The following is a 225,913-nucleotide window of genomic DNA, read 5'->3' as shown; positions in this document are numbered from 1 at the left end:
GTCGCGATGATGGCTGATTCGGCCGAGAGCGCGGTCGGCGCCCTCAACGCGATGCTGCTGTTGATGACCTTCTTCTCCACCGGCCTGGTCAAGCTCGGCGACTTCCCCGGATGGGCCCAGCCGATCGCCACGGCCAACCCGGTGTCCCGCATCGCCGCGGCCATGCGGAATGCGACCACCGCGGGTGAATCGGTCTTCGGTTCGGATGCGGTGATCAGCCTGGCTTGGGCCGTGGGCCTTACGCTGGTCTTCGGCGTAGTCGCGACACGCGCCTACAGCCGAGCTCGCTGACCCGGTCGCGGGGGAAGACAGGAAGCCACATGACCGGATCGCTCCCGCCCCAGCAACCGCCGGCGGGGCCCGGCCCCGCATACCCGCCCGGCCCCGCATACCCGCCCGGCACCGCATACCCACCCGGTCCCGCCGCATACCCACCACCCGGTGGGCACCTCCCACCGACGAAGCAACCGCGCCGCGTCGGGATCATCATCGCGGTTGCCGCCGTGGCCGCGGTCCTCGCCGCCGCCGTCGGGATCGGAGCGTTCGTCGGCTACCGGGCGCTGACCGACGACCATTGCGACACGGTCGCCGACGCCGCGTCGGACGCCGTCACCACCGCCCTGACCATGGAGGCCGGGGTCACCAAGGATGTCTTCCTCGGTCGCGTGCGCGAAAAGTGGACTCCGCACGGGTACGACACCGTGGCAGAGCAAGCCGGACCGCTATTCGCGATGCGCGCCAGTCCAGACCTGGCCAAGACGTCGACCGCGTTCCGAACCGTCAACCGCACGGTAGCCGCCTGCGACAAGGCGCAGGCCACCGTTGCGCTCACCGGACGCATTGAATCGAGCGGCCCCCTAGCCGTCGACCACCAAGCCGACGCGCACATGAAGGTGACGATGAAGCGGGTCGACGGCCAGTGGCGCGCCGACAAGCTGACTCTCCAATAGCCGTCAGTCGCGCAGCACCAGATCCAGCGGCGACGCTGCCCCGGTGGACAGCAGCGCCAACACCTGCGGGGAGATCCCCGGCCGGAAGGTGACCCGGGCACCGCGCTTGCCGTCGGCACTCGCACCACTCAGGTCGACGTCGGCAATATCGATTCGCCGCGTCGCGTCCGTACCGTTCATGTTCGTCGTCGACGTACGCATGCTGAGGACGCCGTGGCCGTTGCGGACCCGCAGGATGGGGTCGACCAGGGCCACCTCGTAGAGGTGGAACCGGGTCGACGCGACGACGGTGCCGCGGAACCGGAGGACTCCGTTACCGCCGGCCAGCGAACCGCTGACGCGCTCGAAGGACATGCGCCCCGCCTTGTCGACGGTCGCCCCCTCGCTACCGGTCACGCTGCCCTGCGTCGTGCCCGACACGGTTTTGTAGAACGACGGCGAGTAAGCCCAGACCAGGTTTCGCTTCGGCGGGACCGGCGTGTTGGGCCCGGCCGCGGTGGAGTACCGCACCGGCACCTTCAGTTCTTGGGCGGCGTTGTCGGCGCCGGCGCCGCCGTAGGTGTAGATGCCCCAGCGCGCGTTGGCCGGAATCGACTTGGGCGTCGCCAGTGTCACCGTCGCGGTGAAGGTCCCGTTGGGATGCAGCGGCACCCACTGCTGGCGGATCGTGCGGCGCATGTCGAAGGGCGCGCTGGGCACTCGGTAAAGGGCGTCGCGGGACAGGGCCCACTTCGTGTTGCCGCGGACCTGGGCGCGCGAGGACTCCGGCGCACCGGCCGACGGGCGCCAGTGCGGGGCGAAGGCCCCGAAGACGATGAACGTGCCGTGCGGGACACCGGGCGGCACCGGGAGCGGGAAGCCCGAGGTGTTCGCATTCGGATCGAAGCCGCGGCCCTTGACGACCAGCTTGTCGCCGGGGTGCAGTTGCGCGGCACCGACCGGGGTCGTGCCGTCGGCGAGGTACACCGAGATCGCCGGGCGCGCGGGGGCAGCGGTCGCCGACGGAGTGGTCGCGGGGGCGATCACCGCTGCTGCGGTGGCACCGGCGACGAGGATTCCAGCCACACGGATCATGTAGGGAACCCTAACCGAACCCGTGTGGGCGTTCCTAGGGCCGGAGGCGAGGATTGCCCCATTGGTCCCAGTGCTCGGCGACCTTGCGGCTTGGCTGGACGCGCGGCGGTTCCCCCGGCATTTTCGGGAAACTGGGCGGATAAGGCAGGTCGCCGAGGCCGTCCTCGGCATCGCGGGCCACCATCTCGAGCAGCGGCTCGATCCCCACCGCGGACTCGGCCATCCCCGCCCACGGATCGCCGCGCTGCTCGACCAGCCCCGGGACGGTCGCGAGCGTCAGGCCGCGCGGATCGACGTCGACGAGTTCGTCCCAGGTCACCGGCGCCGACACCTGGGCGATGGGGCTGCGGCGCACCGAGTAGGCCGACGCCATCGAGCGGTCACGGGCGTTCTGGTTGTAGTCGATGAACACGCGCCCACCGCGTTCCTCCTTCCACCACGAGGTGGTGATGCGATCGGGGGCGCGGCGCGCCATCTCCCGGCCCAGTGCGATCACCGCGCGGCGGGTGGCGATGAAATCCCAGAGCGGGCGGACCGGGATGAAGACGTGGATGCCGCGGCTGCCGGAGGTCTTCACGAAGCCGGGTAGGGCCAAGTCGTCGAGGACGGGTTTGACGACGTCGAGCGCCACCGCCCGCACCTCGTCGAAATCTGCCCCGTCGGGCGGGTCGAGGTCGATACGCAGCTGGTCGGGGTGGTTGTTGGGATCGGGCTCCCCCGCATCGACGGTGGGCCAGCAGTGGAAGGTCACGGTCCCCATCTGGGCCGCCCAGGCGAGGTCGGCGGGGATGGTCGGGCACAGGGCGTGCCCGGTGCGTTTCGACGGGAACTCGACCACCGTGGCGTGCAGGTAGTCGGGGCGTTTGTGCGGCAGGTGTTTCTGGTAGACCTCGTCGCCTGCCAGGCCGTCGGGGAAGCGTTGCAGGTAGGTCGGGCGCCGGTACACCGCGCTCAACACCGGCCCGGGTGCGGCAGCGGTCCCGGCCATCCGCACGTAGTAGTCGAACAGGTCTCGCTTGCGGTTGCCGTTCTCGAGGTCGGGGAAGACCACCTTGTCTGGGCTGGTGAGCCGCACCGCCACCCCGTCGACGTCGACTTCGGCCGCCGCTCCGTTGCCGGACATCACGCGTCCTCCAACACGGCGTAGAGGTCGTAGGACAGCGGGACCTCGAGCTGGTCGTAGCGACAGCTGTCGGGCTCCCGGTCGGGCCGCCAGCGCAGGAATTTCACCGTGTGGCGAAAGCGCCCGTTCTCCATCTGGTCATAGGCGAACTCGGCGACAAGCTCCTGGTTCACCGGGAAGAACTCGCCGCTGCCGGCGTGGCGCCACCGGGTCAGTTCACCCGGGTGCGGGGTGTCCGCATCGGGGCGCATCGGCTCGAGGAGCGTCTGCAGCTCCACGCGCTTGGCGTCGCTGAAGGCGCTCGATCCGCCGACCATCCGGAGCTCCCCGTCGTCGCCGTACAGGCCGAGGAGCAACGAACCCACGCCGGTGCCGCTCCTGTGGACGCGATAGCCGGTGATCACGCAGTCCGCGGTGCGCTTGTGCTTGACCTTGAGCATCTCCCGCTTGCCCGGGACGTACACGCCGGCACGGTCCTTGGCCACGATCCCGTCGAGCCCGGCGCCCTCAAAGGCAGAGAACCAGCGCTGCGCCACCCCGGTATCGGCGGTGACGCGACTGGCCCGGATGCTCGACGCGGTGCCGTTCGACCCGACGGCCGCCACGAGCGCGGCCCGGCGCACCTCAAACGGCTCGCTCATCAGGTCCGCGGGTCCCAGTGCCAGCGCGTCGAACCCGATGACGATGGCCGGGGTCTGCTCGGCCAGCATGTCGATGCGCGACTTGGCCGGGTGAATGCGCTGGCTCAGCGCATCCCAGTCGAGCCGGTGGACGTCGCCGAAGGCGCGCGGAACGCCGATCTCCCCGTCGAGGACGACCTTGTCGGGCAATTCCCGCCGCACCGCCTCGACGACTTCGGGGAAATAGCGGGCCAGGTCTTTGCCGCCCCGCGAGACCATCTCGACCTCGTCGCCGTCGCGGAAGACCAGCACCCGGAACCCGTCCCATTTCGGCTCGTACAGCCAGACGGATTCACCGTCCGGCTGCGGCGGGACGGCCGCCACCGCCTTGGCCAGCATCGGCGCGACGGGCGGGTTCACCGGAAGGTCCACCGGTTCATCGTCGCATCTGTCACCGGGGCGGCACTAGGGTTACCGATGTGTCGGCCGGCCGCTATGCCCCCTCCCCGTCGGGAGACCTGCATGTCGGGAACCTGCGGACCGCGCTGGTCGCGTGGCTGTTCGCACGCAGCACCGGTCGACGATTCCTGATGCGGATGGAAGACCTCGACGAGCGCACCGTCCCCGGCGCCGCCGAGGCCCAACTCGCCGACCTCGCCGCGCTGGGCATCGACTGGGATCTCCCGGTGCTGTTCCAATCGTCGCGGCGGGACCGGTACGACGAGGTGGTCGCCGCCCTCACCACGGCGGGGCGGACCTTCGAATGCTTCTGCACGCGCCGCGAGATCCTCGAGGCCCCGCGGGCGCCGCACGCTCCGGAAGGCGCCTACCCGGGGACCTGCCTGCGGTTGAGCGCGGTGGAACTCGAGGCGAAACGGGCCGCGGGCCGGCCGCCGGCGATCCGGCTGCGGACCGACGTCGGCGAGTTCACCGTCCACGACGAGCTGCACGGCGACTACACCGGCGCGGTCGACGACTTCGTGCTGCGCCGCGGCGACGGCACCCCGGCATACAACCTCGCCGTGGTGGTCGACGATGCCGAAACCGGCGTCGACCAGGTCGTGCGCGGCGATGACCTGCTGGCCTCCGCGCCGCGGCAGGCCTATCTCGCGACCTTGCTCGGCTGGGTAGCGCCGACCTATGCCCACGTCCCATTGGTGGTCAACGCCGACGACGTCCGACTGTCCAAGCGCGACGGCGCGGTGACACTGAAGGACCTTGCCGCCCAGGGTGTTTCGACGCAGACGGTGCTCGACCTGATGGCACGTTCGGTGAACCTGGCCGATGCCGACGAGTCGGTCACCAGCGGCGAACTCCTGGCACGCTTCGACCCCGCGGTCCTCCCCCGTCGGGCCTGGATCTTCGAGGTCTAACGCTTGGCGTAGTACCGGCCCAAGAAGTCGTCGCGGTACTCGGGGTAGGTGCCGTCATCGATCGCGCGGCGGGCGCCGTCGACCATCTCGACGACGAAGGACAGGTTGTGCAGTGTCGCCAGAGTCGCGCCCAGCCCCTCCTTCGCCTTGAACAGGTGGTGCAGATAGGCGCGGGTGTACTGCGTCGTGTAGTTGCTCAACTCCGCGTCGAGCGGCGAGAAGTCGTCGCGGAAGCGGGCGTTGGTGATGTTCACCCGGCCGTCTCGGGTGTAAATCGCGCCGTTGCGCGCCACCCGGGTCGGGGACACGCAGTCAAAGGTGTCAATGCCGTTCTCGATGGCGACGAAGATGTCGTCGGGCTCGCTGATGCCCAACAGGTGTTTCGGCTTGTCCTCCGGCAGTTTGGCGTTGACCCAGCCGACGATGGTGCCGAGGTTGTCCTTCTCCAGGGCCCCGCCGATCCCGAACCCGCCGAAGCCCTTGCCGCCGTCGGCCTCGTCGCGGGCCCCCAACTCGGCGAGGTCGCGCGCCGCCTTGCGCCGCAGGTCCTCGTACTGGGCGCCCTGGACCACACCCCACAGCGACTGTTGCGGTCGGTGGGACCGCTCGACGCTGAGCCGGTTGTGCTCGGCGAGGCAGCGGATCGCCCACAACCGGGTCCGCTCCAACGAATTCTCTTGGTAGCCACGGGTGTTCATCAGGGTGGTCAGCTCGTCAAAGGCGAAGATGATGTCGGCCCCGAGCTGGTGCTGGATCTGCATCGACAGCTCCGGGGTGAACCGGTGGGTCGTCCCGTCGATGTGGGACTTGAAGGTCACCCCGTCGTCGTCGACGGCGGCCAGCCGCTCCTTGCCCTCGGCGATCTTCTCATCGTCGGGACGGTGGCCCGCCGTCATCTCGATGACCTTTTTGAAGCCGACGCCCAGCGACATCACCTGGAACCCGCCGCTGTCGGTGTAGGTGGGGCCCGGCCAGTTCATGAAGGCCCCGAGCCCACCGGCCGCGTCGACGATCGCCGGACCCGGCTGCAGGTAGAGGTGGTAGGCGTTGGCCAACACCGCCTGGGCGCCGAGCTGCGCCACCGCCTCGGGCACCACCGTCTTGACGGTGGCCTTCGTCCCGACCGGGATGAAGGCCGGGGTGGCGATGTCGCCATGCGGGGTGGAGATCACCCCGGTGCGCCCCAGACCCAAGTCCATGCGGGTGCCGACGGTGAACCGGGTTTGCGAAGCAGTCACGTCGGGCATTCTCGCAGGCTGCCGCAAGATTCATCAAAAGTTAAGGGGTGCTTCGCTACCCTGGATCCCATGTTGGCAAGTACCAAGACCCTGATCACGCGCGCGACCGGCACCGCCGTCGTCCTCGGCGCCGCAGGCCTGGTCCTGTTCGGCTGCGGCACCGACGACACGACCGCCCCGAGTGACACGTCCGGCTCGCCGGCGGCCACCAGTGCTCCGGCGTCGAGCACCGACAAGTCCGGGGTGGCCGTCGTTCCCGGGCCCAACCCGTCGAAGGTGGGCTCGCCCACCTCGATTCCGGCCGACCGCCAGGTGCCCGACGTCCCCGGTACCAAGTGCGGGGCGACCCGCGGTCCCGACGGCGCGCTCGAACTGGTCATCCTCAAGGGCAAGATCCGGTGCGACACCGCCAAGAAGGTGGCCGACGAATACGGCCCGATGATCGCCAGCGGCCGCAAGCAGACCGTGCAGGGCTGGACGTGCGGGCCGTCGGCCTCGGAAAACATCCTCGCCGCCTGCGCCAAGGGTGAGGACACCTTCGTCTTCCAACTCCCCAACTGAGAGCCCGCTGCGGAAAATGTTCCCCGGGTGATCCGCCGGGGGCAGACTTCCCCCGAGCGCTCGCCTGGGGAGGTTTCTCAGCAGCCTGACGCCCGACGCTCGGCGCTTGGTAGGTTGTCCGAATCACCCGCTCCCACGGGCTCGACAACCGAAGGAACGCCATGACCAGCACCGCGCCGCACCGGCCGAGAAGAACGTTGCGCCAACGGCTCACGTACTTGTCCTACGGCGGACTCGTCGGGGCGCTGGTCCTGCTGCTGGCGTCGGCGACCCCGTCGCTCCTACCGCGCGGCTGGTTCTTCCAGGGCGTGATCTCCGGCGGTGCGGCAGCCGTGGGCTATGCGCTCGGCGTGCTGATCACCTGGCTGGCCCGGTTCATGGTCTCGCGCAGTGAACCGTGGCCGAAACCGCAGCGGTTCTGGTGGTGGGCGCTGGCCTTCGTCGCCGTGTTCGACGCGGCGGTGATGTTCTACTGGTACGTCCGGTGGCAGAACGACCTGCGCGACCTGATGGGGGTCGACCGCATCGGGTACTCCGCCATCCCCAAGGTCCTCGCCGTCGCCTTCGTCGCCTTCCCGGTGCTGATGGCCATCGGCAAGTTCTGGGGCATCGGACTGCGCTGGGTCATCGCACTGCTGCGCGACCTGGTCCCGCCGCGGCTGGCGACGGTCGTGGGCGGCGCGCTCGTCGTCGCACTGACCGTCGCACTGGTCAACGGCGTGCTCGTCGAGAACGTCATGAAGGTGCTCAACAACTCCTTCGCGGCGGCCAACAACGAGACCAAGGCCGATACCTCGGCGCCCACCTCGACGTTGCGCTCCGGCGGACCCGGGTCGACGGTCAGTTGGGACTCGCTGGGCCGGGAGGGCCGCTCCAACGTCGCCGACGGTCCGACCGTCGCCCAGCTCACCGCGTTCAACGGCACCCCGGCCATGGAACCCATCCGGGTTTACGCCGGCCTCGACTCGGCCCCCGACCTCGGTGCCATCGCCGACGCCGCGGTCGCCGAACTCGAACGCACCGGCGGGCTCAAGCGCAAGGTCATCGCCGTCGGGTCGTCGACGGGAAGCGGCTGGCTGAACAAGGCCTACATCGACTCGCTCGAGTACATGTACAACGGCGACACCGCGCTCGTCTCGATGCAGTACTCGTACCTGCCCAGCTGGATTTCTTTCTTGGTCGACAAGGAACGCGCCCGCCAGGCCGGCATCCAGTTGTTCGAGGCGGTCAGCGAGAAGGTCCGCGAGATCCCCGAGGCGCAGCGCCCCAAGCTCGTCGTGTTCGGCGAATCGTTGGGCAGCTTCGCCGGGGAGTCCCCCTTCGGGTCGATCCCGACGATCGCCGCCCGCACCGACGGCGCCCTGTTCACCGGCCCGACGTTCAACAACCAGCTGTGGCTCGACACCACCCTCGACCGCGATGACGGTTCGCCCGAGGTGATGCCGGTGTGGGGCAAGGGCAAGCAGGTCCGGTTCATCGCCGACGAGACCGATCTCGGGCGCCCCGACGCACCGTGGCCGGGTAACCGCATCGTGTACATCCAGCACGCCTCGGACCCGATCACCTGGTGGAATCCCGGCCTGCTGTTCCGCGAGCCGGATTGGCTCAAAGAGCCCCGCGGGCGCGACGTGCTGCCCGCGATGCACTGGATCCCGGTGGTGAGCTTCCTGCAGGTGTCGGCCGACATGGCGGTGGCGGTCAACGTGCCCGACACGCACGGTCACCACTACCTGCGGGCGATCCCGTTCTCCTGGGCCAAGATCCTCGAGCCGGAGGGTTGGACGCCGGAGAAGACCCAGCGCCTGGTTCCGCTGCTCAAGCGCGACGGCTAATCGCCGACTGGGCCCTCATCCCCGCCGACTGGGCCCTGTTTTCCGCCGACTGGGCCCAGAATTTCACCGACTGGGCCCAGCGGCTCAGCCGAGCAGCTCGACGACCCGCTCCAACGCCGCGACCCGGCTGCCCTTGACCAGCACTGCCAACGGCGCGTCGAGCGAAGCGAGATAGTCCGCGGCGGCCGCCGCATCCCCGACGTGGACGACGCCGTCGCCGTAGCGCGGCTCATCGACCGCGACGACGTCGACGCCGAGCGACGACGCCAGCTCGGCGATCTCGCGATGGGCGAGGGCCGCATCCTCGCCGAGCTCGGCCATCGTGCCCAACACCGCCACCCGGCGCGGGACGTCGACGCGGACCAATGCCTGCAACGCCGCCGTCATCGACGTCGGGTTCGCGTTGTAGGCGTCGTTGATGATCGTCAGCCCGGAATCGGTCTGCGAGAACTCCATCCGCAGCCCCGACAGGGCGGCACTGCGCAGCCCCGAAACAATGCCGTCGAGTCCGACGCCGAGCGACCCGCCCGCAGCAGCGGCGGCCAGCGCGTTACCGACCTGGTGCTCGCCGCGCGCACCGAGGTGGACCGGCACGCTCCCCCACGGCGAATGCAGAGTGAAGGATGCGCGCAGCTCATCGTCGAGCACGACGTCGGCCGCGGTGAGATCGGCCGACGCGCCGGCTGCGCTATAGGTCAACACCCGCGCGGCGGTGCGCGTGGCCATCGCGGCGACGTTCTCGTCGTCGGCGTTGAGCACGGCGACACCGGAGGCCGGAAGCGACTCGACCAACTCCCCCTTGGTCTGTGCCACCGCCTCGAGGGAACCGAAGTTTTCCAGGTGCACCGCCTCGACGCGGGTCAGCACGCCCACCGTCGGCGACGCGATCTCGCACAGCGTGGCGATGTGCCCGACCCCGCGGGCCCCCATCTCCAACACCGCAGCCTCGGTACCGTCCTCGGCCCCGACGAGGGTGAGCGGCAAGCCGAGCTCGTTGTTGAACGACTTGGCGCTCGCCGTCGTCCGATAGGTGGAGGCGAGGACGCCGGCCAGCAGGTCCTTGGTCGAGGTCTTGCCCACCGAACCCGTCACCCCGACGACGCGTTCGCCGATCCGGGCCCGGGCTGCCCGGCCAAGCGCTCGCAGGGCCAGCGCCGTGTCGTCGACGCGGATCGCGGCCGCCCCGTCCGGCGGGGGCGTGTCGTCGCGGCTGGTCAGGTATGCCGAAGCGCCGGCGGCCAAGGCCGCGGGGAGGAATTCGTGACCGTCGCGCTCGGCGACGATCGGCACGAAAAGCTGCCCCCGGTCCAGGGTGCGCGAATCGATGCTCGCACCGTTGACGGTGACGTCGGCGCCGGTCGCGGTGCCGCCGGTGGCGGCGGCGAGGTCTGCGGTGGTGAATTGCACGCGTCCACGCTACGGCACCGGTCGGCCGACCTCGCATCGCTGTGGGCGCCCCCGTAATGTTGCGGCCATGCCCGACGCCGCACAGACCCCGCTGCGCCTCGTCGTCCTGTTCGGCGGCGCCTCCGCCGAGCACGACATCTCCTGCATCAGCGCCGCCCACGTTCTCGCCGCCGCAGACCGCTCGCGCTACGAGCTGGTCCCGGTCGGGATCACCCGCGACGGCACATGGGTGGCACCGTCGGAAGCGATTGCCGCGTTGGCCGACGACCGCCCACTCGGCAACTCGTTGGACCCGGTTGGGCCGGCGGTCGAACCCGTCGCCACCTTGCTCGGCGACGGCACCGCGACCACCGTCGTCCTCCCCCTGCTGCACGGTCCACACGGCGAGGACGGCACCATCCAGGGGCTACTCGAACTGCTCGGCATCGCCTACGTCGGATCGGGTGTCCTCGGCTCGGCGGTCTGCATGGACAAGGCCATGGCCAAGGACGTGGCCGCCTACCGCGACATCCCCCAATGCCGGTGGATCGAGCACCGCGACGGCATCGACGACGAGCAACAGACCATTACCGCCGCGGTCGACGACCTGGGACTGCCGGTATTCGTCAAGCCCGCCAACATGGGGTCGTCGGTCGGGATCACCAAGGCCCACGACGAGGCCGAGCTGGCCGTCGCACTGAAAACCGCCCTCGCCTACGACGATGTGCTGGTCATCGAGGAGGGCATCACCGCCCGCGAAATCGAGGTCGCGGTACTCGGCAATGCCGACCCGAAGGCGTCGCTGCCCGGCGAGATCCTGCCGGGGTCGGAGTTCTACGACTACGAGGACAAGTACGTCACCGGCAACGCCGCGCTGCAGATCCCGGCCCATCTGCCGTCGTCGGCGATCGACGAGGTCCGCGAGTTGGCCGTCCGCTGCTACCGCGCGCTGCGGTGCCGGGGCTTGGCGCGGGTGGACTTCTTCTACGAGGAGTCCTACCGCGACGGCCCCGGGCGCGGCTGGCTGCTCAACGAGATCAACACCATCCCCGGCTTCACCCCGGCTTCGATGTACCCGAAGATGTGGGAGGCCACCGGCCTGTCGTACTCGGGCCTCATCGACCGGCTCGTCGAGCTGGCGATCGAAGCGCACGCCCGCCGATCCGGCTTCTCGACCAGTCGCTGATCCCGGCCCGGCCGCGACCGCGTCTCATGACGACGGGGGTCGCCATCGGGCCAACCGGTCGACGACGCCGCGCATCGCGCGATCCGGCACGGTCGACACCACCCGCTGGGCGGTTGCGACGACCCGGTTCGGCGGCATCATCAGCGTCGTCGCGCGGCGGGCCAACCACGCCGTCGTCGCCCATCGTCGACGACGGGCACGCACGAATCCATCCCCGTCGAACCCGCTGGGCGAGCAGTGGGCGGCCAGCACGACGGCGTCTTCCAGCGAGAGCCCCGCACCCTGTCCGAGGTGCGGCCGCATCGCATGCGCGGCGTCGCCGAGCAGCACCGTCCGCCCGCGCACCGGGTGGCGCACCGGGTCGACGTCGGTGAGGTCGTGCACGGCCGGGGACGCCATCGCGCGCAACAGCGACGGCACCGGTTCCACCCACTCGTAGAAGTAGGCCACCCCCGCCTCCCGGGCCCGTCCTCGCGACGCCCCGAACACGTAGGTCGTGTCGTCGGGGAGCGGAAGGATCCCGCACTCGCCGGACGGCCCCCACACGGTCACCGCCTCCTCGGCGGCTCCGGGGACGACGGCCCGCCAGGCGCGGATACCGCAGTCGCGTTCCCCGGCCGACGGCCACCACCGCAGCCTCGTTCGGCTGTGGACGCCGTCGGCCGCGACGACCAGGTCGTACCGAGCCGTCGTTTCCGCCGCCTCGACGATCCCTCTCTCTGGGTCGACGATGCTCGCCGGTGTTCGGGTGGTCACGACCCCGGACGGCAACGCCGCCAGCAAAGCGGCTGTCAGATCCCGACGGTGCAGCGCGACGATGGATCCCGGTTCGCTCGTCTGGCGGAGGAGTTCGCGCCCGGTGTGGTCGAGGATGCGCACCTGGGTCAGATCGTTGCCCGCGGCCCGCACGGCGTCGCCGACCCCGATCGCGTCCAATGCCGCGAGCCCGTTGGCCCACAGGGTGATACCCGCCCCGACGACGACACTGGCCGTCTCTTCGAAAACGATGACATCCCAACCGCGCCCCCGCAGCGCGATTGCACTGGCCAGCCCACAGATCCCGCCGCCGATAACAGCGGCACGCGGGCGCGGGGAAGGCGGCATGGTCCCCGATTGTGTCATCACCGCCGCGCGGCCGCGGCTAGCATCGGCCTCGTGAGTGCCCCATCCGACACGCCCCGGATCGCGCTGCGCGTCGGCGTCTATTCGCCGAACGCCCGGACGCGTGAACACGTCATCACCGCGATCGGCACCACCCTGCGCCCCGACCTGCCCGAACTCGTCTTCACCGAGTTGGCGACGGGACCGGCCGTCCTGGGCCGGTTGGACCAGAACCAGCTCGACGTCGTGATCCTCGACGGCGAGGCCACGCCGGTCGGGGGGATGGGCTTGGCCAAGCAGATCCGCGATGAGTACGACCCCTGTCCCCTGCTGCTCGTCCTCATCGCACGGCAGGCCGACCGGTGGCTCGCCGATTGGTCGCGCGCCGACGCGACGGCCAGCCTTCCCGTCGACCCGGTGGAGCTCGCGTCGACGATGGTGGAGCTGCTCGGCGCCAAGGCCTGAGGGCCCAGTCGGCGGGAATGAGGGCCCAGTCGGCAGGAATGAGGGCCCACTCGGCAGGAATGAGGGCCCAGTCGACGGGACTCGACGCGCGGCAATCGCCAATCGGCGCACGATCCGCGCCCCGTGGGTAGTGTGAGATACAAGTCACACAGCCACTCCCACGCGGAGGTGAGTCACACAATGAACGCCTATCTACCGATCCTCGTGCTCGGGATAATCGCGACCGCATTCGCCGTTGTCTCGGTCGGCATCGCGTCCTTTGTCGGGCCCCGCCGGGCCAACCGCGCCAAGCTCGACGCCTACGAATGCGGCATCGAACCGCTCCCGCAAGACCGTGCGGTGCAACGGATTCCGGTGAAGTATTACCTCACGGCGATGCTGTTCATCATCTTCGACATCGAGATCGTCTTCCTCTACCCGTGGGCCGTCGCCTTCGACTCGCTCGGCTGGTTCGGGCTGGCGGCCATGGCCCTGTTCGTCTTCAACGTCTCCGTCGCCTACGCCTACGAATGGCGCCGCGGCGGACTGAGTTGGGACTGAGCCGATGGGTATCGAGGAACAGGTCCCCAGCGGCTTCCTGCTCAGCACCGTCGAAGGACTCGCCGGCTACATGCGCAAGGGCTCCCTCTGGCCGGCCACCTTCGGTCTGGCCTGCTGCGCGATCGAGATGATGGCGACGACATCGGGCCGCTACGACCTCGCCCGATTCGGCATGGAGGCCTTCCGCGCCTCCCCGCGGCAGGCCGACCTGATGATCGTCGCGGGCCGGGTGAGCCAGAAGATGGCACCGGTCCTGCGCCAGATCTATGACCAGATGGCCGAGCCGAAGTGGGTCCTCGCCATGGGGGTCTGCGCCTCTTCGGGCGGCATGTTCAACAACTACGCGATCGTGCAGGGCGTCGACCACATCGTCCCCGTCGACATCTACCTGCCCGGCTGCCCGCCCCGGCCCGAGATGCTCCTCAACGCGATCCTCAAACTGCACGAGAAGATCCAGGAGATGCCGCTGGGCGCCAACCGCGCCGAGGCGATCGCCGCCGCCGAGCAGGCCGCCTTGGACTCGCGCCCCACCATCGAGCTCAAGGGCCTGCTCCGATGAGCGGGATCCGACACCGGCCGGATTCCGAGCCGGAGACCATCACCACCCGGGCCGGACTGTTCGGCGCCGACGGCTCGGGCGACACCTCCGGCTATGGGCGACTGGTCCGCGAGGTCGAACTGGGCGGGACCACCCAACCGCCGTTCGGCGGATACTTCGACGACCTGCTCGACGCGCTGCGCACCGGCCTGGCCCGCCGCGAGGTCAACCCCGACGCCGCGATCGAGAAGGCCCAGGTCCACGTCGGGGAACTGACCGTCTTCATCACGCGCGAGTACCTGCCGATCGTCGCCGGGGTGCTGCGCGACGACCCCGACCTGCGCTTCGAGCTGTGCCGCGGCGTCTCCGGCGTCCACTACCCCGACGACACCGGGCGCGAACTCCACGCCGTCTACCCGCTGCAGTCGATCACCCACAACCGGGTGGTGCGCCTGGAGGTCTGCGCCCCCGACGCCGACCCCCACATCCCCAGCCTCTGCCGCGTCTACCCGACCAACGACTGGCACGAACGGGAGACCTACGACTTCTTCGGCATCGTCTTCGACGGCCACCACAGCCTGACCCGCATCGAGATGCCCGACGACTGGGAGGGCCATCCGCAGCGCAAGGACTACCCGCTGGGCGGCGTCCCCGTCGAATACAAGGGCGCGACCGTGGCGCCGCCGGATCGCCGGAGGTCCTACCACTGATGAGCAGCACCATCGGAGTCACCGGGCGCGACTGGGACGAGGTCGTCGCCGCCGTCCGCGAGCGTGCCGCCGCCGAACCGGGCGAGGAGCGCATCGTCGTCAACATGGGTCCGCAGCACCCGTCGACGCACGGCGTGCTGCGCCTGATCCTGGAGATCGACGGCGAGACGGTCACCGAGGCGCGCTGCGGCATCGGCTATCTGCACACCGGGATCGAGAAGAACCTCGAATACCGGACCTGGACGCAGGGCGTCACCTTCGTGACCCGGATGGACTACCTCGCACCGTTCCACAACGAGGTCGCCTACTGCCTGGGCGTGGAGCGCCTGCTCGGCATCACCGACGACATCCCCCAGCGCGCGACCACCATCCGCGTGCTGTTGATGGAACTCAACCGCATCTCCTCGCACCTGGTGGCGCTGGCGACCGGCGGCCTCGAACTGGGCGCGATGTCGCCGATGTTCCTCGGTTTCGCCGCGCGCGAGACCATCCTCGACGTCTTCGAGGAGATTTCCGGCGTGCGGATGAACCACGCCTACATCCGCCCGGGCGGGGTCGCACAAGACCTGCCCGACGGGGCGCTGGCCATGGTCACCGCCGCCCTCGACGCCCTGCCGGACCAGATCGGCGAGGTCGAGGCACTGCTGACCGAGAACTACATCTGGAAGGCGCGGACCCAGGGCGTCGGCTACCTCGACCTGACCGGCTGCATGGCCCTGGGGATCACCGGGCCGTGCCTCCGCTCCACCGGGCTCCCGCACGACCTGCGCCGCGCCGCGCCCTACTGCGGCTACGAGACCTACGACTTCGAAATCCCCGTCGTCGACACCTGCGACTCCTACGGGCGCTACCTCGTGCGCGTCGCGGAGATGCACGAGTCGCTGCGGATCGCCCGGCAGTGCGTCGAGCGCCTGGCCGAGCCCGGCCCGGTGATGGTCGACGACGGGAAGCTGGGTTGGCCGGCCGAGTTGGAGCTGGGGCCCGACGGCCTGGGCAACTCCCCCGAGCACATCGCCAAGATCATGGGGCAGTCGATGGAGTCGCTGATCCACCACTTCAAGCTCGTCACCGAGGGCTTTCGCGTGCCCGCCGGCCAGTGCTACACCGCGATCGAGTCGCCGCGCGGCGAACTCGGCGTGCACATGGTCTCCGACGGCGGGACCCGCCCGTACCGGGTTCATTTCCGCGACCCGTCGTTCACGAATCTGCAGGCGGTGGCCGCGATGTGCGAGGGCGGCATGGTCGCCGACGTGATCACCGCGGTCGCGAGCATCGACCCGGTCATGGGAGGGGTGGACCGATGACCACCGAACTGAACCCCGACGCCGTGCGCACCGCACCGGTGCCCGTCGAGCTGGGGCTGCCCCGCCAGGGCGAGCCGCATCCGGTGATCACCTTCGACGGCCCCGACGAGTACCCCGCCGAGGTCACCGCGGCACTGGCCGCCGACGCCGCGCCGATCATCGCGCGCTACCCGCAATCGCGTTCGGCGCTGCTGCCGCTGCTGCACCTGGTCCAGGCACAGGACAGCTGCCTCACCAAGGCCGGGATCGGTTTCTGCGCAACGCAACTGGGCCTGACGCGGGCCCAGGTCGCATCGGTGGCCACCTTCTACTCGATGTACCGCAAGCAACCGACCGGCGAGTACCTCGTCGGCGTCTGCACCAACACCACCTGCGCGGTGATGGGCGGCGACGAGATCCTTGCCACGCTGCGCGAACACCTGGGGATCGACCCCGGCGAAACCACCGCCGACGGGCGGATCACCCTCGAACACGTCGAGTGCAACGCGGCCTGCGACCACGCACCGGTCGTCATGGTCAACTGGGAGTTCTTCGACGACCAGTCGCCGACGAGCAGCGTCGAACTCGTCGACGACCTGCGGGCCGGGGTCGCAGTGCCGCCGAGCCGCGGGGTTCCGACCCTGTGCTCCTTCCGGCAGGTCTCCCGACTGCTGGCCGGGGCGCAAACACCCGACGACGACAACGACAGCAACAAGGACGCCGACGCCGGGACCCCCGCCGGCTTCACCCCCGCGCCGCGCAAGCCGGAGCCGGCGACCGTGCCGGTGCTGAGCCGCACGTGGGGGCAGCCGGAGTCGTGGACGCTGGCCGCCTACCGCGAGGACAACGGCTACCACGGGCTGCGTGAGGCGCTGAACCTCTCCCCCGACGAGGTCATCGAAATCGTGAAGGCCTCCGGTCTGCGCGGCCGCGGCGGGGCCGGCTTCCCCGTCGGGACGAAGTGGTCGTTCATCCCGCAAGCCCCCAAGGAGGGCGGCAAGGCGCACTACCTCGTGGTCAACGCCGACGAGTCCGAGCCGGGCACCTGCAAGGACATGCCCCTCATGCTCGGGTCGCCGCACGCCTTGGTCGAGGGCATGATCATCGCGAGCTACGCGATCCGCGCCAACCAGGCGTTCATCTACGTCCGCGGCGAGGTCGCCTCGGTGATCGCCCGGCTGCGCCGCGCCGTCGACGAGGCGTATGCCGCGGGCCTGCTCGGCACCGACATCCTGGGTTCGGGTTTCGATCTCGACCTCGTCGTGCACGCCGGGGCCGGGGCGTACATCTGCGGCGAGGAGACCGCACTCCTCGACTCGCTGGAGGGCCGCCGCGGCCAGCCGCGCCTACGTCCGCCCTTCCCCGCCGTCGCCGGGCTGTATGCCAGCCCCACCGTCGTCAACAACGTGGAGTCCATCGCCAGCGTCCCGGCGATTCTGCGCAACAGCCCGGACTGGTTCCGCGAGTTCGGCACCGAGAAGTCGCCCGGCTTCACCCTGTACTCGCTGTCCGGGCACGTCACCCGCCCCGGCCAGTACGAGGCCCCGTTGGGCGTCACCCTGCGCGAGCTGTTGGAGTTGGCCGGCGGGATCCGCGCCGGGCACCACCTGAAGTTCTGGACCCCCGGCGGATCGTCGACGCCCCTGCTGACCGCCGACCACCTGGACATGCCGCTGGACTACGAGGGCGTCGCCGGCGCCGGATCGATGTTGGGCACCAAGGCCATCCAGCTCTTCGACGAGACGACCTGCGTCGTGCGCGCGGTGCTGCGGTGGAGCGAGTTCTACCAACACGAGTCCTGCGGCAAATGCACCCCCTGCCGCGAGGGCACCTACTGGCTCGTCCAGCTCATGGAGCGCCTGGAGGCCGGGGAGGGCCGGCCCGGCGATCTGGAGAAGCTCCTCGACGTCACCGACAGCATTGTCGGGAAGGCCTTCTGCGCACTCGGCGACGCGGCCGGCGCACCCATCACGTCGTCGCTCGCGCTCTTCCGCGACGAGTACATCGAGCATGCGCGCCTGGGGCACTGCCCCTTCGACCCGGCCGCGTCGACCACGTACGGGGGAGGTGCCCGATGACGACGGTGGAGACCGACCTGGTCACCCTCACGATCGACGGCCAGTCGATCACCGTGCCGGCCGGCACCCTGGTGATCCGGGCCGCCGAAATGTTGGGCATCGAGATCCCCCGCTTCTGCGACCACCCGCTGCTGGACCCGGTCGGCGCCTGCCGCCAATGCCTCGTCGAGGTGGAGGGGCAGCGCAGGCCGATGGCCTCGTGCACCACCGTCGTCTCCGCCGACATGGTGGTGCGCACCCAGGCCACCTCTCCCGATGCCGCCCGCGCCCAGCACGGGGTGATGGAACTGCTGCTCATCAACCACCCGTTGGACTGCCCCACCTGCGACAAGGGCGGCGAGTGCCCGCTGCAGAACCAGGCGATGACGGCGGCCAGCCCGGACACGCGCTTCGACGGGGTCAAGCGGCGCTACACCAAACCGGTGCCGCTGTCGGCGGAGGTGCTGCTCGACCGTGAGCGCTGCGTCCTGTGCGCCCGGTGCACCCGCTTCTCCGACGAGATCGCCGGCGACCCGTTGATCGACCTCGCCGACCGCGGCGCGCTGCAACAGGTCAGCATCTACGAAGACGACCCGTTCGATTCGTACTTCTCCGGCAACACCGTGCAGATCTGCCCGGTGGGCGCCCTGACCAACACCGCCTACCGGTTCCGCGCCCGCCCGTTCGACCTGCGCTCGACGCCCAGCGTCTGCGAACACTGCGCCGGCGGTTGCGCCCAGCGGACCGACGAGCGCCGCGGGAAGGTGTTGCGCCGTCTCGCCGGCGACGATCCCCAGGTCAACGACGAGTGGAACTGCGACAAGGGCCGATGGGCGTTCCCGTACGCAACCCAGCCCGACCGGCTCGCCAACCCGCTGGTCCGCGGACCCGACGGTCACCTACACCCGGCGTCCTGGCCGCACGCGCTGGCGGTCGCGGCGCAGGGGCTGTCCGACGCGCGCACCGGCGTGTTGGTCGGCGGCCGGGCCACCGTCGAGGACGCCTACGCGTATGCGAAGTTCGCCCGAACGGTGTTGGACACCAATGACATCGACTTCCGCGCGCGCGCAAGCAGCGACGAGGAGGCCGACTTCCTCGCCCACCAGATCGCCGGCTCCCCGATGACGGTGACCTACACCGACCTCACCGAGGCCCCCGTCGTCGTCCTCGCCGGGCTGGAGCCCGAAGAAGAATCGCCGATGATCTTCCTGCGGCTGCGCAAAGCGGTCCGCGCGGGGACCACCGCCGTGCACTCGATCGCCCCGTGGAGTTCACGCGGCCTGGTCAAGATCGGCGGGAGCCGGATCCCCTGCCTGCCCGGCAGCGAGGCGGCAGCCCTGGCCGACCCCGCCACCCGCGACCTGCTCGCCACCCCCGGCGCGATCCTGCTGCTCGGCGAGCGCCTGGCCCTGAGTCCCGGCGCCCTGACGGTGGCCGCCACCGTCGCCGACCACACCGGCGCCCGGGTGGGCTGGGTACCGCGGCGGGCCGGTGAACGCGGCGCGGCCGACGTGGGCGCCCTGCCCAACCTGTTGCCGGGTGGGCGCCCGGTCGCCGACGCCGACGCCCGCGCCGAACTCGAAGCCGTGTGGGGCACGGAGCTGCCCGCCGAGCCGGGCCGCGGCACTCCCGCCCTCCTCGACGCCCTCGTCGGGCGCCGGCTCACCGCCGTCGTCGTCGGCGGGGTGGAGGTCGAGGACCTGCCCGACGTCGACGCCGCCCGCGCGGCCCTGTCGACGGCAGGATTCGTGGTCAGCCTCGAACAGCGGCCGAGCACGGTCACCGAGTACGCCGACGTCGTCTTCCCCGTCGCCGCGGTCGCCGAGAAGGCCGGCACCTTCGTCGACTGGGAGGGGCGACCCCGGGCCTTCGGGCCGGCCATCGACGGCGGTGGGCAGATGTCGGACCACCGCGTGCTGACCGCCCTCGCCCAGGCCGCCGGCATCGACCTCGGCTGCGACTCGGCGACCCAGATCCACGCCGAGCTGCAGCGGATGGGCGCGTGGACCGGCAAGCGCGCCGACCTGCCGCCGGCGCCGAGCCCGGCCCCGGTGGTCCCCACCGCCGGTCACGCCCTGTTGGCGAGCTGGCGGCAGTTGCTGGACCGCGGGCGCCTGCAGGACGGCGAGCCCAACCTGGCGGCCACCGCCCATGCGCCCGTGGCCCGGTTGTCCGCGGCCACCGCGGCCGGTGTGGGCGCGGCCGACGGGCAGCGGCTCACGGTGACCGGGCGGGCCGGATCGGTGACCCTGCCACTGGTCGTCACCGATATGCCCGACGGGGTGGTGTGGGTCCCGATGAACTCTCCCGGGTCGCAGATCTACCCGCAGTTGGGCGCGCGCCCCGGCGACGTCGTCGCCCTCGCCCCCGGCGGCCCCGACGAGACGGAGGCGGACCGGTGATCGACTTCCCGACGCTGGAGTCCTTCGGCCACGACACGTGGTGGCTGGTCGTCGCCAAGGCGGTTGCCATCTTCGGTTTCCTGGTGCTGACCGTGCTCGTGGCGATCCTCGCCGAACGCAAGATCATGGCCCGGATGCAGCGGCGCTACGGCCCCAACCGGGTCGGCTGGCACGGCGCGCTGCAAAGCCTCGCCGACGGGGTGAAACTCGCCCTCAAGGAGGGGCTGACCCCGGCCGGGGTGGACCGCCCGATCTACCTGCTCGCCCCGATCATCGCGACCATCCCCGCCTTCACCGCGTTCGCCGTCATCCCGTTCGGCCCGTCGGTGTCGGTGTTCGGCCACCACACCCCGCTGCAACTGACCGACCTGCCCGTCGCGGTGTTGTACATCCTCGCCATCACCTCGATCGGCGTGTACGGAATCGTCTTGGCGGGCTGGTCGTCGGGCAGCACCTATCCGCTGCTGGGCGGCCTGCGCTCCACCGCACAGGTCATCTCCTACGAGATCGCCATGGGGTTGTGCTTCGCCGCGGTGTTCCTGCTGTCATCGACGATGTCGACGTCGGAGATCATCGGCAGCCAGCACCGCCACTGGTTCATCCTGCTGCTGCTTCCGTCGTTCATCATCTACGCCATCTCCATGGTCGGCGAGACCAACCGCGCACCCTTCGACCTGCCCGAGGCCGAGGGCGAGCTCGTCGGCGGCTTCCACACCGAGTACTCCTCGCTGAAGTTCGCGATGTTCATGCTCGCCGAATACGTGAACATGACGACGGTCGCGGCACTGGCGACGATCCTGTTCCTCGGCGGCTGGATGGCCCCGTGGCCGCTGAGCCTGATCCCCGGCGCGAACTCCGGTTGGCTCCCGGTGCTCTGGTTCGTCGCCAAGGTGTGGGTCTTCCTCTTCGTCTTCATCTGGCTGCGCACCACGCTGCCCCGGCTGCGCTACGACCAATTCATGGGGCTGGGGTGGCGGGTCCTCATCCCGGCGTCGCTGACCTGGGTCATGGTGGTGGCCCTCATCCGCGCCGCCACCCTCAACTCGTCGGACACCACCCGCGCGGTGGTCTTGGCCGTCGGCGGGGTGCTCGCCGCCGCCCTCCTGCTCGGCGGGATCGTGCGCGCAATGCGGGCACCGCGCGAACGCGCCGCCCCCTCGTCGGGCGCCGCCGCGTCGCTGTCACCGGCCTTCCCCGTCCCCCCGTTGCCCGGCGCCACCGCCGGCGCGACCCGCCCCGTCCCGGAGGTGACCAATGCCTGACTTCGGTAAACCCATCGCCGGTTTCGGCGTCATGTTCGGCGGCATGTTCCGCGAACCCATCACCGAGCAGTACCCGGAGGAACCGGCACCGGTCGCCGCGCGCTACCACGGCCGCCACCAGCTCAACCGCTACGACGACGGGCTGGAGAAGTGCATCGGCTGCGAGCTGTGCGCCTGGGCCTGCCCGGCCGACGCGATCTTCGTCGAAGGCGCGCCCAACACCGACGAGGAGCGCTACTCACCCGGCGAGCGATACGGCCGCGTCTACCAGATCAACTACCTGCGCTGTATCGGCTGCGCGCTGTGCATCGAGGCCTGCCCGACCCGGGCGCTGACCATGACCCACGAGTTCGAACTCGCCGACGACAACCGCGGCGACCTGATCTACGAGAAGGACCGTTTGCTGGCCCCGCCGCCGCCCGGCGCCGAACCGACCCCGCAGCACAAACCCGCCCGCGCCGTCGACTACTACCTCGGGCAGGCCGGGCAGGCCCAAGACCCGGACCCGACTTCCCCAGAGGGCGCGGCGGAGACGACCCGATGACGGGCGCGGTCACGGCGACGGGCATCAGCCTCGCCGCGGAGTTGACGCGCACCTCCACCGGCGAAGCCGTGCAGTTCTGGGTCCTCGGCGTCATCGTCGTCCTCGGCGCACTGGGCGTGGTGTGCTCGCCCAAGGCCGTCTACTCGGCGATGTTCCTGGCCATGACAATGCTGATCCTCGCGGTGTTCTACATCGCGCAGGGGGCGCTGTTCCTGGGCATCGTGCAGATCGTCGTGTACACCGGCGCGGTGATGATGTTGTTCCTGTTCGTCATCATGCTGATCGGCGTTGACTCCGCCGACTCCCTGGTCGAGACGATCCGCGGCCAGCGCTTCGTCGCCATCGGACTGGGCCTCGGGTTCGGGGTGCTGCTGATCGCGGCCATCGCCAACGCCACCCTCGCGACCTTCGTCGGCTTCAGCTCGGCGACCGGCGGCAACGAGGCCATCGCCGATCTCGGCCGACTCATCTTCGGGAAATACCTGTGGGCGTTCGAGTTGACCGGGGCCCTGCTGATCACCGCCACCCTCGGCGCCATGGTCCTGGCCCACCGGCCGCGCACCACCGCCCGACCCACCCAGCGCGAGCTGTCCATGGCCCGGTTCCGCGCCGACTCCCCGGTCCCGCCGACGCCCCTGCCGGCCTCCGGGGTCTTCGCCCGGCACAACGCCGTCGACGTCCCGGCCCGGCTGCCTGACGGCTCGCCGTCGCCCCTGTCGGTGAACAAGACCCTCGGCGGCGGCCCGGTGCGCGGCGAACCCGGTACCGACGATCCCGCGATCGGGGGCGACGACTGATGAACCCCGCCAACTACCTCTACATCGCCGCGCTACTCTTCACCATCGGTGCGGCAGGAGTCCTGTTGCGGCGCAACGCGATCGTGGTCTTCATGTGCGTCGAGCTCATGCTCAACGCGGCGAACCTGTCCTTCGTCACCTTCGCCCGCATGCACGGCACCTTCGACGGCCAGACCATCGCCTTCTTCACGATGGTCGTCGCCGCGGCCGAGGTCGTCGTCGGCCTCGCGATCATCATGACCATCTACCGGACCAGGCGCTCGGCCTCGGTCGACGACGCGAATCTGCTGGCCCGGTGAGCCGCCGATGACCGCCACGTCGATCGAACTGCTGGGCCTGGTGCCCGGGCTGCCCGCTCTGGGGGCCGCCTTGACCCTGATCCTGGGCCGACGCGCCGACCGGTGGGGCCACCTGCTGTCGACCGCCCTCGTCGGGGCATCCTTTCTGATCACCGCCTGCCTGTGGTCGCGGATGCTCATGCGCGACCAGTTGGACCGGCCGGTCACCGTGCGGTTCTACTCGTGGATCCCGGTGGACCGGCTGCAGGTGGACATCGCACTGCGGCTCGATCAGTTGTCGATCTGCTTCGCCCTGCTCATCACCGGCGTCGGCTTCCTCATCCACGTCTACTCGATCGGGTACATGTCGCACGATCCCGACCGCCGGCGCTTCTTCGCCTACCTCAACCTGTTCGTCGCGGCGATGCTGCTGCTCGTCCTGGCCGACAACTACGTGCTGATGTACGCCGGCTGGGAGGGCGTGGGCCTGGCGTCGTACCTGCTCATCGGGTTCTGGCAGTACAAGAAGTCCGCCGCGACCGCCGCGAAGAAGGCCTTCGTCGTCAACCGCGTCGGCGACATGGGCTTCGTCATCGCCCTGATGATCATCTTCACCCACTTCGGCTCCTTCCGAGTCTCCGACGTCCTGGCCGCCACCGCGACCGCGCCGGAGTCGACGCTGACCGCCGTCGGGCTGATGCTTCTGCTGGCCGCCTGCGCCAAATCCGCCCAGGTGCCGCTGCAGTCCTGGCTCGGCGACGCGATGGAGGGCCCGACCCCGGTCTCGGCCCTGATCCACGCCGCCACCATGGTCACCGCCGGCGTCTACCTGATCGTGCGGTCCGGGCCGGTCTTCGACCACGCGCCCTCCGCGCAGACCGCCGTCGTCGTGGTCGGCGCGGTGACGTTGGTGTTCGGCGCGATCATCGGTTGCGCGAAGGACGACATCAAGAAGGCGCTCGCCGCGTCGACGATGAGCCAGATCGGCTACATGGTGCTGGCCGCCGGGTTGGGGCCGGCGGGCTACGTGTTCGCCATCGCGCACCTGCTGGCGCACGGATTCTTCAAGGCCGGGCTGTTCCTCGGCTCCGGCGCGGTCATGCACGCGATGAACGACGAGACCGACATGCGCCGCTACGGCGGCCTGCGCAAGGCCATGCCGATCACCTTCGCCACCTTCGGCCTGGCGTACCTGGCCATCATCGGCATCCCACCGCTGGCCGGGTTCTTCACCAAGGACCACATCATCGAGGCCGCGTTCGGCGCCGGCGGCATCCGCGGGCCGGTCCTCGGCGCGGCCACCGTGATCGGCGCCGGGCTGACCGCGTTCTACATGACGCGGGTGATGATCCTGACCTTCTTCGGCACGCCGCGCTGGCAGCCGACCGACGGGGCGCACCCACACCCGCACGAGGCCCCGGCGTCGATGACCGGGCCGATGATCGTGCTGGCCTTCGGCTCGGTCGGGGCCGGTGCGCTGTTCGTCGTCGGCGGCCGCCTCGCGGACTGGCTGGCCCCCATCACCGGCGAGGCCCACCACGAGCTGCCCGTCCCGGCCTGGCTGATCAGCCTCGGCGTGCTCGCCGTCGTCGCCGTCGGGGTCGGGATCGCCTGGCGGATGTACCGCGACGAGGTGCCCGCCACCGCGCCCGCCGGGTCGCCGCTGACCCGGGCGGCGCGCGCCGACCTCTACGGCGACCGATTCAACGAAGCAGCCTTGATGGTTCCCGGACAGCAGCTCACCGCGGCGCTGCGGGTCGTCGAGGACCGCGGGTTTGCCGGTGCCGAAACCGGACTCGCGCTCGGCGTCGACGGCGGGTCGCGGCTGCTGCGCGAGACCCAGAACGGATATGTGCGCTCCTATGCGCTCGCCATCCTCTCGGGCGCGGTCATCGTCGCCGCGGTGGTCCTGGCGGTGGCACTATGACCTCGACACCGTGGCTGACCGTCCTGTGGTTGCTGCCCGCACTCGGCGCGATCGCCATCGCCGCGCTGCCCGCGACCGTCGACGACCGCCGTCGGCGCTGGGCCCGAGGAGCCGGACTGGCCGTCGCGGTGGCGACACTCGGCTGGTCGATCGCGATGACCGTCGCGTTCCGCGCCGACTCCGGCGCGCGCTTCGACCTCACCGAGTCGCACCGGTGGATCCCGGCGATCGGCGCCCGCTACGAGCTCGGGCTCGACGGGATCGGCCTCGTCCTGGTCCTGCTCACCACCGCGCTGATCCCGCTGCTGCTGCTGGCCTGGCGTTCCGATGACGACGACTCGTCGGTCCACCGCTACATCGCGCTGACACTCGCGGTCGAGGCGATGGTGCTGCTGAGTTTCGTCGCCACCGACCTGCTGCTGTTCTACCTCGTCTTCGAGGCCATGCTCATCCCGATGTACTTCCTCATCGGCGGTTGGGGCGAGCTGGACCGTGCTGTCCGCGCCCGGGCGGCCATGAAGTTCTTGCTGTACAACCTCTTTGGCGGGCTGATCATGCTCGCCGGGGTGATCGGGTTGTACGTGTTGACCGTGCGCGCCTCACTCGGCGAAGACGGCCGCGGCACCTTCGGGCTCACCGATCTCACCGCCGCCATCGCCGACGGGAAGATCGACGTCGGGGGTCCGGCGGGGATCGCCATCTGCGGCGCCCTGCTGTTCGCCTTCGCGGTCAAGGCGCCGGTGTGGCCGGTGCACGCCTGGCTGCCCGACGCGGCCGTCGCCGGCACCCCGTCCACCGGCGTCCTGATGATGGCCGTGATGGACAAGGTCGGCACGTTCGCGATGCTGCGCTTCGTCGTCGAACTCTTCGGCGACACCGCCACGAAGTTCGCACCGTGGATGAGCGCCCTGGCCGTCGTCAGCATCGTCTACGGGCTGATCCTGGCAATCGCCCAAACCGATCTGATGCGGCTGATCACCTACACGTCGATCTCGCATTTCGGCTTCATCGTGCTCGGCGTCTTCGCCCTGACACCGCAGTCGCAGGCCGGCGCGACCCTCTACATGGTCAACCACGGCATCTCGACCGCCGCCCTGTTCCTCGTGGCCGGGTTCCTGGTGGGACGGCGGGGTGCCGCCGACGCCCCCGGCGGCAACCGGGCGATCGACGGCTTCGGCGGGGTGCAGCGCGCCGCCCCGGTGCTCTCGGCGGTCTTCCTCGTGGCCGGCCTCGCCACCCTGTCGTTGCCCGGACTGGCGCCGTTCGTCTCCGAGTTCCTGGTGATGATCGGCAGCTTCGGGCGCTACCCGGTGGCCGCCGTCCTGGCGACCGTCGCCCTGGTTGGTTCGGCCGTGTACATCCTGTGGACCTACCAGCGGATGATGGGCGGCCCGGTCACCCCGCGCGCCGAGGGTATCGGCGACCTCCGTGCCCGCGAGCGCCTCGTGCTCTTCCCGCTGATCGCCGCACTCTTGATCCTCGGGTTCTGGCCCCGACCCGCCTTGGACGCCATCACCCCGGCGGTGGACCACACCCTGCAGTCGGTTTCGGTCGCACCGCCGCCACCGACCCCCGGCACCACAAGCACCGTCGTACCGCGGCAGGGAGGCCACCGGTGAACACTGTCTTCCTCGGCGCGACCGTGGTCGCACCCAGCATCGACTACCGGGCCCTCTCCCCGATGCTCGTCGTCTTCGGTGCCGCCGTGCTCGCCGTCCTCGTCGACGCCTTCCTGCCGGTGCGGTGGCGCTCCCGCACGCAGCTGGTGCTGGCGCTGGCGGGTCTGGTGGGCGCCTTGGCGGCCGTGATCGCCCTGGCCGTCGGCGGATCGCATCGCACCGCCATGAGCGGCGCCGTCGTCCTCGACGGCCCGGCGCTGTTCGCCCAGGGCCTGATCGTCTCGGTCGCCATCCTCACCGTCCTCGTGTGCAGCGAGCGGCGGCTGGACAACGTGTGGGCGCCGGTGGCGGTGGCCTCGGCGGTCCCCTCCGCCAGCGCCGGCTCCGACTCCGATCTGGTCGCCGACCCGTTCACGCCGGCCGCGTCGACGGTGCCCGGGTCCGAGGCGGAACTCGCCGCCGGCCGCACCGGGTCGCTCACCACCGAGGTGTTTCCGCTGACGCTGTTCGCGACCGGCGGCATGATGCTGTTCGGGTCGGCCGGCGATCTGCTGACGATGTTCATCGCGCTCGAGGTCTTCTCCCTGCCGCTCTACATCCTGTGCGGTCTGGCCCGTCGTCGTCGTCTGCTGTCGCAGGAGGCGGCGCTGAAGTACTTCCTGCTCGGCGCCTTCGCATCGGCGTTCTTTCTCTTCGGCGCCTCCTTCGTCTACGGCGCGACTGGAACCCTCTCGCTCGCCGACGCCGCGACGGTGATCAGCGGCTCGGCGGATGCGACCCTCGCCCTGATCGGCCTGTCGCTGTTGGCCGTCGGCCTGCTGTTCAAGGTGGGCGCGGTGCCCTTCGGCTCGTGGGTCCCCGACGTGTACCAGGGTGCGCCGACGCCGATCACCGCGTTCATGGCGTCGGCGACCAAGGTGGCGGCCTTCGTCGCCCTGGCACGCGTCTTCTACGTGACCTTCCCGTCGTTGGCCGACCAGTGGCGGCCGGCGTTGTGGGTGGTGGCGATCGCGACGATGGTGATCGCGACGATCATGGCGGTGACCCAGGGCGACATCAAGCGGATGTTCGCGTATTCGTCGATGGTGCACGCAGGGTTCATCCTCGTCGGGGTGATCGCGCTGAACGACGCCGGACTCTCGGCGATCCTGTTCTATCTGGCGGCTTATGCCTTCTCCGCCTTCGGCGGTTTCGCGTTGCTGTCGGTCGTGCGCGACGGGGCCGGCCGCGAGGCCACCCGCCTGGAGTCGTGGGCCGGGATCGGGCGTAGCCGCCCCCTCGTCGGCGCCCTGCTGGCGCTGTTCCTGCTGGCGTTCGCTGGTATCCCGCTGACGACCGGGTTCATCGCCAAGTTCGTGGTGTTCGCCGCGGCGGGGTCGTCGGGGGCGTGGGCGTTGGTCATCGTCGGCGTGGTGGCGAGCGCGGTGGCCGCCTACTTCTACCTGCGGGTCATCGTCGCGATGTTCTTCACCGATCCCGACGAGGAGGCGGCCGACGAGTCGGCCGTCGAAGTCCGGCAGCCGAGCCTGGTGACGACGCTTTCGATCGCCGTGTGCGCCGTGGTCACGCTCGGCTTCGGTATCGCTCCGCAGTGGCTGCTCTCGCTCGCCGACTCGGCTGTCCCCTTCCTCCACTAACCCCCGAGAGGGGAGGCATAGGGTGGGAAGCATGCGCGGAACGATTCTTCATGCCCCCGGTGACGTCCGATCCGAAACCCTTCCCGACCCGACCATCGTCGAACCCACCGATGCGATCATCGAGACCTCGGCGACCTGCGTCTGCGGTTCCGACCTGTGGCCGTACCGCGGCATCAACAAGTTCGACAAGCCGTGGGCCATCGGGCATGAATACGTCGGCGTCGTGCGCGAGGTCGGCTCCGACGTGACGACGGTCAAGCCCGGCCAGTTCGTCATCGGCTCCTTCTTCGCGTCGGACAACACCTGCCCGCACTGCCGGGCCGGGTACCAATCGGGTTGCGAACAACTCGTCTCGATGACGGGCTGCCAGGCCGAGGCGATCCGGATCCCGCTCGCCGACGGGACGCTCGTCGCCACCCCCGAGGCCCCGTCGGACGACATGCTCCCGGATCTGCTGACGCTGTCCGACGTGATGGGCACCGGTTGGTACGCGGCCAAAGCCGCCGGCGTCGCACCCGGCCACACGACCGTGGTCGTCGGCGACGGGGCGGTCGGACTGTCCGCGGTCCTCGCCGCGAAGCAACTCGGCGCCGAGCGCATCATCATCATGTCCCGCCACGCAGACCGTCAGGCCGTCGCCCGCGAGTTCGGCGCGACCGACATCGTCGAGGAGCGCGGCAAGGAGGCCGTCGCCCAGATCAAGGAGCTGACGAACGGGGTCGGCGCGGACAGCGTCGCCGAATGCGTCGGTACCCAGGAATCGATGACCACCGCCCTCGACAGTGCACGGCAAGGCGCGGGGGTCGGCTTTGTCGGCGTGCCCCACGATGTCAAGATCCCGATGGGACGGCTGTTCCGCAACCACGTGCGCCTGCAGGGCGGCGGCGCGCCGGTGCGCGGCTACCTACCGGACCTGATCGACCGCGTCTACGCCGGCGACTTCCACCCCGGCCTGGTCTTCGACCTCAAGCTCCCGCTGGCCGAGGTCGCCGAGGGCTATCGCGCCATGGATGAGCGACGCGCGATCAAGACCTTCCTCATCCCGTGACACCCGACCAGCCCCGTCTCCTGGAATGAGAAAACTCCCCCGCCATCAGGCGGGGGAGTTCGGCGGTGGCGGGGGGATTTGAACCCCCGGTACGGGGTTACCGCACACAGCATTTCGAGTGCTGCACCTTCGGCCGCTCGGACACGCCACCGCGAAAAACTGTACCGCAGGCGCCCGCCGACGTTAAATCAGCAGGTCACCTGCGGTACGAAGTCGCGACATCGCCGCAAACGCGCGGCGAAATCGGGGTCTTACTTGTCGCCGCCGAGGAACTTGTCCTTCAGCTCGCCCAGCTTCTCCTTGGCGCCTTCGACGACTTCGTTGACCTTCTCGTTGTTTGCCAGCTCGCCCAGCTTCTCCTTGGCGCCCTCGACGACCTCGTTGACCTTTTCGTTGCCGGCCAGCTCGCTGACCTTCTCCTTGGCCGCGTTGACGGCCTCGTTCACCTTGTCGCTCGCATCAGACATTGGGCACTCCTTCGATCTTGGACGGATCTGACCCGCTTAATGTGCCACGTGGCCGGAGTCCCGTCCACATTTCCGCCGGATGGGGCTCAACTGTCGCGGTGACCGGCGAAGAACCGCGTGAGCAGTTCGGCGCACTCGTCGGCGAGCACTCCCCCGCGCACCTGCGGGCGGTGGGTCAGCCGCTGGTCGCGCAGCACATCCCACAGCGATCCGACGGCTCCTGTCTTCGGCTCCCACGCCCCGAACACGACCTTGTCGATCCGGGCCAACCCGATCGCCCCGGCACACATCGTGCACGGCTCGACGGTCACCGCCAGGGTGCACCCACCGAGCCGCCACCCATCGCCGAACTCGTGCGCGGCGGCGCGCAGCGCCAGGATCTCGGCATGCCCGCACGGGTCGGCGTCGGCCTCCCGACGATTGCCGGCGCGCGCGATCTCAAAACCCTCCGGGTCGACGACGACGGCGCCGATCGGCACATCGTCGGGCCCGGATTGCGCGGCCGCCTCGATCGCCAGCCGGATGAGCCGCTCGTCGTCGTGGCGCGTCATCGGCCTAGTGGCCCAGCGTGTCGAGGACCTTGCTGAGCTCGTCGGCGAAGCCGAGCCGGGCCGCGATCATGCCGACCTGCTCGTCGGCGTACAGATCGGTGTCGGAGACGATCACCGACATCACCGCGTCGGGCAGACCGAGATCCGACAGGACCGCCAGGTCGCCTTCCTCCCACGGCTCGACGTCGTCGAGTTCATCGGAGTCGAAGTCGGGGATGTCGACGTTGAGCGCGTCGAGGGTGTCGGCGGCGACGTCGTAGTCGATAGCGGCGGTCGCATCGGAGACCAGCAGCCGCGCACCCCCGGGAGCGGGTCGCACGACGATGAAGAACTCGTCGTCGACGTCGAGCAACCCGAACACGGCTCCGGCGGCGCGCAGGTCGCGCAGCTGGCGTTCGGCGTCCTCGAGGTTGGTCAGCGCCGAGGAATCCAGGGCGGTCACCTTCCAGGAGCTCTCCTCCCGCACGACGGCCACCGCGAAACCGTCCAGGTCACCATCGGAGTCACTCGCTGCCATGCTGGTCACCGTAGTCGCACCGAGCACACTTGCCCAAGTCCTCGGCACAATGTGACACGCTGGAATGGTGACTGCTTCGACGCACCCCCCGGTTTGCGTACTCGGCCTCGGACTCATCGGGGGCTCGCTGCTGCGGGCGGTGGTGCGCCAGGGACGTCGGGCCTTCGGCTACAACCGCTCGGAAGCCGGGGTGGCGGCAGCCCGCGACGACGGGTTCGACGCCGACACCGACCTCGCCGCCGTCCTGGCTCGCGCCGCAGATTCCGACGCGCTGATCGTCATCGCCGTCCCGGTCACGACGCTCGACGACCTGCTGCCCGTGATCGCCGCGACAGCCCCCGACTGCCTGCTCACCGACGTCGTCAGCGTCAAGGGCCCGGTGGCCGACGCGGTGGCGCGCCTGCATCCGACGGCACGCTACATCGGCGGTCATCCGATGGCCGGTACCAGTCAATCCGGTTGGGCGGCAACCGATCCGGATCTGTTCAACGACGCGATGTGGATGGTCACCACCGAGGATGACACCGATCCCGACGATTGGCGCGCCGTGGCCGAGTTGGCCCTCGACTGCGGCGCCCAGGTCGTACCCGCCGCCAACGACGCCCACGACCGGGCGGTGGCCGCGATCTCACACCTGCCGCACCTGACCGCCAATGCCACGGCCGCGGTCGGCGCCGGCGAGAGCGCGCTGGCGCTGCGCCTGGCGGCGGGCAGCTTCCGCGACGGGACTCGCGTCGCCGGCACCGCCCCGGCGCTGCAGCAGGCCATGTTGGAGGCGAACCAGATCGCGCTCCTGAACACGTTGAGTGAGACGATCGACCGTCTCGTCGCCGCGCGAGACGCGTTGCGCGACACCGGTTCGGTCGCCGTCATCGTCGACGACGGCCACCGGGCTCGTCTCGCCTACGAGCAGGTGGCCTCGGCTCCCGCACCGGCCATCGCCGACGTCGATCCCGGCGCACCGGGGTGGGCTCAAGAGTTGCGCCGCCAGGCCCACCTCGGGCACACCTGGCAGCGCTGACGGGACTGACAGAACTGGCAACGACAGGGGCCCGACACCGTGACGGTGCCGGACCCCTGTGCTGCCGACGTCAGTCGGTCTTGATCTTGAGCTTGCCGTTCTCGAACAGCAGCGGGTAGATCACGCCGCCGATCGCCGCGCCGATGAGCGGCGCGAGCCAGAACAACCACAGTTGCCCGGGGGCACCGTCACCGTTGAAGAAGGCGACACCGGTGGAGCGGGCCGGGTTGACCGAGGTGTTGCTGATCGGGATCGAGATGAGGTGGATCAGTGTGAGCGACAAGCCGATTGCCAGCGGACCGAAGCCCTTCGGCGCACGCGTGTCAGTCGAGCCGAGGATCACGATGATGAAGAAACCGGTCAGAATGATCTCGGCGAGCAGCACCGCCCCGACGCCGTACTTGCCCGGCGAGTGATCCCCGAATCCGTTGGCGGCCATGTTGCCCTCGGCGGTGAATCCGGGCTGCCCCTTCGCGATGACCCAGAGTGCCGTACCGGCGATCAGGCCGCCGACCACCTGGGAGACCCAGTAGACCGGCAGGTCGCGCGCCGACAACCGGCCGCCGATCACCGCACCCAGCGTGACCGCCGGGTTGAAGTGCCCGCCGGAGATGTGCCCGACCGCGTAGGCCATGGTGACGACGGTGAGACCGAAGGCCAGGGCGACGCCGAGGTAGCCGATGCCGACTTCGAAGGTCAAGCCATGATCGGTGTCGCGGGCGATCTGCTTGGCCGCGAAAATCGCGGAGCCACAACCGCCGAAGACGAGCCAGAAGGTGCCGAACACTTCGGCAAGCCCTCGGCGGGTGAGTGATTCGGACACAGGGTCATCCTTTCTCCAAGGAACTGCGGACGACGACAACATATCGCCGACGCGCGACGGTCGCCGGGTTTACGGGCAATCCGCGCGCAACGCCCTAGAGCAAGGTGGTCTGTTCCGGCTGGCCCAACGCGCGTTCGACCTCGGTGCGCAACTCGGCCGCGGAGGCGACGGCCACTCCGCCGTCCTCGATCAGCATCGCGTTGCCCGCCGGCATCTCGTCGGGGTAGGTCATGACCACCAGCGGGCGGCCAAGGCTCAACGCGGTTCGTCCCGCGTCGAGCGACCCGCCCTTCTCGCCTGCCGCGACGACGACGGTGACGGCCCCGAGCGCGCAAATGGTGCGGTTGCGACCCATTGCGTTGTACGCACTCCACCGAGTATCGGGCTCGAACTGCGACAGCAGTGTCACCGAGGGGCCCCCGTCTGTCTGCTCCGCGCGGTCGCCGTCCACCCGGAGGATCCCCTCCGGCGCCACGAGGATCACCGTGCCGCCGGCGCCCGCGGCCGCCTCGGCCGCGGCCGTGTCGACCCCGCGGGCGTTGCCTGCCACCAAGGGCATCCGCAGCGTGGCGGCCAGCGCCCCCACAGCCGCCGCGGCCTTGCGCGCCGCCGCCGACGCATCCCGTGAGCCGCTGACCGCCAGGGACGGCCGGTGCAGCACCTGCGGGTCGCCACGGTAGTAGAGGTAGGGGACGACGGGACGACCGCGAACCGTCAGGCCGGCCGGAAAGTCCCCCGGTTGGGAACACCGCAGGACGCCGACGCCCCGCGCCACGAGCGCCTCCGCACGGCGGGAGATCTCCTCGGCCGCCGACGCGGACAACTCGGCGCGGGCCCGATCCAGGGCGACCGGGTCGGACAGGCCATCCCGGATCTTCGCCGGCGTGCGGAAAGCCGCCGTCGCAATCAGGACGTCTGTCACCGCCTCCACCGACACCGTCAACTCCTCAACGTCTTGGCCCCGGCTATCGCGTACACCTCCGACGCACCGGCCGCACGGGCTGCGCGGGCGACCTCGGTGAAGGTCTGCCCACTCCGGACGACATCATCCACGATGACGCACGGACCGTCGATCCGGCCGGGGATCGACATCGTGTCCGCGAGGTCGACAGTCGTGTCGGCCTTGCGCTCCGGCCGCGGGCTCGACGTCACCGTCACCAACCCGACCCCGGTGAGCATCGCGGCGACCTCCCGCGCCACCATCTCCCCTTGGCTCGACCCGTCGGCCCGATGCCCGGGCACCGCGATGACGGACTTCGCTTGCGCGAGCAGCGGGTTGGCCGTGATCGCGGCGGCCAGCCGACGGGCGAGCTCGGTGCGGGCTTCGGCTCGCTCGCCCGGGCCGTGGTCGCCGTACTTCAGCCGGTAGACCAACCCACCGGTCTCCGTCCGCTCCCACTCCTCGCTCGGCCGGTCGTCGTCGGGAGCGGTGTACCAGTCCAGCGCGAAGCGGCAGACGAGGTTCGGATCATCCCGCCCGCCCGGCCCGACGGTCACCAGGTCACACAGGGAGGCGGCCAGCGCCTCGGCCTCTCGCGGCACCCGGCCCGACCACGTGATGGTCGACGTCCCGTTCTGGTCGCTGTACGTACGGCGCTGGTCGGGGTAGCGGTCCCAGACCAGCTTGCGGGCGGCGAAGTCGCCGGCGATCTCGAGCCGGGCCGTACCGGCCTCCTGCGTGGTCTCAGCCCTGCTCAGCCGCCCCCGCACTTGGCGCCCCGCGGTCGGTGTGCAGGACCACACGACGCCGGTTTTGGGGACGGCGTCGGCAACGACCGCCCGCTTCGGCGCCGGCGCGGGCGCGAACGACGCCCGCAACCGCCGGGCCACCGCGGCCTCGACGGTCGACTCCTTCGACTTCACGTACTCGCCCTGTTCTCGGAGTCGCTCGAGAACCGTCTCGGCACTGACCCCGATCTCGACGGCCAGTTCGTACACGCGTGCTTTTCCTGCCATTGTTCGTTCCTCCTTCGGGTGGTCTCCGTCGTCGGGCCGGTCAGGCCGCGCACTCCAGCGACAGGCCGTCGACGCCGGCGACGACCCGCACGTCGCGCGTGGACGCGTCGGCGAGCAGCGGTAGCAGCTCGCCCCGGATGTTGCGCTTGATGTGGCGCGCACCGAGCGCCGGGTCGAAGCCCGCCTCGGCCAGGCGCCGCACCACATCGTCGTCGTAGTCGATCCGCCAGCCGGCCGACCCGAACCGCTCTGCGGCGCGGGCGAGTTCGGCTTCGCAGATCTCGACGATGGCATCGAGATCCAGCGGTACGAACGGGACGATCGCCGTGATCCGGTTGCGCAGTTCGGGCGGGAACCGCTCGGCGATCGCGGCGAGCTGTTTGTCGGCGCGAAAGCCCCCGGTGGCACCGAATCCGGCGCCTCGGCTCGCGCCGTCGCGAGCGCCGAGATTGGAGGTGAGGATGATGATCGCCTCGCTGAACGACGCGGTTTGTCCCCACCCGTCGGTCAGACGACCCTCGTCGAAGACCTGGAGGAAGGTCTGCCACACCATCGGATGTGACTTCTCGAACTCGTCGAGCAACACGACGCTGCGCGGCCGTTCGATGACCCTGGTGGTGAGCAACCCTTCGGTGCTGCTGTTCTTCCAGGATCGATGATGGCCGATGAGCTTGGCCAATCCGTCTTGCGCGTCGGCGTACTCCGACATGTCCAGCGCGATGAGGGCGTCCGACGACCCGTAGGCCGCCGCGGCGAGCTCCTTGGCCAGCTCGGTCTTCCCGACCCCAGTGGGGCCGGCAAACATCAGCGTCGCGTGTGGGGCGCCGGGTTGGTCCTTCAGGCCGGCCAGCGCCGGGCCGACGAACCTCGCAACGGTGGCGATCGCCTCATCCTGGCCCCGGACCCGCCGCGCCAACCGCCGGGCCAACGCGTTGGCGCCCTGGGGGCGCTCGACTTTCGGCAGGGCGAGGTGGTCGGCCCGGAGCGTGCGGGTCCCTTCGAGCCGGGCTCGGCCGATCGCCTCGTCGATCCGGCGGATCGCCAGGCCCGGGTGCCGTCGAGGCTCAGACGCGTCGGCCGGCGCCAACGCCGCGGTGATCACCTCGCGGTCGATGTCGACGCGGGTCGCTCGGGCGAGGGGCGCGACGGCGTGGGCGACGATGTCCGGGAGCTCGTCGGCGGGAAGCTGGTCGACGGTGACGATGTGAGCGGCGTCGGCCAGCTCGGCGCTGACCTCGTTGAACCGGAAGGTGTGGCGTTCGTCGACGACGAGCAGGAAACGCGCCCCGAATTCCCCGCTCGCCAGCGCCACCTTCCTGGCAAACACTCCGATGTCGAGGTATCGCTCGAAGTCGTCGATCACGATGACCTCGTCGTCCATCTCACCCCGATGGTCGAGGTAGTCGAGCGCCTGGCCCATCTCCTCCTCCAGGTCGCCGGGATCTGGCGCAGCCGCCGCGTCCGGTCGGCGTCGCGGATCGCCGCCGCCACCCCGGCGACCATCGCGCTGCGCCCCGAACCCGGTTTGCCGGCGATAACGACGATGCCGGGCGACGGCCGCAACAGCTGGGCGCCGACTTCTTCGCATTCCCGCCGGCGCAGTGGCTGCGGCTGGGGGCGGACGAGCCGCCCGGGGATGACGGGCTTCGACTCCCACTCTCCCCCGTACCCGTAGCGGGGCCGTCGTGGCCGTCCTGGCCGGCCCAAGATCGCGTCGACACGGTCCCTGCCCGGACTCCATTCCCCGCTCAGGAATCCGTGGTTGAAGATGTAGTCGTCGAAGTGGTGTGGGATGAGGATGTCGGCTTCGAGAAAGTCGGTTCCGAGACTGTCTGACGTGGGCATGGCTGCCACGCTAGGCAGCTCAACCCGGACGGCGCAACCACTATTTGCGCAGGTCAGAGGAGGATTTCCGGGTCTAAACTCATCCCGGCAAATCGAAGATTAGAGGCTGCTCGCCGGACTGGTTTAAAGGGAGTTGAGTTTAGCACACCTTGTCAACCCCCTCGGCGTTATTCAATCGTTACGACATGTTCGAGAGTGGTCCCGCCGCGCGCCCTCCTCCCGTCCCGCGCGAACCCGCCACCAACCATGTCGGCCCGGGGTACGTTGCCCCGCAAGGAGGTCTGATGACGAACAAGGTTTATGTGATCGGCGTCGGGATGACGAAGTTCGAGAAGCCCGGTCGGCGCAAGAACGACGACGGGTCGGACTGGGACTACCCCGACATGGCCCGCGAATCGGGTACCAAGGCATTGGCCGACGCCGGCATCGATTACCGGCGGGTCGAGCAGGGTTACGTCGGCTACGTGTACGGCGAGTCGACGTCGGGGCAGCGCGCCCTGTACGGGCTCGGCATGACCGGCATCCCCGTCGTCAACGTCAACAACAACTGTTCGACGGGGTCGACGGCGTTGTTCCTGGCCGCCCAGGCGATTCGCGGCGGACTGGCCGACTGCACCATCGCGTTGGGCTTCGAGAAGATGAAGCCGGGCTCGCTGGCCTCGACCTACGACGACCGGGCCCAGCCGATGGACAAGCACATCATGGCCATGGCCGCCCTGCGCGACTTCGCGATGCCCGCGGCGCCGTGGATGTTTGCCACCGCCGGCCTCGAGCACATGCGCGAATACGGTTCGACGCCCGAGCATTTCGCCAAGATCGGGTACAAGAACCACCAGCATTCGGTGAACAATCCGTACGCCCAGTTCCAGGACGCGTACACCCTGGCGGAGATCCTCGAGGCCAAGACGATCAGCGAGCCGCTGACCAAGCTGCAGTGCTCGCCGACCTCGGACGGTTCGGGAGCGGCGATCCTCGCCTCGGAACGTTTCGTCGACGAGAACGACCTGGCGGCGCGCGCGGTGGAGATCGTCGGGCAGTCGATGGTCACTGACTTCGAGAGCACCTTCGACGGGTCGGCCAAGGCGCTCATCGGCCACCACATGAATGTGGCTGCCGCCCAACAGGTTTACGACCAGTCCGGCCTGGGCCCACAGGACTTCGGGGTCATCGAGTTGCACGACTGTTTCTCGGCTAACGAGTTGCTGCTGTACGAGGCCCTCGGCCTGTGCGGCGACGGCGAGGCGGCCAAGCTCATCGACAACGACGACACCACCTATGGCGGTCGATGGGTGGTCAACCCGTCGGGCGGGCTGATCTCCAAGGGGCATCCACTGGGCGCGACCGGGCTGGCCCAATGCAGCGAGATCACCTGGCAGCTCCGCGGCGACGCCGACAAGCGCCAGGTACCCGGACTCTCCGCGGCTCTGCAGCACAACATCGGGCTGGGAGGTGCCGCGGTGGTCACCGCCTACCAGCGCGCCGATCGGTGAACACGGTCGACCTGCGTGCGGCGACGGTCGCCGACGTGCCGCTCATCCTCGAGTTGATCCGGGGACTGGCCGAGTACGAGAACGAGCCCGACGCGGTGCACGCGACCGAGGCGCTGTTGGCCCACCAGTTGTTCGGTGATGACCCCGGCGCCGAGGTGGTCATCGCCGAGGTCGGCGGGACCGGCGCCGGCTTCGCCCTCTACTTCCACACCTTCTCGACGTGGGAGGGCCGTCGCAGCCTCTACCTGGAGGACCTGTTCGTCAAGCCGGAGTTCCGCGGCCGCGGCGTGGGCCGCGCGCTGATGGCACACCTGGCCGCGACCGCCGTGCGCCGCGGCTGCGCCCGCTTCGAGTGGTCGGTCCTCGACTGGAACGCCCCGGCGATCGGTTTCTACCGGGCGTTGGGCGCCGTCGGGATGGACGGCTGGACCGTCCAGCGCCTCGACGGCGCAGCCTTGGCCACCCTGGCCGCGTCCGCGCCGGCGAGCACCGGATAAGGAAACCTAGAAGGCGTTCGGCCCGAAGCGCATGACCGCGACGAAGGCGGCCAGCGCGAACAGCCCGATGTTCGCCGGCACCTTCGACGCTTCGCCGCGGCGCAGGTGGACGATCGCCGCGAGCACCATCGTGACCGCCAGACAGGTGGCGGCGATCGGCACGAGGATCGGGGCGATGTTCACCGCCGCGGGCAGGACCAGGCCGATGCCGCCGAGCACCTCGGCCCACCCGATGAACTTGACGGTGCCATCGGAGAAGTCCTCGACCCACGCCATGTTCTCGGCGAGCTTGGCCTTGGGCTGGGTCGCCTTCAGCAGCCCGGCCGCCAGAAACGCGACGCCGAGGACGATGGCGACGATCCACAGTGCGATGTTCATGAGGTTCCTTTCAACCCGCGAACTTGATGGTTCAATAACCATGCCACAAGTGGATTTGAAGCTTCAAGTTCAAGTCTCTACGCTCATGTCATGACAGCCGCCCCCGACGACACACCCTGGCTCACCGAAGGAGAACGAGCCGCCTGGCTGGCCGTCGCCGCGCTGATCATCAAGCTCCCCAATGCCCTCGACGGGCAGCTCCAAGCCGACCACGGGTTGAGCTTTTTCGAGTACATGGTCCTGGCCGTGCTCTCCGAGCAGCCCGACCGCACCCTGCAGATGAGCGACATCGCGTCGGCCACGTCGTCGTCGCTGTCACGGCTGTCGCATACCGCGAAGCGCCTCGAGAAGCAGGGTTTGCTGCGCCGCGAACGGGTTCCCGGACCGGGCCGGCGCACCGCGGCGATCCTGACCGACGCCGGCCACACCAAAGTCGCCGAGGCCGCCCCCAGCCACGTCCGCCGGGTGCGCGAGCTCCTCGTCGACGCGGTCACGCCAGACCAGCTGCGCACGCTGAACGACGTCGGCCGCACCGTGATCGAACGGATCGACCCGCCGGGGTCGGCCTGCCCAGCCAACGACGACACGTGCCGGACTCGAGTGCAACAATAGTTGCGTTACTCTAACTTTAGTTGGAGGTCTGTCTGGTGCAGTTGAACAAGCCATTCGCCACGGTGACGCCGACGTTAGACGGCGACGTCCTCGCCATTCTCGCGCGTGCCGATGCCGCCTTCACCGTCAGTCAGATCCAGCGCGTCCTCGAATCGGCATCGGGCGAAGGCATCCGCAAGGTCGTGAATCGCCTCACCGCCCAGGGAGTGGTCCTGCGCGATCGCGCGGGAAGGACGAACACCTATCGGTTCAACACCGAGCATCTCGCCGCAGAACCAATCAAAGCACTGGCACGCCTGCACGCTGCGTTTCTGGATCGACTCGAGCAGACACTGGACGAATGGAGTTCAACACTGCGCTATGCCGCCGTATTCGGATCAGCAGCAACCGGCCGAATGACCGTCGACAGCGATATCGACCTGCTGCTGGTCCGTGCCACCGTCAGCGATGACAACGCCGACGACGAGTGGGATCGACGGGTAACCGAACTCGCCCGACTGGTCACGCTGTGGACCGGCAACGATGCCCGCTTGGTCGAGCTCACCGAGGATGAAATCCACGCGGCGGCCGCTGCCGATGAACCGCTGCTTCGGGACGTGGCACAACAAGGTTTGACAGTCGCCGGGACCCGAACCTGGCTGAGCACCCAACTGCGTCCGGCGGCTCGGCGACCCTGATGGCTGGGCAACGAAGCTGCGACGCCACCGTCATCGCGGGGCGCATGTCCAAGGCGAATGAGTTCTTCGACGCCGCCGACCACCTCGGCGAGGAGATGCCGAACGCTGCCGGCGACTTGTATGTCGATGCGGGTATTGCAGCCGCAGATGTGCTCTGCTGTGTGCGCCTCGGCGTGCATTCCAACTGGAACAAGAAAAGTCCCGCATCGTCGATGCGGGACTTTTCTGAGTGCGCCCGTAGGGATTCGAACCCCAAACCTTCTGATCACGAACGCGTGTTCTAGTGGGTGTGGCTGGCGGTGTGTGGTGTCGTTCAGTGCAGTTCAGGGGGGTTACGGATTTCGGGTGGTTCGGTTGGGTGCGGCTATTCCCGCCCGTTTTAGGTGGGTAAAAGGTGGGTGATCGGCCCCTGGAACGACGAAGAGCGCCCCGCTTCCTCAGTCGAGGTTGCGGGGCGTGTCGTCGATGATCTGTTTGGCGGCCAGCACGACGAGGATGTCTTCGACGGTGGGCGCATCAGCGGGGACCACGATGTTGTCGTAGGTGGGGTCGTACAGGTCGTCGGGCATGCGGGCGAGGGTACGCCCGATCTGGTCCAGGGAAGCGTGAAATCGGCCCGACCCTCGATGTGAGGGTCGGGCCGGATCGTGCTGGTGGAAGCGTCGCTCCAACACTTGACGTTGCCTACTTAATGAGGTAATGTGAGGGTTGTTGAGGGACAGTCCCTCAACAGGAAGGGGAAGATGGAATGGATGGATAGAACGCTAACGGTGGCAGCACTGATAGTTGGCCTCTACGGCATCTACCAGAACCGCAAACCTCGATACCGAGGCAAGCACCGCCGCTAGCAGGAGAAGGGGAGACCGGCCCGTAGCTGCCGGGTCGGTCTCCCCCTCCATCCACCATCTTCCCTCACCAACCAAGGAGGACGCAATGCCGAAAGGATCCGCCGCAATCAGCATCAGCTTCGCGCTGGCCGTCATCGCCGTAAGCCTGGCCATCGCGGACGGCCGGCACATCGAAGCCGTCATCGCCGCAATCGCATGGATCGGGCTGTTCGCGGCATGGCTGGTCGTTGCACGAAGGTCGTCGGATGATTCGCTACCTGACGCGTAACGAGGTTGCCGATCGGGTGGGGCTCGCCCCCGGCACGATCAACGCCTACGATCGGCGCGGCTACCTACCTGAGCCGGACGCGAAGATTGGCCGGGTCAATGGCTGGCTGCCGGAGACGATTGACGAGTGGAACCGTAACCGGCCGGGCCGGGGCGCGAGGACTGACCTTTACCCCAAGAAGGCGACGTGCCCACAGGAGACGTAATACAGTCGTTACCCTGCTCTCAGGAACCGGAGATAGGCTTTGAACCATGACGACACCACCCACGAACCCCAAGAATCGCCGCCGCGCGTTCCTCGTGGGCGTGGGCTCCCTGATCGATCTTCGGGGTCTCGCAACGTACGAGGCGATGCAGGATCTTCAGCCCCTGCCACGTCGGAGGACGATCACGGAAGCGTCCTCGGAAGTGGCCTCGACGATGTCGGCGACCCTGAAGTCGTTGACCGCATCGCGAGCATCGTATTAGCCCGGGTCGAACAGAATCTCCATGTCCACCTCAATGAGTTAGACCAGCTCGCCCCGGAAACCGTTGAGCAACTGCGCATACTGCGTGAGTCTGCACCTGAGGTGTATCAGATGTGGGTGCGCACCACGGAGCAGAAGCTCAATGACGACAGCATCAATGGCCGGAGGCTGGTCCGGCAGCCATACCGGCTCGCTTCACTGGGCCAGATCCTCGGGTTGGTCGCTGTGCTTGGTGTGCTCGTGCTGGCTGGCTACGCGGTGCACGCAGGGAGTCCGATCTTGGCCGGGGTTCTTGGTGTCGTCGACATCATCGGCTTAGCCGCTGTCTTCAATGGGAACAACAATTCCCGAGAGCGCCGAGAGCGGGCGCGCTAGCGGTGTCTGGCGAGGTCGTCGCGTAGTCGGGTCAGATACGTTCCGCCGCCGACCCGGGCCGTGCCGTAGCGGGCGCGGCGCGCGCACCGACCTGCAGAGTGAATGGTCGGTGGTGGATCCGCTGGTGCCGACCATGATCTTGGCGACCGGCTTCGTAACCGAGCCGCTGGTGGCGACCTCGATCCCGGTGACGGCTTTCGAGACGGAGCTGCAGAGGACAAGACGCCGGACGGGTCTCATGCGACAGTCCGGCCTGCGTTTACGCCTGGCCGGACTGATGTCGTTCGGGTGTCTCGGTAAACGACTGGCTTGCGGACGGCCGATTTCTCGGAAGTGGTGGCCTAGTCCTCGGCGTCGTCGTAGTCTGGATCGTCGGCAACGGCCTGTCCCGACTCCTGGAGCGCGATTGCGAGTTGGAGCACTTCCTCAGCGACAGTTCGTGACGGCGGGACGTAGCACCGCTCAGTGATGGCGACAGCGAGGATCGGGCAGCCCCGACCGTCACCGCGTTCGAGCCGTGGTACGAGCTTGCCGAAGTTCGACGTCGTGGACGTGCCGAGCGGATCGTTGGCCATCTTGCCCATGCGGGTATGCCAGAGCGTGTATTCCGCGGGCACGTCGACGGCCTTGACCTCGGCGATGAGATCGCGTACGAAGTGGCGGAAGTCGCCGCCGACGCGGGTGAGGATCACGCCCATGTCGATCACTCCGCCCTCATGCAGCGAGACGTAGTTGCCGAAGTCGCGGTCGAGATTGCCGTCCTTAGGGTTCCACTCAACGTCGAGAACCGCGCGGTCGAGGACGTTGTCGATTTTGTGTCCGCCGTATTCGTTGCGGGTCTCGATGACGTACTGCTTCTCCGGGGTGTCGGCAGAGGTCCACGGGAACACTGTCAGCTTGGTGATGAGATCCTGGTCGAACCGAGCCTCGCGCCAGCCGCGGACTCGAAAGGCCTCGTCGAGTTCACGGGCCACGACGGTCTTGCTGCCGCCGGGAGTGGTCAGCTTGTCGAGGGTCAGTTCGAAGCCGTCCAGGACGTCAATCATGTCCTGGAAGGCCTGCGGAGTGGTGGTGCGCATGACCGCCGCGGCGTTGCGAGTCTCGCGGACGTCGTAGCGGTCGAGCACGCTGGCCGGGAACGTCTCGGCCCAGGATTCGGTGAGCTGCATGCCTCCAATACTGCCGCACCTTCGCTCGGAAATGCGGCAACGTCGTACTCAAACGTGAGCAGCGACTTTCTTCGCCGGAGGTTTCTTCGCAGTCGGCGCTTTCGCGGTGGTCTTGGGTCGGCCCCTGCCTCGCAACTCCACGCCGCCCTTATCGAGCAGTCCGCGCACGCGCTGGATCGAGTATCCGGATTTGTCGACAAGCTCGTTGATGGACGATCCGGCGGCGTATTCCTCGGCGAGGATCTGTGCCATCCGATCGGCCAACCACGGGCTCATCCGCTCGTGCGGCTCAAGCGATGGGAAGTTCTCGATCGCACCTCCGGAGTAACCCTTATGCGCTTGCCCTTTGGGCTCGACCTCGGCGTCGGACTCGTTGCCCCAGGCCGACCAGCCCGGCCGAGCGTAGCGGGCGAACATCTCCAGGTACGGGCCGGGAGAGCAGCTCTCGATGAGGTCGTACTGCTCATCGGGTTTGCGGGAGTGCTCGCGCTTGCGGGTCTCGATCATGTTCACCGTCGATCGAGCAGGCGGCAGCGTCCGCATCGAGCCTTTGACGCCGAACAGGATCGGCTCGGTGACGTTGCGGAAGTAGAACCCGACGCCGCGACCGTCGGGGCCGCCGTCCTTGCGCCGCTTGGCCCAGATGACGTTGGAGACGTAGCGGAATCCCCACGACTGCAACACGTCTATGCCTTCGAGTAGCAGCGCGTTGGGGACCCAGAGGTACAGGTGGGCGTTCTTCGCGGTGACGTCGCCGACGGGCAGGGCCTTGATGGATTCAAGGTCCATCGTGCCGTAGCGGTCCAGGCGGCGGTGTTCAGGAGCAACCTTGCCGGTACGGTTGGCGAACCGCCACGGGGGGTCGGCCAACACGGTCTGGAAGCCGCCGTCGATGGTCGGCAGGGGCGTTATGTCAGGGGTCTGCGGCAGAGTGTCGATCGTCGGGGTCATAGAAAAGATCCTATCAGCAAAAGATCTAATCCTTGGCATTAGATCTTAGGGCGCGTCTCTACACGTGGGCGCTCCGCCTGGCCCGTCTCGACCCGATCGAAACCGCCGAGCTCGAGCACCGACTCGGGGATGAATGGAGGGTGGCATGACCGACGAGGACCGTGCACTGCTGGATTTCGCTGACAGGTGGTGGCGGACCGCTGGCGCCCAACACGACGCCATCACCCGCGAACTCGGCATGACGCCGACCCGCTACTTCCAGCGGTTGAACGCCCTGCTGGACGATCCGGCAGCGTTGGCGCACAACCCAGCATTGGTGCGGCGGCTGCAACGTGTCCGTGCTCAACGCGACACCGGCCGCACGGCGCGTCGTACACTCGGCTGATGGGCAGGCCGACACTCCCTTTGGGCACGTGGGGCAAGATCACCCGCACCCAAGTCTCCGACGGCCGCTGGCGCGCCAGGGCACGCTACCGCGACTACGACGGCCACACCCGGGTTGTCGAACGCTACGGGGCATCGGGAGCCAAAGCCGAACGCACCCTCATCGAAGCCTTGAAAACCCGGTCCAAGGTTCGTGCCGCCGATGCTGACATCACCCGCGACACCCGGCTCGCCGACCTCGCACAAGCATGGCTCCAAGTACGGGAGAAAGACGGACTCGCCCAAGCAACACTCGACCTATACGCCCAAACCGTGAACGTGCACATCACCCCCGGTATCGGGCAAGTCATGGTCGGTGAAGCCACCGTCGGAGTGTGCGAACGGTTCGTGAGCACCAAGACCGGCACCGTCGCGAAACGATGCCGCATGGTCCTGACCGGCATGATGCAGCTCGCCGCCCAACACGATGCGGTCGACCGCAACCCCGTGCGGGAAACAACCGCGGTCAACCTCGGCAAGAAGACCCCGAAGGCTCTCGACACCGCCACCCTCGCCGTCTACCGGCACCGTGTCGCGGCGTGGTGCGCAGCCGGCTCCGGGGGCCGACCCCGCGACACCGACCTACCGGATTTGGTGGAGGTGCTGATCGGCACCGGTGCCCGCATCAACGAGGTGCTGCCGATCGAGTGGGCTGACCTGCATTGGGGTGGGGACGGGGATGATCCGGCGACCCTGGTCTTGCACCGCTCCAAGTCCCCGGAGGACGAGTTCGTGGTGGTGCTACCGGACTTCGCTGTGAAGGCTCTGCGGAGGCAGCGCAAGCGTAAGCATCCGGGGGCGCTGGTGTTTCCGTCGCACAGTCTGACGGTGAGGGCGTCGCGGAACGTGAATCGGCAGTTGCGGGAGGCCCGTAACTTCACCGGTGACGGGACGAAGGCGAACCCGGATTTGTCGTGGGTGACGCCGCACACGCTGCGGCGGACGGTGGCGACGGTGGTTGCCGAAGCGTTGGGGGATGAGGCTGCGGCCGGCCAGTTGGGGCATTCGTCGCCGACGGTGACGCGCAAGCATTACATCGATCGCCGGTGGGCGTCGGATGTGACGGGGGTGCTTGATGGGTTGGCGCCGGTCCGTGGAGTTTCCGGTGGGTTTTCGGTGGGTGAGCTGTCCTAGCACCCCCCAAATAGAAGAACCGGCCCCCACCTTGTGCAGGTGGGGGCCGGTTTCTTGTGTGCGCCCGTAGGGATTCGAACCCCAAACCTTCTGATCCGTAGTCAGATGCTCTATCCGTTGAGCTACGGGCGCGAGCCTTGTTCAATTGTGCCGCACACGAAGTGCAGTGGCGGAGGCGAGAGGATTTGAACCTCCGGTCCGGTGTTGGCCGGACAACTCATTAGCAGTGAGTCCCATTCGGCCGCTCTGGCACGCCTCCTGGTGCGGAGTCCTTTCGAACTGCCGAACACGTAGGTTACACACCTGATGCGACGGGGTGCAAACCACCTGCTCGTTGGCGCGACCGATACGCTGGTGGGGTGACCCCGCGACTGCGCCCCGACCTGGACGACCTGCCCGTCTACGTACCGGGAAAGACCTATCCCGGCGCGATCAAGCTGGCCAGCAACGAGGTCACCTTCGGCCCGCTGCCCAGCGTCGCATCCGCGATCGCCGATGCGGTGTCGAGCATCAACCGCTACCCCGACAACGCGATGGTCGAGCTGACCGAGGCCCTGGCCAAGAAGCTCGGCGTGACCTCGACGGAGGTCCAGGTCGGCTGTGGGTCGGTGACGCTGTGCCAGAACCTGATCACCGTCACCTGCCGCCCCGGCGACGAAGTCCTGTTCGGTTGGCGCTCCTTCGAGACCTATCCGATCGCGACGCGGATCGCCGGCGCGACGCCCGTCCAGATCCCCCTCGACGACGGGCTCGGCTACGATCTCCCGGCGATGGCGAAGGCCGTCACCGACAAGACCCGCCTGGTCTTCATCTGCAACCCGAACAACCCCACCGGCACGGTGGTCAGCCGCGACGATCTCGTCGCCTTCCTGCGCGCGGTACCCGACGACCTCGTCGTCGCTCTCGACGAGGCCTACATCGAGTACACGAGGCTCGGCGCCGCCCAGGACTACGACGCCCTCGAATTGCGCCGAGAGTTCCCCAACCTCGTGGTGCTGCGGACCTTTTCGAAGGCCTACGGGCTGGCCGGGTTGCGCGTCGGCTACGCCGTGGCCGACCCCGCGGTGATCACCGCACTCGGCAAGGCGCACATCCCCTTCTCGATCAACACCCTGGCCCAACGCGCCGCGGTCGCCTGTCTGGCCGCCGACGACGAGCTCCTGGCCCGCACCGACGCCGTCGTCACCGAGCGCGTGCGCGTCACCGCCCAGTTGCGCACCCTGGGCTACCGGGTGCCCGAGTCTCAGGCCAACTTCGTCTGGCTCGACCTGGGCAGCGAGGCATTGCCGTTCGCGCAGGCGAGTACCGAGGCGGGGGTGATCGTCCGCCCGTTCGACGGCGACGGTGTCCGCGTCACGGTGACCGAGGTCGATGAGAACGACGCGTTCCTCGCGTTTGCCGCCGACTGGGCCCGCCGCCGAGGCTGAGACCGATCCGCGTCGAGCGAGCTCAGAGACCGCGGGAGACGGTGGCCCAGGCGAGCGGGAGGTCCTGGCGCCAATACGGCCAGCTGTGCGTGCCGATGAGCCGGAAGCCGTCGGTGTAGGCGATGCCGGCCTGGCGCAGCTGAACCGCGAACTCCAGCGAGCATCGGTAGGCACCCAGTTCCAGCGCCGACCCCGAGGCGTTGACCGCCTCCTGCGGCATGTCGTCGCCCGTGCGCGGCGCCAGGTCGAGCGGGCCGATCGCCCCGGAGCCCGCAGACAGGAACAGGTGCTTGCCCCGCAACGCGTCGAGGTGCATCACCGGGTCGTGGGCCCGCCACGACCGCGACCCGGGCGGACCCCACATGTTGTTGGCGTCGCCGCCCGTCTTGGCGACGGTGGTGCGGACGTAACCCTGGTTCAACGGCCCCGAGACCGGCGGGCAACCCGAGAGGGAGGCGGCACCGGTGTAGAGCTGCGGGTGCCGGGCGATGAGGGTGTAGGCCGCCTGCCCGCCCATCGACAGCCCGATCAGCGCGTTGCGACCGGTGCCGTTGAACTGCTTGTCCACCAGGGGCGGCAGTTCGCGGGTCAAGAAGGTCTCCCACTGCGGCTTGCCGAGCTTCGGGTCGCGCTTGCGCCAGTTGGTGTAGAACGTGCCGGCTCCACCCATCGGCAAGACGACGTTCACGTTCTTGTCGGCGAAGAACTGCCCGGCCCGGCCCTTGGTGATCCAGTCGCTGACGCCCTTGGTCGCGCCGGCACCGTCGAGCAGGTACACCGTCGAGCGCGGACCACGGTCGGCACGAGGGGTCAGCACCGAGACCCGGATGTTCTTTCCCATCGACGGCGAGGCGACGACGATGTCGGTCCGCAGCGCGCTCAGCTTGTACGACTTGGAGATCCTGGCCTTCGGGGACGCCGAGGCGACTGCGGGCAGCACGACGCACGCCGCCGCGGCAAGCGCCGCGGCAAGCAGTGAACTGGCCACTCGTCGCACGGGAGGATTCCTCCAAAAGGGGGATGGATTTGCTGAGGTCAAGGGTACCGGCGAGTCACCGTCGACTGAAGTCCACAACGCAAATTCTCAGTCAATGTGTGGATACGGTTGTGTTACGTTCCGGTGGCACCATGGCCGGGGTGGGCGACTACTGGAATCACAACACCGCTTACCACCGATGGATCGTGTCCGTCGCGAACCGCACGAACGCGACAGCCGTCTTGGACGTCGGATGCGGCGACGGCCTGCTCATGCAACGGCTGGCGCGGGCGGGAACCAGCGTCTGGGGCATCGAGCCCGATGCCCGCACTGCGCAGCGCGCACGAGCACGCCTGCAGGACGTTCCGCACACCCACGTGGCCGAGTCCGACTTCGCCTCTTACGATCCGGGCGACCAGCTCTTCGACCTGATCACCGTCGTCGCGACCCTCCACCACATGGACCTGCAGTCTTCGCTGGCGAAGGCCAAGTCATTGCTTCGCCCCGGCGGGACGCTCATGATTGTCGGTCTTGCCCGCAACGGGTCGGCTGTCGACTGGTTGCTGGCAGGGCTTTCGCTGCCGTTGGTCTGCCTCGGATCGTCCCTCCACGGGGAGATCCGCGACATCGGTGTGCCCGTCGCCGAGCCGGTCGAGACGATGGACGAGATCCGGGCGCTCGCCGGCAAGCTGCTTCCCGGTGTCCGGATCAGGCGAGGGCTCTACTACCGCTACCTGCTGTCCTGGACGCGACCGGCACCGAGGGCGGAGCGCTCATGGTCGATACGATGACCCGGTGAGCACAGACCACCTCGGCAAGCACGAATTCGCCTTCGTCGCGCAGGTGCCGGTCCGCTGGTCGGACATGGACGCCTTCGGGCACATCAACCATGCGCGCATGGTCACCCTGATGGAGGAGGCGCGGGTCGAGTGGTTGTTGTCGGCCGGACCGGAGTACCAACCGCTGATCAAGAGCGCGATGATCGTCCACGTCGACATCCGCTACCAAAGCCAGCTCCGCCACGGCGACACCCCGCTGCAGATCGGGATGTGGATCAAGAAGTTCCGCTCCGTCGACTTCACCATCGGCTACGAGATCCGGGCGAAGGATGCCGACGTCGAGAGCAAGCCGGCCTGTGTGGCCGCCACCCAGATGGCCGTCGTCGATATCGAGGCGCACACCCTGCGACGCCTCACCGACGAGGAGAAGCGCTACCTGGGCCTCTGGTCCAGGGGCTGATCGGGTTCGTAGCGCTCGGGTAGCTGCGGCGGCGGCGCCATCCCCAGCGCGGTGGCCGGCGAAATGCGGGCGATGTTGCCGGCCAGCACGTCGCGGTAGATGCGCAACTGCTCTTCCCCGGCCCGCACCTGCTGGGTGAGGCGCTGGGAGTTGTCGGCCGACAGCTCCCGGCTGCCCGACCGGGAGACCAGATCGAAAATGCGGTCGTCGATCGACGTCGCACGGTCGTATTCGTTGAGCAGACGCAGCTCGACGGCCGCCGAATCCATCACGTGCGCGACCTCGGCCAGCGCCTGGACCCGCCCGATGAGCTGGCTCCACACCGGCCGCAGCTCGTGTTCCTTCGCCGCGATGTGGTCGACGAAGGCCTGGTCGAAGGCACCGTTGCGCATCGCCCGGTCGAGATCGACGCGCACGGAGCGGAGCGCGACGATATCGGCCGCGATCTCGGCGACCTCGGCGTGGAGGTTGACCTGGCTGCGCTGGACCTCGAAGTGCTCCGAGCGCCACGCCGGGCTCGCCTGGATCTTGTCGTAGTACTGGCCGGCGACGTAGAGCAGCGTCTCGTAACCGTCGATGAACGCCATATGTTGCGGGGCCGGCTGCTGCGCGGGGGCGGGTCGGTCGGCGAGGGTGTCGCGCGCCCACTGCTCGACCTGCGGACCCATGGCGCGCATAGCCAGGCCGCCGACCGCCCCGGCGATCCGGCTGAACGCGGCTCCCCCGGCGCGCCGCACGTACCCGCCGGCGTTCACGTCCGGGGTCGGCGTGTGCAGCAACCCGTCGAACAGCTGTTCGCGCGCCTCGATCTCCAGGTAGACGCCCTCCCGGCGCTCGCGGCGGATGGCGCGGGTGCCCCCGGCGTACACGCCCTTACCGATGACGAGCTGCTTGCGGGCGTCGTCGCGGCGGCGGACCAGGCCGTTGAGCCGGTTCTGCAAGCCCGTCCGCACCATCGCCGGCAGTACCGGGTTCGCGAGCTGCGCCTCGATCTGACCGGTGCTGCGCTGAAGCCGTCGCAGATTCTCGAATCCGTCGGTCAGGGTGGGCATCGGCAGCCCGAAGGTCAGCCGACGGACGATGATGTCGCGGGGCTCCGCCGAGACGAATCCCGCGGCGATCAGAATCGCCGCGTGCTCCGAGAGTTCCCGTCGGGGTCCGGGCACCTGCGCAGTCTCGGTCCATCGCCGGATGTCGGCGGCAGACGCGGCGGGCGGGACTCGGTGGCTCATGCTGCCAATACTACCGAGTCGCGACGGTGCTGTTCCGGCGCCAAATCGGCCGGGTCACCCGGTGCAACGCCCAGGCCAGGGGGATCGAGAAGGCCGTCGTGACCGCGAAGGCGACCACCGTGGACCCGGTGGCCAGCACCCGGTACCCGAGCAGGTCCATCACGAACTCCAGCACGATCACGTGGACACAGAAGAACTCGTAGGAGATCTCGCCGAACCACACAGTCGGCCGACTCGCCCACAGCCGCGACCACCAGTCCATCCCGCCGTTCGCACCGACGACGGCGAGGGGCGCGATAAACCCAAGGGAGACAACGAGATACAGGATGTGCTTGACGATCGTCTGCCCCGCCGTATCGGGGGCCATCGTCGCCCCGCCGGCCGCCCCGATCCCGGAGACCAGGAAGGCCGCGGCGCCGATCACGACCCACCACCCGGTCCGGATCCGCGACATCAGCGGCACGCACACCGCCAGCACCATGCCCGCGACGAACCACCAGAAGAAGGTCGGCGGCCAGATCCGCGCGGACAGGTCGACGTCGGATCCGACGACGGCGAAGATCCACAGCGGTGAGACCAACGCCACCCCGACCAACAGGCATAACAGCAGGTCCGGGCGCCACCGGCCGCGACAGACCGCGACGCCGAGCAGCGCGATCGGCGGCAACACGAGGTAGAAGGACACCTCGGCGACCATGCTCCACATCTGGGTCAGCCCGGTGTGCTGGTGGCCCAGCCCGAACACCTGGGTAAAGGTCATGTGCCGGACGAACCCGTCCCACCCCGACCCGTAGTCGGTGGGGTTCTCACGTACCAGGAACACCAGGTAGACCCCGACGACGGTCAGCCAGTAGGCCGGCAGGACCCGGCGCGCGCGGTGGGCGAAGTAGGTCCGCACCGACACCGGGGTCGCCTCGGGTCCGCGGCGCAGCCGACCCACCCAGGTCGAATAGAGGAGGTACCCCGACAGGACGAAGAAGATCGTCACGCCGATCTCGAATCGGGCGCTGAGCCGCCCCTCGTAAGTGTCGCGGTAGTGCCCGGTCCAATACGCCGCATGGGTCAGGCACACCGACAGCGCGGCGAGCGTGCGGATACCCGTGAGCGCGGGGACGCGTGCGGCCATGCGCCGATCCTGCCACGTCGGCCAAGCCTCGGTGCCGATCACGGCCACGTCTCGGTTTGGTGTCCGCACTGGCGGTCACCGACGCGCACCCCCATACTTCTCGTGTTACTGAAGTGACGCGTGTGACTGGGGATGCGACGCGTCGAGGAGAGGCCGGACCAAGTGCTCAACCCCTTCATGCGGATCGGCGTCGCGGTGGCGACGACGCTGACCGCCGGCCTGACCATCGGTATCGCCGTCGCCGACGGAGCTCCGCCACCCCCGCGACCACACGGCCCGAAGGCCGGGCCACCGCCTGCGATCTCCCGGATCGTGTCGGTGACCCCGTTCAAGGGACGTGAACGGTTGCGGGTGTTCTCCGCGGCGATGGAACGCGAGGTCGTCGTCGACCTGCAGCGGCCGACGGAAGCGCCCCGCGACGGCAAGCCCGCCCGGCCGCGGCCCGGTAAGCGCCCGACGATCTACCTGCTCGACGGCGCCGAGGCCCACGACACCGAGTCCGGCTGGTACTCCGAGACCCAACTCGGCGAGATCGCATCGAAGACCGACGTCAACGTCGTGACCCCCGTCGGCGATCCGCACAGCTACTATACCGACTGGAAGTCCGTCGATCCCGGCATGGGCAACAAGAAGTTCATGTGGGAGACCTTCCTGACCCGCGAGCTCCCGCCGTTGCTGGCCAAGCAGTTCGGCTCCACCGGCCCCGCGGCGATCGCCGGCGCCTCGATGGGCGGACTGGCCGCGCTGACGCTCGCGACCCGCTTCCCCCGCCAATACCGGGCGGTCGGCGGATTCAGCGACTGCGCGAACGTGTCCAGCCCGGAGAACCAGTTCCTCACCCAGTGGGACATCAGCCGCGGCGGCGGCAACTCGATGAACATGTGGGGCAAGTTCGACGACCCGCAGTGGCGGGCCCATGACCCGTTCGTCAACGCCGCGCGGTTGCGCGGCACCACGGTCTACCTCTCGGCGGGCAGCGGCATGCCGGGCCGCTACAACAAGGTGGCCGCCGACCCGCTGGACACCTCCATCAAGGGGGCCTTCCTCGAGTTCGGCAGTGCGGTGTGCACCGGGCGGATGACCGCCGCGCTCAAGAAGCTCGGCATTCCGTTTCACGGCAGCGTGAAGGCCTCGGGCACGCACCGCTGGGAGTACTGGCGCGACGAGTTGATCATCGCCTGGCCGATCCTGATGAAGGCGATCGGCGCCCGCATCACCGGCCCGTTGCCACCCGCGCCGGAATCACGGCTCGCCGACGCGTTCGGCTCGGCGGGCAGCTGACGGCGCGAACCCGCGGCTCCACACCTCCCGGATCGCGACACCGAGCAGCGCCAGCCCGAACAGGATCCACCACGAAAAGCGGTGGCCGCCGACACCGCCGTGCCCGGCGACGAGGACCGCGTAGCCGCCGAGCAACGGTGTCACGACGGTGATCGCACCGGTCGGCCAATCGCGCCCCAACCAGGCCTGCGCCAGCGCGGCCAGCACGGTGACCGCAAGCGCGACGACGGTGATCGTGGCCAGCGTGTTGAGCGCGGCGAACCCGTCGTCGGGAATCCCCGTTGCCGAATCGGTCAGCGGGACGTACGCGGTCCAGCCGAAATCCTCGGCGGGCAGGTAGTCGGCGTAGCGCCGCGGTATGCCGCCGCCGTCGACACTGCGCCGGAATAGGCAGGCCACCACGAACACCCACCAACCGACGTGCCCGACGATCCGGATCCGCGCCATGGCCGCGCTAGCTGTTCTAGGCGTACTCGATTCCCCCGCACTCATTCCCCCGGCAGTCATTCTCCCAGCGTAGCCGGGTCAGCGCCCCGAAGCGTAAGGCAGCAAAGCCATCTCGCGCGCGTTGCGGATCGCGGTCGCCACCTGCCGCTGTTGCTGCGGGGTGAGGCCGGTGACGCGGCGGCTGCGGATTTTGCCCCGGTCGGTGAGGAACTGACGCAGCAGCGCGGTGTCCTTGTAGTCGATCACCGGTGCGACCCCGGTTTTCTCGCGCAGCGCGTCGAGTTTGTTTGGGACTTTCTTGGCGGGCGCCGACGACCGCCGCTGGATGGATTTGCCCATCGGAGAACCTCTTTCGATTACCAGCTGGACTTGTGGATGCCGGGCAGCTCGCCGCGGTGGGCGAGTTCGCGGAACCGGACGCGGGACACCCCCGCCTTTCCGATGAAGCCGCGGGGACGTCCGTCGATGGCGTCGCGGTTGCGGACCCGCGTCGGGCTCGCGTCGCGCGGCAGGGCCTGCAGCTTGCGCCGCGCCTGTGCGCGCTCCGCGTCGGAGGCACCGGCGTCGGCGATGATCGCCTTGTACTCCGCCCGGACCGGGGCATACCGCGCGACGGTCTGCTTGCGCCGCTCGTTGGCGATGACCTTCGATTGCTTCGCCATCAGCGCTCCTCCCGGAAATCGACGTGGCGTTTGACGATCGGGTCGTACTTGCGCAGCACCAGCCGATCGGGGTCGTTGCGCCGGTTCTTGCGGGTCACGTAGGTGTAGCCGGTGCCGGCCGTCGACTTGAGCTTGACGACGGGGCGCAGGTCGGTGCTCGCCATCAGACCTTCTCCCCCCGGCCGCGGATCTCGGCGACGACGGCCTCGATGCCGCGGCGGTCGATCGTCTTGATCCCCTTGGCCGAGACCCGCAGCGTCACGTAGCGGTCCTCGCTGGGCAGGTAGAAGCGACGGCGCTGGATGTTCGGGTTCCATCGCCGCGACGTCCGCTTGTGCGAGTGCGACACCTGCTTCCCGAATCCCGGCTCGCGGCCGGTGACCTGACAACGTGCTGACATATGCAGCTCCTCTTATTGATAACGATTCGCATTAACGATGCGGTCACGCTACCGTGTGAACCGTGCAAATGAAAATCGTTCCCAACAATGGCGATGGCCGCACGCCGCTCGTCCTCGTCGCCGGGCTCGACTCCGATGCGGTCGAGCGCACCGCCGCGGCCCTGCTGATCGGCGGCACCACCCTGGTGCACCACGACCTGAGCGAGCTGGATGCCGGCCGCGTGCGCCGCACCCTGCGCGCGGTCGACCTCGACGGCGAGGAGCGCGTCCACCAGTCGGTGCTCGAACTCGAGCACGGCTGTGTCTCCTGCACGCTACGCAACGACCTGCTGCCGTTGCTGCGCCAACTGCACCGGCGCGACAGCGTCGAGCGCATCGTCCTACAACTGGATTCGGCCCTCGAACCCGAGGCGCTGACCTGGGCCATCGAGCACGCCGTCGTCTCGGACATGCCCGGATACACCGACGCCCCGGCCGCCGAGGACGTCCGCATCGAGGCGACCGTCGCCTGCATCCACGAGGGCGAGTGGCTCGACGCCGCCACCGGGGACGCCACCATGGCCGAGCTCGGCAGGTCGGCGACCACCGACGAGTCGATCGACGAGCGCACCCTCGCCCAGGTCGCGGTGGGCCACGTCGCCTTCGCCGATGCGTTGGTGATCGCCGGGAGCGACCCGGCGATGCGCGACGCCTGGGAGTCCGCGCGGCTGGCCGCGGTGCTCAAACGCCTCGCCCCGTCGGCGCCGATGATCATGGAGATCCCCCAGCGCCGACTGACCACCCTGCTTATGACCCAGCTGTTGGCCGCGGTGCCCGCCGGATCCCGACGCGGCCGCCTCGACGCGCCCCACGATCCGCTGCTGCGCGACCAGCCGCCGCTGGACGCCGACTGCGGCGTAGAACTGTTCACCTTCGAGGCCGAGCGCCCCTTCCACCCGGCCCGGCTGCACACCGCGATCGACCACCTCCTCGAGGGCGTGGTCTGTACGCGCGGCCGGGTGTGGCTGGCGACCCAGCCGGACTCGGCACTGTGGGTCGAGTCCGCCGGCGGCGGGCTGCGCGTCGGCGAGGGGTCGCGCTGGTTGGCGTCACTGGACGAGACCACGCTCGACGGCGTCGACCCGGAGCGTCGGGCCATGGCCGCACTGCGCTGGACGACCGACCACGGCGACCGACACTCGTCGCTGGTCGTCCTGACCCACCGACCCGAGCGCCCCGAAGAAATCTGTCGGGCCCTGCACGAGGCGTGCCTCACCGACGAGGAGATGGCGTTGGGCCAGGCGGGCTGGATGGGGTTCGACGACCCGTTCGGCCTCGCCCACAACGACCCCTGCGACGACCTGCCGCGCACCGCGGAGGTCGAATTGACCCACCGAGAGGACAACCAATGAAGCCCGGAATCCACCCCGATTACCATCCCGTCGTCTTCCGCGACGCCAGCACCGGTGACGAGTTCCTGACCCGCTCGACGATCACCTCGGAGCAAACGGTCGACTGGTCCGACGGCCACACCTACCCACTCGTCGTCGTCGAGGTGACCTCCGCGTCGCATCCGTTCTGGACCGGTGAGCAGCGACTCCTCGACACCGCCGGGCGGGTGGAGCGGTTCAAACGGCGCTACACCCAGGGTTACCGCTGAGGCGCACCCCACCGGTCGCGGATAGGCTGGATCCACATCGACTTGGGGGACGACATGCACACGCCTGCGACACGACCTTGGGCGGCGGCCGCGCTCGCGGCCATCACCATCACCGGAGGCGCGACGCTGCTCGGTGCCGGGACCGCATCGGCCGGCCCGAGTTCCGGGTTCTGTTCGACCTCGGGCAAGGGACCGCGGATGGACTGCTCGTGGCGGGCCCAGGGCGACCAGGTCCGCGTGTCCATCGGCAACCGCTCGCGCAGCCGGGTCGAGTGCACGGTCGGCGCTCTGGGGGCCCTGTCCCGGTCGACCACCCTGCGGGCCGGCGGCAGCGACACTCTGACCGTCCAACGCGACCCGGAGAGCACCCGCTGGTACCGGGTCAACTGCACCAGCCGGACCGGCGAGCCCGAGGCCGTCGACCAGCGAGACAGCTTCGTCGTCTGGCGCGACTGACCGCGGCTACGCCGGTTCGGCGCTGAACTCGGCGGCGCGCACCGCCAGGAACTGCGCCGGCGGGTGACCGGTGATGGCCGCGAACTCACGCGTGAGGTGTGCTTGATCGGCGTAGCCGCACACGGCGGACACCGTCGCGATCGGGTCGCCGGATTCCAGCCGTTCCCGCGCGTGGTCGAAGCGGGCGAGCCGTGCGGCCTGTTTGAGGCCGATGCCGTACTCGGCGGTGAAGACCTTGGTCAGATAGCGCGCCGACCAGCAGGACCACGCCACCAGGTTCGAGACGGTGACCCGTCCGCGCTCATGCTGGATGACCCGCCACGCCTGTTCCGCATCGGGGTCGGCGCGGACGGGCGGGCGCGAGGCCACCGCGTCGGCCAGAACGTGCCGCGCCACCGCGGCCCGCGCATCGTGTGGCACCTCGACGGTCGACTCGTAGAGCCGGTCGGCCAGGCCGGGCGCCGCGTCGGACAGTTCGATGTTGGTGGTCCAGAACTCGCCGGCCGGCATGCCGAACAGCGCACGCACCGCCGCCGGGCCGAGGTGCGCGGCGACGCCGATCTGGGTGCCGCCGTGGTGAATCGTGACCGGATCCAGATGCATGCCGCCCAGGCAGGTGCGGAAGGTCCGCGGCTCCGGGCTGCCCGGTTCCGACAAGCGCAGCCCGTCGTCGAGGTCGACGATCAGGGTGACCGTCGACGACGGGAGACCGATGTGTTCGCCGGGCGCCGCACCGACGATCCGGTAGGCGTTGACGTCGATCCCCGGCGTCAGCCGGCGTACGTCCCGAAGCTCCATATGTTCCCCTCCGCGTCGGAGATGGAGAACCCACGGGATCCATAGTCCTCCTCGGCCATGTCGCGCACCATCGTCGCACCGAGCTCGCGCGCTTTCGCGAAGACCGCGTCGGGGTCGGCGACGACAACGTAGAGGTTGCCCACCCCGGTCGCCGGCGGACCGAAGTGGCCGGGGGAATGAATCATCACCCGACCGCCGTCGGGCCACAGCATCTCCGAGTGCCGCACCTCCCCCTCGCCGTCGCCCTCCACGAGGATTCCCTCCTCGAATCCGAGGGCGGCGAGCCACGCCCGCGCCGCAATCGGATCCCGATAGTTGATTCCCGGCCAGACGCTGCTGTCTCTTCTCTCGTTCATGTGCCCAGTCTGCGCCCGGGTCAGCACGCCCGTCTTGAAGAAATCGGCATGGACACGGTCGCGATTGCCTAACCCCCCAGGGGGATGTTACCGTCGAGACCGATAACCCCCCAGTGGGATACGCGAGAGGATGAGATGACAGCCACCGAACTGGAGCGGACACCCGACACCACGCCCGCCGGGGAGTACCCCCACCCCGGCCCACTCGGACGCCTGGGCATCTGGGTCATCTCGCACGGCCGGATCGTTGCGGTTGCCTGGGTCCTGCTCGTCGTCGGCCTCGGCGTCTTCGCACCGTCGGTCGAGAAGAACCTGTCCGGGGCGGGCTGGCAGGCCAACGGCTCCCAGTCGGTTCAGGTTCGCCAACTGGCACAGGAACACTTCGGCGGCAACGCCTCGTCGGCCATCCAGGTCGTCGTGCACGCCGATGGTGGCGTGACCACCGGCGACGCGCCCGCAGTCCTGGCCAAGGCGACGGCCCTGCTGCGCGGCGACGACCGCATCGGCGAGGTCGTGGCACCGACGCCGGGAGCCACCGTCTCGCCGGATGGGAAGACCGCGATCATCCTCGCCGGCGCCGGGTCGGACACCAATGAGATGGTCCGCGCGGCCACCGACTTGACGCCGCAGCTGCAGGCGTTGTCGACCGACACCGTCACGGTCTCGCCCACCGGGTCGTCGGTGCTGTGGTCAGACTTCAACCACGCCAACCTCTCGGCGATGATGAAGTCGGAGATGGTCTCCTGGCCGATCACCCTGGTCATCTTGGTTATCGCCTTCGGCGCCCTCGTCGCCGCCGGGCTGCCGTTGTTGCTGACGATGGCGGGGCTCATCGCGTCGGCCGGCGTGCTCGTCTTGGTGAACACCGTCGTCCCGGTCTCGATCTGGGCGATGAACTTCGCGATGATGTTCTCGCTGGCACTGGGCATCGACTACGCGCTGTTCCTCGTCGTCCGCTTCCGCGCGGCGCGGATGGGCCACAAGCTGCCGATGCCACAGGCCATCGCCCAGACCATGGACACCGCCGGCAAGGCCGTGTTGCTGTCCGGCGTCACCGTCTTGGTGTCACTGTCGGCGGTGATGATCGTCCCGTCGCCTTCGTTCCGCTCCATGGCCGGGGGCATCATGATCTCGGTCGTCTTCATCCTGGCGGCCACCCTGACCCTGTTGCCGCTGGTCCTCGCCAAGCTCGACGGTCGCCTCAACAGGTTCGCGCTGCCGTGGGTGAAGGTTTCCGAGCACCGGTCCCCCGCCTTCGAACGCTGGGGCGAGCGGTTGTGGCGGCAGCCGGCACGATGGGGCCTCGCCGCCCTCGCCATCCTGATCGCACTGGCCATCCCGGTCTTCGGTCTGACCACCGCGATGCCGTCGATCAAGGTGCTGCCCGAGGACGCCAGCGCCCGCGTGGGCTACGACACCGTCCAGCAGGCCTTCGGCGACGGCGCTCCCGGCACGCTTCAGATCATCGCCCCGAACGACGCGGCGACCGCGACGGTGGAGAAGCTGCGCGCCGACGAGGGGATCGCCGGCGTCATGCCCGCACTGCGGGCCGCCGACGGCAGCGGGATCTCCCTCATCCAGGCCGTGCCCCGCGTCGACCCCTCTGATCCCTCGCTGGCCGCCACCGTCGAGCGTCTCCGCACCACGCTGCCCGCCGGCGCCATGGTCGGGGGTGCGGCGGTGGAGAACATCGATCTCAAGTCCGAGATCGACCGGACCACGCCATGGGTGATCATCACCGTGTTGGTGCTCGGCTTTGCCCTGCTGCTCTTCGCGCTGCAGGCACCGCTGATCGCCCTGCTCGGCACCCTGGCCAGCCTGTTGTCCACGCTCGCCGCGTTCGGCGTCGCGCGGCTGATCTTCCAGGAGGGGATCGGAGCCTCCTTCTTCGGTTTCGAGTCGCAGGGATTCCTGAACGCGTGGGCACCGGTGTTCTTCTTCGCGATGATCTTTGCCATCGCCATGGACTACACCGTGTTCCTCCTCGCCTCGGCCAAAGAGCACTGGGAGACCGACGGCACCGCACGCGCGGCGATGGTCGGCGCCGTCGCCCACTCGGGCCGCGTGATCTTCGCTGCCGGCGGGGTGATGGTGGCGGTCTTCTTCACCTTCGCGTTGTCCGGCCCGCTGCCGCCGAAGGAGATGGGCATCATCCTGGGTGTCGCCGTGCTGCTCGACGCCTTCCTCGTGCGCCTGGTGTTGCTGCCCGTCCTGCTCCGGGTCACCGGCCGCGCCGCGTGGGCTTGTCCCGCCTGGCTCCGACGAGTCCTCCCGACCATCACCTTCGCCCACGACTGAACCCGGGGCCACCCGAAACCACCCGATTGATGAAAGGCACCACCATGACCGAGAACCACACCACCACCGGAGCCGCCACGCTGCGTGCACTCACCCCGCAGCACCGCGAGCTGCGCCAGGCGATCCCGGAGGTCTACCAGGGATTTGCCGCCCTCTCCAGCGCGGCCTTCGCCGACGGGGCGATCAGCCGCAAGACCAAGGAGCTGATCGCCCTGGCCATCGGGGTCGTCGAGGGCTGCGACGGATGTATCGCCTCGCACGCCCAAGCCGCCGCCCGCGCCGGCGCCACCAACCAGGAGGCGGCCGAGGCCATCGGCGTCACCTTCCTCATGCACGGCGGCCCCGCGACGATCCACGCCGCCCGCGCCTACGAGGTGTTCCGTGAGTTCAGTGCGGCTGCCGCTGCGGGAACGCCGGCGAACTAGGAGAATAGAAGCCATGTGTCACGCTGTCCGCTGCCGAACGTGCGGCAAGACGACCTGGTCCGGGTGTGGTAGCCACGTCGACGAAGTCAAGGCCTCGGTACCGGCCGACCAATGGTGTCCGGGTCATGAACCGAGCGGAGAGACCAAGACCGGTTTGTTCGGCCGCCGTCGCGGATAGCGCAGCGCGCCTACCCTGGAGGTGACGGGGTGGCCTGGGCAATGTTGCCCAGGTCACAAATGCCATGCACAATCGCAGTTGATCCCCCGCACGAAGGAATCCCCATGGGCAACGGCGCCGCGTCACCACTGCGGGTGACTCGTGCCTATGAGGCCTTCCTCTCCGGAATCGTCCCGGCCGAGGGATCGGTCCGCGCCTTGGTGCGCGACTCGTGGTTGCGCTCGCGCGACCGCGGGGTCGATCCGCAGAAGCTGCGCCCCCAGGGCGAGGATGTCGGCGAACAGGACTTCCGCGCCTATCGCGATGCCCATCCGCTCTCCTCGGTGCGCGCCCTGATCCAGTCCCTCCTCATCGACGACCTGGACGATTCGGGCGCCGTCGTCGCCGTGGGTGATGAGCGTGGCCGCTTGCTGTGGGTCGACGGCGATCGGTCCGCGCGCAGCAAGGTCACCGGCATCAACTTCGTCGAGGGGTCGGTGTGGAGCGAGACCGCCGTTGGGACGAATGCGCCCGGACTCGCCCTGGCCCTCGACCAGGGCGTGCAGGTGGTGGGCCCGGAGCACTTCGCCGGGCCGGTCCAGCGGTGGAACTGTTCGGCGGCCCCGATCCACGACCCCCTGACCGGCGGACTCCTCGGCGTCCTCGACATCACCGGCGGCGAGGTGGCGTCGACCCCCTTCGCCCTCACGACGGTGCGGTCGGTGGTCGCCGCAATCGAGCGCGAGTTGGCGGCAAAGTCCATCGACCTGTCCACCCCGACGCGCAGCGCCGTCCCGCGACTGGAGATGCTCGACGACGGGCCGCGGTGGATCACCGCGGACGGCCTCTCCCGCCCGTTGTCCCCGCGGCACGCGGAAATCCTCCTGCTGTTGGCCGCCTACCCGCAGGGCCTGTCCACCGAGCAGCTCGCCACCAAACTCGCCGACGACGGGTTGGGCGCGGTGACCGTGCGTGCTGAGATCTCCCGGCTGCGCCGCGCCCTCGGCGATGTGGTCGAGTCGCGGCCGTATCGGCTGACCGTCGCCATCGAGTCCGACGTCGGCGACACCCGAAGCCATATTGAGAAGGGCGAGATCATCGCCGCGATCCGCACCCTCGGCCGGGGCGGACTGCTGGCCGAATCGTTCGCCCCCGGCGTCGTCGAGTTGTTCGACGAACTGCTCGTCGATCTCCGGTCGCGGATGGTCGCCGCCGGCGATGTCCCGGCCCTCGAAGAGTGGGTGGCCTCCCCCCTTGGCCGTGACGATCCGACCGCGTGGGCGCAGCTGGCGCGCACGTTGCCGTCGTCGCACCCCGGCCGCGCACGGGCCGTCGGCCGGGCCCGTCTCCTGGATCGCCGCTTCAGCCGCTGACCCCGGCTACGTCGTTGCAACGTGATTGCAACCACTGTGGGCCTAGCGTGTGATTCACCTCACTGGGAATCGCAAAAGGAGCGACCAACATGACTGTTTACGCCAAGCCTGGAACCGAAGGCTCGGTTATGAGCTTCCAGTCCCGCTACGAGAACTGGATCGGCGGCAAGTGGGTCCCGCCGGTAAAGGGCCAGTACTTCGAGAATCCGTCGCCCGTCGACGGCAAGACCTTCTGCGAGGTCGCCCGCTCGACCGCCGAAGACATCGACCTCGCCCTCGACGCCGCCCATGCCGCGGCACCGGCGTGGGGCAAAACCTCGGTCGCCGAGCGCGCCGTGATCCTCAACAAGATCGCCGATCGCATCGAGCAGAACCTCGAGAGCATCGCCGTCGCCGAGACCTGGGACAACGGCAAGGCGGTCCGCGAGACCCTCGCCGCCGACATCCCGCTGGCCGTCGACCACTTCCGCTACTTCGCCGGCGCGATCCGCGCCCAGGAGGGCGGGATCTCCGAGATTGACCAGGACACCGTCGGCTACCACTTCCACGAGCCGCTGGGCGTCGTCGGCCAGATCATCCCGTGGAACTTCCCCATCCTGATGGCCGTGTGGAAGCTGGCGCCGGCACTCGCCGCGGGCAACTGCGTCGTCCTCAAGCCGGCCGAGCAGACGCCGGCATCGATCCTGTACCTGTTCAGCATCATCGGCGACCTGCTCCCCGAGGGCGTGGTCAACATCGTCAACGGCTTCGGCGTCGAGGCGGGCAAGCCGCTCGCGTCGAGCAACCGGATCAAGAAGATCGCCTTCACCGGTGAGACGACGACCGGCCGCCTGATCATGCAGTACGCGTCGGAGAACCTGATCCCGGTCACCCTGGAACTCGGCGGCAAGAGCCCCAACATCTTCTTCGACGATGTGATGAGCTCCGACGACGGTTTCCTCGACCGCGCACTGGAGGGCTTCGCCATGTTCGCCCTCAACCAGGGCGAGGTGTGCACCTGCCCGAGCCGCGCGCTGGTCCAGAAGGGCATGTACGACGGCTTCGTCGAGAAGGCCATCGCCCGCGTCGGCGCGGTCAAGCAGGGCAACCCGCTCGACACCACGACGATGATGGGTGCCCAGGCCTCCAGCGACCAGTTCGAGAAGATCAAGTCCTACCTGTCCATCGGCAAGGAAGAGGGCGCCAAGGTGCTCGTCGGCGGCGAGCCGGCCGATCTGGGCGGCGACCTGGCCGGCGGCTTCTACATCCAGCCGACGGTCTTCGAGGGCAACAACAGCATGCGGATCTTCCAGGAGGAGATCTTCGGTCCGGTCCTCGCCCTGACCTCGTTCAACGACTACGACGAGGCCATCGAGATCGCCAACAACACGCTGTACGGCCTCGGGGCCGGCGTGTGGAGCCGCAACGGCGCAGTCGCCTACCGGGCGGGGCGCGACATCCAGGCCGGGCGCGTGTGGACCAACACGTACCACGACTACCCGGCACACGCGGCATTCGGTGGTTACAAGCAGTCCGGCATCGGGCGCGAGAACCACCTGATGATGCTCGAGCACTACCAGCAGACCAAGAACCTGCTGGTCGGCTACGCGCAGTCCGCCAAGGGCTTCTTCTAAGCCGATGTCTACCTCAACCACCCCGGAGCGCGTGGTTGCCACGGATTCCGCCGTGGAGCTCCTGACTAAGTTGTCGGAGCTCCACGGCGGCCTCATGATCCATCAGTCCGGTGGCTGCTGCGACGGGTCGGCGCCGATGTGCTATCCCGTCGGGGAGTACCGGATTGGGCAACGCGACGTCATGATCGGCGAGATCGGATTGCCCGACCCCCTGCCGGTTGTACGGATCTGGATCGGCGGCGACCAGTACGAACTCTGGAAGCACACACAGTTGATCCTCGACGTGGTCCCCGGACGTGGTGCCGGCTTCTCACTCGAGGCTCCCGAAGGAGTGCGGTTCCTCTCCCGGTCCCGGGTTTTCAGCGACGAGGAGAATGCCGTGCTCGACGCGAACCCGCCACAGACCGGCGGTGACCTGGTCTAGGCCGATCTCGCGGAACCCACCGAGCGGGCTGCCCCCCTCCCGTCTCGGTTCGGCGGTTCGGTCGGGGCCGTTCATACGCCCAGCATTGCGCTGGCGCAGTGGACGGGCCCCGACCGGGCCGTTTTTCGCTATGAAGTTCTCAAGGTACGTGTGTGGCCCGAGGGCCGAATGTGCTGCGCTGGTTGAAACCGCTGGGTCGAGATGTCAGGCCGCGGCCGGGGTTAGGCGGCGGCGTGGTTGACGAGGGTGAGGGTGCGTCGGTTGTGGCAGCGGATCGGTTCACCTCCTTCGGGCGGCTGGAACCAGGGATGGCCGTCGAAGCCGATCTGGATGTTCCAGCCTTTACCGTGGACATACGTGTGGTGATGCAACGAACAGAGCAGAACCGTGTTCTTGAGGTTCGTCTCGCCGCCATCCGCCCAGTGCTGAATATGGTGACCTTCACACCAGGCTGGTGGTCTGCCGCAGCCGGGGAATTGGCATCCACCGTCACGGGCCTCGAGTGCTTTGCGCAGGGTGCCGGTGACGAATCGCTGGGTGCGTTTGGCGTCCAGCGGCACCGAGTCGGAGGTGAGGAGCGCGGTCACTTCGGTGCTGCCGCAGGCGATTTCCCGTGCCGTCTCGGCTGAGACCGAGCCGGTGAACCCCAACCGCGCGACTCGCGAATCTCCTTCACCACCGCTACCGACCAGGACAGGCAAGGGCACGGTCATGGTGATGTGCGGGACGACCCCGCCCACGGTCGGACGGTTCCGTGAGGCCAGGTATGCGGTGATCATGGTGACCAGGGCGTCGGCGGTGCGTTGGGCCCGGGGACGCGGATCGGGGGAGCCATCGGGCGCGGGGATGGGTTTCGCGAGCGCATCCAACGCGGTGTGGAGCTTTTCGCCGGACAGCTGGTCCAGATCAGCTTCCAGCGTCACGCGACCCTCGCCAGTGCGGCTGATTGATGCTTGGTTGAGTGACGGGTTGTCCGCCGGCGGAATGGATGGCGGATCCAACGGCGCCAACTCGTGGCCCAGTTCGCGGGCCTTCTCCATGACTTGGGCGGGTTGATCGATCCGCGCGTGCGCCAACAACATCGTCGCAGTCTTGTCGCGCACCTCGGTGAATCCGTCAGCCCCCATGCGGGTGGCGATGTGGTCGAGACCGCGGATCACCGCATCCGCATGCTCGATACCCAAGTCACCGTCACGGACCTCGCGCACCACGTTCGGCAGATCATCCAAGTGCTGGGCCAACCGGGCGACCCGGTTGACGGTGGCCGGCGCCAACGGCAACTCCCGCAACAGGTCTCGCCCGTTCTTCAACCGATTCCGAACCGGGATACCGATGGCCTCGGCCCGGGCGGTCGCGGCAGCCAACAGATAGGAGGCGATATTGCCCATGCGCACCGCGGTGACCATCACCCCCAACACGGCCTTGTCGTCGGCGATCGCCTCCGCTGACGCCAACAAGGCACCCACGCCGTTCCCGGATGCGACCGCAGTCGGTGCCAAATCGTCGGCCAGTTCGGTGACGAATGTGGCGAGTTCGTCGTGGTTCATGTGACCCCCAAGGTCCGGGTTCGCATCATGGTGTGCGGACTCGGTTAGAAACTGTGTGCTGTTCTGCTTCTATCTATACACCGAATCTACAACGGAGGTCGGACAAACATCAGATAGCACGTTGACCTGCAGATACGGCCGCCACACGCGAGATCGATCCATCAATGAGCGAGCCGAAGACGACGGTAGACCGGGTCAAGGAAGGTCGGCCGATACCAGGCCGCATCCCCGAGGATCCGCACGACATTGGGCAACAGGAACAGTCGGACGATGAAGGCGTCGACAAGGATGGCGGTGACCAATCCGACGCCGAGAATTTTGAGATAGGTCAGCCCGGACACGGCCATCGCCGCGAGGACGACGGAGATCAAATTGGCGGCGGCGGCGATGACCCGGCGGGTGGCACCCAACCCGACCTGCAAGGCATCCTCACTGCCGCGCCCGGCAGCCCGCTCCTCGGCGATGCGGGCGAGGATGAACATCTGATAGTCCATCGACAGCCCGTAGGCGATGCAGAAGAGCAGGATCGGCGCGGTCACATTGATGGCACCGAAAGCGGTGAACCCACCGAGCAGTCCGCGCAGATGGCCGTTTTGGAAGACGAACACCAACGCTCCGAATGTCGCCCCCAGCGACAGCACCGACAGCACCACCCCCACGATCGGCAGCACAACCGACCCGGTGAGCAGGAATAGGAGCACGGCGGTGGCGAGAACGATCGCCCCGATCGCCAACGGCAGTCGACTCGCGATGCCTTCCTTGACGTCGATCAGGTTGGCGGTTGCCCCACCGACAAGCACCTTCCCGGCCAGTGCGGGATCGTCGGCAATGACCGACCTGATGACGCGCACAGCCGTTGCCGCACGGGGGGATTCGGCGTCGACGGCAAGGGTTACCCGCAACCAATCAGCACCGTTGCTATTGGCGAACAACACCCCGTCGAGCGGTGTCGGCGCAGTGGTCGCCGCCCTCGTCACGTCGCCGCCGGCCCATCGCACGGAGTCGACGTCGGAGGTCTGGGCGACGCGATGCGCAAGCGAGGTGAGCACGGCGGGGGGCGCGCCGTCGGGAACGACGATCGGCACCGTGTTCTGCGCCAGTCCCGGGAACTGGGCGATCAGCTGTTCGGTACCGCTTCGGGCGGCGTCGGAGGCGGGCAGCTCACGGTAGTCACGAACGACGAAGTTGGCCTGGAGGATCGGCCGCGAGCAACTCCGGCAGCGGGAGGTCGCTGTAGTACGAGTGCACCTCGGTGACCCCCGGCATTGCGGCTACCGCCTCGATCGTCTTGCTCGCCCCGGCACGGTTGCCGTCCGACGGGGTCAGAATCAGGATCAGGTCCGGATTGGCCGACGGGAAGTGCTGTTTGACCAAAGCATCGGCGCGCACCGATTCCGCCGAGTCTGCCGCCAGCCCACCGGTTTTGAGTAGTGCCGTGGTGGACGGCATCAGCGCGATACCGAGCACCGCAAGGATGAGGACGGCCGCGAGGGCCGCAAGGCGGGAGCGGCGGGGAATCGTTTCCTGTTTCAGCACACTGCCATCGTGGTGCGTCGACCCCGGACCTGGCTTGTACAGATCCGGCGACTTCAGGCCTCAGCCCGGCCGGACCAACCCGACGTCGAGAAGCTTCGGCGGCAGACCGAGCATCTCGTTGCAGACCCGGGTGAAGTGCGGCCCATCGAAGAATCCACCACCGGCGGCGGCTTCGGTGACCGACTCCCCCTCGACGATCAGCCGCAGGGCCACGCACAGCCGTTCCCACTTGACCACCGACGAGAAGGTGACCGCGAGCTCGTCACGCAGGACCCGCAAGATCGCGCTCTCCGAGAGGTGGAATTGCGACGAAACGTCGGCGGTTCGCAAGGGAGTCAACGGGTTCGACGCGATCTGGGCACCCACCCAGGTAACGATGGCCACCGCCAGCTGATGGCGATCGCCGGCGTCGCCCACGACGGGGATGGCCGACGGCGGACCGTCCAACACCACCGCCCCACGACCGTCGAGGAACGCCCGCAATTGCCGGCCCCGCTCAGAGTGTGGCGCGAAATAGGAGAAGTTGCCGATCCCCGACGACCTGATCGCATGGGGCACGTTGGTGTCGAGCAGGATCACCGCCACCCCGTCGTGAGGCTGCTCATCGACGACGATGGCGAACCGCGTCGGGCACTCGATCAGTTGGACGGCGTAGTGGCGGTGCACGCGGGTGGACCCGAAAACGCCGGAGTAATGCGCCGCGTCACCGTTGTCGACGACGTCGCCCTGCCACGCAATCCGATGTTCCACCCGCCGCCCCCGAGGTTTGATCCCTTTCACCGTACCGGGCGACGGCATGGGGTTCAGAGACACTTTCCTACACCCTGTTGCAAATTCCGACAAGGTGTAGGAAAGTACGGCCATGAACAAGTTACGAGACTGGCTTACGATCCAGCCCATCGTGCCTGCCGAGGACTACGGGTTCTTCGGGCCCGGATCAGTGACCTGGAAAGTGTGGAGCTATCCAACGTCGCTGACCATCGGCTTCCAGCGCGCGGTGGTTATCGAAGAGCTCGACCCCAACCTGATCGCCGCTGTGGACAAGACCTCCGACATCTACAAGCGGCCGCGCACACGCTACGACCGCACGCTGCGCTACTTCGCGATGGTCGCTTTCGACGACAGTCGTGCCACCACCCATGCCGCGGATGTCCTGGTCAAGATCCACTCGAAGGCGATTGGCACCGACCCGGTGATCGGTGGGACCTATGACGCCAACGATCCGGCGTCGCAGCTGTGGATCCACTTGACGGCCTGGCACTCCATCCTCGTCGCCTACGAGAAGTACGGCCCCGGCAAGCTCAGTCCGGCCGAAGAGGCGCAGTACTGGGAAGAGTGCGCCGTGGCCGCCGAGTTGCAGACCTGCAATCCGGCCGATGTGCCACGAGACCGAGAAGGCGTCCAAGCGTACTTCGAAGCGATGCGCCCGCACCTCGTCGGTTCCGATATCGCCAAGCGGGCGATGAACCACCTCTTGCAGGCCGAGGTCATGTTGCCGACGATGCCGCTGCTGCTCCGTCCGGCGACACGCTTCATCACCTGGTTCCTGCGTCGGGGCACCCTTGCGACGATGCCCAGGTGGATGCGCGAGATGGCCGACCTGCCGACCGGACGGTTCCTTGATGCCGTGGCGCTGCCGTTCCTCAGCGCGGCGTTCACGCTCGTCAGCTTGAGCTCGTACCTCGAGTTGATCCTGCTCCGACTCCTCTCGCCGGCGTCGGTTCCCGTGGCCGCGCGTGTGCTTCGGGCCGTGCCGCCGACGAATCCGGTGACGACCACCCCGCGCGAGGCCCAACGCCGATTCGGTTTGGCCAACCCGCGCGACGCACACGTGGAATTGCGCCAACGGCAGTACCGTCGGGTGTTCGGCGAGCACGCCTCGCCCAGCGACGAGGGTTTGCTCGAATCCCAGTCGATCCTGGGGGCGATCCAATGAGTTCAGTCGATTCTGGGGGCGATCCAGTGACTACACTGCAAGCCGTGTTGAACCGGCAACTGAGCATCCGGCAGCTCTTCCACCTTGCGACGGCGGGGTTCGTCGTGGTGGTGCTGCCCTACCTGCTCATTGGCGGGGTGTGGGCCTACAACCATTCGTCCCAGCTCGACCATCTCTCCGGCGCGGACAAGGTCTTCTCGATGATCGGTGAAGTGATCGCCTGGCCGGTACTGCTCGTCGCGGATGTGCAGTTGCGTTGAAGACGACCGCCGTCGGCGACCACAACGGCAGAGCCGAGCACCTGGGACCGGAACGACGCCGGCCCCAGGTGCTCGACACCGCGCTGCAGATCGCGGCCGAAAGCTCTGTCGGTGAGGTGACGATGGGTGCGATCGCCCAACGACTCGGAGTGAGCCGCCCGGTCGTCTACGCCTGCTATCCCGACCGCGGCGAGTTGCTGTCGGCCCTGCTGGAACGCGAGACCGCGTCGCTGACCGGCCGGCTGATGGCGATCTTGCCGCCGCGAAAGACAAGCACCGTGGAGCAGATGTTCGTCGACGGGTTCTGCTCGTTGTTCACCGACGTCGGCCGGCAGCGGTCGTCGTGGCAGATCATTCTCGCCGAGGATCCCGACCCCGTTCTGGCTCGGGCCATCGCCAAAGGCCGCGCACTGATCACCACCCAGGCCGCCGAAGTCATGCGGCCGTTGTTCGAGCGTTGGCAGGTTGCCGACAGCGAAAAGACGCTGCCCGTGCTGACCGAGGTCTTCATCGGCATCTGCGAGACCGGGGTCCGCATGATGATCCGCCCCGACACGACGTGGGAGCCAGCAGACTTGGCCGAGATCGTCGGCCCCGCCGCCTACCGGGCTCTCCGGGCACGAGGCTGACGCCCTCCGGCGCCGCACCGCGTCACCTCGGCCTCACGGGCCGACGAACACCGTGCGTCGCGTCGCGACGATGAGGTCCAGGCTTGGCGACTTCCGGCATTCGAAGTAGATCCGGTACGTGGCGGGCATCAGGCCGCCGGCGGTCAGGGTGACCGAGCGGGCACTGGTCTGGCGCTCGGCGTTGGTCCCCTGCTGGCTGCCGACGTAGATGCCGAGCAGATCGTAGGGCGCCGGCGGGACCTGGAGCCAGCAGCGTTTCGGGCCGGGCGGCAGATGCGTGACGCGGACATGGACGGCGCCGCGCGTGGCCCACACCGCGGGCCGCGACGCCGCGTCACTGGCGGCCGGGGTGACCGCCGGGGCGGCGAGGGCCGCCAGTCCGACCGCCATGGCAAGGGCGCGGGCGCGAACCGATACGGGCATTCTCATCGTCGCTCCTTCATCGGTGGATGTGGTGTGGCCGCCCCAGCGTGACACCGCGTTGGCGGCCCACCACGAGTAGTCGACTACCCGCTTTCCCCGAAATACTCCGACACGGGCCGACCCGCGCCGGCGAGGGGTTGCCAGGGCCGACATTCATCGCTACCGTGACAACAACAGTTGTTACATTCGGCGCTGTCACGATTGAGTGGCGGCAACACTTGGAGGCTCGAATGAGTTCAGCGATCCAGTACAACAACGACTCCGCCGACGTCGAGGGCAACGTGATCAGCCTGAACGACCAGGGCGTCGAGGAGGTGTCCGACCGACTCCTCGCCTCGGCAGCACGCCTGTCGCGCAATGCCATGACCGAGATCGACTGGTCGCTGCCGATGGAACCGGATAAGCACGGTTGCAGTCCGGAGTGGTCGTCGCTGTACGGCACGGACTACTGGAACGAGCTCACCGACGAGCAGCGCGTCAGCCTGACCCGCCACGAGTTCGCGTCGATCATGTGCATCGGCATCTGGTTTGAGATGGTCCTGCAGGAACTGGTCCTGCGCGATCAGTACCTGGGTGAGTACCACAGCACCGAGTTCCAGTTCGCCCTCGTCGAGGTCGCCGACGAGTGCCGCCACTCGCTGATGTTCTCCAAGGCGTCGGAGAAGATGGTCGGCAAGTCGTACCGGCCGAACAAGCTCGTCGGGCGCCTGGGCAAGGTCTTCAAATACGTCGCGAAGAACGAGGTGGCCTACGCCGGCATCCTCGTCGCCGAAGAGGTGCTCGACGTCTTCCAGCGCGGCTGCATGCGCGACGACCGCGTGCTCCCGTTCATCCGGACCGTCAACGAGATCCACGTCCTCGAGGAAGCGCGCCACATGAAGTACGCGCGCGAGCAGGTGCGTGAGTCGATGCAAGGTGTCGGCTGGTTCCGCCGCAAGCTCAGCGCGTTGGTCGTCTCGATGGGCGCGTACATGATCGTCGCGAACCTGGTCCGCCCGCAGGCCTACGCCGACGCCGGCCTGGACAAAGGCCGCGCCTACGGCGAGGCCGCCCACAACGAGCACTTCCACTCGATGATCCGCAGCAGCTGCACCCACCTGATGGAGTTCCTCGACGAAGTCGGCCTCCTCACCAAGCCGGCTTTGCGGTACTACCGCAGGGCCCACATGATCTAAGGCGCAGCGATGGCCTTCGTCATCACCCAGTCGTGTTGCAGTGATGCCGGCTGCGTCTCGGTGTGCCCGGTCAACTGCATCCATCCGACGCCCGAGGAGCGCGGGTTCGGCTCGTCGGACATTCTGCACATCGACCCCGAGGCGTGCATCGACTGCGGCGCTTGCGCCGATGCCTGCCCGGTGAACGCGATCTTCCCGGCCGATCGGCTCGGCGCGAAGGACAAGGTCTTCATCGAGATCAACGCCGGCTACTACAAGGACAACCCCGACATCTCCTCGGGCTGGTCCGACGTGGTGTACCCGGAGATCCCTCGGTTGCCCGCCGGCTTGCGCGTCGCCGTCGTCGGCACCGGCCCGTCGGGCGGCTACGCCTTGCGCACGTTGCTTAACCGCACCCGGGCGCACGTCACCGTCATCGACAAGCTGCCGACGCCGGGCGGGTTGGTCCGCGCCGGCGTCGCCCCCGACCACCCGTCGACGCGCGACGTCATGCGCACCTTCGACCTGCTGCACCGCGACCCGCACGTCACCATGGCGACCAACGTCGAGATCGGCGACGACGTGGACCACGGCCAGATCACTCCCGCCGAGCTGGCCGAGCACTTCGACGCGGTGTTCTACGCGGTCGGGGCGTCGCAATCGCGGCGCCTCGGGATCGCCGGGGAGGACTTGCCCGGCTCGATCGCGGCCAGCGATTTGGTCGCCTGGTACAACGCCGTCCCCGGGGCCGACGGACCGTCGATTCCCAACGACGGGACCGGGCGTGCCGTCGTCGTCGGGACCGGCAACGTCGCGCTCGACATCGCGCGCATCCTCGTCTCACCGCCAGATCTCTTGGCTCGCACCGACATTGCCGACCGAGCATTGGGTTTGCTGCGCAGTCAGAATGTTCACGAGGTGGTGGTCCTCGGCCGCCGCGGCCAACGCGATGCCGCCTACACCGAGGCCGAGTACCGCGCGCTGTCGACGATCGAAGGCGTCGAGATCGTCGTCCACGACGAGGCCGACGGGCCGCTTCCCGACCTGAGTGGTCCGGCCGACCCGAGTCGGCGTCGCATCGTTTTCCTCTTCCACACCACCCCGCAGTCCGCGGTCGGCGAGGACCGGCTGGAATCGGTGACCGTCGCCACCGGCGGCCGCGAGCACCGGATTGCCGCGGATCTGTTGGTGCGCTCCATCGGCTACCGCGCCGTGCGCATCCCAGGGCTGCCCTTCGACGAGGAGCGCGGCCACTTCCCCAACGCCGACGGCAGAGTCGTCGACGAGGCCGGCAACGTCGTGCCCGGTGCCTACGTCTTGGGCTGGGCCGGGCGCGGCCCGTCGGGCGGTATCGGCGCGAACAAGCAGCATGCGATCGAGACCGTCGAGCGGTTCATCGACGATGTGGCCAACGAACGGATCCGCCGACCCGCGACTGAGCCTGAGGCCTTCGACGAGCTGCTGCGCAAGCGCAACCGCAAGGTCGTCGGCTATCGCGGCATGCGCAAGATCGATCGTCGGGAGCAGGCTGCCGGCGAGCGCGAGGGCCGACCTCGCGTGAAGTTCACCGAGATCAGCGACATGCTCGCGGTGGCCGGGCGTCGCCGCCGATGACTCCGCTCTGATTCGAGTAGCGCACTACTCGCGCCGGGCGCACGGCTGCGCGAGACCCTTCAGTGGACAGCCGACACCACTTCGAATTCGAACCCGACACGCTTCTCGAATCATGGTTCGGCTGCCGATGCGTGCGGGGTGCGATTCGTCGGGGAGTCGCCGCCCCAATCGAGGCACGGCGTCCCCGGCCCGAAAGCCGAGCCGGGGGCGTCGCTGCTTGCGGAGCGCCATGAAGGTCCGGCGTCTAAGCGCCCGGAAAAAACGAGGTCCCCGACCCGAAAGCCGGGTCGGGGACGTCGCTGCGTGAACCCCCTAAGGGATTCCCAGTGCTTCAGACGAGTATCAGGCTCCGAGGCCGGGGATGATGCTCGTGCCAGTCTCGTTGAAGTACACCAGGTTTGCGATCAGCATGACGATGGTGAAGAGGGTGACCACGATGGCTGAAAGCATCATGGTGGTCCGACGGTGCACGCGGTAGGCCGGTGCGACCACGATGCGGTGCTTACCCGTGTGCCGAACAGACATGACGTGCCCTTCCCTTTGTCCTTGCTGTGTCTGCTTCAAGGCTGGCACGTGCCACTGACATAGGGAATGGACCTAAGCACCCTCGAACCGACCTCCCAGGGGGCTCCCAGGTTCGACAGGTGGACAATGGTGGTGTGGTCGAGCCGCTTCCCGCCGACAGCTGGGCATCCTCCCCGGCCGTCCGGAAGTCGATGCGAGGCAATCGCCGGCGAGACACCGCACCCGAGATGGCGGTGCGACGCCTGGTCCACACTGCCGGCCTGCGGTACCGCGTCGACTACGCGCCCCTCCCCGAGATGCGCCGCCGCAAGGCCGACCTCGTGTTCACCAAGGCCAAAGTCGCTGTCTTCATCGATGGCTGCTTCTGGCACGGATGCCCTGAACACCGGCAAAACCCGAAAACCAACGCCGAGTTCTGGCAGCGGAAGATCGAGACCAATCGCACCCGCGATGCAGCCATGGATCAGGCCCTGACCGAGTCCGGATGGACCACTGTTCGCTGCTGGGAGCATGAAGAACCCTCACGGATCGCCGCGGCAGTGATCGGAGCGGTCAGGAAGGCTTCAGCCAATCACTCGATCTAGGCGGCAACCGGCTCGACTCCGCATAGGGCACCCGCGAAGTTCGGATCACCCGACAAAAGCACCCGCGCGCACTTCGGGAAGGACCCCTCGAGCAGCCCCGGCACGCTGCTACCGCCCGGAACCAGTTGCCGGTCGAGGAGGCGGTTCGACGTTTCGCACGACGTCTCGCCAATGAGCGAACAACCGCGACAAGCTGAGAGGTTGAGACTGGTCGTCCCCTGCCGGTCGCTCTCAATGCATACGGGATCATTCGAGCAGTAGTCAGCGTCGCCTAGTGCAGCGATCAACAATGGAACTAGCTTCGACGGTTGTGGCGGTCGGATCCGCCGGGTCGGCGCGTCGGCCTTCGCGGCGGCCTTGGTTGCTTCGGCTCGAAGCGTCTCGATGGGGCCGAAATCGTCACCTCGGGGGTCACGGGTGTATTCCTACCGGGAGTTTCACCCGCGGGGTCGTTCGCGTGTCGCCCGTCTACGGACTGCTACGAACGGCACTTCACTGGCTTGCGTGCGGCGGGGTCGAGCTCGTTCAGAATGATTCGGCGCACTGTCGGGTCCTTCGACATGGCGTCGTGGCCGACGCTCAGCGTGGGGCAGTAGTTCTGCACGACGATGTTGCGAACGTTGGGCGCCGGCTTCATCAAGGAGACCGACACCGGGTTCACCACCTCGTCGGTGCGGCTGGCGATGTTGGCGTACGCGATGGTGGGGTGGTTGCCGAATCGGGTGGCCTCCGGGTCGATCAGTTGGGCGCATGCGGGGCACGCATTACCCAGCACCGCGGGCGGTAGGGCGGCGAACAGCGCGCTCAACCCACCGACGCTCGGCGCACCGTTCACGACGCCCGCCAGGTTGATCACCCGTCGGGTGTGCTTGGCACCCTGGTAGTCGCGCAGGTACATCATCTGGATCGACGCTCCCTGCGAGTGGCCGATGAAGTCGAGCTTGTCGGCCCCGGTGCGCTGGCGGACCTTGGAGGCAAACGCGACGAGCGTCTTCACCGATTCCCGGATCGGTCCCAGCCCGCCGTAGCCAGGCAGTCCGGGGAGCTCCCCGTAGGTGAAGGTGTAGACGCAGTACCCGGCCTTGGTGAGCGCGGGCGAGAGCGTCGCCCAGTTCTGATTCTGGTTGGCCGTGGTCCCGTGCACCAGGACCACCGGAACCGGATGCGTCGTGCTGCGGCAGGACCAGTTGTTCGCGCCTTTCGGCGGCACATCGGCCCAGTCCTCCGGCGCCGCCGAGGTCGTGCCGAGGGGCGCGAGTGCGAGGAGTGCGTCGGTCGTCACAGCTGCGACGCGGAGTCGGGTGAGTGACGTTCTGCGCATGGGCCTCGCCTCCTGTTGAGATCCAATCGGACGCTACCGCTTCACGATCGGGATTGTCAGTGCTACCGGCGATGCTTGTCTCCATGGAGCTCACCGCACGATTCACCAACACCTACGACGGGGAGGAGCACGTCCACGACGAGATCCTCGCCCTCCCGACCCCGACGTCAGTAGACTTCGACGAGGATCTGCAGGAGTGGTCCGAGGATCACCTCTTCCCGCTCACCGGCGACGGGAACGCGATGGATCGGGACGCCGGCTACTTCGTTGAGATCTTGGCCTGCGCCGAATGCCCCACACTCGTCGGCCGTGAGTTCGCGTGGGGGATATGAGTCGTGCACGATCGGGCGTCTCTCCGTGATCTACTCAACTCCGTGAACGAGCCACTCGCACCCGGCGTCTACGAGTCCATTCACTCGCATCGTCTTCAACAGAAGATCGACCGCGTGTCCCTCACCCCTGAATTCAGCAAGCTCGCCGCCGATGATGCCCCCGAGGTGTTTGCTCGGCACATAGCTGACAACGTCCGCCGGTACCTCTCAGCAATCAGGGACCCGGCGGCACGCTTCGCCGCGGTGAACGACATCCTTGCCATGCTTCCCAACGCTGCTGACGATTCCGTCGTCCCTTCTGACACACCGATCCTCACCTCGCTCCACGATGCGGCGAGTCCAGCCCTACCCCGCCCGGCGACACCGCTGTCGGACGTGGCACTCCTAACCAACACCCCCGACGAACCAAACATGGCCAGTGAGATCGCACGTGAGCTGGGCAGCGCAGATCGCGTCGATCTACTCTGCGCGTTCATTCGCTTTGCGGGGGTTGCGGTGATCAGTCGCGAGCTTCTAGCGCTCCGCGACCGCAACGTGCCGCTCCGCGTGGTCACGACGACATACCGCGGTGCAACCGAACGCCGAGCAGTCGATGATCTTGTTAACAAGTACGGCGCAGAAGTTCGAGTTCGCTACGAGACCGCGTCCACTCGGCTCCATGCCAAAGCATGGCTGTTTAGACGTGACTCCGGCTTCGACACGGGCTATGTCGGCAGTTCGAATCTGTCACGGTCGGCGATGGTAGATGGCCTTGAATGGAACGTGCGGATCTCCGGGGTTGCAACCCCTGCCCTCACCCGGAAGTTCGAAGCGACCTTCGACACCTATTGGGATGACCCCGCTTTCAAGCCCTACAACCCCGCCACCGACGCCGAACTCCTCGATCACGCGCTCGCTGAGGCCGGAGGAGGCAACTCCGCTCGGGAAACAATCACCATCTCTGGCCTCGAAGTTCGGCCGTACCCTCATCAAGAGCGGATGCTCGAAGCACTCGATGTCGCTCGGGTTGTCCACAATCGACATCGGAATCTCCTCGTAGCGGCCACGGGCACCGGCAAGACTGTCGTTGCTGCGCTTGACTACAGGCGACTCTGCGGGGAAGCCAATGAATCGCTCAGCCTCTTGTTCGTTGCGCACCGGAAGGAAATCTTGGAGCAGTCTCTGCGGAAGTATCGCGAAGTATTAGGCGACGGCAGCTTCGGTGAGCTGTACGTCGATGGACGACGTCCTGTCGAAGGGAAGCACGTCTTTGCCAGCGTCCAGTCGCTTGCCAGGGCCGGAAAGGACTTGGTCACACGATCGACGTTTGATGTCGTAGTCATCGATGAGTTCCACCATGCAGCGGCCGCAACATATCGCTCTCTTCTGGAGGAAGCTGATGCGCAGGAACTCCTCGGACTAACTGCGACACCCGAACGGTCAGACGGAGCTGACATCCTCCGGTGGTTCGGCGGCCGAAGTACGTACGAGCTCCGCTTGTGGGCCGCCCTCGAACAGGATCTCCTGTGTCCCTTCCACTACTACGGCGTCGCAGACAACACCGACCTCAGCGGTCTCGCTTGGTCTCGTGGGGACTACTCCATCACCGAGCTTGAGAATGTCTACACCGGAAACGACGCCCGCACACGCGTGGTTCTCAATACCCTTCGCGACCGCGTCGCAGATCCCGCGCAGATGAGGGCCTTGGGGTTCTGCGTTTCCATCGGCCATGCCCGCTACATGGCCCAAGCGTTCTCGAACCAGGGGATCCCTTCCATTGCGATCGATGCCCACACTCCCAGCGCTGACCGAGCGCAGGCTTTCACCGATCTGCGCCGCGGTTCGGTGAAGTGCCTGTTTGCCGTCGACATCTTCAACGAAGGCGTAGATATCCCCGACGTCGACACGCTCCTCATGCTGAGGCCGACGCAGAGCGCGACCGTTTTTCTTCAACAGCTCGGGCGCGGCCTGCGACGCAGCCAGGGAAAGTCGATTCTGACGGTGCTCGACTTCATCGGACACCAACGGGCCGAGTTCAACTTCGCCCCACGATTCACTTCGTTGACGGGCAAGGTTGGTCACGCGCTGATCGACGAGATCGACAATGGCTTCCCCTTCCTGCCCGGAGCCAGCCGCATCGTCCTCGACCGCCAAGCCCAGGAGACCGTCGTCGAGTCCGTAAGGCGTCAACTGCCGACTAGTCGTCGCAGTGCACTAGTGCAGGACATCCAACGTGTCGGCACCACCGAGCTAGCGGTTTACCTCGACCACACTCGCGGCGAACTGTCGGATATCTATGGGGGAAGTAGCCCCCGATCCTGGACTCCTCTCATCCGCGACGCCGGCCTCGATGCAACCGCGGGTGGCGTCCAAGAGGACGCACTCCTCAAACGTGTCCGCTCACTCGCCCACGTCGACGATCCCGAACGGATCGCGACATACTCGCTGCTCGCGTCGTCCGACTGTTCCACCTACGCCCGCCTGACCGTCCGTCAGCAGGCCTATGCCCGAATGCTCTTCACAACGCTGTGGCCTGACAACGGTGGGTTCGATTCATACGACGCCGGCCTCGACGTACTACGGGCCAACCCCGCTGTCTGCTCTGAGATCCGGCAGCTCCTAGCCATCTGCTCCGCGCGAATTCCACATGTACCAAAGTCCGTCCCAGGAATCGGTGATGACTGTCCGCTGTACTCGCACGCTCACTATCGCCGGGAGGAAGTCCTCGCAGCCATCGGGTTCGCAACGCTGCAGCGCAAGGCGCGAGGACAGGCCGGCGGGTCGATCGCCAGCGACAACTTCGAAGCCCTCTTCGTGAATCTCCACAAGGACGAAGGCGAGTTCAGCCCGACGACGATGTACCGCGACTACCCAATCTCCCGACAGCTATTCCACTGGGAGTCGCCAAACAACACTATGGCCGCTTCCGATCGAGGGCAGCGTTACCTCGCGCAGCCCGTGAATGGTGTCGACGTACTGCTGTTCGTGCGCGATCGACCGAACGGCGACTACGGGTCAGAGCCCTTCATCTTCCTGGGCCCTGTCGATTACGTCGAGCATCGTGGCGAGCGACCAATCGGAATTACCTGGAAGCTCCGCCGAGATATGCCAGCGGCTGTGTTCACCAGCGGGAGTGTCGTCGCGGTATAGCCCCAACGAGACCCGGTGCTCAATGAATTCGTTCCGCGCTTCAGGTAGGCCTCGGGAGACACACGATGTCAGTGGCTCGTGCCACCATGCGATCCATGAGCAACAGCCCCCCGGCAACGGTTACCTACACCGCCGACCGCAGCGACGAACCCGCGCCGACCACCGCGGACATTCGCACCATCGACCGCGTAATCCGTAGGGCCGCGCGACACGACATCACCCTTTCCGTCGCAGACTTCGCCATCGTGCCCGGCTGGGGGCCGATGCTGGACTCCATGGACCCCGACGAGTGGCTTGCCGACATGCTCATGGACTAGCGATCCGCGGAACGGTGTGCGTCATTCCTTGCACGGATGCCTACGCCCGCGCGGCTACTCATCGACGTAGATTCGGCTGGTGAGGTTCTGGAAACGCCGCGATCCACGTGCCGCGGCCGCACAGCTGGCCGGCGCGGTGAGCTTTGACGATCAGCGCATCACCCGGGAGCTGGGCGGCGGGCGCAGCGAGAGCATCCGGTGGGTTGAGCTGTCCGAGGTGCGGCTCGTCACCACCGATGGGGGGCCGTTCGCGGATGACGTCGTCTGGGTGCTGGTCGGTGGTGACCGCGGCATCCTGGTCCCGAGTGAGACGCCGGGGACCGGCGCGTTGCTCGAGCGGCTGCAAGAGCTGCCCGGGTTCGACAGCATGGCCGTCATCGAAGCGATGGGCTCCATCACAAACAACAGCTTCCTCTGCTGGCGGAGCGATCCTGCGTGAGTGGTTTCGATACACCCGCTCCCTCGTCGCGGGCACTCAACCACCAAACGTTGTGCGCGCCGGTAATCTCGATGGGGGACGGCAATTAAGGAGTTATCCATGGCGCACCAGCTCATTTGCCCCTGCGGCGAGAACATCACCTCGTACGACGACACGTTCGTCGACGACGTCCAGGCACACCTCAACGCCCAGCACCCCGGCCGCAACTACTCTGCCGACGACATCATGTCGATGGCGATGGAAGTCTCGGACAAGCTGGTCAAACCGACGTCGTAAGGTCGTACCCTCGTCGCATGCGCCTTCCCCTGCCCCACTGGCGGGACTCGAAACCCGACGAGATCCGCGGCTGGATCACCGAGGTCAACGACGGCATCATCACCGTCGCCGGTGTGGGGCTGGGCCTCGCCGGCGCCGAGGTTGCCGCGGACACCACCTACGCGGTGGTGGCCATCAATGCCTTCATCGGCGCGCTGACCGTGCTCGGCGTGAAGGTCGGCGAACGCTTGGCCGACCGCGAGGCCGAGGACGACCTCATCGCCCACGAGGCCCAGAAACTCGCGATCACCCCCGACAACGAGCAGGCCGAACTCATCTCCTGGTTCGAATCCAAAGGCGTCAGCCCGACGACGGCCCGCAGCGTCGCCGACGAACTCTCGGCCGGCGACGCGCTGGGCGCCCAGCTGCGCATCGAGTACGGGGTCACCGACCGCACGACGATCCGCGACGCCTGGTACGACGCGGCCCAGGCGGGGCTGGCCTTCTTCATCGGTGCGTTGATGCCGCTCTTGGCGACCCTGTTGGCCCCATGGGACTGGCACGTCTGGTGGACGATCGGCATCGCGTCGGTGTCCCTGGTCGTCACGTCGGTCGTGTTGTCCCGCCTCGGGCACTCCAACACCGGCGCCATCGTGGTCCGCCCCCTGGCCCTGGGCCTGGGCACGATCACGATCTCCTACCTGCTGGGCGACCTGTTGCTCTAATCCCCCTGTTGCGCCAATACCTCTGGCGCACAGGAGTATCCGCCGCTACGGCGCCTCGCCGGCGGTGAGTCCGCCGTCCATGACGAACTCAGTGCCGGTCGCATACGACGACTCGTCGCTGGCGAGGAAGACGATGAACGTCGAAACCTCGGCCGGTTCCGCAGCACGGCCCAGCGGGATCTTGATCATCCCGTCGGGAATCGCCTCGGTCATCGGCGTGCGGATCAGTCCTGGATGGATCGAGTTGACCCGGATGTTGTGCGGCGCCAGTTCGAGCGCGGCCGACTTCGCGATGCCGCGGACCCCCCACTTCGACGCGACATAGCCGTGCGCCCACGGGCTGCCCTGCAACCCCTCGACCGACGAGACGTTGATGATGGACCCGCCGCCGACGGCCTTCATCGGCTCGACGGCCTTGACCATTCCGATGAACGTCCCGGTCAGGTTGACGTCGATGATCTGGCGCCACTTGTCGATGCGGAACTTCTCGATCGCCGCCCCGTTGACGATGCCGGCGTTGTTCACCAGACAGGTGAGTTTGCCGAACTCGTCGACGGCGGTCTTGATCGCCGCATCCCAGTCTTCCTCGCTGGTCACATCGAGGTGGACATATCGCGCCGACGGCCCGATCTCTTCGGCCACCGCCTTGCCCTCGTCGTCGAGGACGTCGCCGATGACGACCTTCCCCCCTTCGGCGACGAGTGCGCGCGCATGCTCCGCGCCCATGCCCCTCGCGCCGCCGGTGATCAGTGCAACTTTGCCTTCTACGCGTCCCATGGCGAGCAACGGTACCCCGCAAAACCCAAAATGAGAACACGTTCTACTAATCTGTGGTCTACTTGATTGGACACCAGTCCGGACAGATGTACATCTACCTGCGGAAACGTCTGGACCTGCGAACTCGCCGCCAAGGAGGCAAACGGCCATGGCCATCCGCGTTGCACACATCGGGACCGGAAACGTGGGGCGCCTCGCGCTCACCCAATTGATCGAGGACCCCCGCTTCGAACTCGTCGCCGTCTGCGTCTCGACGCCGTCGAAGATCGGCAAGGACGCCGGCGAACTCGCTGGGCTCGACACCACCACCGGGATCACCGCCGTCGGCTCCCTCGACGAGCTGATCGCCACCCACCCCGACTGCGCCGTCTACTGCGCCATGGGCGACACCCGCCCGATCCAAGCCTTCGACGACTGCCTCGCCCTCCTCGCCGCCGGCATCAACGTCGTCGGATCGGCCCCCGGCGGCCTGCAGTACCCGTGGAACGTGATGCCGCCGAAGGCGATCGCGAAGATCGAAGCCGCCACCGAGGAGACCGGCGCGTCGATCTTCATCAGCGGTGTCGACCCGGGCTTCGCCAACGACCTGCTCCCCTTCGCCCTGGCCGGCACCTGCCAGCGCGTCGAGCAGGTCCGCTGTCTCGAACTCGCCGACTACGCCACCTACGACGGCAGCACCGTCATGTTCGACGTCATGGGCTTCGGCAAACCGCTCGACGAGACGCCGATGCTGTTCCTGCCCGGCATCCTCGGCATGGCCTGGGGAACCACCCTGCAAATCCTGTCGGAGGGTTTCGGCGTCACGATCGACGAGGTGGTCGAGCACCACGAGTCCGAGCCGGCGCCGGAGACCTTCGAAATCTCCGCGGGCACCATCGAGAAGGGCACCCGCGCGGCGGTGCGATTCGAGATCATCGGCATGGTCGACGGCAAACCCGGCATCGTCATCGAGCACGTGACCCGGCTGCGCGACGACCTGCGGCCGGACTGGAAGCGCCCGTCCAAGGGCGGCGGCTGCTACCGCGTCGAGATCACCGGCGAACCGTCCTACGAGGTCGAGATAATCCCGTCGAGCACCAAGGGCGACCACAACCACGCGGCCATCGTCGCCGGCGCCGGCCGCATCGTGAACGCGATCCCCGCCGTCGTCGACGGCCGCCCCGGAATCCGCACCACCCTCGACCTGCCGCTGATCAAGGGGCCGGGCCTCACGCCGTAATCGACTCGACGAACACGTCGACGATCGCCTCGATCCCGCGCCGGTCGTCGTCGGTGAACCGGTCGGTCACCGGGCTGTCCATGTCGAAGACGCCGAACAGCTCGCCGTCGCGGATCACCGGGACGACGAGCTCGGCGCGGCTGTCCGGGTCGCAGGCGATGTGGTCGGGCACCGCGTGGACGTCGGCGACGAGCTGGGTGGACCGGGTCCGCGCGGCCGCCCCGCACACGCCGCGGTCAAGCGGGATACGCACACAGGCCGGTTTTCCCTGGAACGGCCCGACCACCAGCTCGGTGCCGTCGAACAGGTAGAAACCCGCCCAATTGACCTGTGGCAGCGCGTGAAACACGAGCGCCGAGAGGTTTGCCGCGTTGGCGATCGGGTCGCGTTCGTCGGCGAGCAAGCCGCGCGCCTGCTCCACCAATGCCGGGTAGTCGGTCATCTAGCCATCGTCGCCCACTGTCGGCGGCCGAGACAAGGCGCAGCTACACGCGGTGGGCGCGGGGCTCGATGCGCACCGCGAACCCACCGGCGTCGACGACGATCGGCGCCAGCGCACGACCACGTCCGACGTGGTGCCCGTCGGTGAAGTCGCAGTGGCCGTTCGGGTTGATGACCACCGTCTTTCCGTCGGCCGGGTTGAGAAAGCTAATCCGGGCGGCCCCGCGGATCTCCCACGGCTGGCGCCCGATGGCCCGGTGCAGCCAGTCGGCGAGGAACGGATAGGCCCGATAGACAACGGTCCGCGAGCGCGCATCACCGCCGGTGACGATCGGCGGCGGAACCTGGATCGGCGACAACGGCGGCGTCACCGTCCGCTCGGTCCGATACCCCGGTGCCGACTGCCCGTTGGCCGGCTGGGCCGGGTCGGGACTCGGCGGCGCCGCCGCAGCCGGACCGATTCCCCCGAGGACCACGGCGACGAAGGCCGCGGCCACAGCTATAACTCGCATACCCCTGATCCTGCGGCAGGCGCGCACCGACGAGAATGCCACAACCAGCCCGATTCCAACGTTTGCCGCCCGGCGTCTCGGACCCGAAGGGGGACTCCACCGAACCGGCACGGCGCGCGGACGGTCGTGGTTATGGTCGCGACTATGACCACAGCCCATTCCCCAGCCGAACTACGAGACGGATTCGCGTCACTGCGCGCAGGCGGCCTCCACTGGGACGCCTTCCCCCTGCGGCTCTTCACCAAGGGCAACGCCAAGACCTGGAACCCCGTCGATATCGACTTCAGCAAGGAGGCCGTCGATTGGGCGGGATTGAGCGACGAGCAGCGGCGCAGCGCCTGCTACTTGGTTGCGCAATTCGTCGCCGGCGAAGAAGCCGTCACTGAAGACATCCAACCGTTCATGTCGGCAATGGCCGCGGAGAACCGGTTCGGCGACGAGATGTACCTGACCCAGTTCTGCCTAGAAGAGGCCAAGCATGCGCAGGGCTTCCGCCTGTGGATGGACGCGGTCGGCCTGACCGAGGACCTGCACCCCTACGTCGCGGAGAACCCTCACTACCGCAAACTGTTCTACGAGGAACTCCCGCAGTCGCTGCGGATCCTGCGCGACGACCCGTCCCCGCGCAACCAGATCCGCGCCAGCGTCACCTACAACCACGTCGTGGAAGGCAGCCTCGCGCTCACCGGCTACTACGCGTGGAACAGGGTCTGCGTCGAGAACAACATCCTGTACGGCATGCAGGATCTGATCGGCCACATCTCCGACGACGAGCGGCGCCACATGGCCTGGGGCACGTTCACCTGCCGCCGCCACGTCGCCGCCGACGACTCCCTCTGGGATGTCGTCACCGGACGCATGGGCGAACTGCTCCCGATCGCCCTCGAGATGATCACCTGGGTCAACGAGCGGTTCGACGACCCGCCCTTCGGCTTCGACAACGACGACTTCGTCAACTACGCCGCCGACCGGGCCCAACGCCGCCTCGGCGCGATCGAGTCCGCGCGCGGGCGGGCACCCGAAGAGATCGACCTCGACTACTCCCCGGCCGAACTCGAGTACACGATGGGCGAGGAGGACCGCCGCTCCCTCAAAGACTGAACAGCAACTCCGCCACCGGAATCACCCGGCAGTAGGGTCGAAGAATGACCCACGTCTTCGATGAAGCAATCCGCGTCGAGGCCCGCGGTGACGGCGTCTTCTACGCGACCACCCACCAGGCCTACGACAACATGGTCGGCCCGTTCGGCGGCATCACCGCCGCGACCGTCGTCAACGCCCTGCAGCAGCACCCCGACGTCCTCGGCACCCCCCTGGCGCTGACCATCAACTACGCCGCCCCGGTCGCCAACGGCACCTGGGACCTGCACACCCAGATCGTGCGGACCAACCGGACCAACCAACACTGGACCTTCACCATCTCCCAGGAGGGCCAGACGGTCTCCACCGGCAGCGCGGTCTTCGGTATCCACCGCGCCACCTGGTCCGACACCGAGGCGGTCCGCCCCGACGTGCCACCCGCGGAAAACGTTGCCGCCCTGGATTTCCCCGACTTCATCGCCTGGGCGAGCAACTACGACAAGCGGTTCGTCGTCGGCGGCCTCGACGGCGGCAAGAGCGACGACTCCACGTCGACGCTGTGGCTGCGCGACCTGCCCGAGCGCCCGCTGGACTACCCGGCACTGACGTCGATGACCGACGCCTTCTTCCCGCGCGTCTTCCTGCGCCACGGCACCTACATGCCGGCCGGAACCATCACCCTGACCACCTACTTCCACGCGACCCCCGACGAGCTGGCCGCCCAGGGCAGCGACCACGTCCTGGGTACCGCCCGGGCGGCCCGGTTCGGCAACGGCCACTTCGACCAGTCCGGGCAACTGTGGGGCGGCGATGTGCTGCTGGCCAGCACCCACCAGCTGGTCTACTTCAAAGACCCGACGTGACCGAACCGGCCACCGCCGCGGAATTGATGCGGTCGCGCTTCAACGCCTTCCGCGACGCCGACGCGACCTGGCTGCTGCGCACGTGGCACCCGTCGACGCGGCCGGCATCGCTGGACCTCGCCGACAACCCGCGCTGGCGGGGACTGCAGATCGTCGAGGTCGTCGACGGCGGGCCCGACGACGAGACCGGCGTCGTCGAGTTCCGCGCCACCTATCTCGGCACCGACGGGGAGGTCGGCATTCTGCACGAGCGTTCCCGCTTCGTGCGCGAGGCCGGGAAGTGGTGCTACCTCGACGGCACGACGCCCGGTGACACAATGCGGGCATGAGAGATGCAGTCATCGTCGACGCGGTCCGCACCCCGATCGGCAAGCGCAAGGGTTCCCTCGCCGGGGTCCACCCGGCCGACCTCTCCGCCTCGGTACTCACCGCACTGGCGCAACGCTCCGGCTTCGACCCCGCCGTCGTCGACGACGTGGTCTGGGGTTGTGTCAGCCAGGTCGGCGACCAGGCCGGCAGTGTCGGGCGCGTGGCGGTGCTGGCGGCCGGGTGGCCCGAGTCCGTCCCGGCGACCGTCGTCGACCGCCGTTGTGGATCGGCCCAGCAGGCCGTTCACTTCGCCGCCGCCGGGGTGATTTCCGGCCAGTACGACGTGGCGATCGCCGGCGGGGTGGAGTCCATGTCGCGCGTCCCGATGGGGTCGGCCCGCGGCGACGGACAGCCCTATCCGCCGTCGGTACTCGAGCGGTTCGGTGTCGACGGATTCAATCAGGGCATCGGCGCGGAGATGGTGGCCCGCAAGTGGGGCATGAACCGCACGCAGACCGACGAGTACGCGGCGCGCTCACATGAGCGCACCGCCGCCGCGATCGACGCCGGCGCCTTCGACCGCCAGTTGGTCGCCCTCGATGAGCTCGCCGTCGACGAGGGTCTGCGGCGCGGCACGACGGTGGAGACGCTCGCCGGACTCAAGACCGCCTTCGACGCCGACGGCGTCATCACCGCGGGCAACTCGTCGCAGATCTCCGACGGTGCCGGCGGGCTGTTGATCACCACGAGTGATTATGCGCGCGAACAGGGTTGGTCCCCATTGGCCCGCATCCACACCGCGGTGCTGGCCGCCGACGATCCGGTGATCATGCTGACCGGCCCCATCCCCGCCACCGAGAAGGCACTGAAGCGGTCCGGGCTGTCGGTCGGCGACATCGGCGCGTTCGAGGTCAACGAGGCCTTCGCCCCGGTGCCGATGGCCTGGCAGGCCGAGATCGGCGCCTCCGACGAGGTGCTGAACCCGCTCGGCGGCGCCATCGCCGTCGGACACCCGCTCGGCGGTTCCGGAGCGATCCTGATGACCCGCCTGGTTCACCACATGCGCGACAACGGGATTCGCTACGGCCTCCAGACGATGTGCGAGGCCGGCGGCATGGCGAACGCGACGATCCTGGAGCTGCTCGACTGAGTTGTAGGCAGCTCTCGTCAAGAGGCCTAGCGGCGCCCGTCCCCGTCATTGGGGACGGGCGCCGTTGTTTCGCCGGCTCCGGGTGCTGATGTGCGTGAGCGTCACCTCCGGTTGGGCTGCTCATGTGCGAATCACCGACCGATCCGGGTGAACTGAAACGGTGGCCATCGCCTCGATCTGTTCGTCGAGACAGCCAGGCCAGGTGCACAACGGCACAGGCCTCGGTCTTGCCTCCTGCTCAGGCGGGCGCTGCAGCTTGCCACGTGCAACCACCGCGCACCTGGCGACATTCTCAATCACGTGTCGACACAGGCCGAAACTGCTGCTGCGCCGCGGCATTGTCTGCGCAGGTCAAGCCCATAAAAATGCCCTTGTCAGACCCCTCGCGTAGTGTAGTATTTAAATAAAAGATCATCAGTACATAGTTTCTATTGCGGGACCGCACAACATGATGCGAACCCGGACCTGGGGGGCCACATGAACCACGACGAACTCACCGCATTCGTCACCGAACTGGCCGACGACTTGGTGCCGGCCGCCGTTGAATCCGGTACCGGCATGGGCGCGTTGTTGGCGTCGGCGGAGGCGATTGTCGACGACAAGGCTGTGCTGGGGGTGATGGTCACCGCGATACGGATGGGCAACATCGCCTCCTATCTGCTGGCTGCCGCGACCGCCCGGGCTGAAGCCATCGGCATCCCGGTTCGGAATCGGATGAAGAACGGCCGCGATCTGTTGCGGGAACTACCGTTGGCGCCGGCCACCGTCAACCGGGTGGCCCGGTTGGCCCAGCATCTGGATGATCTGCCGAACGTGGTGCGTGACGTCCGCGACGGCGACCTCACCGTTGAGCATGCGGATGCGGTGATCCGCGGCTTGGACCACATCGCCACCCGCATGGGTGCTGATGGGTTCACCGCGGTGCGAGACAAGACGGCGACGACGCTGTTGGCGCACGCCCGAATCGATCAACCCGCCCAAGTCATGGAGAAAGCCCGCGAACTCGGCCACGAGCTCGCGCCACTCGATCCACCCAGCACACCGCCCGCGGACAATCCGTCGTTGAACCAGGCATCAATCACCCGGACTGACGAGGGTCGCGTGACCCTGGAAGCTGATCTGGATCAGCTGTCTGGGGAGAAACTCCACACCGCGCTAGACGCGCTCGCGAAACCCATCCCCGCACCCGACGGCTCCCCCGATCCGCGCCCCAGGGCGCAACGCACCGCCGATGCCCTGGTCAGCGTGATCACCGCATACCTGGCCTCACGGAATCGTCCGACTGTGGGCGGGGTCGTCCCGCACATCACCATGACCGTGCCCCTGCCTGTCCTGGTCGGTAGCGGTGGTGAAGGAGACTCGCGAGTCGCGCGGTTGGGATTCACCGGCTCGGTATCAGCCGAGACGGCCCGCGAAATCGCCTGCGGCAATACCGAAGTCACCGCGTTGATCACCGCAGACTCGGTGCCGCTGGATGCCAAACGTACCCAACGATTCGTCACCGGCACCCTCCGCCGCGCCCTGGAGGCACGCGATGGTGGTTGCCAATTCCCCGGCTGCGGCAGACCATCAGCCTGGTGCGAAGGCCACCATATTCAGCAGTGGGCTGACGGGGGCGAGACAAACCTCAAAAACACCGTCCTGCTGTGCAGCCTGCATCACCACACGTATGTCCACGGCAAAGGATGGAACATCCAGATCGGCTTCGACGGCCACCCCTGGTTCCAGAGTCCCGAAGGAGGTGACTGGATCCGCTGCCACAACCGACGCACCCTCACCCTCGCTGACCACGCCGCCGCCTAAATCAGGTCGCGGCCCGATGAGAGCGGCCTCCAAGAGCCGCGCACGTACCTTGAGAACTTCATAGCGAAAGCGTCGTCGACCTCAGACCACGCCGACCTCAGACCACGCAGCCCTCAGACCACGCAGCCCTCAGACCGCGCAGTCCTCAGACCACGTAGGACGAAAGGTTCTGGTAGGCCTCGGTATTCGGCTTCATCGCGGCCGCGACAAGCTCCCACAGGACCTCGTCGGTACCGCCGCCGACACGACCGAGCTTGATGTCGCGCCACCAGCGGCCGACCGGCGTCTCGTCGTAGAGGAAGCCCGATCCGCCGAAGATGTGCAGGCATTCGCCGGCCACCTCCTCGGCCAGTCGGACCGAGGTCACCTTGATGGCCGCGGCGGTACGCAGGTTCATCGGACCCGCGGCGGCGATGCCGTCGAGGGCGAACCGCAGCGTGTCCACGCGGGCCTGCAGGTCGGCGACGCGCAGGCGCAGCGCCTGGTGGTCGTAGAGCCGCTTGCCGAACTGCTCGCGATCCATCATGCGCGCCAACGTGATTCCGAGGATCAGGTCGCAAGCCGACGCGACCTGCGCCGCCACCGAGAGACGCTCGTGCGCCAGACCCCAGCTGATCACCGCGAGACCAGTACCCGGCCGGGCGATGAGCGCCTCCTCGGGAACCCAGGCGTCGATCTCGACCGGCGCGGTGTCCAATGGACCGGCCGACAGTTTGCGGTAGCGATCGCCGACGACGACGCCGGGCGAGTCCATCGGCACCGCGACGACCACGTTGTTGCCGTGGGTGCTGCCGTCGTCGACGCTGCGGGCGACGGCGATCATGTGCCCGGCAATCGGCGAGAGGGAGCAGAACTTCTTGCGCCCGCGCACCCGGTATCCGGCTGCGCCGCCGGAGGTTTCCGCGCTGACCTCTGTCCCGACGATCTGCAGGTCAGACCCGCCGGACTCCTCGGAGGCGCCGATGCACAGGATCTCGGTACCGTCGATGGCACGCTCGGCGACCGCCTTGAGGTAGTCGCTCTTACCGAAACGGCGCAGCGTGGCGATCCCCGAGTCGTGCAGGCTCACGCCGACGCCGACGCCGGTCGAAGCGGTGGCGCCCAGACGGTAGCCGAGTTCGAAGAGCTTCGCGACGTCCGGTTTGGTCGCCCCGGCCCACTTGGCGCGGAACACGCCGGCGGCGCCGAGCTTCTCCAGCAGCGCGCGCGGGAACAGCTCGGTGCGCTCGGCCTCCTGTACCAGGGCGGCGACCTCGTCGTCGAAGACCTGGTCGAGAAGCTCGCGGTACTGCTCCAGCGGCAGCGGCTCGGTGAAAGTACGGGCCTCACTCAATCCGGCACTCATCAGTTCTCCTCTTTGATATCGACAACGAGGTGGGGCGCGACACTGCCCAACTTCTCGCAGGTTTCAATGAATTCGCGCTCCGGGGTGCTCTGGCCGACAACACCGGCGCCGGCGCGCAGCCAGCTCCGCTCGCCGTCGCGGTAGACCGAGCGCAAGACGAGCGCGGCCTCCAACAACCCCGTCGACGAGACCGCGACCACCGCTCCGGAGTACACGCCCCGACGGGTCGCCTCCAACCGGTAGATCGCGTCGGCCGCCGGGGCCTTGGGGATTCCAGAGGCGGTCACCGCCGGGAACAACACCTCCAACGCATCCCAGGCCGAGTGCGGCTGCGCCAGCTCGCCGACCACCGTCGACCCCAGGTGCTGAACACTGCCGCGTGCGCGCACGGTCATGAAATCGGTAACCGCCGTCGTCCCCGGCACCGCCACCTGGGCGACCTCGGAATACGAGGTGCGAACCGAAATCGCGTGTTCGGCAACTTCTTTCGCGTCATTCTGCAATTCGGCGCGGGCCGCCGCGTCGGCTTCCGGCGAGATCCCGCAGGCGCGGGTTCCGGCCAGCGGTTCGGCCGTCACCCGACCGTCGGCATCAACCGAACCGACCAACTCCGGGGAGAACCCGGCGGCCTGCAGCCCGCCCAATCGGAACAGGAAGGAGCGGACCGGCGTATTGGCCAACCGGCCGGCCAGGTAGGTGGCGGGGATGTCGACGGGGAACGGGACGGTCACCTCGCGGGAGAGGATGACCTTCTCGTAGCGCCCGGCCCGGATCTCCTCGATGGCCGTGGCGACCCGGCCGCGGTAGTCGGTCGGATCCTCGGTCACCGGCAGCGGACGACGGGCACCGTCGTCGACGGTGATCGGCCGCGCGGCCAGCTCCAGCATTCGCGCCTGCGTCTGCTCGTCGGCGCCGACGAACCGGATTCCGTTCTCGCCGGAGACGAAGGCCTCGAACTGCGGCACGACGAGGTGCGCGAGCACGTCGTCGGCGGCCAGGTGGTCCGCTGCCCCGAGGAAGTCGGCGCAGAAGTCGAAGCCGACCCAGCCGTAGGCCCGCCATTCGTCCAGGTCGAGTTCGGCCAGCGCCGCCTCCAGGGCCTGCGCCGGTCGCACCGAGTACGGTGCCGTGCGCGTCGACGTCTCACCGTCGACACCGCGGGTGGTGATCCGCACGTCGGCGGCGGTCAGCACGATCTCGTGGCGGATCCCGCCGGCGAACACCCACTCGTCGGCGCCCTCGTAGACGACGTGGTCGTCGGCGATTCCGGCGCGCGCCCAGGTCGCGCAGATCTCCGGTTCGCGCACCAGTGTCGTGGTGGTGGCCATCATTCCTCGATCAGGTCGTCGCCGACGCCGAAGCTGGTGAACGCGGTCTGCCGCTGCAGGCGGTATTCCTCGCGGCCCAGCACGGTGTTGAGGATCTTGGCGTTGCGCACGGCCCCGATGTCGAGGTTGGGCGCCGAGACGCCGTAGGCGTGGTGCTCGGCGTTGGCCACGAACAGGCGGTTTGCCAGCGCCCCGTCGGCGGCCACCGAGTGGTTGGCCTCGATCACCAGCCGACCGAGCGAGTCGCGGTGTAGCCGCTCGTCGACGGGGGCCAGGAAGCCCGGCTTGCGCTCGGTGTAGCCGGTGGCGGCGATCACCACATCGGTGTTGTGCGACAACAGGTTTCCGGTGTCAACGTGGCGGCCGCGCACCCGCAGCCCGCCGTCGGAAATCGCTTCGATGCCCTCGATCTCCACGCCGTTGCGCAACTGCACGGTCGGCAGTTTGCCGAGCAACTCGCGCCGGTACAGCAGGTCGTGCAGACGGGCGAGCGTGTCGGTGGAGACACCCTTGTGGAACTGCCAGTGACCCTTGCGGACCTCGTCGCGCGTCGCCTCGGGCAGCCCGTGGAAGTACTCCATGTAGGCCGGGGTGGTCATCTCCAACGACAACTTGGTGAAGTCCAGCGGCGCGAACCACGGGGTGCGCGTCCACCAGCGGACCGCCGGGCCACCCTCGAGGTTGGCCTCGAGCAGGTCCGCAACGATCTCGGCACCGGACTGGCCCGACCCGATGACCGTCACCGACTCCGCGGCCCGGACCTCGTCGCGGCGGAACAGGTAGTCGGCGCTGTGGATCAACGACGGTGAGTCCGCCGACACCGCGTCCGGGATGAACGGCTCGGTACCGATGCCGACGACGACGTGGCGCGCGATGACCGTCGACGGTCCGTCGGCACCGGTGAGGTCGACCTCGAAGTGATCCGCCTGCTCATCCCAGCGCACCGACTCGACGGTGGTGCCCCACCGCAGTCCGGGCACCCGGTCGATGACCCACAGGAGGTAGGCCTCGTACTCGCGGCGCGTCGGGAACCAGTCTTCGCGGACCAGGAACGGATAGAGGCGGTCGACGTCGGCGAGGTAGGCCAGAAACGACAGCGGGTGGGTCGGGTCGACCAGCGAGACCAGGTCCGACAGGAAGCTGACCTGCAGCTTCGCGTCGTCGAACATGAGTCCCGGATGCCAGGCGAACCGGTCGGAGGAGTCGACGACGAGAACATCGGCGTCGTCGACGGTGGAAGCGAGCGCGGCGAGGCCCAGGTTGAACGGGCCGCACCCGATCGCCAGCACCTCCACCTGTTTCGCGGTGGTGTTCTCAGTCATGGGCAACTCCTACATTCAGTGCCGCGGGCGCCAGTCCCTCGGATTCGACTTCCAACGCGACCCGCACGATCTCGTCGAAGAGCCGCTCGATGTCGTCGGCGGTGGTCTCCGGGTTGAGCAGGGTCAGTTTGAGGCAGGTGCGCGGCTCGCCGTCGGCGGCGATGCGGACCTGGGTGCGGCCGATCAGCGCGGTACCCGAGCTGATGAGCCGGCGTCGCACTTCGGCGTTGACCTGGTCGATGTCGAGCTCGTCGCACAGGTAGCGGAAGACCACGGTGGTCAGCGTCGCCTCCGAGACGAGCTCGAACTGCGGCTCCGACGCGACCCGGCTCTGCGCGTGCAGGGCGAGCTCGTGGCAGCTCTCGAGCATCTCGCCGAGGCCGTTGCGGCCGTAGGCCATCAGCGTCGTCGCAACCTTGAGCACGTCCGGGCGGCGCGTGGTCTGCAACGTCAGGCCGAGCTGCCCGCCGAAGCCGGCTTCGAGATCGTCCTCGGGGTTGAGGTAGGCCACCGAGCGGTCCAGCGAGGAGAAGCTCTCGGTGTCCGCGAGCAACAGCAGACTCGCCGCGGCCGGCTGCCATCCGACCTTGTGCAGGTCGAGGGTGATGGAGTCGGCCCGGTCGATACCGCTGAGCAGACCGGCGAACCGGTCGGAGAACAGGGCGCCGAAGCCGTAGGCGGCGTCGACGTGCAGCCACAGCCCGCGCTCGTAGGCGATGTCGGCGATCAGCGGCAGCGGATCGACGGTGCCGAAGTCGGTCGTACCCGCGGTGGCGACGACGGCGATCGGGGTGCGCCCAGCCTCCTCAAGGGAGTCCAGCACGGCCGACAAGGCCGAGGGCACCATGCGGTGCTCGTCGTCGCAGTCGACGGTGACGACCGCGGACTCGCCCAAACCCAAAGCGGCACAGGCGCGTTGGACGGAAAAGTGCGCCACGCGACTGCACAGGACCACCGGGTCGCCCAGGGCGACGACACCGTCGTGGCGGATGTCGATCCCCCGCTTGGCGCCGGCCTGGTCGCGGGCGATGAGCATCGCCAACAGGTTGGAGTAGGAACCGCCGGGACCGAAGACGCCCCCGGAGGTGGCCGGGAGTCCGGCCAACCGGGCCAGCGCCTGGACCGTCCACTCCTCGATGGCCAGTGTCGCCGGACCCGAGTCGTACGTGTCCAGCGAGGCGTTCGTCGCGCTGGCGAGGGCGTCGGCGGCGACCGCGACCGACAGGGGCGGCGGCTGCAGGTGCGCGGCGCACAGCTCGTGGGTCAGATTCAGCCCGTACTCGTGCACGATCTGGGCCATCCGATTCAGTGCCGCCTGCTCGCCGATGCCGGCGGCGGGAAGATCCTGCGGGCCGAGTTCGGCGGCCACCTGGGCCAGCACCTCGTCGGGAGCGCCGACCGGAAGCGGAGCGCGCGGTGCACGCCCGGCGACGGTCGAGGCCGCACTCATCAACTGCTGTCCGACCTGCTGCCAGCCGTGGCCGGGCCGCGAGAACCGGGTTGGGGGACGATCGGTCATGTCTGTCACGCGCTGCCTCATCACTGTTCGGGGGGCGGGGTTGGACGGAGCACTCACCGGCTCGCGCCCGTCGGTGTTGCCTTGACGGAATCGAGCAGCGCGGCCAACGGTTGGTTGGCGGCGGTCGGGATCCGGTGCAACAGGGTTGCGACGACCTCGGCGGCACGGTCGGCGATGATTTCGCCGGTGCCGAGTTGGAAGTCGACTTCGAGATGCGCGCTTACCTCGTCGGCTACCTCGATGGCGAGGGTCAACGGGTAAGGCGCGATGCCGCTGGAGATCGAGCGATACTCGACGGACACACCGTCGGGAACCGGGATTCCACGCATGGGCGAGTTTCGGACCGAGCCGAGGATCTCGACGACCGGGAACCGTCCACCGCTGGTGCGCAACGCGGTGAGGATGGTGCCGAAGTCGACGTCGGCGTGGGACATCGATGCATAGATCGAGGCCAGCGCCGCACGCATCGCCGCGTCGACGGTGTCGGACGGGTCGAAGGTGAATCGGATCGGAATGATGTTGCCGCAGTAGCCGACTCGGTCCGGGGTCTGGCCCGGTTGCCGGTTGTCGGCGGGGACGACGAGAACGTGGTCGGTGGCGCCGGTGAGCGCGGTGACCGTGAGGGCGATCAGCCCGACGAGCGCCGCATTGCCGGTTCCGCCGACGGACGGCGCGAAGGCGGTGAACGCCACCAGGTCGTCGGGGTCGAGGTCGGTGCGCAGTTGCTGTCCCGGCGCCTCGTCCAACGGGGCGAGCCAGCTCTGCTCGGCGGTCGTCGCGGGGAGTTCACCCGAGAGCGGGAACCGCACGTCGTCGGCGGCCCACGTGGTCCGCGCGTAGTCGACGGCCAGTTGCGCACTGGTCGGCTCGGGGGCGGTCGACGGCGCCGCGTCGGGATCGCCGGTCCACCCGCCGGCCAGGATCGAACCGAGCAGCAGCGGCCAGGACGTGTCGTCGACGGCCAGGTGGTGGAAGCTCAGCACGACGGGCACACGGCCGTCGGAACCCGCGGCGAAGACCCGGGCGCGCAGCGGCACTTCGCGCGTAAGGTCGAACGGGGTGCGGGCGAGCGCAGCGGCGGTCCGCTCCGGGGTGATGCCGTCGCCGATCGGCCCCTTGCCCAGAGTCCAAAGCCCACCCGGCTCGGCCCAGCGCCCGATGGCCTTGGCGGGTTCGCGGCGCGGCTGCTCGTCGTCGTCGAGGGTGATCGTCGAGCCAAGGACCGCGGCGTTGGCGATGGTGCTCTCAATGCCGGCGATGACCCGTTCGGCGGTCGTCCCGGCGACGCTCAGCAGCAGGGTGATGTTGTGCGAGACCGAATCCGGATCCAGCTGGTGGATGCGCCACATGCGTCGCTCGGCAATGCCGAGGGCACCGAAGGGCCCAGTCGGCGGATTTGAGGGCCCACTCGACGAGATTGAGGGCCCAGTCGACGGATTTGAGGGCCCACTCGGCGGATTTGAGGGCCCACTCGACGAGATTGAGGGCCCAGTCGACGGATTTGAGGGCCCACTCGGCGACTTGCGCTGGGCCATCCGGCGGCGCAGCAGCTCCTGGCGAGCGGCACGGGTGTCGGTCATCGGGTTCCTCCGGTTCCGGCGGCGATCTGCTCGGCGGCCTGATCGCGCAGCACGGTCCAGTCGCTGACGATGGGGATGGTTTCGCCGCGCGCCCACAGCGGGAGCTGGTCTTGGAAGTGCGCCGCGCCCGGATCGCCGTCGACGCCCATCGGCACGATCCAGCGGCCACGATCACGCTCGGCCAGATCCCACACGTAGCGGGCAGCCGACCCGACGCGGCACTGGTCGTCGGCGCCGACGGCGCTGGCGTTGGCGAAGACGCACTCCGCGTCGCCACCGAGCGGGGCCCGATCGGGGCGGACCCGCGCCGAGAGCTCCGGGTGCAGCGGCGAGGCGCCCAGCAGGTCGAAGCCGTGGATCGGGGCGAAACGGTGGTGCTCGCCCCACGTCGTGGCCGAGTCACCGCCGTCGGTCGCCTCGGCGACCGCGGTCAGTCCGGCCGCGACAATCGCGCTCACGTCGACGCCGAGGCCGGCCACCCGCTCGAGGATCCCGCCGAGTGCGGCGGCGATTCGCGGATGGGGGACGAACCACGGGTCAAACACGGGCGAGAAGCCGTGCGGCACAAAGAGTCCCGCCAGCGCGGGGTCGGCGGCGACCAGCCGGACCACCTGGGTGCGCAGCGCGGCGTAGAGGTAGGCGTCGGTGCTGTCGGCGGCCATCTCCCGGTCCCAGGCCAGCAGCCGCGACCGCACGCGGTCCGCGGCGCCGGACAATCCGGTCAGCGGTGCGAGACGCTCCAGCAGCGCGGCTGCCTCGTCGAGACGGGTGTCGGCGTGGATGGCGGTGCAGTCCTCGACCGACACCTGCTCGTTGGTGCCGAGGAGCTCGCCGATCCGGTCCGCGCGCCCCGACCCGACCGCCTCGGTGGTGACCGGTTGCAGCGGCGGGCAGTCGGCGATGCGCTGGTTGGCGATGACCGCGATGTCCTCGACGGCGCCGTCGAAGCCCTCATCGGCGACCGAGGCGGTGTGATAGCCGGCCCATCGGTAGCGGTCGTCCCACCCGGGTACGGGCAACCAGTAGTTCTCCGAGGCCCGGCGCGGCATGGCGCCGACGACCTGCTCGTGCACCGCACCCGAGGTATCGGCGATGACGACCCGGTTCACCGGCTCCGACCACGAGTCGAAGGCCTCCTCGACGTCGGCGATCGATCCGGCGAACAGCAGGTCGAGCACCGCGTCGAACCCGAATCCTTCAGCGTCGGCCAACATCGGGCTGCGCAGGCTCAGCGCGTAACCCTCCTCCGGCCCGCCGAGGATGACCGGCCCGTTGTCGGTCACGACGATCTCGACCTGCGCGTCCGCCCCGCCGCGAACCGCGATGGACTCGGTCCACGCCTGGGCCGCAGCGGGCCCGTCGGGGGTGGCGGCCACAACGCGGTCGCCGTCGCGGGTCAGCCGCTCGCGGTAGACGTCCTGGTAGTCGCCCATCGCGTTGGTGATCGCCCAGGCCACCGACTCGGCATGGGCGAAGTGCGGCAGGCCCGGGACGCCGGCAAAAGCGAAGCCGACGACGTCGAACTCGGGGCAGCCCAACTGGTACTGCAGGTAGATGCCCGGGAGTTCGAGGAAGCGGTGCGGGTCGCCGGCGATCAACGCGGAACCGGTCGAGGTGCGGGCGGCGGTAACGCCCCACGCGTTGCTGCCCGACAGTGCATCACCCACCGGGCCGGCCGGTCCCGGATCCGATGGGCCCGCCGGGGCCAGGTCGGCGAGGAGTTCGGCGAGGAAGTCCTCGTCGGGCAGGTCCGGCAGATCGGCGGACAGGTCGCCGCCCTCCATGTCGAAGAAGGTGAGGCCGTCCCGACCGAAGGCCCGGGCGGCCTGGATGCGCCACAGTTTGGTGGTGAACCGGCCGAACAGAATGTGGTGCATGAGGAAGACGCTGATCGGCGTCCACGGCTGCCACGGCTGGGGCCGGTGGTCGAGCTCCTCGAGTTCGGGGGCGGTGGCCGAATCCAGTGCGCTGTTCACGCCGGCGACATAGGCGTCGAGCAGGGTGCGCGTCCGCTGCGAGGACCGCTCGTAGACCGAGCGCGCCGACCGGTCCATGCCGGAACGACGGGCGAAGCGATCCCATTCGACGGCGATCGGCCCGAACGCCTCGGCGGTCCGGCCTTCGGCGCGCAACCGCAGGTATTCGATCTGCCAGGCGCGGTCCTGGGCACACGTCCGGCCCTGGCCGAACAGCACTCCCGTCGGCGTCGACGCCCAGACGTGCGGGATGCCCCACTCGTCGCGCACCGTCTCGTGCTCGTAGTCGGTCGTGTTCATCGGGCACCTGCCGTCGTCGCGGGGAGTTCGTCTCGGGTCGCGGTGGCGAAGCGGCCCGCGATCGGGTTGGCCAGCTCGTGACCGGCGGCGACCATCGACGAATAGGGGATCTCGTGGTCGGCCATCCGGCGCCGGTTGCGCAGCTGCAGCTGGTTGAGATGGATGGCGCCGAAGGCCGGCGCGAACAGGTTCCACCGGGCGAACCGGTCGGCCAACTCGGGGTGTTGCGCCTGCAGGGCGTTCACGCTCGCGGCCACCTCCCACCAGAAGTCGTCGTCGGCGATAAGGCCGTGGCCGTGCAGCAGCGCGGCCAACGGGCGGAAGAAGTCGTCGAAGACGTCGGAGAGGATGCCGAGGTTGCGGGCCTCGTCCGACTCGGTGGACCGGGCCCGGGCGCATTCGGGCGGCAGGTCCTCGCTCTCGCCGAGGATGAACACCTCCTCGCCGATGTCCTTGAGGATGACCCGTTGCGGCACACCGTCTTTCATCGCGAGGATCAGATTCTCGCCGTGCGGGGAGAACTTGAGCTCGTGCGCGAAGAGCAGGTAGGTGATCGGGTGGAGATAGGCGTCGAGGTAGCGGCGCAGCCACTCGCGGGGCGCCAGGCCGGAGCGCTCGATGAGGGCGCCAACGAGAGGCGCGCCGGCGTGGTCGACATGCAGCAGCGACGCCATGGTGGCGAGTTCCTCACCGTCGCGCATCAGGCGCACCGGCGACTCCCGCCAGAGGGCGGCGAGCAGTTTGCGGTACTCCGAGCCGGGCTCGGTGGCCGTGTTGAACGAGGGGTTCCGGTAGCCGATCGCCGCGACCTCGTAGAGGACCTCGAAACCGATCTCGCGCAGGTACTCGTCGTCGCCGATGCGGCTGCGGACCCAGTCGTTGATGAGCGGGGTGGTGCTCATGTAGTCCGCCGACATGCCGCGGGTGAAGCCCATGTTGGTGATCGACAGCGACACCTTGGTGTAGTTGCGCGTCGGGTCGGTGCGGTTGAACAGGGTGCGGATCGACTGCTGCGGCTGGTACTCGTCGTCGGATTCACCGAGTTCGACGATTCGGCGCGAGGCGATCTCCGACGCGTAGAGGCGCGCCGCCTGGTTGGCCCACTGCCAGGGGTGGGCGGGCAGGTACCGGTAGTCGGCCGGGTCGAGGCCCTGCTCGACGAGGATCCGGTCGAAGCGCGCGCGCTGGTCGGCGCCGAGTTCGCCCTCGATGAGCGAGTCATAGTCGAGATCGGCCATCGACGAGAAGGCCACATCGTCGGCCCAGACCGCGAGCCAGGTCAGTCGCATCCGCGACCCGAACTCGGGCGCATAGCGCGCCAAGTCGTCGACGCTGAACCCGATCCGACCGGCGTTGGCGATGAAACACGGGTGCCCCTCGGTCATCGCCGCCTCGATCGCCTGGAAGGCGGTCACCGGATCGGCGGCGCCGTTCACCAGTTCGGCGGCCGGTACCCGCGACGACGCGGGCCGCGCGGCCCCGAGCGCCAGGGTGTTGATCAGTTCCTCGAGGTAGGAGGAAAGGTCGTCGCCGGGATCAATGCGGTCACCGTCGTCGACCCGCAGGCCCAGCGTCGACGCGAAATCGACGACGAGGGCGACCGGATCGATCGGAAAGCCGGCCCCGTCGACGCTGCGCCGCAGGCTCGCCTCGTCGAGGCACCACGAGTCGAGGGCCAGGATCTCGGCGTCGAAGGTGTATTCGGTCTTCCCGTCGTCGGAGCGCACCGCGTAGCCGCGGATCCCGTCGCCGTGGTCGACGGTGACGGTCGGGGCGAGGACCTGTTCGTGGCACAGTTCGGCCAGGATCTTGCGGGCCAGCCGCAGGCGGTAGTCCTCCCAGGCCTCGCGGACCTGCTCGACGTCGGCATTCATCGGAGTCGTCATCGGGCGATCAGGCCATCGTCTCGTCGGCCGGCGCGTCATCGTCGAGATCGGCCAATCGGGCGCCGTTGTCGGTGAGTCGGACGAAATCCTCGCGCGTGCAGTAGCTCAGCCGGGCGGTCTTGTTGCCCACCGGGTAATCGCCGGCAACGGTGAATCCGACCGCGGCGTTGAGCCGCTGGACGTGGCCGTTGCGCACATCGGGCTCGACGACGACGCGCCGGGCGCCCAACTCGAGGAAGGCGGTGCGCATGATGTACAGCATCACCTCGCCGGTGAACCCGGAGATCGGTGCGTCGGTCGGCGCGACCAGCAGGTGCATACCGATGTCGCCGTCGGCGTGGACATAGCCCGTCGTCGGGTCGGCCAGCTCGCTGACGGTCGGGTCGTACAGCTCGAACAGGAACTGCGGCACGGTCTCCACCAACCCCAGACGCATGCCGTAGGGCTCACCGGTGGCGGCGTCGCGGATCATCGCCGCGACCTGCTCCGGCGTGGCGGTGAGCATCTCCCAGTACTTGGACTTCGGGTGCGTCAGCCACTCGTGGATGATCGGCGTGTGGACGTCCGGGTCCATGGTGATGGACGAAAGTCGTTCGGCCAGAACGGGTTCGGTGTCAGCATCGAGTTCGGCGGCCACTTCGTCGTCGGACAGCGCCATCACCTCGAGGTAGTCGGCGGCGGCCAGTTCGGCGTCGGCGCCGCCCAACTCGACCACGCGCTGCGCCAGGTCGGCGACGGTGCGCCGGGTGAACACATCGGCCACCGACAGCGCCGGCACGCCCAACCACTCGCGGATCTGGGCCACGAACCGGGTCGCGGTGACCGAGTCGCCGCCCAACGCGAGGAAGTCGTCGTGGACCCCGATGGCGCCGACCGCGATACCGGCCGATCCGGCGCCCAACACGTCGGCGAGGACGTCGACGAGGACCTCTTCAACCGGGGTGCGCGGCGCGGTGGTTCCGGCCGCGTCGTCGGGGGCGGCCAGCTCGGCGACCTTCTTGCGGTCGTACTTCCCGTTGCCGGTCAGCGGCAGTTCGTCCAAGACGACGATCGACCGGGGAATCATGTGCTCGGGCAGGTCCACCGCGAGCGCCGCGCGCAGGTCGTCGCCGGTCACCGCATCGGCGGTGGGCTGCAACGCCACGGCGCTGCGCAGGTCGCGTCCGTCGGACCAGGCCACCGCCCCGGCCACCGTCGACTGGCGCAGCAGCGCCGCCTCGACCTCGCCGAGTTCGATGCGGTAGCCGCGCACCTTGACCAGGTGGTCGGCGCGGCCGAGGAAGTCCAGGAAGCCGCCGGGCAGGTAGCGCAGCATGTCTCCGGTGCGGTACCAGCGCTGGCCGTCGTAGTCGACGAACCGGTCGGCGGTCCGCTCGGAATCGCCCCGGTAGCCGGCCGCGACACCGGCACCGCCGATCCACAGTTCGCCGGGAACCCGGTCGGGCCGATCCCGGCCGCGCTCGTCGACGACGCGGCAGCGCACCCCGGCGAGCGGGACGCCGTAGGGCACGAAGGTCGCGCCGTCAGGCAAGTCGTCGGCGGCACAGTAGGTGGAGTGGATGGCGGTCTCGGTGGTGCCGCCCAACCCGGCCACCCGACAGTGCGGGGAGTGCTCGGCGACGCGGCGCAGCAGCGAGACGTCGACCTTGTCGCCGCCCATGATGACTTCGCGCACGCTTGGCGCGAGCGGGCCCAGGTCGAGGATCATGCCGAGGATCGACGGCACGCAGTTGAGCACGGTGACTCGGTGCTCGCCCAGGAGCCGGACCCAATCGTCGACCTTGGTCGCGGCGTCGTCCCCGGGCACCACGACCGCGCCGCCGACCGACAGCAGCGCGAACACGTCGAAGACCGACAGGTCGAACTCCAACGAGGACACCATGAGGCTGCGGTCCTGCTCGCCCAACCGGAGCCGGTCGACGAGGTCGGTGAGGGTCGCGACGGCCGCGCGGTGCGGCAGCTCGACACCCTTGGGCAGCCCGGTCGAGCCGGAGGTGAACAGCACGTAGGCGAGGTCGTCACCGGTGACCGCGACCTGCTCGGCCGGGTCGTGGCGGACCGCCTCGGCGAGGTCGAGGACGGCGGCATCGGTCCCGGACCACTCACCGGGACGGTCGGTCAGCACGGCCTTCGGCTCGGCGACGCTGATGATCCGCTCGCGGCGGGCGGCCGGTTGGGTCGGGGCGATCGGGACGTACGCACCACCGGCGATGAGGACGCCGAGTGCGGCGACGACCTGGGCGCCGCTCTTGGGGAGGTTGACGATGACGGTGTCCCCGCGCGTCACGCCGGCCTTGGCGAGGGCACCGGCGACGCGGTAGGCCTCGTCGGCGAGTTCGGCGTGGGTCCAGGTGCGGTCGTCGGTGATGACGGCCGGGGCGTCGGCGCGGGCCCCGGCCCGGGCCAGGTAGTGCCCGTGCAGGGTGCCGTCGAAGACGTCGGTGGCCGGCAGCGGTTGTTCGACGGCCAGGCGCTCGGCGCGGGTCGCCGCGTCGACCGGATCGGGGGCCGGCGCATCCCACTCACCGGCGACGAGCTGGTCGAGGACCCGCACGTAGTAGGCGAACATCGCCTCGGCCACGCCGCGCGGCAGTTCCGACACCCGGACATCCCAGTTGAGCAGCAGGCCGCGGCCGGCACCCGGCTCACTGACTTCGGTCACCTGCGCGTCCAGCAGCACCTGCGGGCCCTGCGAGACGATCCACGACGGCGCCCCGAATTCTTGCGCCACGGAGGCGGAGAAGAGTTCGCCGAGTCCGAGCGCGCTGGTGAAGACGATCGGCGACACGACCGGCTCGCCGTGGTGGCGGCTCAGTTCGCGCAGCACGTCGAGCCCGCCGAAGGAGCCGTGTGCGGCGGCCTCGTGCATCTCCTGGCGCAGTTGCCCCGCCCGCTGCGCGAGCGTGGCCGTCTCGGTCAGGTCGACAGGGATCAGGATCGACGACGTGAAGTCGCCGACGACGTTCTCGAGGTCGGGGTGCTCGCCCCGCGGATCGGCGCTGTCGCGGTCGAACATCGGCACAGTGAGCAGGAAGCGCGGCGTCGCGGAGTGGGTGCCGATCGCCTCGGCGAAGGCTGCCGCGACCGCGGCGGCCGGGGTCACCCCGCGGCTGCGCGCGTGCGCCTCGAGGCGCTGCCAATCATCGGCGCCGATGCGGTGGTGCAGCCGCACGGTCCGGGCCCCGTGGCCCTCGCCGGTCCCTTTCTGCTCGGCCCCGGCTGCCGGGAGTTCCGGCGCTCCGGGCAGATCGACGATGCGCTCGCGCCACCACTCGATGTCGGCCTCGCGGGCCGGGCGGGAGGTGCGCGTGGCACTCAGCTCGCGATAGGTGCTGGTGATGGGGGCGAGTTCCTCACCGCGGTAGAGGCGGGAAAGATCGTCGACGAGGACGCGGTAGCTCATCGCATCGGCGGCGAGCATGTCGACGTCGAGGTGCATCCGGCTGCGGCCGCCGGGCAGCAGGGTCAGTTCGGCCCGGAACATTCCGCCGTCCTCGACCGGCAGCATCCGGTGGGTGTTGCCGTCGCGGTAGGCGGTCAACGCGGTGTCGATCTCCTCGACGGTCGCCTGGCGCAGGTCGCGGATCTCGCAGATCTGCGGGTGCGCGTCGCCGATCACCTGCGTGCCGTCGGGCAGCACACGGGCCCGCAGCATCGGGTGGCGTTGCGCCAGCGCTTCGACCGCCCGGCTGAACCGGTCGCTGTCCACGGCCTCGCCGTCGAACTCGATGTAGAGGTGGGCGGCGACGCCGCCGAGCGCATGGCTGTCCGAACGCCCCACCCAGTACGCGTGCTGCATCGGCGCGAGCGGGAAAGCCTCGGAGTCGGTGTCGGCGGCGGCCGGATCGTCGACGTCGTCGATCGGCTCCGACTCCCCCGCCCCGGCGACGCCGAGCAGATCCGCCCACGCGTCGAGCCGGGGCTGCTCGGCCAGCCGTGCGAAGTCGACGTCATGGCCGCGCTTGCGCCACTGGCCGGCCAACCGCATCATCCGCAGCGAGTCCAGGCCGTGCATCACCAGGTCGCTGTCCTGCGCCAGCGATTCGGGCGCCACGCCCAGCATCGCGGCGACCTCAGCCCGGACGTCATGCGCCGTCACGGCTTCGGAACTGGCAACCGACATGAGAAATACCTCGCTTAAGCAGGGATGGAAGGGGGTGGGATCAGGACTTCGCCGACGCCGGTTCGGCGTCGAGTTGGGCACGCAACGCCTTTTTGTCGACCTTGCCGATGGCGGTCAGCGGCAGCGACGACACCAGGCGCACCTCGTCGGGGAGCTTGAAGGCCGCCAGGCCGCGATCGGCCAGGAAGGAGCGCAGCTCCGCCAACGGCAGCGGTTGGCCCGGGGCGTGCTCGTGCGAGGCCACGACCAGCGCGCAGATCCGCTCGCCGAGGCTGGCGTCGGGGACCCCGATCACCGCGGCCTGCCGCACCGACGGGTGGGCGACGAGGTTCTCCTCGACGTCGTCGGCGGCGACGTTCTCGCCGGCGCGCACGATGGTGTCCTTGATGCGGCCGGTGACCACGAGATGCCCGGAGGGCAGGCGGCGGACGCGGTCGCCGGAGCGGTAGAAGCCGTCGGGGGTGAACGAGAGGGAGGCCTGTCCCCCGGTGGTCGACTCGGCCCGGTAGTAGCCGCGGATCGTGTACGGGCCGCGGACGAGGAGCTCGCCGTCGGTGCCGTCGGGCACGTCGTCACCGTTCTCGTCGACGATGCGCACCTCGTCGAACTCCGACATCGGACTGCCCTGGACCTGCTGCACGAGGTCGCGCGGGTCGTCGAGGCGGGTGTAGCAGATCAGGCCCTCGGCCATGCCGAACACCTGCTGGGTGATCGGGCCGAGCGCGGCGTCGAGCGCTTCGGCGTCGGCCTGCGCCAACTTGGATCCGCCCACCTGCAGCAGCCGCAGCGACGAGATGTCTGCCGGCTCCCACTCGGTGGCCGCACACCACACCTGGGCCAGGGCCGGAACGAGCGCGGTGATCGTGACCCGGTGCTTCTCGATCAGGTCGAAGGCCGCGTCCGGGCTCGGGTTGTCGGTGAACACCGCGTGCGCACCGGCCGACCACACGCCCAGCACGCCGGGGCAGCAGAGCGGGAAGTTGTGCGCCGCCGGCAGTGCGGCCAGGTAGGTGTCGGCCCGGGTGAGGCCGGTGACGCGGACCGACTGGTGCGCGTTGAGCAGGTAGTCGTTGTGGGTGCGGGCGATCAGCTTCGGCAGGCCCGTGGTGCCGCCGGAGACCAGCAGCAGCGCAGGCAGGTCGGGATCGGTGGGGCCGGGTAGCTCGACGGTGTCCGGGTCGGCATCGGGCAGCGCCGCGAACGCCCCCGGGTCGCCGTCGATGAAGACGTGCTCGACGCCGGGGACCCGCTGCTGGAGTTCGGTGGCGAGCTCGCGGTAGTCGTAGCCGCGGCGGCCGTCCTCGGTGAGGTAGGCGACCGCGTCGGCGCCGGCAGCGAGGTGGGCGATCTCGGCGATGCGGTGCGCCGGCAGGGTCATGACCGGCACCAGTCCGGCGCGCAACAGGCCGAGCAGAGTGATGGCGAATTGGACAGAGTTGTTCTGTTGCAGCACCACGCGCTGGCCCGGGCGCAGACCGGCGGCGACGAAGCCGGCGGCCCGCGCGCGCACCGCGTCGGTGAACTGGGCGTAGGTCAGTGTTCCGGTCGCGTCGGTGACGGCGGGAGCGGCGGGTGTGGACGTCGCGGCCTTCTCGATGATCTGCCAGAGCGCACGATTGGCGAATAGTCCCGCCTCCCCGTAGCGCTGCTGGGCCGGCGCCGGATGCGGGGTGAACCCCTCGGCCAGGTCGGTGAACAGGGCGGTCTGCGTCGAGGTTGTCACGTCGGCCTCAGTTCGCATCAACGAGTTCGGCAGCGGAGTGGCGCCGGATTTTGCCTGACGGCGTTTTGGGTAGTTCTCCCTTTCCGATCAGCGTCACCGCCGTGACCGAGACGCCCACCGTGTCGAACACAGCCCGGGCCACCTCGTCGTGGATTCGATCGGCCTGCGCCTTGTCGTCGGCGAGCTCTGATTCGGCAACTACGGCAATCCCCTCGCGACCGTCGAGGCGTCGGTAGGAAATGGCGGCGGCATTGCCGGGGCGGACACCGTCGACACTGCAGGCAGCACGCTCGATGACGGTCGGGGACAGGTTGCGACCGGAGACGATGATGACGTCCTTCTTGCGACCAGTCACTACGACCTCTCCATCGGTGGTGACATAACCCAAATCGCCGGTGTCGAGCCAGCCGTTCGCGTCCACTGCGGACACGAAACCCTCCTCCGACTTGAGGTAGCGCTTGGTGACGGCAGCGCCGCGGACCAGAATCGTGCCGATGTGGTCAGCGGGCAACTCGGCGCCGGAGTCATCGACAATTCTGAGCTCTAGGCCCAGTACCGGACGACCCAGCCGCACATGCGTGCGCGTCGACTCCTCGACGCGCCGGACCACCCCCGTGGATTCGACAGCATCCGTATCGATCGTGTCGATCGTGTAGCGCCGAGAGGGGGAGTCGAAGGACACCGCCAGGGTTGTCTCGGCCATGCCGTAGCAGGGCATCATCGCTTGCGGACGCAGCCCGAAGCGGGCGCCCTCGGCAAGAAACAGATCGAGCGAGTTCTCATCGATAGGCTCAGCCCCGTTGATGATGACCCGCAGGCTCGAAAGGTCGTAGGTGCCTTCGGGCGCACGGCGCAGACGTTTCGCCAGAACCGAGTACGCGAAGTTCGGTGCGGCCGTGGCGGTACCGCCAAAGCGGGTAATCAACTCCGCCCACGACTGCGGCTTACGCAGGAAGGCCAGCGGGGTAGTGACCACCGCGACTACGTTCTCCAGCATCGGTAGAATCATCAGGCCGATCATCCCCATGTCGTGGTAGAGCGGCAGCCAACTGACAGCAACGTCATAGCCCGACGCGTCGAGCGCGTCGATCATCGCCCTCTGGTTTTGCTCCACATTGCCGAAGGTGATCTCGACGGCCTTAGGGGTGCCGGTGCTGCCGGAGGTGAGTTGCAGGATGGCGGTGTCCCCACCATCGATGTCAACCAGCGGCACCTCGTCGTGGCCATGCAGCTCGGCGACCGAGACCACCGTGGCATCGAGGTTGAGGTCGCCAACACCAGCCAGCGCCGAGACAAAGGGTTCGCCGATGACGACGGCGGCCGCATCAAGCATGGTGATGACTTCGCGCGTCTCGTCGAGCCAGACCTGCAGGTCGGTGCGCGGGGTGGGCTGGTGCAGCATGGTGAAGGAGGCGCCGCGCATCCAGATTGCCTGGACCAGATCGGCGACGTCGCCTGGGTCGCCCGCGAGGATGGCGACCGCGTCGCCTTTGCCAACCCCCGCGTGCGCCAATCCGGCGGCGAGTTCGCGGGCGGATTCCCGGACCTGCGCCCAGGTTCGGAACCGAAGCTCAGCCGGGTCGTCGCCGCTGTGCAAGCCGGTGATGGTCGACGGTGAGCTCGCCAGCCACGTCTGGACGAGAGTACTCATTTGGATGAACCTCCACGTTTGTCATTCATTTGGCCGAGCATTGCAGTGCTTTGATGGGTTAAGTTTGAGGGTTTGCACGGAGTGCACCACGGTAAGGTTAGGTATACCTTGCAGATGCATGGATCGTCTACTACGGTTGCGGTGACTCTCGCCACGGCTCGGATGGCAGATCCGGCGTCTTTCCCTATAACCAGAGTTCAGGAGAATTTGTGTCCGACCAGGTCGAAACCACGCTCAAAGAAATCCTCACCGAGGACCTCGACATCGCCGAAAACGAGGTGTCCGGCACGTCGCGTCTCGTTGAAGACCTCGGCCTCGATTCGGTCGCCCTGGCGATCGGCGTGGTCGCCATCGAGGAGCGTTTAGGCGTGAAACTCACCGAGCGCGAGATGCTCGAGACCAAGTCGGTCGATGATCTCGTCGCCCTCGTCCGCTCGCGCATGGCCACGGTCTGATCCGATGAGCGACGCCGCGATCGAATTCGGCCCCCAGGACCACACCTACCTCCATCTCGACACCCACAGCAGCCCCATGCACTGGGCCATGCTGCTGAAACTGGGCGACGGGGCGGGGCTGGATCTGGCTGCCGTCCGAGAGCGGGTCGCACAGCGCGCCGAGCGATATGACCTGTTCCGCACCGGGATTATCGGCGGCCGCTGGCGTCGGCCCCGGGTGGTTCAGGTCGACGAGATCGACCCAGCCGCACAGGTTGCCGCCGCGTCGTATGTCGATGACGCCGAACTCCACGCACAGATCGGCACCCTCATGGGCACCCATCTCGAGCGCGGTCGACCGTTCTGGCACCTGACGCTATTCACCCCAGCAGACTCGATGGCCAGCGGCGGCCAATACCTGCTGCTCCGGGTGCACCACAGCCTGTCCGACGGCATCGCCGGCGCCGCGTTCTCCGCGTTGCTGGCCGACGCCGACGACGATGGTCTGGCCGAGTTCGACCGCTTCGCGACCAGCCCGCGCTTCCACATCAGTGGCATCGATCCCGAGGCGCTGGCCACCGCCAAGGCCTCTTTCGGCACCGCCTGGGAAGCCGGCAAGGAGGCCCGCCAGTGGCCCAAGCTGACCAACGCTGGCAAACGAGAAGCGGTGTGGCACAGCGTTTCCACCCGTGATCTGCGGCGCGCCGCGAAACGCGAGGGCGCGTCGGTGCATGAGTTCCTGCTTGCCGCTGTCGGCGCTGCGGTCAGTACGGTCCCGCCGGCCGACGCATCGTCGAATATCCGCGTCACCCTCCCCGTGACGCTGGACAAGGATTTCCGCCACACCGGCAACGCGGTCGCGGTGTCGCTGCTGAACCTGGCCGGCAACCGAAACTCCATCGCCGATCAGCTGCCGGCGATCCACGCGCAGCTCGAGACGATCGAGGCCGAAAGGCCCGAGCTCTACCTCGCCGCCGCCGACGATGCCCCCCGCGCGCCGTGGCCCATCTTCCGTCTGCTGTCGGGGATGTCGATGAAGCGGATGTCGCCGGATATCCACGTCGGCGTCAACCCCGGCTTCACCCGGGTCCGCACCGTGCTCGGCGCCCCGATCGAGGACCTCACCGCGCTGTCGCCGTTGGTCGGCTACTCCTTCTCGGTGACCATCCTGATCCTGGGTACCCGCACCAGCTTCGGCGTCGTCTACGACGGGGAAGCGCTGCCGGGTTACGGCCCGCGTTTCGTCGAGGCCTTCGATGCCGTGCTGAGTGGGGCTTCGAGCACCGTCTAGGCGTCCTCCCCCGTGAGGTTGCGTATGCGGCCTGAGGGGACTTGGCCACCGATCCCGGTGTGGGTCGGTGGTGGTTGGAGTGGTGGAGCGATGCGGTGTAGGCGGCTTTTCGTTTGGCTTCGCCGGCGTAGGTTTCGCGTAGGACCATTCGGCGGCCAGGGTCCGGTTGAAGCGTTCGAAGAGGCAGCTGAGCTGCAGGATTCTCCCTTGTGCTCGAATAGGTGTTCGAGTAGGATGGGGGCATGACCACCCTCGCAGCGATCGCCAAGCCCGGCGGCGGATTCGATCTGCCGATCGATCTGGCCGGGGCCGTTGACGCCGCCGAACGGGAAGCGGCGATGGCGCCACTGGTCTTCGCCGACGACACTGATGATCCGGGCCCCGATCATGCCGACGCCCACCTGAACAACCCCGATTCCGACCTGTGGCAGGACCGCGCCCACGCCCTGGACGCCGCGATGGCGGTCACCGTCGGCGAACCCGCCTGGACCATCGACGTCTTAGGTGATGCGGCCAAAGCCGCCGCCATGATCGCCTGGGCCGAATACCGCGAGATCGGGGCCATGCACACCCACCTGACCCGCACCGGCAAACCCGAACCCTCCCCACGCGGGGTCCGCCTCCTCGACATCGACACCCAATGCGCCGCCCGCATCGCCATGAGTCAAGGCCTGACCCAACGCCAAGGCGAACACTGGCTCCAGGACGCCATCGCCATGCGCGACCGCCTCCCCCGCGTGGGCCGGCAACTACGCGACGGACACCTGTCCCCACGCCAATTCCGGCTCATCATCACCCGCACCGAACTCATCGACGACCACGACTGGGCACCAGCCATCGACACCGCCATCGCCGACATCCTCGCCCGCCACACCCCCGGCAGCTGGTCCACCCGACGATTGGCCGACATGGTCGACCGCATCATCTTCCGCCACGACCCCGACGCCGTACGACGCCGCCACGACAAAGCCAACCACGACCGCTGCACCTGGATCCTGCCCGGCACCGACGGCATGAGCTCCCTGGGCGCCACCATGACCGCCGAAAACGCCGCCATCGCCTACACCGCCATCCTCGACCTCGCCGCACACACCTGCCCCCACGACACCCGCACCTCCGACGCCCGCAACAGCGACGCCCTCTACGCCCTGATCACCGGCACCCCGTTTGACTGCGACTGCCATCGCGAGGACTGCACCGCCACCATCCCCGACCCCACCACCCTGGCCACCTGGATCCGCGACCACCAGAACACCGCCATCACCAACGGGCGCATCCTGGTCCACGTCATCGCCAACCACACCACCCTGGCCGGCCACGACGACGAACCCGCCTACCTCAACGGCCACGGCATCATCTCCGCCGCCCACCTCCGCAACATCACCCACCGCAACGACACCACCATCCGACCCCTCAACCCCACCGCAGGCACGGTGTCGCTACCGACGCACCTCCCGTCCGACCCCTACCGGCCCTCCGCCGCCCTCGACACCTTCATCCGCATCCGCGACGGCTACTGCACCACTCCCGGCTGCAACCAACCCGCCTGGACCTGCGACATCGACCACACCACCGAATTCGACCACCACCACCCCCACCTCGGCGGCCAAACCACCCCCGACAACCTCACCACCAAATGCCGCCTGCACCACCGACTCAAAACCTTCGGCACCGGCTGGCTCGACGACCACTACCGCACCCGCACCGGCCACCTCACACACGAAACCGTCACCCCGGAAGACATCCACCTCCCCGGACCCGCCGAAACCAACACCACCCTGTTCCCCACACTCGACACCATCACCTGGCACCAACCACCACCACCAACCAAACCGAGCAACCCGAAACACCACCGCCCCCACGACCGCACCAAAACCAAACACGCCCGCCGCCGAGCCGAACGCGAAGCCAACCGAAAACAACGCCTCGCCAACGAGCAAGCCGGCGGCGACCCGCCGTTCTAAAACGCCTGGTTCTTAAAACGCCTGGAAGTGCGGGTCGGTCTCGAGCGCGTGGCGCATGCTCCACTCGAGCTCGCCGATATCCGTCCCCGCCGACTCATGTCCGATGAGCAGCAGCATGGCCATGCCGGCGAAGCGGTCGGCGTGGTCGGCGTCGACTCCCAGATCACGCAGGTAGCGGGCCACGGCGTCGCGGCGCACTCGGTCCACCTGGCGCAGGGCCGCGCGGACCTCGGGATCACCGGCCGCCCACACGCGGATCGCCGCCTCTGATCGGTGCGGCAAGGAGAGTGCGACGTTGATGAGTGCGTCGATCCGCTCGTGCGGCGAGGGGTGCGTGTCGAGCCGGGCGACGAGCCGATCGGTCGCGGCGTCGCGCCAGTGCTCGATCAGCGCCGCCTCGAACTCCTTCCAGTTGCGGAAGGAGTGGTAGAAGGCGCCGGTGGTCAACCCCGTCTCGGCACACACCGCCGCTTGTTTGAAGCCCGCATAGCCATCGCGCCCCAGTACGACCATCCCGGCGTCGAGGAATCGCCGGCGCAGGGGCGATTCCTGCGCGCTCTCGCCGTCGACGGTCATGGGGCAGATTGTGCCAGTTCTGCCAAACCGGCGCCCAGCTTCCGTAAGTTCACTTATGCTCGGATCACTCGAGGAAAGGCAGCCCCCATGTTTCGCTGGAACCGCAACCGCGGACTCGACCCGGAAACCGACTACGTGGAGATCTACCGCAATGTCGCGCAGTACGACTTTCCCTGGGACTTCACCCAGTCATTGAGCTTCGCCCTGTTCCGCACCTACGCGGTACCGAGCATCGGGCGCCTCCTCTCCGACAGCGGCGGGTTCGACGACACCCAGAAGCGCTACGACGACACCGCGCTGCTGCTGGAACGGCCGGTCACCTGCGGCTTCGCGTCGGCGGAGAGCAAGTCCGCCATCCGCCGCATCAACCAGATGCACCGCGCCTACGACATCAGCAACGATGACATGCGCTACGTGCTGGCGACCTTCGTCGTCGTCCCGAAGCGCTGGATCGACGACTACGGTTGGCGGCCGCTGACCTACGACGAGGTCGCCGCATCGGTGAACTACTACCGCGAACTCGGCCGGCACATGAACATCAAGGACGTGCCGACCACCTATCAGGGTTTCGCCGAATTGATGGACGACTACGAAGCGCAGCACTTCGCCTACGACGAGGGCGGGCGCCGGGTCGCCGACATGACCCTGCACCTGTTGACCACCTTCTATCCGCGACCGTTGCGCCCGGCCATGAAGGTGTTCTCCCGCGCCCTCATGGATGCCCCGCTCATCGAGGCCTTCCACTTCTCCGAGCCGCCGAAGCTGATCCGAGCCGCCGCACTCGCCGCGATGCGGGCCCGCGCCGCGTTCGTGCGCCTGCTGCCGCCGCGGGTCCGGCCCAAGTACATCGAGGGAAGCCGCCGCATCAAAACCTATGGGCCCGACGAGGTGGTCACCGAGCGCCTCGGAACTTTCCCGAGCGGTTGTCCGGTAGACCACTCCGCGCGGGAGCGGGCACTGGCATGATGACGATCGACCACGATCCGCCGACGAGAGTCGCCGACACCTAGGAGCCCTTGTGAGCCGGAGCCCTTGGTGAACCGACTCGCCGCCCTGTCCGCCTGCACCGCGGCGTTAGCCGTCCTCGGCGTCGTCGGGCCGCAAACACCAGCCGCGTCGGCCCGCCCGTCGGGGCCAAAGGCCTGCGTCCCCCTGATCGGGACCAACCAGCTCATCCCGCCGCTGCCCGGCATCGTGACCCCTCTGCCCGGGGACAAAAGCCCGGCCGTGTTCACCGTCCTACCCCCGGCGCGCTCGCAGTCCTCCCTTCCGCGTGCCGTCCACCTGCGCGACGGCACCGTGGGCTTCAACAGCTTCCTCGAGACGGCGCTGCGGCGCGGCTCGATCTATGTGCGCCCGCGCCATTCGGTGGGCGTGTGGCGCAAGGTGCCCACGCCGGGGTGCCTGGACGGCCACGTCGTCGGCGTCTCGGTGAACAACAACATGCTCGTTGCGCTCGACCGCGACGGTTGGATCTACTCGTTGGACAACCTGTTGGCCGCCCCCGTCACCTGGAATTGGACGCGGCTCTATGGCGCACCCATCTGGCTCTGGCCCGGCCTGACTGTTCCCAACGACCCGCACAATGCGCGGAAGTGGTCGTTGAGCCACCGGATCTCGCGGCGGTTCACCGATCCGGCCGGCAACACCCACCACCTGACCGCCGGTCTGGTCCAGGTGGTCGCCCTTACCGGCGGCGGTTCGCGGATCGTCTTCCTCGACCCGTGGCTGCCGGCCGACTACAGCTACGAAATCGGCGGACCAGTCGGCGGGCGGTTCATCTCCGAGGCGGTCTCGACGTCGGGTTCGGTCACCTTTGTGACCAACCGCCACGGCGACATGTACACGCGCGCATACGATTTGGACTTCGCCGGGTCCAACAACATTCCGCACCGCTACACCTGGCAGCGCCACAACATCAAGCGCGCCCAAGCGCCGTCGCAGTTGGAGGAGCGCTTCAACCCGGGCTTCACCCCGGTCGCCTTGCCGGCGAAGGATTGGCACCACCAACCGAAGGTCCCCGGCGAGGTGACCTCTCGAATCTCCATCCACGACTCCGGCCCGGCCGTCGAGGACCGCGAGCTGCGGGTGGAGGGCCGACGCAACGGGGCGACCGGCTTCTGGCACAAGTCGCTCTACGCGACGGCCTGGCGCTTCACCCCCACCGGCGACCGGTTGGCCCGACCGATCCTCGACGCCGACCCGTCGACCGATCAGTCGTCGCTGACGCTGGCCCCGCCGACCGGGGTCCACTTCGCCGGCGCACTGCCCGACGGATGGCGGCTCTCGGCAACCGACTTCGACTGGGCCCAGACCCGGCACCCGATGGTGCTGAAGTCACCGTCGGGCCGGACCTACCCGGTCACCCTCGCCACCACCGACGGCCTTCGCTTCGTTCCGCGTGGCCCCGGGCTCGACGCGCAGCCGCGTTCGATGGACGGTGCCCTCGACGTCCGCGAGGCCAAGCCGTGGGCGACGGACTCGGGCGAGTTGCGCCGCTTTGTGAAACAGCATCTGCAGGGCAGGGACATCTTCGAGGTCGGGGTGCAGGTCAGCAGCCGATCCCTGGTCATCTCACCCGCCGGAATCCTGCAGCCGCCACTGGCCACGCTGACCCGGCGGTAACCGATCAGCGCTGCACGGCTTTGGCGACGCTGATACACCGGGTGATCCAGTCGCGCTCGCCGTCGTCGAGCGAACGGTTCATACGCGCGGCGTCCTGGACCGCCCAATGCACGTTGAGGACCATCCGGATCACCACCCACTCGCGGGCGCGGTCCTCGTCGAGCATCGCGGCGTTGACGACGGTGTCGAATCGACGGCGAATCGACGGGGCGAGGTAGCCGACCATCTCCTCCCATCGGTTCCACAATAGCGGCGCAACCTCGAAATGCGGGTCGCCGGACAACGGCTGCGGGTCGATGGCCAGCCACGGCGAGCGCTCGGCGGCGAGAACGTTCTCATAGTGGAGGTCGCCGTGGATGATCCGCCCGTCGCAGGCCGGGTCGGCGGTGAAGTCGCGCCCGTGCGCCAGCGCCCGATCGATCAGCCGCCGCGGCACCGGCATGTGTGAGGCATCGGCCGCCATCGCGTCGAGCCAGCCGCGCAGCGCGTCGCTCAACCGGCGCAGCCGCGGGGGCGCCGGGCGGTGCAGGCGCGAATACAGTTGCGCGACAACCTCACACGCGTACAGATCCCACTCGTCGCTCAGATCACGGGTGGTGAGCCGTTCGAGCAATAGCGCCCGGCGAGCCGGATCGGCGCGGAAGAGCCGGACCGCTCCGTCGCCGGCCCAGTATTGCAGCGCCAGATGCTCCTGCTCGGTGTCGACCGAGCCGTCGAAGCCGACTTTGAGGACCGCCTCGCCGCCATCGTCGGTGCGGACCGGGACGACGATCGAGGCATAGCCGTGCATCGGTTCCCCGACCGCGACGAGCCGCCACTCGCCGAGCAGGGCGTCGGTGCGCGCCGACAGGCCGTCGAGCCAGCGCGCCCAGTCGGCGCCCAATCGCCGCTGGGCGTCGAGCTCGGCGGGAATCCGCATTTCACCACCGTAGGGGACGACCCGCCAGCACGGTCCGCTAGCCTGGTCAGCACCGGGAAGCGTGGCAGAGCGGCCGAATGCACTCGCCTTGAAAGCGAGCGTGGGTAAAACCACCGGGGGTTCAAATCCCTCCGCTTCCGCAGACTGGGACCAGATGCTCAGCGTGCCAGAGCCTCGATCTCGCGGGCGATATTCGCGCGGGCGGTCGCTTCCCACAACTGTTGCGCCGGCGGTGACACGTAGAGGTGCTCGCGGGTGAGAAACTCGGCCAGCAGCTCGCGACGCTTGCGCCGATACAGGGGTCGGGGCACCCGGCGGAATTCCTCGCCGACGTTCGCGGCGTACTCGTCGTATCGGTGCGCATCCGCACCGAGGACGGCCAGATCGGCGTCGGAGAGGGCGATGCCGTTTCGGTCACCGGGCGCGGGCTGATGTGTCCGGGTAAGTTCGACGAGGCGCGCCACCTCATCGCGGTCGTCGTCATCGACCAGCAGCTCGCGGGCCAGGTTCGCCGATGCCTCCTCGTTGTCGGGGCGCAGCGGGCGGTACACCGCATCGTGGAACCACGCGGCCAAGACCGTCGGCCGCGCGTCGAAGTCCAAGCCGGCTTCCGACAACGTCGCAAGCCCCGCCACGACCTCGTCGAGATGACGCTGATCGTGGTGGCGACGGTGCGGCTCGTTCCACCGTCGGAGGAGTTCGGTTCGAAGCACCGGCGCGATCTCGACGACGTCCATGGACTGAAGCTAGCCCCGGTCGGACAGCGCCACCACCGATTGTCGTCGGGCTCGCTCATCGCACTGTGATCGCCAGTTGGTCCAGACGGGTGATCTCGGCGCGTTGCGGTTGATCCCCAGCGCGAGACTGTGGTTCATTCCTGCATGTCGGGGACAGGAATACGAGTCGCCGGCGATCGACACAGGGGGCACGAGTGGCACACATCGACTTGTACGCGGCGTTCGGACTGGACCGATCGGCGAGCAGTCCGAACCTTGCCGCCCGACTCGCAACGACGCTGGCGGCGACCGATCCGTCGAACACCGCGCTGCACGAGCAGATCCACACCGCGCAGGCGATCCTCGGCGACCCGGCCAAGCGCGCCGCTTACGACGCACGACTTGCCGATCCGACCGGACCCGAGATCGACACCGCCGTGCTCGCACAGCTCGCGGGTCCCGCCCCGGCACAGTCCCCGTCCGGGCTGCCCGTTCCCGGCTGGGCACTCGCAGCGATCGCCGTCGCCGTGGTCATCGCGCTGGGCGTCGTCGGGGCGTTCGTTTTCGGCGGTCGCCACTCGGACGACACCGCGAAGCCGGCGGCCTCCAGCAGCACCGAGCAGGGGGCCTCCTCGTCGACGCCGTCGGGTGCGCCGCCGAGCGCTGCCGCATCCGCCCCCGTCGAAGACGCCTATCCGGGAGCCGGCGGTCCGCGTCCGACCGGTGCGATCCCGCTGCCGACCTATGTCAGCAGATACGGCAAAGTTCTGTCCGCACACCTGCTGACGCCCACGGGCGGCATCGGCTGCGACTTCCAGGCGGCCGACTCCGACGGCCGCCAGGGCCAGTGCGGCGTGCTCAGCTACAACAAGTCGTCGAGCCCGCTGGGATGCGTGAACCGGGTCGGCACCTGCAAGGGCAAATGGCTGTTGCCGCTCCGACACGACCGGGTCGGCGACCCGACGGACAGCTCTGGCACGACCGGCTGGATGAACCAGCCCGCCAATGACGGCTACCGGGTTCCGCGCGTGGCCTACGGCAAGCAGTACTACTTCCAGAACTGGGTTTGCGCGTCGGAGTTCCACGGGCTGACCTGCTGGAACACCACGACCGGCTCGGGGGTGTTCCTCTCAAAGCAGAAAGTCGAGCGCTTCGACGGCCCGGGCAAAGCGGCGCCGACGACCAGCGCGGGTGGCGCCGTCGTCCTGGGATCGATGCCTCCCAACGGCAAGGGCTACGGGCAGGAGCGGCCGACGACGGTCTACACCGGCGGCGTCGGCCGGGCCCGCGTCACGGACATCACCTGGACCAGCTGGGGCGGCGAGCGCGCCGAGGGAACCGGCACCGGCGTCTGGTTGCGGGAGGACCGGGTCGGGACCGAGCAGGAGGTGCCCGCCACGATCGTCGCCTGGGACATCGGAACCTGCAACGGCAAGCGCGCCTATCGAAAAATCACCTGGTACTTCCCGAGTAAGGGCGAGAACTTCGACTCGCGAAGCCACATGAAGGCCTGCTGGTCCTGACCTGGCGATTCTCCCGCCTGAACTGGGAAAACACGCCCATGTGCCGCCTGAGGATTATCCGTGGAATCGGTCACGGAACGGTGCAAGCGATGTACCCCTCCACCCACGACACCTGGGGCATCCCCAGCGAGACCTTTCTGTGGCTCTACCTTTCCGGACTCTGGGCCCCACCCGTCGACAAACCGGACCGACGACGGTGGTGGCGGCGTCGGTGACCACGGCGATCGGCGCCGGACTCGACACCAGAATGAGACGATATGTATGATCCGTCTCAATCCTTGAGGAGGTCGTCGTGTCCACCAGCCTGTCACCCGAAACGTCCGCCGACGCCGTGTCGGCCACAGCCAACGGCGGCTTCCCGTCGGCCGTCACCTACGACGCGGCGCTCGGCCGCCCGTGGCTCAACCGGGTGCGCGGCCTGTCCCGGCGGCTCACCGGCACCGACCTTTTCCCCGAACCCGAGCACCTGGCGACCTTCGCCGAGGAGATGTTCGCCACCGACGCCGTCGCCGAGCGCTTCGTCGGCGAGGTGTACGGCAGCCTCGGCGGCGAGCAGGCGCGCGCCCTTCTCGACGAGGCGCTGACCAACGGCATCGACAGTCTCGACAACCCGCCCCCGGCGATGGTCGAGCTGTTCGCCGAGTTCGAGGAGGTCCCCGGCTGGGTGGACCCGGATCTGATCGCCCAGGGCGAGCAGATCTGGCGCCGCTGGGGCACCGCCCTGTTCAGCGTCGCCGGCGGCGAGACGCTGGAGATGTACACCGAGGCGGCGGTCGCCAAGCCGCTGTCCCTGGCCGGCGGGTACGCCGGAGACAACGCCCTGCGCCGGTTCCTGGAGACCGCGAAGTTCTGGATCGACACCTCGCAGCCCGGCGCCCTGCTCACCCCGGGTTCGGCCGGACGGGCGACGGCGATGCGCGTACGGGTGATGCACGTGTGGGTCCGCCGGACGGTTGCCGAGCACCCCGAATGGGACCGGGAACGCTGGGGCGCACCGATCAGCCAGTCCTACCAACTGCTCACCCTGATGGGCGGCAGCGTCGTTCCGGCGATGGCGCTGTGGCTCACCGGTATCCAGACCACCCCGCGCGAGATCCGCGCCCTGCTGCACTACCAGCGCTACCTTGGCCATCTGCTGGGCGTGCGGACGACCTGGTACCCGTCCACCATCAGCGAGGCCCTGCGGCTGCTGGCCTTCGTCAACCTCACCCGCAGCTACGACGCCGGAAAGGACGGCGCCGAGCTGATCGAATCCTTCCCCGCGGCATTCACCACCGACGACGCGACCGGCTTGGCCAAACTGCGCGGCAAGTACAACGCCGCCATGTACGCCGCCTACTCGAGCATCTACATGTTCCCGTGGACCCGCCGGAAGTACGACATGCCCAACCCGCTCCCCGGCATCGCCCTGATCCTCCTGCGCTACCCGCTCGTCTTCACCGTCGAGACCCTGCGCCGGATCTCTCCCGCCTTCTCCCGGTGGCACGAGAAGTTGATGTGCCGCCATCGCGAGAACTGGCACCGGATGCAGATGGCTGGGCGGTCGGCCGACTTCGCCCACGGCAAGGGTCTGCGCCGCTGAGTCGTCTCGCTGAGGGCCGTCTCGGTTAGGGGCCCCGGTCGGTCACGGGTTAGCGTGACAGCGGAGGTAATCGTGACGACCGAGAAGACGGCACCCGCGGCCGGTCCCGACGAGGAGCGCCACCCGCGCGCCGCGGTGGTCGTCCTGTCCGCGGCCGGGATCGTGGTGGCGCTCATGCAGACCGTCATCGTCCCCCTCATCCCCAAGCTCCCGACCCTGCTGCACGCACGCGACGAGCACGCCACCTGGGCGTTGACCGTCACCCTGCTCGTCGGGGCGGTGATCACCCCGATCGGCGGGCGGCTCGGCGACATGTACGGCAAGCGCCGCATGCTGCTGGCCAGCATGGGTGCGGTCGCCCTCGGATCGGTGGTCTGCGCCGTGTCCGGGTCGCTCCTGCCGTTCCTCATCGGCCGCGGTCTGCAGGGGCTCGGCTTCGGCACCATCGCCCTCGGGATTTCGGCTATGCGCGACATCGTCCCGCCGCGCCGCCTCGGCGCCTCCGTCGGCGCCATGAGCGCCTCGCTGGGGATCGGTGGCGCGCTGGGGCTTCCGGTCGCCGCGTCGATCGCCGAGTTCGTCGGCTGGCACGTCCTGTTCTGGTTGTGCGCCCTCGCCGCCGCCCTGGCCGGCATCGGGATCATGCTGACCGTCCCGGAGAGCACCGGCCGCGCGGGCGGCCACTTCGACTCGCTCGGCGCCCTCGGACTCGCGGCCATGCTCACCTGTCTGCTGTTGCCGCTGTCCATGGGGGCGACGTGGGGGTGGGGGTCGCCGAAGACGGTGGGGATGTTCGTCGCGCTGGCCGTCATCGCCGCCCTGTGGTGCACCTACGAACTGCGCCGGCCCACCCCGCTCATCGACCTGCGCCTGGCGGCCGGGCGGCCGGTGTTGCTGACCAACGTCGCGTCGATCGCCACCGGCTTCGCGTTCTACTCGATGCAGATCATGCCGATCCAGCTCCTGATGGCGCCGACCACCAGCGAACTGGGACTGGGCTACCAGATGGCCACCGCGGCGCTGGTCCTGGCGCCCAGCGGCATCCTGATGTTCCTCTTCTCCCACGTGAGTTCATGGATCACCGACCGGTACGGACCTCGCACCGCGCTGGCCCTGGGCGGGGCCGGCTTGGGCCTGGCCTACGCCGTGCTGCTGCTGCCGCTGACCACCGACGTGCCGTTCACCTGGTGGTTGATGCTGATCATCGCGTGCATCAGCGGCGCCGGGTTGGGCACCGCCTACGCCGCCATGCCGGCGCTGATCATGCGCGCGGTCCCGGTGGCGCAGACCGGCGAGGCCAACGGCGTCAACGCCCTGATGCGGGTTATCGGCACGTCGACGTCGGCCGCCCTGGTGGGCATGATCCTCACCTGGTCGATGGTGCCGGTCCTCGACGCCGACGGCCACACCCGCAACGTCCCCGACGTCTCCGGCTATCTCACCGCCGCCCTGATCTCGCTGGTGGCCTGCGCCGTTGCGGCCCTGGTAGCGCTGGCCATCCCCGCGGCCCGGCCGAGCCCGGTCATCGAGGACGTCTGAGATGCCCGACGAGCAGCCGGCGGCCTTCCGCCTCGCCTACGTGCCCGGCGCGACACCGGCCAAATGGGCGCGGATCTGGGCGGACCGGCATCCGTCGATCCCACTGATCCTGGACGCGCTCGAGGTGGCGCAGACGGCCGCGGCGATCGGCACCGCCACCGCCGACATGGCGCTCACCCGACTCCCCGATGCCCTGGCGCACGGCGACCCCGGCCCGCACCACACGATCACGCTGTACGAGGAGACCACGGTCGTCGTCCTCCCCAAGGACCACGTCCTGACCGCCGGCGACGAACTCGCCCCGACCGACCTCGACGACGAGAACCTGCTGTGGCCCCTCGACGAACCGCTCCTCGTCGACGACCGACCCGGCACCGCCGTCGACCACCGACCGGCGACCACCGCCGATGCGATCGAACTGGTGGCCGCCGGGGTCGGAGTGCTGCTCGTCCCACAGTCGCTGGCCCGGCTCCACCACCGGCGCGACCTGGTCTACCGGCCGGTCACCGGGATGCCCACCAGCACCGTCGGGCTGCTGTGGGCCCAGCCGACCTCGGCGCTCGCCGACGAGTTCGTCGGCATCGTCCGCGGCCGTAAACCCGGCTCGTCGCGCGGGTCCGCCGAGGCGGCACCAAAACGCTCGGCCAAAGAGAAGGCAGCCGCCAAGCGCGCCGCCCGCCAGGCGGCGGGACAGACTCCGGGCAAGCCGAAGGGCAACCGCCCGCGCCGATCCCGCTGAGTCCGCTCCGCAGACGGGACTTCCGGCGCGCCGTGTGCCAGCATCAGACCATGCGAGTCATTGCCTGCCACGACGGCGAACTGAGCGTCGCCGACGCCCCGGTCCCCGAGGTCGCCAACAACGAGATCCTCATCCGCGTCGCCGCCGCCGGCATCAACCGTGCCGACCTGCTGCAACGGCGCGGCCTGTACCCGCCGCCGCCCGGGGCCAGCGAGATCCTCGGCCTGGAGGTCTCCGGCACCGTCGCACAGGTCGGCGAGCACATCACCGAGTTCCGCGTCGGCGACCCGGTGTGCGCGCTGCTGTCCGGCGGCGGCTACGCCGAGTACGCCGCCGTCCCCGCGGCGCAGGTGATCCCGGTGCCCACCGCCGTCGACCTCGTCGCTGCGGCGGGGATCCCGGAGGTGGCCTGCACGACGATTTCCAACCTCGTGCTCACCGCCGGGCTGAAAGCCGGCGAGACGCTGCTCATCCACGGCGGCAGCAGCGGCATCGGCACCCACGCGATCCAGCTCGCCAAGCATCTCGGCGCCCGCGTCGCGGTGACCGCCCGCACCCCCGAAAAGCTCGGCGCCTGCCGCGCTTTGGGCGCCGACATCACGGTCAACTACGCCGAGCAGGACTTCACCCAGGTGATCGTCGACGAGGGCGGCGCCGACGTCATCCTCGACATCATGGGGGCGAAGTACCTGGAACGCAACGTCGACGCGCTGGCCATCGGCGGGCGCCTGGTCATCATCGGGATGCAGGGCGGGGTGTCGGGCAACCTCAACATCGCCAAGCTCCTCGCCAAACGCGCCTCGGTGCACGGCACGGCCCTGCGCTCCCGCCCGCTTTACGGCGCCGGCGGGAAAGCCGAGGTGGTGGCCGCGACGCTGGAGACCACCCTGCCGCTGTTGGCCGAGGGCACCGTGAAGCCGGTCATCGATTCGACCTTCCCGTTGGCCGACGCCGCGCAGGCGCACGAGCGCCTCGACAGCGGCGAGGCGATCGGCAAAGTGCTGCTCACCGTCGAACCGCAGTAGGGGGTTCGACGAACCCCGCCGGACCGGGACTCAGGCCAACCCGCACGCCTTGGCACCGCCGGCGTAGCCCTGGAGCAGCTGGGCCTCGCGCGCGGCCCCGCTGCCGTGTCCGGAACCCGGATGGCCGATGGACCGGAAGAAGGCGCGGGCCGCGGGCAGCTGCCCGGCGTCGAAGTGGTTCTGTCGGATCGCCCAGTTCAGCGCGGCGCCGGCCCAGCAGTCGGCCTGCTGTTCCATCGGAAGCATCGCGGAACGGTCGCGCACGAGATAGGCCGCGACCGGATCCTTGCCGCGCCGCTCCTGGACGCCGTGCGCCGACTCGTGCGCCAGCATGGTGAAGGCCGCCAGCCGGGTGCGGATCAGATCGCGGTCCGAGATCGGGTCGACGAAGGTGATCCCGTCGCAGTGGTGCATTCCCGTCGGCCGGACGGCGAGGCCGCTGAACCCGCAGACACCGCCCGTCGTCGACGACGGCCAGCCGCCGACGGTGCCCGCCGGGACGAGGACAGTGTGCCGGACCACCGACGCCTGGCCCCGCGAACGCAGCCATTTCTGCACCAGCGACGCACCGCATTCGACATTGGCGGTCGGCGCCGACGAGCGGGTGAGGCAGGCGTGCCCCGAAGTCGAGACCGCGATTGTGCCCACCGGAACCGCGGAAGCGGCCTGATGCGGCGCCGCCTCGGCGGAGGACGTCAACCCCAGCGATGCGCCGGCGGCGACGATGGTCAGTGCTGCGAAGAATCCTCGGCGTCGGAACATGCTTCCCCGTTGTCGGCCAACTTGCCGAACAACCTACCCAGGGTCTGGAAGTCCTCGTCACCGAGGACCTCCACAACATGCTTGTGCACCTGATCGTCGCGGGCCTCGACCAGGCCCTGGAGGTACTCGCGGCCCGCCTTGGTCGGGCGCACCCACCGGTGGCGGGCGTCGTCGCCCTTGACCTCGTCGACGCGCTCGACCAATCCTTGATCGACGAGCCGGGCGATCTGCCGGGAGATCGTGCTCATCTGGATGTGGGTGGCCGCGGCGATATCGGAGATGCGCATCCGCTCGGCCCGACCCAACACCTCCATCACCCGCAAATCCGGCGTGGACGAGAACCCCGCATCCGCGAGCCCCTGATTGATCTGGGCGAACAGACGCCAGCCCCCCTGGACGACCGAGCGCCACGCGCGGTGCTCGGCGTCGGTCAGCCTGCCGGTATCCGCGGCACGCTGCACCTCGCCGTCGTCCCCGGCGGGCCCATCATGAAACTCTGACAACGCAGCCATCCGCTCATCTCACCTCCCCGATGGGGGAGATTCTAACGGGTGTCAGTTAGTGAAGTGACACACCATGACGAATTAGTAGTTGTCGATAGTGCGGAACTCAGGCCAACGAGCCGAGTGTCCGCACGAGGTGGTCGACCTCGTATGGCGTCGAATACGGGCCGAGGCCGATGGTCACCGCACCGCCGGCGTCCGCGACGCCGAGCTGCTCGAGCATGCCGCTGGGCACCCCTGCCACAGCGCGGATCCCGTTGTCGGCCAACCGTTTCACCACATGCGGCGCCGGCACCCCGTCGACCATGAAGCTGGTGATCGGCACCCGGTGCTCGGTGATACCGAAGACGCGGACCGACGAGAGGCTCTCCAGGGTGGTGACCAGGTAGAAATCCAACCGCTGCAAATACTCGTACAGCGCATCCATCGACGTGGCCAGGCGACGGCGGCGCTTGCCCAGCGCCGCATCGTCGAGCGCGGCCAAATGCTCCACCGACGCGCTCAGCCCGGCGAGCAGGCCGCCGCCGGGGGTGACCAGCTCCAACCGGGCCGGACCCGCGGTGGTCCCGTCAAGGGCGACGGCGTCGAGGCGGTCGATCACCGTCGGATCGGCGAACACCATCGCGGCCAGGCGCGGACCACCCCACCGGTGCGCCGACACGATGAGCACATCGGCACCGAGCTCGCCGATGTCGAGCGGCAGGTAGGGCGCCGCCGCGGTGGCGTCGACGACGAACAGCGCCTCGGCCTCGCGCGCCTTCGCCGCGATCTCGGAGATATCGGTGATGGCCCCCGTGGTCGACGAGGCGAGCGGCACGGCCACGACCTTCGTCGCCGAGCCGATCTTCTCGAGGTATTCCTCGAGCGGGATCGTCCCGGTTTCGATATCGGTCTGGGCCCACCTAATCCGTGCACCATAGGCCTGCGCCCGGCGTTCCCACGGCACCGTGGTGGCCGGATCGCTGTCGCGCGAGACCAGCACCTCGGTTCCCCACCAGGATTGGGCGCCCAACGCATCGACCAGGCCCATCACCAGATGCGCCGCCGACGGGCCGAGGACGACGCCGGCCGCATCCCCCTTCACCAGATCCGCCACGGCCCGGCGGGCCGCCGTCAACGCCGCGGCCGACGCCCGGGCGCCCGGGTTCGCATCACCGGGGTCGGACACGATCTGCCGGAACCCGGAGGAGACCGCCGTGGCGACCGACGCCGGGATCGGCGCGCCGGCCTGCGGATCGAGCCGGATCCAGCCGTCTCCCAGCACGGGGTAGAGCCCACGGGCATGGGCGACGTCGAACGGCATGCGACCACGATAACCGCACGCCGCGGCGGCGATCCCTTTGACACAATGGTCCCCATGACCCATGGCTTCGGAAATCCACTCCACCTCCCCGACGACGAGGCGGCCCAGCAGATCATCGTGGTCGGCGGCGGTTCCGGCGGCGACGGCTCCGACGACGAATCGACCGGTCTCGCCGACCTCGTCGAGCAGCCGGCGAAGGTCCTGCGAATCGGCTCGATGATCAAGCAGCTCCTCGAGGAGGTGAAGGCGGCACCGCTCGACGATGCCTCGCGCAACCGGCTGCGCGATATCCACCGCTCGTCGATCCGCGAACTCGAGGACGGCCTGGCACCCGAACTCCGCGAGGAACTCGAGCGGTTGGCCCTGCCGTTCACCGACGACGCCACCCCGTCGGATGCGGAACTGCGCATCGCCCAGGCCCAACTGGTCGGGTGGCTCGAAGGCCTGTTCCACGGCATTCAGACGGCGCTGTTCGCCCAACAGATGGCGGCGCGCGCGCAACTGGAGCAGATGCGCCAGGGCGCGCTGCCCGGCCCCGGCGGTCCCGGCCACCCGGCGGGCCCCGGCCAGTACCTGTAGCGCTTGTATGCTGGAGACCCGTGTCAGCCTCACTGAATGAGCGGGTGATCCCGCCACCGCCGGAGTCGTCGGATTCCCGGACGTTTCGCCGCGGGATCATCGACCTGATCGACGGGCTCTACAACTGGGAGCTGTGGCTGCACCTGGGCTGGACCGACATCAAGCAGCGGTACCGCCGCTCGGTCTTGGGCCCCCTGTGGATCACCATCGCCACCGGCGTCACCGCCGTCGCCATGGGCATCCTCTACGGCACCCTGTTCGGGTTCACCATCAAGGAGTTCCTGCCCTACGTCATCCTCGGGCTCATCTTCTGGAACTTCATCCAGAACTCGATCCTCGACGGCTCGGTGGTGTTCTCCACCAACGAGGGGTTGATCAAACAACTCCCCGCACCGATCAGCGTGCACGTTTACCGAGTGGTCTGGCGCCAGCTCATCATCTTCGCGCACAACATCGTCATCTTCTTGGTCGTACTGGCCGTCTTCCGACCACCGATCAACTGGTGGGCCCTACTGTTCTTCCCCGCGATGGCCCTGTTCGTCCTCAACGCGATCTGGACGACCATCGTGTTCGGCATCCTGTCGACGCGGTTCCGCGACATCTCACAGCTGACGACCACGATCGTCCAGCTGGCGTTCTTCATGACGCCGATCATCTGGAAACTGGGCCCCTCGATGGGCAACCGGGTGGGCAGCCGTGCGCGCCTCGTCGAGCTCAACCCGCTCTACCACTACATCGAGATCACCCGCGCGCCGCTCCTCGGCGAACATGTCGAGTTCTACCACTGGGCCATCGTCCTGGCCTGCACGGCGATCGGCTGCCTCGCCGCACTGGTGATCATGCGCAACTACCGCTCCCGTGTGGCGTACTGGGTTTAGGAGCGACATGACCAACGAGAACCAACCCACCCCGGAGAAGACTGCGCTCGGCGCGCGGGACAAGAACCGCATCGTCGCGGCCGACGACGTCCGCGTCGACACCTGGGACGCCTGCGTCGACTTCCCGATCTTCGACGCCAAGACCCGCTCGTTCAAGAAGTCGGTGCTGGGCCGGGCCGGCGGCGTCATCGGGGCCTCGGACTCCGGCGTTGCGATGGTCGAGGCGCTGCGCAACATCGATCTGCACCTCGAGCACGGCGACCGCGTCGGATTGGTCGGCCACAACGGCGCCGGCAAGTCGACGCTGCTGCGCCTGCTGTCGGGAATCTACGAGCCCACCCGCGGCGCCTGCCGGGTGCGCGGGCGCGTGGCCCCGGTGTTCGACCTCGGCGTCGGCATGGACCCGGAGATCTCCGGCTTCGAGAACATCGTCATCCGCGGCATGTTCCTGGGCATGTCCCGCAAGGAAATGCTCGCCAAGACCGACGACATCGCCGAGTTCACCGAGCTCGGCGCGCATCTGGAGATGCCACTGCGGACCTATTCCACCGGTATGCGCGTCCGGCTGGCGCTGGGCGTGGTCACGAGCATCGACCCGGAAATCCTCATCCTCGACGAAGGCATCGGCGCGGTCGACGCCGACTTCATGCGCAAGGCACGGATCCGGTTGCAGGCACTGGTCGAGCGCTCGGGCATTCTTGTGTTCGCCAGCCACTCCAACGAGTTCCTGGCCCAGCTGTGTGACCGGGCGCTGTGGATCGACAAGGGCGAGATCAAGATGGAGGGCGGCATCGAAGAGGTCGTCGGCGCCTACGAGGGCCCCGACGCCGCCGCCCAGGTCCGCAAGGTGCTGGCCCGCATGGAGGCGGAGGAGTGACGCGCGTCGTCGCGGTCATCGTCACCCACCGTCGTGCGGAGCTGTTGGCCGAGTCGACGGCCGTCATCACCGCGCAGACGCGCCCGGTCGACCACCTGATCGTCGTCGACAACGCCGACGAGCAGGTCGTCGCCGACCATGTCGCCGCCCTGGACCTGCCGACCACCTACATCGGGTCCAAGCACAATCTCGGCGGCGCGGGCGGGTTCGCCCTCGGGATGCTGCACGCGTTGGCGCTGGGCGCCGACTGGGTGTGGTGCGCCGACGACGACGGCCGGCCCGAGGGCCCCGACGTACTCGCGACGCTGCTCGACTGCGCACTGCACCACGGCCTCGGCGAGGTGTCGCCGGTGGTCGCCAACATCGATGACCCGGATGCGCTGGCGTTCCCGCTGCGGCGCGGCCTGGTGTGGCGGCGCAAGCGCTCGGAGCTCTTCGAAGCCGACGAGGAGATGACCGCCGACAACGATTTGCTGCCCGGCATCGCCTCGTTGATGAACGGCGCGTTGTTCGCCGCGGACACCCTCGACCGGGTCGGGGTGCCGGATCTGCGGCTGTTCGTCCGCGGTGACGAGGTCGAGATGCACCGCCGGTTGGCGCGGTCGGGAATCGCCTTCGGCACCTGCCTGACCACGGCCTACCTACATCCCGACGGCAGCGACGAGTTCCGCCCGATCCTGGGCGGCCGGATGCACACCCAGTACCCGGACAACGACACCAAGCGGTTTTTCACCTATCGCAACCGCGGCTATCTGATGGCCCAGCCCGGGATGCGCAAGCTCCTCCCCCAGGAATATGCCCGGTTCGCGTGGTTCTTCCTGGTGAAACAGCATGACCCGGCCGGTTTCCGCGAGTGGCTGCGCCTGCGCAAGATCGGGCGGACCGAGCAGTTCGACCGCCCGTAGCCCACCGTTCCGACCGCGGCGGCGATTCGACGTCGTAAAATCCTGCGTCATGAGCATGAAGCGACTGATCGCCTCTGTCGGCATTGCCGCCGGCCTGATCACCACCGGGGCCGTGGCACCGACGACCCCGACAGCCGACGCCGCCGGGACATGGGGAGCCATCGCCTGGGCCTACAACGGGCGGGCGGCCGGCGGGTACGGGTCGTCGACCCCGGGCCCCGCGATCCGCGAGGCCAAGCGCCGTTGTGGTCCCCAGTGCGGCTACTTCACCTTCCACGACTCGTGCGGCGCGATCGCCTACCAGTTCTCCTACGGGTACAACGAGCGTCGTACCCGGATTGCCCGGGTGTGGGGTTACCCCAGCCACCGCTCGGCACGGCAGGCCGCACGCAACCGACTCGGCTGGGTGACCCGCGTGAACAGCGTCTGCTCCTGGGGCTGAGCGGAGCCACATTCCCGCCGCACGGCCCGTCAAACTAGAACATGTTCTAGTGTGAGGGGAGGCAACGCCTTCCCCTCCCTAAGGAGCATCATGCGGTTCACCTTTGCCGAGGCCATGACCGACCCGGCCTACTACGCGCCGCTCGCCCAGGCGGCCGAAGCGGCCGGATACGACGGGATGACCATCCCCGACTCGATCGCCTACCCCGAGCAGTCCGACGCGAAGTACCCCTACACCCCCGACGGCGACCGGGGATTCCTCGAGGACAAGGCCTTCATCGAAACCTTCATTCAGGCCGCCGCACTCGGGGCGGTGACCTCGACGATCCGCTTCACCCCCTTCGTCGTGAAACTCCCGATCCGCCCGCCGGCGTTGGTCGCCAAACAGGCCATGTCGGTGGCTTATCTGACCAACAACCGCCTCGCGCTGGGCGTCGGCACCAGTCCGTGGCCCGAGGACTACGACATCCTGGGCGTCGACTTCGCCCGCCGCGGCAAGCGGATGGACGAGTGCATGGACATCATCAGGGGTCTCGAAACCGGCGAGTACTTCGAGTTCCACGGCGAGTTCTACGACATCCCCAAGATCAAGATGTCCCCGGCGCCCACCGAACACATCCCGCTGCTCGTCGGCGGCCATGCCGACCTCGCCCTCAAGCGGGCCGTCATCCGCGGCGACGGTTGGATGCACGGCGGCGGCCCGCCGGAGGAACTCGACGCCCTGCTGGACAAGATCGCGGCGATTCGCGAAGCAGAGGGCAAGGCCGACGACCCCTTCGAGATCCACGTGATTTCGATGGACGCCTACACCGTCGACGGGTGTAAGCGGTTGGCGGACAAGGGGATCACCGACGTCATCGTCGGCTTCCGCATGCCCTATGTGCGGGGCAACGACGAGGAGCCGCTGCAGAAGAAGATCGACCACCTCAACTGGTACGGCGAGAACGTCATCGCGAAGGTGAACTCCTGATGGGGCGGCTCGACGGCAAGGTCGCGCTGATCAGCGGCGGCTCGCGCGGCATCGGGGCATCGCATGCCACCCGGTTCGTCGCCGAAGGGGCGCGCGTGGTCATCGGCGACGTCCTCGTCGACGAGGGTCGGGCGCTGGCCGACGAACTCGGCGACAACGCGGTGTTCGTCGAACTCGACGTCACCGATCCCGATTCGTGGCGGCGCGCGGTCGAGACCACGACCGAGGCCTTCGCCACCCCGACCGTGCTGGTCAACAACGCGGGCATCCAGAACGGCGGGCTGATCGGCTCCTACGACCTGGACGACTGGAACCGGATCGTCGCCATCAACCTGACCGGGACCTTCCTCGGCTGCCGCGCGGTGGCCGACCCCATGATCGCCGCGGGCAACGGCGGCTCGATCATCAACACCTCGTCGATCTCGGGAATCCTCGGCTCGGTCGGCACCCACGGCTACTCGGCGACGAAGTTCGCCGTCCGCGGGCTGACCAAGTCGGTGGCGGTGGAACTGGCGCCGCACAACATCCGGTGCAACTCGATCCACCCCGCCCAGGTCCGCACCGACATGGCCGCCGGAATCCCCGAGGACTTCCTGCAGACCCCGCTCGGACGCGCCGCCGACCCGGCCGAAATCACCAACGTCGTGCTGTTCCTGGCCTCCGACGAGAGCTCCTACTGCACCGCGAGCGAATTTCTCATCGACGGCGGGCTGACCTCGACGGTGCCCTACAACCTGCCGAAGACCTAGGCGCTGGCGCCTATTTCAGTTTGAAGATGACCGCGCGCTGCACGACGAAGTTGATCACCGTCGCGGTGCCCTGGGCGATCACGAAGGACAGCAAGGACATCAGCTTGTTGTCCGACGTCCACACGTGCTCGAGGGCGGCGTAGATCCCCACCTGCACGGCGAAGGTCGCCAAGTAGAGCAGCATCACGGCGACGAACCGCGCGGCACTGGGCTCGGCCCGGAAGGTCCAGCGGCGGTTGATGAGGTAGGCCGTCGTCGTGCCCAGCACGAAGCCGAGGGCCTTCGAGTAGGCGGGATCCCAGCCGAGCCCGTACTGCAGGATCATCGTCAGACCGAAGTCGAGCACCGCCGATCCGGCGCCGGTGATGATGAACCGGATGATCGCCGTCGTGAGGTCGACGTCGTCCGACATCTCCTCCGGACCGTCCAGCGGCAACTCGACCGGCGTCGGGATGTGCGGGTCGTGATCGCTGCCGGCGGGAAACACCTCGTCAGGGTCTGCAGATTCAGGCACGCAGACCACTGTAAGTGGTAGACCTCATTACATGTCGATCCGTGAACTCCGTGCAGCATTCCGCTACCGGGTGGCACGCCACCTGCTGATCGGCCCGTTCCTCTTCCTCTGGGGACGGCCCAAGACCACCGGTCAGGAGCACATTCCCAAGCATGGGCCGGTCATCTTGGCGGCCAACCACCTGGCGATCAGCGACTCGTTCTACGTGGTCCAGTGCGCCCGACGACCGGTCATGTTCCTGGCGAAGTCGGACTACTTCACCCAGCCGGGGTTGAAGGGAAAGTTCAAGAAGACCTTCTTCAGCGGCATGGGGCAGATCCCGGTCGACCGCAGCGGCGGTTCCGCGGCGGCCGCGGCGATCGACGCCGCCACCTCGATCGTCGAAGGCGGCGGTGCCTGGGCCATCCACCCGGAAGGCACCCGCTCCCCCGACGGCCGGTTGCACCGCGGCAAGACCGGCGTCGTCCGCGTCGCCGTCAACACCGGAACGCCGATCATCCCGATCGCACTGACCGGTACCGACAACCGAACCTGGCGCAACTTCTGGAAGTCGCGGGTGACCATCGACATCTTGCCGCCGCTGGACCTGAGTTGGGTGAAGCCCGACGACGAGAAACAGATCCGCGAGGCCACCGATAAGCTCATGCAGGCGATCCAATCCACGACCCAGCAGGAGTACGTCGATGTCTATGCGAAGCCCGGTAGCGCCAGGAAATAGCCGGGTAAGGCGCATCGCCTACTCCATCGTCACTGTCGTCGCCACGGTCGGCGTGATCGCCGCGGGGTCGACGGCGAGTGCCGCACCGGTGCCGCCGACCGGCGCGCCGGACTGGTCGGGCATGGACGTGCGCCACGTCAGCCCGCCGCCGGGCACGAAGGCGGGCACCCTGCTCCAGCAGGTGCCACTCGCTGCGCGGCTGAGAGTGCCCGCAGCGGGCAAGGCCGTCCGGTTCTTCTACGCCACGCCCAACCAGCACGGCCCGGGGGCGTCGAGTACCGGAGTGATCTTCCTGCCCCGCGGAACCGCGCCGAAGGGCGGCTGGCCGGTCCTCGCCTGGGCACACGGCACCGTCGGACTCGGCGACAACTGCACCCCGTCGGCCCAGCCCCGTTCCGAGCGCGACACCACCTACTTCGGGCATTGGCTGCGCCACGGCTATACCATCGTCGGCACCGACTACGCCGGGCTGGGCACCCCGGGCCTGATGAGCTATCTCAACGGCAGCGCCGAGGCGCACTCGATCGTCAACTCCGTCAAGGCCGCCCAACAGACCGGACTTCCGCTGGCCAAGCGGTGGGCCATCATCGGGCAGTCGCAGGGCGGCGGCGCGGCTCTCGCCGGCGCCCATCAGGCGACGGCCCTATCCCGCGGCACCGGACTGGACTACCGGGGCGTCGTCGCAACCGGCACCCCGGCGAACATCGAACACATCGTCTCGCTCGCGGGCCCCTACGCGACCTTCCCGCTACCCGCCGGTCTGGCCACCTACATGGCCTACATCCTGGCCGGATTCAGCGAGGCCCGGCCCGACCTGCACGTCGACCGCGTCCTGAGCCCGCTCGGGCGCCGCATGGTCGCCAAGGCGAAGGTGGCGTGCTACCCGGAGATGACGAAGTCGGTCGACCGGGTCACCGGCCACTGGTTCACCGCCCCGCTGCGCTCGATCCCGGGTGTCCTGGGAGCGCTGACCACCTACATGGGCACCCCCATCGCCGGGTATGACCGGCCGATCTTCCTCGGCCAGGGGCTACTCGACGCGGATGTCCCAGCGCCGTCGACCTTGTCGTTGTACGCGCAGCTGCGGGCCAACAACCAGCCCGTCGAGCTGTTCATCTACCCCGACAAAGACCACTCCGGCGCGGTCAACGCCTCGACGAAGGACTCGACGCCGTTCCTGGCGCGCATCATGCGATAGGGCCCACTCGGCGGAGGGTCGGGTCGGTCACAACCTGGCCGACCTAATACGGCTCTCAGGTCTACGCGGGTACCCTTCTGTGCGATGTCTACCAGTGAACTCCCCATCGAGACCCGACGCCTCGTCGGCTGGGCGCGCACCACGCCGATCACCGGACACGTGCTGTCCACCCCCGACGTCGAGGTCATCGCCAAGGCTGTCGCGCAGGTCGCCGACGACAACGCCGACAAGCCGTCGTACCTGCGCCGCGGCGTGATCGCCCGCGGCCTGGGCCGCTCGTACAACGAGTCGGCCCAGAACACCGGCGGCCTGACCGTCGACATGACCCGACTCAACCGGATCCACGACATCGACGCCGACACGGCCGTCGTCGACGTGGACGCCGGCGTCAGCCTCGACGAGCTGATGCAGGCCGCACTGCCGTCGGGCCTGTGGGTCCCCGTGCTGCCGGGCACCCGCCAGGTCACCATCGGCGGCGCCATCGCCCACGACATCCACGGCAAGAACCACCACAGCCAGGGCAGCTTCGGCAACCACGTCGTCGAACTGCAGCTGCTGGTCGCCGACGGCCGCATCCTCACCCTCAAGCCCGAGGGCAGCCCCGACGACTCGGACGGCTCGCTGTTCTGGGCCACCGTGGCCGGCATCGGCCTCACCGGCATCATCCTGCGCGCCAAGATCGCGATGAAGCGCACCGAGAGCGCCTACTTCATCGCCGACACCGCCCAGACCGCAAGCCTGCAGGAAACCATCGACCTGCACCTGTCCGACGGGTTCGAGGACGGCTACGAATACGCCTCGGGCTGGTTCGACACCATCAGCGCCCCACCAAAGCTCGGTCGCGGCACCTTCTCGCGCGGCAACCTCGCCAAGCTCGACGAGCTGCCCGAGAAGTACCGCAAGGATCCGCTGAGCTTCAACAACAAGGCGTTGATCACCTTTCCGGACGTCTTCCCGCGCGGGCTGGCGAACAAGCTCAGCTTCTCGCTGGTCGGTGAGGCCTACTACCGGATGGGCCCGCCCAGCGAGCACAAGGTCAAGAATCTCGCGCAGTTCTATCACATGCTCGACGTCTTCGGTGACTGGAACAACGCCTATGGCCGCGGCGGCGGATTCACCCAGTACCAGTTCATCGTCCCCACCGGGAACGAGCCGGAGTTCATCCGTCTCATCGAGGACATCCAGGCCTCCGGCCACGTCAGCTTCCTCAACGTGATCAAGCTGTTCGGCGACGGCAACAAGGCGCCGCTGAGCTTCCCGTTCAAGGGCTGGAACGTCTGCCTGGACTTCCCGGTCAAGCGCGGCCTGGCCGAGTTCCTCAACGAGCTCGACCGGCGCGTGATGGCCATGGGCGGGCGGCTCTACACCGCGAAGGACTCCCGCACCTCGGCGGAGAGCTTCCACGCGATGTACCCGCGGATCGACGAATGGCGCGCGACGCGTCGGGCCATCGACCCGACCGGCGTCTTCATGTCCGACATGGGCCGCCGCCTCGACCTCGCCTGACCCCGTTCGTCAGCCGCTCGACCCCGTTCTCCCGTACTGAAGGAACCACCATGATCAACGCCGTCGGCGCCCCCCAGTCCATCTTGGTCCTCGGGGGCAGCTCCGAGATCGGCCTGGCCATCACCGCCGAGTACCTCAAGCTCGGCCCGGCCCGCGTCGTCCTCGCCTGCGTCCCCGGCGATGACGCCGCCCCGGCGGCCGTCACGCTGCTCAAGGACGCCGGTGCCACCGATGTCAGCGTCATCGACTTCGACGCGCTGGCCACCGACACCCACCCCGGGGTCATCGACGCGGCCTTCGCCGACGGCGACATCGACGTGGCGATCGTGGCCTTCGGCATCCAGGGCGACGACGAGCAGGCCTGGCAGGACCACCGCCTGGCGGTGCTCGAGGCCCAGATCAACTACACCGCCGCCGTCTCGGTCGGCGTGCTGCTGGGCGAGAAGATGCGCGCCCAGGGCCACGGCCAGATCATCGCGATGAGCTCGGTGGCCGGCGAACGCGTCCGCCGCTCCAACTTCGTCTACGGCTCCACCAAGGCCGGTCTGGACGGGTTCTACCTCGGCCTGGGCGAGGCGCTGGCCGAGTTCGGCCCCCGCGTCCTGGTGATCCGGCCCGGCCAGGTCCGCACCCGCCTGTCCGCGCATGTGAAGGAAGCACCCCTCACGGTCAACAAGGAGGACGTGGCGCAACTCGCCGTCGCCGCGGCCACCAAGGGCAAAGAGATCGTCTGGGCACCCGGCCCGTTCCGCTACATCATGATGGTGCTGCGCCACATCCCGCGGGCGGTGTTCCGCAAGCTGCCGATCTGATCGGCTAGTTTCGTGTGGTGACCACCCTGTCGACTGAGACTCCCGCACCGCGGACCGCCTCGTCGGCCGTCGCCACCCTCGCGCGCCTGCTCGCCGCCCTGCTCGGCGGTGCCGCCGTGGCGTGGATCGGCCTGTACGCGATCGCAACGGTCGACTGGCCCGCGTACAACGCCTCGAACGTCCTTCGCGCGCTGACCACGGTCGGGCAGGTCGGCGCCATCGCCGTGCTGATCGTCGCGGTCCTGCTCTACCGGCGCCGCGCACCCTCCTCGTCGGGCCGTCACGGACTGCTCGTCGACGCGCTGACCGCCATCGGCGTCGCCGGGCTGGTGACGGTGACCCTCGGGATGCCGCTGGCCGCGACAAAGCTGTACCTGTTCGGCCTGTCGGTCGACCAGCAATTCCGCGTGGAGTACCTGACCCGGCTGACGTCGTCGCCGCAGCTGCAGGACATGACCTACCACGGCCTCCCGCCGTTTTACCCGGCCGGCTGGTTCTGGTTCGGCGGCCGCTACGCCAACCTGATGGGGCTGCCCGGCTGGGAGGCCTACAAGCCGTGGGCGATCATTTCGATCGCCGCGGCCGCCACCCTCGCCGCGGTCCTGTGGAACCGGATGATCGGCGCCGACCGGGGAATCGCGGTGTCGGTGGCCGTCACCCTGTCGGTCCTCGCCTTCGCCTCTCCCGAGCCGTACGCCGCGGTGCTCATCCTGCTGGGCGTGGCCCTGCTCCCGACGATGCTGCACGGCCTGCGCGGACCGAAGGGCCTCCCTGCCGGTGTGCGTCTCTCGTCGACGCCCTGGGCCGCGGTCCTCGCGGCGGGCCTCTTCCTCGGGTTGTGCGCGACGTTCTACACCCTCTACGCCGGCGTCTTCGCCGTCACCGCCGCCCTGCTCGCGCTGTGGTTGCTGGTGCACGGCTGGATCGATGCGGCCAACAAGTCGACGCCGGCCGCACACGTGCGCGCCACCCGACGACGGTTGACCGGCGTCTATGCGGCCCGGTTGGGCGTGATGGCCGTGGTCGCGGCGGCGGTCGCGCTGCTGACGTGGGGACCGTATCTGCTCGCCCGGGCGCAGAACCGCCCGGCCAGCGGCGGCACCTATGAGCACTACCTGCCCGAGGCCGGCTCGCAGCTGCCGTTCCCCATGCTGCGCCCCACGGTGTTCGGCCTGCTCGCCCTGATCGGATTCGCGTGGATCGTGTGGCGGCTGCGCGAACGGACGCTGGCCCTGGCGCTGGGGGCGGCCGTCGCGGCGTCCTACCTGGTGGTTCTGGGCTCGATGGCGATGACTGCCACCGGCTCGACCCTGCTGGCCTTCCGACTCGAACCGGTCCTCGCCGCGGTCCTCGCGGCGGGCGGCGTCTTGGGCGTCGCGGCCGGATCGTCGTGGTTGGTGGGCCGACTCGGCGACGTCCGGTTCGCGATCGGCGCACTGGCCGCGGTGGTGGCCGTCGCCACCGCCCAGCATGTCCCGTCGATGCTCGCCGGTGACATCACCATCGCCTACTCCGACACCGATGGCACCGGGGCCCGGGCGGACAAGCGCCCGGCCGGCGCGCAGGCCTACTATCCGAAGATCCGTGCGGCGATCGCCGAGCAGACCGGACGCCCGGCGACCGACGTCGTGGTGCTGACGGCCGACTTCGACTTCCTGTCGGTCTACCCGTACTGGGGCTTCCAAGGGCTGACGTCGCACTACGCGAACCCGCTCGCCGAATTCGACAAGCGCGCCGCGGCCATCGAGAAGTGGTCGACCGCCACCACCCCCGACGAGCTGGTGGCCCACTTGGACGCCTCGCCGTGGCGGGCGCCGGACGTCTTCCTGTTCCGCTACAGCCCCGACGGCTACACCCTCAAGCTGGCCCGCGACGTCTACCCCAACGATCCGAACGTCAAGCGCTACACCGTCACCTTCGACAAGGCCGCCTTCGCCGGCCCGCCGTTCACGGTGACCGAGATCGGCCCGTTCATCCTCGTCGTCCGCAAGTAGAACCCCACAAATAGGAGCGGGCACCTGCACGATGCAGGTGCCCGCTTCGGGTGGATGAGGGGTTAGCGGTAGAGCTCGGCCATCAGGAACTCCATGCCGGGCAGCAACGTCGCCAACATCGGGATGACGTGGTTGACGATCGTCTTCGGCAGGATCGGCGGCGTCTCGTCGGTGACGAACCGGACGTTGGCGCCCAACCGCTTCCAGTTGCGGGCGAGGTCGTGGACCTGGCCGTACGGGATCACGTCGTCGTTGCGGCCGCCCTCGAGGAACACCGGGGCATTCGGCTTGAGCTGCCCGATCCGGTTCTCCTCCAGGACCTTCATCACCGACGGGTGCCGGGCGATGACCCGGCCGAGCGGTTCACCGGTCCGCGTCCACGCGACGGTCTGTTGGAAGGCCGTCGACATGATGATGTCGCCGATGCACTGGGTGGACAGCTGCTTGAGCTTGGCCCGCCCGGCCACCGAGGTCTCCGCCTTGACCACCTTGGCCACCTCCGGGTAACGGGCGACGAGGCCGTTGATCGCGAATCCGATACCACCGGAGATGGTGGTGCCGTCGATCGCGCCGATCACCTTGGACAGGTCCGCGGGCGGGGCGCCGGCGTAGGTCGCCTTCACCTTCAGCTCGGGGGCGTAGGTCTGGGCCAGCTCGGCCGCCGCCGCGGCGGCCCCACCGCCCTGCGAGTACCCGGCGAACCCGACCGGGGCGTTGGCCGGCGCATGCGAGAGCCGCAGCGCTGCGCGCGCACCGTCGAGCATCGCGTGCGCGGTCTCGGTGCGGTTGACGTAGGTGTGGATGCCCGGCGTGCCCATTCCGATGTAGTCGGTCACGAACACCCGCACGCCGTGGCTCAGCAGGTAGAACATTTCCGGCGCGGTGTAGTTCACGCCGATGCTCGGCTTGGTCAGGTCCACCGACATCGGCAGGCCCATCATCTTCGACGGGGCGCACTGGTCACCCTGGCCGATGGTGCCCGGGCCGACGACGACGGTCGGACGCGGGCCCTTGCCGGTCCAGGCGGCCGTGGGCTCGATCGCGGTACCGGTCACCGCCGCGGGGCGGCCGTCGAGGTAGCGCGAGGTGTACATGACGGTCTTGGCCGTCCCCGGCCACTGTCCCGGGATGCCGGGGATCTGCAACAGCAGCGGGGTCGTGTGCGATCGGATGATCGACCCGGGTGCCGACGCGAACTTCGCGGGCGGGGTGTAGAAATCCCCCGCCGACGCCGTCGGTGCGGTCAATCCGGTGCTCGCCCCCGCCGCGGCCACGGTGAGAACGACTGCGGCAACCCGGTTGCGCACCCGCCCCACCCTTGAACCATTCTGAGCATTTTGTGTCATGGAAACGTAGGTTACCCCACAGTAACCCTCAGGACGTAATCCGCGTCACGGCGCCCCTCGACAGCCCCGAATCCCCCGTTTACCAGTGTGAATATCAGTCGTCGGCGGTGGCGGACAGATGCTTGGCGAGGAAGCGGACGGCGTACTCGTACCCGGCGACTCCCAGCCCCGCGACCACCCCCTCGGCCAGGGCTGACACATAGGAGTGGCGGCGGAACTCCTCGCGACGGTGGATGTTGCTGATGTGGACCTCGACGATCGGCACCTCGGGGATCACCAGGGCATCGGCGAGTGCCACCGAGGTGTGCGACCACGCCCCGGGGTTGATGATGATCCCGCCGATCTGACCGCGCGCCTCATGCAGCCAATCGATCATCTCGCCCTCGTGGTTGGTCTGCGCCGCGCGCAGTCCGAAACCGAGCTCGGCGGCAAGCCGCTCGCAGTCGCGGACGATCTCGGCGAGGGTCGTCGAGCCGTACACCTCGGGCTGGCGCAACCCCAGGGTGTTCAGGTTGGGGCCGTTGAGCAGCAGCAGCGGGAGGGGTTCGTTCTCAGCCATATTCCAACCCTAGCCGCGACAGTTGGCCGAGGCCGTGTCATCACCGACTAGCATTGCCCTTTGTGCCAGCACAGACCCTCCGGCGAGCCCGCATCGCAGCCATCGTCACCGGGCTGGCGGGCTTCCTGCTCGCGCTTGCGACACCGCTCCTCCCGGTGAACCAGGCGACCGCGGAACTCTCCTGGCCCCAGCGCGGCGAGCTCCGCAGCGTCAACGCGCCACTCATCGCGTACGTGCCGATCGACATGCGGATGTCGATCCCCTGCTCCGCGGTCGACCGCCTCGGCCCGGACGGGTCGGTCCTACTCTCGACCGTCCCCAAGCAGGCCGCCCCGGCTCCCGAGCGCGGCCTGTTCGTGCAGCGCAGCGCCGATAAATCAACCGTTTCGATCACCGTGCGCAACATTCCGGTGGCGTCGGCGCCCACCAGCGAGGTCGCCGGACCGAAGTGCCGCTCGATCGACGTCACCGCGACGGCCGACGCCGTCACCGCCACCTTCACCGGACTCACCAACGCCGACGGCTCCCCGCTGAGCGGGACGACGGCGGGCCGCGACGATGAACACCTCGGCGCCGACCAGCGCCCCCAGCTGACCGGCTTCTTCACCGACCTGACCGGACCGGCATCGAGCGAGCCCGGACTGTCGGCGCGGGCGAACCTCGACACCCGGTACGAAACCCCGGCAACGCTGATCAAGCGGATCGCGCTGATCGTCGGCATCCTGGCGACGATCGCCTCCCTCGCGGCGCTGGCCATCCTCGACAGCAGCGACCGGCGCGGCCACCGCCGCATCCTGCCGGCGCGGTGGTGGCACCTGCGGCTGCGTGACTACATCGTCCTGGGCGCCCTGCTCGTCTGGCACTTCGTCGGACCCAACACCTCCGACGACGGGTATCTGCTGACCATGTCGCGGGTCGGCCAGGAAACCGGATACACCGCGAACTACTTCCGCTGGTTCGGCGCACCGGAGGCACCCTTCGGGTGGTACTACTCGGTCTTCGGCTGGCTCTCGGAGGTCAACCTGTCGAGTCCGTGGCTGCGCCTGCCGGCACTGGCCTGCGGCGTCGCGGTCTGGCTGATCCTCAGCCACGAGGTATTGCCCCGGCTGGGCCGGGCCGCGGCCGCCCCCGTCGTCGGCGCAACCGCCGCCGCCGCCTTCCTGGCGATGTGGTTCCCCTTCGACAACGGCCTGCGCCCCGAACCCATCATCTGCCTCGGCGCGCTGCTCACCTGGTGCTCGGTCGAGCGCGCGATCGCCACCGGGCGCCTGCTGCCCGCCGCCATCGCCTGCACGATCGGCGCCTTCAGCCTCGCCGCCGGCCCCACCGGCCTCCTCGCCGTCGCCGCGCTGATCGCCGGTGCCCGGCCGATGATCCTCGCGCTCATCAAACGGGCCCGCGACCTCGACGCACAGGTCTTCGGCACCCCGACCGCCCGATGGCGGACCGTCGGCACCTATCTGTCCCTGCTGGCCCCGATCCTCGCGGCCGGCACCTTCGTCGTCTTCATCGTGTTCTCCAACCTGACGCTGCGCGCCTTCGGCGACGCCAGCACCATGAAGACCGCGCTCGGGCCGTCGATGCACTGGTACAACGAGATCGACCGGTACTCCTCGCTGTTCGAATACTCCGCGAACGGCTCCATCGCGCGCCGGTTCGCCGTGCTGGTCCTCCTGCTGTCCCTGGCGGTATCGGCCGCCATGCTGCTGCGCAAGGGGCGCATCCCGGGCACCGCCTCCGGGCCGACCCGGCGGATCGTCGGGATCGTCTTCGGTTCCCTGCTCTTCCTCATGTTCACCCCCACCAAGTGGACGCACCATTTCGGCGTCTTCGCCGGGCTGGGCGCCGCCCTGGCCGCCATCGCGGCGATCGCGGTCAGCCATCAGGCCATGCGCTCTCGGCGCAACCGCACCATCTTCGCCGCCCTGGCCCTGTTCATCGGCGGGCTCGCCTTCACCGCGCCCAACTCGTACTTCTACTCCTCGTCGTGGGGTATGCCGTGGGGCGTCGAGCAAGTGACCCTCGGGTTCCGGATCTCCAGCGCGCTGCTGTTCGCCTCGCTGGCGCTGCTGGCCCTCGCGTTGCTGTTCCACCTCCGCGAGCCGTTCACCGGCACCGACCCACATGAACCGGTCGAGGCGCCGAGCGCCCCCCTCACCGGCTGGGCACGACTGCGGACGACCCTCGCCTCCGAACCGTTGGTCTTCGTCATCGCCGCCGTCGTCGTGTTCCAGGTGGCGACCGCGGTGATGGCCGGGGTCCGACAGTCGAGTTCCTACTCGGTCCCGCGGTCCAACCTCGAGGCGCTGCGCGGCGTCGAATGCGGCATGGCCGAGAAGGTCTGGACCGAGATCGACCCCTCGCGGTTCCAGTTGGCGCCGGTCGACCGCTCGCTGAGCCCGGCCCAGGCACTGGCCGGACCGCGCCCGGCCCCCGGCTCGGACCCCTCGGCGGCCCCGACCGACGGCTTCACCCCCGACGGGGTGCCCACCGGCATGGTCACCAACGCCGCACAGGGCTCGCTGGGCGTCCTGGCCGACGCCGCCAACGACGACCCCGGCGTCCTGGCCGCCAACAGCGGCGGCACCTCCGGCGGCCTGACCGACAAGCCCGGGATCAACGGCAGCCACGCCCGCCTCCCGTTCTTCCTCGACCCCGCCCGCACCCCGGTGCTCGGCAGCTACTCGGCCGGCGCGCAGGCCCCGGCCCGCCTGCACTCGGCGTGGTACGCCCTGCCCCGCGACTTCGCCCAGCAGCCGCTCATCACGTTCTCCGCGGCCGGCTGGTTCGAACGGCCCGACCTGGTCCTCGAATACTCGACGACGCCGGTCACCGACGCGACGCGTGACGGCGCATTGACCGTCGCCGGTTCGATCCCGCTCATCGACCCGGGACCACGACCGTCCTGGCGCAACGTCCGCCTCAACACCGACGCCTTGCCGGCCGACACGACCGCGGTGCGCATCGTCGCCCGCGACGACAACCTCGGCGCCGACCGCTACATCGTGGTCACCCCGCCGCGCCTGCCGCACATGCAGACGCTGCAACAGGTCGTCGGCAAAACCGACCCGGTGCACGTCGACTGGACCTCCGGCCTGGTGTTCCCCTGCCAGCGGCCGTTCGTCCACCACAACGGCGTGGCGGAGATCCCCAAGTGGCGGATCCGCCCGGGGGCCGACCTCGCCGCGGCGGTATCGACCTGGCAGAGCGCCGCCGGTGGCGGCCCCCTCGGCTGGTTGGAGGTCTCGCAGCGGCCGGAGACCGTCGCGACCTACCTCAAGGGGGACATCGGACGGGATTGGGGCGCCCTCGAGGCGTACCGGCCCTACGACCCGACCAGCGTGACCCCCGCCGAGCTCACCACCGGCAGCCACGTCCGCAGCGGACTGTGGCGGCCCGCCCCGATCCGACACTGATAACCGTTTCCTCAGGTCCGTCGCCTACCATGAGAATCCGTGTCTGTGTCTTCCACGCGATCGGGTGCTGCCCAACCCGAGTCCGGTGATTCCGCTGATCGGTTGAGGCTCGCACGGCTGGTCGCCGTCGGTGCCGGCATCGTGGGCATCCTTGCCTGCCTGCTCACCCCGTTGCTGCCCGTCAACGCGGTCCACGCCTCATTCACCTGGCCGCAGGGACAACAACTCGACAAGTCGTCGTCGGTCACCGCGCCGCTCATCGCGCAGACCGCGAAATCCGTCGACATCACCATCCCGTGCTCGGTCCTGGCGTCGCTGCCGGCCGAGCCCACCACGGTCCTGACCACCATGTCGCCCGGTGCGCCCGGCGCCCCCGCCCGCATGCTGTCGGTGAAGGCCGGCGACACCATCACCGTGATGAGCCGCAACGCCCTGCTGGCCAGCGCGCCGCGCACCGATCTCGCCCGGTGTTCCCGCCTCGTCATCCACTCCGACGCCGCCGGGCCGCGCGCACAATTCGTCGGCCTCGGCCCGGTCACCACCGCGGCCCCCTCCGCCCAGCCGCAGATCGACGGCATCTTCTCCCCGCTCCCCGCCGCGACGATCACCCGTGCGGGCAACGACGGCCTTGCGGCCAAGATCGACATCGACAACCGCTACGAGTCGACGCCGTCGCTGATCAAGCGCCTGGTCATGATCCTGGGACTGCTCGCCGTCATCGCGTCGCTGGTGGCGCTGGGCATCCTCGACCGGGCCTCGCCCACCGTCGCCGCGGCACGCGACGAGGCACTCGCCGACGAGGACGCGACCCCGCGCACCGGTTTCCTCGCCTCGCTGCGACCGCGACTGTCCGACCTCGCCGTGACCGCGGCCCTGCTCGTCTGGGGGATCCTGGCCGGCGGCGGCCCCGACGACGGCTACATCCTCAACATGGGCCGCGTCGCCGGCGAAGCCGGCTACCTGCCCAACTACTACCGCTTCTTCGGTATCGCCGAGGCCCCGTTCAGCTGGTACTACGACTTCCTCTCGCACTGGTCGTCGGTGTCGGCGTCGATGCTGTGGATGCACCTGCCGAGCCTGGTCGCCGGGCTGGTTTCCTGGTACATCCTGAGCCGCATCCTGCTGCCGCGGATGGGCAGCGCCGTGTCCCACGGGTGGCCGGTGTGGGCGGCCGCCGCGGTGTTCACCGCCTTCTGGATGCCGCTCTGCAGCGGGCTGCGCAGCGAGTCCGTCATCGTCCTAGGCTCGCTGCTGACCTGGTGGGCGATCGAGTCCGCCATCACGTCGAAGCGGTTGCTGCCCGTCGGGCTCGCCGTCATCGCCGCAGCCTTCACCTTCGCCGCCGCCCCGCACGGCGTCATCGGCATCGCCATCCTGCTCGTCGGCGCCCGCGCCTTGCTCGCGATCGCCGTCGCCCGCCGTCGGGAAATCGGCTGGGCCGCGATCCTCGCCCCGATCTTTGCCGCCGGCCTCGTCGTACTGCTCGTCGTGTTCGGCGATCAGACCTTGGCCACCGTCGCCGAGGCGATGAAGATCCGCTACCAGGTCGGACCGAACCTGCCCTGGTTCCAGGAGTACCTGCGCTACTACTTCCTGACCGTCACCACCCCCGACGCGTCGCTGGCACGGCGCGTGCCCGTGCTGCTGCTGCTCGCCTCCGCCTTCGTCACCGTGGCGGTGCTGCTGCGCCGCGGCCAGATCGACGGGGTGCGCGGCGGGCCGGCCTGGCGCGCCGTCGGCGCCATCGGCGTCACCATGATCCTGATGGTCTTCACGCCCACCAAGTGGACCATCCAGTTCGGCATCTACGCCGGTCTGGCCGCGGCGGTGGCGGCCACCGCCACCCTCGCCGTCGCACAGTCGGCGGCCCGGTCCACCCGTAACCTGACCGTCTTCGTGTCCGGTCTGATGTTCGCGCTCGCGGCCGCGACGGCCGGCAAGAACGCCTGGCCGTACTTCTACGACTTCGGAATCTCCTGGTTCGACCGGGCGCCGGTCATCGCCGGGACCCCGATGTCGACGATCTTCCTCATCCTCGCCGTCGCGACCGGCGCACTCGCCGCGTGGCAGCACCTGCGGTTGGACTACGCGGAGAACACCGGCCTGGAACACCACGACGCGGAGGACCTCGAGGGGGTCGCGGATCGGGAGACGGTGGTCGAGGCCAAGCGCCACGAGGCCGTCGCGAACCGGATCCGCCTCATCGCGGCCGGCTCCCCGATCGCCGTGATCGCCGGCGGGCTGGTCGTCCTCGAACTGGCCCTGTTCGCCAAGGCCGCGGTCGCCCGGTACCCGGTGGCCACCGCCTTCTCCACCAACATCGGAACGCTGCGCGGTCAGCCGTGCGGGCTGGCCGAGAAGGTCCTCGTCGAACCCGACGCCAACACCGGCATGCTCACCCCGGCCACCGGGCACGATGCGTCGCGGGCCCTCGCCGGGGACGATCCGGTCGGCTTCACCCCCGACGGAATCACCACGAACCTGTCCGCCGAAATGGGCAGCTCACGACCGGGTCAGGCCCACGTCGCGGGCTCGTCGTCGAAGCCGTTCGCCGTCATGGGGACGTGGGAGGCCGGCACCACCGGTGGACGCGGGCCGCGCACCGTCAACGGGTCGATCGCGGCCCTGCCCTACGGGTTGAACCCCGCGAGCACCCCCGTGCTGGGTAGCTACGGCTTCAATGGCGAGGCGCGCCTGACATCGGACTGGTACCGCATGCCCGACCGCGCGTCGTCGCCGCTGCTCGTCGTGACCGCGGCCGGCTCGATCTCGACGGTGGACGCCTTCGGCGCCCGGACCTTCGGCCAATCGCTGCGCTTCCAGTTCGGCAAGCGCGGCCCCAACGGCCAGTTCGAAGAGATCGGTGCGCCCGTCACCCCCATCGATCCGGGCCCGGTCATCCCCAACCGGCCGTGGCGCAACCTGCGCGTCCCCATGTCGGCGGCTCCCCCCGCGGCCGACGTCGTGCGCCTGGTCGCCCTGGACAACAACCTCGGGACGTCGCAGTTCATCATGCTGACCCCGCCGCGGGCACCCAGGGTGGTGACCCTGCAGCATCTCGTCGGATCCACCGATCCCACCCTGATCGACTTCATGGTCGCCGCACACTTCCCGTGCCAGCGCCCGATGGGCCTGCGCCACGGCGTCGCCGAGATCCCGCAGTGGCGGATCCTGCCCGACTACGCGATGGCGCTGAGCCAGTCACGGACCTGGCAGAACGCCGCCGGCGGCGGGCTCCTCGGCATCAGCGAGGCGACCACGTCGGCGACGGCGGTGCCGACCTACCTCGACGGGGACTGGCACCGCGGCTGGGGCGCCCTCGAACGCTTGACCCCGCGGGATCCACAGGCGGCCCCCGCGGCCGTCGCAACCGATATTCGTAAGCAATGGGGCTGGTCGCGGACCGGATCCATCAGGCTGGAGCCGGGCAACTGATGACTGAGACCGTTAAGAAGCCGACCTTCCTCACCAAGAACGATTATCGCGGGGCGAAGCTGCTGGCCGCCATCACCGGCCTGCTGGGCGCGCTGCTGGCCATTGCGATGCCGCTGTTGCCGGTCGAGCGCACCACCGCGAAGATCGCGTGGCCGGAGAACAACACCGTGTCCTCGGTCGTCGCACCGCTGGTGTCCTACGTCGCGACCGACATGAACGTCGCGGTGCCGTGTTCGGCGGCGACCCAACTCGGCGACAAGGGTGGGGTCCTGCTCTCGACCCTGCCCACCGACGGCCTGGCCGCCACCGCGCGCGGCCTGTTCATCAACGCGACGGCCGACTCCATCGTCGTCATCGACCGCAACGTGGTCATCCTGAGCGCCCCGCGCGACGCGGCGCAGGCCAACCCGGCCTGCCGGGTCACCTTCCGCGGCAACGCCGACGGGGTCCACGCGTCGATCGAGGGCCTCGACGGCGCGAACCTCAAGGGCGCGCTGCTGAACTTCCGCACCGGTGACCACGAGATGCGCCCGCAGATCGTCGGCGTCTACTCCGATCTGCGCGGTACGGCTCCCCAGGGCTTGAGCTTCACCGCCGACATCGACACCCGGTACGTGACGTCGCCGACCCGCCTGAAGTTCTGGTTGATGGTCATCGGCATCATCCTGACGGCGATCTCGCTGGTCGCCCTGGGAATCCTCGATTCGCGCGACGGATTGCGGCACCGCCGGATCCTCCCGTCCGGCTGGTGGAAGCTGACCTGGCTCGACGGCGCGGTCACCGCCATCCTGGTGTTCTGGTGGTTCGGCGGGGCCAACACCTCCGACGACGGTTACAACATGACCGTCGGCCGGATCGCCAGCGGTGCCGGATACGCCGACAACTACTTCCGCTACTTCGGGGTGCCGCAGGATCCGTTCGGCTGGCACTTCCAGGTGATCTCGTGGATGACCCAGGTCAGCGTCGCAGCGTGGTGGATGCGTCTGCCCGCCCTGCTCCTGGGCCTGCTCGGCTGGTGGTTGATCAGCCGTGAAGTCATCCCGCGCCTGGGGCGTGCGGTCCGCAACAGCACCCCGGCCATGTGGGCGGGCGCCTTCGTCTTCCTGGCCATCTGGCTGCCGTACAACAACGGCATCCGCCCCGAGCCGGCCGAGGCCGTCGGCGCACTGCTGACCTGGTGCTGCGTCGAGCGCGCCATCGCGACCCGGCGCCTGCTCCCCTACGCCATCGCTGCCATCACCGCCGCCTTCACCCTGGCACTCGCGCCCGGCGGGTTGATGGCCGCCGCGGCACTGCTGGCCGGCCTTCGCCCCGTCGTCAAGACCTTGGTCAGCCGCCGCAAGCGCGACGACTGGGTCCCGATGCTGGCGCCGATCCTGGCGGCCGGCACCGCGGTGCTCTTCATGATCTTCGCCGACCAGTCGGTGATGCCGCTGGTGACCGGCAACAAGGTCGCCGCCGACGTCGGGCCGACGCTGGAATGGTGGCAGGAGCCGATCCGCTACTACTACCTGATCCTGCAGACCGGCGACGGCACGCTGTCGCGCCGAATCGGCATCCTGCTGATGCTGCTCTCGTTGTTCTACGTGATGTTCCGGTTGCTGCGCGGACGCCACCCGAACGGCGTTGCCCGGGCACCGATCTGGCGCCTGATCGCCGTCATGCTCGGCACGATGTTCTTCATCGCGTTCACCCCCACCAAGTGGACGCACCACTTCGGCGTCTACGCGGGCATCGCCGGCGGCCTGGCCGCCGCGGCGGGTGCCCTGATGGCCCCGGCCCTGCTGGCGTCGCGGCGCAACCGCGCCTTCGCGACGGCGTCGGTCCTGTTCGTCACCGCGATGGCCTTCGCCGGCATCAACATGTGGTGGTTCGTCGGCAATTACGGCGTCCCGTGGCGCGACCGCCCGGTCGCCATCGCCGGGATCAACGTCAGCTGGATCGTGCTGGCGGCCGCGGTGGTGACCGCGCTGCTCGGCCTGTACTACCACTTCCGCGACGACTACGTCGACGAGAAGACCCGCACCGGCCCGGTCCTGCCCGGCTTCCGGTTCGCGCCGCTGCCGACCGTCGCCACGCTGCTCGTGCTCTTCATGGTGGCGAGCCTGGCAAAGGGCGCCTGGGTGCAGCGCGACAGTTGGTCGTGGACCAAGTCGAACTTCCGGGCCATGACCGGCAACGAGTGTGCCCTCGCCAACGACGTGATGGTTGCGGTCGACCCGTCGTCGGGCATCTTGCTGCCGGCCGCGGTCGACGGAAAGGCCGCACCGTCGGTCGCCGGGGCGATCGGCGCCAACGCCGGCTTCACCCCGCAGGGGGTTCCGGAGAACGTGATGTCCTCGTCGACGAGCGACGACGGCGGCGAGCTTCCGTCGCAGGAGAATCCCGGCGCCTCGGCGAACGAGTCGGCGGCGGGGGACACCTGGGGCGGTGTCGGGCCGATCGGCGTCAACGGCTCGACCGCGCTGCTGCCGTTCAATCTCGACCCGAAGCGCACACCCGTCGTCGGGTCGTACGGTGCCCCCGGGGGCAAGGCAAAGCTGGAGACCGCGTGGTACCAGCTGCCGTACAACACCTCGAACCCGAATAAGGACCGTCCGCTGCTCACCGTCGCGGTCGCCGGCAACGTCGAGGGCATCGACCACGACAACATCGAGCAGAAGGGCCAGAAGCTGGTCGTCGAGTTCGGCCGGCGTGGCCCCCACGGGAAGGTGACCCCGGTCGGCCGGATGACTCCGCTCGATGCCGGTGGCGCCCCGGCCTGGCGCGATCTGCGCTTCCCGCTGGACAAGGCGCCGCGCAATGCCGACGTGGCGCGCATCCTCGTCGACGATGCCTCGGACTCCACGAAGGAATGGGTGGCGGTCACGCCGCCGCGCGTCGACCAGCTGCGCACGCTGAATGATGTTGTGGGACAGACAGATCCGGTGTTGATCGACTGGCTTCCCGGATTCGTCTTCCCGTGCCAGCGTCCGATCGCGGTCCACAACGGCGTCCTCGAGGTGCCCAAGTGGCGCATCATGCCCGAGGCCGACGCAACGCGGCGCAACAGTCAGACGTGGATGGCCGGTAAGGCCGGCGGCCCGCTCGGCATCACCGAGGCGCTGCTGACGCCGACGATGCTCCCGACGTACCTCCGCAACAACTGGGGTCGCGACTGGGGCGGGCTCCAGCGGTTCACGGTGATCGATCCGGCTCCGCCGGCGACGCTGGTGCTCGGCACGACGCGCGAGTCCGGGCTGTGGGATCTGGCGCCGATGCGCTCGACGGGTTACTGACGCCCGCCACGCATCGCCGACTGGGCCCTGTATCCCGTCGACTGGGCCCTGCCTCAGTCGGGGTCGGTTGAGCCCAGCGCATCATCGCGCAGCGGGTGCGCCGCCTCGTCACGCCACAGCCCGGCGGCGAAGTAGAACGCAGCGGCGATCGGTACCGGAATGATGCCGGCGAGCACGAATGTCGTGGTCAGTCCGATGGCCTCGCCCACCGGAGCGGCGATGGCCATTGACGCCGGCATCAGCGCGATCGACACAAAGAAGTCGAGGCTGGCGACCCGCCCGAGAAGTCCCGGCGGCACGCGACGCTGCGACAGGGTTCCCCACAGCACCATCGGCCCGTCGAAGAGCACCCCGGTGATGAACCCGGCCACGACGACCAGCCACACCGACGTCGCCACACCGATGAGGATCAACGGCAGACTCGACAGACCCCACAAGACGAACATGACCGTGAGGTAGCGGCGCGGCATGCGAATCGAAGCGAAAGCCAACGACGTTGCCGCCGCACCGACGCCGAACGCCGCGAGTACGAGTGCGTGGTCAGCGGCATCACCGCCGGCCCGCTCCCTCAAGAGGAACGGAATGAGCACCTCGATCGGTCCCAGTGTCGCCAACACCAGGATCGACGAGAAGAACAGCGTCGCCCAGAGCCACGGAGTCCGCCGGAGGTACCCGAAGCCCTCGGCGAGATCGCCCAATACTCCGCGAACAGCGTTGCCGCGCAGGACTTCTGGATCGCGGCGCAACGGAACCGGCGCCATCACCAGATAGCAGATCCCGGAGCCGATGGATGCGGCCGCGGCAAGGCCCACCGCGTATCCGGGTGCGGTCGCGGCGATGATCCAGCCGGCGATCATCGGCCCCACCGCCTGATAGGCCACCGGGCGAAGGAATCCCTCGATCCCATTCGCCGCCTGCAGCTGAGACGCCGGCAGTATCGAGGGCAGCATCGCCGAATATGCGGGGTAGTACATGCCGGTCGTGATGCCGGCGAGGACCGCGGCCACGACGACATGCCACAACCGAAGGGTTCCGGTCAGCGACGCGACAGCAACCACGACAAACACAGCGGTCTTGAGCATCTCCAGACCAATGACGATCCGGCGCTGCGAAACCCGGTCGGCGAGAACCCCGCCGACCAGCGTCGACGCGACCATTCCGACCGCAGCGGCCGCCGTCGCCACGGACACCTGAGTCGGAGCGCCACCCAGCCCGATGACCTGCCAAATCAGCGTGATCGCCCAAACCCCGTCGGCGAAGATGGACAGGATAAGCCCGGCCGCCAACCATCGGTACTGGCGGTACCCGAAGGGCGCCAGGGCACGCGGCAGCGCAATGGGCTGCTGCGGGGTGGGGGCGGTCGCGGTCACCAACTGAGCATGCCCGACGCCGGATCGGATGGGGTATCGATTTTCTGCCTCCAGTCGACGAGAAACAGGGCCCAGTCGGCGGGAACGAGGGGGCGGATTCAAGTGGTCGGTGCAACGGAATCTGTCGGTTTGGATTGTAGGAGTTCTTCGAGCTTTTCGGCGGGGGTCATCCAGTTGAGGCGTTTTCGGGGTCGGTCGTTGAGTTCGGCGGCGACTTGGTCGAGCATGCCGGGGCCGAAGAACGATAGGTCGGCCCCTTTGGGGAAGTACTGGCGGAGTAGGCCGTTGGTGTTTTCGTTGGTGGCGCGCTGCCAGGGGCTGTGGGGATCGCAGAAGTAGATCGGTAGGCCGGTGGCGTTGGTGATGGCGGTGTGGTGGGCCATTTCCACTCCTTGATCCCAGGTCAACGATCGACGCAGGATTTCGGGGATGGTCGGGATGGTTCGGGTCATGGCCGCGGCAACGGTGGCGGCGGTGTGATCGCCGGGCAGGTGCACCAGCATCAGAAAGCCGGTGGTGCGTTCGACCAGGGTGCCGATCGCCGAGCGGTTACCGGCTCCCATGATCAAGTCACCCTCCCAGTGGCCGGGGACCGAGCGGTCCTCGACTTCGGCGGGACGATCGCTGATCATCACCATGTCTTTGATCCGGCCTCGACCGGATGTGTCTCGGCCTGCGGGTTTGCGTCGTATCCGCCCGGTGCGTAGTGCTTTGGCAACCTCGGCGCGCAAACCACCGCGGGCTTGAACATACATCGACTGGTAGATCGTTTCGTGGGACACCCGCATCTCCGGATCGTCGGGATAGTCGTGCCGTAACCGGTGGGCGATCTGCTCAGGACTGAGCCGTTTCCCCAGCATGTCGACGACTTCAGCGTAAAGCGCGGTGTCGGGTTGGAGTTTGCGCGGTTTGGGTCGCCGCCGGCCTTGGTCGACCGTCGTCTGCGCCACGATCGCCCGATACCGGTATTCACCGTCGCCGGCGGGCCGGCCCCGCACCAGTTCCCGGCTGATGGTCGAGCGGGAACGACCCAACAGACGCGCGATCCGCGCCGGCTGCGACCCTTTGCCCACCAGTTCCTCGATGCAGCACCGATCAGCGAAGGTCAACCGGCCCGTGCCGGCGCTGATCCGGCTTTCCAGTGCCGTTGCTGTTGGTTTCATTCCGCCAGCCTGGGCCAACCACAGGGCCCCGGAGTTGCGCGACACACCAGCAGCTCGCGCCGCAGCCTTGATCGTCATCCCCGTAGACAGGCCCTGCCAAAACAACTCACGCCGCTGGGTTAACGGCGGTCGATCAGCGACCCCCAACTTCCCCAACCGTCGTCTCGAACCACCATCACCCATGCTGACCTCCGCAAACTCGTCGGCCGTTGCGGCGATCGCTTGAGTCTGCGGGGCCCACTCGACGAGATTGAGGGCCCAGTCGACGAGATTGAGGGCCCAGTCGACGGGATTGAGGGCCCAGTCGACGGGATTGAGGGCCCAGTCGACGGGATTGAGGGCCCAGTCGACGGGATTGAGGGCCCAGTCGACGAGAAACAGGGCCCAGTCGACGGAGGCTAGATCGGCATCAAGAAGTTCTTGCGCGGGGTGCGCGTGACCCGCTTGTCCCGCAGCTGGGCGAGGGCCTTGCGCAACTCCAGGCGCGTCTGCGACGGCTCGATCACCGCGTCGATGTAGCCCTTCTCCGCGGCCAGGTACGGGTTCGCCATCATCACGTTGTAGAAGTCGATGAAGTCGCGGCGAACCTTGTCGGCATCGTGGGCCGACAGCCCCTCGGTCTGGCGACGGGTCAGCAGCACGGCCGCCGACTCGGCGCCCATCACCGCGATCTTGGCGGTGGGCCAGGCGAAGTTCAAGTCGGCACCGAGCTGCTTACAACCCATGACGGCATACGCGCCGCCGTAGGCCTTGCGCAGCACGACGGTGATCTTCGGGACGTCCGCCTCGACGTAGGCGTAAAGGAACTTGCCCGAGCGTCGGATCGTGCCCTTGGCCTCCTCGACCACGCCGGGCAGGATGCCCGGGGTGTCGACCAGGAAGATCAGCGGGATGCCATACGCGTTGCAGATGCGGACGAATCGCGTCGCCTTCTCCGACGCGTCGGTGTCCAGGGTCCCGGCCATCACGCTGGGCTGGTTGGCGACGATGCCGACGCTGTGCCCGTCGACGCGGGCGAATCCGGTGATCAGGTTGGGCGCGAACAGCTCGGCGACCTCGTGGAAGGCGCCGTCGTCGAACAGTCGGAGGATCAGGTCCTTCATGTCGTAGCCGGCGTTGTCGCTGTCGGGCATGAACTCGTTGAGCGACAGGTCCGAATCGGTGACCTCCGGCTCCAAACCGGGGTTGATCACCGGCGGCTTCTCATGCGCCGACGACGGCATGTACTCCAGGTACTCCCGGACCCACTCGAACGCGGCCTTCTCGTCGGGGGCGACGTGGTGGATATTGCCCCACCGCGCCTGGTTGTGGGCGCTGCCGAGGTCCTCGGCCGAGGTGTCCTCGCCGTTGACCGCTTTGAGGATGTCCGGGCCGGTGACGAACATGTAGCTCTTGTCCTCGACGCCGACGAGGATGTCGGTGTTGGCCGGGGTGTACACCGCGCCACCGGCACACTTGCCGAGGATGATCGACACCTGCGGCGCCAGACCGGAGACCAGGTCGTTGCGGCGGCCCATCTCCGCGTACCAGGCCAGGGACGTGACGGCATCCTGGATGCGGGCACCGGCCGAGTCGTTGATGCCGACGACGGGACAGCCGACGCGGCCGGCCAACTCCATCAGTGCCGCCACCTTGCGTCCGAACATCTCGCCGACCGACCCGCCCATGACCGACTGATCGTGGGAGAAGGCCGCGACGGGACGCCCGTTGACCAGCCCGTGGCCGGTGACGACGCCGTCGCCGTAGCCGGCCTCGCTCGCCCCGGGCGCCTTGACCAGCGCGCCGATCTCGACGAAGGTCCCGGGGTCGAACAGCATGTTCAGCCGCTCGCGCGGGGAGCAGATCCCCTTCGCGGCCCGCTTGGCGATCGCCTTGTCACCGCCGGGCTCCTGTGACGCCTCGAGCTTCTCCCGCAGGTCGGCCAGTTTCGCCGCCGTCGTCTGGGTCATGTGGGCTGTCCCTTCAATCGCCTGTGGCTGCTATTCGCCCAGGCCGTTCATTCGCTTCGTCAGGTCGGCGCCGATCTTGCTGATGTACGGCTCGTCGACGATGGACAGGTGGTCGCCACCGATGTGCACGATCTCCAAATCGTCGACGACCTCGCCCCACCGGCCGTCCTCGTCGATCTCGGCCCACTTGGGCTCCAGCTCGATCGCACCGTCGTGCATGCGGTCGGCCCGATAGAGCACGACCTTGCCGTCGTAGGTCTCCGGCTGAATCTGGTCGAGGATCCGGTTCTCGATGAACGACGTGCGCTGGTGCTCGATGATGCCACCGGGGATCTTGGTGTTGCTCATCGCCATCATCTCCATGATGATCTGGAACTGGCCTTCGTCGTCGGCCTCCACCAGACGGTCCATCGGCACCGGCACATCGGCGTCGAGGTCATAGTTGCGGATGGCGAAATCCTTCCACCGCTCCAACCGCTCGCGCTTGGTGTCCGCCGTCTCGACCAGGTCTTCCTTCGGGCGCACCACGTCGATCAGGCCGATGAACTCGACCTTCTCGCCCTGCTCGCGCAGCAGCTGTGCGACGCCGTAGGCGAGCGCGCCGCCGAACGACCAGCCCACCAGGACGTACGGGCCGTGCGGCTGTACCTCGCGCAGCCGCGGCAGGTACTCGCGCACCCGGTCCTCGATCGGGCCCTCGACGCCACGGTCGAAACCGATCACCGGCTGTCCCTCCGGCAGGCGCTTCAACAGCGCCTCGTAGGCCGAGGTGTTGCCGCCTGCGGGGTGGAACAGCAGCAGCGGCGTCGGGTCGCCGGCGGTGGTGTCATAGGACTTCTTGCCGTCCGGGACCAGGCGCAGGTAGCGCAGGAAACCGTCGGTCGCCGCACCCGCGTCGAGGTACTTGCGGACATAGTCCGCCATCTCCTCGATGGTCTCCGAGTCGAGGACGTCCTCGACGTCGACGTCGCCGCCGGTGCGCTCATTGAGCTTGTCGGTCAGCTTCTGCGCGACGTCCTCGCCGAGGACCGGCAGCTTGTTGAAGATGCCGCCGGCCGACTTGCCGGTGATCGTCGCGTACACGCCGAAGGTCAACCGCTCGGCGGCGTCGCGCGGCGGGACGTCGGATCCGGCCGCCTCGGCGACCGCGGCCTGATCGGTGAGGTCGAGCTTCTCGACCTTCTCCGGGGCGGCCTTCGCCACTGCAGCCTGCTCCGCCGCGGGCTCCTCGGCCTTGGGCTTCTCGGCCTTGAGTTCCTCGGCCTTCGGCATTTCTGCCTTCGTCGGCCCGGGCGCCTGGGCGGGCTTGGCTTCGACGCCCTGCTCGCGCTCCTTGGCGATCTGCTCGTCGATGTAGGCGTTGATCGCGGCGGTGTCCAGCTCCCCCTCACCAGCCGCGTTCTCGGCCAGGTCGTCGAGCTGGTCGCGGTGCGTCACGGCGAAGGCCACGAACTTCTCGACGTCGGCCAGGCTCGCCTGGCGCATCGCCTGCAGTTGCAGCTGCGGGATGTCGAACTCGAATTCGACGCGGTTCTTGATCCGCACCGCCATCAGCGAGTCCAGCCCCAACTCGATCAGCGCGACCTCGCGCGGCAGGTCCTCCGGGTCGTAACCCATCGACTCGCCGACGATCACCGCCAACCGGTCGCCGACCTTCTCACCCGATGCGGGGTCCCACTTGTCGCCGATGTTGTCGACGACCTCGTCCTCGACGATCACGGTGTCGTCGGCGAAGGCCGCGGCACCCTTCGACGTGGAAGCCGGCGCGGCGTCGACGGCCGGCGCCGACGCATCCGCCTTCGCGGCGTCCGAACCCGCCGCCCCGTCCGCACCCGCCGCCCCGGTCGAGCCGGTGACCACCGCCTCGAAGAGCTGGCGGAAGTGCTTGCCCTCGGCCGCGTGCACGGCGACCGAGGCGCCACCGGGATGCGGGGTCAGCGTGGTCGTCACGGTCCCCGACGACGGGAAGTCGCCATAGGCCTCGCTGGCGCCGACGGTGACGTCGGCGAAGACCTGCGACGCGGCGGCGGCGGCCAAGGCGCGCGGGTCGTCGACGGCGGTCGCGTTGACCTCCCACGCGTGGCGCCCGTCGGGCAGGGCGACGTGGGCGCCCGGGATCTTCCCGGTACCCGAACCGCTCGACAACTCGGCGGTCAGCCAGTAGTCGCGGCGCTCGAAATGCGTCCGCGGGATCGCGGCGAAAGCACCGGTGCCGAACAGTGATGCCACGTCGACGGCATGGCCGTGGACGTAGAGCTTCATCAGCGCGGTGACCAGACCGTCGTTCTCGTCTTCCTTGCGCTTGAGCGTCTCGACGAGTTCGGCGTCGTGCAGGCCGGCGCTGAAGGTCACCGCGGCCACCGAGATGAGCACGGCCGGGTTCGGCGAGAGCTCGACGAAGGTGCGGTGCCCGTTCTCGACCGCCTTGGCGATCGCCTGGCTGAACCACACGCTGTGGCGCAGGCCCTTGAGGAAGTACTCGATGGTGTGGACCGGCTCGTGGCCGGCGCGGTAGAAGGTCTCGCGGTCCACCGAGCTGTAGAACCCGATCTTCGGCCGCTGGGCCTCGATGCCAGTCAACTCGTAGGCGAGCTCGCCGAGCAGCGGATCCATCTGCGAGGTGTGGCTGGCGCCCTTGGTCTGCAGCTTGCGCCCCAGCTTGCCCTCGGCCTCGGCCCGCGCGACGATCGCGTCAACCTGTGCCTCGGGGCCGCCGATGACGGTGTGCGTCGGTGCCGCGTACACGCAGATCTCGAGGTCGGGGAAGTCGACGAGCACGTCGCCGATGTCGTCGGCGCTGTACTCGACGAGGGCCATCAGGCGGATGTCGTCGCCCTCCAGCATCGACTCGCCCTCACCCATCAGCCGCGAACGCTGGCAGATGACGCGCGTCGCGTCGGCCAGCGACAGGCCGCCACTGATGTAGGCCGCCGACGCCTCGCCCATCGAATGCGGAACGAGAACACCGGGTTCGGCGCCGAAGTGCCGCATCGTGTCGGCCAGGGCGACCTGGATCGTGTAGATCCCGACCTGGCTGGTCTCGATCCCGTAGGTTTGGGCGTCGTCGAGGAACATCTCGGCGATCGAGTACCCCAGCTCGCGCTGCACGTACTCGTCGACGCGGTCGACGTTCTTGGCGAACACCGGGTTGTCCAGGTACAGCTGCTTGGCCATCTTGCGGTGCTGCGAGCCGAAACCGGACAGCAGCCACACCGCCGACGCCGGGTCCGGCGCATCTGCGGTGTAGACCAGCGGGTTGTTCTTGCCCTCGGCGACCGCGCGCAAACCGGTGAGGGCGTCCTCGTGGCTGCGGGCCATGACGACGCTGCGGGTGCGGCCGTGGTTGCGGTGCGCCAGGGCGCGGCCGATGTCGACGAGCGGGGTGGCCCGTCCCTCGTCGGTCTCCAACCAGTCGACGAGGCGCTGGGCGGCCCGCCGGCGGCGCGACGAGACGAAGCCGGACACGACCAGCGGCACGAGCGCGCCGGTGTCGGTGTCGGCCGCGCGCTCGACACCCGCGGCGATGGGCGCGAAGCCCTCGGTGGGATCGACCTCGACCGCCGCGGCCGGCGCTTCCTCGGTCTTCGCCTGGGCGGCGAGGATGGCCCGCTCGGCATCGGTCAGGTACTCGTCCTCGTCGTCGTCATCGACGTCGACGACCGGCTCGGCGACCACGGTCTCCGCCGACTCCGCCGCGGCGGGGGCCGGGTGCAGGTCGGACTCGAGGACCTCGCGCACGACGAGGTGCGCGTTGGTCCCGCCGAAGCCGAAGCCGGACACCCCGGCGATGGCGTGGCCGCTGTAGCGCGGCCAGTCGGCGGCTTCCTCGACGACCTTGAGGTTGGTCGCCTCGAACTGGATGTAGGGGTTGGGGCCGGCGTAGTTGAGCGATGGCGGCAGCTTGCCCTTGGTCAGCGACAGCACGATCTTGGCCAGTGCCCCGGCACCCGCCGCGGACTCCATGTGGCCGAAGTTCGTCTTGGCCGAACCCAGCAGCGCGGGCTTGCCCGGCTCACGGCCCTTGCCGACGACCCGGCCGAGTGCGTCGGCCTCGATCGGGTCGCCCAGGATGGTGCCCGTGCCGTGCGCCTCGACGTAGTCGACGTCGCGCGGATCGGTGGCCGCGTCGGTGTACGCGTCGCGCAGCACCTCGACCTGCGCCTCCGGGTTGGGCGCAAAGAGGCCGTTGGACCGGCCGTCGGAGTTGACCGCAGAACCGGCGATGACGGCCAGGACGGTGTCACCGTCGCGGCGGGCGTCGGCGATGCGCTTGAGGACGAACATGCCGCCGCCCTCGGAGCGGACCATGCCGTCGGCGTCGGAGGAGAAGGCCTTGATGTGCCCGTCCTTGGCGACCGCGCCGATCGTGTCGAAACCGACGGTCGCGGCGGGGGTGAGGATCATGTTGACGCCGCCGGCCACGGCGACGTCCGACTCGCCGCTGCGCAGGCTCTGCACCGCCTGGTGCACCGAGACCAGCGACGACGAGCAGGCGGTGTCCACCGCGACGGAGGGGCCGTGGAAGTCGAAGAAGTACGACGTGCGGTTGGCGATGATCGACGTCGAGGTGCCGGTGAGCGCATAGGCCGCGGTCTCGTCGGAACCCTCGCCGAGGCCAAGGGCCGCGAGTAGCTGGTAGTCGTTGGTCGAGGTGCCGACGAAGACGCCGACCCGGCCGCCCTTGAGGTCGCTGGGCGGGATGTGCGCGTGCTCGAGCGCCTCCCAGGTCAGCTCCATGACCAGCCGCTGCTGCGGGTCGACCATCTCGACCTCGCGCGGGCTCATCTGGAAGAAGTCGCCGTCGAAGGCCTTCACGTTATCGAGGTATCCGCCGCGCAGGTTGCGCTTCTCGAGCACCTCGGCCATCCGCGGGTCGGCCTTGAACTCGCTCCACCGGTCTTCGGGGAGTTCGGAGATCCCGTCGCGCCCGGTGATGAGCGCCTCCCACGTCGACTCCGGGGTTTCGCCGGCCTTGGGGAAGCGGGTGGAGAAGCCGACGATGGCGATGTCGTCGTCGGGGTTGCGCTCGCGCTCCCAGAAGGCGTCGACGTCGTGCAGCCCCTCGTCGGGGTCGCCCTCGATGATCCGCTTGGCCAACGAGGCGATCGTCGGGTGGTTGTAGACGACGGTGGCGGTGAGGACGACGCCGGTTTTGTCCTCGATGTCGCCGCCGAGCGCGACGGCGTCGCGGCTGGACAGGCCGAACTCCTCCATCGGCCGGTCCTCGGGGATCTGGTCGACGGGCATACCGGTGGCGGCCGACACCCATTCGCGCAGCCAGTCCCGGAGTTCGGCGACGGTCAGATCGCCAATGGTCTCACCCGCCGTCCCAGCGGACGGGGACGTCGAGGTGGTTTCGGCGTCGCCAGCGGCTTCGGTGGCGTCGTTATTAAGTTCAGACATCAAAATCCAGCTTACTGGTCGGGGGCGTCCGGGAACGCGGTCTGCTGGTAGCCGCCCCGCAGGGTCCCGTCGACGTAGGCGGTCTTGGTCGCGCGGCGCGCGATCTTCCCACTGGACGTTCGGGGGATCGAGCCGGCCGGGACCAGCAGCACGTCGCGCACCATCACACCGTGGCGCTGGGCGATCGCGGCGCGGACCGTGTCGGCGACCTCCTGCGGGTCAACCCGCTTGCCGGGGCCCCGCTCGGCGACGATGACCAACTGTTCCGACGAGTCGTCCGGGTCATGGGTCAGACCGCTGCTGGCGTTCTCGAACACGACCGACGGCAACTCGTTGGCCGCCACCGAGAAGGCGGCGACGAAGCCGGGGCGCAGCGAGGTGCTGGACTCCTGGGCGCTGAACTCGAGGTCCTGCGGGTAGTGGTTGCGGCCGTCGACGATGACCAGGTCCTTGACGCGACCGGTGATGTAGAGCTCGCCGTCGAGCCACACGCCGTAGTCGCCGGTGGCCATCCAGTTGGCATCGGTTTCGGTGCCCTCGGCGTGGCTGCCGGACTCCAGGCGCTGGACCAGCTTGTTGTGGAAGGTGGCCTCGGTCTCGTCGACCTTGTTCCAGTAGCCCTTGCCGATGTTGAGGCCGTGCAGCCAGATCTCGCCGACGACTCCGTCGGTGCGCTCGCTGTTGGTCTCCGGATCCACGATGACGGCCCACTGGCTCATGGCCACCTGGCCACAGGAGACCTGCGGCACCGCGTTGGGGGCGTCCTCGTCGACGACGGTGAGGTGACCGGCGTTGAGGTCCTCCCGGTCGACGTAGATGATCTTCGCCTCGTTCTCGCGGGCGGTCGCCGAGACGAACAGGGTGGCCTCAGCCATGCCGTAACACGGCTTGATGGCGGTCTTGGGCAGCCCGTACGGACCGAAGGCGTCGTTGAACTTCTTCATCGAGCTGACCGTGACCGGCTCCGAGCCGTTGATCAGGCCGATGACGTTGGACAGGTCGAGTTCCTCGCCGTCCTTCGGCAGGCCGCGGGCGGCGGCGTGTTCGAAGGCGAAGTTCGGGGCGGCCGCGAACGTGCCGGCCCCATCGCTGTGGGCGGCGAGTTCTTTGATCCACCGACCCGGGCGCCGCACGAACGCCTGCGGGCTCATGATCGTGATGTAGCGCCCGCCCAACGCCGGCAGGATCACCGTGATCAGGCCCATGTCGTGGAACATCGGCAGCCAGGTGACGCCGCGCGAATTGAGGTCGATCTCGATGGTGTCGTAGATCTGCAGCGCGTTGGCGGCCACGGCGAGGTAGGTGATCTCGACGCCGGCGGGCACGCGCGTCGAACCCGAGGTGTACTGCAGGTAGGCGACGGTGTCCTTGTTGTGGTCCTTGCCGGCGACCGGTGCGACCCAGGTCGAGCCGACGGAGTCCGGCACCGCGTCGACGGCGATGACGCGCGGGCGCTCCTTGGCGGGCTTGTCGGCGAAGAAGTCGCGGACGGCCTCGGCGGACTTCGTCGAGGTGAGGATGGCGGTGGGCTTGCAGTCGTCGAGGACGGCGTGCAGGCGGTCGGTGTGGCCGGGCTCGTCCGGGGAGAACAGCGGGACGGCGACGTTGCTGGCGTACAGCGCGGCGAAGAAGCCGATCACGTACTCCAGCGACTGCGGCGCGAGGATGGCGACGCGGTCGCCGTGCTTGGTCACCTGCTGCAGGCGGGCGGCCACCGCGCGCAGGCGCTTGCCGAACTGAGCCCAGGTCAGGTCCTGGTATTCGCCGTCGCGTTCGCGCGAGTAGTCGATGAAGCGATAGGCCAGCGTGTCGGCCTGGTCGCGGACGTTGCGCTCGACATAGTCGACAAGGGTGGCTTCCTCGGTGAAGCTGAGGTTGCCCTCTTTGTCCAGGAACTGTTCAAACTCGGTATTCAGCATAATTCTCCTGTACCGGGTCCCGTCGCGCTGGGGCCGCGGCTTCTTCTCGGTCCTCGGCGCACTCATCCGCGGGGGGACGGGAGTCCGTGAGGAGCGTTGGTCGGGTCAGGTTCTAGACCGTTTCCAGTCGTCGTGCGCGCCAACCACCAGGCCGTCGGACTTGGGCGGCTTGGCCGGGCGAGCGCAGATCCTCGGCTATCTTACTCTCCCTTAAGTATCGGGATGATCGGCGCGAACGCATCCATCTGCGTCGGGAACACCCCGACGAAGGACATCGAGGTACGCTCGCGCACCTGCCGGATCTGATCGGCGATCTCCTCGAAGGAGCCGATCGCGATATACGGCGAGGACAAAACGTCGTCGACGGTGAACTCGGTGTCTCGGACGATGTTGGGCGGATAGCCCTGGTCGAGCGCCTTGAGCGCCATCTCCGCGGTGGCGACGCGGTCGTCGGTGATGACGATGACGGCGATGGTCCAGTTCAGCTCGATCTCGTCGAACCGGTCGCCGGCCGCCTCGCGCACCCGGTCGACCCGGGCGGCGGTGGCGTCGAGCGTCATGTCGGACAGCTTCATCTTCCCGTCGGGCGTCGTGCCGGGGGCGATGGAGATGATGTCGGCGTGCTTCGCGGCGAGCGCCAACATCTTCGGACCACCGGCGCCGACGGCGATCGGCGGGCGGGGGCCCTGCCGCGGTCGCGGGCTGCCCTCGAGTCCCTTGATCTGGTAGAACTCGCCGTCGAAGTCGACGGTCTCACCGCGCATCAAGCCGTCGAGGATGGTCAGCGCCTCGTCGAGCCGGCGGATGCGGGTGCCCGGCGACTCGAACTCGATGCCGGCCTTGTCGAACTCGTCCTTCATCCATCCCGCGCCGATGCCCAGCTCGAGCCGCCCCTTGGACAGCACGTCGATGGTCGTGGCCTCTTTGGCCAGGATCGCCGGGTGGCGGAAGCCGTTGGCGAGGACCGACGTGCCCAGGCGGATGGTGCTGGTGGCCTGCGACAGGGCGCCGAGCGCGGCGAGCGGACCGACCTGGTTGCCCAGGTGGTCGGGGACGGCAAAGGCGTCGAAGCCGTACTCCTCAGCGGTTTGGGCGAGCTGGACGAACTTGCGTGCGCCGCCCTCTTCCTTGTTGCCCTCACCACCGGCTCCGAAGCGGAACTTCCGGGTCATCCACCACTCCTGGCTGTCAGCGATCAAAACTCAACCGACGATACGGTACGCGGTGCCCACCGACCCGGCCAAATGTCGGATCGGTCATGCTCGCTGCACTAATCAGAAGTGCTCCGGGTGCGGTGCCCCGTTGATCAGGCCGACCGCCCACGCGTACATCCACTGCGTCGCGGTGGCGCCGTTGAGCGACCAGTACTTCGGTGTGGCGTACATCGCGTGGATCGGGTTGCGCGAGGCGTTGACGAGTTGGCCGACCGCACCCAGCGGATTGCGGATGGTCGGCGAATCGCAGATCAGGTCGCCGGGTGCGCAGATCCCCGAGACCCGGTCGCGCAGCGAACCGAAGCCGCCGTCGCGCGCGCCGTTCATCGTGATCCCCGGGACCAGGTGGCCGAACACGCCGAGCGCGACCTCCGCACCCACCCCGGGCGGGTTGGGCCCGATGTTGTTCTGTTGGTCTGCGACGCGGCGCCCATCGGCGATCAACCCGACGCCCAGGACGAGGTGCTCGTCCTTCTCCTCCAGCACGCCGCGGTCGTTGCCGATGTTGCTGGCCACGTCACCGGCGATCACGGCCCCCTGCGAGAAGCCCATGACGACGAAGGTCGTCAGCGGGCACCGCTTGTTCACCGCGGTGATGTGCCCCGCGGTGCGCATGTAGCCCTGCCGCCGGGAGACGTCGTAGTCGGCCTGGCGGTCGCCGAGATTGGTGGGGTTCCGGAACTCCGCGGTGTAGGGGATCGTGTAGATCCGCGCTCGGTTGGCCGAGTACTTCTTCCCCAGTGCCGAGGACACCCGCAACATCAGCGACTTGGGGTTGGCCCGCGGGTTGAACGGGTCGTCTTTGGCCGAGGACTCCCAGGTACCGGGAATCACGACGACCTCGACGTCGGGGCAGTCGGCCGACTGCTTCGCCGGCGGGGGCGGCGGCTGCGGCGGGGTCGGCTTCTGAGGTGCGCAGGCGCGCAGGATCCACAGGATCAGCGCGATCACCGCGACGAGGATCAGGAAGACGATCAACCACCGACGGAACCGTCCCGCACCCGTCTTCTCGGTCGTCATGGATCAGCAGTAGTTCTCGTGAGCGGCGCGAATGACTTTGTCGGCCTTGATGTTTGCCGCCTCAACGGTCTTCTCGCCCGGGCCCACCGCGGCGACGACAAAAGCCTTCATCGACGTGGGGTCGCCATTCTTGTTGCGCTGGTCGCACACGAACTTGGCCATCGTCAGGGCGATGGAGTTGTCGGTGTCGCCCATGATGGTGACGTGCTGGCGCTTGAGTGCGTCGAGGTAGCGCTGGGCCTTGCCGTCGAGCGGCTCGGCGGGCGCACCGGCCTTGGTCGTGGAGCCGGGGAAGTCGCTGGGCTGGGTGGTCGACGGGTTGGGCGCGGTCGCCGGCATCCCCGGCTTGGACGTGTCGGTGCCCGACGGGGCGGCGATCGACGTCGGCGACTCGAACTGCGTGGTCGTCACCGGGGTCGCGGTGATCGGCGCACTCGCCGTCGAATCATCGCCGCCGCAGCCCGCGCACACACCCACGACCAACCCGGCCGCGCCCGCGGCGAGCCCGATTCGTGCCAACACCTTCACCGTTTCCCACTTTCGCTCACTGCGCCCTGACTGTCGCCCACGCGCCTGGCTGTCGCCCCATGCGTCTGGAGTCCCTCCTCGACGGCCAATCAGCGCTCAGTCGCCCAGATTACCCGTGCTCAGGCCCGAATCCGTGCAGCCAGAGCTGTGAATCGGCGGGGAATGGAAGATTCTTGGCGTTATCTCAGACCGGTGCCAGCGATTGACCAGACGCGGTGCCCGACGGCCGTCGGGCACTGCCCCCTGACCAGCACCATTCCCGGCACGATGTCCCGTTTTACCGTTATCGGTTCGCTGTGATTTAGAACACGTTATATTCGCCGCAAGTCATCCACGACCGAAGGGACAGTGACTGTGAGAACACCGATGAATGTGCGGCGAACGATTCGCTCGGCCGCCGCGATCGGCGCGGCCGGCGCCTTGGCGCTGGGCGTGCTGACGGCTTGTTCGAGTGACGACAGCAACGATGCTGGGCCGACCACCGACCTGCCCACCTCGCCCGCCGCCGGTGAGCCGATCAAGATCGGATTCATCGGCGCCGAGGGTGGCGTCGTCGCCCTTCCGCAGCTGCGCGCGGCAGCCGAGGCCACCGCCAAGTACCTCAACGACAACGCCGGCGGCATCAACGGGCACAAGGTCGACCTGGTCGTCTGCAACCAGCAGGAAGACCCCGCGTCGGCCACCAAGTGCGCCAACGAGATGGTGGAGAAGAAGGTCGCCGTCGTCGCGGTCCCGATGACCTCGCAGGGAGCGGTGATGCTCCCGATCATCGCCCGCTCGGGCATTCCCTACGTCGCGCAGGCCCCGGTGTCCGCGGTCGAGATGGGCGCCCCCGGCGGCTTCATGATCTCCGGCGGCTCGGTGGCCGTCCTCAAGGCCCAGGCGCAGACCGCGGCCAAGGAAGGCGTCAAGAAGTTCACCATGCTCATCGGTGACTCCGGCGATGCCGCCGCCTCCATCGGCCAGATGGCCCAGCTGTTCTTCAAGCCGGCCGGCATCGAGGTGAAGACGGTCATCATCCCGTCCAACGTCGCCGACCCGACGCCGCAGATCACCGCCGGCCTCGCCGACAAGCCCGACGCCGTGACGATTCTCGGCGACACCCGCCAGTGCATCGCCGGCCTCAAGGCCCTCAAGTCCGCGGCGCCGACGGTGAAGAAGTACCTCATCGCCACCTGCCTGGACAAGAAGGTCACCGAAGCCGTCGGTGAAGACGCGGTCGAGGGCGCCAAGGCCTTCACCACCGTCGTCACCACCGGCGACGACCCGTCGGTGGTCCAGTACCGCTCGGTGCTGGCCAAGTACGCCCCCGACGTCGACCCGCACGGCGTGGGCTACCTGGGCTACCAGGTGATCAGCTCGATCGCCGAGGTCGGGCACTCCCTGCCGGCCGGTCCGGTCACCGCAGCGCAGTTCAAGGCCGCGTTCGCCGCCGCCAAGGACCTGCCGGTGCCCGCTGCTCCGGGCCTGACCTTCACCTGCAACGGCAAGGCCTTCCCCAAGGCGCCCAACCTGTGCGGTACGTCAATGCTCGTCTCCACGGTCGGCCCCGACGGCGTCCTTGAGGACAGCACCGTCGTCAACTAATCGGTAGAAGGTTCGGGGGCCGCCACGTGCGGCCCCCGAATTTTCTGGCCAGCCCTTCACAACCTGACAGGTCGGACACATGGACTACCTCGCCTTTTTCGTCATGGGCATCGGCAACGGCGCCGTCTACGCGGCGCTCGGCCTCGCCCTGGTGATGACCTACAAGAGCTCCGGAGTCGTCAACTTCGCCACCGGCGCCATCGCGCTTTACACGGCCTATACCTACGCCTTCCTCCGTCAGGGAGTACTGCTGAACCCGATCCCCGGCTTCGACGCCAAGATCGACCTCGGCACCAAACTCGGCGTGCTGCCGGCGATCGCCGCGGCACTGCTCGTCGCCGCCGTCCTCGGCGTGCTGCTCTACCTCGTCGTCTTCCGGCCGCTGCGCACCGCTCCGGCGCTGGCGAAAGCGGTTGCCGCCATCGGTGTGATGCTCGTGCTGCAGGCGCTGATCACCCTGCGCGTCGGGGAGGACTCCCCGACGGTCCGCCCGATCTTCGGGTCCGGGTCGATCACCATCGGGTCGCAGGGGATCACCACCGACCGGATCTGGTTGGCCGTGGTGATCATCGGCCTGGCCGTGTGCGCCGGGCTGGTCCTGCGCTACACCCGGTTCGGCATCGCCACCGAGGCGGCCGCGGAATCGGAGAAGGGCGCGCTGGTCACCGGCCTGTCCCCCGACAAGATCGCCGTCGCCAACTGGGCGCTGTCCTCGGTCACCGCCGGCCTGGCCGGAATCCTCATCGCCCCGCTGACGACGCTGAGCCCCTACGCCTACAGCCTGTTCCTGGTGCCGGCGCTGGCCGCCGCCCTCGTCGGCAACTTCACCAGCATCGGCATCACCGTCGGCGCCGGGTTGGCCATCGGCATGCTCATGAGCGAGGCCGCCAAGCTGCAGAACACCTTCGACTGGCTCCCGCAATACGGTCTGGGCGAGGCGGTGCCGCTGATCCTCATCCTCGCCTTCCTGCTGATCCGCGGACAGGCCATCCCCGGGCGCGGCGCCCTCATCCGGCAAGACCTCGGCCGGGCCCCGCGGCCCAACCGGCTCATCCTCCCGACCCTCGTCGGCGCGGCGATCGTCCTCGCCGCGCTGTACCTGACGTCGGGAAGCCTGCGGCTCAACATAATCGTCAGCCTGATCTTCGCCATCATCGCGCTGTCCCAGGTCGTCATCACCGGCTATGCCGGGCAGGTGTCGCTGGCCCAGCTCACCCTCGCCGGCGCCGGAGCCTTCGCACTGTCGCGCATCGTCGCCGACTGGGGGCTGCCGTTCCCGATCGCACCGCTGGTCGCGGTTCTCTTCGCGACGATGATCGGCATCGTCGTCGGCCTGCCGTCGCTACGGGTCCGCGGGCTGTCCCTGATGGTCGCCACCCTGGCGCTCGCCGTGTTCCTCGAACAGGCCTGGTTCCAAAACCCCGACCTCAACGGGCAGGCCGCCCAACTCGAGCGGGGCGACCAGGGCGCGGCGCTGCCCATCCCGGCCCCGAAACTGTTCGGCATCGACATGGCCGTCGGGTCCGGCTCCGGCTATCGCATCTCCTTCGGCGTGCTGTGCCTGGTGGTGTTGATCGCCTGCGCCCTCGGCGTCGCCTTCCTGCGGCGCAGCCGTCTCGGCGGCGCGATGCTGGCGGTGCGCGCCAACGAGCGTTCCGCGGCCGCCGCGGGGATCAACGTCGGCGCCACCAAACTCATCGCCTTCGCCATCGCCTCGTTCATCGCCGGCATCGGCGGCACACTGCTCGCCTACCAGCAGCAGAACGCCAACGCCTCGGCGTTCGCGGTCTTCGCCGGCATCGGCCTGTTCGCAGCCTTCTACATCGCCGGGGTGACCTCGATCTCCGGGGCGATGCTCGGCGGCATCCTGGCCCCCGGCGCCCTGCTGGCGTTCGTGACCGATCGCTACCTGCACCTGGGCAACTACTACATGGTCGCCACCGGCATCCTGCTGGTGCTCACCGTGATCACCAGCCCCGACGGCATCACCGGGCACCTGCACCGGATTCCGTTGCCGGATTGGCTGCGCGGCCGGTCGACGCTCGCTGCCCTGGGTCCCGACGACGAGCCCGTTGCCGTCATCCCGGCGGCGACGGAATTCGGCGAACGGCCCAAGCCGGTTCTCGCGGTCAACGACATCACCGTCTCCTACGGCCCGATCACCGCGGTCAACAGTGTCGACCTCGATCTGCGGCCCGGCGAAATCGTCGGGCTCATCGGACCCAACGGTGCCGGCAAGACGACCTTCGTCGACGCGATCAGCGGTTTCGCCGAGTCGACCGGCCAGATCCAGCTGGGCGACGTCGACCTGGCCGCCCTGTCGCCGCACCGACGGGCACGCGCCGGGTTGGGCCGCAGCTTCCAAGACATCGAGTTGTATGAGGAACTGTCCGTCGCGGAGAACGTCGGCGTCGGGGTGGCCCGCGGCGACCGGGACGTGGCGGGGTCGGTCGGGCGCGCGCTGCGCCTGCTGGAGATCACCGATCTGGCCGACACCCTCGCCGCCGACCTTTCCCAGGGTCAGCGCCAATTGGTGTCGGTGGCCCGCGTCTTGGCCGGGCGTCCGGCCGTCGCCCTGCTCGACGAGCCGGCCGCCGGGCTGGACACCACCGAGAGTCGCTGGCTGGGCGAGCGCCTGCGCGCCGCCGCCAACGGCGGGGTGACGATGCTGCTCATCGACCACGACATGGACCTGGTGCTCAGCCTCTGCGACCGCGTCGTCGTACTCGACCTGGGCGAAGCCATCGCCAGCGGTCCACCAGAACTGATCCGCGCCGACCCCGGGGTGATCCGCGCCTATCTCGGTACGGCCGACCACAGCGACACCGCCGCCGGTGATACCGCCACGGCTGATTCCGAAGAGGTACAGTCATGAGCAGTCTGCAGTGCACCGGCGTCGACGCCGGGTACCACAAGAACGCGTGCGTGCGCGGCTTCGACCTGGCAGTCGAGCCGGGCGAAATCGTGGCGCTGCTCGGTCCCAACGGGGCCGGCAAGACGACCGTGCTGATGACGCTGGCGGGCCTGCTGCCGCGACTGGGCGGCGAAGTCGCCGTCGGCGGTGTCGCGCTGCGGTCGGGGAACCCGCGCGCCGCGGTGCGGGCCGGGCTGGTGCTGGTACCCGACGACCGGGCACTGTTCCGGAACCTCACGTGTGAGCAGCACCTGCGCCTGGCAGTGCGCGGCCGGGCTGCGGGGCGAGCCGCGGTCGAGTCCGCCGTCGCCCGTTTCCCACGGTTGGGCGAACGGCTGGGCGTCGCCGCCGGCGAGCTGTCCGGCGGCGAGCAGCAGATGCTCGCCATCGCCCGGGCCCTGTTGCAGCGCCCCTCGGTGCTGCTGATCGACGAGCTGAGCATGGGCCTGGCGCCCGTCGTCGTCGAATCGATCCTGCCGACCCTGCGCGAGGTCGCCGCCACCGACCAGACCTCTATCGTGCTCGTCGAGCAGCACGTGCGGTTGGCCCTCGACGTGGCCGACCGGGCGGTCGTGCTCACGCACGGCAGCGTCGCGCTCACCGACGACGCCGCGGCCCTGGCCGGCGACCTGCCCCGGTTGGAAGCCGCCTATCTCGGGGCTTGACCGGGTGGGCGCCGGCCCGGACCGTCAGTTCGCGGCGTACACCGTGCCCCGCGCCTCGCGGGTCCAGAGCTGCTCGTCGTCGTGGGCGGTGGCGCCCTCCTGCTTGAGCTCGCGCTTGAGGATCTTGTTGGTCGCGGTGGACGGCAACTGGGAACTGATCCGCACGTAACGCGGCCAGGCCTTCGGCGAGAGGTCGGACTGGTCGGCGAGGAACGCGGACAGCGCCTCGGGCGTGAGATCGTCGACGCCGCTGGGCACCAACGCGGCCATCACCGCGTCGCCGACGGTCTCGTCGGGGACGCCGTAGACGGCGACCTGTCCGACGGCCGGCATCCGCTGCAGGATCCGCTCGATCGGCCCGGCGGTGAGGTTCTCCCCGTCGACGCGCAGCCAGTCGCCGGTGCGCCCGGCCAGATAGATCCACCCGTCGGCGTCGCGGTAGCCCAGGTCGCCCGACCAGTACATCCCCTCGCGCATGCGCTCGGAGGTGGTCGCCGCGTCGTTGTAGTAGCCGGTGAACATCCCGGCGCCGGAGGTGTTGACCAACTCGCCGATTGCCTCGTCGCCGTTGACGAGGGCGCCGTTCTCGTCGAACTCGGCGACGGCGCACTCGGTGACGGTGGCCGGGTTGTAGATGGCGACGCCGGGGAAGCCCTTGCCGATCGACCCCTTCGGCGTACCCGGTTCGCGGGTGATGATGACCGCGAGCTCGCTGGAGCCGTACCCGTCCCACACCATGGTGTCGAAGCGGCGGGCGAAGTCGTCGATGTCGCGGTCGCTGGCCTCATTGCCGAATGCCGCGCGCAGCGGATTGTCGGCATCGTCGGGCTGTTCCGGCGTGGCCAGGATGTAGGCGAGGGGCTTGCCGACGTAGTTCATATAGGTCGCCCCGAACCGGCGGATGTCGGAGAGGAAGGTCGACGCGGAGAACTTCGCCGGGACCATCGCCGCACCGCTGGTGGCCGCCACGCAGTAGCCGCCCAGCAGCGCCGCGGAGTGGAACAGCGGCATGGACAGGTAGCAGACGTCGTCGGCGGTGATGCCGAACTTCTCGAGCAAGGGCGGGCCCGCGAAGGGGATGAGCATCTGTGCCAGTTGAACGGGCTTCGGGTCGCCACTGGTGCCCGAGGTGAAGATCAGCATGAACGGGTCGGTGGCCGCCGGCGTGGAATGCGGGACCAGTTCCGGGGCCTGCGCGACGAGTTGGGCCCACTCGTCGCTCGAGGTGTCGAAGACCTGGCAATCACCGAGGTCGAGGCCGTCGAGCAGCTCGCGGTGCTCGGCATCGGTGAGGAGGATCTGACAGTCCGCGCGGCGGATGTCCCGTGCCAAGCCCTCTCCTCGTCGGGTGTTGTTGATCCCCGCGGTCACGTAACCGCCCGCCGCTCCCGCCGCGATGGCGATCAGCATCGTCGGGGTGTTTCCCAGTAGGACACCGATGTGCATCGGACGCGACTTGTCCGCGGCGTTGAGCACCGTCGCGGCGACGCGCCGGGCGTCGGCGAGGTACTCGCGCCAGGTCCACGTCCCGGTGTCGTGGATGATCGCGGTGCCGTCATCGTCAGCACGCTCGGCAAGGAGCTCGGTCACAGTTGCAGCCATGCGCCCAAATCTAGAACGTGTTCCAGAACGGCGGAGGCGAATGTCCGATTCCGAGTCGGAATCCGGGTTGCCTGTGGTGTTATGCCCGGAATCCGGCACTAACGCCACACTGTCGGCGTCGATCGCGTTGACTACGCGGGCGCCGATCGTTCCCCCGCCGTCGGTTAGTTCGCATGCCAGCCGACAATTCCGCCACCTCGGAAGGCTCCTACGACGAGGCGCTCCGCCTCCGATCGGGCGCCACTGCCCAGCAGGCGGAGGTACTGCGAGATCCGGGGCGCGCCGCGCCGCCGCGGGTATCTGCGATGTGCCGCTTCTAGAGACTCAATCGTCGTGCGCCGTCTGAGGAGCGCCGAATCGACGATCGCGATGCCCAAGTCCAGCGATGCATCCAAGACAGTCAGCGCGGGTGCGGTGACTCTGAGCCCTCGATACTCGGTCACGTCATTCTCAGCGATTCTCCGATGAGCAACGAGGGTCGTCGAGGTGCACCTCGGGTGCCGACCGGGGACAGGACTGAGCACCAGGTGTTTGCGTGGCTCCACGTCAGCCAGCCCTTGCCACCAAGCCGCCGCCGCGCCACCGAGAACTGCCGGCCCGCCGACCGACGCGACGGCGAGGCGTACCTGCGCGCGAGCCGATCGTGGATACGAGGCGACCAGATAGACGCCCCGGACAATGGTCCGCCACTCTCCAGATGCGACCCGGCGCTGGATTGCCGAGCGGCTCAGCCCGAGTGACAGCGCGTCGGAGGTTGTGAGCACGCCGTCGTGGCGGATCACGAACTCGTTCAGATCCATGTCCATTTAGACGCACCGGACAGTGCCACGGTTCCCCCGCCAGGATCGAGGGCCCAGTCGGCGAGATCGAGGGCCCAGTCGGCGAGATCGAGGGCCCAGTCGGCGAGATCGAGGGCCCAGTCGGCGAGATCGAGGGCCCAGTCGGCGAGAAACAGGGCCCAGTCGGCGGTTATTTGCCGACGATCGCCCCGCGCTTCGGCGTCCAGGTGATCTTGCCGCGCTGGAACTCGGCAACCTTGCCCTTGCGGTCTCGGGTCGAACGCTCGCTGCTCGTCGGGAGGCCGAGCTTGCCGCCGGGACCGCCGACCGAGACATACGCGCCGCCGATGGCGCCGCCGACGATCTTGGCGCCCTTCGGACCGGTGATGATCCGCGCGTTGCGGAAGTCCTGGGCACGCCCGCCGGGCACCGAGTACTCCGGCGTCAGGCATTCGCCGAGCAGTCGGCGGTTCGGGGTGTAGGCCTTCTTGATCGCCCCGGAGGTCCGGCAGGCCGGCCGGTCCTCGGCGAGGCCGAGTGCACTCGCGGCCTGCGGCCACGCCTGGGTCATTTCGAACTGCCAGTACGGCCAGGTGTGGGTCCCCGAGGGCCGGTAGACGGCCTGGCCCGGGATGCCCTTGCGGTTCAGCTCCGAGGCGAACTGCTGCGAGGTGACGCGCGACAGGAGCTCGAGGCCGACGCCGGAGTAGTTCGTCGCCAACAACGGAATGTCACTGGGCTTGTCATGCGGGCCCACGACACCGTTGCCCGACGAGATGTACACGCTGGTGCCGCGCAACCGGTCGGCCAACAGGTACGGGTCGTGTTCGCGCCAAGCCGGGTTGGACGGCAGCCCGAACATCTTCTGCGAGTCGTAGCCGCCGGCGTCGCGCATCGCGAACTGGACGGCCGGCTGCATGCCGAGCGAGGTCAGCTGGAGGATCCCGGAGAACGACGCGGCGAACTTGTAGAAGCCGGGGTTACGGGTCGCGAGCATCATCGCCGCGGTGCCGCCCATCGACAGGCCCTCGACGCCGCGCACGTCGGTCGAGCGCCAATCGCGTTCGATGACGGTGGGCAGTTCCTTGATCAGGAAGGTCTCCCACTGGTAGTTCTTCCCGCGGTCCGGGTGCAACCAGTCGGTGTAGAAGCTGGACTCCCCACCGACCGGCAGGATGACGTTGATGTTCTTGTCCTTGTAGAAGTCCACGACGTTGGTGTTGATGACCCAGCCGTTCTGGTCGTCCTGCGCCCGCAGTCCGTCCAGCATCGTCATCTGCGGGAACTTCGCCGTCGGCCGCGACCACCAGTCGCGCGCGAGGAGCAACTGCACCTGGATGTCGGTGTTCATCGCCGGGGAGTGCACCCACAGGGCGACGCGGCGGTCGGTGTACCAGAAGGTCTTGGTGACGCGCACGCCCGCCGGATCCGCGGCCGGCGGCGCGGGAGGCGGCTTCGGCGCGCCGCGCGGGGGCTTCGGCGCCTGCCGCCGGTCGGCCTGATTGGGCTGCTCGGGTGCCGGCGCGGGATTCGTCGCCGGGGCGGGAGCAGGGGGTGCGGCGGGAGCAGGGGGTGCGGCGGGAGCCGGCGGCGCGGCGGGAGCGGGCGGCGGGGCCGCGACGGCCGGGCCGACGAGCGGGATGGTCAGCGCAGCGGCGATCGCACACCCGACGACGGCGGTCCGACGCCTGGCCCGCGACGCTCGGGCCTCCCTCGTCCTCACAGCTACTGCTCCTTCATGTCCCCAACGGGGCGCGTACCTCGGTCCCCTCGGCGGGCACCACAAAAACACCACGCCCTCCGTGTCGTTCTTACACGGAGGGCGTGGTGTTTTGGTTATGCCACGCTGTGACAGGTGGGATTTTTGTTACTGAAGGGACAGTGCCCCGTCGGTCAGCGGAAAAATCCCCGCGCCTTGGCGTTCCAGACCATGTCCTGCCAGTAGCCCCAGGCGTGGGTGCCGACGGCGTCGTAGGTCATGACCGGCAGACCCTGCAGCGCCGCGGCCGCCTCGAAGGCCTTGGCCTGGGTGAAGGCGAGGAACTCCAGCGTCGATCCCTTGAACAGGTCGTCGAACACGTTGGGCAGCGCGTTGTACTTGCCGAACAGGCCGTTACCCGAGCCGACGAAGATCTTCATGCCGTGCATGTTGCCGATGTTCCACATCGGGTCGTTCTGGAACCACTGCGGCCCGAAGAACGGCCACATCGAGTCGACATTCCACGGCTTCGGGTCGACGTCGAGCATCGCAAGACGGATCATCGTGCGCATGCCCGGCGCGGACAGGAAGTTGTAGCCCGAGAGCGATCCGGCGCGGTCGAAATTGCGACGGTTCTGCGCACCGATGACCAGCGCGGCGTTACCACCCATCGACAGGCCCATGATCGCGTACTTGCGGCTCTTGCCGACGCGGAACCCACGGGCGTCCAGGCCCCGGATCAGGCTGCGCGTGATCACGCAGTTCCACGCGTAGCGGTACCGCTGGTTGTTGAAGTTACTGGGGGCGACCCAGTCGGTGTAGAAGCTGGCCGGCCCACCGATCGGCTGCACGACGTTGACGCCGGAGCGGACCATCTCCTGGATGTTGGTGTTGATCTCCCAGCCGCTGTAGTCGTACTGGGCGCGCATACCGTCGAGCATGATGACGGTCTTGTAGTTGCCCTTGCGCTTCCAGGCACGCACCTTGACCTTGGGCATACCGCAGCCGTTGACCCAGAACTGCTGCAGGCCGACCTGGGTACCACCGATACGAGCGGCTGCGGGACCGCTGCCAACGGTGACCACACCGAGCGCGGTCGCCATCGCGATCACCGCGACAAGGATTCGCTTCCTCATCGTGGCCGTCTGAGACACGGTCTTCGACATGCGGCTGAACTCTCCATCTCGTTCGAGGCGCGGATGATTATCCGGCTCCGGCCACCGGGGTGGGCCGGACTCGCCTTCGATTACACATTGATCCCCGAGTCCACACATCCTGAACCCGGAGACCACAACGCTAAAGAATCGTATTGCAACGCCTCCGTGACCCACAAATGCAAGCAGCGGCAGAACCGGACGAATCCGACCTCATCAGCCTCCCGGTTTCCGGCGTCGTCGCAGGTACCACCATCAATCCCAAACCTGAGAGATTGACAGGTAACTTGCAGGAGTCCCGCCCTGTCCGCGCCACATCTGCCCCACCGCGGTGCGCGGGATCTCTATTTCGGCCGGATTCGGGGCGGCATGGTCAGGCCGCAGCGTTGGATCTCATACTCGGGGATCCGCGAAATCCGGTACCCGGTGAAATCAAAGGACTGGCGCAGGCTGCTCTGGAAACGCTTGAAGGTCCACGGCTGGGCCTTGTAGGAGGCGATGCGGTCCATCGTCTGCGGGCAGGTCAACGCGACCTGGGCCTGCTGCACGACCTCCTGATCGAGGAACAACGGCAGCACCGGGTAGCGCCCAACCGCGCCGGACTCGGCGATCACCCACTCCATCGGCAGGATCTTGTCGTGGCCGATGCGACCGTCCTGCAGACGATCGGTGTGGGCGGCAATCGGATACGCCAGCCCCATCTGGTCGACGACCCGCACGTCGAGCGGAGCCAGCATGCCGGTCATGCCGAGGTTGAGGAAGTACACCGTCACCTGCCGCGGGGTGTTCGGCGGCATCTTCTGCGGCAGCCGGGCGTAGTACCAGCCGTCGTAGTCACCCGACGCGATCAGCACCGCACCCTCGTGGTGGAACTTGTCGATGGCCTCGACCATCGCCCGCATCCGCGGGAACTCCAGATAGTCCTGGGCCGTGACGGGATTCGGGTTGCCCATGTTGACCGCGTAGAACCGGCGCTCGTCGACGATGCCGCTGCGGCCGATGTCCAGCCCCTCGCCGGGCAGGGTGTTCTGGTTGACGATCGACGCCCACGAGACCGTTGCGATCCAGATGATCCCCAGCAACACCGCGCCGCCCAGGGTGGTCCGGGTCTTGCGGCGCACGATCTGATCGGCAGCGCTGGTGGTCGGGCGCCACGCCAGCCGCGCATCCTGCGGGAGCACGACGGGGATCACCATGATCGGCAGAAGCAGGATGAACAGCGGGGTGAGCAGGACGCGGGCATGCATGAAGTCGCCGCCCTGGCGGATCCAGTACAGCGACAGCACGATTCCCGCGACGGCGACCACGACCACGGCGGTCCGCGGGCGGCGCAGGTCCCCACGCAGCCGGTCCCAGCGCGCCCGGATCCCGGTCGGCGTCGACGGTTCGTCGAGCACGTTGTCGTCGTCCTTGGCTTCGTCGTTTTTAGCATGGCGCCCCGACGACGGGGCCTCGGCCAGCGCGGCCACGGCGGCACGCTGCGCCGAGCGCGCATACAACAGCCAGGCGACCGCGACGAGGGCGAGGATCACCGGGAACAGCAGGACATACGGGCCGAACATGTTGCCGACGTAGATGAGGCCCTGATGCCACTTCGAGCCGGAGGCGTCCTTGGCGATGGCCGGATTGGGCACGAGCACGGCGTAGTAGCCCATGCGGAAGATTTGGTAGAGCACCGGGAGCCCACCGGCGGCGACGACGATCCCGGCCCGCATCCACCAGGTGGTCCGGACGCAGACCAGCACCAGCAGGACCAACCCGCCGAGCAGGGTGAGCTCGGGCCGGATCAGCGGCGCGAGCCCGGCAACGAAGGCGAGGAACAGCACGGCGGCGCGTTCGCGCCGGGTGTCGCCCGCCTCGCGGCGGGTCCACGCCAGGAACAGGCACCACAGTCCGGCGACCCAGAAGATGGACAAACCGTTCTCCAGGCCGCTGGTCGCGAAGTCGCGGGCCGGGGGCAGCGTGATGTAGATGATCGCGCCCAGCGGCAGCAGCAACGTGAGGCCGCGGTTCGCGGCTCCGCTGCCGGCCGGCCACAGCAGGCGCATGGTGCCGTACATGGCCAGCGGGATGGCCGCCACCGACATGATCAGTGCCGTCCACAGCGCGACATACTCCAGCTGTCCGCCGGTCACCCAGGAGAAGAACCACAGGAGGTAGGTCCACGCCGTCGAGGTGTTGGCCTCAACGCGCTCACCCGCATTGAACACCGGGCCGTTGCCGGCGAGCAGGTTGCGGATCGTGCGCAGGACGATCAGCCCGTCGTCGGCGATCCACCGCCGCTGCCAGGCCCCGATCGCGAAGAACGCGGTCACGCCGATTGCCCCGACGAGGAAACTCCCGTATGCGACGCGGGAGCGCAGTCGGGCGGCGGGCGAGCCGGAGGTGGCGGTCACGCCCTCACTTGATCCAGAGCGGGTAGGCATAGACGGCGACACCCACGCATAGTATCCAAGCCACGGCGAGGATCTGCAGAACCCGGTCGCCCAGGGCGATCTCCTCCGGTTCGCCGGCCTCGCCGCCGTCCACGTCGACCGCGTAGCGCAGGATCGCAATGGTGAACGGCACCATCGACAGTGCGTAATAGATGTTGTCGTTGGGCTCGCCGTTAAACCGGTGGGCTTCCTTCTCGAATGCCCACAGGCCGTAGAAGACGACCACCGAGGTCGCCGCGAGCGTCCACACGAAGCGCAGGTAGCCGGTGGTGTAGTACTGCAGCGACTTGCGGATCTTGGCCCCGGTCTGCTCGGCCAGGTGCAGTTCGGCGTACCGCTTACCCGCGGCCATGAACAGCGAACCGAACGCCATCACCAGCAGGAACCACTTCGACAACTCGACCCCGGTGGCGGCACCACCGGCGACGGCGCGCAGCAAGAAGCCCGACGAGACGATGCAGATGTCGAGGACGGCCTGGTGCTTGAGGCCCAGGCAGTAGGCGATCTGGATCACCAGATAGACACCGATGACCACGGCGGTCTGCCAGTTGGCCAGCAGTGCGACGGCGATCGAGGCGACGGTGAGCACCGCGAACAGCGCGTAGGCCAGGTTCACCGGGACGACGCCGGCGGCGATCGGGCGGAACCGCTTGGTCGGGTGGTTGCGGTCCGCCTCCACGTCGAGCGCGTCGTTGATCAGGTAGATCGCCGACGCGGCGAGGCAGAAGGCCACAAAGGCGATCCCGACGTTGGTCCAGACCTCGCCCGGCGTGGTGCCGTTGGCGATCTGGTCGGCCGAGGCCCGACCGAAGGTCAGCTGACCGGCGGCCAGCGGTGCGGCCAGCACCAGGACGTTCTTGACCCATTGCCGCGGCCGGATGGCCTTGACGAGCCCGGTGGCCAAGTTCTTCGGCGGTCCGAGGACCTTGCCGCTCTCGATCGGCTCCTCGCTCATCAGACTCCTGGCTTTCGGTTCGCGAACAATCGGGAAGAGAAGATTCTGTCGCCCACTAGTTTGTCACCCACGATGACCGCGCCCGCACTCGCCGCACCGATCGCGGCGCCGGCCAGCACGTCGGTCGGGTAGTGCACGCCCAGCACGAGGCGCGACAACAACATGGGCGGGACGATGACCGCCGGCAGCGTTTTGGCTCCACGCTCGCCCGACGCCGCCCAGCCGAGCAGGATCGCCGCCGCCGTCGTCGACGTGGCGTGCGATGACGGGAAGCTCAGCTTGCTCGGCGTGCCGACGCCGACCTTGATGTCGGGGTGGTCGGGGCGCGGGCGCCGCACGATGCGCTTGATGACCACCGACGCGGCGTGCGCGCCGAATGCGCCGATGCCCGCCTCGATGTAGCGGCGGCGGGCGGTCTCGTCGCCGCGGCGTGCGGCCAAGAGCGCTCCGGCGCCGGCCAGGGCCAACCAGCCCAGCGAATGCTCGCCGAAGTGGGACAGCCCTCGGGCCGCGGTCACCGTCGCCGGCCGGGTCACCACCGATTGGATCCCGGCCAGCAGGGCGGCCTCGCCCGTCGGCTTGGCGACGGCCGTGTCGGCCGGCACCGCCGTGGGCTCAGTCGATTCCAAAGACATTGGCCCAGCTTTCCTTACTGGTCAGGTCCGCGTGTGCGTCCCGGTACTTCTGCTTCATCTCGGGGAACCGCTCGCGCAGCTCGCGCACCAGCGCGGCCGACTCCTTGCCCAGCGCCAACGCCTTGTCCCGATCCCGCTGGCGATACACGACGCCACGCCCGTCGGCGGTCGTCACGGTCACGCCGTCGACGCGGCCCAACGAGAACCAGCGGGCCTCCACCGGCGGGTAGTTGGCCTGCGGCACCTCGTGGTGGCGCGGGTCGGCCGGGCGCAGGTTGTTGCGGATCGCCTTGGCCAGCGTGAGCACCTTGACCACCGGGTTCTTGGGCTCGTTCACGCCCAGCGCGGTCGCCTCGCCGGTGGCCTTGGGCAGATCCTGCGCCGAGGGGAGCACCACCGCGTCGGGGTACTGCTTGCGCATCTCGGCGATCTTGCCCAGCGCCGTCGGCAGGAGTTCGCGGATGTGGTCGGGGCCGGCGAGGAAGTCGCGGATCGACTCGTTCTGGATGGCCACCGTCGAGTACTCCAGGCACAGCAGATGTTTGGCGGTCGCCTTGACCATCGACTTGAGGATGCCGTCGATCGGGCCGTCGTGGTGGATGGCGGCGACGACGAGACGGTTGCGCAGGTGGAAGTAGGCCTGCCAGTCGATGGCGTCGTCCTTGTCGCTCCACGCCATGTGCCAGATCGCGATGCCGGGCACGGTTGCCGTCGGGTAGCCGGCCCGGGCGGCGCGCAGGGCGAACTCCCAGTCGTCCCACTTGATGAACAGCGGCATCGGCAGGCCGATGGTCTCCGCACATTCGCGCGGGATCATGCACATCCACCAGCCATTGCCCTCGACGTCGATGCGCCGGTGCAGGTTCTTCGAATTGTCCCGGTCGCTCATCGGGTACTTGGCGAAGTTGTGGTCGTATTCGACGAACGGCGCCGCGGTCCACATGAAGGTGTCGCGGTTGATGACCTCGCCCATGCAGTGCAGGTGGCTGCGATCCTGCAGGTTGAGCATCTGCCCGCCGACGAGCATGGGCGTCTTCGCATACCGGGACAGGGCCAGCGCCCGCAGGATCGAGTCGGGCTCGATCGCGATGTCGTCGTCCATGTACAGGATGTAGGGGCTGTCGGTCAGGCGCAGCGCCTCGTACATGATCCGTGAGTAGCCGCCGGAACCGCCGAGGTTGCCCTGGTCGAACATGTGCAGGCGGTCGCCGAGGCGGGCCGACGCCTCGTCGAAGCCCGGCTCGTCGGCGACCTTGCGGGTGCCCTGATCGGGCATGATCACCGCGTCGATGACCTCGTCGACCATCGGGTCGCTGGTCAATGCGGCGAGCGCCGCGACGGCGTCGGTGGGCCGGTTGAACGTCGGGATCCCGACGGTAACGCGCTTGTCCTTGCCGCCCGCTTCGTTGCTGGGCGCCGGGACCGAGGCGTACCAACCGGCCGACGTGATCTCGGTGTCGGTGTCGGTGGTGATGTCGAACCAAATCCACCCGCCGTCCTCGAACGGGCCGAGGTCGAGTTCGAACTCAATCGCGCCGCGGCCGTTCTCGTCGACGGGGACCAGGTCGCCGCCGATGCCGATGCGCGAGCCGTCGATCTTGGAGCGGTAGAGGTCGACGCGGGCGGTGCCGGTCAGTTCGACGCGCAGGACGACGGACTTCAGCGTCGACCAGCGGCGCCAGTAGGCGGCGGCGAAGGCGTTGAAGTAGGTCTGGAAGCTGACCTCGGATTCACCGCCGAGGACCACCGAGGTCCGCGACGGCGAATGGGCGCGGCGCAAGTTGCCGTCGGCCTCGACCAGGTACAGGGAGCGGACGTCGAGCGGCTCGCCCGGGCGCGGGAAGATGACGCGCTGCAGGAGTTCGACTGCCTTGGATTCAGGTTTGGCGTCGGACTTCTTCTTTTGTGTCGCTGTCGTCATGATTCTTGATCGTCCTTTTCGAGCAGTCCCGGCCCGCTCGCTTCGCTCCCGGCGCCGACGAGGGGGGCACCGGCGCTCAAGTGCGGGGCCAGCGTGTTGTCGAACATGGTGAGCGCGCTGGCGATGGCCATGTGCATGTCGAGGTACTGGTAGGTGCCCAGGCGGCCACCGAAGAGCACCTTGTTGTCGCGGAGTTCGGCGGCGGCACGCTCGCGGTAGCGGGCGAGCATCGACCGGTCCTCGGGGGTGTTGATCGGGTAATACGGCTCGTCGTCGTCGGAGGCGAAGCGGCTGAACTCGCGCATGATGACCGTCTTGTCGGACGGATAATTGTCGCGCTCGGGGTGGAAGTGACGGAACTCGTGGATGCGGGTGTACGGCACATCGGCGTCGTTGTAGTTCATCACCGGGGTGCCCTGGAAGTCACCGGTGGGCAGGACCTCGGTTTCGAAGTCGAGGGTGCGCCAGCCGAGCTGCCCGTCGGCGTAGTCGAAGTAGCGGTCCAGCGGGCCGGTGTAGACGATCGGGGCGTCGGGGTTGGCTGCGCGCACGTCGTCGCGGATGTCGAACCAGTCGGTGTCCAGGCGCACGTCGATCTTCTCGTCGGCGGCCATATTCGTCAGCCACGCGGTGTAGCCGTCGACGGGCAGACCCTCGTAGGTGTCGTTGAAGTAGCGGTTGTTGAACGTGTAGCGCACCGGCAGGCGGGTGATGTTGGCCGCGGGCAGGTTCTTGGGGTCGGTCTGCCACTGCTTGGCGGTGTAGTCCTTGACGAACGCCTCGTAGAGCGGGCGGCCGATGAGGCTGATCGCCTTCTCCTCGAAGTTCTTGGCGTCCTTCGAGTCGAACTCGCTGGCCTGCTCGGCGATGAGCGCTTTGGCCTCGTCCGGCGTGTAGTAGCGGTTGAAGAACTGGCAGACCAAACCCAGCCCCATCGGGAACTGATAGGCCTGGCCGTTGTGCATCGCGAACACGCGGTGCTGGTAGCCGGTGAAGCTGGTGAACTGGTTGACGTAGTCCCAAACCCGCTGGTTGGAGGTGTGGAACAGGTGTGCGCCGTAGCGGTGCACCTCGATCCCGGTCTCCGGCTCCGCCTCGGAGTACGCGTTGCCGCCGAGGTGCTCGCGGCGCTCAACGATCAGCACGCGCTTGCCCAGCTGGGTCGCTGCGCGCTCGGCGACGGTCAGGCCGTACAGGCCCGATCCGACGACGATGAGGTCGTACGTTTCGCTATTGCTCACCACGGGTGTTCAGGGTATCGGACGGAGGCTGAGAATCCCTTATCGGCGACATCCAACTCGGCTATAGCAGGACGCGCCGGCCGGATAGACGCCGGCGGCGCCGTCAGTCGGCCTTCGTGGCGCGGCGCTGCGCCTGTCGTTCGTGGTTGCGCAGGACGCGCTTGGGCCAGAAGGCGTAGCCGCCCCAGACCGACAGAAAGGTCACCGCCACCGCGACCACCAGGATCACCGCGAACACTCCCGTATCGACGCCCTCGAAAACGCCGAGGACTGCCAGGACCACGAAGCCGATCACCGACCACGCCAGCAGCGCGCCGAAGGACCACAGCACCAACCACCACCGCTCGGCTTTGTCGGGCACGCGCATGTGGTTGGCCACGAAACGGTCGACGGCGATATTCGCGGACAGGAACGGCACCAGAACCCCGCCCGCCGTCGTCGTACCGCCCGAGTCGCCGGGCAGAATCGCGTCCATCACGGCCCACAGAATGCTGAGGCCGACGGCCCCGCCGATGAACCACCACAGGTACTTCCACATCGAGCCGCTCACTTGCCCGTTCACATCACCCATATCGGTCACGATAGCCGCACGTGGTTCGACGACTCTAGGATCGGCCCCATGGCCTACACCGAGTTCATCCCGAATGCCGGCGCCTGCCTGGCGACGACCAACGTCACGTCCCGGCGGGGCCGCGTGCGCTGGATGGTCCGGGAGGATTCGCAGGATCCCGTCGACAACGGCTGGCGCATCATGAGCCACATCGACGATGAGGCCTACCTGAGCAGCGAGGGCTGCTGGGAGATCGTCGACTACAACGACGTCTGCGCCCTCGAACCGGCGCTCATCGAAATGTGGTCGCTGCCCGTCGGCTCCGACCTGCAACTCGTCGACGACGAGGGCGGTATCCGCATCCTCGACACGGCCACCGGCCAGCAGGTGATCCCGGCGACCGGGGGCGTCGCGGCCACCCCCGACGAGGACCCGCACGAGATCGCCAAACGCGAGGACGCAATCGCCAGCGAAACGTGCACCGCCATGTCAGGCATCCCGGATTGGACCCTCGCACTCACGTCGATCACCTTCACCGACGGCACTGCTCCCGCCGGGCGCTGTCTGCTGTACGGCGCGGGAGACCAGGAGCCCGACGTCGAACCGTGGTTCGCCACCGGGACCCTTCCCGCGCTGCCGTTCATCCGGGAGGTGGGCCTGCCGGCAAAACTGACCGACGACTTGGCGCGACACCGTGGCTCGATGCCCGATCGCAACGGCCGACTGTGGACCACGATGCAGTACGCGGTGCAGCGCGACGGCCAGTTCTACTTCTTCGCCTGCCGCTACCGGTAGTCAGCTGACAGAAACGGCCGAATCCGAGGGGGTCGAGGGCATATTGCCCTCGAGGGGCCTATTTTTGGCCATTTCTGTCAGCAGCGGAGGAATCGATCGCCTCGGCCTAGAGCGCGTCGGCCTGCGGGTAGCCCAGCGCGACGACACCGCCGCGGGCGTCGAACGCTTTGAGTCCGCGCTTGGTCATGGCGACGGCGCCGGTCTTCTGGGTGTAGAACATGGTGCCCCGGCTGAAGCGCTGCGTGACCGCTTGGCCGTCATCGGTCAGCTCCGGGACACCCAGTGGCTGACCCAGTGGCGACTTCGGACCGCCGAGGGACACCTGCTTGGCCGCGAATGCGCTTCCGGCGGCGCCAAGCAGTCTGTCGATGGCACCCTTGTCGAGTTTCACGTTGTCGGTGATGCCGCGCAGCAGCGATCCGAGGTCGAGGTTCTCCAACGGCCCGAGGATGCCGGCCCCGGGCCCGGTCGGCGGGGCGACGATCTGCGGCCGGGTGGTCTGCCCGGCAATCGAGAACCACGACGACTTCAGCTTCAGCAAGCTGCGGGCCTCTTCGCCGGTGACTTCCTTGGTCCCGCCCGACCCGACGGCCTTCACCTTCAGCGCGCGGCCGTTGGCCGGGCCGAGCCCGTTGGCCTGGGTGACTTCGAGGGCCTTGAGGACGCCGACGCCAAAGGCGCGACCGACGCTTCCCGAACTGACCGTGGCGGTCCAGTTGTGCGCCGGGGAGACGGTGTCGCCTTCGTCGGTCACGGCCGGAAAGTTCCCACCGGCGGTGTAGCCGCCGGTCGATGCGGAGAACTCGGTGAATGCCGGGCCACCGCCGGCGAGCAGGATCTTCCCGGCGGTCGCGTCGGCGGCTGCGTTGGTCCGCGGATCCTCGCCCGCGACACCGCCATAGACCTGGGAGTTCATCGTGTCGTCGATCTTCTTACCCTTGGCCAGCGCCGCCAGCGCGTAGGTCCGCGCAGCCACGGCCTGGGCCTTCAGCGCCTCGCCGCCGCCCTCGTCGGCCCATTTCGGCAGGCTTTCCCGCGGGATGACGCCCTTGACGTAGTCATCGATGTGCAGGCGGTTGACGACCCTGCCGCCGACCAGGCCGAGCCCGCCGCGGTAGGCGGCGTTGCTGCCGCAGAAGCGCAACAGTTCATTGCCGGGCCGACTCGGGGCCGGGTTGATCGGATCGACGAAGGGGTTGGGCCCGAGTGGCACCGACTTCACGACGGCACCGTTGCACCCCGATGTGATGGTGGCCGTGGCCCCGGACAGGCGCACTGCCTGACCGGGGGCCACCGTCTGGCCACCGACTCGCATCGGCGCGTCCGCGCGCACATTCACCGAGGACTGCTTGGTGAGAATCACCGAGACCTCGGGTTTGTCCGCCTTCCCCGCGGTGGTACCGCCGTAATAGTGGCGCAGAATCTTGTCGGCCGGCCAACCCTTCTTCGCATAGCCGAACGCGCCCCACTGACCCATGCCGCGACCGTGGCCGTGACCCTTGCCGGTCAACGTCACGTCGGCGCCGGCCGCCAGCTCGATGCGCACCGTCTTGGTGGTGACGGCGACCGCCGCGACTCCACCGACGACGATGACCGGCGCCAGGACCGCGGACACGATCTTGCTCCGAACCTGTCGCATGACTGACCTTCCGCGCCGACCGCAATCCTGTGACTAATGGGACTCATGTGACTGTAGTGGCGACGCACAGGGAGTCACAAGCGCGCACGGTCACAACCCGGTCACGAGTTCAACGGGCAGTCCGAGCGGGCTGATGCCACCGCTCAGAAGTAGCGGCTGACCACCGCCGCGACGCCGTCGTCGTTGTTCGTCGGCGCCACCTCGTCGGCGGCGGCGATGGCCGCCGGATGGCCGTGGGCCATCGCGGCCCCGTGCGTGGCCCAGCGCAACATCTCCACGTCGTTGGGCATGTCACCGAAGGCCAGGACCGCGTCGGTCGACAGGCCGGTGACCTGCGCGAGCCGGGCCAGCCCCGCGGCCTTGTGTGTCTGCGGCACCGACAGTTCGACCAGTCCGTTGCTCGTGGAGAAGGTGACCTCGGCAAGGTCGCCGACGGCCGGGGTCAAGATCTCGGCCATGTCCTCGCTGCGCATCCGCGGCGCCCGCGCCAGCAGCTTCACCGCCGGCGCGTCGGAGATGTCGGCGTCGTCGACGAGCTCGTGGTCCGGGTTGAGCCACGCGTGCTCGTAACCGTTGGTCGCGACAAACGGCCGGGTCGCCGCGTCATGCGCCGATGCCCCGGCCCGCTCGGCGGCCAGCCCGGCCTCGGGCAGCACCTCCGCCAGGACCTCCACCAGCTTGCGCAGCCGCGGCACGTCCAGCTCGGCGGCATGCAGGACGCGGTCGTTCTCCACGTCGTAGACGATGGCCCCGTTCGCACACACCGCATAGCGCACCAGCGAGCCACCGGGACGGACCGCCACCAGGTCCTCGGGCACGACGAGTTGATCGGTCACCTCGGCGATCCAGCGCGGCGGGCGTCCGGTCGCGAGCACCAGGTCGACGCCGGCGCGGGTCGCGGCGGTGACCGCGTCCACCGTCGCCGCCGTCACCTTGTTCTCGTCGTCGAGCAGGGTGCCGTCGACGTCGCTGGCGATGAGCGACGGTACGAGCAACCTGCGATCGGCCCCGCTCACCCGCGGCCCGACTCGCGCTTGGCCGCGCGAGCCGCCGCCTTGTGGGCGGCCTCCTCGTCCTCGATGACCTTGGCCTCGGCGAAGGTCGGCGCCGAACCACCCAGGAGCGACGGCACCCACGGCTCGCCGGCCGGGTGCGGGTATTCCATTTGAATCGGATGCAGCATTGCCACCATCGTGTCACGCAACTCAGACACCTTCGCCTCCACCGAGGCGGTGGAACGGGAGTCGACGTCGGAGACGTCGATGGGTGCACCGTATTCGACGATGACGGGAAACCGCTTGTGCCCCAACGTCCGGATCCCGCCCTTGGTCCACACGCGATGGGCTCCCCAACAGATCACCGGGATGACCGGCACGCCGGCCGCCGCGGCCATCCGGACCGCACCCGACTTCAGTTCCTTGATCTCGAAGCTCCGGCTGATCGTCGCCTCCGGGTAGACGCCGAGCAGCTCCCCGTTGCGCAGCGACTCGACCGCGCTTTCATAGGCCTCGTGGCCGGCCGACCGGTCCACCGGAACCGTGCCGGTGTGGGTGATGAGGAATCGCATGATGGCGATGTCCATCATCTCGGACTTGATCATGAAGCGGATACGCCGGCCGCGGGCCTTCACCCCCAGTGCGACGGGGAGGAAGTCGAAGAACCCGGTGTGGTTGATCGCCAGGACCGCCCCACCCGTGGTCGGAATGTGGTCGGAGCCCCGGTAGTCGATCTTGAGCCCCTGCGACCCCCGCAAACCGACGGCGATCAGCTCGAGCGTGCGATACACCGGCTCCATCGGGACTCCTTCCAGGCAGGCTCAGGTTACCGCGACCACCACCATCGGCGCGGTCACAAGCGCCGGTCGATGACCACCGTGCGACGACTGTGGCCCAGGTAGTAGCGGTCCGGCGGCGGCGAGAAGCCCGGCAATTCCGCAAGCGCATCGGGCAGGCGGTCGACATCGGCGAGGCGGACCCGCAGCGGCGCCCCGGCGGTGAAGGCCAACTCGACCTCCACCGGGCCGGGCATGGCAAACAGGTGGACGCCGACGATCCCGTGCCCCGGCTTCGGCACCACCTCGCGGCCCGCCGCCACCATCCGCTTCACCCGGCCATCCGCGTCGTCGACGGCCAGGATCATCCCCTCGGCACCGCGCGGGGACGCCACCGCCACCCGCACCGTCCGCACCGTCCCCGACGTCGAATCCCCGACGACGCGCAGCGTTGGCGCCGCGAGGTCGACCGCACGGGCCGGACCCACCCGGGCCGACGACCCGGCCGGGTCGGGGACCGGGATCGGCACCTCCTCGGTGCCGACGTAGCCGGCCGCCCAGGAATCCACCGACCGCGGCGCATCGCCGCCCACCGGCACCACCCACTGCGCGCGGCCGGTGTCGGCGTTGAGGACATAGGACAGCCGCGTCGGCGTCATGTGGCCGGCACCGGGAGCATTGACCGCAATCCCAAGCACGGTTGCCGCGATCACCGCCACCGCCGTGGGCGCGCCGAACCGGATCGATGGGAGCCACGGGCGTTTCAGCCCGGTCGCCGGCAACGTCTGAGTCCGGAACGGCAAGGCCAGCAACGGCAGGGCCAACACAACGGAGAGCATGATCAGCGGCAGCGCCACCACCATCCCCAACGAAAGCCCGAGATCGAACGTGCCCCAGCCGACCGCCGCCAGGAGGACCGCAGTCGGGACCAGCCCTACGGTGAGCGCGGCAGCCCGTCGCATCGGCGTACCCAGCGCCACCGCACCCAATCCCCCGAGCGCGGCGAACGGAGCCGGCACCAAGACGGGCGCCATCTGCGGCCACACCGCAACCGCCGCGACGCCGACCAGGGTCAAGACCACCAGCGCCCCGCACCACAGCGTCCACACCCCGAAGTGGCGGACCACCGGGTACCAGAACGCCGTCACCACCCCCGCCACGGCAACCGCGCCGAGCTGCAACCAGAACGGGTTCCACGGGGTGGCGGTGGGCAGGACGGCGAACTCCGGCCGAATCCGGGTCAGCACCCACCAGTAGGCCAGACCCGCGATCACCGTCGCGACGAGCAGAAGCGCCACCGCGCCCGCCGCCACCACGACCGTCCACCACGTCGTCATCCCCCGGATCCGCGACAGGCCGATCACCCCAAGGGCGAGGACAACCGCGACGACGAGAAGCACCCACGCCCACCGCGCGTCGACGTGGATCAGGGTCCGTGGCGGGATCCGGAAGTACACCGTGTCCGGGCCGCGGGCCTCATCCCGCGCCGGGCTGTAGCGAACCAGGTCGGCGCCGGCCAGCACCCGGGCGACGGCCAACGAGTTCTCCCCCATCTGCTGCAGCGAGCCCCGCCCGACATTCGCCGGCATATCGGCGCGCGAGTGGTAATAGGCACTCCCACGGACGTAGGCCGAGTCCAGACCGGCGAAACCGCCGTCCTCGAACGCCGTGAAGTCGGTGAGGTTGGGCAAGACCCGGAAGGCCGCCGCATTGGTGGAGTCGGCGGCCGGATGGGGCACGACGTCGGCGTAGAGCCCGGTCAGGGCGGCCGCGCCCGGGCTGGTGCGGAACATGACGGTCGGACCCGACGATCCCCGGGCTTCGTGGTTGAGGACCACGGCCCGTCCGGCACCGAGGGGATGATCGCGCACATACGCCTCGGCGCCCAAGAGGCCGATCTCCTCGCCGTCGGTGAGGAGCACGACGACGTCGTTGCGCGGCGGGCCGGCTTGCTTCAGCGCGCGGACGACCTCGAGCACGGCGGCCACCCCGGCGCCGTCGTCGTTGGCCCCGGGGCCCGAAGGCACCGAATCGTAGTGCGCGGCGAGGACGAGTTTCCCAGTCGGGTTGGTGCCGTTGATGACCGCGACGATGTTGTCGACGCGCGAGACCGGGACCAGCCCGGTGAGCTTGTCGATGGATGCGGGCGGGATTCCCGTCGACCGGTGCACCGTCGGCGCCAGGCCGAGTGTCACCAACTCGGCAACGAGGCGGTCGCGCACCCGCGCGTGCTCGGCGGTCGCCACCGGGTGTGGCCGCACCGCGATCTCGTCGATCAGCCGCAGGGCGCGCTCGGCGGAAAACTGTGTCGGCGGCGCGTCGACCGGTGCCGGGGCCGGTGGGCGCTGGTCCCAGATCGACAGCAGCGCGACCGCAAGCAGGACCACGATCCCGACGAGCCCGCCGGCGCGGCCCAGGACGGGGCGGATATCGGCCGCAGTGATCGCGGCCTGCGCGTCGGTGTCGGTCATCGGTCCCCCTTCCCAAGGCCAGGCTATCGGCGTCCGAGGCGGGCGCGCCTCACTACTGTGGATTGTGATGGCCGACAGACCCGGCGCCGTGCGCCTCCTGAACCGACTCGCCGAACGCGAGTTGGGGCGCGGCGGTGGCCGGGTCCGCCGCCCGGCCGGCGACACCCACGTCGACATCGCCTACCTGCGCACCGGCCCCCGAGTCGACGTGCCGATCGTCGTGATTCCGGGTGGCCCGGGATTGGCCAGCACCCTTCCCTACCGGGCGTTGCGCCGAGAGGCCGCCGACCAGGGCCTGGACCTGGTGATGATGGAGCACCGCGGGGTCGGCCTGTCACGCTTCGACGTCGGCGGCACGAAGCTGCCGGTGTCGACGGTGACCATCTCCGCGGCCGTCGACGATCTCGCCGCCGTCCTCGACGACGCCGGGATCAGCCGGGCGGTGATCTACGGCAGTTCGTATGGCACGTACCTGGCGCAAATGTTCGGCGTCCGACACCCGGAACGGGTCGCCTCGATGGTGCTGGACTCGCCGATCCTGTCGGTGGTCGACGACTTGGCGACCACCCGCGCCTACCGTCGCGGGCTCCTCCTTGACGGACCCGGTCCCGTGCCCGCCGCCATCCGCGCACTCGTGCACTCCGACACGGTTGATTCGGCGGAATTGGGCCATGTGGTCACCTCGGTCTACGACATGGCAGGGTCGGACGTGCTGCGACGATTGGTCGATGCCCGACGACGAGGGCGGGCGCGGATCGTGTGGCGGCGGATCGCCCATCTCGGCCGGGCCGAGATCGACGGGACCAACCCCTACGTCATGGAACCGGACCTCGTCGCGGGGATCTCCTACCGCGAGCTCGGCTACGCCCACAATCCCGACGGGCTTCCCCTTGACCCGGTCGAGGCATTCGCCGACCACACCGACGAGGAATTCGTCGGCGAGCCGGTGTTCCTCCCCGACGCGATCCCGGCCTTCACCTGGCCGACCGCGGTGATCGCCGGTAGTCGGGACCTGGTGACGCCGCCGCCGATCTCGGCACGCATCGCCGGGCTGATCCCGCAGGCAGCCCTCGTCGAACTACCCGGCGTCGGCCACAGCGCCCTGGACTCCCACCGTCGTGCCGCACTCGCGGTCATCCGCGCCATGCTCGACGGGCAGCACCGGGAGCTGCCGCGCCGCTCCTCGGAACTGGCCGCACTACCGCGACGGGGATCGCTGCAAATCGTCGCCGCATTGGTCCGCGCCGGAATCGAGGTGGACTCGCGCCTCCCGCTCTAACAGCCCGACGCGGAGCGGGTCAGGCGTCGGGTGGAGCGGGTCAGGCGTCGGGATTCGCCTCGCGCTCGGCTTTGCGCGCCATCCGCTCGGCCTGCTCGGCGTCGTCGAGTGCGGTCGCCTCCGCCAGCGTCGGCGCACCGCCGCCGAGGCGGGCCGGGACCCAGAACTCGCCGGCCGGGTAGGGGCCGTTCAGCTCGATGTACTGCTCCTTGAGTTCGTCGAGCTTGGCGACCATGACGTCGTGCAGTTTGGCGGTCAGCGCCTCGGGCGACCCGGTGGCCTCCAGCGGCTCGGCGACACCGATCGCCACCGGGGTCTTGGACCGGCCCAGGTTCTTCGGATGGCCCTTGGTCCAGATCCGCTGCGCACCCCAGATCAGGGTCGGGATGATCGGGGCACCGGACTCGAGCGCCATCCGCGCGGCCCCGGACTTGAACTCCTTGATCTCGAAGCTGCGGCTGATCGTCGCCTCGGGATAGACACCGACGAGTTCGCCGGCCTTCAGGTACTCCACGGCCGCCTGGTAGCTCTGGGCTCCGGCGGTCCGGTCCACCGGGATGTGCTTGCAGCCGCGCATCAGCGGGCCGGAGATCTTGTTGTCGAAGACCTCCTTCTTGGCCATGAAGCGGACCTTGCGCTTGCCCTGCAGGAAGGCCGGGATTCCGGCGAGGGTGAAGTCGAGGTATCCGGTGTGGTTGATCGCCACCACACCCGGTCCGGACTCGGGGACGTTTTCCACTCCCGAAATCTTGAATTTGATGCCTTGCACGGCCCACAACGTGCGCGCCGCCGCAATGATGCTGTCGTAGACGGGTTCCATGCGCGCAAGCTTAGCCTCGTCGCGCAATCGGGCTACGCTGTCTATCTATGCGCCTTCCTGTGATTCCCACCCGTATCGCCATCGGCCTGTTCAGTACCGTGACCGCTGCGACCTTGCTGGCCCCGACCGCCTCCGGTGCGGCGACCGTCGGCCCAATTGCCGCAACCATGCCCCGGACCGGGGCGATGCCCCAGTTCGACACCTCCACGATCGTGCCAGCCTCGTCGGGCAAGCAGGCCGTCCTGGTTATGACTGCTCCGGTCGGCATGGCCGGCCCGGCAGCACCGCAACCGGTGGTGATGGTCGTTGACCCCGCCGCCAGAACCATCGAGCTGCCCGGCCGGGTGCCGGTCAAGCAGGGCTATGTCAACGAGCAGCAGGCTGCCTGGCAGGGGGCTGCGGTCGGAGCCGGCCAGGGCGCCGCGATCGGAGCATTGGTCGGAGTGATCGCCGGCGGGGTCCTCGGCTTCATCTTTGGCTTCCCTTTCGGTGCGATCCCCGGTGCGATCTCCGGCGCAATCACCGGAGCGGTCTGGGGTGCCGTCGGTGGCGCGGTGAGCGGCTACATCAACGGGCAGAACCAGGCCCGCGCGCACAACGACGCGGTCCGCAAGAACGGCGGCAAGCCGGTGGCGGCCCGGGTCTCGGTGCGTCCGCGCGCGGCTGCCCCGCACACCGCGGCGGCACCGATGCCGAGCCCCGCGCTGCGGAAGGTTCCCAAGGTCACCGCACCGCCGCACGTGAACCGTGCGATCGACGACGCGAAGCGCGCTTTCGCCCGCGCGTTCGGCATTCCGGTGCCGCCGCGGTGAACCCCGAATCCACCGCCGCATCGACAGCCGCGGTGAACCGCGCACGGACAGCCGGCCTTGTTGTCGGCCTGATCAGCGCAGCCACGGCGGCCACCCTGATCGTCCCGTCTGCCGCTGGAGCAAGCGGGATTGGCAGCGCCGCGCAGAACCGGGGACCGGCGGTGACGACGAACAGCCCCGCAACGGCCGTGCCGGCCGCCGTGCTCAACGGCCAGCGGTACGTGGTCGTTTCGACCGCGCCGATCGGGATGGCCGGGCCCGCCGCACCCGCACCGGTCGTCATTCCGGTCGCGGACCGACCCACCGGCAACCCGAAGGACGGGTACCTCAACGAGCAGGACTTCGCGTCGCGCAGCGCCGCCGACCTCGCCGCCACCCAGGCCGGCTTGGGTGCGCTGTGGGGCGCGGCCGCCGGCGCAGTGATCGGCGGAATCGGCGGAATGGTGGTCGGGATGGTCGTCGCCGGCCTCCTTTTGCCCGTCTTCGGCGCCATCGTCGGCGCCGTCGTCGGCGGGACCATCGGTGCGGGCATCGGCGCCGCCATCGGTGCGGGCATCGGCGGAGGAGTCGGCGGAATCAGCGGCGCGGCGACCGGCTATGAGGACGGAATGAGCGAGGCCCGCTGGCACAACCAGCGGGTCCGTCATCACCGCGACGGGTCTCCCGCACCCCGTCCCGCCGCCGCGCCCGCGCCCGCGAGTGCGCTGGCCACCGCGAAACGTGTCGCCGCCGATCCGGCCCGCGCGATCACCGGGCTGCGGCAAGCCGGCCGGCGGGTCAACCAGATGCTCGCCGCCGCGTCAGTCCGCTAGTCCTATCCGGTGTCACCGCCGGTTAGACCAAGGTCCCCCTCGTGGAATCGAGTTCCGCGAGGGGGGACGTTTATCCTGAGAGTGGACGGCTCGGCGACACGGGTCTCCCAGCCCCACTCGTTCGGAAGGCAAGCAGTTGCAGATCACCAGCGTCGGCCACGCCGGTTTCCACATCCAGACCAACGCGGGTTCTATCCTGTGTGATCCCTGGGTCAACCCGGCTTACTTCGCGTCGTGGATCCCGTTCCCGGACAACACCGAACTGGACTGGAAGACCCTCGGCGACTGCGACTACCTCTACGTTTCCCACCTGCACCGCGACCACTACGACGAGCGCAACCTCATCGAGAACGTCAACAAGGACGCGACCGTCCTCCTCCCCGACTACCCGGTGCCGGATCTGCGACGCGACCTCGAACGTCTCGGATTCACGAAATTCGTCGAGACCGTCGATTCGCAGAAGCACCGGGTGAGCGGACCCAAGGGCGATCTGGACGTCATGATCATCGCCCTGCGCGCCCCCGCCGACGGACCGATCGGCGACTCCGGCCTGATCGTCTCCGACGGCGAGACCACCTGCTTCAACATGAACGACGCGCGGCCGATCGACCTCGACGTCGTCGCCGACGAGTTCGGCCACGTCGACATCCACCTGCTGCAATACTCGGGCGCCATCTGGTACCCGATGGTCTACGACATCCCCCGCAAGTCGAAGGCGAACTTCGCCAAGCAGAAGCGCCAGCGCGGCATGGACCGGGCCCGTTCCTACATCGAACAGGTCGGGGCCACCTGGGTGGTGCCATCGGCGGGACCACCGATGTTCCTCGACGACGACCTGTTCGTGCTCAACGACTTCAACACCGGCAGCGAGTCGGACCAGGCGAGCATCTTCCCCGACCAGGCCGAGTTCCTCGAACAGATGAAGACCCACGGAACCGACGACGGGGAGAAGCACCGCGGGCTCATGATGGTCTCCGGGTCGGCAGTGACGCTCACCGGCTCGGACCTGGTGGAGATCAGTCACCCGTACCCACCCGAAGAGGTGTTCGGCAAGAACAAGGCCGGCTATCTGGAGCGGATGAAGGCGAAGTTCGCGCCGATCATCGCAGCGCAGAAGGCCACCTGGGCCCCGGCGACGGGTGAGCCGCTGCTGCCGCAGCTGAAGGAGACCTTCGAGCCCATCATGAAGGAGTCCGACCTGATCTCCGACGGGATCGGCTACCCGGTCGGACTGGTGGTCGGGGACGAGACCTTTGTGCTCGACTTCCCCAACCGCACGGTCCGGATGCGCGAGGACGGCGACGGCAAATACCGCTACGGCTTCCGGATCGCCCCGGAGCTCGTGCGCACGGTGCTGCGCGACAACGAGCCGGACTGGGTGAACACCGTTTTCCTTTCCACCCGCTTCACCACCTGGCGCATCGGCGGGTACAACGAGTTCCTCTACACGTTCTTCAAGTGCCTCACCGAGGAGCGGATCCACTACGCCGACGGCTGGTTCGCCGAGGCCCACGACGACTCGGCCTCGATCCGCAAGGACGGCTGGGAGATGCAGCGCCGCTGTCCGCATTTGAAGGCCGACCTGGAGAAGTTCGGCGTGATCGAGGGCGACAAGCTGACCTGCAACCTTCACGGTTGGCAGTGGGATCTGGGGTCGGGCCGGTGCCTGACGTCGAAGGGCCACGAGATTCGTGCCGAACGCATCGAAAGCTGAGTCCGCCCCGGAGCGCTCCTACGGTGGGCGGACGGTCTCCGACCGCCGCGCCGAGCGCCGTCAGCGGTTCTGGGATGCCGGCATCGAATTGTTCGGCACGGTCGGTTTCGCCAAGACCACCGTCGCCGATCTCTGCTCCGCGACGAGTCTGAGCCGCCGCCAGTTTTACGAGCTGTACGACAATCGCGAAGATCTACTCCTCGAGCTGTACGAGCACATCCAAGCGGTTGCGCGCGAGGAGGTCAGCACGGCGGTGGGCGCCGAGATGGCGAAGGCCACGGGCGGAGAGGTCGATTTGCCGGCGCTCGCGCACGCCGCGATGTCCGCCTACATGTCGGCGGTCGCCACCGATTCGCGGTGGACCCGCATTTCGTTCACCGAGGTCGGTGGCATCGGTGAGCGGGTCGAGGAACGACGACGAGTCGGCCGCCTGGTGTGGGCGGAGTTCTTCATCGCCACCGTCACCGCCGTCACTGACCGTGAACGCGACGAACTCGACTATGCCGCAACGGCTTTCATCGGGGCGCTGACCCACGTCGTGTTCCGTTGGGGTACCAGCGACCCTCGTCCGCCGCGCGACGAGATCGTCGATCTCCTCACCCATTTGCTGATCTCCCTGGCTTTCCCCCCGTCAGACTGACCCGATCCGCAGGCCTGACGCGCATGCGGTAGTCTCTCGTCCCGATAGGGGGCCAGATGACATTTAGAGCGGATATCGTGACGATGCTCGCCATCTCCGGGGAGATCTCACAAGTCCAGAAGGACCTCTCGCAAGACTGGGAGGCCATGGCGAAGAAGGCCAGGTCACTGTTCGGAGCGTCGTGGACCGGATCCGCGGCGGAGTCCTACGGAGAGCCCTGGGAGGAGTGCAGCACCGGTTTCGACAACGTGCTGCAGAGCCTCGACGATATGACTCGAGCCCTCGCCAGTGCCGCACACCAGTACCAGACACAAGAGAATGAAACCCGCCAGGTCCTGCGCACCGCAGGTGCTCCCGTCTCCCTGAACCTCGATGTCTGACGGCGGATTCCGAGTCGACCTGACCGAACTCGATGAGTTCGTCGCCGAGCTCAAGAAGTTCGTGGAAAGGGTTGACGACCAGGTCGAAGCCATTCACTCAAAGGTTGATGAACTCCACGTCAACTGGGAAGGCGAAGCCGCGACGGCTCATCACCAAGCACACCAGCGCTGGCATACTGGCATGAAAGATCTGCGCGACGGCACCAGCGATATCGCTGCCGCCGCACGCAACTCACATACGGCCTTCAACGGGGTTCAAGAATTGCATCGGAAGATGTGGCCGTGAGCCCTCCCGTAGCTGTCCGCCCTACTCAGTTTACGACTGCCGCGAACGCCTTCGAGCAGTTGCAAGGGGATATCCGGCGAGCCCTGGACCGGCTGGTCCTCACACTCGGCTCATCTGACACCATGGCAGGTCAGGATGCCGCCGGTAGATCGTTCTCCTCGGCCTATGACAAGACCGTGAACGGCGACGATAGCCTGCTCGCCGGCATTGCCCTGATGGGCAACGCATGCGGAAGGATGGCCGAGCTCCTCGACGCATCAGCTGTCAACCACGCGAACGCAAATCAGCACTATGCACTGTGTACCCCGACCAACCCATCGGGCGAGGCGAAGAACCTTGAATCAATACCAGTCGTCAATCTTGGATCCACATTTGGCGGCCCTGGGGAGCCGTCGAACTGGGAGAAGCTTAAAGAGTTCATTCAGGGAGAGGTATTCCCTGATGGTGACCCTGGAAAGCTACAAGCCGCTGGCGACGCATGGACCGCTGCAGCCACCTCGTTGCGGCAACATCACGGCGACGTAGCGACCGCCATAGCCCACATCGCCAACGAGCAATCGGTCGAGGTAACTCCCGCTCAGGACCAGGCTGCATTCATTCAGACCCACCTGTCGGGAATTGCCGGCTCGTGCGACTCCGCCGCCAAGATGTGCAATGACTTCGGCAGCCACGTTAAAGAGACCCGCGACAATATAGCCGACGAAGTCAAGCAACTCATGTGCGAGTTGGTCGGGGGGGCCGTCATAGGCGCACTCTTGACCTTGGTCACTGCGGGACTCAGCAACGTCTTGTCCACCGCGGCCGGCATCGCTCGCGCCACCCGGGTAGGCGCGAAGATAGCCAGAATGATCAAGGCGCTGACCCGGGTCACCGGGGGGCTCATGCAGCGTGCCAGCTATATCCTTGACCCGGTCGGGGCCGCGGCAGGCGATCTCGGTGCACTCATGGGTTCACGCGCCACGGTCTTCGGTATGAATCTGAGCAAGGGTGCGGTCCGGGCCAACAGCCTGGCCAATGCCCTCAAGCGACTCCCCGACTGGGCTCACGGTGAGCTTCAACGCGCGGTCGACCCGGCGCTGCTGCGCAGCGAGCTCGAGGCTCAAGGCGTACCCAAGCACATCATCGACGAAGCGATCGCGTCAAACCCGTATCGCAATATGACCCCGGAACAGATCGTCGACAAGTACTGGAAGGACGGGTCCTGGAAGTGGCCCGAGAATAATGGGTTCAAGGACGGACAATACACCACATCGGATACCCTTCCCCCAGATCTAAAGCTCGATCGCATTGGCAGTGAAAACGGCTCATTTCTCGCAACCGAAGGCACGCCCTACAGCCAACGGGCACTCGCGCCCGGGACGGCGAACGAATACCATACTTACCAAACTGGCCCAAACCCGCTTCCTGACGGGTGGAAGGTTCAGCACGGTGAAGTCGCCGGGGCATTTGGCCAGAACGGTGGCGGTACGCAGTGGGTGGTCGTCAATGAGGCTGGGGAACACGTCCCGGTGGCAGAACTGTTGCGCCGCGGCATTTTGAAGTAGCACCAGGCGGGTAGCGGATTATGGAGTACCTAATGAATGATCCTTGGGATGGCTTGAACAACTTTATGGCCACAATGGGGTACTGGAAGGAAGTGCAGGACGCGCTGTTCGCGGATGCGCTAACTCGATCCGACCCCCGGACACTCGGCCGCGTCTACCTTGATGGCGATCGCGTTGTCATTCCGAGCGCGCTTGACGCCAATCAAGCTGAGATATATACAAACTACTCGATTTGCTGCGAAGGGCCTCGATTCAGCCTACGCAAGTCGGGCCGCGGCGACCGCGGTCACACGTTCTCCAATGTGGAGGTTGCCTGGTTCGGCATATTTGGCGATGCCGCAAAGTATTTTTCCGGGTCAATAGTTGCAACCCCCATACGATTGGCCCTCCAGCCAAGGCTGGACCCCGTTGAATGGAGGTGGCTCGACGCTGGTTTACCGCCCAATTGGTCCTCGATTGAGGAAGCTAAACCGTCGGGCATCGTTCCGGGCAGGCGCTTCTTTCGTACCGACCAACCCGATCGCTACTACTTCACCGATGCGAGCGACAACGTCACGGCGTGGGTCCTGGACCTCACGTGGGATCAGATCGTGACGGTCTTCTCCGAAGGAATCGGATCGGCGGCTCGAGTGGCCCGGCCGACCTTCTCCTGATGTAGGAGTAGCGGAGTCGGTGCCGCTACACCGGATCCGCGTTGTGTTGTGGACCACAGGTCTGCTAGGTTCTCCCGAGAAGTGATACGCGAACGTCTCACATTTAGCCCCGGGGAGTTACCATGACCACACGAGCCCATCGCTCGAGATTGCTTGCCGTCGTCGTCGCCGCCTTCACGTCGCTGACCCTGCTGGCGACCGGCATCGGTACGACGCATGCCGCGCCGAAGCACGGCACCGCGCCGTCGACGACCGCGAAGCAGCCCAAGGTGCAGCCGGTGCTGCCGTTCCCGGTCCCGCCGGCGATCCCCGAGTTCGACCGGGACTTCTACCTTCCCGCGAAGAGCAAGTACAAGAACCTCAAGCCCGGCGAGCTCATCGCCGCCCGGCGCGTCAACCTCGCCACCTACTCGTTCCTGCCGCTCAACGTCGATGCCTGGCTGATCTCCTACCGGTCGACGAACACCCGCGGCGAGGCGATTCCCGCGGTCGCGACCGTGGCCAAGCCCAAGGGCCCGCGCACCAGCAAGACGACGCGGGTGCTGTCCTACCAAATCGCCGAAGACGGCACGGCGCTCTACTGCTCACCGTCGTATCAGCTCCAGATGGGATCGATCCCGTCGAACATCAGCGGTAACGCCGACGCGAGCGCCGAGGGACTGCTGATCAACTCGTCGCTGGCCGCCGGCTGGACGCTCGTCATCCCAGACCACCAGGGCCCCGATTCCGCGTATGCGGCCGGGCCGCTCGCCGGCCGGATCACCCTCGACGGCATCCGCGCCGCCAAGAACTTCCGTCCCGCACGCATCAGCGACGACGCGAAGATCACCATGACCGGTTACTCGGGCGGCGCGATCGCGACCGGTTGGGCCGCAGAGTTGAAGAAGTCCTACGCACCCGAGCTCAACGTCGTCGGCGCCGCGATGGGCGGTGTCCCCGCGGACATCACCGACTTGCTGAACAACGCCAACGGCGGACTGACCTCCGGGCTCATCATGGGCGGCATGATCGGCGTGGCCCGCGAGTACCCGGAGCTGGAACGGTTCATGCGCCAGCGGATGAACCCGCTGGGTCAGGCACTCGTCGCAGCCAAGAACCCGCTCTGCTTGACCTATCACTCGGTGATCGCGCCGTTCGTCAACATCAAGGGCCTGTTCAACCTGCCCGGGGACCCGCTGGCCTACCCGACGCCTCGCAAGGTCCTCAACCAACTCCGGATGAGTCGCACCACGCCCGACTTCCCCGTGCTCATCACCCAGGCCGTGATGGACGAGGTCGTCCCCGTGGGCCAAGTCGACCGCACCGTGAAGCGGTACTGCAGCCGCCCGGGCGCCCAGATCGACTACGTCCGCGACCACTTCAGCGAGCACGTCACCCTCGCCGCGCTCAGCTACCCGTCGTCGATGGTCTGGCTCAACGACCGGTTCAACGGCAAACCTGCCAAGAAGGGCTGCAGCCGCTTCGAAGCCGGCACCGTCGCGCTCAACCAGAAGGCCTGGCCGGCCTTCGCCAACCTCGTCGGCGACAACCTCGCCGCCATCGTCGGGATGCAGCTGGGCCAGCCCGGCCGGCGCTAGCTAGCGATCACCGCGATCGCCACCCTGGCCACCGGTTCGCTTCTGTGATTGGCTGGCTGGGTGATCAGCGAACTACCCATCGTCGACCTGGCACTTCTTGACGGCGGTGACGCTGACCGGGCCGCCTTCCGCGACGCCCTGCTGACGGCGACCCACGAGGTGGGGTTCTTCTACCTCGTGGGGCACGGCATTGACCGGTCGGTGCGCGAGCGCTTGTTCGCCACGACCCGAGCCTTCTTCGCCCTGCCCGACGACGACAAGTTCGCCGTCGAGATGCTGAAGAGCCCGCAGTTCCGCGGCTACACGCGCTTCGGCGGCGAGTACACGCAGGGCGCGATCGACTGGCGCGAGCAGATCGATCTGGCGGCCGAGTACGAGCCGCTCCCCGAGACCGCCGGCGGCCCGGATTACCTGCGACTGGACGGGCCCAACCTGTGGCCCGACGCGCTACCGGAACTGCGCGAGGTCGTCACCGACTGGCAGAACCGGTGCAGCGCACTGGGATTGCGCCTCATGCGCGAATGGGCGCTGAGCCTCGGCGCCGCCGAGGACGTCTTCGACGAGGCGTTTGCGACCCGGCCGTCTGCCCTGATCAAACTGGTCCGCTACCCCGGCCGCGAATCCGACGATCGCCAGGGCGTCGGCGCCCATAAGGACCCCGGCGTGCTGACGCTGCTGCTCGTCGAACCCGGCAAGGGCGGGCTACAGGTCCAGGTCGGCGAGGGCTCCGACACCGCCTGGATCGACGCTCCCCCAGTCGAGGACGCGTTCGTCGTCAACATCGGCGAGGCCCTGGAGTGGGCGACCGACGGCTACCTTCGCGCAACGCTGCACCGCGTGGTGTCCCCGCCGGCGGGCACCGAACGACCGTCGGTTCCGTTCTTCTTCAACCCGGCTCTGTCGGCGACGATGCCGCGCATCGCGCTGCCGCCCGAGCTCGCCGCCCGGGCGCGCGGCGTGGAAGACGACCCGTCGAATCCGATCTCGGGAACCTTCGGCGAAAACATCCTCAAGGCCCGCCTCCGGGCCCACCCCGACGTCGCCGCACGCCACCACCCCGATCTGGTCGGTTGACCCGCGCAGGTCGAAACGCCGATCAGCTCAGCGGCAAGGTGGCCACCGGGTCGCCGACCCTCTTGTCCGGCGTCGCCGCGTTGCCGACGGTGAACACGACCGCCGTCGCGCCCTTCATGTCCTTGATGACGGCGGTGGTCGATGTGCCGATGTCCTTCTCGGTCATCGTCCCGGCGAGGCGGGAGCCGTCGGGGCCCTGCAGCCACATCTGATAGATCTGCCCGGGCGAGGGACGGGGAACATCATTCATGACCAGCACGCCCGCTCCCTTCGACGGCGAGTAAGTCACCGTTGCGCGGCCGCCGGCCACCAGGCCGGTCGTCGTCCGGACATCCGGTGCGGTGAAGACCTGATCGGCCTGTTGTTGCGACGACGGCGGGGCCGAGCGCTGCGCGGTCAAGTATCCGATCGCGCCACCGCCGATGCCGACGACGACGGCGGCGGCCGCCGCAGACAGCATCAGGCGCATCCGTCGGGAGCGGGAAGCGGTGATCGGGATCGGCGCGCCGGGTTCGCGATCGGCACCGGTCCGGTCGTCGCCACCGATCCCCGATGGCCCCGTCTCATCCCCGTCAATCTGGTCCAGCAGCCGACCCCGCAGCGCGACCGGCGGCGATGTCGCGGTAGCCTCGCCCAGGTTCACGAGGAGCTCGCGGAACAATGCGACCTCGGCACGGAACTCCTCGCGCAGCGCCGGACCGGCCTGGTCGACGACTCGCAGCAGGCGTGCGTGCTCCACCTCGTTCAGCGCGTCGAGGGCCAGAAGCGGGGCGAACTCGAGAAGGTTCTCCACCGTGATCTCATCAGCGGCATCACTCACCTTCCAGACACCTCCTCAACCGCATCAATCCGTCGCGAATCCGACTCTTCACCGTGGGCAATGCCACCGACAGCGTCGTGGCCACTTCGCGGTAGGTCAATCCCTCGTAGTAGGCCAGGCTCACGGCTTCGGCCTGACGATCGGTCAACGTCTCGATGCACCGGCGGGTCTGGCGACCCGCGTCGCGCAGGAGCACGTCTTCCTCGACGCTCTCGGTCACCTCGACGAGCTCGCGAATGCCGTAGCGGGTATCGCGAGCCGTGGCCGACCTCTCCGACCGCACTCGGTCCACCGCGCGCCGATGGGCGATGGTCAGCAACCAGGACATGGCACTGCCTTGGCTCGACCGAAAGGCGCCGGCCTCCCGCCACACCTGGAGGTAGACCTCCTGGGTGACCTCCTCGCTGTAGCCCTGATCGCGCAGGACGCGCAGGATCATCCCGTAGACCCGCGAGCTGGTCTGGTCGTACAACTCCGCGAAAGCGGAACGGTCCCCGTCGGCGACTCGCGCCAATAGATCATCCAGCTCAGCTGTGGCCGCGGTCATGGCAGACGCGGTCGTCGGTCGGTGAGTCTCATCGAGACCTACGCTAGCCGCGACTCCCGTCGTCCGGGTAGATCGGGCCCGAATCCCCTCAGTCGGGTCGCTCCAGCTGAAGCTGGTAGACGTCGAGATAACCCGACCGGAAGCCGGCCTCGGAGTAGGCCAGGTAGAAGGTCCACATCCGTGAGAAGACGGAGTCAAAGCCCAGTTCGTCAATGCGGCCGGACTGGCGTCCGAATCGTTCGCGCCAGAGGCGCAGGGTGCGCTCATAGTGTTTTCCCATCGCCAGTTCGCCGGTGATCCGCAATCCGGTGTGGGCCGCGATGACTTCGCGCAACGCGTCGACCGACGGCAGCTGCCCGCCGGGGAAGATGTATTTGTGCACCCAGGTGTAGGTCTGTTCCGACGCCACCATCCGGTCGTGCGGCATGGTGATCACCTGGATGGCGGCCTTCCCGCCCGCCGCGAGTAGACCCTCGATGGTCCGGAAGTAGGTCGGCCAGAACTCGCGGCCCACGGCCTCGAGCATCTCCACCGACACCACCGCGTCGTACTCCCCATCGGCGAGCCGGTAGTCGAGCAGGTCGACGGTGACCCGGTCGGCGAACCCGGCGTCGCCGATCCGGCGCAACGCGAGGTCGCGCTGCTCGCTCGACAACGTCAGCGAGCGGACGGTGGCTCCGCGCCGAGCGGCTCGCAGGCACAGCTCACCCCAGCCGGTGCCGATCTCCAGCAGCCGGGTGCCCGGACCTACGCCGGCTTGGTCGAGCAGGCGGTCGATCTTGGCGTGCTGGGCGTCGGCGAGGTCGTCCCATGTCGCAGTGGCGGCGTCGTCGTCGCTGCCGAAGTAGGCGCTGGAGTAGGACATCGTCTCATCCAGGAACGCCGCGAACAGGTCGTTGGACAGGTCGTAGTGGCGCGAGATGTTCGACCGGGTGTTGGCGACGGTGTTCTTCTCGTTCTCGGGTTGGCGCGGCAGGACCCACGGGCGCAGTCGCTGCAGCCGAGCGGGGACGAGGTCGCCGGCCCGCTGGGCGAACGGGGTCAGTACACCGACCAGGTCGTCGGTGGTCCAGTCACCGGCCATGAACGCCTCGCCGAACCCGATCAGTCCGCTGCTGCCGACACGGCGGAACAGCGCTTGCGGGTTGCGCAGGATCATCCGCGGGCTCACCCAGCCGATGCCTTGGCCGTCGCGGCGCCCGTCGGGGTATTCGACGGTGATTGGCAACTGGCGCACCGCCGTGGTGAAGACCCACTGGGCGGCCCGGGCGCGGATCCGGCTGGTCGGCGGTTGGGCGACGTCAGGCCACCGCCGGGAGTCGACTCGTATCTGGGTCTGATCGCTGATCTCGTTGATCGTCATGGGTGCAGTCCTTTGATCGGGGGTTGGGGGGAGGCGGGCCGTGGCTGGATACGCAGTCCGCGGGACCAGAGCCAGATGCCGTGGAGCCGGATGCGCGCGGCGACGAGCCACGGCGCGAGCGGAGCGCGCAGCTGGGCGCGCAGGATCTCGGCGGTGGTGGCCGGTGTGGCGCGGCCGGTCAGGGTGGCCACAAAGGGCGGCTGGCCGTCGCGGTCCAGGCACACCGCCAGCCGGACCCGGCCGTGGCTGTTCGCGGCGAGCGGGTCGGGCAGGGTGAGGCGGTAGCGGCCGGTCACATCGTTGAACGGAGAGACGTAGAACTGCTTGTCCACCGTCGTCTGGCCGTCGGCGTCGGTCTGCACGACGTAGCAGAATCGGTGCCCGTAGGTGTTGTGCACCTCGGCGACGACGTAGCTGAGCGTGCCGGCACGGTCATGGCACCAGAAGACCGTGATCGGGTTGAAGACGTAGCCGACGACCCGGGGCGACGTCAGTGCGGTGACCCGGCCCGTCGGGCGCGGCACGTCGACGCTGTCGAGGTACTCCTCCAACCGACTGCGCAGCGTCATCGCAGGGGTCCGGGGCTGCGGGAAATGGTCGTCGGCACGGAACCGTGCGAGCCAGCCCAAGCCGCGCGGTAGGCGGGGCAGGTCGTCAATGTCGACCAGCCAGCTCACGCCGCGGTAGCCGAACCCATGCACGACCGGGGCGCGGCGGGAGTGGGTGATCCGGGTGTGGACGATCGACGCCGCGGTCATCGCGATTCCCCTGTGGAACCAGTGTGCGGCGACACGACCGCAGGCGAACCGTCCGGCCACCGGCCACCCCAGCGTGCGGCGGCACGGGCGCCCGATGCGGCGCCGTCCTCGTGGAAGCCCCAACCGTGATAGGCCCCGACGAAGGCGATCCGCTCGGTCTCGATTTCCGGCAGCCGCTTCTGCGCGGCGACCGAGTCGGCGTCGTAAACCGGATGCTCGTAGGTCATTTCAGCCAGGATCGTCGCAGGGTCGACCAGGTCAGTGCGCCCCATCGTCACCAGGTAGCGCTCGGGCCCCTGAGACAGCCGCATCAAGCGAGTGAGGTCGTAGGTGACCGCAACCTCCGATCCGTCGGAGCGGATCTGGTAGTTCCACGAGGCGCGGGCCCGGCGAGCCTTCGGCAGCAGCGATGAATCTGTGTGCAGCACAGCGGGTTTCGAGGCGTACCAGAGAGTGTCGAGGACCGCTTGCTGCAACGAGGTCGGTTCATCCAGCATCGCCAGCGCCTGGCCGGGATGCGTGGCTATGACGGCCCCGTCGAACCGCGTCTCGCTCCCGCCCGCCGTCACGGTGACCCCCTCGGCATTATCGACGACGCGCTCCACCGGCGTTCCCACCCTGACCTCTCCGCCGCGGATGGCGAGGTAGTCGGCGACCGCCTGCACGTACGTCGCCGAACCGCCGGTCACGGTGCGCCACGCGGGCGATCCGTAGACCGAGAGCATGCCGTGGTGGTCGAGGAAGGCGAACAGGTAGCGGGCCGGATAGGTGGCCGCGGTCTGAGCGTCGCAGGACCACACCGCGGCGACGAGTGGCAGCAGGAAGTTCTCGCGGAAGTAGCCCGACAGACGCGTGCGCGCGACGAAGTCGGCCAGCGGCTCGTCGTCGCCCGGGTCGTCGAGCACGCGGCGGGCCAGGCGGTGGAATCGTTTGATCTCGGCCAGCATCAGCAGGTACCGCCCGCGGGTGAGATTGCGCCAGGTCGGGAATAGGCCCGACGCCCCGAGCGCGCCGGCGTACTCGAGGCCGGTGAGGTCCGAGCGCACCGACATCGACATGTCGGTGTCCTGGGTCGCGACGCGCAGGCTCTCGAACAGGCGCAGCAGCGTGGGGTAGGTGCGGTCGTTGTGGACGATGAAGCCGGAGTCGATCGCGATCTCGGAGCCGTCCGAGGCGGTGATCCGGTGGGTGTGGGCGTGGCCGCCGAGGCGGGTATCAGCCTCGAGCAGGGTCACCCGGTGGCGCTGCGACAGCAGATAGGCGGCGGTCAATCCGGCGACACCGCTGCCGATCACGGCGATGTGCCCCGGTGAGGGGAGGGTTTGCAGATCAGTCACATCAAGGATTCGGAGCGGCTCGCCACCCGGATGGGTCCTACCGCACACTGATCGGGTGAACGCTCCCGCGATTCTCTGGTTCCGCCGGGACCTGCGACTGTCCGACCTACCGGCCCTCGTCGCCGCGGCCGCCGACCACGACTCAGCGCTGGCGGTGTTCGTGCTCGACCCAACGCTGACGGGTCCGTCGGGTGCGCGGCGCCGGGCGTTTCTGGCCGGCTGCCTGCGTGCGCTTGACGCGGAGCTGGGCTGCCGACTGTTCGTCGTCGAGGGCGACCCCGTCATCGAGATCCCGCGGCTGGTCGCACAGATCGGCGCCGACGAAGTCCATGTCAGCGCGGACTTCGGGCCGTACGGGTCGTCCCGGGACGAGGCGGTCTCCAGCGCCCTGGCCGCGGCGTCACCGTCGACCGCGTTGGTCCGGACCGGCTCGCCCTACGCGGTCTCCCCCGGGCGCATCCTCACCTCCGCCGGGACGCCGTACAAGGTGTTCACACCGTTCCGCAACGCCTGGCTCGACCACGGATGGCGGGCCCCGGCCGACTCCGGCCCGAGATCAGTCGAATGGCTCGACCCGAGCGGCGTCCCCGGCCGGCTCACCGTCGACGAAGTCGCGCATCGGCTCACCATCGACGAAGTCGCGCATCACCTCACCGTCGACGTCACGGGTCTCCCCGACGCCGGCGAGGCAGCCGCCCTGCGGCAATGGCAGCGGTTCCTCGGCGAGGATCTCGACGGCTACAGCGATGAGCGCAACCGCCCCGACCTCGACTCCACGTCGCGGCTCTCGCCCTATCTGAAGTTCGGCTGCCTGCATCCGCGGACGCTCCTGCACGACCTGCGTTCCCGCTCCGATCCCGACGCGCAGACGCTGCGCAACCAGCTGGCGTGGCGCGATTTCTACGCCGATGTCCTTCACGCTCGACCCGACACTGCGCGCGGCAATTACAACCCCAAGTTCGATGCGATGGTCTACAACTCCGGACCCGACGCCGAGTCGGCCTTCCGCGCCTGGTGCAGCGGGACCACCGGCTTTCCCATCGTCGACGCGGGGATGCGCCAACTGCTGGCGCAGGGGTGGATGCACAACCGTGTGCGGATGATCGTCGCGTCCTTCCTCACCAAGGATCTACATCTGCCGTGGTGGCGCGGGGCGCGACATTTCATGGCGCACCTCGTCGACGGTGATCTGGCATCGAATCAGCACGGCTGGCAGTGGACCGCCGGCTGCGGGACCGATGCAGCGCCGTACTTCCGGGTGTTCAATCCGGTCACCCAGGGAGAGAAATTCGATCCGGTGGGTAACTATGTGCGTCGCTGGGTACCCGAGTTGCGTGGCATCGCAGGCAAAGCCGTTCACCAGCCGTGGCGGCTGCGCGCCGACGATCTGTTCGCCGACCCGGCCGCGGCGGCCTATCCGGACCCGATCGTCGACCACCGGGAGGAGCGCGAAGTGGCGCTCACCCGGTACGCGCAGTTGTGACCCATCCGGATCGGGTGCGGCTCCGAATCGCTAGATGTCACCGACTGATCACCTGACGAAACGGAGTATCTCGATGAGTAGGAAGTCAGTACCGGGCATGATTCTGGCGGTCCTCACCGCCGTCCTCAGCACTGTGCTCATCGCCGGCGCGGGTTCCGCGCAGGCTGCGTCGCCGAAGCCGGCGCGCAGTCTGGATCTGCAGTCCTACCTCGGGAAATGGCATCAGCTGGCCGCAATGCCGCAGCCGTTCAACCTGGTATGTGCTCGGGACACCGAGGCACGCTATTCGCTCAACCCGGACGGGTCGGTGAGGGTGCGCAACTCGTGCACCACCTGGATCGGCACGGACAACCGGATCACCGGCCGCGCCACCGTCGTCGACCAGAAGACCAACGCGCAGTTGCGCGTGGACTTCCGGCCGCCGTCGAGGGAGGAGCTGCGCCGCGAGGGCGCCAACTACATTGTCGTGGGGCTGAGCCCCACCTCGACACGGGCCGGGATGAACCCGACCTATTCGTGGGCCGTCGTCCTCAACAAGCCGCGCGACGCCGGTTTCGTGCTGTCGCGGACTCCGCGCCTATCTTCCGACGCATGGGGTGACGTACGAGCGGCCATCGCGAAAGCCGGTGCCGATGAGTGCCGGTTCCTGACCTCCCCGACGACCGGCGGCGACGACCAGATCCGTCGCCTGTGCGAGAAGTGAGCACCACACCCATGTCCGCCTTCGACACACTCCTGGACCGCTCGATCGCCGGCGGCTACTCCCGGATCGGCTACGCCGCACGGTCACGCGGATGGCCGGACGACGACCCTCGCCCGGACGCGTTGACCGGTCGCACAGTTCTCGTGACCGGTGCGACCTCCGGGATCGGGGCGGCCATCGCCATGGGCGTGGCCGAGCTGGGCGCTCGCCCGATCCTCGTCGGCCGCGACGCCGTGCGGGCCGAAGGGGTCCGTGCCGATATCGCGCGGCGCTTCCCCGACTCGCGGGTGGCGGTGGAACTCTGCGACATGGCCGATCTGTCCCGGGTGCGGGAACTGGCCGACCGGTTGCTCGCCGACGGTGGCGTCGACGTGCTGGTCCACAACGCCGGGGCGATGCCGGCCGAACGCACCACTTCGGCCGACGGTCACGAGTTGTCGTTGGCCGTCCACGTCCTGGGGCCGGTGCTGTTGACCGAGCTGCTCCTGCCCAACCTCGCCAAGCGCCCCGATCCCCGCGTCATCTTCATGTCCTCGGGCGGCATGTACACCGCGGGACTTCCCGTCGACGACCTCGGGTACGAACGCGGCGAGTACCGCGGCGCCATGGCCTATGCCCGCAGCAAGCGCGTGCAGACCGCGCTGGTGCCGGTGCTGGCACAGCGGTGGGTGTCCGCCGGCGTGCTGGTCGCCGGGATGCATCCGGGGTGGGTCGACACGCCGGGCGTCAGTGCCTCCCTACCCGGCTTCACCCGCGTGACCGGCCCCTTGTTGCGCAGCGTCGAGCAAGGAGCCGACACCGCCATCTGGCTGACCGCCACCGCCCCTCGCCCGCGCAACGGACAGTTCTGGCACGACCGCCAGATCCGCCGGGAGCACTACCTGCGACGCACCCGGTTCAGCGAGCCGGATCGTCTCGCCGTCTGGCGCCAGGTGGCTGCTGCTCTCGACCTGCCCGCCGACCTGACTGGAGGAATCACCGCATGATCACGATGGAACGCACCGTCACCACCGCCGCCTCGCCCGACGCCGTCTTCGCGTATCTGTCCGACTTCACCACCGCTGCGCAGTGGGACCCGAACGCGGTCGAAGTAGTGCGGACCACCGGCGACGGCGGGGTCGGCACCGTGTACCGCGTGACGAGCAAATTCGCCGGGCGGACAACCGAATTGGACTACTGCGTGGTCGATCTCGAACAGACGTCGTTGATCCGACTGGTCGGCGAGAAGAAGTCGATCACCGCCGTCGATACGATCACCATCGGTTCCGACGACGCCGGCACCCACGTCACCTACGCGGTGGAGTTCAGCTTCCACGGCCCGCTGCGCCTGGCCGAGCCGCTGCTGAAGTTCGCCGTAGCCGACCTGTTCAAGTCGGGCGCGATCGGTCTGAGCGAGGCGTTGGATCGCCCAACCGTCTAGATCCAACAGAGAACAACAACCTCCAACGCGAGCCCGTGTTGGAGGTTGTTGCTTTGTGTTGGAAGTTCGATCGCACCGCCCGGATCAGCTGAGGTGGTCGGCCTTGACCGTGGCACGCCATGCGAACAACGCCGCCGCAGCGGTCACGACGAGCCACAAGAGGACTCCGACAAGAGTTGGCAGCACCAGGACGTCGCGCCCGCCGACAACGGTTCCGGCGCCGGCGAACTCGCCGAGTTCAGTCAGCGCGTTGCCGTACAGCAGGCTCGGCACCGCGATGATCACGACGACGAGCACGGCCACCACGGTCGAGAGCCCGGCGAGCCCGAGGTAGAGCCACCGTTTGATGGCGGCGGCCACACCGGTCGCGAACAGCTCGAACCCGAGAACGGTGAGGGCCTCGATGACCACGACGATCACCGCCCACCCGAGCGGCTGGATCGACGGCGTGACGCCGACGTCGTCGCCGTAGTAGAAACCCAACCCGGCCCAGCTCATCGGCAGGCCGCGATCGGACAGCGAGACCCACGGCAGCAGGGCAAGCGCACCCGCGATCAAGGCCGCGACGGCAGCCAGCACCGCGAGTACGCGGGGCTTCACCGTTTCGGCTCCAGCACCTCGACGCCGACCGAGGCCGCCAGCTCCGGCGGCAGGACCACCGAGCCGTCGGGCTGCTGGTGGTTCTCCAGAATGGCGACGATCCAGCGCGTCGTGGCCAACGTCCCGTTGAGCGTCGCGGCGGTCTGCGGCTTGCCATTCTCGTCGCGGTAGCGGATCGACAACCGGCGCGCCTGGTAGGTGGTGCAGTTCGACGTCGACGTGAGCTCGCGGTAGGTGTTCTGGGTGGGAACCCAAGCCTCGCAATCGAACTTGCGAGCCGCCGAGCTGCCCAGGTCACCGCCGGCGATATCGATGACACGGTAGGGCACGTCGATGGCGTCGAGCATCTCGCGCTCCCAGCCGAGCAGCTTCTGGTGCTCGGCCTCGGCCTCCTCGGGACGGCAGTAGATGAAGCCCTCGACCTTGTCGAACTGGTGCACGCGGATGATGCCCCGAGTGTCCTTGCCGTAGCTGCCCGCTTCGCGGCGAAAGCAGCTCGACCATCCGGCATAGCGCTTGGGCCCGCTGGACAGATCCAGGATCTCGTTGCTGTGGTAGCCGGCCAACGGCACTTCCGACGTGCCGACGAGGTACAGGTCGTCCTCGGCTAGGTGGTAGACCTCGTCGGCGTGAGCGCCGAGGAATCCGGTGCCGCCCATGATCTCGGGCCGCACCAGGACCGGCGGGATCATCAGCTCGAACCCGTTGGCCACCGCCTTGCGCGCCGCGAGGTTGAGCAGCCCGAGCTGCAGCAGCGCGCCGTTGCCGGTGAGGAAGTAGAACCGCGACCCGGAAACCTTGGCGCCGCGCTCCATATCGATGAGGCCCAGCGACTCGCCGAGTTCCAGGTGGTCCTTCGGATTCTCGATCGCCCGGGGCTCGCCCACCGTCTCCAGCAAAACGAAGTCATCCTCGCCGCCCGCCGGCGCACCGGCGACGATGTTGGAGATCGCGCGCTGCACGGTCTCAGCCTCCGCCTCGGCCTCGTTCTGCGCGGCCACGGCAGCCTTCACCTTGTCGGCGAGCTCCTTGCCGCGGGCCAGGAGCTGATCCCGCTCCTCGCCGGATGCCTTGCCGACGAGCTTGCCCAGCGACTTCTGCTCGGATCGGAGGTTGTCGGCCTCCACGATCGCCGCGCGGCGTCGGCCGTCGGCGTCCAGTGCCCGGTCGACGAGCTCGGGGTCTTCGCCCCGGATACGCTGCGATTCGCGGACCAGGTCGGGATCATCGCGAAGAGTCTTGAGGTCGATCACCTCCCAGAGCCTACCCATGCGCCGTCAAACGGGCATTATGGAGGGGATGAGTTCCGACGACGAGATCCCGACGCCAGACCCCCTGGCCTCCCAGTCACCCGACGATGCGGTCGACGATGCTTCCGACGACGCCGCAACCGACGACGCCGCACCGTCCCGGTTCGCGCACTGGCGTACCGCGCTGGTCACCCATCCCCTGCGCGTCGTCCTCGCCGCCGGGGTGGTCGGGACAGTGGCCATCGCCACCACGGCCTACGCCTCCGACCTGATCAGCGACTCCGGTCGATTCGGCGGGACGAAGATCGGCGTCGGCGAGCGCGTCGCCGAGGATGCCTTCACCCAGTCGGCCCCCGGTGACTGCCTGCAGTGGGACGAGGGCAAGCCCGGCTCCCCGCGCAAGGTCGCCTGCACCGAGCCCCACCGCTTCGAGGTGGCCGCCGCCGTCGACGGTCGCATCCTGCCCGGCGGCGAGTTCTCCGCCGACGCCGCCTGGCCCGGCGCGGAACGATTCGCCGTCATCCGCTCCGAGCAGTGCCCGGTCCTGGTCACCAACTACCTCGACGGACGGTTCGACCCCCAGGGACGATTCGTCGCCAGCCTGGTCTACCCGTCGGAAGCCCAGTGGGAACGCGGCCAGCGCGAGCTGCGCTGCGGGCTCATCCAGCAGGGCCTGGGCGGAACCGAGATGGAGTTCACCGGGCGCGTCGCCGATCTGGACCAGTCCCAGCAGTGGGCGCCGGGTACCTGCATCGGCATCAACCCGCAGACCCGCCAACCGACTTATCCGGTCAGCTGCGCCGAACCGCATGCGTTCCAGACGACCGGCGTGATCGACATGTCGTCGCGATTCGGCGCCCGCACCTCCGGCAAACCGTGGCCGGGCGTGGAGGCCCAGAACAAGTTCCTCACCCCGATCTGCCCCGTCCAGGCTCACCGATTCATGGGCGGCAAGCAGAAGTTCGACAAGACGACGCTGAACATCCAGTGGTCGACGGTGTCGGAGATCGGTTGGCTCGCCGGCAGCCGCAAAGCGGTCTGCTACATGGGACTGCCGCACAAGGGCGGGTTTGCGACCCTGGTCGGCGATGCGCGCTCGCAGCTCTTGATCAACGGCAAGATCCCCACCCCGCCGCCGGCCGCTCCCCCGGGCCGCGCCCTGCCCACCCCGGTCCCGCTGCCGCCGGGCCTCGCCCCGAACCCGGCCGAAGTCCCGGCCCCCGCGGGCTGACATGCGGATCAGCCACCGGGAGTTCGAAACGTTGGTGTCCGACGCCCTCGACGAGATTCCCGAGGAACTGACGCGAGCCATGTCGAACGTCGTCATCCTCGTCGAACCCGCGCATCCGGAAAGCCCGCACATCCTCGGCCTCTACGAGGGAATCGCGCTCACCGAACGGACCAGCGAGTACGGCGGTTACCTCCCGGACACGATCACGATCTACCGCGACTCGATCCTGGCGATCTGCGCCACCCCCGAGGAGGTGCGCGAACAGGTCCGGATCACCGTGATCCACGAGGTCGCCCACCACTTCGGCATCGACGACCAGTGGTTGCACGACCACGGCTGGGCCTGACCGGGCTCAGCCCATCGCGCTCTGGTCGCCCTCGGTGTCGTCGGTATCGAACGGCGCGACGCGGCTGCCCCACCGATGGGCATGCCACTCGACATCGTCTCCCGGCGTGTAGCTGAGTTCGACCACGCCGGTGTTGGACAGATGGTTGCTGACCGCGAAGCCCGGATCGATGCTCGCCAACCGGGCCGCGACGAGCCGGATCGCCGCACCGTGGCTGACGACGAAAACGTCGCGTGCCTCCGGGCCGACGAGAAACTTCGCGGCGATCGCGTCGATGGCCGGCACGTACCTCGCTAGGACGTCGTCAAGCGATTCGCCGCCCGGCAACCGCTCTGACGTCTCGCCATGGTGCCAGCGCTCGACCACCGTGCTGAACGCCTCGTATGCCGGCCGGTCGTTGCGGTCCTCGAGATCGCCGACCTGGACCTCATACAGCCCGTCGACGACCTCGGGGTCCACACCCCAAATCCCGCCGACCACCTCGGCCGTCTGCTGCGCACGACGTGCCACCGAACTGACCAACGTCAACGGCGCCTCGGCGGCCACCATGTTGTCGAGCGCGAATCGAGCCGCCTGCCGCACCCCGAAATCGGTGAGCGCGGCACCCGGCAGCGCCGTGTCGAGGCGGTTCATGACGTTCGACGTGGTCTCGCCGTGACGGACCAGGTACAGCCGGGCCATTAGGCGCCCTCCTCGGATTCGGTCCCGCGCAGACGCGCGAACCAGGCTTCACTCGGACCGTGATCGGGCGGCGGGGCCCCGCCCTGACCATCGACCGTCCACGATCCCAGGAAGACCAGCCGCTCCACGCCTCGGTACAACGCGCGCAGCGCCTCGCCGATCGCGGCGTCGTCGATGTGGCCGACCGCGTCGATGAAGAACCGGTAGTCCACGCCGGTCGGGTTGTGATTGCGCCGCGGACGCGACTCGATCCGCGTCAGGTCGATGCCGCGGCCGGCGAATTCGTCGAGCACGGCGAGCAGCGAACCCGGCCGGTTGGCGAGTTCGACGATGACCGAGGTGCGGTCGTTGCCGGTGCGCGCCGGCACCGGACCGGGCCGCCCGAGCAACACGAATCGCGTGGCGGCCCCGTCGCTGTCGGCGAGGTTCTCGGCCAACACGTGCAACCCGTTCGCCGCCGCGGCGACCGGCGTGGTGACCGCGGCATCGGCCTTCCCCGCCGCCACCTCACTCGCGGCGGCCGAGTTCGACGACGCCATCACGAAGGCGGCGTTGGGGAAACGCGCCGCGACACCGTCGCGCACCTGCGCCTCGGCGACCGGGTAGGCGGCGATCGTCGCCACCTCGTCGGGCTCGAGCGCACGGGCGGCGCCGATGGTGAAGGCGATGTCGAGCACCGTCTCGGCAAAAATCTGGACCGCGTCGGCGTCGGAGTCCGGGACCAGCGCATCCATCGTCGCGGGCACCGACCCCTCCAACGAGCTTTCGACGGGGACGCAGCCGTACTGGGCGTCACCGCGTCGCACCGCCTGGATCACGTTCGTCGGACTGGAGACCGGCAACAGCGTCACCGCGTCGGCGACACCGGCCAGTGGACCCGCCCCGGTATCGACGAGTCGGTTGGCCGCCATCTCGGTAAAGGTTCCGGCTGGGCCGAAGTAGGCGATCACGGGCACGCTGCCAGGTTAGCCGTATACTGGCCGCGGCGATGGATCTCGCCGGGGTGCCCGACACCCGAACCGCCGCATCGGCTGATAGTTCCTGGTTGTTGACCCGACCCTGCCGACAAGGAACCTCGATGCCCCACCTTCCCCCGGTCCTGCGCGACCCCTCAGCGTTGGCGCTGGTCTTCATCGGCGGCACCGCCGGTACCACCCTGCGACTACTCCTCGAAGAGTGGTTCCCCGCCCAACCCGGCCGATGGCCGACGACGACCTTCGCCATCAACCTCGTCGGCGCCCTGGTGCTCGCCGCACTGTTGGAGTACCTGGCGTCGTCGTCGCGGGTCGACGAGGAGGTGGGCCGACGCATCCGGCTGTTCGGCGGCACGGGCATCTGCGGTGGTTTCACCACCTACAGCACCTTCTCCGACGAGCAGGTCCTCCTCATCCGCGACGGCCACCTCCCGCTGGCGCTGACCTACGGGACCGCCACGCTGATCTTCGGCGCGATCGGGACCGTCATCGGGCTCCTCGTCGGCGCCCACCTCGCCGGACGCGGCGAGCCCACCGAACCCGACGTCGTCGACCCGGACACCGCCCCGTGAGCACCTGGGCGGTCGCGGCCTGCGCGGCCGGCGGCGCGGGGGCAGTGCTCCGCTACGCCATCGACGCCACGGTCAAGGCGCGGGTGCGCACCGATCTGCCGATCGCGACCATCGCCATCAACGTCGTCGGGTCGGCGCTACTGGGGTTCTTCACCGGGCTGGTGACTTTCGGGGCGCCCGGCACACTCACCCTGGTCCTGGGTACCGGGTTTTGCGGCGGCTTCACGACGTTCAGCACGGCCAGCTTCGAAACCGTCGCGCTCGCGCGACGCGGCGAGCACGTCCTGGCCCTGGTGACCGCGGCGGGCACGTGGATTGCCGCGCTGGCGGCCTGCGGTGTGGGCTTCGCCGTCTCCTGGTTCCTCGTCGGCCGCTGAGCCGGGGCTACCGCCGGACCTGGCCGATGCCGAGCCGGTCGCCGAGGAACAGGAACCCGACGAAGGCGACGACGTCGATCACCGCGTGCGCGATGACCAACGGCCACAGCCGATCGGTCCGCTGGTAAAACCGCCCGAACACCAGCCCCATCACCACATTGCCCAGCCCACCGCCGATGCCCTGGTACAGGTGGTACGACCCGCGCAGCAGCGCGCTACACGCCAGCGCGGAGACGTCGCGCATCCCCAACTGGCGCAGGCGGACCAGGAAGTAGGCCACCACGACGACCTCCTCGGCCACCGCGTTGCCTATCGCGATGGCGATGAGGACCGGGGCCTGCCACCACGGGCCGGCCTCGCTGGGGACCAGCGCGGCATTCATGCCCAGCAGGTGCGCGCCGATCACCAACGCCAACCCGGGCAGGCCGATCAGGGCCGCCAGCCCGACGCCGAGCGGGATGTCGCCCCGTCCGGGACGACGGGTGATGCCCACGCTCGACAGGCGGATCCCGCTGCGCCACAAGAGATATCCCGCAAGGGCGGCCATGCCCAGCAGCCGCACCACCGACAGTGACTGCCGGGTGAAGTCGATCCACCCGATCTCCGAGCGCGACGGGTTGAGGGCCACGGTCGTCTGCCCGATGCCGCCGGTGAGCTGGGCCTCGACGAGTGACAGGATCGCGAGCACCCCGGACATCGCAAACGTCAGGGTGCCGACGATCGCCAATTCGATCCACAGGGCTCGGCGCTGGGCCGGGTCGGTGACCGGATCGATGTTCACGCAACGATCCTCCACCGAATCACGCGGGTATCGCTACTCCGCGAGCCAGGGCGGCGGGCCGATACCGGTCATCCGCACCCAGCCGAACTGGGTGATCTCGGCGAGTTTTGCCGAAACGGCCGGGCCGTCGCCGACGGCGACCTCGACGCGTTTGATCCCGGCCTCGAACGCCGCGGGCGCCTGGTCGCCGTGCAGCAGACCGGCCCAGTGGTAGCGGCCGTCGTTCCCGTCGACGTGGCCGCGGGCCCGCAGCCGCGCGGTGAACTCCGGCCCGTCGGCGATGATGCGGACCTGGCCGTCGAACACCTCTGCCTCAACGGTTTCGTCGGTGGTCCAGTCGTAGTCGGTCGGGTTGAACCGGGCCAGTGGATCCGCTGCGCGCCACCACCGGCGCCGGTGCCGCACCGCCCGGTTGTGCTGCACGGGCGGGCGGACGCGCACCCCGTGGGCGCCGGCGAGATGGGCCTCGGTCAGCGCCGCGACGACATAGTCCACCGACTCGTCACGGCAGTAGAAGCGGTTGGGCGTCTGCTCGGCCGCCACGGTCAGGTAGTTCGACGGCGGTGCCGCCTCATCGGTCACGATGAGATCGGCCCGCGCCTCGTCGTCGACGATCTCAAACGGGATCCGCGAGCCCTCCATCCGACGGCGGGCCGCACCGATGGCCGCCGACGAGCCGATCAGCGCAATCGTTGTCACGGCAGGAAACCCGCACGGCGCCAGAGGAACTCGCCGACCGGCCCCATGAGGTCGGCCTGCCGGAGGAAGGCCGACAGCGGGGCGAAGGCCCGGACCGTGACGTTGTGGAACTCGGGATTGCGCCGGGCCATCCGGGCCGCCCGACGCGGGTCGGCAATCCCCGCGCGCCGATACATCTCCGGGTTGGTGAACAGCCTACGAAAGGCCGGCCCACCCAATCCGTGCAGATTCGCCGCGGCCAACGTCTCCCACTTGGATCGCACGGCCTTGCGCCGCATCACCCCGTCGCGCGCAAACCCGATGTGCCGCGCCTCCTCGGTGACGTGGATCTGCATCAGCCGCGCCACGATGGGCTGCAGCTGCGGATCGTTGCGCATCTCGCGCTGCAGCGCGTCGAACAGTTCCTCGCCCACCAGTGTCACCACCCAGAGCAGGGTGCCGCGCATGACCACGGGCAGCGAGTACATCACCGCCCGCTCCCACGGCCGCATCATGTAGGGCCGGGCACCGCTGCGCTCGATGACCTTGCCGAACATCGTCATGTGCCGACACTCGTCGCCCATCTCGGTGAGCTCGTAGTGCGACGTCGACGCCGCCGGGTCCTCGCGCATCAGCCGGATCAGCAGGGCGCGGTTGAGCAGGTTTTCAAACCAGATGCCGACGGACAGGACGTTGGCCATTTCCTGTCGCGACAGTTCGATGCGCTGCTCCTCGGTCATCGAATTCCACAGCGTCGTCCCGTACAGCGAGACGACCTTGGGCGGGAGGAAGTATTTGCCCTCCTCGAGCGGCATCTCCCAGTCGAGTTCGACGACGGGATCAAACGATCGAGCCGATGAGCCTTTGAGCAGGCGGTTCGCTATCGCGACGCGACCGTCGACGTCATATTCCACCGTTGTCATAGTGCCCTCCTTGTGACCTACAACACTATTGTCGGACGGATTTGTTGTCAATGCTCACTGTCACAGTCCCCAGTGGCGGCACAGCTCAGGAACTCTTCAGCGGCGATGCGTAGATTTGTCCGAGTGAATGACCCGCGGGAGCAGCCGAATCTGCGGGGCCGACGCCAAGAGCAGGACCGGCAAAACGGGGCACCACCGCCCCGCCGGACCGCGCCCGCAGGCCCGGTCCCGCCATCCGCTGCTGCCCGCCCGCCCCACCGCGGCCCGATTCCGCCGCCACCACCGAGGCGCAACCCGGCCCCCGTCCAGCGCAGCGCCCCGCCACCATCGACACCGCCGCCACCACCCCCGCGGCGCGGCGAGCCGCCGCGTTACGAACCACCGCAGGCCTGGTCGACGGCACCGTCCAAGTACGCGCCGACGCAGACGCCCGAACCGATCCCCGAGGCCGGCCGGCGGTCGAATCCACCGGCGCCGGCGCCGGGATCGTCGACGAAAGCACCCAGCGGACGACCGGCGCAGCGGACCCGGCCGAAGCCGAAGGATCGCCAACCGCGCAAGCGCCGCCGCCTCGTGTCGGTGCGCGGCGTCATCAGCGTCGCCCTCATCGCCCTCGTCGCGGCCATCATCGCCGCGGCCGTCGGGTTGGTCTATTTCGACGGCAAGCTGCACCGGGTCAACGCCCTCTCCTTCGCCGGCCGGATCGCGCCGACGCCGGGGTCCAACTGGCTCGTCGTCGGGACCGACTCCCGCGACGGGCTGACCGCTGCCGAGCGCAAGAGACTTTCCACCGGCCCGGACGAGGGCGGTGCGCGCACCGACACGATCATGCTCATCTCCACCCCGACCAGTGGGAAGACGGCGATCATCTCGATCCCGCGCGACCTCTACGTCGAGATCCCCGACGGATGGGGCAGCCACAAGATCAACGCCGCGTTCAACATGGGCGGACCGCAACTGCTGGTGCGCACGGTGGAGTCGGTCACCGGCGTCCACATCGACCACTACGCGGAGATCGGGTTCGGCGGCTTCGCCAAGGTCGTCGACTCGGTCGGCGGTATCCACGTCTGCCTGAAGCAGTCGCTGCGCGACCCCAAGGCCGGCCTCCGCCTGAAGGCGGGCTGTCAGGACATCAACGGCCGCCAAGCGTTGGCGCTGGTCCGCAGCCGCGACTTCCCCAACGCCGACCTGCAGCGCGTGGTCAACCAGCGCAAGGTCTTCGCGGCGCTGATGGCCAAGGCGACCAGTCCCGGCGTGTTGCTCAACCCGTTCCGCGTCATCCCATTCGCCAACGGCATCGTCGACGCGTTGACCGTCGACAACGACGACCGCTCCTGGCACCTGGCCGCACTGGCGTGGTCGCTGCGCAGCTCCCCGACGATGGTCACGGTGCCGACGGGCGGCTCGGTGTGGAGCCAGGACGGCGACTCGTTGGCCGTCGACTCCGACACCGAGGCCTTCTTCGCCCGGTTGGCCCGCGGTCAGTCGGTCACCGCGGATACCGACGCCGACGGATCGTCGATCGGCTGAGTCCGGCTAGAGGTTGCCGCCGGCGGCCGCGGGGGCGGCCACGTCTTGGGCGGTCGTGCCGTTGACCTCGCGCTCGACGAAGGACTCCACGTCGAAGACGTTGCCCTTGGCGCGCTCGGCGATGGTGAGCAGCGTCGTCATCGTCGCCACCTCTTCCACCTGTTCCTTGAGGAACCACTGCATGAACTGCTCACCGAGGTAGTCGCCGTCGTCCCGCGCAACGCGGGCCAGGTTCACGATCTGCTCGGTGACCTCCTGCTCCTGCTCGAGCGCCAACTTGATGGGCTCGATGAAGTCGCCGAAGGAATTCCGCGGGGATTCGACGCCGGGGATCTCGACGGCCTGGCCCCGGTCGAGGAAGTACTGGACGATCATCATCGCGTGGTTGCGCTCTTCCACCGCCTGCTCGTAGAAGTGCTGCGCCAGTTGGGGCATGTCCTCGTTGTCGTAGTAGACCGCGATCGCCGTGTATTGCTGACTCGCCGCAAACTCGTTGGTGATCTGGTCGGCCAGCAACTGCTGAAACTTCGTCCGTTCCGTCATCTCAGTAATCGTAGGAGGCCAGCGCTAGATTCGCAGCGTCACCTGTCGGGTGCGGATACCCGCGCGCGACCGCCGCTGCTCGGCGGTCAACTCCGACGTGTCGGCGATGGCCTCGGTGAGCCGGGCGTCGAACTGGTCGAGCCCGTCGTACCACTCGTCGGCATGCTTGTCGATGTCGAGGTCGAAGACCGGCGCCAGCAGCCCGTGGGTGCGGAACGACCCGGCGAACCGAGACCCTTCGCCCAGCGTCAAATGCCCGGCCGCGTGCAGCCGCGCCAGCGCCGACATGATCTGGTCCTCATCCTCGGGACGCACCCACCGCAGGTGGGCGCGATCGCCCGCGTCGACCCACCACGGCGCCCCGACTCCGCTCTTCGGGGTCAGCCGCGTGGTCGGCAGGATCGTCTCAGCCGCCCGCGACAGCATCTCCTGGACCGCCGGGTCGAGCTTGGCGCCCGGCGCGTACCACCAGGAGAAGTCCTCGTGGACGGTGATGTCGAGCGCCGCCCCGACGTCGAGGAGGTCGTCGAGAGTCTTGTCGGTCGCACCGCCGGGGAACGCCTCGTCGGTCGTGGCGTGGGCGGCCCAGTCGACCGCGGCGGTGAACTCGGCGCGGATGTCGGCCGGCTCCGGATCGATCTGCAGGCCGGCAAAGCCCTCGCGGGCCCCCTTGCCGTCGCGCACGATGGCGCCGACGGCACCGGGCAGCACGGTCCCCACGTTGACGTGGTTGCGCACCCCCTTGCCCTGCAGCGACGGACCGGGATCGTCGTCGGGCACCACCGATTTCAGTTCCGGTTCGGGCGGACCCTCCTCGCGCAACGCCAGGCGTGCGGTCGCCGACGCGACGAAGGCCCGCATCGCGACGAGGTCGCACTCGGCGGCCAGGCCGTCAAACGGCCGCTTGGGTACGGCGGCCGCCGCCGCCTGGCGCGCCGTGCGCTCGGCGATCCGCTCGGCTCGGTTGCTCCCGGGTCGCGGTCCGCTGCCGCGCTTGCTCTTCTTGCCCATGCCCCAACCTTTTCACACCCGGCCGCCAGAGGTTCGTTCTTGTCGGCAGCGATGCCGCCTGGCATCATTTCTGACTACATTCGTTTTCGGATCGGGGGATCTGTGTGAATCACTGGACGACCATCCGCTTTCCCTGGCGCCGGGGTTCCCAACCGGCCGGCGAATCGGTGTGGATCACCGCGTCGCGACTATCCTTCGACTCACTGGCGACACTGACTGCGTCGGGGCCAGATTCGGGCCGTGCCGGGTGACCGGGACCGAGACGGGCTGGGCCGCAACGCAACTCGACCTCGCCGAGTGCTGGGAGACCGCAGTGGCGCGCCTCGACCCGGCGCGCTAACGCCAGCGCCAGCACGAACGGTCACCAGCGCGAGCGCGACTCCTCGGCAAACCCGAGAATCTGGTCGATGACGATCCGGCGCCCGTCGTCGGCGGTGAGATGCCCGCTCCACCGGCCGAACACCTGGTGCACCTCGGTGGCCAGCACCACCGCCTTGATCGCCGAATGGCGGTCGTAGTCGGGGACCAGGGTCACGTCCAGACTGCCGTCGGGGTGGGTGACCCGCCACGGCCGCATCGGATCGGACCAGTCGTATTCCCACCGCAATTCGGCGCCGATCTTGGTGGCCCGTCCGTCGACGATCACCGCGTTCTCGGTGAAACCTGTTCCCTCGGTCCACTTTCCGCCGAACTGGAGTCCGACCACCGAACCGTCGGCCACCCCGCAGCCCGAACCCCAATTCCACCGGGTCGAGTACGGCCACCGGCCGCGGCCGACGTCCAACACCCCCCACGCCTGCCCGTGCTCGCCGCCGAAGGACCATTCCCGATCGCCGACGATCAGGCTCCCGCGGGCCGGGCGGGCCTGGTGCTTGGACGTGTACTGGAAGATGCGCTCATCCCACGGGATGACCACGTTGCACGATTCCTGTCCCGGCGGGAGGTCGACGCGGGCGGTGAACCGGGCGGGCTGGCCGTCCTCGGTCCACGATGCGGTCAGCGTGGTGCCGGTCTCGTCGTCGACGATGTCCATCGACGACGACCGGCCGCGGTGCCAGAGCGGCGCGGTCCCCGGGCGATCGGGCAGTTCAATCCCGCGGGCCGCGGGGATCGGCGCCTGGTGGCCGCCCTCGACGCCGCGGGCTCGGTCGACCCACCACACGTCGGCCAATCCGAGATAGCCGATGTCGGCATAGGTGAGGGCAACGGCGATGTCATCGGTGAGGATCGCCCAGTAGTCCCACTTCTTGGTCCGCAGCCGGCGTCCGCGCAAGTTGGCCTCGTGCAACGGTACGCGCGACCACCCGCGCGCCTGCGGGTTCAGCCGGACCCCGTCGGGCAGGCACAGCGACACCGGCGAGGTGATCTCTGGTTCGTCGGTCGCCATCGGTCAGACCGTGACCAGCCAGTCCCGCACGTCGGCCGGGTGGTTCGTGGCGATCCACCGCACCCCGATCTCGGCGCACATGGCAACGTCGCGCTGCTCGTCGACCGTCCAACAGTAGGTGACCCGCCCGGCCGCTGCCGCCTTGTCGACGAGTTCGGGATGAAGCCGCAGGGTTTGAACCGACGGGCCGATCCCGGTGGCACCGACGGCCGTTGCCGCACTCCCGCCCAGGACCCGGGCGGTGTCGCCGAGCAGGATCGTCGGCAGCATCGGCGCGTGCCGCCGGATCCGCCACACCCCCGACGACGAGAACGAGATCACCACCGCCCGACTGTGATCGGCCGACGGCGGGGTCGCGACGCCGAACCGGCGCAGCATCTCCAACAGCTTCACCTCGACGAGGCTGCCGAACCGCACGGGGTGCTTGGTCTCGATGAACAGCCGGACCGGTCGGCGCCAATCGAGGGTCAGGGTCAGCAGTTCGTCCAGGGTCAACACCGACGCGGGCTTGCCGCCGTGCCAACTGCCGAAGTCGTGCTCGCGCAACTGCGCCAACGACATCTCACTGACCGGGCCGGTCCCGTCCGAGGTCCGGTCGATGGTCCGGTCGTGGATGCACACCAACTCGCCGTCGGCGGTCAGCCGAATATCGCATTCGAGTCCGTCGGCCCCCTGCGACAACGCCAGTTCGTAGGCGGCCAGCGTGTGTTCCGGGGCTTGCCCCGAGGCGCCGCGGTGCGCGACCACGGCCGGCTTCCCGGACCGGGACACGCGCGCGGCAGTCATGCGTTGACCCAGCGCCGACGCCGCGTGCCGGTTGCAGCGGCCTCGGTCGGCGAGAAGACGCGGATCAGCCGCGGCACCATCCACCAGGCGAACGCCGCCGACACGAGGGCCGAAACGATGGTCCACACCATGGCGTCGCCTTGGGTCTGCAGGCTGCCGCTGCGATCGCCGGCCCATCGGGTGACAATCGCGACGACGGCGAACGCGTTCGCCAGTGCCCACGCGATCGCGATCTTGCGCAACTCGACGGTTGCCCGCGACCCGGACACCCGGGAGTCCACCAAGGCGGCCTCGCGGACGACGAACGGCGCGGTCACCACGTTGACCAGCGGTACCACCGAACACGCCCACAGCAGCCACCGGGGACGCGGATCCAGCCGGTGCTCGTGGCGATAGCCGAGCGCGCGCATGGCGAGCACCCAGGCGCCGAAGTGGTAGAGCGCGTAGAGCGCCACGCCCACCGCGGCCAGGCCGGCCACGATCACCAGCGACGAGGTGATGATGTCGAGCCACCCGGGGATCAGGTTGTCGCGGCCGAGGACGGCGATGAAGTAGCGGAGCAGGTGCAGGAAGGCCGCGGCCACCAACACGAAGGCGCTGTTCCGGGCCGCGCGATGCAGCTTGATCGATTCGGCGCGGGCCTGCTCCTCGACGGGGATGGCCATCCACGTGGCCGGCAGGTCCTGCAACCCCCAGGTCGGGATGCTCGAATACCGTGGCGTCGGCCGCGCGGCACCCGAGGATGTCCGGCGCGGTTTCGGCCGGGCCTCGGGTGGGCGCTGCGCGACCCATCGGACCTTCGCGGGTGTCCGGCGGCGCGTCGGGAAGCCTCGCTGCTGCTGCCCGGGTCCCGGGCGCGGTGCCGCCCCCGGGGGGTGCGCGGTAAAGGCTTGCGGCCGCTCGGCCAGTGCCTGTGCCACCCGATCCGGGGACACGACGACGAGCACGCCGTTGCACCGCGGGCAGCGGGTTCGGCCGGCCCGGTGAGGGGCCTGGATGCGGCAGTTCCGGCAGAGGTCGACCAAGCGCGAGCCAGAAGGCTGGGTCATCCCTCGTCCCCCGTCACGACGGGTTTGCCGCCGGCCTCCCAGGCGACCATTCCGCCTTCGACGATGATTCCCTCGCGGCCCACGTGCTCGAAGTATTCGAGCATGCGGAACGAGCGGCCGCTGGTGCGGCAGATGACATAGAGGTCGACGTCCGGGTCGATCTCGTCGATCCGCTCCGGTACCTGGCCCAGCGGGATGTGGAGCGCACCTCGGATGTGGCCCTCCTGCCATTCGTCGGGCTCGCGGATATCGAGCAGTAGGCGGTCGGTCTCGTTGGTGAAGTCGTCGGGGAGTTCGGTCACCGGCACCTGTTCGAATGCGGGCATGACTCCATCGTGGCACACCCCACCGATATGGGGGACGTCAACGTCAACCCTTCAACCGGCGGGGTGCCCTAGATATCCACAGGTCATCCGGATAACTGTGGGTTACCCCCATCCGACAGCACCATCGGCTCTACGGGAGAGTGAATACCCGATTTCACTTAGTCATCTAATCGGATTCCATTGTGAGCAGCGTCACTTGATTGCCCACCCCATGGCAAACTTCCAGCACCATTGCGCACCACGCGCGCGAAGTTTTGTTCAATCCCACAAACCGCACAACGCCTGTGGATAACTTGTGGAAAAGGTGGCGCGGCGGCGGCGAATCGGAATCCGCGCGGGTCAGAGCGCCGGCCAGTCGCGCTCGAGGCCCTTGATGATGAAGCCGACCTTCACGTCCACCGTGCCGCGCTCGGCCCAAGAATCATCCGGCTGCATCAGCGCACCGTCGGCGAGGGCGTCGCGAACCCGGTCCCACCCCGTCGCACCGTCGGCGTCCACGACGCGCATCGCGACGATCCCCATGTGGGACGCGATCACCGTGTCGCCGAGGAAGTCCAAGGCGAACATCGCCTGGGCCGTACTCCGCCCCGACCGCTCGATGGCCGCCGAATAGGCGGCGAGTACGTGCTGGATCCGGGTGAAGGCGGTCGGAAGCGCGTAGAGCAACCGGCTCAATCCGGGAAAGTCCTCGCACACCCGCCAACACTCGTCGGCCCACAGCTGCAGCACCGAGGCCCAGTCGTCGTCGCGACCGGGGAGGCGCAGCGTGGCCGCCGCGGTGTCCAGGCAGGCGACGACCAGGTCGTCGCGCGACGGGAACAACCGGTAGATCGCGCCGGTGACGACCCCGATCCGATCGGCGACGGCCGACATCGTGAACGTGTCGATGCCTTCGGCCAACGCCGCGGCCACGACGTCATCGGCGTCGAAGCCCGGCTTGCGGCCGGACTTCTTGGCACCGCGGACCCCACCGGAAGACACATGCACGTGTCCACATTAGTTCGTGAGCTGCCACCCCTGTGCGCTGTGCAGCCGGTCCCAGAACCGGGCGTAGGTGCCGCCGGCCGCGCGCAACTCGTCATGGGTGCCCACCGCCTCGACTCCCCCATCGCTGTCCAGGGAGACGATCCGATCCGCCTTGGCGATCGTGTCGAGCCGGTGCGCGATGATCATCACAGTCGACCGTTCCCGCAACGTCTCCACCGCGGCGACGATATGCGCCTCGTTCTCCACGTCGAGCGCCGACGTCGCCTCGTCGAGCAACACGATCGGCGCCTGCTTCAGCAGCGCCCGCGCGATGGCGACGCGCTGCCGCTCGCCGCCTGACAGCGCGCGGCCGCCCTCACCCACCGGGGTGTCCCACCCCTGGGGCAACCGCTGGGCGATCTCGTTGACCCCGGCGAGTTCGGCCGCGGCGAGCACCTCGGTGGCCGACGCGCCGTCCCGGCCGATGGCGATGTTGGCCGCGAGCGTGTCGTCGAAGAGGTAGACGTCCTGGAACACCATGGACAGTTGCCCCATCAGCTGCTCGGTGCGCTGCTGGGTGACCGGTACGCCCCCCACGCTCACGACTCCGGCGTCGACGTCGTAGAACCGGCTCACGAGCTTCGCGATCGTCGTCTTGCCGCTGCCCGACGGCCCGACCAGCGCGATCATCGACCCTGCGGGCACGGTCACCGAGACATCGCGCAGCACCGGGTCGGCGCCGGGCGCGTAGGCGAAGGTGACGTCGCGCAGCTCGACGGTGCCCGGCGCGGTCAACTCGGCGTCCTGCGCCGGTTCGGGGAGCGGCTGCGCGGTGATGACCTCG

The 225,913-nt window shown here is 68.5% G+C and carries 213 protein-coding genes, 4 tRNA genes, 3 pseudogenes and 1 riboswitch (2 of these 221 only partly in view); of the genes and pseudogenes, 115 read left to right on the top strand and 105 right to left on the bottom strand.

What is annotated here, in order from left to right:
• Both nbrcactino_RS02630 and nbrcactino_RS02625 read left to right on the top strand, forming a co-directional pair.
• Positions 1-291, top strand: the final stretch of a protein-coding gene (locus tag nbrcactino_RS02630; protein WP_161925955.1) for an ABC transporter permease. The gene continues 468 nt to the left of window position 1, outside the view; the window shows 291 of its 759 coding nt (coding positions 469-759); its start codon lies off the left edge, out of view; it ends in the stop codon at positions 289-291.
• A 29-nt stretch (positions 292-320) separates the two neighbouring features.
• Entirely contained in the window at positions 321-950 is a 630-nt protein-coding gene (locus nbrcactino_RS02625; protein WP_186343290.1) for a hypothetical protein, read from the top strand.
• A 3-nt stretch (positions 951-953) separates the two neighbouring features.
• On the opposite strand, the gene nbrcactino_RS02620 is transcribed toward nbrcactino_RS02625, so the two are convergent.
• From nbrcactino_RS02620 to nbrcactino_RS02610, 3 genes are read right to left on the bottom strand one after another with little or no spacing between them, the layout of a single operon-like run.
• Positions 954-2,024 (bottom strand): HtaA domain-containing protein, encoded by a 1,071-nt coding sequence (locus nbrcactino_RS02620; RefSeq protein WP_161925953.1) that lies wholly within the window; start codon positions 2,022-2,024, stop codon positions 954-956.
• A 34-nt stretch (positions 2,025-2,058) separates the two neighbouring features.
• A complete protein-coding gene (locus tag nbrcactino_RS02615; RefSeq protein WP_161925952.1) occupies positions 2,059-3,147 on the bottom strand; it encodes a DNA polymerase domain-containing protein in 1,089 nt (362 codons plus the stop codon).
• Positions 3,147-4,199, bottom strand: coding sequence for an ATP-dependent DNA ligase (locus nbrcactino_RS02610; RefSeq protein WP_161925951.1), 1,053 nt, complete (start codon positions 4,197-4,199; stop codon positions 3,147-3,149). The genes nbrcactino_RS02615 and nbrcactino_RS02610 overlap by 1 nt, the downstream gene beginning before the upstream one ends.
• Before the next feature lie 47 nt (positions 4,200-4,246).
• Here nbrcactino_RS02610 and gluQRS point away from each other — a divergent pair, with 47 nt between their 5' ends.
• Positions 4,247-5,140, top strand: coding sequence for a tRNA glutamyl-Q(34) synthetase GluQRS (gluQRS, locus tag nbrcactino_RS02605; RefSeq protein WP_228460643.1), 894 nt, complete (start codon positions 4,247-4,249; stop codon positions 5,138-5,140).
• On the opposite strand, the gene tgt is transcribed toward gluQRS, so the two are convergent.
• Positions 5,137-6,387, bottom strand: a complete 1,251-nt coding sequence (gene tgt / locus nbrcactino_RS02600; RefSeq protein WP_161925950.1) for a tRNA guanosine(34) transglycosylase Tgt — start codon at positions 6,385-6,387, stop codon at positions 5,137-5,139. The genes gluQRS and tgt overlap by 4 nt on opposite strands.
• A gap of 60 nt (positions 6,388-6,447) precedes the next feature.
• Here tgt and nbrcactino_RS02595 point away from each other — a divergent pair, with 60 nt between their 5' ends.
• The gene (locus nbrcactino_RS02595) at positions 6,448-6,939 is read left to right on the top strand and encodes a hypothetical protein (RefSeq protein WP_161925949.1); all 492 of its coding nucleotides are present in this window, start codon (positions 6,448-6,450) and stop codon (positions 6,937-6,939) included.
• A 161-nt stretch (positions 6,940-7,100) separates the two neighbouring features.
• Positions 7,101-8,771 (top strand): alpha/beta hydrolase, encoded by a 1,671-nt coding sequence (locus tag nbrcactino_RS02590; protein WP_161925948.1) that lies wholly within the window; start codon positions 7,101-7,103, stop codon positions 8,769-8,771.
• Between the two features lie 84 nt (positions 8,772-8,855).
• Here the strand turns inward: nbrcactino_RS02590 and nbrcactino_RS02585 are convergent, their stop codons facing one another.
• The gene (locus tag nbrcactino_RS02585) at positions 8,856-10,178 is read right to left on the bottom strand and encodes a UDP-N-acetylmuramoyl-tripeptide--D-alanyl-D-alanine ligase (RefSeq protein WP_161925947.1); all 1,323 of its coding nucleotides are present in this window, start codon (positions 10,176-10,178) and stop codon (positions 8,856-8,858) included.
• A gap of 67 nt (positions 10,179-10,245) precedes the next feature.
• Between nbrcactino_RS02585 and nbrcactino_RS02580 the strand changes: the two genes are divergently transcribed.
• The gene (locus nbrcactino_RS02580; RefSeq protein ID WP_161925946.1) at positions 10,246-11,343 is read left to right on the top strand and encodes a D-alanine--D-alanine ligase family protein; all 1,098 of its coding nucleotides are present in this window, start codon (positions 10,246-10,248) and stop codon (positions 11,341-11,343) included.
• Positions 11,344-11,367: 24 nt separating this feature from the next.
• Here the strand turns inward: nbrcactino_RS02580 and nbrcactino_RS02575 are convergent, their stop codons facing one another.
• Positions 11,368-12,447: an FAD-dependent monooxygenase gene (locus nbrcactino_RS02575; RefSeq protein WP_161925945.1), complete on the bottom strand. Its 1,080-nt coding sequence runs from the start codon at positions 12,445-12,447 to the stop codon at positions 11,368-11,370.
• 51 nt (positions 12,448-12,498) lie between these two features.
• Here nbrcactino_RS02575 and nbrcactino_RS02570 point away from each other — a divergent pair, with 51 nt between their 5' ends.
• From nbrcactino_RS02570 to nbrcactino_RS02500, 15 genes are all read left to right on the top strand, one after another.
• The gene (locus nbrcactino_RS02570) at positions 12,499-12,909 is read left to right on the top strand and encodes a hypothetical protein (RefSeq protein ID WP_161925944.1); all 411 of its coding nucleotides are present in this window, start codon (positions 12,499-12,501) and stop codon (positions 12,907-12,909) included.
• Positions 12,910-13,089: 180 nt separating this feature from the next.
• On the top strand, positions 13,090-13,449 hold the full coding sequence (locus tag nbrcactino_RS02565; protein ID WP_161925943.1) for an NADH-quinone oxidoreductase subunit A: 360 nt from the start codon (positions 13,090-13,092) through the stop codon (positions 13,447-13,449).
• 4 nt (positions 13,450-13,453) lie between these two features.
• On the top strand, positions 13,454-14,008 hold the full coding sequence (locus tag nbrcactino_RS02560; RefSeq protein WP_161925942.1) for a NuoB/complex I 20 kDa subunit family protein: 555 nt from the start codon (positions 13,454-13,456) through the stop codon (positions 14,006-14,008).
• A complete protein-coding gene (locus tag nbrcactino_RS02555; RefSeq protein WP_161925941.1) occupies positions 14,005-14,697 on the top strand; it encodes an NADH-quinone oxidoreductase subunit C in 693 nt (230 codons plus the stop codon). Before nbrcactino_RS02560 ends, nbrcactino_RS02555 begins: the two co-directional genes overlap by 4 nt.
• On the top strand, positions 14,697-16,001 hold the full coding sequence (locus nbrcactino_RS02550; protein ID WP_161925940.1) for an NADH-quinone oxidoreductase subunit D: 1,305 nt from the start codon (positions 14,697-14,699) through the stop codon (positions 15,999-16,001). The genes nbrcactino_RS02555 and nbrcactino_RS02550 overlap by 1 nt, the downstream gene beginning before the upstream one ends.
• On the top strand, positions 15,998-18,058 hold the full coding sequence (nuoF, locus tag nbrcactino_RS02545; protein WP_161925939.1) for an NADH-quinone oxidoreductase subunit NuoF: 2,061 nt from the start codon (positions 15,998-16,000) through the stop codon (positions 18,056-18,058). The genes nbrcactino_RS02550 and nuoF overlap by 4 nt, the downstream gene beginning before the upstream one ends.
• Positions 18,055-20,439 carry an NADH-quinone oxidoreductase subunit G gene (locus tag nbrcactino_RS02540; RefSeq protein WP_161925938.1) on the top strand — a complete coding sequence of 795 codons (2,385 nt, stop codon included), beginning with the start codon at positions 18,055-18,057 and terminating at the stop codon, positions 20,437-20,439. The genes nuoF and nbrcactino_RS02540 overlap by 4 nt, the downstream gene beginning before the upstream one ends.
• Positions 20,436-21,701 carry an NADH-quinone oxidoreductase subunit NuoH gene (gene nuoH, locus nbrcactino_RS02535; RefSeq protein ID WP_161925937.1) on the top strand — a complete coding sequence of 422 codons (1,266 nt, stop codon included), beginning with the start codon at positions 20,436-20,438 and terminating at the stop codon, positions 21,699-21,701. Before nbrcactino_RS02540 ends, nuoH begins: the two co-directional genes overlap by 4 nt.
• Positions 21,694-22,245, top strand: coding sequence for an NADH-quinone oxidoreductase subunit NuoI (gene nuoI, locus nbrcactino_RS02530; protein ID WP_161925936.1), 552 nt, complete (start codon positions 21,694-21,696; stop codon positions 22,243-22,245). The genes nuoH and nuoI overlap by 8 nt, the downstream gene beginning before the upstream one ends.
• Entirely contained in the window at positions 22,242-23,042 is an 801-nt protein-coding gene (locus nbrcactino_RS02525) for an NADH-quinone oxidoreductase subunit J (RefSeq protein WP_161925935.1), read from the top strand. The genes nuoI and nbrcactino_RS02525 overlap by 4 nt, the downstream gene beginning before the upstream one ends.
• Positions 23,042-23,341: an NADH-quinone oxidoreductase subunit NuoK gene (gene nuoK / locus nbrcactino_RS02520; RefSeq protein WP_161925934.1), complete on the top strand. Its 300-nt coding sequence runs from the start codon at positions 23,042-23,044 to the stop codon at positions 23,339-23,341. Before nbrcactino_RS02525 ends, nuoK begins: the two co-directional genes overlap by 1 nt.
• A gap of 7 nt (positions 23,342-23,348) precedes the next feature.
• Complete coding sequence (gene nuoL, locus nbrcactino_RS02515; protein ID WP_161925933.1) at positions 23,349-25,247, top strand: NADH-quinone oxidoreductase subunit L; 1,899 nt, start codon at positions 23,349-23,351, stop codon at positions 25,245-25,247.
• Positions 25,244-26,866 carry an NADH-quinone oxidoreductase subunit M gene (locus nbrcactino_RS02510; RefSeq protein WP_161925932.1) on the top strand — a complete coding sequence of 541 codons (1,623 nt, stop codon included), beginning with the start codon at positions 25,244-25,246 and terminating at the stop codon, positions 26,864-26,866. Before nuoL ends, nbrcactino_RS02510 begins: the two co-directional genes overlap by 4 nt.
• A gap of 62 nt (positions 26,867-26,928) precedes the next feature.
• The gene (nuoN, locus tag nbrcactino_RS02505; protein ID WP_371864546.1) at positions 26,929-28,503 is read left to right on the top strand and encodes an NADH-quinone oxidoreductase subunit NuoN; all 1,575 of its coding nucleotides are present in this window, start codon (positions 26,929-26,931) and stop codon (positions 28,501-28,503) included.
• Positions 28,504-28,534: 31 nt separating this feature from the next.
• Positions 28,535-29,551 carry a zinc-dependent alcohol dehydrogenase family protein gene (locus tag nbrcactino_RS02500; protein ID WP_161925930.1) on the top strand — a complete coding sequence of 339 codons (1,017 nt, stop codon included), beginning with the start codon at positions 28,535-28,537 and terminating at the stop codon, positions 29,549-29,551.
• Positions 29,552-29,614: 63 nt separating this feature from the next.
• Here the strand turns inward: nbrcactino_RS02500 and nbrcactino_RS02495 are convergent.
• The 4 genes from nbrcactino_RS02495 to nbrcactino_RS02480 all read right to left on the bottom strand — a co-directional run bounded on the left by nbrcactino_RS02495 (position 29,615) and on the right by nbrcactino_RS02480 (position 31,086).
• Positions 29,615-29,702, bottom strand: a tRNA-Ser gene (locus nbrcactino_RS02495).
• 100 nt (positions 29,703-29,802) lie between these two features.
• Positions 29,803-30,018, bottom strand: coding sequence for a hypothetical protein (locus tag nbrcactino_RS02490; RefSeq protein ID WP_161925929.1), 216 nt, complete (start codon positions 30,016-30,018; stop codon positions 29,803-29,805).
• Between the two features lie 86 nt (positions 30,019-30,104).
• Complete coding sequence (locus nbrcactino_RS02485) at positions 30,105-30,569, bottom strand: nucleoside deaminase (protein ID WP_161925928.1); 465 nt, start codon at positions 30,567-30,569, stop codon at positions 30,105-30,107.
• A 4-nt stretch (positions 30,570-30,573) separates the two neighbouring features.
• Positions 30,574-31,086 carry a tRNA adenosine deaminase-associated protein gene (locus tag nbrcactino_RS02480; protein WP_161925927.1) on the bottom strand — a complete coding sequence of 171 codons (513 nt, stop codon included), beginning with the start codon at positions 31,084-31,086 and terminating at the stop codon, positions 30,574-30,576.
• A 64-nt stretch (positions 31,087-31,150) separates the two neighbouring features.
• On the opposite strand from nbrcactino_RS02480, the gene nbrcactino_RS02475 reads away from it, so the two are divergent.
• Positions 31,151-32,107 carry a prephenate dehydrogenase gene (locus nbrcactino_RS02475; RefSeq protein WP_161925926.1) on the top strand — a complete coding sequence of 319 codons (957 nt, stop codon included), beginning with the start codon at positions 31,151-31,153 and terminating at the stop codon, positions 32,105-32,107.
• A gap of 70 nt (positions 32,108-32,177) precedes the next feature.
• Here nbrcactino_RS02475 and aqpZ read toward each other — a convergent pair whose 3' ends face one another.
• From aqpZ to nbrcactino_RS02450, 5 genes and pseudogenes are all read right to left on the bottom strand, one after another.
• Positions 32,178-32,930 (bottom strand): aquaporin Z, encoded by a 753-nt coding sequence (gene aqpZ, locus nbrcactino_RS02470; protein WP_228460642.1) that lies wholly within the window; start codon positions 32,928-32,930, stop codon positions 32,178-32,180.
• A 94-nt stretch (positions 32,931-33,024) separates the two neighbouring features.
• Entirely contained in the window at positions 33,025-33,852 is an 828-nt protein-coding gene (locus nbrcactino_RS02465; RefSeq protein ID WP_161925924.1) for a DNA-processing protein DprA, read from the bottom strand.
• Positions 33,853-34,655: 803 nt separating this feature from the next.
• Positions 34,656-34,886: pseudogene (locus nbrcactino_RS18555) on the bottom strand (translation initiation factor IF-2 N-terminal domain-containing protein); the annotation flags it as partial.
• 40 nt (positions 34,887-34,926) lie between these two features.
• Positions 34,927-36,306, bottom strand: coding sequence for an AAA family ATPase (locus tag nbrcactino_RS02455; RefSeq protein WP_161925922.1), 1,380 nt, complete (start codon positions 36,304-36,306; stop codon positions 34,927-34,929).
• Positions 36,246-36,731, bottom strand: a complete 486-nt coding sequence (locus nbrcactino_RS02450) for a hypothetical protein (protein WP_161925921.1) — start codon at positions 36,729-36,731, stop codon at positions 36,246-36,248. Before nbrcactino_RS02450 ends, nbrcactino_RS02455 begins: the two co-directional genes overlap by 61 nt.
• 284 nt (positions 36,732-37,015) lie before the next feature.
• On the opposite strand from nbrcactino_RS02450, the gene nbrcactino_RS02445 reads away from it, so the two are divergent.
• Together nbrcactino_RS02445 and nbrcactino_RS02440 are read left to right on the top strand one after the other, a co-directional pair.
• Positions 37,016-38,221 (top strand): lipid-transfer protein, encoded by a 1,206-nt coding sequence (locus nbrcactino_RS02445; RefSeq protein WP_161925920.1) that lies wholly within the window; start codon positions 37,016-37,018, stop codon positions 38,219-38,221.
• Complete coding sequence (locus nbrcactino_RS02440; RefSeq protein WP_161925919.1) at positions 38,218-38,718, top strand: GNAT family N-acetyltransferase; 501 nt, start codon at positions 38,218-38,220, stop codon at positions 38,716-38,718. The genes nbrcactino_RS02445 and nbrcactino_RS02440 overlap by 4 nt, the downstream gene beginning before the upstream one ends.
• A gap of 6 nt (positions 38,719-38,724) precedes the next feature.
• Here nbrcactino_RS02440 and nbrcactino_RS02435 read toward each other — a convergent pair whose 3' ends face one another.
• The gene (locus nbrcactino_RS02435; RefSeq protein WP_161925918.1) at positions 38,725-39,096 is read right to left on the bottom strand and encodes a DoxX family protein; all 372 of its coding nucleotides are present in this window, start codon (positions 39,094-39,096) and stop codon (positions 38,725-38,727) included.
• 90 nt (positions 39,097-39,186) lie between these two features.
• Here nbrcactino_RS02435 and nbrcactino_RS02430 point away from each other — a divergent pair, with 90 nt between their 5' ends.
• The 3 genes and pseudogenes from nbrcactino_RS02430 to nbrcactino_RS02420 form a co-directional block, all read left to right on the top strand.
• On the top strand, positions 39,187-39,708 hold the full coding sequence (locus nbrcactino_RS02430; protein ID WP_161925917.1) for a MarR family winged helix-turn-helix transcriptional regulator: 522 nt from the start codon (positions 39,187-39,189) through the stop codon (positions 39,706-39,708).
• A gap of 35 nt (positions 39,709-39,743) precedes the next feature.
• Positions 39,744-40,385 carry a nucleotidyltransferase domain-containing protein gene (locus nbrcactino_RS02425; protein ID WP_161925916.1) on the top strand — a complete coding sequence of 214 codons (642 nt, stop codon included), beginning with the start codon at positions 39,744-39,746 and terminating at the stop codon, positions 40,383-40,385.
• A pseudogene (locus tag nbrcactino_RS02420) lies at positions 40,385-40,600 on the top strand (hypothetical protein); the annotation flags it as partial. The gene nbrcactino_RS02425 and the pseudogene nbrcactino_RS02420, both read left to right, overlap by 1 nt.
• Positions 40,601-40,822: 222 nt before the next feature.
• Here the strand turns inward: nbrcactino_RS02420 and nbrcactino_RS18325 are convergent.
• Positions 40,823-40,954 carry a hypothetical protein gene (locus nbrcactino_RS18325; protein WP_267130392.1) on the bottom strand — a complete coding sequence of 44 codons (132 nt, stop codon included), beginning with the start codon at positions 40,952-40,954 and terminating at the stop codon, positions 40,823-40,825.
• Positions 40,955-41,318: 364 nt separating this feature from the next.
• Here nbrcactino_RS18325 and nbrcactino_RS02415 point away from each other — a divergent pair, with 364 nt between their 5' ends.
• The 3 genes from nbrcactino_RS02415 to nbrcactino_RS02405 are packed head-to-tail and all read left to right on the top strand — an operon-like array spanning position 41,319 to position 42,342.
• Positions 41,319-41,501: a hypothetical protein gene (locus nbrcactino_RS02415; protein ID WP_161925915.1), complete on the top strand. Its 183-nt coding sequence runs from the start codon at positions 41,319-41,321 to the stop codon at positions 41,499-41,501.
• Entirely contained in the window at positions 41,479-41,706 is a 228-nt protein-coding gene (locus tag nbrcactino_RS02410) for a helix-turn-helix transcriptional regulator (RefSeq protein ID WP_161925914.1), read from the top strand. The genes nbrcactino_RS02415 and nbrcactino_RS02410 overlap by 23 nt, the downstream gene beginning before the upstream one ends.
• Positions 41,707-41,745: 39 nt before the next feature.
• On the top strand, positions 41,746-42,342 hold the full coding sequence (locus nbrcactino_RS02405) for a hypothetical protein (protein ID WP_161925913.1): 597 nt from the start codon (positions 41,746-41,748) through the stop codon (positions 42,340-42,342).
• Between the two features lie 341 nt (positions 42,343-42,683).
• On the opposite strand, the gene nbrcactino_RS02400 is transcribed toward nbrcactino_RS02405, so the two are convergent.
• Together nbrcactino_RS02400 and nbrcactino_RS02395 are read right to left on the bottom strand one after the other, a co-directional pair.
• Positions 42,684-43,511, bottom strand: coding sequence for a BglII/BstYI family type II restriction endonuclease (locus nbrcactino_RS02400; RefSeq protein ID WP_161925912.1), 828 nt, complete (start codon positions 43,509-43,511; stop codon positions 42,684-42,686).
• Positions 43,512-43,559: 48 nt separating this feature from the next.
• A complete protein-coding gene (locus nbrcactino_RS02395; protein WP_161925911.1) occupies positions 43,560-44,462 on the bottom strand; it encodes an MT-A70 family methyltransferase in 903 nt (300 codons plus the stop codon).
• 145 nt (positions 44,463-44,607) lie between these two features.
• Between nbrcactino_RS02395 and nbrcactino_RS02390 the strand changes: the two genes are divergently transcribed.
• Together nbrcactino_RS02390 and nbrcactino_RS02385 are read left to right on the top strand one after the other, a co-directional pair.
• Positions 44,608-44,847, top strand: coding sequence for a DUF3263 domain-containing protein (locus tag nbrcactino_RS02390; protein ID WP_228460641.1), 240 nt, complete (start codon positions 44,608-44,610; stop codon positions 44,845-44,847).
• On the top strand, positions 44,847-46,019 hold the full coding sequence (locus nbrcactino_RS02385) for a tyrosine-type recombinase/integrase (RefSeq protein WP_161925909.1): 1,173 nt from the start codon (positions 44,847-44,849) through the stop codon (positions 46,017-46,019). Before nbrcactino_RS02390 ends, nbrcactino_RS02385 begins: the two co-directional genes overlap by 1 nt.
• Positions 46,020-46,078: 59 nt before the next feature.
• On the opposite strand, the gene nbrcactino_RS02380 is transcribed toward nbrcactino_RS02385, so the two are convergent.
• Positions 46,079-46,151: transfer RNA gene (locus nbrcactino_RS02380), tRNA-Arg, on the bottom strand.
• Between the two features lie 35 nt (positions 46,152-46,186).
• Positions 46,187-46,278 (bottom strand) — tRNA-Ser (locus nbrcactino_RS02375).
• A gap of 100 nt (positions 46,279-46,378) precedes the next feature.
• Between nbrcactino_RS02375 and hisC the strand changes: the two genes are divergently transcribed.
• A complete protein-coding gene (gene hisC / locus nbrcactino_RS02370; RefSeq protein ID WP_161925908.1) occupies positions 46,379-47,446 on the top strand; it encodes a histidinol-phosphate transaminase in 1,068 nt (355 codons plus the stop codon).
• A 22-nt stretch (positions 47,447-47,468) separates the two neighbouring features.
• Here the strand turns inward: hisC and nbrcactino_RS02365 are convergent, their stop codons facing one another.
• A complete protein-coding gene (locus nbrcactino_RS02365) occupies positions 47,469-48,434 on the bottom strand; it encodes an alpha/beta hydrolase (protein WP_371864462.1) in 966 nt (321 codons plus the stop codon).
• Positions 48,435-48,574: 140 nt separating this feature from the next.
• Here nbrcactino_RS02365 and nbrcactino_RS02360 point away from each other — a divergent pair, with 140 nt between their 5' ends.
• Together nbrcactino_RS02360 and nbrcactino_RS02355 are read left to right on the top strand one after the other, a co-directional pair.
• On the top strand, positions 48,575-49,213 hold the full coding sequence (locus tag nbrcactino_RS02360) for a class I SAM-dependent methyltransferase (RefSeq protein WP_161925906.1): 639 nt from the start codon (positions 48,575-48,577) through the stop codon (positions 49,211-49,213).
• Between the two features lie 4 nt (positions 49,214-49,217).
• A complete protein-coding gene (locus nbrcactino_RS02355) occupies positions 49,218-49,661 on the top strand; it encodes an acyl-CoA thioesterase (protein WP_161925905.1) in 444 nt (147 codons plus the stop codon).
• On the opposite strand, the gene nbrcactino_RS02350 is transcribed toward nbrcactino_RS02355, so the two are convergent.
• Both nbrcactino_RS02350 and nbrcactino_RS02345 read right to left on the bottom strand, forming a co-directional pair.
• Positions 49,634-50,893: a hypothetical protein gene (locus nbrcactino_RS02350; protein WP_161925904.1), complete on the bottom strand. Its 1,260-nt coding sequence runs from the start codon at positions 50,891-50,893 to the stop codon at positions 49,634-49,636. The two genes, nbrcactino_RS02355 and nbrcactino_RS02350, sit on opposite strands and share 28 nt — an antisense overlap.
• A 10-nt stretch (positions 50,894-50,903) precedes the next feature.
• Entirely contained in the window at positions 50,904-52,019 is a 1,116-nt protein-coding gene (locus nbrcactino_RS02345; RefSeq protein WP_161925903.1) for an acyltransferase family protein, read from the bottom strand.
• A 162-nt stretch (positions 52,020-52,181) separates the two neighbouring features.
• On the opposite strand from nbrcactino_RS02345, the gene nbrcactino_RS02340 reads away from it, so the two are divergent.
• A complete protein-coding gene (locus nbrcactino_RS02340; protein WP_228460640.1) occupies positions 52,182-53,300 on the top strand; it encodes an alpha/beta hydrolase in 1,119 nt (372 codons plus the stop codon).
• On the opposite strand, the gene nbrcactino_RS02335 is transcribed toward nbrcactino_RS02340, so the two are convergent.
• The 5 genes from nbrcactino_RS02335 to rpmB form a co-directional block, all read right to left on the bottom strand.
• Positions 53,262-53,747 carry a hypothetical protein gene (locus tag nbrcactino_RS02335; RefSeq protein ID WP_228460639.1) on the bottom strand — a complete coding sequence of 162 codons (486 nt, stop codon included), beginning with the start codon at positions 53,745-53,747 and terminating at the stop codon, positions 53,262-53,264. The genes nbrcactino_RS02340 and nbrcactino_RS02335 overlap by 39 nt on opposite strands.
• 78 nt (positions 53,748-53,825) lie before the next feature.
• Entirely contained in the window at positions 53,826-54,086 is a 261-nt protein-coding gene (gene rpsR / locus nbrcactino_RS02330; protein ID WP_161925902.1) for a 30S ribosomal protein S18, read from the bottom strand.
• Between the two features lie 17 nt (positions 54,087-54,103).
• Positions 54,104-54,409 (bottom strand): 30S ribosomal protein S14, encoded by a 306-nt coding sequence (rpsN, locus tag nbrcactino_RS02325; RefSeq protein ID WP_161925901.1) that lies wholly within the window; start codon positions 54,407-54,409, stop codon positions 54,104-54,106.
• Positions 54,409-54,573: a 50S ribosomal protein L33 gene (rpmG, locus tag nbrcactino_RS02320; RefSeq protein ID WP_161925900.1), complete on the bottom strand. Its 165-nt coding sequence runs from the start codon at positions 54,571-54,573 to the stop codon at positions 54,409-54,411. Before rpmG ends, rpsN begins: the two co-directional genes overlap by 1 nt.
• Complete coding sequence (gene rpmB / locus nbrcactino_RS02315) at positions 54,573-54,809, bottom strand: 50S ribosomal protein L28 (RefSeq protein WP_161925899.1); 237 nt, start codon at positions 54,807-54,809, stop codon at positions 54,573-54,575. Before rpmB ends, rpmG begins: the two co-directional genes overlap by 1 nt.
• A 68-nt stretch (positions 54,810-54,877) precedes the next feature.
• Between rpmB and mrf the strand changes: the two genes are divergently transcribed.
• The 3 genes from mrf to nbrcactino_RS02300 are packed head-to-tail and all read left to right on the top strand — an operon-like array spanning position 54,878 to position 56,904.
• Positions 54,878-56,200 carry a ribosome hibernation factor-recruiting GTPase MRF gene (gene mrf / locus nbrcactino_RS02310; RefSeq protein WP_161927545.1) on the top strand — a complete coding sequence of 441 codons (1,323 nt, stop codon included), beginning with the start codon at positions 54,878-54,880 and terminating at the stop codon, positions 56,198-56,200.
• Entirely contained in the window at positions 56,197-56,448 is a 252-nt protein-coding gene (locus nbrcactino_RS02305; protein ID WP_161925898.1) for a type B 50S ribosomal protein L31, read from the top strand. Before mrf ends, nbrcactino_RS02305 begins: the two co-directional genes overlap by 4 nt.
• A 54-nt stretch (positions 56,449-56,502) precedes the next feature.
• Entirely contained in the window at positions 56,503-56,904 is a 402-nt protein-coding gene (locus nbrcactino_RS02300; protein WP_161925897.1) for a hypothetical protein, read from the top strand.
• A gap of 6 nt (positions 56,905-56,910) precedes the next feature.
• Here nbrcactino_RS02300 and nbrcactino_RS02295 read toward each other — a convergent pair whose 3' ends face one another.
• Both nbrcactino_RS02295 and nbrcactino_RS02290 read right to left on the bottom strand, forming a co-directional pair.
• Positions 56,911-57,702 carry a helix-turn-helix domain-containing protein gene (locus tag nbrcactino_RS02295; RefSeq protein WP_161925896.1) on the bottom strand — a complete coding sequence of 264 codons (792 nt, stop codon included), beginning with the start codon at positions 57,700-57,702 and terminating at the stop codon, positions 56,911-56,913.
• Entirely contained in the window at positions 57,675-58,058 is a 384-nt protein-coding gene (locus tag nbrcactino_RS02290; RefSeq protein ID WP_161925895.1) for a VOC family protein, read from the bottom strand. Before nbrcactino_RS02290 ends, nbrcactino_RS02295 begins: the two co-directional genes overlap by 28 nt.
• Before the next feature lie 135 nt (positions 58,059-58,193).
• On the opposite strand from nbrcactino_RS02290, the gene nbrcactino_RS02285 reads away from it, so the two are divergent.
• From nbrcactino_RS02285 to nbrcactino_RS02265, 6 genes are all read left to right on the top strand, one after another.
• Entirely contained in the window at positions 58,194-60,356 is a 2,163-nt protein-coding gene (locus tag nbrcactino_RS02285; protein ID WP_161925894.1) for an MMPL family transporter, read from the top strand.
• Positions 60,357-60,400: 44 nt separating this feature from the next.
• Positions 60,401-60,781, top strand: coding sequence for a carboxymuconolactone decarboxylase family protein (locus tag nbrcactino_RS02280; protein WP_161925893.1), 381 nt, complete (start codon positions 60,401-60,403; stop codon positions 60,779-60,781).
• A gap of 13 nt (positions 60,782-60,794) precedes the next feature.
• Positions 60,795-60,959, top strand: coding sequence for a DUF8730 family Cys-rich protein (locus tag nbrcactino_RS18565; RefSeq protein WP_503826574.1), 165 nt, complete (start codon positions 60,795-60,797; stop codon positions 60,957-60,959).
• Between the two features lie 104 nt (positions 60,960-61,063).
• Entirely contained in the window at positions 61,064-62,311 is a 1,248-nt protein-coding gene (locus tag nbrcactino_RS02275) for a sigma-54-dependent transcriptional regulator family protein (protein WP_161925892.1), read from the top strand.
• 89 nt (positions 62,312-62,400) lie between these two features.
• Entirely contained in the window at positions 62,401-63,924 is a 1,524-nt protein-coding gene (gene exaC / locus nbrcactino_RS02270; protein WP_161925891.1) for an acetaldehyde dehydrogenase ExaC, read from the top strand.
• Positions 63,925-63,928: 4 nt separating this feature from the next.
• The gene (locus nbrcactino_RS02265; RefSeq protein WP_161925890.1) at positions 63,929-64,348 is read left to right on the top strand and encodes a DUF779 domain-containing protein; all 420 of its coding nucleotides are present in this window, start codon (positions 63,929-63,931) and stop codon (positions 64,346-64,348) included.
• Positions 64,349-64,569: 221 nt separating this feature from the next.
• Here the strand turns inward: nbrcactino_RS02265 and nbrcactino_RS02260 are convergent, their stop codons facing one another.
• The 4 genes from nbrcactino_RS02260 to nbrcactino_RS02245 form a co-directional block, all read right to left on the bottom strand.
• On the bottom strand, positions 64,570-65,895 hold the full coding sequence (locus tag nbrcactino_RS02260) for an HNH endonuclease signature motif containing protein (protein ID WP_161925889.1): 1,326 nt from the start codon (positions 65,893-65,895) through the stop codon (positions 64,570-64,572).
• A 161-nt stretch (positions 65,896-66,056) separates the two neighbouring features.
• Positions 66,057-67,055, bottom strand: coding sequence for an MMPL family transporter (locus nbrcactino_RS02255; RefSeq protein WP_228460799.1), 999 nt, complete (start codon positions 67,053-67,055; stop codon positions 66,057-66,059).
• A 10-nt stretch (positions 67,056-67,065) separates the two neighbouring features.
• Positions 67,066-67,431 carry a hypothetical protein gene (locus nbrcactino_RS02250; RefSeq protein ID WP_161925888.1) on the bottom strand — a complete coding sequence of 122 codons (366 nt, stop codon included), beginning with the start codon at positions 67,429-67,431 and terminating at the stop codon, positions 67,066-67,068.
• Positions 67,432-67,491: 60 nt separating this feature from the next.
• Entirely contained in the window at positions 67,492-68,181 is a 690-nt protein-coding gene (locus nbrcactino_RS02245; RefSeq protein WP_161925887.1) for a helix-turn-helix transcriptional regulator, read from the bottom strand.
• A 112-nt stretch (positions 68,182-68,293) separates the two neighbouring features.
• On the opposite strand from nbrcactino_RS02245, the gene nbrcactino_RS02240 reads away from it, so the two are divergent.
• The 3 genes from nbrcactino_RS02240 to nbrcactino_RS02230 are packed head-to-tail and all read left to right on the top strand — an operon-like array spanning position 68,294 to position 70,256.
• Positions 68,294-69,367: an oxygenase MpaB family protein gene (locus nbrcactino_RS02240; protein ID WP_161925886.1), complete on the top strand. Its 1,074-nt coding sequence runs from the start codon at positions 68,294-68,296 to the stop codon at positions 69,365-69,367.
• Positions 69,368-69,411: 44 nt separating this feature from the next.
• The gene (locus nbrcactino_RS02235; RefSeq protein WP_228460638.1) at positions 69,412-69,627 is read left to right on the top strand and encodes a hypothetical protein; all 216 of its coding nucleotides are present in this window, start codon (positions 69,412-69,414) and stop codon (positions 69,625-69,627) included.
• Positions 69,624-70,256: a TetR/AcrR family transcriptional regulator gene (locus tag nbrcactino_RS02230; protein ID WP_228460637.1), complete on the top strand. Its 633-nt coding sequence runs from the start codon at positions 69,624-69,626 to the stop codon at positions 70,254-70,256. The genes nbrcactino_RS02235 and nbrcactino_RS02230 overlap by 4 nt, the downstream gene beginning before the upstream one ends.
• A gap of 33 nt (positions 70,257-70,289) precedes the next feature.
• On the opposite strand, the gene nbrcactino_RS02225 is transcribed toward nbrcactino_RS02230, so the two are convergent.
• Entirely contained in the window at positions 70,290-70,685 is a 396-nt protein-coding gene (locus nbrcactino_RS02225) for a hypothetical protein (protein WP_161925884.1), read from the bottom strand.
• Between the two features lie 224 nt (positions 70,686-70,909).
• Here nbrcactino_RS02225 and nbrcactino_RS02220 point away from each other — a divergent pair, with 224 nt between their 5' ends.
• Together nbrcactino_RS02220 and nbrcactino_RS02215 are read left to right on the top strand one after the other, a co-directional pair.
• A complete protein-coding gene (locus nbrcactino_RS02220) occupies positions 70,910-71,854 on the top strand; it encodes an AurF N-oxygenase family protein (protein ID WP_161925883.1) in 945 nt (314 codons plus the stop codon).
• Positions 71,855-71,863: 9 nt separating this feature from the next.
• Complete coding sequence (locus tag nbrcactino_RS02215; protein WP_161925882.1) at positions 71,864-73,447, top strand: FAD-dependent oxidoreductase; 1,584 nt, start codon at positions 71,864-71,866, stop codon at positions 73,445-73,447.
• 342 nt (positions 73,448-73,789) lie between these two features.
• Here nbrcactino_RS02215 and nbrcactino_RS02210 read toward each other — a convergent pair whose 3' ends face one another.
• Positions 73,790-73,972 carry a hypothetical protein gene (locus nbrcactino_RS02210; protein ID WP_161925881.1) on the bottom strand — a complete coding sequence of 61 codons (183 nt, stop codon included), beginning with the start codon at positions 73,970-73,972 and terminating at the stop codon, positions 73,790-73,792.
• 134 nt (positions 73,973-74,106) lie between these two features.
• Between nbrcactino_RS02210 and nbrcactino_RS02205 the strand changes: the two genes are divergently transcribed.
• Positions 74,107-74,556 (top strand): very short patch repair endonuclease, encoded by a 450-nt coding sequence (locus tag nbrcactino_RS02205; protein WP_228460636.1) that lies wholly within the window; start codon positions 74,107-74,109, stop codon positions 74,554-74,556.
• 478 nt (positions 74,557-75,034) lie between these two features.
• On the opposite strand, the gene nbrcactino_RS02200 is transcribed toward nbrcactino_RS02205, so the two are convergent.
• On the bottom strand, positions 75,035-75,877 hold the full coding sequence (locus nbrcactino_RS02200; protein ID WP_161925880.1) for an alpha/beta fold hydrolase: 843 nt from the start codon (positions 75,875-75,877) through the stop codon (positions 75,035-75,037).
• An 83-nt stretch (positions 75,878-75,960) separates the two neighbouring features.
• Here nbrcactino_RS02200 and nbrcactino_RS02195 point away from each other — a divergent pair, with 83 nt between their 5' ends.
• The 6 genes from nbrcactino_RS02195 to nbrcactino_RS02175 all read left to right on the top strand — a co-directional run bounded on the left by nbrcactino_RS02195 (position 75,961) and on the right by nbrcactino_RS02175 (position 81,074).
• The gene (locus nbrcactino_RS02195; protein ID WP_161925879.1) at positions 75,961-76,209 is read left to right on the top strand and encodes a hypothetical protein; all 249 of its coding nucleotides are present in this window, start codon (positions 75,961-75,963) and stop codon (positions 76,207-76,209) included.
• A 42-nt stretch (positions 76,210-76,251) separates the two neighbouring features.
• Positions 76,252-79,338 (top strand): DEAD/DEAH box helicase, encoded by a 3,087-nt coding sequence (locus tag nbrcactino_RS02190; RefSeq protein WP_161925878.1) that lies wholly within the window; start codon positions 76,252-76,254, stop codon positions 79,336-79,338.
• A gap of 95 nt (positions 79,339-79,433) precedes the next feature.
• Positions 79,434-79,655, top strand: coding sequence for a hypothetical protein (locus nbrcactino_RS02185; protein WP_161925877.1), 222 nt, complete (start codon positions 79,434-79,436; stop codon positions 79,653-79,655).
• Positions 79,656-79,734: 79 nt separating this feature from the next.
• On the top strand, positions 79,735-80,094 hold the full coding sequence (locus nbrcactino_RS02180; protein ID WP_161925876.1) for a hypothetical protein: 360 nt from the start codon (positions 79,735-79,737) through the stop codon (positions 80,092-80,094).
• 99 nt (positions 80,095-80,193) lie between these two features.
• Positions 80,194-80,370: a hypothetical protein gene (locus tag nbrcactino_RS17985; protein ID WP_186343287.1), complete on the top strand. Its 177-nt coding sequence runs from the start codon at positions 80,194-80,196 to the stop codon at positions 80,368-80,370.
• 17 nt (positions 80,371-80,387) lie between these two features.
• Entirely contained in the window at positions 80,388-81,074 is a 687-nt protein-coding gene (locus tag nbrcactino_RS02175; protein ID WP_161925875.1) for a VIT1/CCC1 transporter family protein, read from the top strand.
• Between the two features lie 45 nt (positions 81,075-81,119).
• On the opposite strand, the gene nbrcactino_RS02170 is transcribed toward nbrcactino_RS02175, so the two are convergent.
• Complete coding sequence (locus nbrcactino_RS02170) at positions 81,120-81,851, bottom strand: glucose 1-dehydrogenase (RefSeq protein WP_161925874.1); 732 nt, start codon at positions 81,849-81,851, stop codon at positions 81,120-81,122.
• 148 nt (positions 81,852-81,999) lie between these two features.
• Here nbrcactino_RS02170 and nbrcactino_RS02165 point away from each other — a divergent pair, with 148 nt between their 5' ends.
• Complete coding sequence (locus nbrcactino_RS02165; RefSeq protein WP_161925873.1) at positions 82,000-83,070, top strand: NAD(P)H-dependent amine dehydrogenase family protein; 1,071 nt, start codon at positions 82,000-82,002, stop codon at positions 83,068-83,070.
• On the opposite strand, the gene msrC is transcribed toward nbrcactino_RS02165, so the two are convergent.
• Both msrC and nbrcactino_RS02155 read right to left on the bottom strand, forming a co-directional pair.
• Entirely contained in the window at positions 83,060-83,512 is a 453-nt protein-coding gene (gene msrC, locus nbrcactino_RS02160) for a free L-methionine (R)-S-oxide reductase MsrC (protein ID WP_161925872.1), read from the bottom strand. The two genes, nbrcactino_RS02165 and msrC, sit on opposite strands and share 11 nt — an antisense overlap.
• A 43-nt stretch (positions 83,513-83,555) precedes the next feature.
• Positions 83,556-84,023, bottom strand: coding sequence for a hypothetical protein (locus nbrcactino_RS02155; protein ID WP_161925871.1), 468 nt, complete (start codon positions 84,021-84,023; stop codon positions 83,556-83,558).
• A 144-nt stretch (positions 84,024-84,167) separates the two neighbouring features.
• Between nbrcactino_RS02155 and nbrcactino_RS02150 the strand changes: the two genes are divergently transcribed.
• From nbrcactino_RS02150 to nbrcactino_RS02130, 5 genes are all read left to right on the top strand, one after another.
• Complete coding sequence (locus tag nbrcactino_RS02150; protein ID WP_161925870.1) at positions 84,168-85,124, top strand: R2-like ligand-binding oxidase; 957 nt, start codon at positions 84,168-84,170, stop codon at positions 85,122-85,124.
• A 44-nt stretch (positions 85,125-85,168) separates the two neighbouring features.
• Positions 85,169-85,966: an acyl-CoA thioesterase gene (locus tag nbrcactino_RS02145; protein WP_161925869.1), complete on the top strand. Its 798-nt coding sequence runs from the start codon at positions 85,169-85,171 to the stop codon at positions 85,964-85,966.
• Complete coding sequence (locus nbrcactino_RS02140; protein WP_228460635.1) at positions 85,963-86,295, top strand: YchJ family protein; 333 nt, start codon at positions 85,963-85,965, stop codon at positions 86,293-86,295. Before nbrcactino_RS02145 ends, nbrcactino_RS02140 begins: the two co-directional genes overlap by 4 nt.
• Positions 86,292-87,425, top strand: a complete 1,134-nt coding sequence (locus nbrcactino_RS02135; protein ID WP_161925868.1) for a thiolase family protein — start codon at positions 86,292-86,294, stop codon at positions 87,423-87,425. The genes nbrcactino_RS02140 and nbrcactino_RS02135 overlap by 4 nt, the downstream gene beginning before the upstream one ends.
• Before the next feature lie 477 nt (positions 87,426-87,902).
• Positions 87,903-89,228 carry an HNH endonuclease signature motif containing protein gene (locus nbrcactino_RS02130; protein ID WP_161925867.1) on the top strand — a complete coding sequence of 442 codons (1,326 nt, stop codon included), beginning with the start codon at positions 87,903-87,905 and terminating at the stop codon, positions 89,226-89,228.
• A 145-nt stretch (positions 89,229-89,373) separates the two neighbouring features.
• Here nbrcactino_RS02130 and nbrcactino_RS02125 read toward each other — a convergent pair whose 3' ends face one another.
• The 10 genes from nbrcactino_RS02125 to nbrcactino_RS02080 form a co-directional block, all read right to left on the bottom strand.
• Complete coding sequence (locus nbrcactino_RS02125) at positions 89,374-90,573, bottom strand: acyl-CoA dehydrogenase family protein (protein WP_161925866.1); 1,200 nt, start codon at positions 90,571-90,573, stop codon at positions 89,374-89,376.
• The gene (locus tag nbrcactino_RS02120) at positions 90,573-91,901 is read right to left on the bottom strand and encodes a salicylate synthase (RefSeq protein WP_161925865.1); all 1,329 of its coding nucleotides are present in this window, start codon (positions 91,899-91,901) and stop codon (positions 90,573-90,575) included. Before nbrcactino_RS02120 ends, nbrcactino_RS02125 begins: the two co-directional genes overlap by 1 nt.
• On the bottom strand, positions 91,901-93,223 hold the full coding sequence (locus nbrcactino_RS02115) for a lysine N(6)-hydroxylase/L-ornithine N(5)-oxygenase family protein (RefSeq protein WP_161925864.1): 1,323 nt from the start codon (positions 93,221-93,223) through the stop codon (positions 91,901-91,903). The genes nbrcactino_RS02120 and nbrcactino_RS02115 overlap by 1 nt, the downstream gene beginning before the upstream one ends.
• A complete protein-coding gene (locus nbrcactino_RS02110) occupies positions 93,216-94,742 on the bottom strand; it encodes a pyridoxal phosphate-dependent decarboxylase family protein (RefSeq protein WP_161925863.1) in 1,527 nt (508 codons plus the stop codon). The genes nbrcactino_RS02115 and nbrcactino_RS02110 overlap by 8 nt, the downstream gene beginning before the upstream one ends.
• A 53-nt stretch (positions 94,743-94,795) precedes the next feature.
• Positions 94,796-96,091 (bottom strand): amino acid adenylation domain-containing protein, encoded by a 1,296-nt coding sequence (locus nbrcactino_RS02105; protein WP_161925862.1) that lies wholly within the window; start codon positions 96,089-96,091, stop codon positions 94,796-94,798.
• 227 nt (positions 96,092-96,318) lie between these two features.
• Positions 96,319-98,598 carry a penicillin acylase family protein gene (locus nbrcactino_RS02100; RefSeq protein WP_161925861.1) on the bottom strand — a complete coding sequence of 760 codons (2,280 nt, stop codon included), beginning with the start codon at positions 98,596-98,598 and terminating at the stop codon, positions 96,319-96,321.
• A complete protein-coding gene (locus nbrcactino_RS02095) occupies positions 98,595-100,484 on the bottom strand; it encodes an IucA/IucC family protein (protein ID WP_161925860.1) in 1,890 nt (629 codons plus the stop codon). Before nbrcactino_RS02095 ends, nbrcactino_RS02100 begins: the two co-directional genes overlap by 4 nt.
• Positions 100,485-100,491: 7 nt before the next feature.
• Positions 100,492-104,607 carry a non-ribosomal peptide synthetase gene (locus tag nbrcactino_RS02090; protein ID WP_161925859.1) on the bottom strand — a complete coding sequence of 1,372 codons (4,116 nt, stop codon included), beginning with the start codon at positions 104,605-104,607 and terminating at the stop codon, positions 100,492-100,494.
• A gap of 40 nt (positions 104,608-104,647) precedes the next feature.
• Positions 104,648-106,348 (bottom strand): (2,3-dihydroxybenzoyl)adenylate synthase, encoded by a 1,701-nt coding sequence (locus tag nbrcactino_RS02085; protein WP_161925858.1) that lies wholly within the window; start codon positions 106,346-106,348, stop codon positions 104,648-104,650.
• Positions 106,338-107,981: a long-chain-fatty-acid--CoA ligase gene (locus nbrcactino_RS02080; RefSeq protein ID WP_161925857.1), complete on the bottom strand. Its 1,644-nt coding sequence runs from the start codon at positions 107,979-107,981 to the stop codon at positions 106,338-106,340. The genes nbrcactino_RS02085 and nbrcactino_RS02080 overlap by 11 nt, the downstream gene beginning before the upstream one ends.
• 209 nt (positions 107,982-108,190) lie before the next feature.
• Between nbrcactino_RS02080 and nbrcactino_RS02075 the strand changes: the two genes are divergently transcribed.
• On the top strand, positions 108,191-108,436 hold the full coding sequence (locus nbrcactino_RS02075) for an acyl carrier protein (protein ID WP_161925856.1): 246 nt from the start codon (positions 108,191-108,193) through the stop codon (positions 108,434-108,436).
• Positions 108,437-108,440: 4 nt separating this feature from the next.
• On the top strand, positions 108,441-109,706 hold the full coding sequence (locus nbrcactino_RS02070) for a wax ester/triacylglycerol synthase domain-containing protein (protein WP_161925855.1): 1,266 nt from the start codon (positions 108,441-108,443) through the stop codon (positions 109,704-109,706).
• Here the strand turns inward: nbrcactino_RS02070 and nbrcactino_RS17980 are convergent.
• Positions 109,703-109,883 (bottom strand): annotated as a pseudogene (locus nbrcactino_RS17980) (IS481 family transposase); the annotation flags it as partial. The gene nbrcactino_RS02070 and the pseudogene nbrcactino_RS17980 sit on opposite strands and share 4 nt — an antisense overlap.
• Before the next feature lie 65 nt (positions 109,884-109,948).
• On the opposite strand from nbrcactino_RS17980, the gene nbrcactino_RS02065 reads away from it, so the two are divergent.
• On the top strand, positions 109,949-111,670 hold the full coding sequence (locus nbrcactino_RS02065; protein ID WP_161925854.1) for an HNH endonuclease signature motif containing protein: 1,722 nt from the start codon (positions 109,949-109,951) through the stop codon (positions 111,668-111,670).
• A gap of 12 nt (positions 111,671-111,682) precedes the next feature.
• On the opposite strand, the gene nbrcactino_RS02060 is transcribed toward nbrcactino_RS02065, so the two are convergent.
• Positions 111,683-112,246: a TetR/AcrR family transcriptional regulator gene (locus nbrcactino_RS02060; RefSeq protein ID WP_161925853.1), complete on the bottom strand. Its 564-nt coding sequence runs from the start codon at positions 112,244-112,246 to the stop codon at positions 111,683-111,685.
• Positions 112,247-112,333: 87 nt separating this feature from the next.
• On the opposite strand from nbrcactino_RS02060, the gene nbrcactino_RS02055 reads away from it, so the two are divergent.
• Entirely contained in the window at positions 112,334-113,212 is an 879-nt protein-coding gene (locus tag nbrcactino_RS02055) for an oxygenase MpaB family protein (RefSeq protein ID WP_161925852.1), read from the top strand.
• Positions 113,213-113,281: 69 nt separating this feature from the next.
• Entirely contained in the window at positions 113,282-114,871 is a 1,590-nt protein-coding gene (locus tag nbrcactino_RS02050; protein ID WP_228460633.1) for a hypothetical protein, read from the top strand.
• Positions 114,872-114,875: 4 nt separating this feature from the next.
• Here the strand turns inward: nbrcactino_RS02050 and nbrcactino_RS02045 are convergent, their stop codons facing one another.
• Positions 114,876-115,790 (bottom strand): aminoglycoside phosphotransferase family protein, encoded by a 915-nt coding sequence (locus nbrcactino_RS02045; protein ID WP_161925850.1) that lies wholly within the window; start codon positions 115,788-115,790, stop codon positions 114,876-114,878.
• Positions 115,791-115,845: 55 nt separating this feature from the next.
• On the opposite strand from nbrcactino_RS02045, the gene nbrcactino_RS02040 reads away from it, so the two are divergent.
• Positions 115,846-115,930: transfer RNA gene (locus nbrcactino_RS02040), tRNA-Ser, on the top strand.
• A gap of 18 nt (positions 115,931-115,948) precedes the next feature.
• On the opposite strand, the gene nbrcactino_RS02035 is transcribed toward nbrcactino_RS02040, so the two are convergent.
• On the bottom strand, positions 115,949-116,527 hold the full coding sequence (locus nbrcactino_RS02035; protein ID WP_161925849.1) for an HD domain-containing protein: 579 nt from the start codon (positions 116,525-116,527) through the stop codon (positions 115,949-115,951).
• Positions 116,528-116,721: 194 nt separating this feature from the next.
• Between nbrcactino_RS02035 and nbrcactino_RS02030 the strand changes: the two genes are divergently transcribed.
• From nbrcactino_RS02030 to nbrcactino_RS02010, 5 genes are all read left to right on the top strand, one after another.
• Entirely contained in the window at positions 116,722-118,029 is a 1,308-nt protein-coding gene (locus nbrcactino_RS02030; RefSeq protein WP_161925848.1) for a J domain-containing protein, read from the top strand.
• Positions 118,030-118,321: 292 nt separating this feature from the next.
• Positions 118,322-119,611, top strand: coding sequence for an oxygenase MpaB family protein (locus nbrcactino_RS02025; protein WP_371864459.1), 1,290 nt, complete (start codon positions 118,322-118,324; stop codon positions 119,609-119,611).
• A gap of 174 nt (positions 119,612-119,785) precedes the next feature.
• On the top strand, positions 119,786-121,150 hold the full coding sequence (locus nbrcactino_RS02020; protein WP_371864544.1) for an MFS transporter: 1,365 nt from the start codon (positions 119,786-119,788) through the stop codon (positions 121,148-121,150).
• A gap of 1 nt (position 121,151) precedes the next feature.
• Positions 121,152-121,889, top strand: a complete 738-nt coding sequence (locus nbrcactino_RS02015; RefSeq protein ID WP_161925847.1) for a LysR substrate-binding domain-containing protein — start codon at positions 121,152-121,154, stop codon at positions 121,887-121,889.
• Between the two features lie 50 nt (positions 121,890-121,939).
• Positions 121,940-122,914: an NAD(P)H-quinone oxidoreductase gene (locus nbrcactino_RS02010; RefSeq protein WP_161925846.1), complete on the top strand. Its 975-nt coding sequence runs from the start codon at positions 121,940-121,942 to the stop codon at positions 122,912-122,914.
• 30 nt (positions 122,915-122,944) lie between these two features.
• On the opposite strand, the gene nbrcactino_RS02005 is transcribed toward nbrcactino_RS02010, so the two are convergent.
• The 3 genes from nbrcactino_RS02005 to nbrcactino_RS01995 all read right to left on the bottom strand — a co-directional run bounded on the left by nbrcactino_RS02005 (position 122,945) and on the right by nbrcactino_RS01995 (position 125,482).
• A complete protein-coding gene (locus nbrcactino_RS02005; RefSeq protein ID WP_161925845.1) occupies positions 122,945-123,676 on the bottom strand; it encodes a hypothetical protein in 732 nt (243 codons plus the stop codon).
• Positions 123,643-124,188, bottom strand: a complete 546-nt coding sequence (locus nbrcactino_RS02000) for a MarR family winged helix-turn-helix transcriptional regulator (protein WP_161925844.1) — start codon at positions 124,186-124,188, stop codon at positions 123,643-123,645. The genes nbrcactino_RS02005 and nbrcactino_RS02000 overlap by 34 nt, the downstream gene beginning before the upstream one ends.
• A 97-nt stretch (positions 124,189-124,285) precedes the next feature.
• Positions 124,286-125,482 (bottom strand): aminotransferase class V-fold PLP-dependent enzyme, encoded by a 1,197-nt coding sequence (locus nbrcactino_RS01995; RefSeq protein WP_161925843.1) that lies wholly within the window; start codon positions 125,480-125,482, stop codon positions 124,286-124,288.
• 54 nt (positions 125,483-125,536) lie between these two features.
• On the opposite strand from nbrcactino_RS01995, the gene nbrcactino_RS01990 reads away from it, so the two are divergent.
• From nbrcactino_RS01990 to nbrcactino_RS01960, 7 genes are all read left to right on the top strand, one after another.
• Positions 125,537-126,061 carry a bacterial proteasome activator family protein gene (locus nbrcactino_RS01990; protein WP_228460631.1) on the top strand — a complete coding sequence of 175 codons (525 nt, stop codon included), beginning with the start codon at positions 125,537-125,539 and terminating at the stop codon, positions 126,059-126,061.
• A gap of 20 nt (positions 126,062-126,081) precedes the next feature.
• Positions 126,082-126,939 (top strand): galactan export ABC transporter permease subunit Wzm/RfbD, encoded by an 858-nt coding sequence (wzm, locus tag nbrcactino_RS01985; protein ID WP_161925841.1) that lies wholly within the window; start codon positions 126,082-126,084, stop codon positions 126,937-126,939.
• Positions 126,940-126,946: 7 nt separating this feature from the next.
• On the top strand, positions 126,947-127,816 hold the full coding sequence (gene wzt / locus nbrcactino_RS01980; RefSeq protein ID WP_228460630.1) for a galactan export ABC transporter ATP-binding subunit Wzt/RfbE: 870 nt from the start codon (positions 126,947-126,949) through the stop codon (positions 127,814-127,816).
• A complete protein-coding gene (gene glfT1 / locus nbrcactino_RS01975) occupies positions 127,813-128,721 on the top strand; it encodes a galactofuranosyltransferase GlfT1 (protein ID WP_161925840.1) in 909 nt (302 codons plus the stop codon). The genes wzt and glfT1 overlap by 4 nt, the downstream gene beginning before the upstream one ends.
• Before the next feature lie 49 nt (positions 128,722-128,770).
• Positions 128,771-129,163: a DUF4189 domain-containing protein gene (locus nbrcactino_RS01970; protein WP_228460629.1), complete on the top strand. Its 393-nt coding sequence runs from the start codon at positions 128,771-128,773 to the stop codon at positions 129,161-129,163.
• Positions 129,164-129,253: 90 nt separating this feature from the next.
• On the top strand, positions 129,254-130,132 hold the full coding sequence (locus nbrcactino_RS01965) for a TIGR03619 family F420-dependent LLM class oxidoreductase (RefSeq protein ID WP_161925839.1): 879 nt from the start codon (positions 129,254-129,256) through the stop codon (positions 130,130-130,132).
• Positions 130,132-130,881 carry an SDR family oxidoreductase gene (locus tag nbrcactino_RS01960; RefSeq protein WP_161925838.1) on the top strand — a complete coding sequence of 250 codons (750 nt, stop codon included), beginning with the start codon at positions 130,132-130,134 and terminating at the stop codon, positions 130,879-130,881. Before nbrcactino_RS01965 ends, nbrcactino_RS01960 begins: the two co-directional genes overlap by 1 nt.
• 10 nt (positions 130,882-130,891) lie before the next feature.
• On the opposite strand, the gene nbrcactino_RS01955 is transcribed toward nbrcactino_RS01960, so the two are convergent.
• Complete coding sequence (locus nbrcactino_RS01955) at positions 130,892-131,395, bottom strand: GtrA family protein (RefSeq protein WP_228460628.1); 504 nt, start codon at positions 131,393-131,395, stop codon at positions 130,892-130,894.
• A 31-nt stretch (positions 131,396-131,426) separates the two neighbouring features.
• On the opposite strand from nbrcactino_RS01955, the gene nbrcactino_RS01950 reads away from it, so the two are divergent.
• The 5 genes from nbrcactino_RS01950 to nbrcactino_RS01930 all read left to right on the top strand — a co-directional run bounded on the left by nbrcactino_RS01950 (position 131,427) and on the right by nbrcactino_RS01930 (position 137,623).
• Entirely contained in the window at positions 131,427-132,113 is a 687-nt protein-coding gene (locus nbrcactino_RS01950) for a lysophospholipid acyltransferase family protein (protein WP_161925837.1), read from the top strand.
• A complete protein-coding gene (locus nbrcactino_RS01945) occupies positions 132,079-133,311 on the top strand; it encodes an alpha/beta hydrolase family protein (RefSeq protein ID WP_228460627.1) in 1,233 nt (410 codons plus the stop codon). Before nbrcactino_RS01950 ends, nbrcactino_RS01945 begins: the two co-directional genes overlap by 35 nt.
• 84 nt (positions 133,312-133,395) lie before the next feature.
• Positions 133,396-134,817 carry a decaprenylphosphoryl-beta-D-ribose oxidase gene (gene dprE1, locus nbrcactino_RS01940; protein ID WP_161925836.1) on the top strand — a complete coding sequence of 474 codons (1,422 nt, stop codon included), beginning with the start codon at positions 133,396-133,398 and terminating at the stop codon, positions 134,815-134,817.
• Positions 134,818-134,867: 50 nt separating this feature from the next.
• Entirely contained in the window at positions 134,868-135,629 is a 762-nt protein-coding gene (gene dprE2, locus nbrcactino_RS01935) for a decaprenylphospho-beta-D-erythro-pentofuranosid-2-ulose 2-reductase (RefSeq protein WP_161925835.1), read from the top strand.
• 17 nt (positions 135,630-135,646) lie between these two features.
• Positions 135,647-137,623, top strand: a complete 1,977-nt coding sequence (locus nbrcactino_RS01930) for an arabinofuranosyltransferase (RefSeq protein ID WP_371864457.1) — start codon at positions 135,647-135,649, stop codon at positions 137,621-137,623.
• Positions 137,624-137,685: 62 nt separating this feature from the next.
• Here the strand turns inward: nbrcactino_RS01930 and nbrcactino_RS01925 are convergent, their stop codons facing one another.
• On the bottom strand, positions 137,686-138,969 hold the full coding sequence (locus nbrcactino_RS01925) for a lipase family protein (RefSeq protein WP_161925833.1): 1,284 nt from the start codon (positions 138,967-138,969) through the stop codon (positions 137,686-137,688).
• Positions 138,970-139,063: 94 nt separating this feature from the next.
• The gene (gene aroQ, locus nbrcactino_RS01920) at positions 139,064-139,528 is read right to left on the bottom strand and encodes a type II 3-dehydroquinate dehydratase (protein ID WP_161925832.1); all 465 of its coding nucleotides are present in this window, start codon (positions 139,526-139,528) and stop codon (positions 139,064-139,066) included.
• A gap of 62 nt (positions 139,529-139,590) precedes the next feature.
• Between aroQ and nbrcactino_RS01915 the strand changes: the two genes are divergently transcribed.
• From nbrcactino_RS01915 to nbrcactino_RS01905, 3 genes are read left to right on the top strand one after another with little or no spacing between them, the layout of a single operon-like run.
• Positions 139,591-142,944 (top strand): arabinosyltransferase domain-containing protein, encoded by a 3,354-nt coding sequence (locus nbrcactino_RS01915; protein WP_161925831.1) that lies wholly within the window; start codon positions 139,591-139,593, stop codon positions 142,942-142,944.
• A gap of 45 nt (positions 142,945-142,989) precedes the next feature.
• Positions 142,990-146,379 carry an arabinosyltransferase domain-containing protein gene (locus nbrcactino_RS01910; protein ID WP_371864543.1) on the top strand — a complete coding sequence of 1,130 codons (3,390 nt, stop codon included), beginning with the start codon at positions 142,990-142,992 and terminating at the stop codon, positions 146,377-146,379.
• Entirely contained in the window at positions 146,379-149,657 is a 3,279-nt protein-coding gene (locus nbrcactino_RS01905) for an arabinosyltransferase domain-containing protein (RefSeq protein WP_161925829.1), read from the top strand. The genes nbrcactino_RS01910 and nbrcactino_RS01905 overlap by 1 nt, the downstream gene beginning before the upstream one ends.
• Before the next feature lie 53 nt (positions 149,658-149,710).
• Here the strand turns inward: nbrcactino_RS01905 and nbrcactino_RS01900 are convergent, their stop codons facing one another.
• Entirely contained in the window at positions 149,711-151,027 is a 1,317-nt protein-coding gene (locus tag nbrcactino_RS01900; RefSeq protein ID WP_228460625.1) for an MFS transporter, read from the bottom strand.
• A gap of 98 nt (positions 151,028-151,125) precedes the next feature.
• Positions 151,126-152,268 (bottom strand): IS30 family transposase, encoded by a 1,143-nt coding sequence (locus nbrcactino_RS01895; protein WP_228460624.1) that lies wholly within the window; start codon positions 152,266-152,268, stop codon positions 151,126-151,128.
• Positions 152,269-152,440: 172 nt separating this feature from the next.
• On the opposite strand from nbrcactino_RS01895, the gene nbrcactino_RS18460 reads away from it, so the two are divergent.
• Positions 152,441-152,629, top strand: coding sequence for a DUF1720 domain-containing protein (locus tag nbrcactino_RS18460; RefSeq protein ID WP_161925827.1), 189 nt, complete (start codon positions 152,441-152,443; stop codon positions 152,627-152,629).
• On the opposite strand, the gene nbrcactino_RS01885 is transcribed toward nbrcactino_RS18460, so the two are convergent.
• The 6 genes from nbrcactino_RS01885 to nbrcactino_RS01860 form a co-directional block, all read right to left on the bottom strand.
• On the bottom strand, positions 152,589-154,139 hold the full coding sequence (locus nbrcactino_RS01885) for an acyl-CoA carboxylase subunit beta (protein ID WP_161925826.1): 1,551 nt from the start codon (positions 154,137-154,139) through the stop codon (positions 152,589-152,591). The genes nbrcactino_RS18460 and nbrcactino_RS01885 overlap by 41 nt on opposite strands.
• Positions 154,140-154,169: 30 nt before the next feature.
• On the bottom strand, positions 154,170-159,542 hold the full coding sequence (gene pks13, locus nbrcactino_RS01880; RefSeq protein ID WP_161925825.1) for a polyketide synthase Pks13: 5,373 nt from the start codon (positions 159,540-159,542) through the stop codon (positions 154,170-154,172).
• A gap of 11 nt (positions 159,543-159,553) precedes the next feature.
• A complete protein-coding gene (gene fadD32 / locus nbrcactino_RS01875; protein WP_161925824.1) occupies positions 159,554-161,461 on the bottom strand; it encodes a long-chain-fatty-acid--AMP ligase FadD32 in 1,908 nt (635 codons plus the stop codon).
• Between the two features lie 200 nt (positions 161,462-161,661).
• Entirely contained in the window at positions 161,662-162,633 is a 972-nt protein-coding gene (locus nbrcactino_RS01870; protein ID WP_161925823.1) for an LLM class F420-dependent oxidoreductase, read from the bottom strand.
• A 102-nt stretch (positions 162,634-162,735) separates the two neighbouring features.
• The gene (locus tag nbrcactino_RS01865; RefSeq protein ID WP_161925822.1) at positions 162,736-163,695 is read right to left on the bottom strand and encodes a cutinase family protein; all 960 of its coding nucleotides are present in this window, start codon (positions 163,693-163,695) and stop codon (positions 162,736-162,738) included.
• Positions 163,696-163,698: 3 nt separating this feature from the next.
• On the bottom strand, positions 163,699-164,214 hold the full coding sequence (locus tag nbrcactino_RS01860; RefSeq protein ID WP_161927533.1) for a DUF732 domain-containing protein: 516 nt from the start codon (positions 164,212-164,214) through the stop codon (positions 163,699-163,701).
• Between the two features lie 375 nt (positions 164,215-164,589).
• On the opposite strand from nbrcactino_RS01860, the gene nbrcactino_RS01855 reads away from it, so the two are divergent.
• The 3 genes from nbrcactino_RS01855 to nbrcactino_RS01845 all read left to right on the top strand — a co-directional run bounded on the left by nbrcactino_RS01855 (position 164,590) and on the right by nbrcactino_RS01845 (position 169,389).
• Positions 164,590-165,810 carry an ABC transporter substrate-binding protein gene (locus nbrcactino_RS01855; RefSeq protein ID WP_228460623.1) on the top strand — a complete coding sequence of 407 codons (1,221 nt, stop codon included), beginning with the start codon at positions 164,590-164,592 and terminating at the stop codon, positions 165,808-165,810.
• A 79-nt stretch (positions 165,811-165,889) separates the two neighbouring features.
• Positions 165,890-168,685: a branched-chain amino acid ABC transporter permease/ATP-binding protein gene (locus nbrcactino_RS01850; RefSeq protein ID WP_161925820.1), complete on the top strand. Its 2,796-nt coding sequence runs from the start codon at positions 165,890-165,892 to the stop codon at positions 168,683-168,685.
• Positions 168,682-169,389, top strand: a complete 708-nt coding sequence (locus nbrcactino_RS01845) for an ABC transporter ATP-binding protein (protein WP_161925819.1) — start codon at positions 168,682-168,684, stop codon at positions 169,387-169,389. The genes nbrcactino_RS01850 and nbrcactino_RS01845 overlap by 4 nt, the downstream gene beginning before the upstream one ends.
• A 24-nt stretch (positions 169,390-169,413) precedes the next feature.
• On the opposite strand, the gene fadD1 is transcribed toward nbrcactino_RS01845, so the two are convergent.
• Both fadD1 and nbrcactino_RS01835 read right to left on the bottom strand, forming a co-directional pair.
• Entirely contained in the window at positions 169,414-170,991 is a 1,578-nt protein-coding gene (gene fadD1, locus nbrcactino_RS01840; RefSeq protein ID WP_161925818.1) for a fatty-acid--CoA ligase FadD1, read from the bottom strand.
• A 164-nt stretch (positions 170,992-171,155) separates the two neighbouring features.
• Positions 171,156-171,797 carry a type IV toxin-antitoxin system AbiEi family antitoxin domain-containing protein gene (locus nbrcactino_RS01835; RefSeq protein WP_228460622.1) on the bottom strand — a complete coding sequence of 214 codons (642 nt, stop codon included), beginning with the start codon at positions 171,795-171,797 and terminating at the stop codon, positions 171,156-171,158.
• Here nbrcactino_RS01835 and nbrcactino_RS18455 point away from each other — a divergent pair.
• The gene (locus nbrcactino_RS18455; RefSeq protein WP_161925816.1) at positions 171,762-172,001 is read left to right on the top strand and encodes an alanine-zipper protein; all 240 of its coding nucleotides are present in this window, start codon (positions 171,762-171,764) and stop codon (positions 171,999-172,001) included. The genes nbrcactino_RS01835 and nbrcactino_RS18455 overlap by 36 nt on opposite strands.
• Here nbrcactino_RS18455 and nbrcactino_RS01825 read toward each other — a convergent pair.
• The 8 genes from nbrcactino_RS01825 to nbrcactino_RS01790 all read right to left on the bottom strand — a co-directional run bounded on the left by nbrcactino_RS01825 (position 171,961) and on the right by nbrcactino_RS01790 (position 182,381).
• On the bottom strand, positions 171,961-173,493 hold the full coding sequence (locus tag nbrcactino_RS01825; protein ID WP_228460621.1) for an alpha/beta hydrolase-fold protein: 1,533 nt from the start codon (positions 173,491-173,493) through the stop codon (positions 171,961-171,963). The genes nbrcactino_RS18455 and nbrcactino_RS01825 overlap by 41 nt on opposite strands.
• A 170-nt stretch (positions 173,494-173,663) precedes the next feature.
• Positions 173,664-174,572, bottom strand: a complete 909-nt coding sequence (locus tag nbrcactino_RS01820) for an alpha/beta hydrolase (RefSeq protein ID WP_371864540.1) — start codon at positions 174,570-174,572, stop codon at positions 173,664-173,666.
• 395 nt (positions 174,573-174,967) lie between these two features.
• Positions 174,968-177,049 carry an arabinofuranosyltransferase AftB family protein gene (locus nbrcactino_RS01815; RefSeq protein WP_371864455.1) on the bottom strand — a complete coding sequence of 694 codons (2,082 nt, stop codon included), beginning with the start codon at positions 177,047-177,049 and terminating at the stop codon, positions 174,968-174,970.
• Positions 177,024-178,013 (bottom strand): decaprenyl-phosphate phosphoribosyltransferase, encoded by a 990-nt coding sequence (locus nbrcactino_RS01810; protein WP_161925813.1) that lies wholly within the window; start codon positions 178,011-178,013, stop codon positions 177,024-177,026. Before nbrcactino_RS01810 ends, nbrcactino_RS01815 begins: the two co-directional genes overlap by 26 nt.
• The gene (locus nbrcactino_RS01805; RefSeq protein WP_161925812.1) at positions 178,013-178,648 is read right to left on the bottom strand and encodes a phosphatase PAP2 family protein; all 636 of its coding nucleotides are present in this window, start codon (positions 178,646-178,648) and stop codon (positions 178,013-178,015) included. The genes nbrcactino_RS01810 and nbrcactino_RS01805 overlap by 1 nt, the downstream gene beginning before the upstream one ends.
• Positions 178,629-180,569, bottom strand: a complete 1,941-nt coding sequence (locus nbrcactino_RS01800; protein WP_161925811.1) for a glycosyltransferase — start codon at positions 180,567-180,569, stop codon at positions 178,629-178,631. Before nbrcactino_RS01800 ends, nbrcactino_RS01805 begins: the two co-directional genes overlap by 20 nt.
• Positions 180,566-181,813 (bottom strand): UDP-galactopyranose mutase, encoded by a 1,248-nt coding sequence (gene glf / locus nbrcactino_RS01795; protein ID WP_161925810.1) that lies wholly within the window; start codon positions 181,811-181,813, stop codon positions 180,566-180,568. Before glf ends, nbrcactino_RS01800 begins: the two co-directional genes overlap by 4 nt.
• A 100-nt stretch (positions 181,814-181,913) precedes the next feature.
• Positions 181,914-182,381: an ABZJ_00895 family protein gene (locus nbrcactino_RS01790; protein WP_161925809.1), complete on the bottom strand. Its 468-nt coding sequence runs from the start codon at positions 182,379-182,381 to the stop codon at positions 181,914-181,916.
• A gap of 48 nt (positions 182,382-182,429) precedes the next feature.
• Here nbrcactino_RS01790 and nbrcactino_RS01785 point away from each other — a divergent pair, with 48 nt between their 5' ends.
• Positions 182,430-183,155 carry a DUF2185 domain-containing protein gene (locus nbrcactino_RS01785; protein ID WP_161925808.1) on the top strand — a complete coding sequence of 242 codons (726 nt, stop codon included), beginning with the start codon at positions 182,430-182,432 and terminating at the stop codon, positions 183,153-183,155.
• A 106-nt stretch (positions 183,156-183,261) separates the two neighbouring features.
• Here the strand turns inward: nbrcactino_RS01785 and nbrcactino_RS01780 are convergent, their stop codons facing one another.
• From nbrcactino_RS01780 to nbrcactino_RS01765, 4 genes are all read right to left on the bottom strand, one after another.
• Positions 183,262-184,794 (bottom strand): SpoIID/LytB domain-containing protein, encoded by a 1,533-nt coding sequence (locus tag nbrcactino_RS01780; RefSeq protein ID WP_161925807.1) that lies wholly within the window; start codon positions 184,792-184,794, stop codon positions 183,262-183,264.
• 143 nt (positions 184,795-184,937) lie between these two features.
• Positions 184,938-185,810 carry an HAD-IIB family hydrolase gene (locus tag nbrcactino_RS01775; RefSeq protein ID WP_228460619.1) on the bottom strand — a complete coding sequence of 291 codons (873 nt, stop codon included), beginning with the start codon at positions 185,808-185,810 and terminating at the stop codon, positions 184,938-184,940.
• A complete protein-coding gene (locus nbrcactino_RS01770; protein ID WP_161925806.1) occupies positions 185,807-186,589 on the bottom strand; it encodes a lysophospholipid acyltransferase family protein in 783 nt (260 codons plus the stop codon). The genes nbrcactino_RS01775 and nbrcactino_RS01770 overlap by 4 nt, the downstream gene beginning before the upstream one ends.
• A gap of 53 nt (positions 186,590-186,642) precedes the next feature.
• Positions 186,643-189,036 carry a M20/M25/M40 family metallo-hydrolase gene (locus tag nbrcactino_RS01765; RefSeq protein WP_161925805.1) on the bottom strand — a complete coding sequence of 798 codons (2,394 nt, stop codon included), beginning with the start codon at positions 189,034-189,036 and terminating at the stop codon, positions 186,643-186,645.
• A gap of 67 nt (positions 189,037-189,103) precedes the next feature.
• On the opposite strand from nbrcactino_RS01765, the gene nbrcactino_RS01760 reads away from it, so the two are divergent.
• On the top strand, positions 189,104-190,315 hold the full coding sequence (locus nbrcactino_RS01760) for an alpha/beta fold hydrolase (RefSeq protein WP_161925804.1): 1,212 nt from the start codon (positions 189,104-189,106) through the stop codon (positions 190,313-190,315).
• A gap of 40 nt (positions 190,316-190,355) precedes the next feature.
• Here nbrcactino_RS01760 and nbrcactino_RS01755 read toward each other — a convergent pair whose 3' ends face one another.
• Entirely contained in the window at positions 190,356-191,135 is a 780-nt protein-coding gene (locus nbrcactino_RS01755; RefSeq protein WP_161925803.1) for a lysophospholipid acyltransferase family protein, read from the bottom strand.
• A gap of 47 nt (positions 191,136-191,182) precedes the next feature.
• On the opposite strand from nbrcactino_RS01755, the gene nbrcactino_RS17975 reads away from it, so the two are divergent.
• The 10 genes from nbrcactino_RS17975 to nbrcactino_RS01705 all read left to right on the top strand — a co-directional run bounded on the left by nbrcactino_RS17975 (position 191,183) and on the right by nbrcactino_RS01705 (position 200,627).
• A complete protein-coding gene (locus nbrcactino_RS17975) occupies positions 191,183-191,947 on the top strand; it encodes a hypothetical protein (RefSeq protein ID WP_186343285.1) in 765 nt (254 codons plus the stop codon).
• A 161-nt stretch (positions 191,948-192,108) separates the two neighbouring features.
• Entirely contained in the window at positions 192,109-192,759 is a 651-nt protein-coding gene (locus tag nbrcactino_RS01745; RefSeq protein ID WP_161925802.1) for a hypothetical protein, read from the top strand.
• A gap of 136 nt (positions 192,760-192,895) precedes the next feature.
• The gene (locus tag nbrcactino_RS01740; RefSeq protein WP_161925801.1) at positions 192,896-194,473 is read left to right on the top strand and encodes a Rieske 2Fe-2S domain-containing protein; all 1,578 of its coding nucleotides are present in this window, start codon (positions 192,896-192,898) and stop codon (positions 194,471-194,473) included.
• Positions 194,451-195,113: a TetR/AcrR family transcriptional regulator gene (locus tag nbrcactino_RS01735; protein WP_161925800.1), complete on the top strand. Its 663-nt coding sequence runs from the start codon at positions 194,451-194,453 to the stop codon at positions 195,111-195,113. The genes nbrcactino_RS01740 and nbrcactino_RS01735 overlap by 23 nt, the downstream gene beginning before the upstream one ends.
• 56 nt (positions 195,114-195,169) lie before the next feature.
• A complete protein-coding gene (locus tag nbrcactino_RS01730; protein ID WP_161925799.1) occupies positions 195,170-195,493 on the top strand; it encodes a WXG100 family type VII secretion target in 324 nt (107 codons plus the stop codon).
• Positions 195,486-195,779, top strand: coding sequence for a WXG100 family type VII secretion target (locus nbrcactino_RS01725; protein ID WP_161925798.1), 294 nt, complete (start codon positions 195,486-195,488; stop codon positions 195,777-195,779). Before nbrcactino_RS01730 ends, nbrcactino_RS01725 begins: the two co-directional genes overlap by 8 nt.
• On the top strand, positions 195,776-197,323 hold the full coding sequence (locus nbrcactino_RS01720) for a TNT domain-containing protein (protein WP_228460618.1): 1,548 nt from the start codon (positions 195,776-195,778) through the stop codon (positions 197,321-197,323). Before nbrcactino_RS01725 ends, nbrcactino_RS01720 begins: the two co-directional genes overlap by 4 nt.
• Positions 197,324-197,355: 32 nt before the next feature.
• Complete coding sequence (locus nbrcactino_RS01715; protein ID WP_161925796.1) at positions 197,356-197,976, top strand: hypothetical protein; 621 nt, start codon at positions 197,356-197,358, stop codon at positions 197,974-197,976.
• 122 nt (positions 197,977-198,098) lie between these two features.
• Positions 198,099-199,553 carry a lipase family protein gene (locus tag nbrcactino_RS01710; protein WP_161925795.1) on the top strand — a complete coding sequence of 485 codons (1,455 nt, stop codon included), beginning with the start codon at positions 198,099-198,101 and terminating at the stop codon, positions 199,551-199,553.
• Between the two features lie 60 nt (positions 199,554-199,613).
• Positions 199,614-200,627 carry an isopenicillin N synthase family dioxygenase gene (locus nbrcactino_RS01705; protein ID WP_228460617.1) on the top strand — a complete coding sequence of 338 codons (1,014 nt, stop codon included), beginning with the start codon at positions 199,614-199,616 and terminating at the stop codon, positions 200,625-200,627.
• 22 nt (positions 200,628-200,649) lie between these two features.
• On the opposite strand, the gene nbrcactino_RS01700 is transcribed toward nbrcactino_RS01705, so the two are convergent.
• From nbrcactino_RS01700 to nbrcactino_RS01680, 5 genes are all read right to left on the bottom strand, one after another.
• The gene (locus tag nbrcactino_RS01700) at positions 200,650-201,447 is read right to left on the bottom strand and encodes an anti-sigma factor (protein ID WP_161925794.1); all 798 of its coding nucleotides are present in this window, start codon (positions 201,445-201,447) and stop codon (positions 200,650-200,652) included.
• Positions 201,440-201,994, bottom strand: coding sequence for an ECF RNA polymerase sigma factor SigK (sigK, locus tag nbrcactino_RS01695; RefSeq protein WP_161925793.1), 555 nt, complete (start codon positions 201,992-201,994; stop codon positions 201,440-201,442). The genes nbrcactino_RS01700 and sigK overlap by 8 nt, the downstream gene beginning before the upstream one ends.
• 88 nt (positions 201,995-202,082) lie before the next feature.
• Positions 202,083-203,357 (bottom strand): class I SAM-dependent methyltransferase, encoded by a 1,275-nt coding sequence (locus tag nbrcactino_RS01690; protein WP_161925792.1) that lies wholly within the window; start codon positions 203,355-203,357, stop codon positions 202,083-202,085.
• Positions 203,354-204,115 (bottom strand): DUF1365 domain-containing protein, encoded by a 762-nt coding sequence (locus nbrcactino_RS01685; RefSeq protein ID WP_161925791.1) that lies wholly within the window; start codon positions 204,113-204,115, stop codon positions 203,354-203,356. Before nbrcactino_RS01685 ends, nbrcactino_RS01690 begins: the two co-directional genes overlap by 4 nt.
• A complete protein-coding gene (locus nbrcactino_RS01680) occupies positions 204,112-205,452 on the bottom strand; it encodes an NAD(P)/FAD-dependent oxidoreductase (protein ID WP_228460616.1) in 1,341 nt (446 codons plus the stop codon). Before nbrcactino_RS01680 ends, nbrcactino_RS01685 begins: the two co-directional genes overlap by 4 nt.
• A 55-nt stretch (positions 205,453-205,507) precedes the next feature.
• Between nbrcactino_RS01680 and nbrcactino_RS01675 the strand changes: the two genes are divergently transcribed.
• From nbrcactino_RS01675 to nbrcactino_RS01660, 4 genes are all read left to right on the top strand, one after another.
• Positions 205,508-206,935 carry a cryptochrome/photolyase family protein gene (locus nbrcactino_RS01675; protein WP_161925790.1) on the top strand — a complete coding sequence of 476 codons (1,428 nt, stop codon included), beginning with the start codon at positions 205,508-205,510 and terminating at the stop codon, positions 206,933-206,935.
• Positions 206,936-207,008: 73 nt separating this feature from the next.
• Positions 207,009-207,638, top strand: a complete 630-nt coding sequence (locus nbrcactino_RS01670) for a lipocalin family protein (protein WP_161925789.1) — start codon at positions 207,009-207,011, stop codon at positions 207,636-207,638.
• Positions 207,639-207,649: 11 nt separating this feature from the next.
• Positions 207,650-208,624: an SDR family NAD(P)-dependent oxidoreductase gene (locus nbrcactino_RS01665; RefSeq protein ID WP_161927528.1), complete on the top strand. Its 975-nt coding sequence runs from the start codon at positions 207,650-207,652 to the stop codon at positions 208,622-208,624.
• Positions 208,621-209,058 (top strand): SRPBCC family protein, encoded by a 438-nt coding sequence (locus nbrcactino_RS01660; protein WP_161925788.1) that lies wholly within the window; start codon positions 208,621-208,623, stop codon positions 209,056-209,058. The genes nbrcactino_RS01665 and nbrcactino_RS01660 overlap by 4 nt, the downstream gene beginning before the upstream one ends.
• An 84-nt stretch (positions 209,059-209,142) precedes the next feature.
• Here the strand turns inward: nbrcactino_RS01660 and nbrcactino_RS01655 are convergent, their stop codons facing one another.
• Positions 209,143-209,658: a hypothetical protein gene (locus nbrcactino_RS01655; protein WP_161925787.1), complete on the bottom strand. Its 516-nt coding sequence runs from the start codon at positions 209,656-209,658 to the stop codon at positions 209,143-209,145.
• Entirely contained in the window at positions 209,655-210,911 is a 1,257-nt protein-coding gene (serS, locus tag nbrcactino_RS01650) for a serine--tRNA ligase (RefSeq protein ID WP_161925786.1), read from the bottom strand. The genes nbrcactino_RS01655 and serS overlap by 4 nt, the downstream gene beginning before the upstream one ends.
• Positions 210,912-210,957: 46 nt before the next feature.
• On the opposite strand from serS, the gene nbrcactino_RS01645 reads away from it, so the two are divergent.
• On the top strand, positions 210,958-212,139 hold the full coding sequence (locus tag nbrcactino_RS01645; RefSeq protein WP_228460615.1) for a septum formation family protein: 1,182 nt from the start codon (positions 210,958-210,960) through the stop codon (positions 212,137-212,139).
• A 1-nt stretch (position 212,140) separates the two neighbouring features.
• Positions 212,141-212,485, top strand: a complete 345-nt coding sequence (locus nbrcactino_RS01640; RefSeq protein ID WP_161925784.1) for a metallopeptidase family protein — start codon at positions 212,141-212,143, stop codon at positions 212,483-212,485.
• Positions 212,486-212,491: 6 nt separating this feature from the next.
• Here the strand turns inward: nbrcactino_RS01640 and nbrcactino_RS01635 are convergent, their stop codons facing one another.
• Together nbrcactino_RS01635 and pheA are read right to left on the bottom strand one after the other, a co-directional pair.
• Positions 212,492-213,166, bottom strand: coding sequence for a histidine phosphatase family protein (locus nbrcactino_RS01635; protein WP_161925783.1), 675 nt, complete (start codon positions 213,164-213,166; stop codon positions 212,492-212,494).
• Complete coding sequence (pheA, locus tag nbrcactino_RS01630; protein WP_161925782.1) at positions 213,166-214,122, bottom strand: prephenate dehydratase; 957 nt, start codon at positions 214,120-214,122, stop codon at positions 213,166-213,168. The genes nbrcactino_RS01635 and pheA overlap by 1 nt, the downstream gene beginning before the upstream one ends.
• Positions 214,123-214,141: 19 nt before the next feature.
• Positions 214,142-214,217: riboswitch (Fluoride riboswitch) on the top strand.
• 27 nt (positions 214,218-214,244) lie between these two features.
• Between pheA and nbrcactino_RS01625 the strand changes: the two genes are divergently transcribed.
• Entirely contained in the window at positions 214,245-214,712 is a 468-nt protein-coding gene (locus tag nbrcactino_RS01625) for a fluoride efflux transporter FluC (protein WP_161925781.1), read from the top strand.
• Complete coding sequence (locus nbrcactino_RS01620) at positions 214,709-215,089, top strand: fluoride efflux transporter FluC (RefSeq protein ID WP_161925780.1); 381 nt, start codon at positions 214,709-214,711, stop codon at positions 215,087-215,089. The genes nbrcactino_RS01625 and nbrcactino_RS01620 overlap by 4 nt, the downstream gene beginning before the upstream one ends.
• Before the next feature lie 7 nt (positions 215,090-215,096).
• On the opposite strand, the gene nbrcactino_RS01615 is transcribed toward nbrcactino_RS01620, so the two are convergent.
• From nbrcactino_RS01615 to nbrcactino_RS01600, 4 genes are all read right to left on the bottom strand, one after another.
• Complete coding sequence (locus nbrcactino_RS01615) at positions 215,097-215,870, bottom strand: CPBP family intramembrane glutamic endopeptidase (RefSeq protein WP_161925779.1); 774 nt, start codon at positions 215,868-215,870, stop codon at positions 215,097-215,099.
• 33 nt (positions 215,871-215,903) lie between these two features.
• Entirely contained in the window at positions 215,904-216,569 is a 666-nt protein-coding gene (locus nbrcactino_RS01610; RefSeq protein WP_161925778.1) for a DUF4873 domain-containing protein, read from the bottom strand.
• Positions 216,566-217,471, bottom strand: coding sequence for an AurF N-oxygenase family protein (locus nbrcactino_RS01605; RefSeq protein WP_161925777.1), 906 nt, complete (start codon positions 217,469-217,471; stop codon positions 216,566-216,568). Before nbrcactino_RS01605 ends, nbrcactino_RS01610 begins: the two co-directional genes overlap by 4 nt.
• Positions 217,472-217,842: 371 nt before the next feature.
• Positions 217,843-218,064, bottom strand: coding sequence for a hypothetical protein (locus nbrcactino_RS01600; protein WP_161925776.1), 222 nt, complete (start codon positions 218,062-218,064; stop codon positions 217,843-217,845).
• On the opposite strand from nbrcactino_RS01600, the gene nbrcactino_RS01595 reads away from it, so the two are divergent.
• Complete coding sequence (locus nbrcactino_RS01595; protein WP_228460614.1) at positions 218,051-219,001, top strand: LCP family protein; 951 nt, start codon at positions 218,051-218,053, stop codon at positions 218,999-219,001. The genes nbrcactino_RS01600 and nbrcactino_RS01595 overlap by 14 nt on opposite strands.
• 6 nt (positions 219,002-219,007) lie before the next feature.
• On the opposite strand, the gene nbrcactino_RS01590 is transcribed toward nbrcactino_RS01595, so the two are convergent.
• The 8 genes from nbrcactino_RS01590 to nbrcactino_RS01555 all read right to left on the bottom strand — a co-directional run.
• On the bottom strand, positions 219,008-219,544 hold the full coding sequence (locus nbrcactino_RS01590) for a ferritin (protein ID WP_161925775.1): 537 nt from the start codon (positions 219,542-219,544) through the stop codon (positions 219,008-219,010).
• Positions 219,545-219,568: 24 nt separating this feature from the next.
• Positions 219,569-220,555: a DUF5926 family protein gene (locus nbrcactino_RS01585; RefSeq protein ID WP_161925774.1), complete on the bottom strand. Its 987-nt coding sequence runs from the start codon at positions 220,553-220,555 to the stop codon at positions 219,569-219,571.
• A 361-nt stretch (positions 220,556-220,916) separates the two neighbouring features.
• Positions 220,917-221,942 carry a DUF2804 domain-containing protein gene (locus tag nbrcactino_RS01580; protein WP_161925773.1) on the bottom strand — a complete coding sequence of 342 codons (1,026 nt, stop codon included), beginning with the start codon at positions 221,940-221,942 and terminating at the stop codon, positions 220,917-220,919.
• Positions 221,943-221,945: 3 nt separating this feature from the next.
• Entirely contained in the window at positions 221,946-222,728 is a 783-nt protein-coding gene (locus nbrcactino_RS01575) for a glycerophosphodiester phosphodiesterase (RefSeq protein ID WP_161925772.1), read from the bottom strand.
• Complete coding sequence (locus nbrcactino_RS01570) at positions 222,725-223,777, bottom strand: DUF4328 domain-containing protein (RefSeq protein WP_161925771.1); 1,053 nt, start codon at positions 223,775-223,777, stop codon at positions 222,725-222,727. The genes nbrcactino_RS01575 and nbrcactino_RS01570 overlap by 4 nt, the downstream gene beginning before the upstream one ends.
• On the bottom strand, positions 223,774-224,103 hold the full coding sequence (locus nbrcactino_RS01565; protein WP_161925770.1) for a rhodanese-like domain-containing protein: 330 nt from the start codon (positions 224,101-224,103) through the stop codon (positions 223,774-223,776). Before nbrcactino_RS01565 ends, nbrcactino_RS01570 begins: the two co-directional genes overlap by 4 nt.
• A gap of 339 nt (positions 224,104-224,442) precedes the next feature.
• The gene (locus nbrcactino_RS01560; protein WP_228460613.1) at positions 224,443-225,090 is read right to left on the bottom strand and encodes a TetR/AcrR family transcriptional regulator; all 648 of its coding nucleotides are present in this window, start codon (positions 225,088-225,090) and stop codon (positions 224,443-224,445) included.
• A gap of 9 nt (positions 225,091-225,099) precedes the next feature.
• Positions 225,100-225,913 carry the final stretch of an ABC transporter ATP-binding protein gene (locus tag nbrcactino_RS01555; protein ID WP_161925769.1) on the bottom strand. The gene runs 944 nt beyond the window's last position, so 814 of the gene's 1,758 nt are visible here — the last part of the coding sequence; its start codon lies off the right edge, out of view — the gene reads right to left on this strand; its stop codon occupies positions 225,100-225,102.

The sequence above is a fragment of the Gordonia crocea genome (assembly GCF_009932435.1).
Taxonomy (GTDB): Bacteria; Actinomycetota; Actinomycetes; order Mycobacteriales; family Mycobacteriaceae; genus Gordonia; species Gordonia crocea.
This window is presented reverse-complemented; position numbering and strand designations above follow the sequence as displayed.

Coding starts and splice junctions, on each gene's coding strand:
- nbrcactino_RS02625 (WP_186343290.1), top strand. CDS start 321: ATGACCGGATCGCTCCCGCCCCAGCAACCGCCGGCGGGGCCCGGCCCC.
- nbrcactino_RS02620 (WP_161925953.1), bottom strand. CDS start 2,024: ATGATCCGTGTGGCTGGAATCCTCGTCGCCGGTGCCACCGCAGCAGCG.
- nbrcactino_RS02615 (WP_161925952.1), bottom strand. CDS start 3,147: ATGTCCGGCAACGGAGCGGCGGCCGAAGTCGACGTCGACGGGGTGGCG.
- tgt (WP_161925950.1), bottom strand. CDS start 6,387: ATGCCCGACGTGACTGCTTCGCAAACCCGGTTCACCGTCGGCACCCGC.
- nbrcactino_RS02595 (WP_161925949.1), top strand. CDS start 6,448: ATGTTGGCAAGTACCAAGACCCTGATCACGCGCGCGACCGGCACCGCC.
- nbrcactino_RS02590 (WP_161925948.1), top strand. CDS start 7,101: ATGACCAGCACCGCGCCGCACCGGCCGAGAAGAACGTTGCGCCAACGG.
- nbrcactino_RS02580 (WP_161925946.1), top strand. CDS start 10,246: ATGCCCGACGCCGCACAGACCCCGCTGCGCCTCGTCGTCCTGTTCGGC.
- nbrcactino_RS02575 (WP_161925945.1), bottom strand. CDS start 12,447: ATGCCGCCTTCCCCGCGCCCGCGTGCCGCTGTTATCGGCGGCGGGATC.
- nbrcactino_RS02565 (WP_161925943.1), top strand. CDS start 13,090: ATGAACGCCTATCTACCGATCCTCGTGCTCGGGATAATCGCGACCGCA.
- nbrcactino_RS02560 (WP_161925942.1), top strand. CDS start 13,454: ATGGGTATCGAGGAACAGGTCCCCAGCGGCTTCCTGCTCAGCACCGTC.
- nbrcactino_RS02555 (WP_161925941.1), top strand. CDS start 14,005: ATGAGCGGGATCCGACACCGGCCGGATTCCGAGCCGGAGACCATCACC.
- nbrcactino_RS02550 (WP_161925940.1), top strand. CDS start 14,697: ATGAGCAGCACCATCGGAGTCACCGGGCGCGACTGGGACGAGGTCGTC.
- nuoF (WP_161925939.1), top strand. CDS start 15,998: ATGACCACCGAACTGAACCCCGACGCCGTGCGCACCGCACCGGTGCCC.
- nbrcactino_RS02540 (WP_161925938.1), top strand. CDS start 18,055: ATGACGACGGTGGAGACCGACCTGGTCACCCTCACGATCGACGGCCAG.
- nuoI (WP_161925936.1), top strand. CDS start 21,694: ATGCCTGACTTCGGTAAACCCATCGCCGGTTTCGGCGTCATGTTCGGC.
- nbrcactino_RS02525 (WP_161925935.1), top strand. CDS start 22,242: ATGACGGGCGCGGTCACGGCGACGGGCATCAGCCTCGCCGCGGAGTTG.
- nuoK (WP_161925934.1), top strand. CDS start 23,042: ATGAACCCCGCCAACTACCTCTACATCGCCGCGCTACTCTTCACCATC.
- nuoL (WP_161925933.1), top strand. CDS start 23,349: ATGACCGCCACGTCGATCGAACTGCTGGGCCTGGTGCCCGGGCTGCCC.
- nbrcactino_RS02510 (WP_161925932.1), top strand. CDS start 25,244: ATGACCTCGACACCGTGGCTGACCGTCCTGTGGTTGCTGCCCGCACTC.
- nuoN (WP_371864546.1), top strand. CDS start 26,929: ATGCTCGTCGTCTTCGGTGCCGCCGTGCTCGCCGTCCTCGTCGACGCC.
- nbrcactino_RS02500 (WP_161925930.1), top strand. CDS start 28,535: ATGCGCGGAACGATTCTTCATGCCCCCGGTGACGTCCGATCCGAAACC.
- nbrcactino_RS02490 (WP_161925929.1), bottom strand. CDS start 30,018: ATGTCTGATGCGAGCGACAAGGTGAACGAGGCCGTCAACGCGGCCAAG.
- nbrcactino_RS02485 (WP_161925928.1), bottom strand. CDS start 30,569: ATGACGCGCCACGACGACGAGCGGCTCATCCGGCTGGCGATCGAGGCG.
- nbrcactino_RS02480 (WP_161925927.1), bottom strand. CDS start 31,086: ATGGCAGCGAGTGACTCCGATGGTGACCTGGACGGTTTCGCGGTGGCC.
- nbrcactino_RS02475 (WP_161925926.1), top strand. CDS start 31,151: ATGGTGACTGCTTCGACGCACCCCCCGGTTTGCGTACTCGGCCTCGGA.
- nbrcactino_RS02455 (WP_161925922.1), bottom strand. CDS start 36,306: ATGGGCCAGGCGCTCGACTACCTCGACCATCGGGGTGAGATGGACGAC.
- nbrcactino_RS02450 (WP_161925921.1), bottom strand. CDS start 36,731: ATGCCCACGTCAGACAGTCTCGGAACCGACTTTCTCGAAGCCGACATC.
- nbrcactino_RS02445 (WP_161925920.1), top strand. CDS start 37,016: ATGACGAACAAGGTTTATGTGATCGGCGTCGGGATGACGAAGTTCGAG.
- nbrcactino_RS02435 (WP_161925918.1), bottom strand. CDS start 39,096: ATGAACATCGCACTGTGGATCGTCGCCATCGTCCTCGGCGTCGCGTTT.
- nbrcactino_RS02430 (WP_161925917.1), top strand. CDS start 39,187: ATGACAGCCGCCCCCGACGACACACCCTGGCTCACCGAAGGAGAACGA.
- nbrcactino_RS18325 (WP_267130392.1), bottom strand. CDS start 40,954: ATGCCCGACGACCTGTACGACCCCACCTACGACAACATCGTGGTCCCC.
- nbrcactino_RS02415 (WP_161925915.1), top strand. CDS start 41,319: ATGCCGAAAGGATCCGCCGCAATCAGCATCAGCTTCGCGCTGGCCGTC.
- nbrcactino_RS02410 (WP_161925914.1), top strand. CDS start 41,479: ATGATTCGCTACCTGACGCGTAACGAGGTTGCCGATCGGGTGGGGCTC.
- nbrcactino_RS02400 (WP_161925912.1), bottom strand. CDS start 43,511: ATGCAGCTCACCGAATCCTGGGCCGAGACGTTCCCGGCCAGCGTGCTC.
- nbrcactino_RS02395 (WP_161925911.1), bottom strand. CDS start 44,462: ATGACCCCGACGATCGACACTCTGCCGCAGACCCCTGACATAACGCCC.
- nbrcactino_RS02390 (WP_228460641.1), top strand. CDS start 44,608: ATGACCGACGAGGACCGTGCACTGCTGGATTTCGCTGACAGGTGGTGG.
- nbrcactino_RS02385 (WP_161925909.1), top strand. CDS start 44,847: ATGGGCAGGCCGACACTCCCTTTGGGCACGTGGGGCAAGATCACCCGC.
- nbrcactino_RS02360 (WP_161925906.1), top strand. CDS start 48,575: ATGGCCGGGGTGGGCGACTACTGGAATCACAACACCGCTTACCACCGA.
- nbrcactino_RS02350 (WP_161925904.1), bottom strand. CDS start 50,893: ATGAGCCACCGAGTCCCGCCCGCCGCGTCTGCCGCCGACATCCGGCGA.
- nbrcactino_RS02345 (WP_161925903.1), bottom strand. CDS start 52,019: ATGGCCGCACGCGTCCCCGCGCTCACGGGTATCCGCACGCTCGCCGCG.
- nbrcactino_RS02335 (WP_228460639.1), bottom strand. CDS start 53,747: ATGGCGCGGATCCGGATCGTCGGGCACGTCGGTTGGTGGGTGTTCGTG.
- rpsR (WP_161925902.1), bottom strand. CDS start 54,086: ATGGGCAAATCCATCCAGCGGCGGTCGTCGGCGCCCGCCAAGAAAGTC.
- rpsN (WP_161925901.1), bottom strand. CDS start 54,409: ATGGCGAAGCAATCGAAGGTCATCGCCAACGAGCGGCGCAAGCAGACC.
- rpmG (WP_161925900.1), bottom strand. CDS start 54,573: ATGGCGAGCACCGACCTGCGCCCCGTCGTCAAGCTCAAGTCGACGGCC.
- rpmB (WP_161925899.1), bottom strand. CDS start 54,809: ATGTCAGCACGTTGTCAGGTCACCGGCCGCGAGCCGGGATTCGGGAAG.
- mrf (WP_161927545.1), top strand. CDS start 54,878: ATGAAAATCGTTCCCAACAATGGCGATGGCCGCACGCCGCTCGTCCTC.
- nbrcactino_RS02305 (WP_161925898.1), top strand. CDS start 56,197: ATGAAGCCCGGAATCCACCCCGATTACCATCCCGTCGTCTTCCGCGAC.
- nbrcactino_RS02300 (WP_161925897.1), top strand. CDS start 56,503: ATGCACACGCCTGCGACACGACCTTGGGCGGCGGCCGCGCTCGCGGCC.
- nbrcactino_RS02295 (WP_161925896.1), bottom strand. CDS start 57,702: ATGGAGCTTCGGGACGTACGCCGGCTGACGCCGGGGATCGACGTCAAC.
- nbrcactino_RS02290 (WP_161925895.1), bottom strand. CDS start 58,058: ATGAACGAGAGAAGAGACAGCAGCGTCTGGCCGGGAATCAACTATCGG.
- nbrcactino_RS02285 (WP_161925894.1), top strand. CDS start 58,194: ATGACAGCCACCGAACTGGAGCGGACACCCGACACCACGCCCGCCGGG.
- nbrcactino_RS02280 (WP_161925893.1), top strand. CDS start 60,401: ATGACCGAGAACCACACCACCACCGGAGCCGCCACGCTGCGTGCACTC.
- nbrcactino_RS18565 (WP_503826574.1), top strand. CDS start 60,795: ATGTGTCACGCTGTCCGCTGCCGAACGTGCGGCAAGACGACCTGGTCC.
- nbrcactino_RS02275 (WP_161925892.1), top strand. CDS start 61,064: ATGGGCAACGGCGCCGCGTCACCACTGCGGGTGACTCGTGCCTATGAG.
- exaC (WP_161925891.1), top strand. CDS start 62,401: ATGACTGTTTACGCCAAGCCTGGAACCGAAGGCTCGGTTATGAGCTTC.
- nbrcactino_RS02265 (WP_161925890.1), top strand. CDS start 63,929: ATGTCTACCTCAACCACCCCGGAGCGCGTGGTTGCCACGGATTCCGCC.
- nbrcactino_RS02260 (WP_161925889.1), bottom strand. CDS start 65,895: ATGAACCACGACGAACTCGCCACATTCGTCACCGAACTGGCCGACGAT.
- nbrcactino_RS02240 (WP_161925886.1), top strand. CDS start 68,294: ATGAACAAGTTACGAGACTGGCTTACGATCCAGCCCATCGTGCCTGCC.
- nbrcactino_RS02225 (WP_161925884.1), bottom strand. CDS start 70,685: ATGAGAATGCCCGTATCGGTTCGCGCCCGCGCCCTTGCCATGGCGGTC.
- nbrcactino_RS02220 (WP_161925883.1), top strand. CDS start 70,910: ATGAGTTCAGCGATCCAGTACAACAACGACTCCGCCGACGTCGAGGGC.
- nbrcactino_RS02215 (WP_161925882.1), top strand. CDS start 71,864: ATGGCCTTCGTCATCACCCAGTCGTGTTGCAGTGATGCCGGCTGCGTC.
- nbrcactino_RS02210 (WP_161925881.1), bottom strand. CDS start 73,972: ATGTCTGTTCGGCACACGGGTAAGCACCGCATCGTGGTCGCACCGGCC.
- nbrcactino_RS02200 (WP_161925880.1), bottom strand. CDS start 75,877: ATGCGCAGAACGTCACTCACCCGACTCCGCGTCGCAGCTGTGACGACC.
- nbrcactino_RS02195 (WP_161925879.1), top strand. CDS start 75,961: ATGGAGCTCACCGCACGATTCACCAACACCTACGACGGGGAGGAGCAC.
- nbrcactino_RS02185 (WP_161925877.1), top strand. CDS start 79,434: ATGAGCAACAGCCCCCCGGCAACGGTTACCTACACCGCCGACCGCAGC.
- nbrcactino_RS17985 (WP_186343287.1), top strand. CDS start 80,194: ATGGCGCACCAGCTCATTTGCCCCTGCGGCGAGAACATCACCTCGTAC.
- nbrcactino_RS02175 (WP_161925875.1), top strand. CDS start 80,388: ATGCGCCTTCCCCTGCCCCACTGGCGGGACTCGAAACCCGACGAGATC.
- nbrcactino_RS02170 (WP_161925874.1), bottom strand. CDS start 81,851: ATGGGACGCGTAGAAGGCAAAGTTGCACTGATCACCGGCGGCGCGAGG.
- nbrcactino_RS02165 (WP_161925873.1), top strand. CDS start 82,000: ATGGCCATCCGCGTTGCACACATCGGGACCGGAAACGTGGGGCGCCTC.
- msrC (WP_161925872.1), bottom strand. CDS start 83,512: ATGACCGACTACCCGGCATTGGTGGAGCAGGCGCGCGGCTTGCTCGCC.
- nbrcactino_RS02155 (WP_161925871.1), bottom strand. CDS start 84,023: ATGCGAGTTATAGCTGTGGCCGCGGCCTTCGTCGCCGTGGTCCTCGGG.
- nbrcactino_RS02150 (WP_161925870.1), top strand. CDS start 84,168: ATGACCACAGCCCATTCCCCAGCCGAACTACGAGACGGATTCGCGTCA.
- nbrcactino_RS02145 (WP_161925869.1), top strand. CDS start 85,169: ATGACCCACGTCTTCGATGAAGCAATCCGCGTCGAGGCCCGCGGTGAC.
- nbrcactino_RS02135 (WP_161925868.1), top strand. CDS start 86,292: ATGAGAGATGCAGTCATCGTCGACGCGGTCCGCACCCCGATCGGCAAG.
- nbrcactino_RS02130 (WP_161925867.1), top strand. CDS start 87,903: ATGAACCACGACGAACTCACCGCATTCGTCACCGAACTGGCCGACGAC.
- nbrcactino_RS02125 (WP_161925866.1), bottom strand. CDS start 90,573: ATGAGTGCCGGATTGAGTGAGGCCCGTACTTTCACCGAGCCGCTGCCG.
- nbrcactino_RS02120 (WP_161925865.1), bottom strand. CDS start 91,901: ATGGCCACCACCACGACACTGGTGCGCGAACCGGAGATCTGCGCGACC.
- nbrcactino_RS02115 (WP_161925864.1), bottom strand. CDS start 93,223: ATGACTGAGAACACCACCGCGAAACAGGTGGAGGTGCTGGCGATCGGG.
- nbrcactino_RS02110 (WP_161925863.1), bottom strand. CDS start 94,742: ATGACCGATCGTCCCCCAACCCGGTTCTCGCGGCCCGGCCACGGCTGG.
- nbrcactino_RS02105 (WP_161925862.1), bottom strand. CDS start 96,091: ATGTGGCGCATCCACCAGCTGGATCCGGATTCGGTCTCGCACAACATC.
- nbrcactino_RS02100 (WP_161925861.1), bottom strand. CDS start 98,598: ATGAACACGACCGACTACGAGCACGAGACGGTGCGCGACGAGTGGGGC.
- nbrcactino_RS02095 (WP_161925860.1), bottom strand. CDS start 100,484: ATGACGACTCCGATGAATGCCGACGTCGAGCAGGTCCGCGAGGCCTGG.
- nbrcactino_RS02090 (WP_161925859.1), bottom strand. CDS start 104,607: ATGTCGGTTGCCAGTTCCGAAGCCGTGACGGCGCATGACGTCCGGGCT.
- nbrcactino_RS02085 (WP_161925858.1), bottom strand. CDS start 106,348: ATGCGAACTGAGGCCGACGTGACAACCTCGACGCAGACCGCCCTGTTC.
- nbrcactino_RS02080 (WP_161925857.1), bottom strand. CDS start 107,981: ATGAGTACTCTCGTCCAGACGTGGCTGGCGAGCTCACCGTCGACCATC.
- nbrcactino_RS02070 (WP_161925855.1), top strand. CDS start 108,441: ATGAGCGACGCCGCGATCGAATTCGGCCCCCAGGACCACACCTACCTC.
- nbrcactino_RS02065 (WP_161925854.1), top strand. CDS start 109,949: ATGACCACCCTCGCAGCGATCGCCAAGCCCGGCGGCGGATTCGATCTG.
- nbrcactino_RS02060 (WP_161925853.1), bottom strand. CDS start 112,246: ATGACCGTCGACGGCGAGAGCGCGCAGGAATCGCCCCTGCGCCGGCGA.
- nbrcactino_RS02055 (WP_161925852.1), top strand. CDS start 112,334: ATGTTTCGCTGGAACCGCAACCGCGGACTCGACCCGGAAACCGACTAC.
- nbrcactino_RS02045 (WP_161925850.1), bottom strand. CDS start 115,790: ATGCGGATTCCCGCCGAGCTCGACGCCCAGCGGCGATTGGGCGCCGAC.
- nbrcactino_RS02035 (WP_161925849.1), bottom strand. CDS start 116,527: ATGGACGTCGTCGAGATCGCGCCGGTGCTTCGAACCGAACTCCTCCGA.
- nbrcactino_RS02020 (WP_371864544.1), top strand. CDS start 119,786: ATGCAGACCGTCATCGTCCCCCTCATCCCCAAGCTCCCGACCCTGCTG.
- nbrcactino_RS02015 (WP_161925847.1), top strand. CDS start 121,152: ATGCCCGACGAGCAGCCGGCGGCCTTCCGCCTCGCCTACGTGCCCGGC.
- nbrcactino_RS02010 (WP_161925846.1), top strand. CDS start 121,940: ATGCGAGTCATTGCCTGCCACGACGGCGAACTGAGCGTCGCCGACGCC.
- nbrcactino_RS02005 (WP_161925845.1), bottom strand. CDS start 123,676: ATGTTCCGACGCCGAGGATTCTTCGCAGCACTGACCATCGTCGCCGCC.
- nbrcactino_RS02000 (WP_161925844.1), bottom strand. CDS start 124,188: ATGGCTGCGTTGTCAGAGTTTCATGATGGGCCCGCCGGGGACGACGGC.
- nbrcactino_RS01995 (WP_161925843.1), bottom strand. CDS start 125,482: ATGCCGTTCGACGTCGCCCATGCCCGTGGGCTCTACCCCGTGCTGGGA.
- nbrcactino_RS01990 (WP_228460631.1), top strand. CDS start 125,537: ATGACCCATGGCTTCGGAAATCCACTCCACCTCCCCGACGACGAGGCG.
- wzt (WP_228460630.1), top strand. CDS start 126,947: ATGACCAACGAGAACCAACCCACCCCGGAGAAGACTGCGCTCGGCGCG.
- nbrcactino_RS01970 (WP_228460629.1), top strand. CDS start 128,771: ATGAGCATGAAGCGACTGATCGCCTCTGTCGGCATTGCCGCCGGCCTG.
- nbrcactino_RS01965 (WP_161925839.1), top strand. CDS start 129,254: ATGCGGTTCACCTTTGCCGAGGCCATGACCGACCCGGCCTACTACGCG.
- nbrcactino_RS01960 (WP_161925838.1), top strand. CDS start 130,132: ATGGGGCGGCTCGACGGCAAGGTCGCGCTGATCAGCGGCGGCTCGCGC.
- nbrcactino_RS01950 (WP_161925837.1), top strand. CDS start 131,427: ATGTCGATCCGTGAACTCCGTGCAGCATTCCGCTACCGGGTGGCACGC.
- nbrcactino_RS01945 (WP_228460627.1), top strand. CDS start 132,079: ATGTCTATGCGAAGCCCGGTAGCGCCAGGAAATAGCCGGGTAAGGCGC.
- dprE1 (WP_161925836.1), top strand. CDS start 133,396: ATGTCTACCAGTGAACTCCCCATCGAGACCCGACGCCTCGTCGGCTGG.
- dprE2 (WP_161925835.1), top strand. CDS start 134,868: ATGATCAACGCCGTCGGCGCCCCCCAGTCCATCTTGGTCCTCGGGGGC.
- nbrcactino_RS01925 (WP_161925833.1), bottom strand. CDS start 138,969: ATGACACAAAATGCTCAGAATGGTTCAAGGGTGGGGCGGGTGCGCAAC.
- aroQ (WP_161925832.1), bottom strand. CDS start 139,528: ATGGCTGAGAACGAACCCCTCCCGCTGCTGCTGCTCAACGGCCCCAAC.
- nbrcactino_RS01905 (WP_161925829.1), top strand. CDS start 146,379: ATGACTGAGACCGTTAAGAAGCCGACCTTCCTCACCAAGAACGATTAT.
- nbrcactino_RS01895 (WP_228460624.1), bottom strand. CDS start 152,268: ATGACGATCAAGGCTGCGGCGCGAGCTGCTGGTGTGTCGCGCAACTCC.
- nbrcactino_RS01885 (WP_161925826.1), bottom strand. CDS start 154,139: ATGACCCAGACGACGGCGGCGAAACTGGCCGACCTGCGGGAGAAGCTC.
- pks13 (WP_161925825.1), bottom strand. CDS start 159,542: ATGTCTGAACTTAATAACGACGCCACCGAAGCCGCTGGCGACGCCGAA.
- fadD32 (WP_161925824.1), bottom strand. CDS start 161,461: ATGCTGAATACCGAGTTTGAACAGTTCCTGGACAAAGAGGGCAACCTC.
- nbrcactino_RS01870 (WP_161925823.1), bottom strand. CDS start 162,633: ATGACCCGGAAGTTCCGCTTCGGAGCCGGTGGTGAGGGCAACAAGGAA.
- nbrcactino_RS01865 (WP_161925822.1), bottom strand. CDS start 163,695: ATGACGACCGAGAAGACGGGTGCGGGACGGTTCCGTCGGTGGTTGATC.
- nbrcactino_RS01855 (WP_228460623.1), top strand. CDS start 164,590: ATGAATGTGCGGCGAACGATTCGCTCGGCCGCCGCGATCGGCGCGGCC.
- nbrcactino_RS01850 (WP_161925820.1), top strand. CDS start 165,890: ATGGACTACCTCGCCTTTTTCGTCATGGGCATCGGCAACGGCGCCGTC.
- nbrcactino_RS01845 (WP_161925819.1), top strand. CDS start 168,682: ATGAGCAGTCTGCAGTGCACCGGCGTCGACGCCGGGTACCACAAGAAC.
- fadD1 (WP_161925818.1), bottom strand. CDS start 170,991: ATGGCTGCAACTGTGACCGAGCTCCTTGCCGAGCGTGCTGACGATGAC.
- nbrcactino_RS01835 (WP_228460622.1), bottom strand. CDS start 171,797: ATGGACATGGATCTGAACGAGTTCGTGATCCGCCACGACGGCGTGCTC.
- nbrcactino_RS01820 (WP_371864540.1), bottom strand. CDS start 174,572: ATGGCGACCGCGCTCGGTGTGGTCACCGTTGGCAGCGGTCCCGCAGCC.
- nbrcactino_RS01815 (WP_371864455.1), bottom strand. CDS start 177,049: ATGCCTACCCGCTCTGGATCAAGTGAGGGCGTGACCGCCACCTCCGGC.
- nbrcactino_RS01810 (WP_161925813.1), bottom strand. CDS start 178,013: ATGAGCGAGGAGCCGATCGAGAGCGGCAAGGTCCTCGGACCGCCGAAG.
- nbrcactino_RS01805 (WP_161925812.1), bottom strand. CDS start 178,648: ATGTCTTTGGAATCGACTGAGCCCACGGCGGTGCCGGCCGACACGGCC.
- nbrcactino_RS01800 (WP_161925811.1), bottom strand. CDS start 180,569: ATGACGACAGCGACACAAAAGAAGAAGTCCGACGCCAAACCTGAATCC.
- nbrcactino_RS01790 (WP_161925809.1), bottom strand. CDS start 182,381: ATGGGTGATGTGAACGGGCAAGTGAGCGGCTCGATGTGGAAGTACCTG.
- nbrcactino_RS01785 (WP_161925808.1), top strand. CDS start 182,430: ATGGCCTACACCGAGTTCATCCCGAATGCCGGCGCCTGCCTGGCGACG.
- nbrcactino_RS01780 (WP_161925807.1), bottom strand. CDS start 184,794: ATGCGACAGGTTCGGAGCAAGATCGTGTCCGCGGTCCTGGCGCCGGTC.
- nbrcactino_RS01770 (WP_161925806.1), bottom strand. CDS start 186,589: ATGGAGCCGGTGTATCGCACGCTCGAGCTGATCGCCGTCGGTTTGCGG.
- nbrcactino_RS01765 (WP_161925805.1), bottom strand. CDS start 189,036: ATGACCGACACCGACGCGCAGGCCGCGATCACTGCGGCCGATATCCGC.
- nbrcactino_RS01760 (WP_161925804.1), top strand. CDS start 189,104: ATGGCCGACAGACCCGGCGCCGTGCGCCTCCTGAACCGACTCGCCGAA.
- nbrcactino_RS01755 (WP_161925803.1), bottom strand. CDS start 191,135: ATGGAACCCGTCTACGACAGCATCATTGCGGCGGCGCGCACGTTGTGG.
- nbrcactino_RS17975 (WP_186343285.1), top strand. CDS start 191,183: ATGCGCCTTCCTGTGATTCCCACCCGTATCGCCATCGGCCTGTTCAGT.
- nbrcactino_RS01730 (WP_161925799.1), top strand. CDS start 195,170: ATGACATTTAGAGCGGATATCGTGACGATGCTCGCCATCTCCGGGGAG.
- nbrcactino_RS01725 (WP_161925798.1), top strand. CDS start 195,486: ATGTCTGACGGCGGATTCCGAGTCGACCTGACCGAACTCGATGAGTTC.
- nbrcactino_RS01715 (WP_161925796.1), top strand. CDS start 197,356: ATGAATGATCCTTGGGATGGCTTGAACAACTTTATGGCCACAATGGGG.
- nbrcactino_RS01710 (WP_161925795.1), top strand. CDS start 198,099: ATGACCACACGAGCCCATCGCTCGAGATTGCTTGCCGTCGTCGTCGCC.
- sigK (WP_161925793.1), bottom strand. CDS start 201,994: ATGACCGCGGCCACAGCTGAGCTGGATGATCTATTGGCGCGAGTCGCC.
- nbrcactino_RS01690 (WP_161925792.1), bottom strand. CDS start 203,357: ATGACGATCAACGAGATCAGCGATCAGACCCAGATACGAGTCGACTCC.
- nbrcactino_RS01685 (WP_161925791.1), bottom strand. CDS start 204,115: ATGACCGCGGCGTCGATCGTCCACACCCGGATCACCCACTCCCGCCGC.
- nbrcactino_RS01670 (WP_161925789.1), top strand. CDS start 207,009: ATGAGTAGGAAGTCAGTACCGGGCATGATTCTGGCGGTCCTCACCGCC.
- nbrcactino_RS01665 (WP_161927528.1), top strand. CDS start 207,650: ATGTCCGCCTTCGACACACTCCTGGACCGCTCGATCGCCGGCGGCTAC.
- nbrcactino_RS01660 (WP_161925788.1), top strand. CDS start 208,621: ATGATCACGATGGAACGCACCGTCACCACCGCCGCCTCGCCCGACGCC.
- nbrcactino_RS01645 (WP_228460615.1), top strand. CDS start 210,958: ATGAGTTCCGACGACGAGATCCCGACGCCAGACCCCCTGGCCTCCCAG.
- nbrcactino_RS01640 (WP_161925784.1), top strand. CDS start 212,141: ATGCGGATCAGCCACCGGGAGTTCGAAACGTTGGTGTCCGACGCCCTC.
- nbrcactino_RS01635 (WP_161925783.1), bottom strand. CDS start 213,166: ATGGCCCGGCTGTACCTGGTCCGTCACGGCGAGACCACGTCGAACGTC.
- nbrcactino_RS01625 (WP_161925781.1), top strand. CDS start 214,245: ATGCCCCACCTTCCCCCGGTCCTGCGCGACCCCTCAGCGTTGGCGCTG.
- nbrcactino_RS01605 (WP_161925777.1), bottom strand. CDS start 217,471: ATGACAACGGTGGAATATGACGTCGACGGTCGCGTCGCGATAGCGAAC.
- nbrcactino_RS01600 (WP_161925776.1), bottom strand. CDS start 218,064: ATGACGCCGCGCACCGACACGAGGCGGCGGCGCTTGCGCGGTTGGCGA.
- nbrcactino_RS01590 (WP_161925775.1), bottom strand. CDS start 219,544: ATGACGGAACGGACGAAGTTTCAGCAGTTGCTGGCCGACCAGATCACC.
- nbrcactino_RS01585 (WP_161925774.1), bottom strand. CDS start 220,555: ATGGGCAAGAAGAGCAAGCGCGGCAGCGGACCGCGACCCGGGAGCAAC.
- nbrcactino_RS01580 (WP_161925773.1), bottom strand. CDS start 221,942: ATGGCGACCGACGAACCAGAGATCACCTCGCCGGTGTCGCTGTGCCTG.
- nbrcactino_RS01575 (WP_161925772.1), bottom strand. CDS start 222,728: ATGACTGCCGCGCGCGTGTCCCGGTCCGGGAAGCCGGCCGTGGTCGCG.
- nbrcactino_RS01570 (WP_161925771.1), bottom strand. CDS start 223,777: ATGACCCAGCCTTCTGGCTCGCGCTTGGTCGACCTCTGCCGGAACTGC.
- nbrcactino_RS01565 (WP_161925770.1), bottom strand. CDS start 224,103: ATGCCCGCATTCGAACAGGTGCCGGTGACCGAACTCCCCGACGACTTC.